A 230,686-nucleotide genomic window follows, 5' to 3' on the forward strand; every position below is an offset into this window, starting at 1 on the left:
TCGGCTGTATATTTACTGACTTCCTCCATGACTTTGTCGACGTCTTTTTGCGGCGTGCCGATCGTGTACCAGATCAATTCGACCGGTTTCTCGGCACTCCCCTCGTCGCCCGGCGCCGCGCTGCCTCCTCCGCCGCAGGCGGCGAGAACGACCGCGAGCGCTGTCAGCATCGCGAGAACGAACGAAAATCTTTTCTTGCTGCTTTGCATGAACCTGACCTCCTCTTTATACTTACCGGCTGCCCGGAAGAACTATCTTTAACTCTAGCGCATGAAAGTGCTTCCAAATAGAAGCGAAATTCAAGGTATCCATGTAAAAAATAAAGAAAAAGCGGTTTGAAAACCGCTTTTTCCGTCGAAATTATCAACCGCTTACATTTCGTGTCGCGATCATGTTACGTTATGCCGCCGCTGTACTGGAGCGTTTTGTACTCGGTCGGCGAGATGCCGACGTACTTCTTGAACTGCTTGTAAAAGTAGCCCGTTTCCCAGTAGCCGACGCTGCGGGAGATATCCTGCACCTTCAAATTGGATGTGCGCAGCAGCTCTTTGGCGCGTTCGATCCGGGTCTTGTTCAGGTAATCGGTAAACGTCTCGCCGGTTTCCTTATGAAACAGCTGGCCCAGGTATACGGGGTGAATACGGAACTGCGCGCCGAGCAGCTTCAGCGACAGCTCGTCGGCGTAATGCTCCCCGATATGGCTCAGCACCTGCTGCACGACGGGGCTTTTGGTTTCCCGACTGAGCAGGTCCACCGTCTCCGACGCCACACGGCGCACCGCTTCGACCAGTTCGTCGATCCGGGCGGCGGTGCGAACGCGCTCCAGCCCGGCCAGGAAAGGCTCCATATTCTCGACCTGCCGGTTTTCTTTGAGAATCACGCGAAAGCCCATGCACAACTCAAGCGCGGCATTTTGCAGCACGGAAGGCGTAACCCCTTCCGCGGCGCGCAGCCGGTCGAGATCGTCGCCGATGCGCCGCAGCAGCGCTTCCCGGTCGCGCGCCAGCGCCAGCTTGGCGTACTCGTCCCAGCCGGCGGGAAGAGCGGCCGGCGCTTCCGCTTTGGCGGCCGACAGCCGTTCATGCACCAGCACCGGCCGCTCGGAATCGACCAGGACGTAATCCAGCGCCCGCTTCGCTTCGTTCAGGCTCGCGGGGCCGTGCTCCGGCTGCGCTCCCGCGCTGCCGACCCCGATGCGCAGCGTATCGTCGCCGAGACGGCTTCGGATCGTCTCCGCCGCGTCCAGCAGCCGGCCGCGGCCTCCGTCTTCGTCGCCTTCGGGCAGCAGCAGCAAAGCGATCGTATCCCCGTCGGAATCGCGAAACGCAAATCCGTCCAGTTCGCCCTGGAGGACGCGTTCCGTGCGCTCCGTCCGCTCGTCCCCGTCTTCTTCCGAGCGCAGCGCCAGCACGCCGAGCCGCGGCCGGTCGAGCGGAAGGCCGAGCAGTCCCGCGCGTTCGGCGAACTCGGCCGGCGCGATGCGGTCGGTCAGCCACCGGTGCAGCACATTGTCGCGGATAACTCTCGTGCCGAACGCTTCGAAGCGCTCTTCGCGCTCGGCGCGGCGCAGCTTCTCGGTCACGCCGGCCAGCGTGGCTTCCAGTTCTTCTACATTAATAGGCTTCAGCAGGTAGTTCTCGATGCCCAGCCGCATGCCTTCCTTGAGATAGTTGAATTCGTTGAAGCCGCTGAGCACGATGACTTTGAGTTCGGGACGGAATTCGCGTACGCGCCGGATCAGTTCGAGTCCCGTCATTTCCGGCATGGAAATATCCGTCACCAGCAGATCCGCCGGCGTGTTCTCCAACGCTTCCAGCGCTTCTCGCCCGTCCAGCGCGCTGCCGGCGATCGTAAGCCCGAACGAATTCCAATCGATAAGTTCTTCCAGTCCTTCGGTGATAAACGGCTCGTCATCCACCAGAAACACTTTGTACATGCCGTTCCCCTCCTCCCGTATCGGGATAGCGTATTTCGACCAGCGTTCCCGTCCCGGCTCCTCTGCTGTGCACGTCGATCCCGTACTCGGGTCCGTACAGCAGTTTGAGCCGCTCGTGCACGCTGCGCAGCCCGAACGCGCCTTCTTCGCTTTCTTCCGGACGGTACAGCCGCTCGCGCAGCTCCCGGAGCCGGTCGGCCGATATGCCGCGCCCGTTGTCGCGCACCCGCACGGCGACGTCGCCCTGCTCGCGCACCGCGAAGATCACGATCCGGTTGTCGTCGTCCCGGCTGCGAATCCCGTGCACGATATAATTCTCGACGATCGGCTGAAGCGACAGCTTGGGAATTTCCAGTTCCATCAGTCCGGGCTCGGCCTGGATATCGTAAGCCAGCTTGTCTTTGTACCGAATCCGGAACAGCTCCAGATACAGCCGGCAGGCTTCCAGCTCGTCCTTGAGCGTGTGCCGCTCTTTCTGCTGCACGAATCCTTTGAACAGCATGGACAGGCTGTAGATCATCTCGCCCACGTCCCGCGCGCCCTGCGAGACGGCCCGCATGCGGATCACTTCCAGCGTATTGTAGAGAAAATGCGGATTGATCCGCGCCTGGAGCGCCGCAAGTTCCGCGTGCTTCTGCTTGATATCCGCCTTGTAGACGCGGTCGATATGCCGGTTCAGTTCGTCGAGCATATCGTCGAAACTGCCGGCGATCTGGCCCAGTTCGTCTTCACGACGGTCTTTGAGCCGCGTGTTCAGATCTCCGCGCTTGACCTTCTGCGTCAAACGGATAATCCGGTTGGTTCTTCTCGCGAAGCTGACGATAAACAGCGAAGGCACGAGAATGGCGAACGCGATGCACACCGCCCCGATCGTTTCGATCGTGCCGCGCAGATTGCGGTAGGACTCCGCCGCTTCCGCTTCGCTCATGATGCCCGCGATCGTGTAGCCGCCCGCCGTCGAAGCCAGCTTGTTGAAGTACAAACCGCCGGACGCGGACGGACCGGACGAATTGACGTCGTACACCGTTTCAAGCCCGTCGGCATACGGAAACTTTTTGCCGTAATAACGGCCCGACGTATCGAACAGCACCGTTCCGTCGGCGGCCAGCACGAAAATATCGCCGCGCATTTCTTTCTCGTAAGCGGTCAGCGCGTCCGACAGCCGCTGCGAATCGAACCAGACGGTCAGCTGGCCCAGGTTCTTGAGCGTCTGCTTGTCGTTGACCGGCACGGTGACGGAATAAACGTCCGGCTGCTCGCCGCCCAGTTCTCTGCGCACCCAGGTATTGGGAGCGGAAGCGTTCGCGTTCTGGATCGCCATCGCTTCGGGCACGTACGAGTGGGAAGCGTTGACGGACAGCGCTTTGAATTCCCGGCCGCTGCCGAACGCGTACAGCACCTGCTGTTCGCTGCTGTACAGGATCAGCGCCCGGATATCGGTTTTGGACACGAGCAGATTCTCCATATACTGCTTGGCTCCGGCGGAGTCGAAGCCGGTTTGTCCGTAACGGTCGAGCCGGTACTGCACATATTCCGCGTAAGGATGCATCAGGAAATAAGCAAGATCGAGCGACAGCGCGTCGTCCCGGTAAATATCGGGCATCATCGACTGCGCTTCGCCCATGCGAAGGCCCATATAGCGGTCGATCGCGGACATGGCCGCTTTCTGGTTGTCGAGCTCGCGGCGAACGGCCGACTGCGACATGGACACGAACATGAAGTATGAAAAAGCGATAACCGTCACGATTGTAATGAAGGAAAAAAGCAGGATCGCTTTGGTAAACAAATTGTTTTTGACGGTTCTGCGGTAAAAGCCGAGGATGTCCAATCGTCACTCCCCCTCTTCGTAATCCCGGCGCCCCTATCATTTTACCATAGGCGATAGAAAGCGTTTCATATAGGGTTCAGATTAAAGATTGAAAGGGGGAAAATAAAGAAAACGACCTCCGCCTTATAAAAGGAGAAAGTCGATTCGGAGAAATACAAAGTTCGATCGAGAGCTTTATTTTAAAATCCAAAGCTCCTTAACGCACTTTTTTTCTTCGTTCAAGCGGCATAACATTCAGATTCGATTCAGCTTCTTTTTTATAAGCTTCGAGAAAATCTTCATCCAGCCCGAGAATTCTTGACAGTAAAACATCGTCGAACAAAGTGAGGTCCATTAAAGCTTCTACGGAAGACAGATTGTTTTCAAATAAGAATTTGAGCGAACTTCTTACTTTTCCAGGTCTGATTAATTTGATTTCCTGATCCAGGGGCTCGCTTTGCATATACTTCAAACGATTCATCGAAGCGTAGAAATACCGATGCTGCTCGTAAGTCATTTTGTTCAATCGATAAGCTTGCCGAGCCATAACCTGTATGGAAACCTGCCATTTTTTCTTTAACTCTACATACGAATCCGGATTGGATATTTTATGAACAGACTCCAGATCCGCTTCAAATTCGATTGGAGGAAGAAGGAAATAAGCGGCAAACTCATTGGCTTCATTTTCCAATTGTTGATGCTCGGTCTTGGTCAACTCGCTCATGTCTATTCCGCTATGCAGAAGAAGGTGCCCCAATTCATGAGACAGGTCAAAGTTTCTTCTCACTGCGGATTTTTTCAAACGTCCCAGCATAATAATCGGTCGATCCCGCTCGCTCCACACGCTATAAGCGTCGACGCTCTCGATAAGGGATTTTTCGAAAATAAACGCCCCGTTCTTCTCCAACAAAAAAAGAAGCCGGTCGTTTCGTTCTTCAATGCCGATCGCGGTTCTTGCATACTCGGCTATATGCCGGATCGACTCCGTTACACTTAACGATTCATGATGTTCGGTCATAAACTTTATGGCATATTTGCGAAGGTCCGCAAGACGGTTCGTTGGATAGACCACTTCCTGCTCAAAAAGATCGAGCAGTCCTTCGATATGCTCAAGATGCGCCGCTTCGTATTTCGTTTTCATCGGACTGCTGATTTCTTTACATCGGTAAGCGACCCGGCTCGAATCGATCTTCTTTTTCACGGATCTCGGTTCGTAAAAGTATTTGACTTTAACGTGAAATAAATCTTTCATCCGGTTTACGATTTCCAGTTTAGGCCCATTGTAGTTGTTTTCATACTGCCATATCGACTGTTCGGTTACACCAAGAATTCGGGCCAATTCGCTTCGGGAATATCCATGCAGCAGTCGAATATCCGTCAGTTTTTCTCCAATAAACATAATCCGCCCTCTTTCTTAAATCCCTGCCTATTATCTAAGTGAGACAAGCCATTGGCCTATCCGTTTTTCTCCGCATCTTTTGAAGCCACCGAATAGCCGTACTCTTCCGCTTCGCCCGAAAACTCGCTTTCCGGCTCCTGGGCAAGCGCGCTGATCGCTTCGGTATCGAATTCGATTCCCGTATGTCCCAAATGACGCGACAAATCATCAATTTCCACCATTTCTACTGTACTGCCTTGTTTGAACTCGGGCATCCATAAAGAAACTTTAGACAGCATTTTGCTTTCGGAATCAACCGCATAAGTCACCATATAGAAACGTTCAAAATCGGCTTGAAGCTTAATTTGCTCGTCCTGCAAAGAATGTTGAGGCGCAATCTCGTCAAATTGCAGCGTTCCTTGAAATTCGGTTTTAAGCTCATCGAAGTTAATATTGGAATTAATGCGAGAAAGGTTAACCAGATAGCTGTCGGCTTGGTTGATATCTAATTCATAAGCAGGTTTTCGACCTTTGATAATCGTTGTATTTTTGATTAGAAGAAGCGATTTCATTCTAGGGATGACGAACTGCAAGTAAGACCATGTATAGCCGGCTTTAGCAGGTTGATAATCCAGTCCCATATCTTCGACCTCTCTGGAAACCTGATCGTCGATATGATTGCCTCTTACCCAGGCATAAGCCGAACTGACACGCAGTTCCTGCCGCTTTACGCTTCTTTCGATCGCATAACGATTATAACCGCCTTCGATCCCCCGAACCAGCTGCCGATTCAATTCCTCTTCAAAAGAATAGCCCATTGCTCCATCCTCCTCCTAGTCATTTGATCACTAGTTAGATTGTATAGCACGGGCTCGTTTTTTTAAAGAAAAAACGTAAATATTCTATTTTTCTTAAAGAAAAATTCAAATCCCTTCCATCTCCAGCACCACCGGACAGTGATCGCTGCCCATAATCAGACAGTCGATCCGCGCGTCCGTCAGCCTGGGCGCAAGGCGTTCGGAAGCGAGGAAATAGTCGATTCTCCAGCCGATATTGCGTTCTCTGACCTTGGACATATACGACCACCAGCTGTACACGTCTTCGCGGTCCGGGTAGAAGTAGCGGAAGGTATCGATAAAACCGGATTCGAGCAGCCCGGTCATTTTGCCCCGCTCCTCGTCCGTGAAGCCGGAGTTGCCGATATTCGAGCGCGCGTTCTTCAAGTCGATCTCTTGATGCGCCACGTTCAGATCGCCGCAGACCACGACCGGCTTATCCGCGTCGAGCTTGTTCAAATAGCCGCGGAAGCGATCTTCCCATTCCAACCGGTACGGCAGGCGGGTCAGATCGCGCTTGGCGTTCGGCGTATAAACGTTGACCAGATAAAAGCCTTCGTATTCCAGCGTCAGGATGCGCCCTTCGTCCTCCGAATCGTTTTCGATGCCGTAGCGGACGGACAGCGGCCGAATCTTGGTAAACACGGCGGTGCCGGAGTAGCCTTTTTTCAGCGCGTAATTCCAGTACTGATAGTACTCCCGCGTCGGCTCCATCGTGATCTGGCCTTCCTGGAGCTTGGTCTCCTGCACACAGAAAATATCCGCGTCCATAAGCTCGAAATAATCGCTGAATCCTTTATTGACCGCGGCCCGCAGGCCGTTGACGTTCCATGAAACAAGCTTCATTCGTTCGTTCTCCTTCCGGCACCGGTTTTACTGGATTATTTGGCACCCTGTTAAAAAGGGCCCGACTGCCAGTGTACCATAGGTTCCGCCGGATGCGCCGGGATGTGTTTTTCAGACGGCATCGCTGCGTCCGCTTTTTTTACGCCGCCGGATCAGCCAGCCGATTCCTTGCAGCAGTAAAAAAATAACGTAAAGCGGAACCAGGGTCAAAATCGTGTTCGCGAACAGCTGGCCGGCGATCGGCTGCCATTCTATTCCCCCGAGCATCGCTCCGGCTGTCTGGACAACCAGTACCGCGGCGGCGCCATAGAACGGAACCGGCCACTTCGTACGCCTTCTCCAGTAAGCGCCCGCGATCGGAAGCGAAACGATATTCAGCAGCATGAACGGGACAAGCCCTTCGTAATATTGCGTTTCGGCATCGGGTGTCCAATTCGGCAGCTTCCTCCAGGTTACGAAGAACTCAACGGCCAGCAGGATAACGAAAAGGATGCCAAACCCCATATCGACCGCCTTCGTTTTGCGCGGTTCTTCGACCGGTTCGGACAGGACCTTCTTTCGCCCCCGTTCGTCGGTTTCGTCCAGCGTAACGAACTTTCGGTCCAGCGCCGTCATGCGGCGTATGATAACGAACAGCACAACGGCAAAAAAAGCGAAAAAGCCGTTTACGATAAGCAGCTCCGTATAATGCAGCATCGAAATTCCGCCGCGCAGTCCCGCCGCGGATAGGCCGGCCAACTGCAGGGCGACGATCGCCAGAACGTCCGCCGGCAGCCTGTACCAGACCCCGCTCAGGCTTCCGCGCCAGTACCGGCCGATCACGGCGAGCGCGGTCAGGTTGAACAAGACCAGCGCGAAGCTGCCGGATTGAGCATCGCTCGGCCACTGAAATCCGCCGTCCGGCAGAGGCGTCCAGTTCGAGATCCACAGCAGCCCCAGCAGAAAGTTCAGCGCCAGAACGGCATTATACGCGGGACGGAAAAATCTTCGGTCGTTTTCGCGGTTGGCCCTGCGCTCGCGCAGCATCATGCCCGGCGTTTTGAGCGGGTACGGATATTCTTTTCGGCGCCGGAGCCGTTTACCCAATTCGAACCGCACGGTGCCGTCGTCGGGCCGTTTGGGCAGCAGCTCGTACTCGTGCACAAAATCTTCCGCTTTCATCTCCCGCAGATTGAGTTCGGTCGTATAAACGGGAACCCCCGCAGCGCGAAGACCGCGGATCGCGGTATCGAAGTCATCACGCTGATTGCCGGAGCGCAGCGGCATGCATTTGGCATATCCGATACGGCCGTCTTCGCCTTCGTACCGCAGAACCAGATTCGCGCCGATCCAGAATGTATATCCGTGTTTGCGCCGATCGCTCGTCCACCCTTCCTTTGCAATCAGCGCTTCGAGAATCCGTCCTTCGGGGAGCATATTTTCTTCGATCTCCTCCAGCATGACAAGATCCCGGTAATTGCGGTCCGGGGCGCGTCCGGGCAAATCGGGCGGAAAAGCTCCTCTGCGCAGCAAATGGGCAAAAAAAGCGAACAGCACGGTACCCATTGTCGTTAAGTAAACGCCCACCCACAGCTCGCGCATACCCAGGTATACGGCCGCCGCCAGACCGACCAGCGCGGTCGCGGCAAACAGCAGCAGGCAAAATCGCGCAATCCCTCCGCCTTTATAAGCGTTATTTTCCAAGTCGGTTTCTTCCCCTTTCGGTCGTTCTCCGGTTATCGTCTATTCCTCGGAGATGTTTAACATTTTATATATAACGCAACGATTTTCAAAAAGTTTCCTCTATATTTATATTCATCTTCTTACCCGGGCGAATATGCGTTCCCTTTTCGGGTTGACGCGCGTGTTCCGCGCTGGTATAGTGAACCCATACGATAACGAACGGCGCGGGGAAGCACCCTGCGGACGAGTCTTTGCGACTCTGTCCGCAGGGTGCTTTTTTGCGTTTCGCTTCGCTGTCGAATCTTTCGAATTGGAGCTGAGTTTATTGTCCGTTCTGCCGAAATTGCACCGCCGTTTCGTTCCGCTGCTGCTGTCCCTGTGTCTGGTTCTGCCGCTGTTTGCGCTGCCGGAGCGAACCGCGTCCGCCGCGGATGCCTGGGTCTCCGCCCTGTCGGGCATCGATACGATGTACGACGGATACACCGCGCTGGAAACGGCGAACAAGATCGAGAAGCTGGAGATCCAAGCGCTGCGCAAAGACAGCGCCGAGCGCCTGAAGAGTGTCAACGCCACCGTCAAAACCATCGACAAAGCCAAGATCGAGAAGCTGGCGGCAGCCGCGGCAGCCTTGCAAACCAAACATGCCGCCCTGCTGAAGCAGTACAGCGATCTGGGTAAGCAGGCTTCCGAAGCGCGCAAGCGCAAAGACAAGAAATCGGCCGATCTGCTCGACTTGAAGCGCAACAACCTCAAGCCGTCCGTCGAAGCCGCCAAGCTCGAGATCAAGAACGCCAAAGAAGCTCTGGCCGCCGCCAAGAAGCAGGCGGCTGCCAAAGCCAAAACGGTCAAAGATGCGCTTGTCCAGGTCGCGGCGTTCAAGAAGCAGGTGACCGCGGAGAACAAGTCGATCGCCGCGTTCAACAAGACCCGCGCCGCTTCTTACAAGCGCTACAGAAGCGCTGTCAAATCCGGCAACGCGATTACCGCGGCGGCCGAGCTGACGCTGATGTACAATCAGCTCGGCAAGATCCACGGCTCGCAGCAGAAGATCTACGGCTGGGAGAAACAGATCGCGTCCGCGATCAAAGCGGCGGCGGGCAAACTGCCGTCCTGATCCGGCGGTTCGCAGCCTGCCGGTTACCCGGCTTTACGGATTACGACTCGGCCGGTTATTTCGCCGAATCGACCAGCCAGTCGGCCAGCTCTTCGGTCTGGGACAGCACCGCCAGCGGATCGTAGTACCACGACCGCTCTTCTTTCCAGACATAGACGCGATCGTTTTTGACCGCATCCAGCGTGCTCCACAGCGGATCGGCTTTGAGATCGTCCAGCGTTCGCTTGTTCGAAGTCAGGACGATATAGTCGCCGGCGTATTTCGGCAGCAGTTCTTCGGACAGCTCCATCCACTGCTTTTTCATAATCTCGTCCGCCACGGCTTCGGGCGGCTTGCGGCCGAGCGCCTGGTACACCGGCTGTCCGCCGCGTCCGAAGTTGTCGCCGTAAGCATACGGCACCTTGTCGATGTCTTCGATAATCGAGAAAGAAGCGTCGGCCGGAATCGCCGCGTCGACGCGGGCTTTGGCTTCGGCGATCCGTTTATCGTAATCCTCCAGCCAGGCCGCCGCTTTGTCTTCGATGCCGAACAGCTGGCCGAAGTAAGTCAATTCTTCGTCGGCGTTCTTCAGATCGCCGTAAGGCACCACAACGGTCGGAGCGATCTTGCTGTATGCTTCGTAGTTGTCCGCGTTACCGGTCAGGATCATATCCGGCTGCAGCGACAGCACTTTCTCCATCGACGGATTGCCGTAATCGCCGATGTCTTCGACGTCCCCGCCCAGTCCTTTTGTGTACGGATTCTTCATCTGAAGGCCCGGGGTTCCGATCGGCTTCACGCCGAGCGCCAGCAGCGGCGCGTAATATTCGTCGGCCACCAGGCGCTGCGGAGAAGACGGGATCTCGATCGGGCCTTCGACCGTTTCGACCGTACGGGTCGACGCCTCCGCAGCCGGCGTTCCGCTTGAATCGGCGGCGCCGGCCGATTCGTTATTTTCGGCCGCTTCCGCGGAGCCGCTGTCGGCCGTTTTCCCATTATCTTCGTTTTGGGCATCGACGGAAGCCTGCGTTTGTCCGCTGCCTGCCGCCGCTTCTTGGCCGCCCTGCGCGCCGCACGCGGCCAGCATCAGCATAATCAGCGCCAGCGCGAGTACGCCTGCCATTTTTCCCCGGTGAACAAGACCCGAATCCGGACGTTTCCAAAAGATGTGCATAAATAAGCCCCCTTATGTATCTCTGTTATTGATTATCATTCTCATTCAATAACTTTAAGGGGGAAAAGACCGGAAATCTATAGCATAACGTGATGCGGGATTCCGCAATTTATGAGCCTGTGCGCAAACCGCGAGCAGCCTCGGAACAAATCAAGCCTCAATTTGGGGAGGGGGCCGGACGGCAGAGCGCTTCTTGAAGGACGTCCAATTGGGCCAGCGAAGACAGCGGATCGAACCCGTAGAACAGATCGGAAGCTTCGAGCGGATAAATCTCGGCCTCCTCCTCTTCCTGCGGCGCCGTAAACCACTCCCGCAGCCGGTCCATATCCGGCATGCCGGCTCCGATCACGAAGATACGGTCGGATTTGAATTCGCGCAGCCGGTTCAACGGCACTTCGGCGTAGCCGTGCCGTGCGACTTCCGCCGCCGGAAATCCGCCCGGGAAGCGAAAACCCAGATCGTCGTACAAAATATGCGCCGCCCTGCCGAATCGCGTGCCGAACGTATACGCGCAGCCCTGTCCAAGTTCCCAGACGATCGCCGTTCCCCGTTTCGGCGCGATCGAATCGAGCTTTTTGTTGAGCTGCCGCACTTTGCGCTCATAACCCGCCAGCAGCTTTTCCGCCGCTTCTTTTTTGCCCGCGACAGCCGCAACCTGCCGGAACTGCGCGCGCCAGTCCATATCCATAAAAGGAATCCCGACAGCGGGCGCGATAGTCAGCCAATCGCGTTCTTCGTTCAGATGGCCGTATCCGATCAGCACATCCGGCTCAGCGGCCCGTACGATGCGTCGGCATTCTTCCGGTCCGTAAATACTCAATTCGGCCCGCTGATCGATCGGCAGCTCCGGATGCGTGCGGAGAAGCCAGCCCGAGTAAGCGCCGAGCACCGGCCGGACGCCGAGCGCGAGCAGGCAGGCCGTATAGTTGAAATTGAACGAAACGATGCGCTTCTCCGCCTGTTTGTAGCGCAGCGGAGAATATCCCGTCATGCGCTTGAACGTCCGGCTCAGTTCGTTTCCGTCCCGATACCCGGTGCGAAGCGCCAGTCCCTGCACACTCCCGTCGTCCAGCAGCAGCGAGCGCTGCACTTCGCGGATGCGCAGCAGCGTCAGATAGCCGATAAAAGTCTGCCCCGTTCTGCGGCGGAAGCTGCGGGAGAAATGTTCCTCGCTGACGCCCGCCAATTCCGCGATCCGCTGCCGGGTCCATTCTTCGGCATAATGTTCGTGCAGCGTATCCAGCGTTCCGGGCAGCCAGTCATCCATGCCGGTCCCTTCCGACAACTCGCATTCGGCATTCAGCAGTTCGATCAGTTCCAGGAACAGTCTCTGCGTGCGAAAAGAAGCCTGAGCCAGCCGCGAATTCCAGCTTCCCGCCAGTTCTTCGGCCGCCCTGACAATTCTCGGCGAGCAAACGTCGAGGCACCGCGCCGCAAACAGGGATTCGCCGCCTCGCGATTCGACCGCTTCGCCGTAAGCCGCATATTCGATCAGCAGGCCGCTCAGCCTGCCGCCGAGACGCACGCCGGTTTCTTGCGCGCACAACACGACGCTGCCCCGTTTTCCTTCCCGTTCGGCTTCGGCGCTTTCAAGGCGGATTCGGCCGCTTCCTTCCGTAACCAGCAGGATAGAGCGGGACAACCGCGCTCCGCGCACGCCGAACAAGTACCTTTCTTCTTCGAGCGGCGCAATCCGCTTCGGCAAATAAAACACCGGACCGTTTCCGGCGGCTTCGCCGCTTTGATCGACAGGTTTCATGCTCCACCCTCCTCAAACAAGATAGGGAAAGTGTACACGATTGCGGCGCGGCGCGAAAGACGCCAAAAAAGCCCCGATCGGAAACCGGGGCTTTTTTTGGCGTCGAGGCCGACGATCGCGGAATAGAAGATCGTCGAAGCAAGGAGCGGAGACGTTTTAAGCGAAACAAACGATTAGAACGAAGCTTTCTCCACATATACGGCCGCGGACTGGATTTGCGCTTTGGTCAGCGAGCCTTTCTCGGACCAGATGCTGACGAAGCGGTCGCCCACGGCGAAAGTCAGCATCTCCGTTTCGGAAGGTTTGATCCATTTGGCTTTGACGCCGTTCGACAGAGTGACCGTCGTGCCGTCGTACATATACGCTTCGTCGCGCGGAGATACCGAGACTTTCATTTTGTCGAACGTATACGTGACCGAGTCGGCGCCCGCCGCTACGCTGCGGAACGTATCGCCCGATACCGCGCGCATCGGCGCGTACACCGTCTCGAAACCGTCAAACTTTGCGAATGCCGCTTTGGCCGCCGCTTTCTGCGATGCCGTGTACGTAACGGTCGTCAATCCCGACTGCGTATCGCCGGGCGCCGGAGCGGTCGATCCGCCGGTGCTGCCGATTACGACTTTCTTGCCGGCCGCATCGTAGGTGACCGGCGTATTCAGCGCTTCGCCCAGCGCCCGGACCGGCAGGTACGTCGTATTGTTGTACGTGATCGGATCAAGCTTCTTGCCCGAAGCATCGGTCGGACTGTAGGATTTTCCGTTTACGACGAAGCCCAGTCCGTGATTGAGCTGCGCTTTGATCGTTTCGACATTCGAAGCGGCGAACGCGCCGACCGAACCGGATACCGCCATGCCCGCCACCATTGCCGCCGCGATTAATTTTTTCGATTTCATTGTCTATTTCCTCCCGTGGATGCGGCCGTAAACTCCGGTGCTTGGCACCGCCGGCCGTCGAATAATTTTGGTTTGTTTTCTGTCGATGACCTAAATATACCCGGGGAATATCTCGAAAAAGCCAATGAATTGTATCCGGGAAGTAAACATTTCGATGCGCGATTTCATCGGCAGAACAGCCTACAAAAAAGCCGCGGAGTATTATCCGCGGCCTCAGATTGTCGAGAAACGATTGGATGTAAACCTAATTTAGGCGGTTCGATTGGAAGGAAAGGTCGGGAAAGGGCTGGAGAAATAAAGCCAGCGGCAAGAAGAATCCAAATAGCTGCGTATAGGCCCTTATTCCGGCTTTATCTTACGTTTTCGAGCAAATAACTGCACTCATACATCTATTTCGAGCTTTTGCGCTTCGATTCGGCCTTTGGTTCCCGAATAGCTGCACCTGCGTCGCTATTTGAAGAAATCGAAGGATTTCGCCCCAAATAAGTGTACCTGTGCCGCTATTTTCCATTTGGAACCATACCCGGCTTTCTCGACAGCCTGAAGCCGCGGAGCACTATCCGCGGCCTTATTGCTTGGAAAATTCGCTTGGCTTTCGGCTTAGACCGCGTCTTTGGCCGGACGGACGACCAGTTCGTTGACGTCCACGTTGTCCGGCTGGGTCACGGCGTAAAGAATCGCTTCGGCGATCGCCCGCGCCGGCAGCGCGATGCGGCGGAATTCTTTCATGAATTCACGCGAGCGCTCGTCGGAGATGCTGTCCGCCAGCTCCGATTCGGTTACGCCGGGAGAAACGAGCGTCACCCGGATTTCGCGTTCCGTTTCCATGCGCAGCGTATCCGAGATCGCGCGGACCGCATATTTGGTCGCGCAGTATACGGCGGCGGTCGGCGTGACTTCGTACGCGCCGGTCGAAGCGATATTGACGAACTGTCCGCTTCCCCGGCTTCGCATCACGGGCAGCGCGGACGCGATGCCGTGCAGCACGCCGCGGATATTGACGTCGATCATGCGGTTCCATTCGTCGATTTTGTTTTCTTCCAGTTTGGACAGCGGCATGACGCCGGCGTTGTTGACCATCACATCGACCCGGCCGAACGTTTCCTGCGCAAACCGCACGAACGCTTCCATATCCGCCGGATCGGTAACGTCGAGTCTGCGGTAGCGGACGCTGCCGCCCGCCGCGACGATCTCCGATGCCAGAGCTTTCAGCCGCTCTTCGCGTCTTGCGCCCAGCACGACGTGCGCGCCGCTTTCGGCCAGCAGCCTCGCCGCCGCTTCCCCGATCCCACTGCTTGCTCCCGTAATCAGTACGACTTTCCCTTCGATTGCCTGCATTCGATTGCTGTTCAACTTGTACCTCTCCTCTCGCGCGCAGCCGCGCTCCGGCCGTTTGCGGCCCGTTTATTTTTCCCGGTAAAAAACCATTCCTCCGTGATACAGGACGTCTTCGCGAAACTCGCCGTCCGCGGTAAAGCCGGTATCGTCGACGTAATCGATCGTATTGCCGCGAATCTTGTAGCTGCCGGTATAAACGCTCGGCCGTCCGTCGCGCGCTTCGTCGTAACGGCCGCCGGGCAGCAGTTCCTGGCGGATCCGGCCGTCTGCCGTCACCCACATCCCGATGTAAGGGTGAGCCTGCTGGGAAGCGCGCGCCGCTTTGGCTTCGTTTGTTCGGTTCGTCTTGTTCATGTCTGGCCTCCTTCGCTCGATTTCTATCCTTATTATGAAGAATTCGCGGCCGCGGCAGGTAGAACGATCGACGCAAACAATTGCCCGATCCGCGCAAATCCATTTTTATTTTTCTCATCCTCATATATAATGGAAGCCTAACCTCGCAGCAAAAAAGACCGGCTTCCGCCTGCGGCTGCCGATCTTTTCCTTATAAAGATAACGAATTTAAACGATATCAAAAAGGAGGCTATAAATCCCGATGAGTATAAACGCTCCCGATCGCATGCTGTCCACTCTGGATGAGCTGGCCGGACTGATTGCCCGATACTCCAAAAAGGACGGAACTTACCAAACAGAGTTCCCGGCCTTGTCGCTGATTCGCAGCTCCGAACAAACTTCTCCTTTGTACACGGTCTACGAACCGTCGATCTGCCTGGTCGCTCAGGGCCGGAAGCTGGTGCTGCTGGCGGACGAGGCTTACCGCTACGGACCGGGCGAATATTTCGCCGTGTCCGTGGACCTGCCGATCTCCGGGCAGGTGATCGAAGTCTCGCCGGAGCGGCCGTATCTGGCGGTCCGGCTGCAGATCGATCCGCAGCAGATTCTTGAGCTGATGCGGGAATCGCGCCGGGGCGCAGCCGCCCGCGCCCCGGCGGAACGCGGACTGTATGTCAGCAGCGCCGCAGGGGAGATGCTGGATGCCTTCGCGCGGCTGCTGCGGCTGCTGGAGACGCCGGAAGACCTGCCCGTGCTCGCGCCGATGGCCGCGCGCGAGATTCTGTACCGCGCGCTGCAAAGCGCGCAGGGAGCCGCGCTGCGGCAGATGGCGCCCGGAGCCGGACGGGCCGCGTCGATCGCCGAAGTGATCCGGCGCATCCGGGAGACATACACCGAGCCGCTGCGGATCGGCGATCTGGCGGCGGAAGCCGGCATGAGCCCGTCTTCGCTGCACCGGCACTTCCGCGATGTGACCGCGATGAGTCCGCTGCAATTCCAGAAGCAGATCCGGCTGCAGGAAGCGCGCCGGATGCTGCTGAGCGAGCCTGTTCAGGCCGCGGAAGCCGCTTTTCGCGTCGGCTACGAAAGCCCGTCGCAGTTCAACCGGGAATACGCCCGGCTGTTCGGCCTGCCGCCGATCGGCGATGTCCGGCGGCTCAAATCGCTGCCGCAGGGCCGGACGGCGGGCAATGCCTGAAGCGCCGGCTTCTTTGTACAAACGCAGCTTTCGCCTTTACGGGTTCGCCGGCTGCGGCTGCGACAGCGCGCCTGCGGGCAGTTCGAACGCTTCGTTCAGATCGCCGTAGTTCTTCGGTACCATCGTCCGGCGCAGCGTCAGGCGCTCGGGCAGCGCCGTCATATTCAAGATCGCAAACCGCATCGGTTCGCCGCCCGCGGGAACGACCGCATGCGAGGCGCCGTTCTCGTCGACCGCCTCCCATTCTTCGTTACGCGCGTTAACGCGTTCCTCGTTGTAGTTCAGATAAACGACCGGCTGACCATCCAGCCGGCCGAGCTCCGCGCCCGTCACTTCGAAGCGGTCGCCTTCGTTCTCCAGCACGGCCGGTTCTTCGGCCAGTTTCGCCGGCTCGAACGAAATCTCGACCTCCTGTTCCAGTTCCAGCGTAAGCCGATCCATGACAAGCGTAAGCGGCTGCGCGTCCGTATCGAGAACGTCGGGCGCCGGAAATACCACCGAGCCCTGTGCCCACGCCGCGCCCTGCGCATTTTGGCCCATGCCCCAATTGTACGTTTCCGGCGACAGGGAATCCGACTGATACGCGTAACGCGCCCCGTACCGGCTCAGCACTTTTTGCCGCGAATCTTCCACATGCCAGTAGATCTGCTTGTATCGTTTAAGGGCCTGAACAATTTGGTTCTGCCGTTCTTTATCCGGCTGCGCCGCCGTTATGCCCAGATCGACTCTCCAGGTATACGGCGTGCGGACGATCCGCTGCACCGTAAGTTCGATTCCTTCCGGCAGCGAGCGCGTATCGCGAACTTCGGTAATCGTCGCATATTCTGTTGCCCGGTCCAGATCGAATTCATACTCGAATTGAAGCGGGGTATCGAAGCCGATCTTGCGGTAAGCCGTGCCTTTGGTTTCGTCGGCGGGCAGGACGATCTGATACAGGGAACCCGACAGCGTAATCGAATCTGCGGCCGGCTGATTCAGCAGATAGGTATAAGATTCCGAACCGGTTTCGTCTCCCCCCAATTCGAGACTTGCGTATACGGCGGCCTTTTCCCCGTCGGCTCCCCGGAAAGTAAACGGCGGGGTCGACTCCGGGAACGCATCTTTGACCGGATTGCCTTCGCCGTCCGTCGTCCGCGTAATCAGCGTGACCGCGGCGGCGTCGACCAGCACTGCCTGCAGCTCGAAGCGGAAGCCGCTTTTCTTGTCTTCCAATTGAATATCCGGATAATAAGCCAGACCCAGTTCGTCGTACTTCGCGGTTTTTCGAGTCAGCGCCCGCGCTTTGTTCCACTCCGCGGCCGGATCGTCCAGATGCTCTGCCGCCCGTTTCAACGATGCCGGGTCCGCCGCCGTATCGAAGCTTCGTACCGGAGCGGCGGACGTAACCGCCGCTTTGCCCGGTCCGTCCGGCGAGGCTGATTCCTCCAGCGCGTACCAGCCGCCCGCGCCCGCCAGCAGCAGCGCCGCTGCCGCTCCCAGCGCGGTCCGCCGCCAATTTCCGCCCGCGCGTTTTTCCCGCAAAGCTCCCGCCGATTCCGCTCCGGCTCGAGCCGAGGCCGTCTTCGCGTCCGGCTTCGGCTCATGTTCCAGCGCAGCCATGACCCCCGCCGTAAAGTCCGCGGCCGGCTCTTCCGAGTAGATCAGGCGCTCCATTCTCCGCTGCTCGCCGACAATCTGCCGCAGGACCTCGCGGCAGCGGGCGCAGTTCGTCAGATGACCGGCGATCCGCTCGTCCGCTCCGTCGGAATCGATTGTTTCCGACGATTCGCTCCAAGCGCTCGCCGCGCCCCTTTTCCCGACTGCCGCCGCGTAAGCCTCCAGCTCGTTCCGGCTAAAACATCTCATACCGCAAGCCTCCCTCGGTCTGCATTTTCTTATACAGCATTTTCTTCGCCCGGTGAATCCGGTTGCGTACCTGGCCTGTGCCGAGTCCGGTAATATTCGCGATCTCTTCGTAACTGAGCTCGTTCGTGTAGCGCAGCAGCAGCACCAGCCGATACTTGTCGGGCAGCGCTTCGAGCATCACCTGCACCTCGCGGCGCATTTCCCGCTCCAGCACCCGCTGTTCGGGCGTCTCGCCGCTGCTCGGCTCCGGCATTCGTTCTTCGCCGATCGGCCGGATGATGCGCTTCCTGGCAAAGTCGCGCATGGCGTTGACCGCGATGCTGTAAAGCCACGCCGAGAACCGCTCGCGCTCGTGCAGATCGCCCAGCCTGCGGTACGCCCGGATAAACGTTTCCTGCGCCAGATCCTGGGCATCCTGATGACCGGCCCCCATGCCCCGCAGCAGGCCGTATATTTTTCCTTTATAACGATCCACGATCTCGGCGTACCGCTGCTTGTCGCCTTCGGCGATCCGGCGCAGCAGTTCCGATTCCGTCAACGGCTCGCTCATCGGCCTCCCCCCTCCGCTTTTGCTTCTGTCTGTTGGTCCGATAAGGACCTCTTTCTTTTCATACCGTTCTGATCAGAAACAATATGTAGATAGACGAGCGGTCTTCGGAAACGTCTCGCTTTTATCGCAATAATCTTTTTTTACGCAAAAAAAGAGCGCTCCGGGGAGCGTTCCATGGCTGCGGCTTCTATTCGATTCGGCTTCTCACACCGCTTCCGTGCTCATCACGACTTTGTTTACATGCAGCATCAGGTCGAGCAGTTCGTCTTCCGGCATCCGCGCGCCGCAGCTGCGTTCCAGCTCGCTCCGGATCTCGCGCGCGCATTCGTAGCACTCCGGAAGGTTCTGCCGGATCAGCAGCGCCAGCGTACCGTCCGTCGCCGGGCCGCGTTCATCGCCGATCACGGCGCGCCGGACCGACGTGCGCAGATGCTCGGCGAACCGGCGGTACGTCAGCTCCGACACGTCTTCCGCTCCGATTCCGAAACGCCTGCGGATCGAATCGAATGCGTTTTCGAGCAGAGGAAACAAAAGATTCGTTTCCCGGTCGCGCCGCCCTTCGCCGCGTCCTTTTATCCAGCATGCCGCCTCGCCAGGACGTTCTTCCGCCGCAATCAGCATATGCTCGTTTACGATCTGCGTAATCCTCATGGTTTGCGCCTCCTTGTTTGGCTGCCTCGTTCCGCCTTTCCATCGATATCTACAGCTTAATCTATGGCATCGATTTCAGGTCAAGCCCCTTTTTTGAAATTTGGGGCGGCGCGCGCTTTTTTGTTATACTTTGAAGCAAAAGGGGGCGGGCAGCGTGACGAATATCAAAGAAATTGCGGCGCGGGCCGGCGTATCGCCGTCCACGGTCTCCCGGGTGCTGAACGGAAACGGCTATGTCAGCGAGGACAAGAAACGGCGGGTGCTCGCGGCGAGCGAAGAACTGGATTACGCGCCCAACCTTAACGCCGTTTCGCTCAAGCGGGGCGCGACGCGGCGGATCGGGCTGGTCGCCCCCATGTTCGACGAATCGGTGCAGCGCTTCACCGGCGGCTTCGTTCGGGCGGCGCAGGCAGGCGGCTACAGCGTTACGCTGTTTATCACCGGCATGGACCGCGTCCGGGAACGCGAAGCGCTGGAAGCGCTGCGCCACAAACAGGTGGACGCGCTCGCGCTCGTCATCTTCGCCAACGATCTGTCCCTGATCGAATCGTACGCCAAATACGGCCCGATCGTCGCCTGGCAGCGGGTCGTCGCCGAGCATATCCCGTCCGTGTTCATGAATCAATACGACGGCTATATGCTGGGGCTGGAGCATTTGTACAGCCGCGGCTATCGCCGCATCTGCAACGTCTACGGTTCCACCAGCCGGCTCAATACGGTCAGCAGGATGGACGCCTATCGCGATTTCTGCGCCGCGCATGGACTGGACGAGCACGAGTTGGAACATTTTTACGAGATAAGCACCATTGAGGACGGCGAGCGAATCGCGCGCCTGTGGACGGAAAGCCCGCGCAGGCCGGACGCTTTTATCGCCGCGAACGACTACTCCGCCGCCGGCCTCGTCGCCGAAGCGAGGCGGCTCGGACTGAGCGTCCCCGGCGATTTCGCCGTCTGCGGCTTCGACAATCTCGAATTCGCCCGGCTGCTCGACCTCACGACGATCCATTATCCGGTCGATCTCCAGGCGGGCAACGCGTTCGCGATCATCCGCGGCCGGATCGAGGATATCGAACTGCCGCTTCGGCCGCTGCAATTTCATCTGGTACAGAGAGCGACGACTTGACCGCAAACGCAGCCAAAAAGAAGCAGCCGTCCAGCACATGGAGGCCGCTTCTTTCCTATTTTTCTACCCTTCCGTTTTCTCCGAACGCTCCGGCTTCCCCGCCACGATCATAAACCGCGTCCCGTTCAGGAACCCGTATTTCAAATGATGCAGCGGCAGCTCCCGGGCGGACATATGGTCCGTTCGTACCGACGGCGGTTCGAAACCGGCCTGCGCCAGCGCCTCCTTGTCCGCATCCGGCCGCCGTACCTGCACGAACGGCAGGTCGTCGAGCACGCCCACTTTCCGGCTTTCGCGCCTGCGCATTCTCCGCTCGGTCGCCAGGATCAGCAGCCAGGACACGCCGTAGCGCAGCTTCATCCCGAGCGAGCGGTCTTCTTCGTATAAATAATTGCCGTCGAACACGATCAGCCGGCCGCCCGGTTTCAGCACACGCAGCCATTCGGCGTAAGCCCTGTGCGGATCGGGCAGCGTCCAGACCACGTCCCGGCAGACGACAGCATCGAAGCTGTCCGCAGGAATCGCGCGCAGGTCCGACGCGTCGGCCAGGTTCACCGGAATTTCGGGAAAGCCGAACTCCGCGAAATTCCTTTTTGCGCGCTCCACCATCCCCGGCGAAGCGTCCACCGCTTCGGGCCGGTGCCCCATCCGCGACAGCAGGATCGAGAAGAATCCGGGACCGGTACCCACGTCGAGCACGCGCTGCGCAGTCCGCTCTCCCAGGCCTTCGCTCAATCTCTTTTGCCAGAATGCGACTTCCCTGCGGCTGCGGAACTGGGTATGGATCACTTTATCGTACCCGTCCGCGCCCGAGGTCCAGTATTTCGAAACGGCTTCCAGCTTGCTCATTCGCCCACCTCCAGCCGGTTCCAGAGAATCGGCTCGAAGGTCGTATAGCCGGCTTCCACGTTCCGCACCCGTTTATTGAATACGAACAGATCGTCCGGGTAATAGAGAGGCGCCGTCATCGCCTGTTCGTCCATCCGGGTGAAAATATGGTCGTAAGCTTCCTGACGCTTGCTTTCGTCCGTCGAGCCCAGCGCCGTATCGATCAGGGACTCCAGCTTCTCGTCCGACCACGCGACCGCCGGCGCGTCCTGCGTCCGGTGGAACAGCGAAGACAGGAACGAATGCGGATTGTACGCATCGTCGTAAGTGCGGTATACGATCATATCGTACGTCCGGTTCGTCCAGAGGTCGTCGTAGTAAGCGTTGGGTTCCAGCACCTGAAGCTGCGTGTCGATGCCGATCGTGCTCAACTCCGACTGCACCAGCTCCATCATCGGTTTCCATTCGGGGAAATCGACCTGCTGCAGCACCAGATTCAGCTTGAGCGGAGCGCCGTCTTTGTCCAAGATGCCGTCCCCGTCGGAATCCGTATAACCCGACTCGGCCAGCAGCGACTTCGCTTCCTGCGGATCGAAGCCGTAGCCCCGACTGTTCGTGTCCGTGACATAAGGTACCGTCGGCGGGAACAATCCGCGCGCTTCGCTGCCGACGCCGCCCATCAGGTCGCGTACGATGCTCTGCTTGTCGATGGCCAAATTGACGGCTTTGCGCACATTGAGGTCCTGAAGATGGAGATTGTCGTAGTTGAAAACGAGAAAATGCGAGCTGGTTCCCGGCGACTTCATCGTTTCCAGCGACTCGTCGGTTTCGATCACCGGCAGGCTTTCCAGCGGCAGGCGCCCCGATTGGCCGCCGGCCAGATCGACGCCGCCGCTTTGCAAAGCGAGCACGCGCGACTGCGGGTCGGGGATCACTTTGAGCGTGATCTTCGACAGCTTGGGCGCTTCGCCCCAGTAATTCGGGTTGCGCACCAGCACGGCTTCCTGATCCATTTTATAACTGTCCGCCACCCAGGCTCCCGTGCCGATCGGTTTGACGAATTTGCCTTTTACATCGCCCGCCGGCTCCACCGCGTTCGGGCTGATGATCCGGACCGGGCGCGCGAAAGTCAGCTCGGTCAGCAGCGGATAGTAGGCGCGGTCGAACGTCATTCGCACCGTGTGATCGTCTACCGCTTCGATCGACTGCATGGCCGAAGCGAGTGTCAGCGAATTGGACGGATCGTGAATCCAGCGTTCGAATGAAAAAATGACCGATTCGGCGTCGAAGTCCGATCCGTCCGAAAATTGTACGCCCTGGCGCAGATGGAACGTATACGTTTGGCCGTCTTCCGAAATATCCCACGATTCCGCAAGCGAAGGTTCGATCTTCCCTTTCTCCCCGTAGCGCACCAGACCGTCGTAGATCATGGCGTGCACGTCCATCGAGCCGTCGTAGGCGCCGGCGTCCAGCCGGTCGAGCGCGGTATCGCGCGAAACGGCGACGACGATCTCGCCGGCTGCGCTGCCGCCCGCGGATTGCGCGCCGCTGTCGGCCGCTGCATTGTCCGCCCCGCTTCCCGTTCCCGAGCAGCCCGTCAGCAGTACCGCCAGCAGCGTGCCGATTGTCCATATCCGGATTCCAAACTTGCTTTTTCTCATCCAAACTCCCTCTTTTCTTTCTATTTATAAGTTCTGTCCAGCCTATAGGTCCGGTCTGCCGGATGCCGGGCGGGAATCGAATCCAGCAGCATACGCGTGTAGGGATGCGAAGCTTCGTTCATCAATTCGGCACCCGGCCGCTGTTCTACAATACGTCCTCGCCGCATCACCGCCGCCCGGTCGCAGAAGCGGCCGACGATCGACAGATCGTGCGTGATAAACAAATACGACAAGCCAAGCTGCTCCTTCAATCCGGCCAGCAGCTCCATCGCCTGCCGGCGCAGACTGAAATCCAGGCTGGAAAAAGGCTCGTCCAGAATCAGGATCTCGGGCCGCAGCACGATCGCCCGCGCGATGCCGACCCGCTGCTGCTGGCCTCCGCTGAGTTCGGCGGGCAGCCGATCCAGATAAGCCGCGCCGAGCCCGACCGACTCCAGCGTTTCCAGGATGCGCAGGCGGCGCTCGGCCGCAGACTTCACCCCTGCGTTTCGCAGCGGCTCGGCCACGATTCGCTCCACCGTGAACGAAGGATTGAACGAAGCCGCGCTGCTTTGGAACACCAGCTGCATCCGGCTTCGTACCCGCCGCATCCGGCCGAACTTCCAGTCCGTTATATCGCTCCCCCGGTACAGCACACGGCCGGAAGTGGGCGGTTCCAGCCGCAGCAGCATGCGGGCCAGCGTGCTTTTGCCGCAGCCGCTTTCGCCAATCAGCCCGAGCGTCTCGCCCCGCCGCAGCTCCAGCGACACCCCGTCGACGGCGGGCGGCCCCGGCCGGCTGCGGCCGAACGGGCCGGACGCTCTGTCCGCATACACTTTGGTCAGATCCACCGCTTCCAGCAGCTTCACATTCATTCCTCCTTTACATACGCAGCCGTTACAACCGGCTGTCCAGCAGCTCGCGCGTATACTCGTGCCGCGGCCGGTCGAATACATCGAACACCTCGCCGTGCTCCACAATCCTGCCCGACCGCATCACATATACTTCGTCCGCCAGCTCCGCGACGACGCCCAGATCGTGTGTAATCAGCAGAATGCCGACGTCTTCTTCCCGTCTGACCCGGTCCAGTTCGCGCAGGATTTGCGCCTGCACGCCGACGTCGAGCGCCGTGGTCGGCTCGTCGGCGATCAGCAGCTTCGCGCCCGACACGAGCGCCAGCGCGATCATGATCCGCTGGCACATGCCTCCGCTGAGCTCGAACGCGTATTTGCGCAGCAGCCTGTCGCCGCCATGCAGTTCCGCCCGCTCCAGCTGGGCGATCGCGATTGCCCGCGCCTCGGCTCCCGATACCCGCCGGTGGCGGCGGATCGTTTCGATCAGCTGCCGGCCGATCGGCAGCACCGGATTGAGCGCGTTCATCGGGTCTTGAAAAATCATCGCCATGTCCCGGCCGCGGCACGCGTTCCACTCCCGAAGCGGCCGGCGGCGAAGATCCCTGCCGTTCAAGAAAATCTCACCCGCTTCCACCCTTCCCGGCGGATCGATCAGCCCCATCACGGACAATGCGGCCGCGCTTTTGCCGCTGCCGCTTTCGCCGACCAGCGCGGCGATCCGGCCGGCGCGCACGCTCAGGCTGATGCCGTCGACCGCGACGACCGCCGAATCGCCGCGGCCGAAGACCGTTGTCAGATCGCGCACGCTCAGCAGTTCCCGTCCCCGCTCCCCCTTCATTCGCCGTGCCCCCTTTGCGCTTCAATCCGCGCGGACGCGGCGGGTTTCGCCGCCCGACTGCGTTTTGGCGCAGCGCCTCCGAAGCTGTTTCGCCAAGACCGGGACGGTCCGCCCGGTTCCCGCAGCCCTTCGGCCAGCAGATTGAAGCCCAGCACGCTGACCGCGATCGCAAGACCGGGGAACAGCATCAGATTCGGCTCGGTCTGGATATACGGGCGGCTGTCGCTCAACATCACGCCCCATTCCGGAACGGGCGGCTGCGCGCCGAGCCCCAGAAACGAAAGCCCGGCCAGCGACAGCAGGATCGTGCCCGTTTCCATCGAAGCCAGCACCAGGATCGGCCGCGCCGCTCCGCGCAGGATATGATCGAACGCGATGCGCAAATGCGAAGAACCGGACGCCCTGGCCGCCAGCACATAATCGTTTTCTTTCAATTGAAGCACCATGCCCCGGATCAGCCGGGCGTAGCCCGCCCACCATACGGCGGCAAACGCCAGCAGCAGATGCAGCGCGCCCGGCCCGAGCATGGCGGCGACCGCCAGCGCCAGAATTAAGCCGGGAAACGCCAGCAGCACATCGATCACTGTCATGATGATGCGATCCGTTCTTCCTCCGGCATAGCCGGCCAGCAGTCCGACCGGCACGCTGACCGCAAATACGGCCGCCAGCACGGCCAGCGCGTCAAACAGCGACAGCCTCGTGCCGTAGAGCAGCCGCGACAGCACGCAGCGGCCGAGATGATCCGTGCCCAGCGGATACTCCGCCGACGGTCCGGCCAGCCGGTGCGCCATATGCACGTCCAGCGGATCGGACGGCGCCAGCAGCGGCGCGAACACGCCGGCGGCCAGCACGCCCAGCACCAGAACCGCCCCGATCCAGGCCGAAACTTGTTTTCCTGTTTTCACTTGATTTTTCATCCTTCCGTTTGCGCTCCGACGCTATGTAAGTTTATCGGCGGCGAATCGCGGGGGGCGGACGGGCTCAGATCTTTTTGATCCGCGGATCGAGCAGCCGGTACAGAAGATCGACGCCCAGATTGACCGCCGCCACGATAAGCGCCGTCAGCAGCACATAGCCCTGAATCGCGACATAATCTTTGGCGTAAATCGCGTCCACCGCAAACTTGCCGATGCCGGGCCAGGCGAACAGCGTCTCCACGATCGCGGCTCCGCCCAGCAGGCCGCCGATTTGCAGCCCGAGCAGCGTCGCGCTGGGCAGCAGCGCGTTGCGCAGCGCATGGCGGACGATTACGCTTCCCGCGCGCAGTCCTCTGGCTCGGGCCGCCCGGATATACGGCCGGCCCAGCACGTCCAGCATGCCGGCGCGAATCAGCCGGATATAAACGCCCGCCATGCCGAAGCCGAGCGTGATCGCCGGCAGCGCTGCGCTTGCGGGGCCGTCCATGCCGGCGGCGGGAAACCATTTCAGCCGGACCGCGCCGTAGAACAGCAGCAGCAGGCCCAGCCAGTAAGCCGGCATCGAAACGCTCGCCAGCGAGACCAGTCTGCCCAGCCGGTCCAGCAGGCTGCCGGGTCGCAGCGCCGAAGCCGTTCCCAGCGGCAGGGCCAGCGCCGCCGCAACCAGGATCGAGCACAGCGCCAGCCGCGCCGTCGCCGGCAGGCGGCTCCGCAGCTCCTGCGCCACCGGCTCGCCCGTGGCCAGCGAGACGCCCAGATCCAGCCGCAGCACCCGGCCCAGCCAGTTCAGATACTGGATATGCAGCGGCGCGTCCAAGCCCAGCGAATGCCGCAGCGCTTCCACCGCTTCGCGCGCCGGCTGCACGCCGTTCGCCCGAAGCATGATCTCCGCCGGATCGCCCGGCGCCAGGTGCATCAGGCCGAAAGTAATCAGCGAGACGCCGAGCAGCACGACGCCGAGATGAGTCAAACGGGCAATTCCGGTACGGAAGATGATCGATCCCCCCTTTTTTATGCGTAATGATTACGCTTTGAAATTAAACCTGTTTAAAAAGCCGGCGGATCTATCGCGCGTACCGCGGCTATTTCCAGAAAAGTCCCTGCGGATCGAGCTCGAACTGTTCGAGCTGATCTTCGAAATCGGCCTGCGGCGCCGGACAGTCGGCGGCCGTCCAGCTTCCGTCCTCGCTTCTGGCATAAAGGCTCCACGCCCCCTGCTCGAGCCTGAATTGGGCCAGATCGCTGCCGGTCCAGCCGAGACGCGGAGATTCCGGTCTTTCTTCCGTCAGCGTGACCCGGTCGTTCTCCATCCGGTAAACGAGCCGGACCGACGACCGCATGCTCGGCGGAACTTTCTCCGCGATATATCCCCGCAGCAGCGCTTCCAGTCTTTTGGCCGTCCATGTATCCATCGAAGCTTCCTCCGTTCCTTCTATTTTCAGCTGCATCGTAAATCTTGACTATTAGTAAATATTACGATTAAATCAGAGCATACGATTTTATTGGATTTCTGTCAAACGCCAATCGTCCGAATCTCAAGCAAGCAGACTGCGTTGTATGCTATATTTTTTGTGTAGAAATATTTTTCTCCTCAAACCTAATCTATTGTCGCCGCGTCTATGGTGTATCAAGCTTGCTTCCGTTTCGGTTCAACCAGAGGATAAAGGAGAAGTGAAGATGAAATTCGGACAAAATGAATGGAGAAAAACAGCGGCGGCGTTCCTGGCCGTTCTGCTGCTGCTTGCTCTGGCGCTGCCGGGCGGAACCGGCCGGGCTTCGGCCGCGAGCGCCGCGGCGGGCACCGGCATCGTGCTGGACGGCCGCGCCCTGAGCGGAGCCGAAGTGATTACGGTCGGCGGAACCGCGATGGTCCCGATCCGCATCGTCTCGGAGCAGCTCGGCTACTCGGTCGGCTGGAATAAAGCGTCGGGGAGGATCACGATCGGCAGCTCCGCGTCTTCTCTGGTATTGACCGTCGGCAGCCTGACCGCGGAATCGGGCACCGGCAGCCTGACGCTGCTGCAGGCTCCGTTCCTGCGCGCGAACACGACTTACGTGCCGCTGCGGTTCGTCGGTTCGCAGATGGGCCTGAACGTGAAATGGAACCAGGCTTCCCATACCGTTTACTTGCAATCGCAGGCCGAAGAGGCTGTGCCGTCGAACCCGACGGTTCCGGCGGTCCCGGCCGCGCCGGCCGCTCCCCAGACGCCGGTCGATCCGGGCACTTCGGCTCCCGCGCCTTCCGCGCCGGCCGCCGCTTCGATCGACAGCATCAGCTTCAGCGACAACCGCCTGACGATCTCCGCCGGAGCCGCGGTGACGCCGACCGGCACCGTATTGAAGAACCCGGACCGGATCGTCGTCGATCTGCCGAACGCGGCTTTCGGAACCAATCTGCTTCAGGGCGGCGAACTGCGGTTGGGACAGGTCGTTACGGTGCCGGTCGCCGATTCGCTGGCCGTCAAACAGGTCCGCTACTCGCTGTTCAGCCAGTCGCCTTCGACGGTTCGCGTGGTGATCGACTTGAACCGGAGCGTCGGCTACAACCTGTATACGCAGGGCAGCCTGGTCTTCGCCGACCTGAACGACAACGGCGAAGCGCCTCCGGTGGGAGCCAACGGCAAGAAGATCGTCGTGATCGATCCCGGGCACGGCGATCACGACTCCGGCGGCGTCGGCATCACCGGCGTGAAGGAGAAAGACGTCGTGCTCCGGACCGGACTCAAAGTCGCGGAGCTGCTCAAGCAGGAACCGGACATCGACCTGATTATGACCCGCAGCGACGATACGTTCGTCACGCTGGACGGACGCGCGCAGATCGCCAACAACGCGAACGCCGATCTGTATCTGTCCATCCATGCCAATATCGCCACGCCGAGCGCGGTCGGCACCGAAACGTACTACGCCGACGCGGCGCGCAGCAAATCGCTGTCGGATATCATCCAGGAGCACGTCCAGGCGGCGACCGGTTTCCGGGACCGCGGCTCCAAGCAGGCCAACTATCTGGTCATCCGCAAAACGACCATGCCGGCCGCTCTCGTGGAGATCGGGTTCCTGAGCAACAGCGAGGAAGAACGGCTGATGACGCAGGACGATTTTCAGCAAAAAGTAGCCGAAGCGATCGTCGCGGGAATCAAAGAGTATCTGGAGCTGAACTGAATAGACGGCGGTTGGAGCAGGACGCTCCGATGCAGGCAAAGCCATGCGGTAAAACGCTGAGGCCTTGCCCGCCCGGACGTCCTTTTTTTGCGTCTGCCGCCAGGACCTTAACCGCAATAATGAGGAGTCTTTCCGCGCTTCGGCCTGTTACAATAAAGACAGAAATGCAATGGATACCGGAAACGAAAAGGAGGCGCGGAGCATGACGGAAGCGATCGGACTTTCATTCGAGGAAATGTGGGAGCGGATCATGGCCTGCGACGCCCGGTACGACGGGCTGTTCTTCACCGCGGTCAAAACGACGCGCATCTACTGCCGCCCGTCCTGCCGCTCGCGCAAGCCGAAAAAGGTCAATGTCGAGTTCTATACCGGCCTGCCCGAAGCGGAAGCGGCCGGCTACCGGCCCTGCAAGCGATGCCAGCCGGAGGTCGAGCATTCGCCCTGGAACGAGATCGTGCACCAGGCGCGCGCCTTCATCGTCACCCGCTATCGGGAGAATCCGATGCTCAAAGACATCGCGGAACACGTCAATCTGAGCGTGTATTATCTGGAGCGCCTGTTCAAACAGGAAACCGGCGAAACCCCGCGCGTGTATCTGGAAAAAGTGCGCGTGGACCGCGCGGCGCATCTGCTGCGCTGCAGCGGGAAATCGAATCTGGAGATCTGCTACGAGGCCGGATTCCGCACGCCGTCCAATTTCTACAAAGCGTTCCGGCGGCTGCACGGCTGTTCGCCGGGCGAATACCGAGCACAGGGCGCGCCGATCGAGCGCGAGCCGCTGGTCCGGCGGGTAGAACCGGCGGAGCGCGATCCGTTTGTCGCCGGCGGGAAAAGCGAGCGCCTTTCCCAAGCCGAGATCGAACATTTACCTTTATCCACCGACAGGAGGAATTCTCAATGAATATCAAAGCCCTTACGCCTATGACTGCCGAAGCGCGCACTTCCGTACGGCCGGTTTCTTCCAACGGGGCTTCGCAAGCGCCGGCCTTGCGGCCCGCGGCCGCCCCGCACCGGCTGCTCTACCTTTCGCCGCTCGGCGAGATCGCGATCGAAGGCACGGACGAAGCCGTCCATTCGATCCTGTTCACCGATACCGCCATGCCGGAAGGCTGGCCGGAGGTCAATCCTTTCCCCGCCGCCTCGGATCACGATCCCGCAGCGGCTCCCGCGCAGAGCGGCGCGGAACTCCCCGGCAGCGCAGCCGGCTTCGAGGCGCACGAAGCGCTGCTCCTCTGCCGCCGCCAGCTCGCCGAGTACTTCCGCGGCGAACGGCAGACGTTCGATTTCCCGTACGCGTTCGACGGCACGCCGTTCCAGCGTTCCGTCTGGACGGAGCTGGCCGCCGTCCCTTACGCCGCTTCGCGTTCGTACAAAGACCTCGCCGTTTCGATCGGCAGCGAACGCGCGGTGCGGGCGGTCGGCGCCGCCAACGGCCGCAACAAGCTCACCATCGTGCTGCCGTGCCACCGCATCGTCGGCGCAAACGGCAGGCTGACCGGCTACGCGGGCGGCCTCTGGCGCAAAGAGTGGCTGCTGCGCCACGAAGCGCGTTTTCGCGGCTGAACGCCGGAAGCCGCCCATTTTCTTTTTCCGCCGGGATCCGTCTCGTCGCCGTCAGTTCTCCGCTTCGCCCACGGACCGCAAACCGCGGTCTTTTTTTGTTCTCTTCGCTATTGTTATATCCCCCCTCGATTTTATTATAGGCATAAAGACTTTCTTTCGGCGCGGACATGAACTATTATGATAGACGCATACTTATCATCCCGCTGCCGCGCGACTCCGCCGCATCGCGATCCGGAAAGGAACCCTGCACGTGAACGCAAAATTTCGCGGCATCGACCGCATCTATGCCTGGCAGCTCGCCACCATTTTTATCGGCTTTATCGTATTCGGCTTCTCGGAAAATATCAAAGGCCCGGCCATCCCGCGCATCCAGCTCGACTTCAACCTCGATGAAGGCCAGCTCGGCACGCTGCTGTCGCTGAACGCGCTCGGCTATCTGCTCGCCTGTTCCTTTACCGCGATTCTCGTGCGCAAATGGGGCATCAAAGCCGTCAGCGTGATCGCGTTCGGCTCGATGGTGCTGTCCGGCGCGCTGATCGCGCTGTCGCAAAGCTACGGACCGTTTTCGGCGTCTTATTTCCTCATGTACATCGGTAACGGCATGCTGGAGATCGCGCTGGCGATCCTCGGCGCAAGGATCTTCGTCAAGAACACCGGCACCATGATGAACCTGTCGCATTTCTTCTACGGTTTCAGCTCCACGATCGCGCCGCTGCTGGCTACGGGTCTGATGTCCGTGACCGTTTTCGGCTGGACGCTGGACTGGCGCGGCATGTATCTCGTCATGCTGTCGCTCTGCCTCGTCCCGATCCTGACCGCGCTGCGCAGCACGTTTCCCGGCGACGACGTGGCGCACGAAGACCGCATGTCGCTCGGCAGACTGATGCGCGATCCCGCGCTCTGGCTGATGGTGCTGATCCTGTCGTTCGGCGTCGTGTCCGAGCTTGCGGTCGGCGGCTGGCTGGTCAATTTCCTCGAAAAAGCCTACGGCTGGAGCACCGTATCCGCTTCCGGCATGCTGTCGATCTTCTTTCTCTGCTTCGCGCTGGCGCGGCTGGTGCTCGGACCGATCACCGACCGGATCGGCTTTACCCTGTCGCTGATCGTATTCGCCGCTTTCTCCGCGCTCTGCACGTTCGCGGCGATTCTCGGCGGAGAGCGCTGGGCATTCCTGTTCGCGGCGGCGGGCATCGGAATCGCGATGATCTATCCGACCGTGATGGCGTTTATCGCCCGGCGCTACCCGCGCGGCAGCGATACGGCGATCACATTCACCGTGACGCTGATGGGACTGGGCAGCGTGATCGGCAACTACATGATCGGCGCGGTGATCGAAGGGGTCAAAAGCGCCTTCGGCGCCGGCAGCCCAGCCGGCCTGCTGCGCGGACTCCAGGCCGGCTACGGATTTATCGGACTGTGCGCCGCGCTGAGCGCCGTCTGCGGCGCGATCCTGTACCGGTATTTGAAGCCGCGCGGCGAATTGATCTAACTTCTAACTTCCGCAGGCCGATCGAACCGCAAAGAAGCCGTGCCCCGGGATGATATCGATATCCCGGTGTGCGGCTTCTTTTTGCTTGTGTTCTATTCTTCTCTCCTCAACGCTTCCGCCGCATCCGCGGCCAGACGCCAGACCGGACCGTCGAGGTTGGCCAGCACATGGACCCGGATGCCGGATTCCGCGTCGACGCGGGAGAGCATCGACACGCCGGGATCGAAGCCCATGATGCAGCGGCTGACGACTTGTTCGTTTTTCAGCTTGATCCATACGCCGCAGCCGTACGCCGATTCTTCGTCTTCGTGAATTTGCGGCGCCAGCATTTTGGCCGTCATTGCCGCAGACAGCAGCCTGCCGCCGAGCAGCGCGTCCCAGAATTTGTCCAGATCGCCCGCTGTGGTAAACGCGCCTCCGTCCGGTCCGCCGATCGCCGGCAGCGAGAAGATATTCGTTTTCCATCCGTCTTCTTCGTCGATGTATCCGAGCGCGGTGCGCTCCGGCAGCCGGTCCATCCGGAAGTAGCCGGAATCGTCCATGCCGCATGCCCGAAAAACACGGCTCTCCACGTAGTCGCGAAACTTCATCCCGGATACTTTTTCCACGATCAGCCCCAGCAGAATATAGCCGGAATTATTGTAAGCGAACCGCTCGCCCGGCGCGAACTTCATGTCCTGCTCCGCAAACAGCGGCAGAAAATGCTCGGCTTCCGTCATGCCGTACACCGGCCGCTCCCGCCACAGCTCTTCGAAATCGTGCATGGTTTCTTCATCGAAGTAATCCGGCACGCCCGAGCTGTGGGTCAGCAGATGATGCACCGTAATACCGGGATCGAACCGCGGAAACTCGAAGTGCGTGCAGTCCGCAAGCTTCGTCTCGAAGCTCAGTTTGCCCTGCTCGATCAGTTGACAGATGGCGACCGCGGTGAAGATCTTGCAGCCCGACGCAATCCCGAACCGCGTGTCCGCGGTATTTCGCAAGCGTTCGCTGCGGTTGGCGAAGCCGAACGCTTTTTCCGCTGCGGCCTCTTCGACGCCTGCTCCCCGACTCGCCCGGATCACGCCCGAGAACGGAACACTTTCCTTGTTATCGTAAGCTTCGACTATCTGTTCGATCGTTTGCTTCATTTCGTTCACTCCCCCGCTTTCGCTCAAGACCCGATCCGTCTTCGTCCGCCGGCCCAACCCATAAGAACGATACTAACCGAATAAACGGGCCGAAAATGAACGGTTCTTGCTTTTTTGCCGAAAAGAAATCCGTAAAGTTTCCCGCCGGTTGACTTCTCCCCGGAAAGTATCGCGGCAATCCATTGAGCCCGCGCGGCTTTCCGGCGGATAATAGAAGCAGGAGGCGATGAGCATGAACACACTGAATCTGTCCCATAATATCATCAGGCTGAGACGACGCAAAAAGATTACGCAGGAGCAGCTGGCGGAGTTTATCGGCGTGACCAAAGCGTCCGTGTCCAAATGGGAGACGCGGCAGAGTTTGCCCGATATCCTGATTCTTCCGGCGCTGGCAGCATTCTTCGACGTCACGATCGACGAGCTGCTCGGTTACGAGCCGCAGTTGAGCAAAGAACAGATCCAGAAGATCTACCGGGACCTGGCGGCGGACTTTGCGCAGCTTCCGTTCGAAGACGTGATGGAGCGCAGCCGGGAGCTGGTGAAGAAATATTATTCCTGCTACCCGTTCTTGTTTCAGATGAGCACGCTCTGGCTGAACCATGTCATGCTGGCCGAAAGCCGGGAGCGGCAGACGGAGATTCTGGCTTCGATCTCGGAACTGTGCGGCCGCATCGCATCCGACTGCCGGGAGATCGGCCTCGCCGCCGACGCCGTCATCCTCAAAGCGTCCGTCGATATGCAGCTCGGTCACATCAAAGAAGTGGTCGAGACGCTGGAAGAAGTGCTGAATCCGCAGCGTTTGTCCAACCAGAGCGATTCGCTGCTGATCCAAGCTTACCGGCTCGCCGGCCAAGCGGACCAGGCAAACGGCTTTACGCAGGTCAGCATGTTTACGCACCTGCTTTCGCTGACCGGCAGCGCGACGCAGTACCTGGCGATCCACAGCGGCGACCTCGGCGTCTGCGAACAAACGATGCAGCGCATCGACCGCCTGATCGAAGCTTATCGCCTGGAGACGCTGCATCCCAATTCGGCGGCTTTGTTCCACTGCCAGGCGGCGATCGTATACAGCCTGAACGGTAAAGCGGAGAACGCGATCGCCCGGCTGGAACGCTATGCGTTTTGTATCGGCAGGCTGCTGGAGAACGATATCATGCTGCGGGGCGACTCGTACTTCGACGGTATCGAATCGTGGTTCGAACAGCTGGATATGGGCCGAAGCGCGCCGCGGGACCGAAAAGTCATTCTGGACAGCGCGGTTCAGGTCCTGGAACATCCGGCATTCGCAGACCTTCGGGATACCGCCGATTACCGGAGGATCAAGCGTTCTTTGAGCGGGAAAGGAGCGGCGTTATGAGCATCCGCGAAGCGCTGCCTTTCCTGATCCCCGTGGTGCTGGCGGAGCTGGCGCTGTTTATCGTGACGTTGAGGCATATCCTGACTCATCGCCGGTACAAACGGGGCAGCCGGACGCTGTGGGTCGTCGTGTCGATTGTCGGCATCAACTTTATCGGACCGGTCCTGTATTTTCTGCTCGGCCGGGAAGAAGCCTGATGGATATGCTGACAGTATCGCATGTGTCGAAGTCGTTTGGCGAAAACCGGGTCGTGGACGATCTGAGCTTCTCCGTCGCGGAGCATACGATCTTCGGATTCATCGGGCAGAACGGCGCCGGCAAGACCACCACCATGAACATGATTCTGGGTCTGCTCAAAGCCGAGAGCGGAGAAATCCGGGTCAACGGCGAAGCGGTGCGGTTCGGCCGTACGCCTACCAACGCGTATATCGGCTACCTGCCGGATGTGCCCGAGTTTTACGGCTTTATGACGCCCGGCGAATATTTGGACCTGTGCGGAAAAGTAACAGGCATGACCCGAGCGCAGCGAGAACGCAAATCGGCGGAACTGCTTGATCTTGTCGGGCTGGGCGGCGCGCATAAACGGATTCAGGGCTTCTCGCGCGGCATGAAGCAGCGGCTCGGCATTGCCCAGGCGCTGCTGAGCGACCCGCTGCTGCTGATCTGCGACGAACCGACTTCCGCGCTCGACCCGCTCGGCCGCAAAGAAATCCTGGATCTGCTGCTCCATGTGAAAGACCGGACAACCGTCGTCTTTTCGACGCATATTCTGTCCGACGTGGAGCGGATCTGCGACGAAGCCGCTTTTCTGCATCGGGGCAGGCTGGCACTCGGCGGAAAGCTGCAGGAACTGAAATCGATCCGGCAAAGCGGCGGTTTGGAACTCGAATTCTACTCGGCGGCGGAAGCGGAACGCTTCAAAGCCCTTTTTCCCGCAAGCGGATCGTTAACGGCATTGAAACTAACCCTGAAGCAGCAAACGCAGGAGGAAACGCGGAACGTGCTGCGGATGCTGGCGGCACGAAACATCCCGGTCCGGCGGATCGAACGTCTGGAGCCGGAGTTGGAAGACTTGTTTATGGAGATGGTGCGGGAATGAAACAGCTGACGGCTTTTATCCATAAAGAACTGCTGGAATCCCTGCGTACCGGCAAAGTCGCTATTCTGCTTATCTTATTTATCCTGCTGGGCATCCTGAATCCGGCGATCGCCAGGCTGACGCCCTGGCTGCTGAGCGCGATCTCGGACAGCATGTCGGAAACGGGACTGTCCGTCGCGGCGATCGAGGTGAACGCGTTGACTTCCTGGGCGCAGTTTTATAAAAATATCCCGATCGCCCTGATCGTGTTCCTGCTGGCGTTCAGCGGCACGCTGACGAACGAGTATCAAAAAGGCACGCTGATCCCCATGATTACCAAAGGCATGGCACGCTGGAAGATCGTCGCGGCGAAAGGGGCGGCGATTGCCGCGTACTGGACGATCGGATACTGGCTTTGTTACGGAATCACTTACGGCTACAACGCGTACTTCTGGGGGAACGGGAATGCGCCCGGTCTGTTCTTCTCCGCGCTCGGGTTCTATTTGATCGGATTGTGGCTGGTCTCGCTGATCCTGACCCTGTCTGCGATTGCCGGATCGGGTTCGTTCGTTATGCTGGGAGTCGGCGGAATTTTCCTTATCGTCTATCTGCTCGGCCTGCTGCCCGCCGCCGGGGAATACCTGCCCGTGCGGCTACTGCATACTTCGAATCTGCCGGTCGGCGCAGGGCGCATATCGGACTACGCGGCGGCGATTGCGGTTACGCTGCTCTGGACGGCGGTGAATGCGATTGCCGCGGCTTTCCTTTTTGATCGCAAAAAAATATAGACCGCGGCTGTGCAGATTTTTCTACGCCGCGGTCTTTGTTTGTATTCGCCGGTCTTAGCTTCTTTTCTCCAGCAGCGCTTCCGTTTCGCCGGCGAGGCCGATCAGGCCCAGCATCGTCAGCAGAATCTTCTGCACGCCCAGATGGGCGTCCGCCGAATCGTAGTATTCGTTCAGCGTATGCGCGCCGCCGAAGTCCCCGCCCCCGCCGAGCGTGACCGCCGGAATGCCCAGGTGGATCGGGATATTCGAATCGGTGCTGCTCGCTTCGTCCAGGATCGGCCGGAAGCCCAGCGCGAGCCCCGCTCCCGCCGTGGCCTGCACGATGATATCGTCCGGGCTTTGCGAACCGGCCGGCCGGTCGCCGACCCGCTCCGGCCGGACTTTAATCGCGCCGGCGCGCCGCCAGCGGTTGTTTTCTTCATCCGCCGCTTCCCGAAGCAATCCCAGTACCCGCTCTTCCAGCCGCTCCAGTTCTTCTTGCGACGTCGAGCGCATATCGATCACCGTTTCGGCCGTTTCCGCGATCGTGTTGACCGATGTGCCTCCGCCGATCAGGCCGACGTTGAACGTCGTTTTGGGATTGCCGGGAACTTTGAGGTCCGCAATCTTGGCGATCGCCCGGCCGAGCGCGTGAATGGGACTCGGCGTGCCGAAGTTGCCGAAGCTGTGCCCGCCCGGTCCTTCGAACGTCACTTTATAGCGTTTGCTGCCCGCCGCCAGATACGTGATCCGGTCCGGCGTGCCCGGCTCGATCGAGATAAAACCGTCGATATCGCCGCGGTTCGCAAACAGCGACTTGACTCCGCGCAGATCGCCCAGCCCTTCTTCGCCGACCGTCGCCCCGATAACCAGGTCGCCTTCCGTTTGCAGTCCGGTTTCTTGCAGCGCCCGCACGATCGTCAGCACCGAAGCCAGCCCCCGTCCGTCGTCCGAAATCCCCGGCGCGTACACCCGGGTTCCTTCCCGCCGCGCTTTCACATCCGTCCCGCGCGGAAACACCGTATCCAGATGCGCGCAGACCGCCAATTTCGGCCCGCCGCCTTTGCCTTTCCGCACCCCGAACACATTCCCGACTTCGTCCGTTTCAACTTCTTCGATCCCCAGCTCCGCAAGCTTCCGCGCAAACACTTTCCCTTTCTCTTCTTCCTCGAACGTAGGCGCCTCGATCTCCGTGAGTTCGATCTGCTCCTCCGTCGTCCGCTCGTTGTCCCCCTCCAAAAAGTCCAACGCTTCCCTTACCTCTTCGTTCTCCTTCAATACCTCAAACACCTTCCCAACCCGCTCCGTTACCTCCACCTTCCCCGATCCGCTCATATCTATTCCTCCTTATTCATTATGTATGATCCAAACACAGCCGAAGCCTTCGAGTCGGTTAAATCTTTTAAGTTAGTTAAATCTCTTTAGGTCACGGTAAATAAACGCCCTACTCCGCTCAAGCCCGTGAGCGGAGGCCCTTCACCCCCACCCCCAAAAAAGTGTGGAGTTCCCCCGCACACCCCAGCGGAGGATTGATGGGAGCGTAGAAGCGGAGCGTTCGCCTTTGAAATCGGATTCCCACAACGCCCTTACTCCATCAGGGAATCCGATTTCAACAAGCGATCGAAGCCCCATCAATCCGCAGCGCCTCTACGAGCCTCATTCAATCATTCAATCATTCAATCATTCAATCATTCAATCATTCAATCATTCAATCATTCAATCATTCAATCATTCAATCATTCAATCATTCAACAACATCCCCGCCCAAATACCTCTCAAAAAACTCCACACTTTTCCCATGCATCGTCATATGATTCTCCAGCCGCTCCGTCTGATGCCCTTCATCCTCGAAAATCACCAGCTCCACCGTCTGCCCGCGCTTCTCCATCCCGTCGACAAGCTGCTCCGCTTCGCTTACCGGAACCCGCGTATCGTTGCGACCGTGGAACACCAGCAGCGGCGCGGTGATCTTCTCCGCGTGGTGCAGCGGCGCGATCTCGTCGAAAAAGTCGCTGTACACGTCGAGCGCGCCGTACTCGCATTCGCGCAGACGTCGCCGCCATTCTCCGGTATTGGCCAGCAGCGTTTTCAGATTCGAGATGCCCACGATATCCACGCCCGCCGCCCACAGATCCGGGTAATGCGTCACCGCCGCCAGCACCATGAATCCGCCGTAGCTGCGCCCGATCACGCCGATCCGGCCGGGGTGCACGCCGCGGTTCGCGGTCAGATCGCGCGTAAGTTCCGCCAGATCGCGCACGGAATCCATCCGTTTGTCGGCGTCGTCGAGCTGGATATACGTCCGCCCGTAGCCGCTGCTGCCGCGCACGTTCGGCGCGGCCACCGCGAAGCCGCGGTCGACCAGATACTGCAGCACCGGATGGTATTCGGCTTTGATCTGGCTTTCCGGTCCGCCGTGCACATACACGACCGCCGGCTTGTCTTCCGCTGCGCTGCGGTTGTAGAAAAAGTACGGCACTTCCAGCCCGTCGAACGATTTGAACGCGCACAGCTCCGCATCGACCAGACGGTCCGCGATCGCGTCCGAATGGCCGATGCGGGTCAAACGCTCCGCTTTTTGCGCGGAACGGTCGCAGCTCCAGATATCGCCCGGCAGCACCGGGGATTTGAGCGAGAACAGCAGCACGTCGTCGCTCAGCCAGGCGATCGATTCGATTACGCCGCCCGGGAGGCCGGCCGCGCGTTCTTCCCGATCCGAAGCCGGATCGAAAAAGCCCAGCCGCGAAAATCCGCCTTCGTTCACTGTAAACGCAAGCGTCCGCTCGTCCGGCGAAAGTGCGATTTCTTCGATATCCCATCCTTCGGCCTGGAGCAGCTTGGTCAGTTTATGCGGCGATTCCGGCGAAAAACTTGCCACATACAGATTCTCCTCGCCCAGATCGGTCAGCGCATACGCCAGCGTTCCGTTCTTGTTTACTTTGATCGTTTCATAGCGCGCCAGCACACCTTCAGGCCCTACGCGAAGACGCGCGCCCGTATGGATATCGAGGCGGTAAACGGTGCTGTCGAGGTTGGTTTCGCGGATCGAAACCAGCAGGCTGTTCTCGTCGACCCAGCCCAGCGGCGCACAGTTTCCATCGTATTCCAGCACGCTGCGCGACTCGCCCGAATCCGTATCGACGACAAAAATATCGAAGAATCCGGGATGACGGCGGTTGCTCGAATACGACAAATAGCGCCCGTCCGGCGACCAGCCTCCCACATGGTGAAAATGCTCGGGAGAATGGACGAGCGGCTCGAACGACGGTCGGTCGAGATCGCGCGCGAGATAAAGCTGCTGCTTTTCGTTGCCGTGATTGTCGACGCCCACGACGAATTTGCCGCCCTGCGGCGCATAATGCACCGAAAGCGTCCGGTCGTCCGTCTGCGCGAACTGCACCGGCTCGCCGCCTTCGCCGAGCGTCCACAGCTGCGGAATCCCGGTGATTTTGGCCGAAAAAGTCCAGCGCCCGCCGCCGGGAATCACTTTCGGCTCGTAGGCGGATTTGACGGTCAAATACTCCTGAAGCAGCTCCCGATCCGCCGCTTCGCTGCGTTCCTGCTGACTCATACAAAATAGCCTCCTTTTAAGGTCAAGGCATGTACGCCCTATCGCGTTAATGTCCAACATTCTCTATTTATCATACCAAGCGCCTTCGCGAAAACGCAAAATAACGTCCGGCGTCAGCTCCGGTTCGCCACGCCCCAGTTGCACATCGCGTCCAGCACCGGCATCAGCGTACGGCCTTTGTCCGTCAGCTCGTATTCGACCTTGGGCGGAACCTGCGTAAACACTTTGCGGCTGACCAGTCCCGAACTTTCCAGCTCCTTGAGCTGCATGCTGAGCATTTTATGCGTGATGCCGGGGACGCTGCGCTTCAGCTCGCCGTAACGCTGGGTATGCACTCGGGCCAGACGGTAGATGATCTGCATTTTCCATTTGCCGCCGATCAGGGACAGCGTGTATTCGAACGGACTGTCTTCCAGCGTTTCTTCGGATGGGTTCCGCATGGACGCTCACTCTCCTTTTGGTGTGTATCCTACAAAAAAGTGCATACTGTTGCCTCGAGAACCGTCTGCTTATAATCGATTGTAACGGACTCGCGAGCCGCTGACAAAAAGGAGGGATCTCCATGCTGTTTACACCGCTGGATCTCGGAAACGTGCACTTGAAAAATCGCATTATGATGGCGCCGATGGCGACGGACTTTGCGGGAGACGACGGGCTGCTCCAGAGCGAGCATACCGTGCATTACGCTTCGCGCGCGCTCGGCCAGGCGGGGCTGATTATGCTGGAATCGACCGCCGTTTCGCGGCAGGGCCGGGGCGTCGATACCAATCTCGGCATCTGGAACGACGAACAGGCGCAGTCGCTCGCGGATTTGAACGTTCTGCTGCACCGGCTCGGCGCGAAGACCGGCATCCAGCTCTGGCACAGCGGCCGCAAAAAGGAAAACGAATCGGCCGAAGAACCGGCGCTGTCCGCTTCCGCTCTTCCGTTCGAAGACCTGCCGCGCCAAGCGCTTACCGAAGCCGGGATTGCGCGCGTTGCGGACGAGTTCGTCCGGGCGGCGCGGCGGGCGCGGGATGCCGGGTTCGACGTGATCGAAGTGCACGCGGCGCACGGATTTCTGGTCAACGAATTTCTGTCGCCGCTGCTCAACGACCGACGCGACCGCTACGGAGGCGGCGCGAAGAACCGCTACCGGTTTCTCGGCGAGATCGTCGGGGGCATCCGCCGGGTCTGGGACAGGGGATTGTTCGTGCGCGTGTCGGCCGAAGAATATCACCCGCACGGCAATCATGTGGAAGATCATGTGCGGTACGCGCAGTGGATGAAGCGCCAGGGCGTGGATCTGGTCCACTGCAGCAGCGGAGGCGTCACGCGCGAAGCCCCGCCGGTCTATCCCGGCTACCAGGTGCCGTACGCCGAACGGATACGCCGGGAAGCGGACATTTCGACGGCGGCCGTCGGCCTGATCGAGACCGGGCGGCAGGCCGAAGAGATTCTGCGCAGCGGGCGCGCCGATCTGATCGGGATCGGGCGGCCGCTGCTGCGCAATCCGTTCTGGGCCGTCGAAGCGGCGCGCAGCCTGAAAGTCGAACTGGACGCGCCGCGCGTGTACCGTCCGTATTGGAAAGCGGAATAAACCGCGGAAGAACGGAAAAAGGATGTCTGCCCCGCACTTTTTTTGGATATAATGGATAGGAGATGCGATCGGCCGGACAAGCGTCCGAGATCGCGGCGATATTCATTTTGAACGATCGGGAGAAGCGCTATGACTGTGTATGCCCCTATTTTGGAAACCCTTGAAGCGATGCGGCCCGTGCTCGACCGGCACGAGACGTGGCGGCCGCTGCTGCTCTCGCTGGATAAACTGCCGAGCGGCGAAGAACTTGAGCGGGAGGAGCGCCCGCCGGAGGAATTCTGGAAGCGTCTGCGCGAGTTCCTGGATACGGCCGCGGCTTTTGCGGACAGCGTGGAGAACGGCGCTTCCCTTCAGCGCAGCCTCGAACAACTGCATACTTTTAACGAACAAGGCGCTCCGGACCTGTATCGGAGCAAAGAAAGGCTGGGCCGGAAGCGCTTCGATATCCAGACGCAGCGGATGCAGTTCGATCTTCTGTCTCCGGCGAGAATCGGTTCGCTGCCGGAACTGATCGACGGGCTGCAATCCGTGAAGCTGCTGTCGGGGGCGGGCATCGTCGAACTGGCGCAGACGCTGGAAGAAGCACTCGCGCTGCACAGGGACCATCTGGCCCGTTTCGAAGAAGAGGAGGAGCGGCTGAGCAGCGAAGCGCGGCCGCCCGTACTCTCCTTCGCTTTCGTCCGCCGGCTGTTCGCTTCCCGCGAAAGGCTGCATTCGCTGGAGGCCCGGCAGCAGCTTCTCCTCCGGCTTCGCGAGCGCTGCCTGGAGCTGGCCGCGAAAGCCGAACGCCTGCTGGCGGACTTCAAAGCGAGGCTGGCTCCGCTTCTGCGCAATCTGGAAGCCGAGATCGAACAGCTGGATTTCCGCCTGTTTACCGGCGAAAGCCGTTTGTTGGACCACTATCGGGCGGATACCGCGGAGATTGAACAGGAACTGCTTACGGCGCTCCGTTACCTGGAGCAAGCTTGCGGCAGCGTCTCGCCGTTTATGCGGCTGCTGGGCGAACTCGACGCGCGGATCGATTCGCCGGACTGCTCCGAACAGGAGGCGCAATACGGTATCCGCGCGGCGATCGGACGCTGCCTGTCGGGAATGGAGCGGATCGGGCACGACGGCCTGCTGGAACAAGGGCGTTCGGCGCAGCGGGATCTCGGCATGCCGGCTTCCATGCCCGAAGCGCCGAGGCGGTACTCGTTCGACGCCGGCCGGCTGGCGGGCGAAGCGGCGAAGATCCGGCCATACGTCCCGGGCATGGCGCCGCTGAATCTTTTGTATTTGCGGCCGGTTGTACTCGGGGCGCTGGCGGCATGCGTGCTTGCCTTATCGATCGGTTCGGGCTTGCGGGCGGCGTTGAACGCAAAGTCTTACCCGGAACGGGAAGCGGCGTCAAGCAAGGCGGCGGCCGGGAAAGAGGACGCCTCCGCGCAGCTGGGAACCGCGCGGATCGCGACCGATGAACTTCATGTGCGAAGCGAGCCGCGGCTCGACGCCCCGTCGCTCGGCACGGTTACGCGCGGAACGGTTCTGCCCGTGCTGGAGCGGCGCGACGGCTGGCTGCGAATCGGACGGGATAAGTGGATTTCGGGCAGCGACAAATACGTGGAGTATACGCCGGGGTCCTGACGAACAAAACGGCGCAAGAAATGAAAAAAAGGCTGTCCCTCGCGCCTGCCGGCGCGGGGACAGCCCTAACGTGTCGAGCAAGTCTGAATTTGAGCGAAATGAAAGAGCGGAGGGAGAAATTCAGTGAAGGTACAGACTTTCGGAGAAAGTCAATATCGGAAGCCTATGCTTGATAGCGTTCGCCTTTGAAATCGAGAAAATCCCACTTTAATTTAATCCTTTTTCTCGATTTCAACACGCGACCTAAAGTCTTTCGAAGAAAGACACATCGAAAGCCCACGCTAACGAATTTCTCTCGCAGCTCTTGACCTGATTTTGCGAATAGGACTTTCTCGACAGCTTGAGGCTGTCCCTCACGCGGGGACAGTCCTTTTTTGCATATTCCGTTTACCTGCCGTCCGGCTGCGTCAGCGTTCGTATTGCGCGCGCAGCCGCTCGAACTTCCGGCTTTTCTCGCGCCAGCTCACAAAGCCGAGCAGCAGGCTGAATACGACCAATACGGCGATCAGCAGAATCTGCGCGGACGGCGAGAATCGCTCCGCCAGCTCCCGGAGCGAGGTCCCGTTCACGACCAGTTGGCCGAAAGACAGCAGCACATTGAGCCAGATAAACGACCGGAAAGCTTCGCCGAGCACCAGCCACGGCGCCGAGCCGTCCGCTATTCTTGCCCATCTGCGATAAAAGCGTTCTTCGCTGCGTCCGCCGGCGGTTAGCCGGTATCCGCACCAGATCAGGAATGCGGCTACGCCCGCGTAATAAATGCCGACATAGCCGATTTCGTTCGTAAGCGGGATGCCCAGCAGCAGGAGGCCGCCGATAACAAGTACGGCAAGCCGCGTTTTTCCGGAAAACTCCATTCGATCCCCTCCTCTTCACACGTACATAATTATACGTCAGGAGAAGAATATAGTTCCATATTCATTTATAAAGCAGGCGAATTGCAGGCCAAGTCCATATTTGGGTGTAAAAACGAGACGGCTTGTCGATCCAGCGGCGAGATCCGAAGATGCGCCTCAAGTGTTGACGCCAGGTCAGCAATTGAGCGAGAAATTCGAGGATCGAACGAAAATGCTGACTAAAAGTGCACATTGGGGCGTGAAAATCGCGAAAAACAACGATTTGTTTGTAAAATATAGACTAAAAGTCAGCATTTTTCTGTCCCTGTTCTTTTTCAGCCCGAAATCCTGACTAAAAGTGCACATTTTCTACGGGGCTTCAAAAGGACTTGCACAGTGAGGCGTAAGAAGAATGCCCGGTTGTGTCTGTGTCTCCTTTTTGGGAAAGTATTTTTACACATCATTATGGACTTAACCGAATTACAGGCCTACATATACCACTACTCCCGCACAATCCCCAGCATGAATCCGTCGTACCCTTTGACCCCTACCGTCTGGATCGCGGTCGCGTCGATTCGCGGCTCTTCGGCCAGCAGATCGAAGAACCGCCGTACGCCACGCACCCGCGGGTCGGCGCTGCTTTCTTCGATCACCGCTCCTTCGCGCACCACGTTGTCCCCGACGATTACCGTGCCCGGCTTCGACAGCCGCAGCGCCCATTTGAGATAAACCGGATTGTTCGGCTTGTCCGCATCGATAAAAATAAAATCGAACGGTTCCTGCTTCTCGCGCTCCAGCAGCGCAAGCTGCCGCGCCGCGTCGCCTGTCCGAATATCGACGAGCTCCCGGCCAATGCCGGCGCGGTCCAGATTCTCCCGGGCGATCCGCGCATGCAGCGGCTCGAGTTCCAGCGTAATCAACCGTCCGTCTTCCGGCAGGCCGCGCGCCATCCAGATGGTGCTGACCCCGCCGAGCGTCCCGATCTCCAGCACGCGCTTCGCGCCGCTCATGCGGATCAGCAGTTGGAGCAGTTTGCCCTGGGCGGCCGTAACGTCGTAGTGGGGCAGGCCGGCGGCATCGTTGGCGTCCAGCGCATGTTCCAATACCGGGTCGCGGGGGATCAGCTTGCGTTCGAGATAGCGGTCCGTTTTGGCCCAGGTATGCGTAAGGTTCGGAAATTCCATAGATTTATCGGTCATTGCGTTCACGTCCCTTTCGAAAAGTCGGGTAGAGAAAGCCGGAGCGTTTCTCTTCGCCTTCATTGTAGACGCAGCGAACGAATAAATATAATATATCTTTGAAGCTAAATCATAACTTAAATTTATGAATAACTTGGCTGAAGAGCTTGTCTGTTACGTCAACAAAAACAGCTGCTCCGAGCCAACGTTCGATTCAAGGAGGCTTTGTATCGCATGAATCTGCACGCGCTGCGTTTGTTTCACGAAGCCGCCGCCGCGGGCGGCGTTACCCGCGCGGCCGAGAACTTGAAGATCAGCCAGCCCGCGATTACGTCGCAGATCAAGAAGCTCGAGCGCGAGCTGTCGCTTACGCTGCTGCGCCGCGACGGCCGCGGCGTCGCCTTGACCGAAGCCGGGCGCGAACTCGACCGGCTCGCCGCGCGGCTGTTCGCGGTCGAGCGGCAGATCGAGCGCTTCGCCGCGGACTACGGCAGCGGCGAGACCGGCAGCGTCTCGATCGCCGCGACTTACCTGCCCGCGCACTTTCTGCTGCCGGGCTGGATCGCCGCCTTCAAGCGGCGGCACGAACGCGTCGAGCTGTCGGTCGCGACGACGCACTCCGGCGGCGCGCTGCGCCGCCTGCTCGATCTCCAGGCCGATCTTGCGATCTACGGCGGCCTGCCCGAGCCCTACCCGGACAGCATCCGGGCGGAGGAGCTGTTCCGCGACGAACTGTGGTTCGTCGTATCGCCGGAGCACCGCTTCGCGAACCGCAGCGTCTCGCTCGCGGAGATGATGCGCGAACCGTTCGTCATGCGCGCGCAGGGCAGTTCCACGCGCGAGCGGCTGTTCGCGCTGTGCCGCGCGCACAGCCTGCCCGCGCCCAGCGTGCCGCTTCAATTCAGCGGCCTGCCCGAAGCCATCCGCGCCGTGACCGCGGGCTACGGCGCGAACTTCGTTTCTTCGCTCGTCGTGCGCGAGTACGTCGAGCGCGGCGAACTGTGCCGGGTCTTCGTCGAAGATGTCCGGCTGGAGAACGTGATCGCCGTCTGCACCCGGCGCGGCGAGCGTTTGAACGCGGCGGCGGAGAATCTGCTGGCGCTGATCCGCGAAGCGGGCGGTGCCGGCGGCGTATCCCGGACGGCCGATTCATCGGACGGAACGGCGCCGCCATAACGCCGCTTTAAGATTCTCGCGGCCCGCTTCGCTTGGCGGTCTCTTCTCTTTTTTGTTATAGTCGTAATTGGACAGGCACAACGCCTGTTCCGGAAAGGAGCCTACCCAAATGACCGCTTCGATCGTTTATTTGCAGAACATGTACCGCGACGATTACTACCCCGATTTTCTGGTCGACAAGATCAAAGCGCGGTTGGAACAGCTTGCGCAGTTTCTGCAGGCCGGACCGCAGGATAACGAAGCCGTGCAGCGGAAGCTGGACGAAATGACGCTTGCGATCAACGAGATCCAGGACGAATTCTATGAGCATGACAGCGAATTGGAGACCGTCGCGCGCGATTGCATCGCCGAGACGACGGAGCAGATTCTCCAGGCGTTCGGCGTGGATATCGATCTCGAAACGGCGCTGCGGGAACGGGACTGGTAGTCCCGGTACCCGCGCGCCATGCGCACAATCCCCCGTCTGGGGTATAGTAATAGAGGGACCACCCCCGAAAGGAGGTGAATTCCTGATGAATACGATTCATATGCTGGTCGGCATTCCCGGCAGCGGCAAAAGCGTATACGCCCGCGAACTGGAAAAACAAACGCGCGGCGTCATCGTTTCGACCGACGGCATCCGGCAGCGGCTGTTCGGCGGCGAGTCCAAACAAAAAAATACCTACGTCGTTTTCGACGAGGCGTTTCGGGAGATCGGACAGGCGCTGGATAGCGGACGCGACGTAATCTTCGACGCGACCAATGTGGACCGGGACCGGCGCGCCAAGTTCCTCAAACGTTTTGGCGACGTGCCGGTACAGTGCCATGTCTGCGACACGCCGTACGAGACCGCGCAGCGCCGAATCGCGGCCCGCAAACGCAAGCTGGACAACAAGATCCTGTCCAAGTACGCGAAGAATCTCCAGTTTCCGCTGATCGGCGAAGGGTTCGAGGCCGTGCGCATCGTGCATGCGCCGGGCGATCCTTCGGCTCTCGAACGCGGGGAGATCGAACGTCTGCTGGAGCGGCAGGCCGGACACGACGAGCTGTTCGCCGCGCTGGCGCGCCATCCTCTTTTTGCGCAGATGCTCGGTTACGACCAGGGCAATCCGTTCCACACCCGCACGCTGTCGCAGCACACGTACGCCGTGCTCGAATACGTGAACGCTTTTTACGAGGAAGAGGACCGGTTGGCGATGCAGTGGACGGCGCTGGCGCACGATATCGGCAAACCTTTTTGCAAAGTGTGGAAAGAAACCCGCGGCTATTACTCGTACTTCGGTCACGAGCATGTATCCGCGTCGATGGTCTGCCATCTGCTGAAAGAGCTGGGTTACGACGACGGCTTCGCGTTGGACGTGGCTTCGCGCACCGAGCTGCACATGGAGATTCTGCACGGCGGGGACGCCGGAGCGTCGAACATCTATCATCTGCTGGGCGGAGAAATGCTGGCGAAAATGTACTTTTTTGCGGAAGCCGATACCTACGGAAAGTAATTCGGCAGTAACGCCATGGGAAACCGGGCCGGACGGCATCAATCGTGTCACGCAAGGATTCACGGCAAAATAGAACGATAAGCAAGCGAGGTGGCACCATGAAAATCAAATACCCGAAAACGATGCATCTCCCCTGGTCGCGCAGTTATACGGACGACGACAAGATTCTGAGGGATACGACGCATTTTATCGGGAAAGAAGTGGTCGTGACGGAGAAAATGGACGGGGAAAACACCACGATGTACCCGGAAACCATTCACGCGCGGTCGCTCGACAGCAAAGACCATTCGTCCAGGCATTACGTCAAAACGCTGCACGGCGGCATCCGCTACCTGATTCCGGAAGGCTGGAGGCTGTGCGGGGAAAACGTATACGCCAAACATTCGATCAAATACGACGAACTGCCGAATTACTTTATGCTGTTCTCGGTCTGGGACGACCGCAACGTCTGTCTGTCCTGGGACGAAACGGAATGTCTGGCGCGCGAACTGCATCTTCCGACGGTTCCGGTGCTGTATCGGGGCGTCTGGGACGAAAAAGCGGTCAAAGCCTGCTACACGCGCGTGTCGAAGCACGGCGGCGAGCAGGAAGGCTACGTGGTACGGCTGGCGTCTTCGTTCGGTTACGACGATTTCAAGGTCAGCCTGGCGAAGTTCGTCCGTAAAAATCACGTGCAAACGGACGACCACTGGCTCAGCAAGCCGGTCGAACCGAACGAATTGAAAAAAGCTTCGGAATAATTCAAACCCAAACCAAGAACAGGAGTGAGTCCCATGTAATTCGCACAGCAGTCCGACGTCCAAGATTACATCACGCGAATCCGATTGGCCCCCGCGAGTCCCCGAAGCTCCAATTGAAGCCGGTCTTTCTGCTCTTCCGGCACTTCCATTTCCACTCCGTAATAATGGCGTCCCTCTTCTTCTTTGTTCCAGCGCAAATGTCCTTCGAAATGCAGCGGTTCTTCGTTCAGCACGAAGTCGAGCGCGACCCGAATCCGATTCCTGCCGACCGGCACTTCCAGCGGCAGCGAAACGAGGCAGCCCGAACGGCTGATATCGTGCATCTGCGCCGATACCGGTTTGCGCGGCGCGGGCGTAAAATTCAGGCTGACGATATACAATTCAAACTCGATCGGCTCCTCCAATACATAGCGAAACGGCGACTTTCTGCGATTGCCGGGCATATCGGTTATTCCCCCTCCATTTTATTCCAAGCGTTTATGTCTTTATCATCGGCCGGCGTGCTGAATTAATGTAGACGACCGGGCTTTTATTCGTTGATAGGATGAAAAAGACACCGGATGCTTCGATCCGGTGCTGTTAGGATGTCGAGAAAGTCCTATTCGCAGGGGAAGCGTGGGGCTGCGGGAGAAATTCGTTCCGGTCGCGTGTTGAAATCGGGAAATTGGATGAGGGTTAAGTAGAGATTTCCCGATTTCAAAGGCGAACGCTATCGCTCCTTCACTGAATTTCTCCCTCCGCTTATCGGCTTCGCTTTGAACCGAACTTTCTCGAAACGTCAAAGACACCGGATGCTTCGTTCCGGTGTCTTTTTGATCTTTTGTTTTGGTGTGGGGCGGATCAGCGCTTCTGCATCGCCAGGATCATGCTGACGGCTTCGGCGCGGGTGGCGGTCTGGTTCGGCGCGAAGCGGTTGGAGCCTACGCCTCCGGCCAGGCCGGCCTGCTCGGCGGCCGCGATGTACGGCGCGGCCCAGGCCGGCGCGGAAGCGGAGTCCGCGAAAGTCGGCTTGGCTTTCGGGTCGACGGCAAGCTTCGCGGCGCGCACGATCATCACGGTCAGTTCGGCGCGGGTCAGCTCGCGGCCCGGACGGAAGGTGCCGTCGGCAAAGCCGCCGGCCAGGCCCGCCGCCGCGCCCTGCGCGATATAAGGCTTCGCCCAGGCCGGCGTGTCGCCCGCATCGGCGAAGTCCGGTTCTTCATTGCTCGCCGGCAGTCCCAGCGAGCGGACGAGCATGGTCATAAATTCGGCGCGCGTGACTTTGGCGTTCGGGCGGAATTCGCCGCCCGGATAGCCGCCGACGAATCCGGCCGTTACGGCGCGGTTAATCGCGGACGCCGCCCAGTGGCCGGCGATATCGCTCAGTGCGGGCTGAGGCTCGGCCGGCGCTGCCGGAGCCGGGATCGTCGGCGTCGAAAGCGTCGGAGCCGGAGTTTCCGGCTTCGGCTGCGCAGGCGCCGGCACGGCCGGAGTCGGGGCCGGCGTCGAAGGAGCCGGCGTCGTCGGCACCGAAGGCCCGGTGCCGCCTTGATCGCCGCTGCCGCCGCCCGGTGTCGGCGTTGGCGTAGGCGCCGGAGTTTCCGGCGTAGGCGCCGGAATTTCGGTCCGCTTCACAATGCCAAAGCGGTCGATGACAAAGGGTTTGCCGCCGTCGATATTCCGGTCGATCTCATAGGTGACGGCCGTCAGGCGTCCGCCGTCGATCGTGACGCCGACAAAGTTCTGCACCTGTCCGCGCTTCGGACGGGTGTTGTTCGACGGATCGGGTCCGTATTTGGCGGCGTGCTGCTCTTCGGCCCGCTCGAACAGGGCGTAGTAAGCGTCGCCGAGTTCCGGCTTCGCGTTTTTGTAATACACTTTGGCTCCGGCGGTCGCCGGAATCAGGTAGATCGTGCCGTCCGGGTTAACGGTATATTCCACACTCTCCCCGCCAACGGATTCGGTAATTTTCTGCGGTGAAGAATCGGCTGCGCCGTCGCTTTGGATCGCTTTGGTGCGGGCGTAGATATGATCGTGTCCCTGGAGCACGAAGTCGATATCGAGCTTCGCCATCAGCGGCGCGATCTTGCTGCGGACGCCGTTTGCGCCGATAATGTCTTTGTCCGTCGCGTGATTGGACGTCGTGTACGGACCTTTATGGATATTGACGATAATCCACTGCGCCCCGGCCGCTTTGGCGGCTTCGACGTCGCTTTGCAGCCAGTTCACCTGCTCTTCGGAGAAGTTGGCATACTCTTCCGAATCCTCGTTGGAATTCAGGATTACGAAGTGGGCGCTGCCGTAATCGTACGAATAATAAGCGCCCGTCTCGGTGGCCGAACCTTCAGGCGTATCCAGATTGAAGTGATCGATAAACGCATAGTTCTCGTCTTCGTGATTGCCCGCCGAAGGCGCGATCGTCGTCTTGAGCAGGCTTTCTTGCGAATGGCCGAGCAGCCAGTCCCACTGCTCTTCTTCCGTCCCCGTGTCCACGATATCGCCGTTATGCACGACGAATTCGGCGTTCGGCACGGTTTGCAGCGCTTTGGCCAGCGTTTCCGCCGACAGCTTGGCTTCGTCTTCTTCTTTGGCCTGCGTATCCGCCAGATCGATAAAGGTAAACGCGTTGTCCCCGTCGTCCGTACGGAATGTTCCTATTTGACTCCAGCTGTCGAGCGAAGCGTCGCCGACGCGGAAGGAATACGCGGTGCCGGGTTTCAGGCCGGAAGCGGCCGCTTTGTGCACGCGCTCCTGCGGAGCGTTGACGGAATTCTTGCTTGCGCCTTTGAACTTGAGCGACTGCGAGAAGTCCGGAGCCGCAGCGCCGCTTTCGACGATCTGCACATCGCTGGACGCCGAGTTCTGATTCGTATACCAGGTGAACCCTCTCGACGTGCCGCTGTCTCCGTGGAACGTCGTCGTGACTTTTTCAATCTTCGTTTTCCCGATCGGTTCCGATCCTTCGTTCGTCTTGCGGATGCCGTAGCTGTCGTACAGCTTCACTTCGCCGCGATCGGCCGTATACGTCTCGAAAGCCAGCGTATCGTCCGTTGCTTTGAATCCGGTAAACATCGGCAGATTCGGCTGTCCGAACTTCGCTGCGTAAGGGAACGTTTCGGCTTTCGGCTGATACATCTTGTTCCCGGCCGCGTTGGTAATCAGATACAGCGTTCCTTTCGGGTCCGTCACCAGACCGTTTTGGTCAGGCAAAATATCCGTCAGCGGCTCGTTATTGTACATCTGGTAGCTGCGCGTGTACGTGTGATCGTGTCCGCTCAGCACCATGTCGATATCCAGTTCGTCGAAGACCTTGGTCAGATTGGCGCGGAAATCGACAACGTCCTTATCGTTAACGTGGTTGGCTACGGAATAAGGCGCTTTGTGCTGGACCACGACTTTCCATTTCCGATCCGTATTTGCGGCTTCGCCGCGCAGCCATGCCACCTGTTTCTCGTAAATGGCGCGGTCCGCTTCGCTGCCGCTGATACCCGAATACTCGGTGTTCAGCACCATAAAATGCACCGGGCCGTAATCGAAGGCATAGACGGAACCGTCCGGTTTGGCGCCGGTATTCGACAGGTTCGGCAGGTTGAAATGCGTCGCGAAATTGTCGTAATTCCTGCTTTCGTGGTTGCCTACGACCGGAAGCAGCGGCAGAGTGCCGAGAATATTCTGCGCTTTGCCGAAGAACCATTTCCACTGCTCTTCGCGGTCGCCGTTGTCCACCTGGTCGCCGGAAATCAGGATAAACTCGGAGTTCGGAAACTGTTGGCGTCCGGCTTCCAGCGTTTCGTTCCAGGTGACGAAATCGCTCTCGGTCGTTCCCTGGGAGTCGGTTGTAAACAGGAACTCGAAGTCTTCTTTCCCGGCGCGTTCCGTCGTAAACGTACGGATATCGCTCCAATTCTCCGCCTGCCCGTCGCCCGCCCGGTACGCATACGTCGTGCCCGGCAGCAGATTGTCGGCGACGACTTTGTGGCTGGCATAGTTCGTTTTGCGTCCGGCTGTTTGATCGGCTTTGTTCTCGTACACTTCCGTTACAGCCGAAGCCCCTTCGTACACGGTTGTTCCCGCAGCCGGGAACGACCCGTTTTCCAGCCGCGACGCTTCGATCACTTCAAGTTGGGTATCCCTCACGCTGTCCGGCGTGTACCAGGCAAATCCCATGCCGGTCGAAGGGTCGCCGTTAAAGCTCATCACCAGCGATTCGGGACGTTCGCTTCTCGGCGCTGCCGGCTCGACCTGCTCCGGCTGCGCATAAGCGGTCAGGCTCATATCGAAATACAGGTCGGAACTGCCGTCGCTCGTCTGGTGTACTTCTGCGGCAAACGTGTTGCTTCCGTTTTTCAGCGCCGCTTTGAGCTTATCCGTCAGGTCGGCTTTCTCGACATGGGGATCGCTGTCGTTCGTCGTGCTTTTGGTGTCGTAAACGATATCGCCCGCCGGCATGCTGCCGCGGTAAATCTCCTGTCCGTTTACATACAGCACCACGCCGTCGTCGTAGCCGAACTTCCCTTCAACCCGGACGTATTTCTCAAGCTCCGCGGTGTCGATATTCGCTGTGGCGCGGAAGTAGGTCGTCCGGTATTTTCGATCCGGATCGTCGCCATACCCGACCTGCGTTTGAAGTCCGCCGAAATCCGGAGTCGAAACTCCGCTTCCGTCCGGTCTGCCTTCTTTGTAACCCAGCGGAGCCGCTCCGCTGTTCCAGGACGTATCGTCGTATACATCCCGCCAGACCGAAGTCTGATCCGTTCCGTCGTCGAGATATTTCCACTGCGATCCGGCAGGCAGCAGAGCAAGAGGCTCGGCCGTCTCTTGAACCGGATTCTGCGGATCTTCCGCGGATGCGGTCCGGACAGCGAGCCCCGGGTTCAACACACCGAGCAGCAGCATAAGAATCATCGAAATCGAGAATGCGCGCGCTATAAACTTTTGCATCATTCACTCCTGAATACGTATTCTGGAACCCCTCCCAGTGGCACCAGCATATCAGGAAAATGTTAGACGTTTGTTCGAGCGGATCGCCTTTTGTGTAAAGCTTACGATTACCTGTAAACAGAAACTATTCGTCTGGATGCTTAAAATTCCCGGGAATAAATCACGCCCGGCGCGCCGGCGGCGATAGATCGGGACGGTCCGCTCGCGACGGCATGGGCCGTTACCTGCGGATGATCCGGCGTATTCAGCACATCGCGGCTCCAGTTCTCTCCGTCGGCCGAGCTGTATACGACTTCGTCGCTCCGCCCATTCACCGTTTCGGACGCCGCGATCAAATATCGGCCGTTCGAATAATCCATCTGCCGCACCTCGCGCTCCTGCGCCTGCGGCGACTGCCGGATTGTCGCAGGAAACCAGTCGATCCCGTCGTACGATTTGGACAGAACGAGCCGGGACGATTCGCCGCCCGCTCCTCCCGCCGCCCAGAACGCGTTTCCGTCGTAAACGATCGAGCGGGCGGACGGTCCGGTGTCCGAATCTTCCGCTTTTGTCCAGGCCAGCCCGTCTTCGGAAACGAAAAATCCTTCGCTGCCCACGGCCGCATAGATTCCCGCTCCGTATGCAATATCCAGGAATGCGGCTGTGCCCGGAAGAGTATGCCGGACCCAGCGTATTCCGTCTGCCGAAGTATACGCATAACCGCCGGCAACCCCGCCGCTGCGGTCGCCCGGCGCCACAAAACCCCGATCGCCGTAAGCCGCCGCTCGAAGCCGGTCGTCCGGATGCGCATTCTTCTCCGTTCGGCGCGTCCATTTCAGGCCGTCCGGCGACGTATAGATATTGCCGTGCGCTCCCGCGACAAGCCAGAGCCCGTTTGCATACGTCGCTTCCTCGAACCCGAAATAATCTTTTTTAAACGAAGCGAAGCGGCCCCACGGCACTTCTTTCCACGTTTTCCCGCCGTCTTTGGAGCGCACCACGGGGACGTTCTCGCCGACCGCTATCCAGATCCCGTTATGCTCCGCCGCTTTGGTCCAGGCGCCCAGCTCTTTGGAAGTCCGCTTCGGATACACCTTGGTCCATTCATGGCCCGCGGTCGGCGGATTATCCTCGCCTTGCAGGCTGCGGGCATAGATCACGCCGGGCGAGCCTACGGCAACGGCCAGGTCGGCGCCCGATGTCACACCGTATAAAGCCGGGGCGTCATGCGTTCCCGTATCGATCTCTTCGCGAACCCAGTCCTCTCCGTCAACGGAGCGATAAACCGCGTGCACCGTTCCGTTATCCGTATCGAGCACGCCCGCCGCGAGATAACGGCCGTACGAGTAATCGACGTCCCGGATCGCATAACCTTTGCTGCCGGAGGATTGTTGCAGCTCGGCGCGCTGCCAGTTCTCGCCGTTCGGCGACCGGTACAAAGGAACAACCGGCGTATCGCTTTGATCGTATGTCTCGTCTCCCTGCCAGAACCCGCTTCCGTCATAAGCGATTGTCGTAGAGAACAGATGCCCGCCCGATTGAGGCAGCGCCGTCCAATTCAATCCGTCGGCCGACCGATAGAACTCGCCCTGACCGGCAGCCAGGTATATCCCATTGCCGAAAGCGACTTCCGAAGCGATAAAATAAGCCGAATCGATCACATGGCGCGTCCACTGGATTCCGTCCGGCGAGGTGTAGACGAAGTTGTCGTAGCCGTCCTCGTCTCCGTTGAGTCCCAGCGCCACAAACCCGCTGTCCCCGTAAGCGATCGCGTAGATGTTGTCGAGCGGCCGGGAATCCGGAGTCGTCCGATGCGTCCAGTTCACTCCGTCGGGCGAGGTATAGAAGTCTCCCCGGCCGCCGCCCAGCACCCACAGGCCGCCCGCGAACACAACTTCATGGAAGCCGTTGAAGTCTTTGCGTTTGTCGGCAAACGTCTGCCACGGAATCTCCTGCCAGTGGATACCGTCCGTCGACCGCATAACCGGAGCGGCCTGGCCTACGGCAATCCACATGCCGCCGTGCTCCTCGACCCGGCGGAAAGAACCGGGCCACTGCGTACGATCGACCGCGTAGACTTCCGTCCACTGCGATTGCGGTTCGGACGCTTGCGCTGATGCCGCTTCGAATGGCCGGGCCTGAGGCCATACCGCCGCTCCAAGCATCACGATCGCTAACCATAGCCCTACAACCACACGACGAAGCAATGAAGTCCCCATCCCTTTTTTCACGCATTTGCACTCCTTTCGGATTCCGGTTCGATGTCGTTCAATAATCTTGTTAACGCCCCGTCCGCACTTAAAACTCCTGTGCAAAAATCACTCCCGGAGCACCCGTAACGATAGATCGATTCGCTCCGCTGGCAACTGCGTTGACAATCATATCCGGCTGCGATGCGGTGTTCAGCACATGGCGTTTCCAGACTTGCATCGAAAGATCGTTCATCGTATAAACGACCTCTTCACGGCGTCCGTCCACGACCTCCTCCACCGCAATCAAGTACCGGCTGTTCGAATAATCGACTTGCCGGATCAAGTATTCCGAAGTTGCCGGAGCTTGCGCGATTTCACTGGAAAACCAGCTTGTACCGTTATAAGAGCGGTATAAAAAAGGTTGTACGCCGCCGCTTTCTTCGCTGCTGCTCGCCGCCCAGAAATACCTGCCGTCAAAAGTAATCGAGGAGGAAGCCAGCTTCGTCCCATCTTCTTCCGTCCGTGTCCATTCGAGCCCGTCCGTGGACGTGTAAAAGCCGCTTCGGCTCACGGCAACGTACCGGTTTAAACCGTAAGCGACATCAAGAAAGTTCGCTCCGACCGGATTGGCGCGGCGGGTCCACTTCAGGCCGTCCGGCGATGTATACATGTAATTGCCTACAGCCCCGCCGTCTTCGCCTGCCCCCAACGCTACAAAACCTTTTCCGCCGTAGGCTATTGCTTGGATGCGGTCGTTCGGATGAGTGTTCTTCTCCGTGCGTCGCGTCCACTTCAGGCCGTCCGGCGATGTATAGATATTGCCGTGAGCTCCAGCAACGATCCACACCCCGTTCGCGTACGCCACTTCCTCAAAGCCGAAATAATCTTTTTTGAATGAAGCAAAACGTCCCCAGGGTACTTCTTTCCATGTTTTACCGCCGTCTTTAGAACGTACGACCGGTACATTTTCACCGACTGCGACCCAGATGCCGTTGTGTCCCGCTACTTTGGTCCAGGCACCGAGCTCTTTCGTATTTCTTTTCGGATAGACTTTCGACCAGGCTAGAGTCGAATCCGGTCCCAGCACGCGGGTAACGTAAATCGTATAGGTCTTGGATGCCCCTTCATCTGTGGTGACAACAACGGGAATCGCGTTTTCTCCAATCTGCAGCGGGATACGATAAAGCTGCCCCGCAACTGCGCGCGTTCCCGCAATGGTCAAGCGGACATCGGAATTAGCGGGTACTGCCGTCACGTCAAGATGGTCGACATCGCGATCAACCGAACCGCCGTAAGAAGTGCGTGTCGGGTCGAATTCTCCGTAAAAGCTCGGGTTCATTGTCAAACTTTTCAATTGTGGACCGTTCTTCCTGAACACCTGGATATAGTAGTGGTTCCGGTCCATGCTGTGAGGTTCCAAGTTAGTCACCATAATCTCGATCCGGTTCTCTCCTTCGCTCAACGGAACGCGCGCAGGGCTTCCTGAAGGAATAACCGTCCCTTCCCCTCCGTTGACCAATATTTGAATTTCCCGGTTACGGTGAAAAACGGTGGGCGTAAGAGTAATTGCATCGGCTTCGCTGTCCACTTCTGTCCAATATTCGTATTCCGTGCTGGAGAACTGCGGCGTCAGCGTTCCTTCGTCGAGCGTCAGGCTGCTGAGGTTCGCCCAAGTGTTCGCCGGAGCACGTCTGCTGCCGTTAATCCAGTACGTCACCGTATTATCTTCCGCGCCATCGGTTCGTCCTACGACCGTAATCGGAATATCGTTCTCGCCTACTTCGAATTCCACGGCTGCCGGCTGTCCCCATACCGCTTCCTTGCCGTTGACAAACAGCTTGGATTCCGGACTGAAAGGCGCAGCGGTGATTTGAAGACTGCTTATATCGCCGTCGTCCAGAATAAGATAAGACGTGCGCAGCGGATCGAATTCATAGTTGAGCCGGCCTTTGTCTATACTCAGTCCTTGCAGATAAGGGCTCCAGCCCTGCCGGAATACCTGGACTTCATAAACGGTCTGCTCAACTGCGATTTTGACCGTTTTCTTATTGATTCCTTCGGGAAACGAGACCGTTGCCGATTTTCCGCTTTCGATCGCTTCACCGTCTACCTTAAGGTCGAAATAAGAACTCATCGCGGTCGGAACAACGTCAAAGACTTTAGCGTCTTCGGGCACAATCGTGGTATAAGCGTAGCGTCCGTCCACCAGATTCAGCGCGCTTCCGGCAATCTCAAGATCCGAAAGTTTCATGTAATAAGAACTCGGTTTGCGAATCGCTAGAACGCGGTACGTCCGCGACCGGCCGTCCGGTGCGGTCGCCACGATTTCGACCGTGTTGCTGCCGACTTGGAGATTGACGGGAACGGCGCTGCCGCTCGACGCTTCCTTTCCTTGAACCGTGATACCGGATGCGGTCCCGCCTGCCCTAGGTGTAAAATAAAGCGTATTCCAGTTGTAATCTACGCTTATCTTGTATTCGGTTTGTTCCGGGTTGAATTCGGGCGTAAACGTGCCGTATCGGAGTGTCAATCCTTCCAAAAAAGGCTCCGTATCGACTGCGGTTACGCGATTCACATCGAGTGTATAGGTTTGCGTACCGCCATTCGGCGATACAACTTCGATATCGACAGGCGTGCTGTCTCCGGTCAGCGGAATAAGAACAGGAATATCGTTTAGAGCGGGGATGCCGTTGATCGTAGCGGCAGCGGAAGTGCTGGAAGTTACGATGGTCACGCCGAGTTCCTGAACATCGGATGCAACTTCCGCAGCGTATGCATGGATAGAAGGATCGAACGCCGGCCGAAGCGCGCCGGAGTCGATCTTGAGATCTTGAAGATCGCTGTCGCCGGAAATATCGAAATCGCGCGTATAGATGACGCCGGGAGAACCGACAACCACGGAACGTTCCGGGCTTGAAGCCGCTCCTACAAGCTCGCTGCCCGCCGAATCGGGACTTACGCTTTCGAGTGTCCAGCGTTCGCCGTCGCTGGATACGTAAATCATCAGGTCGAGTTCTCCCGCTTCGTAACGATCGCCTGTAGCTATATATCTGCCGTTTGAATAATCGAGACTTTGAATGAAGAACTGGGAGTTCTCCGTCCCTTCTTGAACCATATGCCGCGTCCATTGCTGTCCATCGGTCGAAGAATAAACGACGGCATCCCGCCCGTATTGCGAAATCACCCAGAATTGCGAGCCGTCGTATGTAAGAGAACCGGGATACAAGACATCCGTTTGAATGGCATTCCATTCCAATCCGTCGGTCGAAGTGTATGCGACTCCTTTCCAATTTATTGTCATATACATCCCTTGCCCGTAGGCCAAACCCGACGAGACGTCGATCGGGTTATCATGCCTGTCCCAGGTTTTACCGTCCGCCGAAGTATAAATGGATTGTTCGGCTAATGCCACAAATCCGGCTTCGCCATAGGCAACCTGAGCAATCCGTTCAACAGCCGGGGGCATATCGGCTTTCGTCCATTGCAGTCCGTCTTCCGAATAGTAGATCCTTTTTAGAGCGCCCGTTATCACCCAGACACCTTCGGCAAAAGTCACATCGTACAAACTGTAACCGGGAAATTCATCGCTATCCCCGAACTGACTTGGCGGAATAACTGTCCAGTCGATACCATTCGTGGATCTCAAAACCGATGAGTGCATACCTACTGCGATCCAGACGCCATCATGATAATGAACGTCTTCAAGCGTGTGATACCCATCAATCGGACTCTGCAAATATACCTGGTTCCATGGCGTGTCCGCCGCCTGTACTGCTGTCTGCGCAGATACTTGTCCGCTTTCGGAAAGCCAGTTTGACGAAGAAGCGATCAACATCGACGCCAGCATTGCCAGTACGATCCGGCGAAGCATCAGGGTGCAGGTTCGTTTTACCATAAAAAATCCTCCTCTGCTAAAATAAGGTTTTCACCTCTTGCTTAACTTGCACCACCTTCAAACCCTTTCAAACACCAAAATCCAAATAAAAAACCCCACCTTAACTCCATACAAAAAAGCGGCGCCGAATCGAAATTCGGCGCCGCGGCGTTTACAGATATTCATTTCAAAAAAAGGCTTATCGACGATTTTTCGCTTCGTTCAATCTTGCGTACTTCTGCTTCTCGCCCGCATACACAGCCGCGCCGATCAGAAACGAAGCTGCCAGGAAAATGAACAAAACCAGCGAAAACGTACCGGGCGATTGATCCATCAGCCAGTCCATCATATTTCCGCTTCCCGAAAAATAAGAACCGACGGCCACAACCGCGATTCCGATCAGGAGCAGCGTCGAACTCCTGCCGCTTGCCTTGAGCGTCCCCCGCCAGAACCCCGGCTCCCGCCCATACTCCCATCGCTGTCTGAACGCTTCATCCCGTTGAACCTGAAAGGGAATACGAAGCAGCGTTACCGCCATAACCAGTCCATACCCGACGATAATGAAGCCCATATGCTCCCTCGGAAAAACCAGAAGCAGAATCGCAATCACCGCCGCATATCCCGCTATCGTCCAAACCGCAGCTCGCCTTTCCTCGATCTTCATCGTCTATCCCCTCTTTCCATTCGGTATTGCTTATACCTAGTATAATGCGTCAAATGGACAAAGGTTCCACATTTATCGCGATCGCTTTTTTTCTTTATTGTATTTTATTTACTCTTTTCTCCCTTTCCCTACAAAAAGAGAGCCTTGCGACTCTCTCACTGTGTCGAGACATTCCAGCCTTAGAAAAGGCGATCAAGGCAGAGGGGGAATATCGTGTAGTACAGACTTTTGCAGAAAGTCACTTCGGAAGCCTATGCTTGGTAGTGGTCGCCTTTGAAACCGGGAAGATTCCACTGGAATCTAATCGATCTTCCTGGTTTCAACACGCGATCGGAACGAAATTCCCCCGGCGCTCCCTTGCCTTTTCCTTTTGCTGGACTTTCTCGACGGCTTGAGAGCCTTGCGGCTCTCTTTTCTCAACATTTACTTTTCTCCTGCTCCCGATACTCCGACGGCGTACACCCGATCTTTTTACGGAACACCTGCGAGAAATGGCGGACGTCCGGATAGCCGACCCGTTCGGCGATATCGCCGACTTTAAGCTCCGATTCGCCCAGCATCTCCATCGCGCGGTCCAGCCGGATCTGCGTGACGTAGTCTTTGAAGCCCTGGCCGGTCTTCTGCTTGAACAGCTGGCTGAAGTAAGCCGGGTTCAAGTATACGACCGACGCCACTTTTTCCAGCGAAAGTTCCGAGCCGTACCGGGCGCGTATGTACTGGAGCGCCACCTCGACCGCCTGTTCGCCGCCGCTGGCATAATGATCGTACACCTGGTATTCCGACGATTCCCGCATTCGCCGCACCTCGGCCGGAACCTGAGCGGGATCGTCGATCTTCCCGGAAATCAGCAGTTGGAACGGCTTTTTCAGATACCGCTTCAAGCAGCTCCGCAGTTCTTCGATCAGCCGCGCCGGACTGCCGCTTTCTTCCAGCTTCGCCAGGCCGAGCAGGCTTTTGGCGTCGATGCTGGCGACAAAGCCGTCTCCGGCGGATGCGATCAGTTCGTTCATGACGTTTTCCACGATAAAGTGTTCGAGCTTGGTATCGGTATCGCTCTCCACATGCACCATCAGCAGATGGAAGTCCGGGTAGGCTTCGGTAAACGACGCCAGGTCGATTCCGCCAAGGTCCAGCCCCGACGCCCATCTGGCAAATACGGCTTCGCGCAGAAACCGCAGATTGTGTTTGAGCAGCTCGCTTTCCTTGGCGCGCACGTTGCGCTCGGCGATCTCTTCGCTCATTTTCTTGACCAGCTCGACCAGAATGTCTTTGCCGATCGGCTTGAGCAGGTAATCGCGGGCGCCCAGGCGCACCGCTTTCTTGGCGTACTCGAATTCCGAATACGCGGAGATCACGACCCATTTCGCTTCCGGGTGCAGCGTGCGCGACACTTCCATCAGTTCGAGTCCGTTCATGCCCGGCATCAGCACATCGGTCAGCACCAGGTCGATCAGTTCGTTTTTGAGGCGCTGCACCGCTTCCTCCGGGCCTTCCGCCAGCACGACGCGATGCTGGGGAAAAGCACGTTCGATCGTCCGCTGAATCCCGCTGCGGATAATCGGTTCGTCGTCCACGACGAGAATATTCATAACAAGCTCTCCTCCTCATCCGGCACCGGAAAAGCGACGCTGACTTTCGTCCCCGTTCCGGTTGCGCTCTCGATCGTCAGTCCGTACGCTTCGCCGTACATCAGGCGGATTCGGCGCTGCACATTGAGCAGGCCGATCCCGATCCGCCCGCCCGCTTCGTGAACGTCGCCGGCCGGCGGATCGCTCAGCAGGCGCCGCAGGCGGACCAGCGTGTCGCCGGTCATTCCCGATCCGTTGTCTTCGACCACGATGCGCAGGCTGTGTTCGTCCGACTCCGAATAAATGTGCAGGGTGCCCCCGCCCCGCAGCGGTTCGAGTCCGTACTTGACCGCGTTCTCGACGATCGGCTGCAGGATCATCTTGGGCACCGGCGCGTCCAGCCAGCGTTCTTCGACCTCGATCTCCGTCTGGACCCTCCGGCCCAGCCGCGTCTCGATAATGGTCAGGTACGACTTGAGCTGCTCCAGCTCCAGCCTGAGCCGCACGCGCGCGCCTTCTTCCCAATCGCTGCTGTAGCGGAACATTTTGGACAGCGCCAGGATCACGCCTTCCAGCCGGTCGTCTTCGCGCTCGTCCAGCATCCAGTAGATCATATCGAGCGTATTGAACAGAAAATGCGGATTGATCTGCGATTGCAGCGCTTGAAGCTGGGCGTTCTTCTCGCTGATCGAAGCCTGTTTGATCCGCTCGACCAGCACGTCCATCTCCCGGACCATGCGGTTGAACGAACCGACGAGCATATTGATCTCTTCGTACGACTGGATATGCACCTGTCCCTGGAAGTTGCCGGTCTCGACCTGCTTCATCTGCTGCGCCAGGCGCTTGAACGGCAGGGAGAACGAACGCGAGACGATCGTCGACAGCGCGGTGGCCGCGATAATCAGCGCAAAAATGACGGTCAGCAGAAACTGCTGCGTCTCTTTGAGCTCCAGCTTCAGATCGCTCTGCGGCGTCGCGCGCAGGATCGTCCAGCCCGTCTTCTCGACCTGCGCAGCCGTCAGCAGCCAGTCCCCGCCTTCGTAGGCCCGGATCTCGCCGGCTTTGAGTTCGCCCGGCCAGCCCGGCGGGACCGAAGTCCACGCTTCCTGCTGGGACCCGGTCCGGATCACGTCGACGCCCGCGGCGTCGCGAATGACGACCTGGCTGCCCGCGCCGAGACTGGCGTTGGACACGGCGGACGTGATCGCGTCCGCTTCCACCTCGATCAGCACGTAGCCGACCGACTTCAGTCCTTCCAGCTCGAATACCTGGCGGCCGAACGCAAAAACCGGCCGGTCCGTCTCGCCGCTCATCAGCGATTCTTTATAGACGCCCAGCCAGCGGATTTCTCCTTTGGACCGCTCCAGCTGCTTGAACCACGGCTCGTCCGGATAGACGTGCTGCGTCGCCCCCGAAGCCCGTTCGAAGCTGTACACCTTGCCTTTGTTGGCCAGAACGTGAATTCCCAGGATGTCCCGGCGCGAGTAGAAAATAGCGCCGAGGATATCGGTGATCCGTTTCTCCGACTGCGCTTCCTCGATCGTCCAGACCGGCGAAAGAGGCCGGCGCAGCAGCCGCATCAGCTCGCCGTTGCTGTTGAGCGTCTTGGTCACGCTGTCGTAGCCGTCCAGCAGCTGGTCGAACAGGGCGACGGTCTGGGACATGTTTTTCTCGGCCAGGGTTCCCACCTGGTCCCGCACCTGTTCGGTGGCCCGCTGATAGTAAACCAAACTCACGATCAGCAGGAGGCCGAGCAGGCTGAACAGGAAAATGGGGAGCAGCCGGCCGTAAATCGTATTCATGCGTTTGTTGATGCGTTTGGCGAAGCCTCTCGTTAAGCGTCTCATAGACTCATCTTAACCTTTAACGGCACCGGCCACCATGCCTTTGGTAATTTTTTCTGCCAGCAAGAAGTAGACGACGATAACCGGCAGCGCGGCCAGAACCAGAAACGCGCCGATCGCCCCGTAATTGACCGAATACTGGCTGACGAAGCTGTATACGCCGAACGGGAGCGTTTTAAGCCGTTCGGAAGAAATGAAGGTCGCAGCCAGGATATACTCGTTCCACACGTTGATAAAAGTCAGGATGCAGACGGTCATCATCGGCGGAATCGACACGGGCAGGATTACGCTGCGGAAAATGCGGAACGCGCCCGCGCCGTCCATAATCGCCGATTCTTCGATCTCGTGCGGAATGGTGCGCAGGAAACCGCTGAGGATAAAGACGGCGATCGGCATCTGGAACGCCATATACGGCAGGATCAGCGACAGATGCGTGTTCAGGATGTGCATATTTTTGAAAATAATCATCAGCGGCAGCAGCGTGCCCTGCATCGGGATCATCATGCCGAGCAGGAACAGCAGCATAATCAGCTGTCCGTATTTCCAGCGGAAGCGGGTAATCGCGAACGCCGCCAGCGAAGACAGCAGGATCACGCCGAACATGGTGGTCGCGGTGACGAACAGGCTGTTGCCCAGATAGCGGATATAGTTGCCGCTGTCCACGGCGTCGGAGTAGTTGCCCCACTGCCAGACTTTGGGAAGAGCGAAGAAACTGCCGGACAGAATTTCGTCGTTCGTTTTGAGCGAGTAGATCAGCAGCCACAGCAGCGGATACAGCTGGGTGACGAGCAGGGCGCCGAAGAATACGAACGCAATCAGAGTCTTGAGCGAGAAGCGCCGCTGACGGACTTTGAGCGCGGGCTTCGAACCCGCGGAACTTGCGTACTGACTCATGGGCGGAGCCCCCTTTCCTTAAAGATTTCGACTTGAATGGCGGATCGGGCGCGCGGTTTCGCGCGCTCAGGAATAACGTTTCTCCAAACGGGTAAACAGCAGATTGATCAGCACGGTCGCGATCAGACAGATCAGGATCAGCATATTGGCGATCGCGCTGCCGTAGCCGTACTCCATCGTGATAAACGACATATTGTACATGTGGCTGGCGAGCACTTCGGTCGCGTGCGCCGGACCGCCGGCGGTCATGACCATAATCAGGTCGAACGATTGCAGCGAGCCGATAAAGGAAAGCACGATCGAAATCTTCAGGATCGGCAGCACCATCGGCAGAGTGATGTAACGGTCCGCTTTGAAGCCGGAAGCTCCGTCGATCTTGGCCGCCTCGTAGATTTCGCTCGGAATATTCTGAATGCCGGTGAACTGGATCAGGATATGATAGCCGAGGTACTGCCACAGCGAGACGAGAATAATAGCGTAGATCGCGATCTTCGGCTCGGTCAGCCAGGAATGCGTCCACGATTCCAATCCGACTTTGATCAGGATCTGGTTGATCATGCCGCCCATCGCCGCCGGGTTGTAGATCGTTTTCCACAGCTGGCCGATAATGGCGACGGACAGGATAACGGGCAGGAAGTAGCTGGAAACGAGGAAATTCGGCCGGCGCACGAAGCGGGTGATCAAGATGGCGACCAGCAGCGCGACCGGCACCTGCACCAGCATCGAGAATCCGGCGAGCGTAAACGTGCGTCTGACGGCCGGCCAGAAGACCGGGTCGTGCGTAAACATCTTGGCGTAGTTGCTGAATCCGATAAAGGTCGCTTTGCCGATGCCGTTCCAGTCCATCAGACCGCTGTAGATCGAGACGAGGATCGGAACGAACACGAGGCCGAGATAGACGATCAGACACGGCATGATAAAGGCCGCAATCGTCCAGCGGGATACTTTTAATACGTTCACGCGGGAACCGCCTCCTTAAGACGAAGCCGACGAACAAGAGAAGGGGACCTGCGGTCCCCTTCTGTTTCGGTCGACGGTGCCGTTATTATTTATTCTCTTCGTACGCGGCCTGCAGTTCTTTGGCGACCGCGGCCGGATCTTTCTGTTCGACGAACAATCCCTGGATGCCCGACAGGTGAACCTGCGTCGTAGCCGGATTCATCGTGTTGTCGAACGCAAGGTCTCCGCCCTTGACTTCCTTGAACAGGTCGAGCACGTTCATCGCCATGTCGGAGTAGCCGGCGGCTTTGAAGTCGCCGTCCACGTTCTGCGCGATGCCGACGGCGCCTTTCGCTTCGAACGCTTCTTTCGGGAAGTTGGTCATGAAGTAGTTCAGGAAATCTTTGGTTTCGTCCAGGTGCTTGCTGTTCTTGGAGATCGCGAACGCGCTGCCCGGAGCGAGCATGAATTCGTCCGCGTTGCCTTTGCCGCCGACCGTCGGGAATTTGAATACGCCGACATTGTCGTCTTTGCTGACTTCGGCCGTTTCGATGCCGCCGGTCGCCCAGCTGCCCATGTAGTACATGGCCGCTTTGCCCGTCTTGAACAGGTTCTCGCCCGAGTTATAGTCGAACGAAGTCGCGCCGTCCTGGAACGCGCCCGCCTGCACCAGGTTTTCGAACGCTTGAACGGCGTCGACGTAAGCTTGATCTTCGAACGTTTTCTTGCCGTCGAGCACGTCCTGCAGGAAGCCCGGTCCGCCGTTTGTGCGCAGCAGGATATTCATGAACAGGAACGAGCCGGTCCAGCTGTCTTTCTCGCCGATTACCATCGGCTGGATGCCTTTGCCTTTGAGCGTTTTGACCGCGTCGACCATTTCTTCGAAGGTCGTCGGCACTTTGACGCCGCCTTCTTCCATCAGCTTCTTGTTGTAGAACACGACGCCGATGTTGTTGCCGTCCGGCAGCGCGTACAGGTTGCCGTCGAATGTATAGTAATCCAGGATGCCTTTTTGGAATGTGTCTTTCAATCCGTTTTCTTCAACCATGTCGTTCAGCGGCGCGAACAGGTCTTCGTCCACGAACGGCTGCATCTGGGCGGCCGGGTTGACGACCGTGATGTCCGGCACTTCTTTCGAAGCCGCCTGCGTTTTCAGTTTGAGCTTCTGCTGGTCGGTGTTCAGCGAATCGAGTTCGATCTTGACGTTCGTATGCTCTTTCTCGTACTGCTCGACGATTTTCTTCATCATCTGGTTTTTCGGATCGCTTGCGTCCGGATAGATGTTTTGGAACGTAATCGTGATATTCTCTGTGGAGCCGCTTTTTCCTCCGGACGAATCCGTACCGGTGTCTCCTCCGGCCGCGTTGTTGGTTGTGGCGGCGCCGCCGCCTCCGCAGGCACTGAGGCTGATCGCCAGCACGCCTGTCATGGCCATGCCGAAGAATTTGAACGGTTTCTTTTTCACGAGTTATTCTCCCCTTTGAACTTGGAATACCGTCATTATGGACTTTACTGTAAACGCATACAATGGAAATTTTTAAGAAAAGATGTTTGTTTTTTTGGGGTGTCTGCATTCGAAACGTTTTCCAAATTTCCGTGAATCTTTTCACTTTAGCTTGCCGACGCGGCGCCGCGCCGGGTATAATCAGTCGAGCTTACGCTTTATCCCTTTAAACCGAAAGGAACCGTGAACGTCTTGACCCCACTCAAAAAATCCGTGACTTTCCTCGAAGCGATGGCGATCGTCGTCGGCATGATTATCGGCTCCGGCATCTTTCTCAAACCCGGCATCGTGCTGAGCAGCGCCGGCTCGCCCCTGCTCAGCATTCTGGCCTGGACCGCCGGCGGCGTAATCACGCTCGCCGCCGCGCTGTCCATCGCCGAGATCGCGGCCGCGATTCCGCGCTCCGGCGGTTTGTATGCTTATATGGAAGAATTGTACGGCGAAACGACGGGCTTCCTGCTCGGCTGGGTGCAGGCCGTTATCTCGTATCCGGCGTCGGTCGCGGCGCTGGCGATCGCGTTCGCTTCGTACTCCGGCTATTTCCTGCCCATGAACGGCGCGCAGCAAAAAGGGCTTGCGATCGGCATTCTGCTGTTCATCCTCGCCATGAACGCGCTGTCCACCAAATACGGCGGCATCATTCAGCTGCTGGCGACGGCCGGCAAGCTGATTCCCGTCGTGGGCATCGTCGGCTTCGGCCTGCTGTCCGGCACGCAGCCGGGCTTTGCCGGCGTATCCGGCTCGGCGGCGGGAGCCGCGGGTTTCGGCGCGGCCATCCTCGGTACGTTGTGGGCTTACGACGGCTGGATCGGCGTGACGAATATGGCGGGCGAAATGAAGAATCCGGCCAAAACGCTGCCCAAAGTCATCCTGATCGGCGTTTCGTTCGTGATCGTGGTGTATGTGCTGTTCAACCTCGCCATCTTCCGCGCGCTGCCGTTCGAAGCGATTGTATCCTCGCCCACGCCGGGCGCGGACGCGGCCAAAGCGCTGCTAGGCTCGGGCGGCGGCGCGTTTATCACGGCCGGCATCATCGTGTCCGTGCTCGGCGCGCTGAACGGCTACCTGATGACGGCCGCCCGCGTGCCGCAGGCGATGGGCGAACGCGGCAGCCTGCCGTTCTCCGGCGCGCTGCGCCGCATTCACCCGCGCTTCGGCACGCCGGCCAACGCGCTGATCTTCCAGGCGGCGCTGGCGATCGTCTACATCTTCTCGGGCACGTTCAACACGCTGACCGACCTGCTCGTGTTCGTGCTGTGGATCTTCTTCACGGCCGGTGTATTCGGCGTGTTCATCCTGCGCCGCAGGGTCGGGACCGAAGCGGGACGCTACCGCGTTCCGCTGTATCCGCTCACGCCGATCGTCGGGATCGCCGGCGGCCTGTACATTCTGGTCAGCACGCTGACGGACAGTCCGACCCGCTCGCTGATCGGGATCGGCATCACTTTGATCGGCCTGCCGGTGTTCTACGCGATGAAGCGGCGCGGCGGCGTTTCCTGACACATCAAGAGGGCGTTCCCCAACAGGAACGTCTTTTTAACACCTTTTAATGTAAGGTATAAGTCATTTTTTATGACTTAATTTTATTTTTTTATATGAAAAATGATAAAAAGAGTCAGTTACGGGTTAAATAATGGAATAAAAATTAACACGAAGTCTGGGAGGCGCTGCTTATGTCCAAAACCGGTACCGTACCGGGACTCGCTCCTTATCCGCTCGGCCCGGGCTTTGACGAAATGTATGCCGGGCCGGGCGAAGTGCGGCGGCATTACGAACATGCCCACCGCATCTTCTCGGCCATGGGCCCCGAAGCGCTCAAACGCAAGCAGCGCGCCATGCAGCGGCGCATGCTGGAAGAAGGCATTACGTTTACGCTGTACGGCTCCGACGGCGCGGCGCGCGAACGTCCGCTCGAACGTACGATTCCGTTCGATATGATCCCGCGGATTATCCCCGGCGAAGAGTGGCGGGACCTCGAACGCGGCATCCTGCAGCGCATGGAAGCCCTCAACCGCTTCGTGCACGACGTTTACCACGAGCAGCGAATCGTCAAAGACGGGCTGGTTCCGCGGCGCATGATCTTATCCAACCGGTATTTCCGGCCGGAGATGGCGGGCTTCCGCGTACCCGGCAATACGTACATCGCCGCTTCCGGCATCGACTTGATCCGCCACAGCGACGGCCGGTATTACGTGCTCGAAGACAATCTGCGCACGCCGTCCGGATTCTCGTATTTGTTCAAAGGAAGAACGCTGATGAACCAGCTGTTTCCCAAGCTTTGTTTCGAGAGCGCGATCCGGGACGTGGACGCGAGCCTGAACCGCTTTCTGTCCGCGCTGCGCAGTCTCGCGCCTTCGCGCAATCCCGATCCGCTGATCGTGCTGCTGACGCCGGGTTCTTACAACTCGGCCTATTACGAACACGCTTTTCTCGCCCAGCAGATGGGCATACGCCTTGTCGAAGGCCGGGACCTCGTTGCGGACAATCACAAGATTTATCTGCGCACCATGCGCGGCATGCAGCAGGTCGATATCATTTACCGCCGGCTGGACGACGAGTATCTCGACCCGCTGACGTTCCGTCCCGACTCCATGCTTGGCGTGCCGGGGCTGATGAACGCTTACCGCGCGGGCAATGTGGCGCTTGCCAACGCGCCCGGCACCGGAGTGGCCGACGACAAAGCGATGTATACGTACGTTCCGGACATGATCCGCTATTATCTCGGCGAAGAACCCCTCCTGCGCAATGTGCCGACCTATGTGTTGTCCCGCCCCGAAGAACGCGAATTCGTGCTAGAGCGGCTGCATGAAATGGTCGTCAAAGAAACGTCGCTGTCGGGCGGCTACGGCATGCTGATCGGCAGCGAATCGACGCCGGAAGAAAGGGAGCTGTTCCGGGGCAATATTCTGCGCGAACCGGAACGCTATATCGCCCAGCCGATCATGGCGCTGTCGACGGCGCCGGTGCTGGCCGGCAGCGGCGCCGCTCCGCGCCATATCGATCTGCGGGCGTTCGCGCTGGCCGGCGCAAACGGACAAACGCACGTGATTCCCGGGGGCCTGACCCGGGTCGCCATGCACGAAGGCTCGCTCGTCGTGAATTCGTCCCAGGGCGGCGGCGTCAAGGATACCTGGGTCGTCGACGAACCCGGGCTCCCATCTATCGAAAAGGAGTGAACAGCCATGCTGAATCGTAACGCGGAAGCCCTTTTTTGGATCGGCAGATACTTCGAGCGCGCGGAGAACCATGCCAGACTGATCGACGTTCATTATCACATTCAGCAAACGGAGACGCACGACGCCGCGAGCTCGCGCTGGTCGCGGCTGGTCGACGCCATCGGATCGAGAGACGAGTATACGGCGCGGCACGACGACTTTTCCGAAGAAGACGTACTCTCGTTCCTCACGCTCGATCTGGAGCATCCCAACTCGATCTATGCGTGCATTTACCAGGCCCGGAGCAATCTGCGCATGCTGCGCCAGCAGCTTCCGAGCGAGATGTGGGACGCCGCCAGCGGCTTCCAGCTGTGGCTGGACGAGCAGACGCCGGCGAATATCCTGGAAGACCCGCACGATTTCTACCAGCGCCTCAAAGAGCAGACGGCTACGTTTCTCGGCATCGAACAATCCACGCTGTGGCGGGAAAAAGAATGGCATCTGATCGAAAGCGGACGCTTTCTCGAACGCGCGGAGAATACGGTGCGCATCTTGAAGTCGACCGCCGTTTACTGCCGCGGCAGCGACTCTTCCCGCTGGTACCCGATGCTTCAGGCGGTGCTGAATTCGCTCAGCGCGTACCAGGCGTTCCGCAGGCGGTTCGCCGACGATATGTCGCCGGCGCGCCTGCTGGAATTCCTGATCGCGGACCCTACGTTCCCCCGCTCCGCCCTGTTCGCGTTCCGCGAGCTGGAAGAACATCTGCACGGCCTTGCCGAAGATTCCGCGCAGCGCGGGCAGGGACACCGCATCGTGCTCCGGCAGACGGGCAAGATCAAGTCCCATCTGGAATATCTGGATTACGAGGAACTGGATCTGAACCGCGTCGATCCCCTGCTCGACCGTTTGATCGAATGGTGCGACGAACTGGGCGGCGCCATGCGCGAGCGCTACTTTCGCAGCGAGGAGATCCGGGTATGAAGATCGAGATCCTGCATCGGACAAGCTATATCTACGAGACTCCGGCCCTGGACAGTGTCAATGAAGTGCGGCTGACGCCGCGTACGAATTATCGTCAATCCTGCTACCATCACGAGGTGGAGGTCACGCCTTCCTGCAGCCTGTTCACCTACGAGGATTATTTCGGCAACCGGGTGCACGCCTACTCGGTCAGCGCGCCGCACGACAGCATGACGATCACCGTCAAATCGACGGTCGTGACGCAGAAGCGCGAGCAGGGCGCCGGTCGCCCGCGTCTTCCGCTGAACGAACAAAAGCTCCTGCTGGAGAACGAAGCGTTCCGCGACCGCTATATCGAGTTCCTGCTGCCGACGGACTACACCGAACAAACGCCGGAGCTGCAATCGTTTATGAAGCGGCAGCCGATCGGAAACAAAGAAGATCTGTACGCCTGGGCGCGCGATCTCTCTTCGACGATCTACAACGAGTTTACCTACGATCCGGAAGCGACCAACGTCGAAACGACGGTCAAGAACGCGCTCCAGCTCAAACGCGGCGTCTGCCAGGATTACGCGCACCTGATGATCGCCGCCTGCCGGAACGTGGGGATGCCCGCCCGCTACGTCAGCGGCTACCATTTTATCGGCGATCTGCAGGGCGGCAACGCGGATTTCGAACAGGCGTCGCACGCCTGGGTCGAAGTCCATATCCCCGGTACCGGCTGGCTCGGCTTCGACCCGACCAACAACGCCGAAGTGAACTGGCGCTACGTCAAGCTGGGCCACGGCCGGGATTACAAAGACATCGTGCCGGTCAAAGGCGTTTACAAAGGCGGGACGAGCAGGCTCGATGTGACGGTGGACGTGCGGCTGGCGGAGGATTGAAAGGGCTTCTCCTATGCAAAAATGCGAACAAGAAACTCCGTCCGATCCGGGCGGAGTTTCTGCTTGTCGGGAAAGCTCCGACTTGAGCGAAAGCGATAACAACAGAGCATTTTAACCGAGAAGTGACGATTTGTTTTCATATGCACACCAGGCTTTCCCGCTGAATCTATGTCAAGGTATAGGTATATTTTCTCCTCTGCATAAATGTCAGGTTTTCTTACCATTTTACGTCTATATATTCAGGAAACTAATTTATGAATGGGGGCTTACAAGATTATGAAAAGAATTGTGAGGTTTGGCTTTTCGCTGTTTTTGCTTTACACGTTTATTTTTCCGAATCAAGGACAAGCTTCTCCATCAGTGAAATCGGGGGCTTTAACCCCGCCGCCTCCTGTTTTAATTCAGCCTTTTACATTCTTCGATCCAAATTTTTCATATTTGGAGCGGGGCGGCTCATACATAGCGGAAATAGCCAACGGGAATTTAGACATTTGGGGGGACACTTCTGCTACCGTGCGTGTTGATAAAATTGGTGTTGAATTGACGCTGCAGCGGTGGACGGGGACATCTTGGATTGATGTAATAAGCGGATCGCCCGGTATAAGCACGAACTCAGCCTATATGTATCAATCACATATCCTCAGTTCGGTAGCTAGAGGATACTATTACAGAACAAAATCGTTTCATTGGATTATAGAGGGTGCAGCGTATGAATCGGGTACGCGTTATTCCGGCACTCTCTTACTGAGCTTATAAAAAGAAGCCAAGCAGTGCATCAACTGCTTGGCTTCTTTTATTCCGGTTTGAAGGCTCCGGCCCAGTTCAGTGCTTCTGTTGGCGTTAAGGGGCCAGACAAAACCAATTTTACATCTCTTGCAATCCATTCAATAATAACAGTACCGTCGGAAATTTCTAAAAGTATGCCCGGATATTCACCAACCATAACCTCCGAAATCGTTCCCGCCCCTTCTGGAACCTCCGTCATAATGGAACTATTGTCGGTTATTAGGCGCTGATTAACTTTCACTAAACATCCAATCGAATCCTCATATTCCAGATAAACCGAGCGAAATGAACCTTCCGCATCTTTGAAAATCCGGGTATCTGAAAGTTTTAGCTGCTCCGGCACATAGGAAGGCAGCAGGAGAGGAAAGGCGAGTTTTTGTCCAGCCTCATCCAATGTAACCTTCTCCGATTTTACTGGTCCGGCCTCAGTATTTCGACTCTCATTTTCATCAAAAAAAGTTGGCGGCGGTACGGTTAAGGAAGACGACGGATCATTAGCAGGTTTTCGTAGGAACACCTGAATCATATCATTGAAAAATCCGGAAATATGGGCGTACGTTTTCTGTGTAAAGTCTCCTCCAGAAAATATGTTGATCAACAACGATGCAACCAATACACTTGCAACAATCTTTGTCCGGTATATTAGCTGTTTTCGGCGCTTTCTGCGTTTTAATTTCGGTTGTAAAGCATTCCATGAAGACGTACTGTCTGGTATTTCGATCTCTTTGGTCATGTCTTCCCAAAGTCGATCATATTTGCGATCCTCTGGATTGCTCATTTTTCTTCATCACCCCACTTTTTTAAAAACAGATTAGAAAGCATTTTTCGTGCACGAGACAAGCGTTTTGCAATCACTTGCTCGCTAACCCCTAATTCGAAAGATATTTGTTTATAAGATTTTTCTTCTATGTAAAATTTCAAAATAAGTTCTTTATACTCTGGTTTTAACCTATGGATAGATTCGTGAAGAAGCTGGTTACGCTGTGAATTCTCAACGGTTTTCTCGACTGTCGCCGCCGCTTCTGTGTCCGCTATAATTTCGCTTATTTCTTTATAAACGATCTCGATGCTTATTTCACGACCTCTTTTTTTCCGCAATGTATCGATTAAATGATTTCTAATGATTTTTCTCGACCATTGTTTTATGGAACCGTCATGATTCACCTTATGTCGATTATTAATTATTTTCAGGAACGCCTCTTGGATTATATCTTCTGTCATTGTACGATCCTTGATAAGCATAGCGATTTCTCGATAAGCAAACGTGTAGAAATTGTTGTATATTCGACGTTGTATACTTCGGTTCAATCGCCCAAAGTCCGCATCTAGTAGTATCCACCAATCCTCATTCTCATTCATCGTATCCCCTCACTTGGCTTAGACAAATTTATTTTACATATCCACTTTTTACTCCCATGGTAAATGATTACTATATTCCTGTAAATAAGGATTAATCCTCCTTTTTTTATCATAAATCTATTATTCAGAAAGAACTTCACTTAATTGTGTCAGGTTTTGGGAGTTGGTAACGTCTATTATTATAGACAACCAGATTTCGCGGGAAGTGTAACGATTCCAAACATGAAAGGAGAAAGATGGGTTCGGTATTTCTGAAAGTGAAGGTATTAATTTTAAAAATGAAAGAAAGGAAGGTTACCGACATGACAAAATTCAAAAAGCTTGCTGTTTCGACTGCGCTGATTTTCGGGATTGCCACACTGTCTGTTGCTTCAGTATCAGCGCAATTTGGAGAACAAACGAAAGAGGCTCTGCAATTTTTCGCTTCAAGAGCGACAACCACCCAAACCACTACGTTTAGCCATAACTTTAACAATAATTACAGCAAGTCATTTTTCGGCGATGTTATGAGGGGAACGTTTAATACTTCTGCTGGTTGGGGCGGAGCCACGGGAAACACCCAGATTAGCCTGGCTAACGGAATGGAAGGTTATGCAACTGTAACTCTTGTCGGCATTAATGGAGTTAACTATCAAAATAGTCAATTCGGTTCTGGGGCTGGATGGGTATCTTCCGGTAACGCTGATGCAGGAAATCAAGCTTGTTATGCAGCATCGCACAATTCATCGCGAACCATAACGGGATCAGGAAATTACGATGGTTATATTGCCAAGTCAACTACCTTCTAAGTCTTTACCTGTTTTCATTGGGTACGAGACAATTCTTTCTGGTCTCTAAAACCTTAGCTCCCTACAGCTTTGCTGCGGGGAGCCAAATTTTGAGCATAAGCGAAATCAGCAAAAAATAGGGGGACTCACCGTGTTAGAAACCTTATTTCATTTAGGATTGTGGTGATGACGGATGAAACAATTGATTCTGGTTTGGTCACGGGTCAGGCAGTATGCGCGGACAAACCCGGGAGCTTTCTTTTTTTACTTATGCAGCTCCGTAGTGTGCAGTCTGATTTTAATCTATGTCTACGGCAACACAATCCCGGCTTTGAAAATTATTAAAGGTGACGCTTCATTTTATCGTTCTTATAGCATTGATCTACATGAAACGAATAATTTCGACATAAATAGAGTGAAAGAAATGGAAGAAAACTGGCCCTTTCTTGATGATTTGAAAACACCTAGTATTTTGCTGCAAAAAAAGTGGGCTAAAGAAGATTTTCCGGATGTTAATTTTGACGGATATCCATATGTGATTCCAATGATTGAAGCGGAATACCATAATCAACTTCATTTGTTTGCGGTACAAGGAGAGGTTCAATTTAATAATACCGACTTAGCGGCGGCTGAACCGCCTGTAATTGTGCCTGGCGTATTGCAGTTGAAAAATTTTAGCAATAAGATTTTTCATATCGGAGACCGTCAATACCGTCTAATCGGGCGTCATACCGGCGTTTTCTCTGTCATTATACCGATCCGGAATTTTCTAAAGCAGATCGAAGAACCGGATTTTGTAGTGATTCGTTTGGAAAATGTTGTGACCAACACGAAGATAAGAGACGAAGTAACGGTCTATTTACAGAGTTATTTTCCCGAGAACTTTATCCAGCCCCCCTTTAACAATGGCTTAGATCCGGCTCAGACCAATATTGTAGCTGCAATACTGGCTATTTTATATGGACTGGCGCTTTCATCCCTCACTTTTATAAGCAAGTATCTCTTTGAACAAAACCGCTCAGTGAACGGGATCTATCGTTTAACCGGCAGTTCCAGACGACAGCTGGCGCGAATTGCTCTACTGGAAAGTGTTTTTTTAGCTGCGACTACCCTAGTAATCGCATTTGGTTTCCACAGGCTCTTCTACACGTCGGTGTTCGCCCACCTGAACCTGAGTCCGGACATTGTGTATACAACAACCGACTACATACGTTTGACACTGATTATTATTGGAGTAACGGCTCTGCTCTATCGATTAAATCAACGAGATTTGACACGAAGCACCGCGGCCGTAAGCCGCTTTTAGCTTTGCGAGCCGTAACCCGAAGAAGAGGAGTGAAGGTATCGTATAGATTAAATGCGACTTTATAAGGGCGGGAGGTATATGATTTGAAACAATTTCGATTAGTCTGGCAGTCATTGCTCCAGATTAAGGGTGCGGCTCTGCTATTGATGATTGTCTTAACTCTGGCGCTGTTTGTCCTGACCTATCTGATTGGGCTGATTCGCTATCAAAATTATTCACGGACTTTGCTTGAACAAGCAGAAATCAATAACTCTGTCTATCTCAAACTTGCTGTTGATGACAACCAGATGGCTCAAGATATGTATGGGACCTTCTCCGCTATTGCTCGGACCTATGAAGAGATCGCGGACTGGCCGGGAATCAAAGAAATCATCTCGATCTATTCATATGGCAGTATGAAAATCGATGGAATCAACTACCAGATGCTCGTGTATAACGATGCTTTGCTCCGTCACTTTTCTATGGCTGTGGATGGCCGTTGGTTTCCAGACAAACCCGTTTCAGTAGACCAGCCGCTCCCTATTGTATTGGGCGGAACAGGATTCTCCGATTTCGAGACGGGCGACGTGCTAACAGCTGAATACAGCCGAACGCAAAAACCTATTTCTTTGAATGTATATGGCAAAGTAAAGTATCCGGGTTATACTTTGTCTCTCAGTAACGGTTCTACCATAATCTTATCGGATTATCTCCTTAGTGATCAGCCTGTAATCCTTGTGCGAGATGAACCTTCTTTGCTAAGTAGACTGGATACGTCCGATCAGGTGATGATAGACCGAAATGCCTGGGTTGTTTTTGAAAACGGGTTATCTGAACAGCAGCAAGGCGAGCTGCTAACGCGACTGGGTTCCTATGGCTCTTATCATACATATGAGGATATTATAACCGCCAGTCGGGAAAGTCATATCGAACAGCTAAAAGAAATACTGCCCATCCCTTTATTTTTGTTTTTCAGCGCTTTTTCTTGCCTGTTTAGCATTTCTTCCCTTTACGTTATGCGCAACGCACAAAACCAGATCTTGTATTTCTTCTGCGGCTGCAGCCGAAAACGGATGATAGGAATATTAGCTCAGGGATTATTTATGATTTTCTTGCCGCCGGCGCTGCTGAACTTGTTATTTATCCTGTTCTATCCAACGATTAGTCAAGCTGACTGGCTAAACCTGCATCAAGTGGTGCTGGACGGCACCTCGGTATCGCTTGTTCTGCTCTTTCTGGCCGTGCTGCTGGTTTTCCTGTTGCTGCCCGCCTTGATGATTAGCCGCCGACATACACCAATGCAACTTTATAGGAGGATGTCATCATGATTGAAGTGCATCAGATCACCAAAAATTATCAGTTGGGCAAAGCCAAGTTCACCGCCTTATCGGATATCAGTTTGACCATTCAGCCAGGAGAGATGGTAGCCATCCAGGGTCGGTCCGGTGCCGGGAAAACAACATTATTCAACATACTGGGCTGCCTGGATACCATGGACTCGGGGACATACCGGTTGGACGGACAGCAGGTTGAAAAAATGAAGGATGCCGAGCTGGCAGCCCTTCGCTGCAAAAAGATTGGCTTCGTCCTTCAAGAATTCGCATTAATCAATCAACAATCCGTTCTTTTTAATGTCATGCTGCCGCTTTTCTTTGACAAAATGGCTTATCGAACTATGAAAACGAGAGCCATGGAAGCGCTACACAAAGTTGGCATAGCTAATCTGGCCCGACACAAGACGAACCAGCTTTCCGGAGGTCAGCGCCAGCGTGTCGCGATCGCTCGCGCACTGGTTAATTACCCGGAAATTATTCTTGCCGATGAACCTACGGGAGCCCTCGACTCCAAAACCGCCGGTCAGATCATGCAGCTGATTTCTGAACTGAATCAACAAGGTATGACCATACTTCTCATTACGCATGATGACAAAATGGCAGCCTACTGCCAGCGGAGGATCGTGATTGAAGATGGCAAGATTATTGAGGATCAGCTTACTCAATAAGAGTTTTGTTCTTGGCGCCCCGACGAAGCCCGCAGCTGGCTGCTGGAACACTTCTCCGAGCACTCGACTGGCTCCTGAGACGTTCGACCACAGAGTCGAGTCGATCGTTGGAACGCGTTCGTTTCCTCATTGAACATGGAGCCCAGCCCAACGCGACTCCTATCTGATCCCGCTCAGCAGCATCTACGCTCTGTTTGAGCGGTATTCCTCTTCGCGGCCCTCTAGGCCGAAGCGAAGATTGGCTGATCCGTAAACAGCGGCATTTTCGATTCGAGTGGTCTTCGGCCCATGCGAATCGAAACGCCGCTGTTTCCCGTTTTTCGCCGCGCCCGTCCGCCTTCAGACATATTTTTGACCGCCGCTTGACTGTACGTTGACGTTCTCCGAATATGACACGGCTATACTGAAAGTGCCTGAATCTATTTTTTCAACCAAATCGAATTCAAGAAGGAAGGAAGAGAGCTATGGGCATTCATCGCTATTTCCGCTCGTTGAACGAACTGGAGCGAATCATCCGCTGCCCCGGCAAGTTCAAATTCGAAGAGCACAGCGTCGCCGCGCATTCCTGGAAAGTGGTCCAGTACGCCAAAACGCTGGCCGATATCGAAGAGCAGCACGGCACGGTTATCGACTGGAAAAAGCTGTACGAGATTACGAGCAGCCACGACTACGGCGAAATTTTTATCGGAGACATCAAAACGCCGGTCAAGCACTCCTCGCCGGAGCTGCGTCAATTGATCCAGCAGGTGGAAGAAGGCATGGTGGCGCATTTTATCGAGGAGCATATCCCCGAAGAATTCAAGCCGATCTTCCTCAACCAGCTGCGCGAAGGCAAAGACGACTCCGTCGAAGGGCTGATCCTCGAAGTCGCGGACAAAATGGACCAGGTGTACGAAGCGTTCGCCGAGCTGCAAAAAGGCAACACGGAAAAAGAATTCGTGGTCATGTACCGCAATGCGCTCGTCAAGATCAAACGGATCAAACTGGCGTGCGTCGATTATTTCCTGGATCATATTCTGCCGGACATGGTCAGCGAAGAGTCGCTGTCCCCGGTCGATATCAAACGCATTACCGAAGAAGCGCTGGCGCTGTGAATTCAGAGGCCAAGGCTTTTTTTATTTGTCCATTCCCAGATAAACGAACCCGATGCCCGCCTCTTCGTTGTTCCGCGCGATCAGCAGCGTTCCCTCGTCCGTCCATTTGAGCGGATCGCCCGGTCCGAGTTTTACGGTTTTGCCGGAATCGATATCCAGCAGCCAGACTCCCTTTACGCCGCCGTGCCATTCCGCGACCGCATAGACGGACGGCGTTTGTCCCGGCTGCGCAAGCACGCCGGTCAGGTCGTTTTTCCCGATTTCTCCGTCTGCCGAACGCAGCAGCGCAAAAGCTTCGTCCGGCAGAGAATCCGGCAGCGTCATCGTTTCTCGCCCCGTATTCAGATCGATCTCGCATTTCGCGCCGGGCGGCATATCGCCGAACCCGCCGCGCGGAACGAGCAGGGTATGTTCGTCCGTCCATTCAACGGGATACGCGTAGAAAAAGCCGTCGCTGTGCGGCACATTCGCCGCTTCTTGCTGCCGATACATTTCCCTGCCCTCCCCGTCCAATACGATGAGATCGGCAAACGTTTCCAGTTTTCCGTTGGACGACACAAGCAGCGCGATCCGTTCGCCGGACGGCGAAGCCGCGGCTCCGTAGATCGGCGAATCCGAGCGCATGACGAACTTCACTTCGCCGGTTTGCGCGTTGATCCGGTACAGGTTTTGTCCGCCGCGGATTGCGTACGCTTCTCCGTCTACAATCCGGTCCGTCATCAGCAGCTCGCCGTAATCGGTCCCGAAGACCGCTTCCTCGTCCGGCCATTCCGGCCGCGGCAGCGTTTCGATCGTCCCATCCTGTTCCAGCAGCTGCGCTTGTTGTCCGTCATACGCCAGCAAAGCCGTGCGTTCGCTGCTGCCGCGGTCCGCAACCGTAACGGGTTGAACCATATTCCAGCGGTCCGACGCCCATTTGCGCACAGTCTTCCCCTGTCCGTCCACTTCGCGTATGCCGAGAAAATCAGGCTCGACTTCCTGCGCGATCGAAACCTTCGATTCCGGCTTGCTTTCTAAGCTCCGTTCGGGACTCGCAAGCGCGGTTTCGCGTTTCGATTCGGACGCTTCCGCCGTTCGCTCCGGCACGTTTCGGTCCGAGCAGCCGCCAAGCATGAGCAGCAGAGACGACAGCAGCAGTACGGGTTTGATCGGTACGGACATAAAGACGTTCCTCCCCGGCTTGAGTATTTACTGACTAGACGCGCCGGAGAAGCAAAAAGTTGCCGGAAGAATCTTCGACTTGGCCTCGGCGAACAAACGCAGCCTTCTTCTTAACTCAGCGGCACCTTTTTCGACAGGGCTTCGAACTGGCGGAGATGCGGCGCCACTTCGGACGTGACGGTTTGCAGATATTTGAACGCGGCTTTCCGGTCGCGTTCCTGGGCCGGGGTGTCGCCGGCAAAGCTCGAATACCGTTTGGTTACCGCGCCTTTCCGATACTGCACGTCGAACAAGGCGCCGCTTTTCCAGTTCGCCAGCAGATTTTGGCTGCCGCTCAGGATATTCAGACGGAAGCCTTTGTCCAGATAAGCGAAACTGTAATCGGGATCGGCCTGGGCGTGAATCACATCGTAGCCCGTCGTCAAAACGTTATTCGTAAAAGTGCCGGTGCGAAGCTCGTTCGAAACCTGCGCGCCGTCTTTTTCCGTCACGTGCTGCGTCCATTCCCCTTTCCCGTTCATCTTGTCCGCGCTCCATTCGCCGCTGTACACGACTTTGTGCGAGCGTCCGTAGGCGTCGCTGTCGGCATACCGGTTGATATACTTCCCGCTCCCGCTGCGTTTGCCGTTAACGAAATCGCCGGAGTACTGCTTCCCGCTTCCCCATTTGATCGTGCCGCGCCCGTCGGGAACGCCGTTCGCGACTTCTCCGTAATATGAAGCCCCCGAAGACAGCGTCAGCCATTCTTTGGCGGAAGCCGCTTCGGCTCGATGCGGAGTTCCCGGGGCGGACGGAAGCGAAAATGCGGCGCCGAGCGCCAGAACGAGCGGAAATGCGAATCTTTTTTTCATGAGGATTCCATCCTTTCTTTCAGCGCGCTCATCGCGATCGCCGCAAACTCCAGCGGCTGCTCCAGATGAGGATGATGACCGCTGCTTTCCATGACGACGAGCCGGGCGTGCGGAATTTCGCGGCGCAGATAACGGCAGACCTTTTTATTGAACGCCGAATCCCTCCCCGCCTCCACGATCAGCACGGGACAGCGGATTTCGCCCAGCCTTTTGTAAGCGCGCGGAAACAGGGGCCGGTGCATGCCGAGCCTGCCGCCGTAATGAACGCCGTTGTCCAGATACATCTGCTTGAAGCGCGCCCGCTGCAAACTTTCTCTCGGCACAGCGTGGCTCCAGTATTTGCTGCGCACGAACAGTCCGCCCGCCCGCTCGATGCCCTGCCGCTTCACGCGGCGGATATCGCTGAAGCTTTCCCACATCGCGCGCAGCGGAATCCGCATGCCGCCGAGCGAAGGCGCGGTCAGGATCAGCTGCTCGACATGCTGCGGGTAAGCCAGCGCGAAGTCGATCGCGATGCCGCCGCCGGCGCACGAAGCGATCAGCGGGGCGCGGCTCAAGCCGAAATGATCGAAGATCGCTTTCAGATCGAGATGATGGGAAAAGAGCCCCGTGACTCCGTCGCTGCGCCCGTGTCCCCGCTGGTCGTAACGGATCACGGTGAAGCTGCGCGACAGCAGGCGGATATGATCGTCCCAGACGCTCGAATTGCAGTAGGCGCCGTGCAGCAAAATCAGCGGCGGACCTTCCCCTTCCACCTCCACATGGAATCCGGCTCCGCCGATCGTCTGTTTTCCGGTTCGTTTCATGATTAGGTACGCCGCCCTTTCGACTGGTTTCCGATTCCCGACTATCTACCCGTTACCCTTTCGGAGCCGCAAGCGAATCTTAAAAAGCTTATGAGGCAGCCGGAGTGCTCGCTTCGAACGCAATATGGCGGTTTTGCGAATTTTAGCTAGGTTTTGCGGAAGCTTTCCTTTACAATTAACGCAAAGAATTTAAATGAAAGGAGACGATTTGTAAAGCTCGCTTTCCGACCAAAAAAATTTTCGTTTTTTTGAAACCTGGAAACGGCTTTGCCGTAGTAACAGCGTATATGTCACAAAACACTTATCTGGGAAAGGATTTGTAACGGAATGGAAATGGGCTACAGCCACTTATTCGAAATGAGCACCTTCCTCGAAGCGTTCGGCACGGCGACGGGTTGGGGATTCATTTTGTCGCTGGTCATTATCGAAGGCCTGCTGTCGGCGGACAACGCGCTCGTTCTGGCCGCGATCGTCAACAAACTGCCGGAGAAACAAAGAAGAAAAGCGCTGCTGTACGGTTTGTGGGGCGCTTATATTTTCCGGATTATCGCAATCGGCGTCGGGATTTATCTGGTCCAGATTTCCTGGGTCAAATACATCGGGGCCGCCTATCTGCTCTGGATCGCGATCAAGCACTTCTGGGATAAAGCCCGAAGCGCCGGAGGCGACGACGAAGAAGACGAAGAAGAAGGAAAGCTTCAGCAGCTGCTCGCCAAGACCGGCCTGAGCCTGTTCGTACGCACGATCATTACGGTCGAGCTGATGGACATCGCCTTCTCGATCGACTCCATCCTCGCGGCGTTCGCCGTTTCGCCGAATCCGTGGATTCTGATCGCCGGCGGTTTGCTGGGCATCCTGATGATGCGTCTGGTCGCCACGCTGATCCTGAAGCTGATGGACCAGATTCCGGAACTGGAAAACGCGGCGTTCGTGCTGATCTTCATTATCGGGGTCAAAATGATTCTCGATACCGCGGACATCTACCATATGAGCCACGAGATCTTCTTCGGAGTTCTGGTGCTCGTCTTCGCCGTTACGTTCGTAATCAACCGGATTCGCGTGCGGAAAAGAGCCGCATAAATCCGTGTAAACCGAATATCGGCTGTACGCAAATAAAAGCTCCTTCGCCTTTGCGGGCGAAGGAGCTTTTTGCTGCTTAGACCAGTGCCGCCGGCGCGCGCAGCGTCTTCAGCGCGCCGCCCCAGGCCAGCACCTGATCCAGCATGCCGTTCAGGTTGACCAGGTGCAGATCGGCCGGTTTGAACGTTGCGCCGTTCTCGAAGTCGGTGAACAGCGACAGCGCCGGATGAACGCGAACGTCGGCGACGGAAAGTTCGCCCAGGATGCCGCGCAGATGTTCGGCCGCGCGCGCTCCGCCTACCGAGCCGTAGCTGACGATGCCGGCCGATTTGTTGTTCCAGGCTTCGCGGGCGTAATCCAGCGCGTTCTTCAGCGAAGCCGAGATGCTGTGGTTGTACTCCTGCACGATAAAGACGAAACCGTCCAGTTCGGCCAGCTTGGTATTCCAGGCCGCGGCCTGCTCGGAAGCGTCCTCTTCGCCGAGCAGCGGCAGACGGTAATCCACGATATCCACGATTTCGTAATTCGCGTCGCCGCGGGCGTCCGCGATTTGTTTCACCCATTCGCCGACCTGCGGGCTCAGACGACCTTGACGCGTGCTTCCGAGAATGATGCCGATATTCAACTTTTCCATGATAAAACCCTCCGATTAATTTTAAATTTTTGAATTTCAAATTTACATTCTTTTTTTCTTAAACTTTATTTATATTTATTACTAACTTTTTGTTATGAACATATCATAGCACTTTGTTTTCTCTTACGCAATACCTTTAGCTTACTTTTTTATAGAATGTTTTAAATCTTAAAAAAGATGCGTGCAAAAGAAGGCTGGACCTTTAGGTCTACAAGTTGTAGACTTATGGTGGGAATAGGGTCTACAACTTGTAAACTGCGAAAGGAGAACTTATGCCGAAAATCGGATTAACGGAAGTCGAAGCCAGATTCGCCGAGCTGATCTGGAACTGCGAGCCGATATCGTCCGGCGCGCTGGTCAAACTGTGCGAAACCGAACTGAGCTGGAAGAAATCGACGACCTATACAATGTTGAAACGCCTGGAGGACAAAGGTCTGTTTGCCAACGAAAGCGGAAAGGTGCGCGCGCTGATGCGCAAAGACGAGTACGAATCCGAGCAGAGCCGGCAGTTCGTACAGGATACGTTCGGCGGCTCGCTGCCGAAATTCCTGGCCGCCTTTACCCGCAGCCGCAAATTGAATCCGCGCGAAATCGAGGAGTTTCGGCGGTTGATCGACGAGCACAAGGAGGAATCAACATGAGCGAAGCGTTCCTGAAACTGCTGAATATGAGTCTGACAGCCGGGCTGGTTATCGTACTCGTGCTGCTGATCCGGATGCCGCTCCGCAAAGCGCCCAAGATCTTCTCGTACCTGCTCTGGCTGGCGGTGCTGCTTCGCCTGGTTTCGCCGGTATCGGTCGAAAGCGCGGTCACCCTGCTTCCGGCAGCCTCGGCGGATCTTGCCGGCAGATTCGCTTATGCCGCGCAGCCTGACGCGCACTCTTCGGAGAGCGGAAACGAATCGGCCGCGCTTGGCGGCGGCCGAAGCGACCCAACCGCCTCACTGGCGGCGATTGAAAGCGCCGGGACGAATGCGGCGAACTCTCCGGCCGGCCAGGCGGCTCCGGCGGCAGGAGATGCCGCAGGCGCCGGCGTACGGGCCGGCGCGGAATCGGCGGTCGATCCGTTGGCCGCCGAAAGAATTGCGACGCTGGAAAACGCCGGCGGCGCTCCTGCTTTGGGCTCCGGGATGTCTCCAGAGCCGGCAATACGGCCGTGGGTCGCGCCCGCGGCGGCCGTTTGGCTGGCCGGCGCGGCGGGGCTGCTGCTGTACAGCATTTGGTCCGCCGCCTCGCTGAGCCGGCGGCTCCGCCCTTCTGCTGCGCTGCCGGGTTTCGGCAATAAAGTCCGTCAAACGGACGCGATCGCCGTACCGTTCGTATTCGGCCTGATTCGGCCGTGCATTTACGTACCGGTCGGGCTCGGCAAGCGCGAGCTCGTATACATTGTCGAACATGAGCGGGTGCATATCCGCCGCTTCGACCATCTGATCAAGCCGATTGCGTTTGTCGTGCTGTGCGTGCACTGGTTCAATCCGCTGGTCTGGATCGCTTTCCACGCGATGAGCCGGGACATGGAGTTGTCCTGCGACGAGAAGGTCGTACGGCGGCTGGGCAGCGGGATCAAGAAAGAGTACTCTTCTTCCCTGCTGGCGCTGTCCGCCGGACGGGAGAAGTTCGGTGTATTCCCTCCTTCTTTTGGAGGCGGTCCGGTCAAGGAACGCATCGTGCGCATTCTGAATTACCGCAAACCCAAGCGTCCGGTTGTCGCCTCGGCTGCGCTGCTCGTCGCGGTCTGCGGCGCTTTGCTGATCGGCGATCCGCTGCGCGACCGCCCGGCCGCGGCTCAAAAGCTTACGGAACTCGATTATGCGGAAGCATATGTGCAGCAGCGAATCGCCGAATTCGAAAAAGGACCGGGCAATCCCGACATTGTGGATAGCAAGGTGATCCGATTCGAACGGATAGCGATTGTAACCGGTCTTCCCGGCGAGCCGGTCGAACTGTGGGAACTCCGATTCCGCATAAAGCCCGATCCGGCCGGCAGCGAGCCCGTGACCGATGTCGGAACAGACAACGGCTGGATAACCGAAGATTTCCCGATGGGCAAACCGATGCTGATGTTCTCGCGCAGCGGTGCCGCACCCGTTTACGAAGGCGTGATCGGCAGCGCGGAAGGCGATTTCTCCACGCCGGCCGGACGCGAGACCGCGCTGCGCGCCCATCTTGAGCAGGAAGGCAAACTTACGGCGGAGACATTCCCGGGCGCGCATATTCTGGTAAAGTTCCCGGCGTCGAGCGGAGAAACGTCGCAGCTCCTGCTTTCCCAGCCGGCCCGCCGGGGAGCAGGCGGCATCTGGCAGGTGGAACGCTGGAAAGACACTCAGGGGAATATTTACTATCAGACGCCTGCGACCCTGGAAGAACCCGCCGATTATTTCGCCGAGCTTCAAGCTCAGGCCGATAACGGCCGGTCTAACGATCTGCTCGATCCGGCGCGTGTCGCGCTTGACTATATCAAGAGCGGGATTAACCCGGGCATTTTCCAAAACCAGCTTGAAATCGGCGAAGACGAAGCACTGTCCAAATTTGCCCATACTCCGGAAAGCCGTCTGCTCGGTTACGTTTCCGGTTTGAACGGGGCGGACGACACCTTCGGTTTCGATCAGGCGGAACGGCTGACGATCGAAGACCGCGACCGTTTGAAACGACTTGGCGTCGGTGAAGACGAACTGGCGAACGGTGTATATATCCTGAACAAGTATGCGATCGACACGCCGATGAACGTTACGGACGACACAACGTACATCCTGCTCGACTCCATAGACGACGATTCGGGCCGGACGATCGACCGCCAGTCGTTCCTTGAACACCTTGCCAACCTGGGGGTCGAATCCCCGCTGTCCATCGTGAAGACGAGAGAGGGACGCGTGACTTCGATTGAATCTTTTCCTTCTTTGGTTCCCTAAGCGTCAAGATCGATGAAGCGAACAACCTTGCCTTTTGAACCCATACCGCTCAAATCGTTCCGCAAATGCGCACGGTTGGTCAACATTTCTTATGGCAAGAGGTAAATAGCTTAAAATCCGTGATAAGTTATAATAAGACAGAGAATCGATCAAAAGCAGTCGGTTTGGAAAAAAATTCTTGCCGAAACGAGGGATTGTTCATGGAAACCGCAGGACCGGCTCTGCCGCTGCCGGGCGGCGTTTATGCAGTCGGATTCTACGACGGAAGCTTGATGTGCGAAGAACCGGACGGCAGTCAAACCGAGATCGGGTTCCGCTGCTTCTATCCGGCGGCGGAGCCTTCGGGCGAACCGGCCTTGTATTATCCGCAGCGCGAAATGCTCGATATGCAGCTTGAGCTGCCGCTGTACGAACCGTTCGCCGCCATGCTCGAAGGGCTGCTGTCGCTGCCGACGCACAGCTTCGAAGGCGCAAAGCCGCCGGAAACCGAAGAAAAGTTCCCTGTCGTTGTCTACTCGCACGGCTATACGACTTTTGCCTGGTCCAACCTGATCCAGTTCGAAGAACTGGCCAGCCGCGGCTATGTCGTGTTCGCGCTCTCGCATCCCGGCGACGCGTTCTGGGCACCGACGCGCGAAGGACGTCCGATCGGCGTCAACCAGGCGACGGTCAAAGCCGCCGAAGACGATTACGCGCGCTTCGCCCAAACGGTAAACGTGACCGATCCGGATGCGTTGACGCTGGAGGAAATCGCCGCGTTTCTGCGCGCTTCGGTCACGATCGGCGAACGGGTCGAAGCCTGGACGCGCCATACGATCGCGGCGTTCGACGAGATCGAACGCATCGCGGGCGATCCCGAATCGCCGCTGGCGGGCAGATTGGATGTATCGGGTTACGGCTTGTTCGGCCACTCGCTGGGCGGAGCCGCGTCGCTGAACACCGCGCTGTTCGACGAACGGGTTCGCGCCGCCGTCAACCTCGACGGCTGGCAGTACGGCTTCAATCTGGCCGAGCGGGCGATCCCCGTTCCCGGCCTTGTGATGGCGACCTCGGCCCGGCATCTGCCGGCCAATTACCTGCCCGGCGATCCCAATCTGGCTTACGCCATCGTGCCGGGCGGCACGCACTGGTTCTTCTGCGACTTCGCCGTGCTCGCCGGCGACGCGCTGCGCGCCTCCGATCCGTCGATCGGAATCGACGGAAATACGATGTCGCGGCTGACCGGCGATATGCTGCTCGCTTTCTTCGACCGGCATCTGCGCGGAGATTCGCAGGCTTCGATCGAGAAATCGGCCGCCGGTTATGCGGAGTATATAAAGCTTCAGCTGCATGGTTAGAAGTAAGAAAAGAATATTAATTTTTCATGACGAATTGTCAATCCAAATGCAACAGTTCGTTTTGAAAAGATTTGCGTGTGGATCTCTAGCCTAAACATTTTCGAGGCCGGTTGTTCATCAGATGAAGGGCGTGCTGAAGCTCAGCGTCGGATACGTCGGCAAAATCATGGCCTTTGGGGAAAAATTCTCGAAGCAGGCCATTCGCATTCCCGCTTACACCTTGCTGCCAAGAGGAATACGGATCGGCAAAGTAAACCTCCACACCATGGATCTGCTTGAGTGCCGCATCACAAGCAAACTCCTTGCCCCGGTCTACCGTGTCCTTTTGAATCGCGGCCTTCGGATACTGCGCAGCCAACACGCCGAATGCGATTCCCATCGATTAAGCTGTTCGGTTCGGCATCTTAATCGCTTGGTAAAATCGGTTTTTTCGTTCGACGAAGGTGGCGACGCAAGCTTTGTTTTTTCCACGGCTGGAAACGACGGTATCGAGTTCCCAGTGACCGAATGTCTCCCGGCTTTGGATCTCTTTGGGACGCTGCCGGATCGAGAGACCGAGCGTAAAACGTCCGCGTTTCTCGGGCGGTTTCCGACGCTTGCCTTTGTGCCACAGAATCTGGAGATCCCCTCGATTTAGTCGGCCCGTGTAGAGCCAGTTGTAGAGGGTTTTAAAGGCGACCGTGGGAAGCCCCTTGGCTTTGCGGTTACTTGCGATTTGCTCGGGAGAATGGGTCTTCTTAAGATCCGCTTCGATCTCGCTCGCCAGTGTTGGATTCCATTTTCCGTTGGGTTTCGAAGCTGCCCTTCTGTTGGCGTAAGCCTCTTGGGCCTCGTACCGTTCGGACGATCTGTTGCGTCTAAGTTCGCGACTGACGGCTCCTGCTGACCGGCCTAGCACCCGACTAATCATCCGGCCCCCTGCTCCCTGACTACGCCGGAGTTCTAGTTTGCTGCGTTCGACAATGCTAAAAGGAGTGTAGCTCATGGTGGAATTCCATTGACTCAAGCTAGATAACCCATGCACTTTTCTTCTCAAAAAAAAAGACTATCAAAAAAATTTTGATAGTCTAATACTATTTAATGGTAAATTTTCATTGTCCTATTACATAATTTCTTAAATTTTTGTATTTCTCTTTACTCTTAACTAACTCTTCTGTACTCAAGGAAGAATTCATTTTCAAGTTACCATCTTCTTTTGTGAGTACCTCAAGCGCCGGTAGAAGATCTTTGTTTCCTTCTTCTACTTTATCGATGATAAATGGAATAGCAGGAGTTCCCAATTCTAACAGCCCATTGACTTTATCACTACTTGCTTCTGAAGATTTTGAAATTATATCGACTTTTGAGGGAATCTCTTTCAAGAAATTTTTCCACTCGCCTTCAAAATCCTTTGCAGAAATCCATTCTGTAGAAGGATTCTTTTTTAAATCCGTTTTCGAAATTTCCTCAATCGCAATTGCTAAGATATACTCTTGAAGTCCATCATTAGGACTTTGTTGAATTTTACTTTGCAATACAGGAAGAGCATCATTCCCCAAAGAAACAATATTTTCAAAATCTTCATTATCCTTGATATAGTCGTATGGGTTAGAACTCATTGCTATTTCCGAACGCAACTCTACCTCTTTATTGATTGTTTCTTGAATAGCTACCATGTTTGTATCAACTTGTTCTGCGAGTGCCGTATTTGCAGATTGCTTATTAAATACGGAGGTTAGTATAAAACTTAAACAAAATAATCCCAATACTACAAAAGAGATTTTTTTCAATTTAACTCACCATCCTAGTTTTTGTATTTTGCAATTGCGTAACCATAGATACCTTTAGGTTTATAAGGGTTATGACCAAGGCTTTGCAACCTTTCTAAATTACCCCACTTTGCATTGCTGTAGTTAGCATCAGCTACTTTACTGAAATGCGTAATATTAGATGAACTGGTACCATACGAAATGATCATTCCGGTTGTGGCTGTTTCTGACAAAGAATAAGTATTTTTTCCTTTAGTTAGCATATAGCTGCTTACTTGAGAAGCAGTTGGATTAGATTTTCCCCATGGCCACTCCCATATAGAAGTATTGCCTAGAGCATAAGCTAAACAGTTATAATCACCAGTAGCAGCAGCCAATTCACTGTAATTCCCTGGCGTAATCACCACAGCATCATATGTTGACGGTGGAGCTACTAGTGCTTGTGCTGATACAGCGCCACCCATTACTGCGCCTATAGATAATGACATTGTAATTAACCATTTCTTTGTTCTTTTCATATAATCATTTCCTTTTATACTTTATTGCTTTACATATATCATATTTTTTTGGATATGTAAACCATTTATAATTTTTTTAATTTTTTTATACATAATACATTTTTAACGTCACAAAATCTCCTCATGCTGGTTTATATTAAGCGTGAATCCCATCTCGCGTACCGCGCTGCTAAATTTGATATAATAACCGCCGTCCTGTTCTACAGAAAAAGTATCCGGCATAATAACACTCCCTAGTATTTCCACCCTCACCGACCAATACAGCTCTTCCGCGGCTTGCGCCGGGACCGCTCCCGTTATCGTTACGACCGTCGTTGCGGCGAGCAGCATCTTTTTGATCTTTGTTTTGCCTGTTTGAACTTTACGCTTACGGTCCATACTTCTATCCCCATCCGTCGTCAAATATGATTCCATACTTGATATTTGGCAAACTTCCTTTTCCCTCCTTTGATTCCTATTATATTTTTTCCGCATATGGGCCGAAGCACGCATTTTTGCCTTATCAATTTTGCTATATTATAGAGACAGCAATCCGGGTAATGAAGAAGTAGAGGTGATTCGCTTGACGATCGATATTTTGAAACGCAATCATGTAAAAGTGCTCGGCAGCGGGGAACGAACAATCGTGTTCGGCCACGGTTTCGGCTGCGACCAGGAGATGTGGCGCCTTGTCGCTCCCCGGTTTGCGGATCGCTACCGCGTCGTGCTGTTCGATTACGTCGGCGCCGGGCGGTCGAGCCTGGACCAGTACGATTCCGTCAAGTACGGAGATCTGGAGGGATACGCACAGGACCTGCTGGACGTGATGCAGTCGCTGAAGCTGAAAAACGCCGTTTACGTCGGCCATTCGATCAGCGGCATGATCGGCGCGCTGGCTTCGATCCGAAGGCCCGAATCTTTCAGCCGCATGGTGATGGTAGGATCGTCGCCGCGCTACCTGAACGATTCGCCCGGTTATTACGGCGGCTTCGACCCGGAAGATATCGAAGAACTGCTGGAGATGATGCAGCTTAACTTTATCGGCTGGGCCAGCCATGTCGCCGCGTTTACGATGAAGAATCCGGAACGCGCGGAATTGAAAGAAGAGCTGGAGCGGCAGTTCGCTTCGCGCGATCCGCAGATCGCCCGGCAGTTTGCCGAAGTGACGTTTTACTGCGACTGCCGCTCGATCCTGCCCGACGTGCCGGTTCCGGTGCTGATCCTTCAATGCTCGGACGACAGCATCGCCCCGCTCGAAGTCGGCGATTACCTGCACGCCCGTCTGCGCCGCAGCACCCTGAAACATATGACGGCCAAAGGGCATTATCCGCAGCTCAGCCAGCCCGACGAAACGTTCCGGCTGATCGACCATTATGTAACCGGCATGTAATGCCGGAAGAAAGGCAGCCTTGCCATGGATATTCAACTGGATTACGCGCCCGGCGGATATTTCTCGATCTCGGAGAACGGCTTCGTCCAATCGGCCAACCGGACTTTTCTGGATATGCTCGGCCTGAACGATCCCGAAGCGCTGATCGGACAGCATATCGAATCGGCGATGTCCCCCACGAACAAAATGTTTTTTCATACTTACTTCTATCCTTATATCCAGCTGTACGGACGCGTGGACGAGATGTATTTCTCGTTCCGAACCCCGGACAAACAGAATGTTCCCGTGCTGCTCAACGGCGTGCGGCAGGAGCGCGGCGGCGAAATCGCGATCGACTGCGTGGCCCTGCTTATGCGCAAGCGCCTCGAATACGAGAAAGACACGCTGCGCACCAAGCGGAAGCTGGAAGAACTGTACCAGGCCACGCGCGAGCTCAACGGACAGCTGGAATCTCTTCACGTCGAATACGAGAAAAAGCAGCGGGCGCTGATCGAAGTCAATCAGAAGCTCGAAACGCTGGCGCTGACGGATGCGCTGACGGGACTGAGCAACCGGCGCGCTTTCCAGGAACGGCTGCATGCGGAGTTTGCTTCGCTTCGCGCCGGAGGAGCCGTTTGTTCGCTGCTGCTTGTCGATATCGACCATTTCAAAAAAATCAACGATACGTACGGCCACCCGGCCGGCGATCTGGTGCTTGCGGACCTGGCCCGGCTGCTGCGCGAAACGGCGGAAGAAGGCGATCTGCCCGCGCGCTTCGGCGGCGAAGAATTCGTGCTTCTGCTGCCCGGCAGCGGACGCGAAGAATCGATCCGCAAAGCCGAGAGCGTCCGTACGGCGATCGAAGTCCGCGACTGGGGACCGTATCGGGTCACGGTCAGCGTCGGCGCCGCCACGGCGGATACGGATTCCACGGAATCGTCGCTGCTATACGCGGCCGATCTGGCGCTGTATGCGTCCAAAAGCGGCGGCCGCAACCGGACGACGCACGCGGACGATTAACCGGCCGGGTAAACGTTCCGACTCGAAACAAACGAAAGAACCTTCATTCCGCAGCGTACGCGGAATGAAGGTTCTTTTTTTACCATCGAATACGGATTGAGCCGCGCTTACTCTTCCAACTCCAGCAGCTCGTCCACGAATCCGTAGAACTTCTCCGGATCGCTCAAATGCACGTTATGGTCGGAATCCGGCATTTCGCGGGAGATGCAGTCTCCGAGCAGACTTTGCGCTTTCTCCCAGACGTCGTCCGGCATGCTCTCGCCTGTGCGCGCCCGCACCAGCAGAGCGGGGCAGGCGATCTGCGGCAGAATGCCGTACCAATCGACATTGTAGGCTATGTTCGCCGCCATCGCCCGGCCGCTGAACATCATCCGGTAGCCTTCGGGCGTCTCGACAAGACTGTTCATAAAATAATCGAAGCCGTGCCCGCTGCCGAGTTCTTCCCGCATAAATCGCCGCGCCTGCGCGCGATCCGTAAACGGCAGCGGCCAGCTTCCTGTCAGCGGATCGAGATCCGGAATTTGTTCCGGCGGCGTATCGAGGCGCACAGCCGGACCGGCCGGCGTTTTGTCGAGCAGGGCCACTTTGCGGATTCGCCGCGGATACAGCGCAGCGGCGTAGGCGGCATTCTGCGCGCCCATCGAATGCCCGACCAGCACGCACGATTCGATGCCGAGCGCATCCAGCAGCCCGATGGCGTCCGCCGCCATTTCTTCGGCCGTATAGCGCGACAGCGGCTTGCCGCTCAGCCCGTGTCCGCGCTGGTCCGGCGCGATTACGCGATAGCGGTCGCCGTAGCGGCGCATCAGGTCCGCCCACGTCTCGCCTCTGCCCCATCTGCCGTGCAGGCAAAGAATGGCGGGACCCTGCGTTTGCGTATCCAGCACAAACAATTCAATTTCGTTTACGGCCACTTTTTTGCGAAAGATCGATACAGGCATGATTTCCTCCGGTTAAGTAAGACTTTTATATTCAGTATAGCATTTCAACATCATACAACGCATGCAACGCCCGATACTGCTTTAAATTTCAAGGTCTTTAGACCTATCCGTATCAAGCCCCTTGTTTTTGAGAACGTTTCCTTATAAAGTCTTATCAAGAATTTCAAATAAAATTTGCGGGAGGATCAGAAGATGAAAAAGAAAACGATGGCGGCATTGATCGGAACGGGCATGTTTTTCAGTATGGGCGTGGGAGCGTTTGCGGCGTCGAATTTACAGCCGATTCAGGCTTTTCTCAATACGGGCATGAAATTTCAAGTGAACGGCCAGGCGTTTACGCCGGCGGAAGCTCCGATTACATATAAAAACACGACGTATCTGCCGCTCCGTTCGGTGGCCGACGCGCTCGATATTCCGGTGCGCTACAATGCCGCAAGCAACCTGATCCAGCTCGGCGAACAGTCGCAGGGCGTGGCGCTCGCGGTCGGATTCTCGGATATGTACCATACCAAAGATCCGAACAAAACCGTCTACGGCGGCAAAGATTACAAAGAAGTGTACCTCAACGACAGCAGCGGCTCCCGCGGCGGCTCGTTCATGCTGTATCCGAAAAAGAAATATTCGACGCTTGTGCTCCAGGCCGCCGCGATCGGCAAAGATATCGAGAAGCTGACCGTGCAGGACAGCGATACGGATATCGAGCTCAAATCGACCTCGGTCTCCCTGGGCGAAGGACTGAAAACGATCACCGTCGATATTTCCGGCTCCAATTCGCTGTACATCAACGCCGAATTGAAAGACGGCGGCAAGTTCTTCGTTCCGCTGACGACTTCGTACTTCAAATAATGCCAAAACGCTTGAATTCGAAGATGTGAATATCCCATGACATCGTCCGCCGAACCGGTACGCGCCGCGCCTCCCGCTTATATAATGGAGAAAAACGGAAAAAGGAGCATTTGAAATGAAAAAAGCCATTTTTCTGGCCGCCGGCCTGAGCGCCGCGGCGATTTATTTGGGCGGCTGCGGCGCTCAGGAAGCGGAAACGGCCTCCCCGGCCGAAGCGCCTGCCGCGTCTGCGGACGTCCTGCCGGCTTCGGCGGATATCAAACAGCTGACGGCGGATATCGGCGCGGGCCGCGCGGCGGCGAAATCGGCCTCGATTACGTCCAGCCTGCTCACGGTCACAAGCGGCGGCGGAACCGAAACCGAGTACAAGCTGCCGGAAAACGAATTTTTTCTGTCCGTCGCTCCTTATCTCAATCACACCCATCTCTGCGCCGTGCACAATCTGGCCGGCTGCCGAGGCGAGCTGAAAGAGCAGGAATTCCGCGTTACGGTCGTCGGGTCGGACGGCACGGCGGTGATGGAGGATGCCGCCGTAAAGTCCGGCGTCAACGGATTTATCGATCTGTGGCTGCCGAGGGAAGATACATACCGCATTACCATCGGCCAGGGCGATAAAAGCGCCGAAACGCAGGTTTCCACCTACGACGGGGACGACACCTGCCTGACCACGATGCAGTTGGGCTGACCGCTTCGCGCGCGGTTGACAGGGCGTTCTTTTTGCCGCATGATTTGGTTTCCATTATCGAAGTGCAACCGGGAGGCCAGATGAATAAAAACGTTCGCTTTATCCCCGGCGATACGCTGCGCGAAGGACGGTTCGGCCTGTATACGCTCAAAGCGGAGCTGCCTTTCGATTATACCGAGATCGCCGAGCCGCATCGCCACGATTGCTTTGAAATCTTCTGGGTAACGGGAGGCAGCGGCAGCGCCCGGATCGACTTCCAGACGTACCGGTACTCGCCGCGCAGTTTCTGCCTCATCTCGCCCGGGCAGATCCACGGCTGGGCGGGCAGCGAGTCGGACGATCCGCTGGAAGGCTGGCTGCTCGTGTTCTCCGCCGATCTGCTGTCGCAAACCCGGAATTCTGCCGGCGGCGAAGGCGCGGACGCGCTGTTTCGGCTGATCGGGCGCAGTCCTTTCCACATCGTCGATGCCGAACAGGCTGAGGTATTGAATGGGCTGTTTCGCCTGCTGGAACGCGAATGGGAAGGGCGGCAGCTGTACCGCGAAGAAGCGTTCGCCGGCTATCTGCGTCTGCTGCTGCTGGAATACGACCGGCTTCAAGACCGCTGGGAACGGGCGCACCGCGAAGAAGCGGGCTTCCGCCTGACCGGACAGTATCTGAACGCGGTCGAACAGCATTACCGTACGCCGGCGGGCGTGTCCGATTACGCGTCCATGCTGCACGTCACGGCCAATCACCTGATCGAGTCGGTCAAGAAGACGCTCGGCAAATCGGCGGGCGAAGTGCTGCGCGAGCGACAACTGCTGGAAGCCAAGCGCCTGCTGCGGTATTCGTCGCTGCCGATCGCCGGTATCGCCCGCGAGCTCGGCTACGACGATCCGTCTTATTTCGGCCGCTTTTTCAAAAAGAGTACCGGCTCGACACCCACCGAATTCCGCAAACGGGATTGACCGCGGATGCGGAATTCGGTGCCGACGCCGGATTGAGCCGCTTTTTCCTTTTGAGAAAAAGCGGCTTTTTTTCGGACAAAACGCTTCTTCGCCCGGACTTCTTATGGCACTTCCCCTCTATCCGTTGACGCCTTAACAAGCAGCGGCTACGCTGTACGAGACAATCGCGCGATTGGCGAACGGCCGTAAGGAGGACAACGATATGGAACTTGAACAAACGATCCGGGAACGCCGGAGCATTCGCAAATTCAACCCTGCGCCCGTGGCGCGGGACAAGATCGTAGAGCTGATGCGGGAAGCGGAACGCCTGTGCGTTCGCGACGAAGAAGAGCCGCAGCGGCGTTATCTGTATGCGGGCACGCCGGATGCGAGAAAGCGGCTGGCGGATTATCTGACGGAGAAGATCGAAGACAATAAAGTCGCGAAGCTGGCCCTGGGCAAGCTGATCGGCACTTTTCATAAACGCTTTATGGAGCCGGCCGCCAATATAATCGTGATAGCCAAAAAAGGCAAAAATCCGGCCGAGGGCGCGCGGAACTACGGGACGGCCTGCCGGATTATGCAGAGCTTCCAGCTGCTGGCCTGGCGGGAAAAGATCGGCATGGTCTGGATCACGGAGCCTTTTGTGCTGAACGAACGGTTCTTCGACAGGATCGGTCTGCGCGCGGACGAGCGGTTCGTGGGGCTGCTGCAAATCGGGCATTTCGACAAAGCGCCCCGAGGCCGAGGCCGGACGCCGGCCGAACGGTACTGGAACGTTTTGAGCGCACCCGGCGCGGAAGTTCTCCCGGCAAACGAATCTGAAACCGGAGCCCGTTCCGAGCAGATTCGCTACAAAGACCGGCCGGTCCCGGCCGATCTGGTGCTGAAACTGCTGAACCACGCGGTGTGGGCGCCGAATCACCGGATGCGCGAGCCTTGGCGGTTCACCTATGCGGAGCGCGGAGCGCACGGCAGGGCTGAACAAGCCGCGAACACCGCGCCGCCCGCTCATCTTATCGTATCGATGCGCGCGGAAACGGACGAGCATAAGCGGGACGAAAACCTGGCCGCCGTTTACTGCCTCGCGCAGAACTTCTGCCTGCTGGCCGAAGAAAGAGGACTCGACGCGCACGTTATTTTCCCAAACTGGATGTTCGACGAAGCGGCGGCGCGCAGACTGAAGATTCCGGACAAAGAACAGATCGTCGCCGTGCTGGAGCTGGGCTTTCGCGGCGAGGTCCGGAGCGCGGCCGCAGAGCCGCCGCCGGGTTCCGATAAGGCGGAAACGCTTCGCTGGAGCGAGCTTTAATTGGATTGCGAGCGCCTGCCGATTCCGGCAGACCGGTATGGCCGGCAGGGCCTGGCGGTGCGGAAAATGAAGGCTGTTCGAACTTGCCGTAAACGATAAACGCCGCGGTTCTCGCTGAATGCGAGAACCGCGGCGTTTGCGATTGCGGAGTTGGTGCGGGGCATCTTGCCATGCGCCGAAGAAGGATTATACCGTTTGCGGCGTCCGGGACTGCGCTTCGTTTTCCTGCCGGGCTTCGGCGTGCTTCACAATCTCTTCGTCGCGCGCCCCATGCAGTTCCTGCTCGTTCTGATGCAGTTCTTTCAGCATGTTCCGGTAGATATGCGCTTCCTGATGGGTCAGGCCGCTACGGTTTTCTTTCAAAATCCAGTTTCCGACATTTTTCTTCAAGATTTCGCTTTTGCGTTCCAAGACTTCCGTATAACCCAAGTGCATTCATCCTTTCCCGATTGCGTTCTCCGATGCCGGACTCTCCGTTAACAAACGGTCGAAGCCGCTTGAACCGGCGTCCGGCGTAACGTTTACTATTATACGGGAAAGCTCCGTCGCCCCCAACGAGGGTCAGCCGGACTCAGACGCGGCAGGCCGGCGCCTGTACGGAAGACCCGCCCTCAGCGGACCTATTCGCAAAAGTGCGGCGAGATGCTTGCGTATCCTGCGTTTTGTTGCCGATTTGCTTTTGCGCGTTTCGTTTTAAGCCAGCGCTGTTAACTTCAAGGTCAGTTCGCAGCCCTTCTCCCTAAAACGTTTCTCCGCTATGCGCCAGTTGGGCGCAAGCCGGCTCTCCAGCAGCTTGACGCCGTTCTCGTCCAGCGAAAGTCCGGTCACGATTCCTTCCCCGACTTCGAAATCCTGCCCGGATCGAAGGCCGAACGTTTGCTCCAGCCAGATCTTCAAACCGTTGCGCGTATTGAAGGTGATCCGGTAGCCGTACTGTACCGCGCGTTCCAGCGATTCGCCGTGTTCGGCCGCATAGGACAGAAAATCGTCGTACCGGTAATGCTCTTCCTCCGCCGAAGCCAGCGCTCCGGCGTCGCCGGAATGCGCCGCCGCCAGAATAACGGAGTCCGTTATGCCTTGGCTGCGCGCATGCTCCAGCAGGATAGCGGTGTGCTGGGACAGCCGGGCCGTTCCTTTTAGCGTCTCGTTTTTCGTTTCGCTCATCATCCGATCCTCCCTTTATTTCGTTCGATTTCTTATAAAAAGAAGCGGACCCGAACGGCCTAAATCCGGTCCCGGCGCGCGGATACAAAATGCTCCGGCGCAATTTCGATCCATTCTTCCCGCTCCCCGCATTCTTCGGACTCGCTGTAGATTGGCGGCATGCCCTGCCGTACTTTCGGATCGGGCACCGGGATCGCGGCCAACAGCGCCCGAGTATACGGATGCGCCGGATTGCGATACAATTCCTCGCTCGGCGCTACCTCGACCAGCCGGCCTTTGTACATGACGCCGATCCGGTCCGAAATATGGCGCACCATCGACAGGTCGTGCGCGATAAACAGGTATGTCAGGCCGAATTCGGCCTGAAAGTCTTCCAGCATATTCACGACCTGCGCCTGAACCGACACATCCAGCGCCGACAGCGGTTCATCGCACAGAATAAACTCCGGATTGACCGACAATGCTCGCGCAATCCCGATCCGTTGACGCTGCCCGCCGCTGAATTCGTGCGGATACCGCTCGGCATGCGCGGCTTTCAACCCGACGCGTTCGAGAAAATCGAGCGTACGTTCGCGGATCTCGGTCCGGCTTCCGAAGCGGTGAATCTCCATCGGCTCGCTGATAATCTGAAGCACGTTCATGCCCGGATTCAGCGAAGAATACGGATCCTGGAAAATAGCCTGCATCCGTTGGCGAAAAGGTTTGAGCTGACGTTCGCTCATACGCGCCACGTCGACACCGCCGAATTCGATGCTTCCTTCCGTCACGTCGTGCAAACGCACAATACTGCGCCCGGTGGTCGATTTGCCACAGCCGGATTCGCCCACCAGCCCAAACGTTTCGCCGCGACGGATATGGAAACTGACATCGTCCACCGCTTTTACCACGCTTTTTCTTTGATCTCCCCGGATCGGAAAATACTTTTTCAATCCGCGCACGTTCAGCAGGACTTCGCGATTGTCTGCCGTCTCCCCGATGTTTCCGTTCATACTCTCGCCCCTTTCTCCGGCACGGCGGATGCTTCCGTCTGCCGGGAGTTATCCAGCAGCCAGCACAGCGCCCTGTGCCCGAGCTCGGTTTCCGTATAATGCGGCATCTGCGCGCAGACTTCCATCGCGTGCGGACAGCGTTCGCGGAACGGACAGCCCGGCGGCGGATCGGCCAGATTCGGCGGCGTGCCTTCGATCGCCGTCAGACGCTGTTTGCCTTCTTCTGTGCCCGGTCTGGGAATCGAGCGCAGCAGCCCCTGCGTATAAGGATGCCGGGGCGCGGCAAAGATCCGTTCGACGGGCCCTTCTTCCATAATCAGGCCGCCGTACATGACCACAACGCGCGAGCAGATCTGGGCCACCACGCCCAGATCGTGCGTAATCATGAGTACGGCCGTGCGCGTGCTGTCTTTAAGCTCGCGGATTAAGTGCAGAATCTGCGCCTGTACAGTCACATCCAGCGCCGTAGTCGGCTCGTCCGCAATCAGCAGCTGCGGTTTGCAGGACAGTGCCATTGCGATCATGACGCGCTGCCGCATCCCGCCGCTGAATTCGTGCGGGTACTGGTCGATGCGCGTTTCCGGCGACGGAATGCCGACCTGACGCAGCAGTTCGATCGCGGTTTTACGCGCTTCTTCCTTTCCTAATTTCCGGTGCCGCCGGATGACTTCCGTCATCTGCCGACCTACCCTGACGACGGGATTCAGCGAGGTCATCGGGTCCTGGAATATCATCGAGATCCGATTGCCCCGAATGCCGCGCAGCTCTTTTTCCGTTTTGCCGAGCAGATCTTCCCCATCGAATTCGATCTTTCCTGCCGCGATCCGTCCCGGCGGCTGGATCAGCCGGATCAAAGAGCGCGCGGTCACGCTTTTGCCGCTTCCGGATTCGCCGACCAGACCCACAACCTCGCCGGCTCGAACCGAGAAGCTGACGCCGCGCACCGCCTGTACCGTTCCTTCGCCGGTTTCAAACACCGTACGCAAATTTTCGACGTTCAATAAGTCCGTCATGCTGGTTCACCTCGATTTGTTTCTTGTGCTTACGATAGATACGCATTCGCGTCAGCGCTTGTTCGCTTTGGGTTCGAAAGCCGCGCGGAACACGTCGCCCAGAAAGTTGAACGACAAAACGGTCAGTAGAATAAACAGTCCCGGGAAAACGGCCATATAAGGCGCATCGACGATAAAGCCCTGTGCGTCGTTGAGCATACTGCCCCAGGACGAATTCGGCTGCTTGACCCCAAGTCCGAGAAAGCTGAGCGAAGATTCCATCAGTATCGCGGACGCGATATTGATCGTGGCCGATACAATGATGGTCGGCATCACGTTCGGAATAATATGCTTGGCGATAATGCGCGAAGGGGCTTGCCCGGAAACGCGCGCGTACAGCACATACTCACGCTGTTTGATCGACATGGCTTCCGCCCGGACGATTCGCGCGATATTCATCCAGCTCAACGCTCCTATAATCAGAATGATCGTCCCGATCCCCGGCTTGAGATAAGCGTTCAAGATCAGCATCAGGAAAAAGGAAGGAATCGACATCAGCACATCGACGATCCGCATCAGCACGTTGTCCACCCAGCCGCCAAAGTAGCCGCTCGCCGTGCCGACGATCGTCCCGACGCACACGGCAATCGCCATCGACAGAAAGCCGACGGCCAGCGATACCCTTCCGCCGTACAGCGCACGGGCCAGATAATCCCGCCCGTAATCGTCGGTGCCGAACCAGTGCTGCGCGCTCGGAGGTTGAAGTCTCTCCATCACGACGATCAGGTTCGGATCGTGCGGCACGAGAAAAGCAAACAGCGACACCAGCACGAACACCGTTAATATGACCAGGGCGGCAACGCCCGTTTTTTGCTGTCGAAACTGCGAGCGCAGATGGCGCAAACGCATCGTATTCATTGTTTATTCACCCCGTCGTCTTGATTCTGGGATCTACCGCGCCGTAGAGAATATCGGCGGCCAGATTGCCGATAACAAGCAAAATGGAAGAGATCATGGTAATGCCCATAATAACCGGATAGTCCAAACCGTGGACCGCCGTAATGCCCAGCGATCCCATGCCCGGCCACGAGAATACCGACTCCGTGATAAACGCGCCGGCAATCAGCTCGGGCAGGGACATACCGAGAATGGTAACGACGGGAAGAATCACGTTTTTGAACACATGGCGCAGCAGCACCGTGCCGGTCGAAGCTCCGTAAGCATACTGAATTTGAACGTAATCCTCTTCCAGCTGGCTGATCGTATTGGAACGGATATAACGCATATAGACCGAAACGTTGATAAAGGTCAAAACCGTACACGGCAGGATGCCGTGCTTGAGAATATCCCAGATCGAGTCCACGCCGATCGTGCGCATCCCCATGCTCGGCAGCCAGTGAAACTCGACCGCAAACAGGTAGATCAGCATCATCGAGAACCAGAAGCTCGGAATCGAGATCCCGATATACGACAGCAGGCTGAGAATGCGGTCGGGAATACTGTTTTGCTTGGCGCCGGCCAGCATGCTCAGAGGAAGAGCGAACAGAAGCGAAAGCAGCAAAGATGCGCCCATCAGGCCGAACGTAGCCGGAATGCGCTCCAAAATCATTGTGGAGACCGGGCGATGGCTGACCAGCGAGTATCCCAGATCGCCTGTAAGCACGTTTTTGAACCAGGCGAAATACTGGACATAAGCCGGTTGATCCAGGCCCATGCTCTGCCGGATTCTAGCCACGTCGTCCGCGCCCATATCGGGCGTGACGAAAGACAGAACCGGATCTCCCGGCGCCAGCTTGATAAGACTGAACGAAACGATTGAAATCACGAACAGAAGCGGAATCGCTTGTACGATTCGCCGGATGATATAATTGTTCAAGTGGGTACCTCCGAATGAACGCCGGCCTCGCGGCCGGCGTTATTGGTTTACGGCTATTATTTTTTATACAGCTTCGACAGATCTGCGAGCATAACGACCGGCTTCGGCTGCGCTTCTTCCACGCCGCCGTACGTGTTGTCGATCGCCACGATCGCTTTGGTGTAAGCGATCGGATATACCGTCATCTCGTCGGCGACCTTCTGTTGAATCTGCTTATACAGCTCCTCTCGCTTGGCGGTATCGATCTCGACCGCTCCCTTGCTCCAAAGAGCGTCGAAGTCGGCATCCTTATAGTGTGAGTAGTTGTAGGCCGCGTCGCTCAGGAACAGCGATTTGTAAGCATCGGGTTCGGCTCCCATGATATAACCGCCGAACGACAATTCGAAGTCTTTGTTGTTCATGTCCAGCGTCTTGTTGCCGTACGCCGTGCCATCCATAGGCAGCAGTTCGATCTCGATGCCTACTTCTTTCAGCTTCTGCTGAATATAGAGCGCCTGGCTGGTCTGCGGCTTATTCGTATTGGTGTAAGCCAGACGCAGCTTCAATCCGCTTACGCCCGCGTCGGCCAGCAGCTGCTTGGCTTTCTCGGCATTGTAATCGTACGTCTGCACGTCGTCCGTGTGGTACAGCGTATCCGGCGTCAGGATCGAAGCCGCCGGCTCCGCAAAGTCTCCGGACGAATACGAAGCGGTAATCAGCTCGTTCTTGTCGAGCGCGTACGCGATTGCCTGGCGCACTTCTTTCTTTTGCATCGACGGAACGTTCAGGTTGAACACCATATACTGCAAGCGGCCTTCCGGATAGATTTCCAGGTTGAACTTGCCGGTCTGCTCCAAACGGTTGTAGTCCTGCGTGTCCACCATTCTCATTTGAATTTCGCCGTTCTCGAGCGCCAGATTGGCCGCGTTGGGGTCTTTGGCGATCCGGTAGGTTACGCTGTCCAGATGAGCTTTGCCGGCAAAATAATCGTCGAAGCGTTCCAGCGTCACGTATTCGCCTGCGCGGTACTCTTTAAACTTGAACGGTCCCGAGCCGATCGGGTTGTTGTTTTTTTCGCTTTTCTCGATATCTTTTTCGCCTTCGAACACGTGCTTCGGAATCGGGGACAGCCCCGCCAGTCCGCCTTCGAACGCCGCCGAAACTTCCGGCAGTACAAACTGAACGGTCAGGTCGTCCACTTTAGTAACTTTGACCGGCTTGCCGTCGAGCACGAACTGGTCGCGCGAAGAACTGTGCTGATTCTCATCCAGAATGCTGTCCATCGTAAACACGACATCGTCGGCCGTGATCGGCTGCCCGTCGTGCCATTTCAGCCCGTCTTTAAGCTTGAGCGTATAGGTCAGGTGATCGTCGGAGAAGCTGTCGCTGTCCGCCAGCACATACTCTTTCTTGCCGTCCGTAATCGTAAACAGCGGCGCGTACAACGATTGGTCGATCGTCAGCGTTACGCGGTCGCCGGCATAGATCGGGTTGAGCACTTTCGGATCGTCCTGAACGGCGATGATGATGCTCCCGCCGTCTTTCGGCTGTCCTTCATCGGCTGCCGCCGAGCTTTCGGCGGGTTTGGTTGTTTCAGCCGTATTTCCGCCTCCGCCGCACGCGCTCGCCAGTACGGCCGTAGCGGCCAGAACGAGCGACAGAAGTAAATTTTTGGATTTCATTTCGTGGTTCCCCCTAAGCGGTTACTTTTTGTATGACAATAGAAATATGATATAGCAAGCAGATTCATAAAAGCAAGACTTTTTTCCGAGTTTGCTCATAGGAATTATAAGTTTTTTTGTTCCGAATTTTTAAATTATACTCATTATATGTATATAATTCTATAAAAAGATTTTAAAGGAACGGGGACGAACGAAGCGAATTCCGATGGATTTTTTTCAATCCGTCCCGGTAGACTAACGCTTCCCGATTAGGAAAAACCCAATCGTCAGCGGCGCGGCCCCGCTCAAAACAGATCGATTTGCTCCACCGTCACCGGATTCAGTTCTTCGGCCCGGACGCCGTACTCCGCGAAAAATTCCCCGACCAACCGGCGGTGGCAGTAGCGGTGGTCTTTGCAGAAGCAGATCAAAACGGCATCTTGCCCCCGCAGCAGCCTTTTGTATACGTCCCGCAAAGCTTTCAGCTTCTCTTCGCTCTCCAATTCCCGCCGGAAGCGCCGCTCGTACTCGGACCACCAGCTTTTGTACGGGCGGTCTTTCCACTCGTCGAGATACGTATGGAACAGGTCCGGCGAAGGAGACAGCGCGCGGAGGGGTTCGACGTTCGAAATCTCCGCGCCCGCTCGCGTAATCAGCAGCCGGTCGGCCTGCGTATTCAGCTTTTTCAGTCCCGGCAGGTTCGAAGTGTACAGCCTGCCGGTCGGTTCGGGCGCTGCCGGATTCGTCAAGACGCTTCTCCTCCTTTTCGATGATGGGCTGCCGCGCAATCGCCGCTTTGCTTTTATATATCCCTTATCAAAAAGAACCTTCGCTCTCCGTTTACGCGGAGTTTCGAAGATTCTTCGACTCGACAAACAAAAACCTGCTCTTAACGCCGGACTCGAACCCTTACGGCGGTTACGCTCCGCTCGTTCCGGTCAGGCGCTCCGACAGTTCCCACAGCCGCTTCGCTTCTTCGGGATCGACCGCGTAATCTTTGACGCCGACGCGCGGGCCGTCTTCCGGCGCGGGCTCGGCGATATCGCAGTCCTCGCAGTACACGCCGCCTTTGCCGGCCAACTGCGGAGAGGTCGCCGCCCAGACCTGGGTCGCCGCGCCCTGCTCCGGCGTTTTGAAGCCCGGATTGATGCCGTTGCCTTCTTCGTCGACCCACTTCAGCTCCACCATTTCTTCCCGGCTGAGATGGCGCTGGAGCGGAGTGAGGATACCGCCCGGATGCGCGGCGAAAGCGCGAACGCCCTGCTCCGCGCCGCGCCGGTCCAGCTCTACCGCGAACAGCGAATTGGCCGTTTTGGACTGGCCGTAAGCTTCGAACTTGCGGTAATTGCCTTCGAAGTTCAGATTGTCCCAACGGATTGGCGAAAAATGATGGCCCGTCGACGAAGTCGCGACCACGCGCGCGCCTTCGCCCGCAGTCAGCAGCGGCCACAGCCGGTTGATCAGCGCGAAATGCCCCAGGTGGTTGGTCGCGAATTGCAGCTCCCAGCCCGGACCGACGCGCGTTTCCGGGCTGGCCATCACGCCGGCGTTCAAGATCGCCAGATCGATACTGGCGCCGCGCTCCAGCATCTTCTCCGCAAAGTCTTTGACGCTGCCTAAATCGGACAGGTCGAGCCGCCCCACCTCAACGTTTGCGATACCGGACAGCGCTTCTTCGGCCGCTTCCGGACGCCGGGCCGGCACGATCACGCGCGCGCCGGCATTGACAAGCGCTTTGGTCGTTTCCAGACCGAGACCGGAATAGCCGCCCGTGACAAGAGCCAGTTTGCCGGACAGGTCGATGCCCGCGAGCACCTGCGCCGCCGTGCTTCGGAGGCCGAAGCCGGAATCGATCTTGTGCTGCGGGGTTCTGCGATAAGCTTGTTCCATTCTGATTCGCTCCTTTGCGATTGGCATTCTACCGGCCGAAGGCCGTTTTACTTATTGTAAAGGAACGGAGCTTCGCCGCCAAATCGCGGAAAGTTTCCGCGCTCGGCCGCGCGGGCCGAGACAAGCGCAGCAAGCACAAAAAGAACCTTCGTCAACCGCGTTCGCCGCGGCGTTGAAGGTTCTTCGTTACGGAGCGGCGCAATTCCGGCCGCACAGCCCAATCGGCATCGGCACAGGCGCTTGAGCGCCGGCCGCGCCCGACGGCGGCAACGTTATGCCCGGCGTTCCCGCTCCCGGCGAGCCAGCAGCGCCGCGTTGTCCGTCCGGGTAACCGACAGCGCTTCGGCTCTGGCGTCCGGGAACGCGGCGCGGGCCAGCCCGGTCAGCGCCTGGCCCGGCGGCATCTCCAGGAAAAGACGCGCGCCCAGTTCGTAGAACAGCGTGACGACTTCGTGCCAGCGTACGGTATGCGCGATATTCCGCGCCAGATCTTCGCGCACGAGCGCGGCGGTGCGCAGCGCGCGGCCTTTGTAATTGCCGGCGTAAGGCACGGACGGATCGCGGACTTCGACGGAATCGAGCGCTTCTTCCAGCGCCTGCGCCGCCGGGCGGAGCAGCTCGCAGTGCGAAGGCACGCTCATATTCAGCCGAGAAGCGCGGTTCGCGCCTTTGGCTTTGCAGGCTTCGAGCACGGCATCCAGAGCCGTCAGCTCTCCGGCCAGCGCGATCTGGGTCGGCGCGTTCAGGTTCGCGATATAGACCGGCAGCTTCGCCGCGGACAGCACGGCTTCCACCTGCCGGCGGACGAGCCCGGTGACCACGCCCATGCCGTAGCCGGACGGATAAGCGGACCGCATCCGCCGGCCGCGCAGCCGGACCAGCCGCAGCGCGTCGGCGAAGTCCAGCGAGCCGCACGATACGGCCGCGGCGAAAGCGCCGGCGGAATGGCCGCCGACGAAGTCCGGCCGCGCTCCCTCGGCTTCCAGCAGCCGGGAAACGGCGACGCCCGCCGTACACAGGCAGATCTGGACATTGTCCGTCGTGCGCAGCGCTTCGGCGGTCTCGAATTCGTGGATATCGCGGCCGAGCGTATCGCTCGCTTCCTCCAGCGTCCGCTCCACCTCGCGATGCTCCGGCAGCTCGCGCAGCATCCCTTCGCGCTGCCCGCCCTGGCCGGGAAATAAGAACATAACGCCCATGGCGATTTCTCCTTTCTTTTGCGGTTCGGAAGTAAGTTTATCGAATTAACGCCCGATCTACTCTACGTTATCGGATCAAGTCGCGTTCGAGTCAAATCATTCGAGCCGTTCGAATCAAGTGATTCAAACCATTCAAGTCAAGTCATGTAAGCCGTTTAAATTAAGTAATTCGGATCGTCCAAGTCAAATAAAGTGCTGTTACGACGTGCTCGGGATTGAACCGGTCGGCCCGTGTTAATAACCGGAAAATAAGCATGCGTGCGCGTATGCGCGTACTCAGGCTGCCGAGAAAGCCGGATAGGGTTTCCAACGGAAAATAGCGGCACAGGTACACTTATTTGGGGCGAAAAGCTTCGATTTCTGCAAATAGCGACGCAGGTGCAGCTATTCGGGAGCCAAAGGCCGAATCGAAGCGAAAAAGCTCGAAATAGTTGTATGAGCGCCGTTATTTTCTCGAAAACGTAAGATTAAGCCTGAATAAGGCGCTATACGCAGCTATTTTACATTCGTCCTGCCGCTCGCTTTAGTTCTCCGGCCTTTCCCCCCATCTTTCCTTCCAATCGAACTTACCTATTATATTTACATCTATATTTACATCCAATCGTTTCCCGACAATCCGCGTGCGCGTATGCGCGTACTCGCTTACTATTCAGGCTTCCCACGGATCGGCCGTCAGCTTCGGCCCCTGCGCGGTCTTGAGCAGTACGCTGCCGCCGCGCGCATATTCCGCCAGCGCGAAGCCGCCGCGCGGCGACAGCCCCTGCACGTCCAAACGCGAGTCTTCCGCTCCCCGGCCCGGCACGTCCAGAATCCGCCGGGCTTCTTCGGGCGCGATGCGCCCGCTTAGCAGCACGACGACGTCGAGGTCGCTGGACGGCCGGCAGACCGGGGTTCCGGTCGCCAGCTCGAAGCCCGCGCCGCCGGCGGGCCCCCAGACCAGCCCAAGCCGATCCCAATGATCGGCCGCCGCGTCCAGCGCGCGCAGCGCCGCGATCTCGCCGAGCCGCGGCAGACCGCGCCATACGCGCCGCTCCGCCAGCTCGTACGGCGTGACGCGTCCGGCCGTCTGCTCCGGCCGGACCCGGGCGGCCAGCCGCTCGCGGCGAGCTTCGCCGCGAATGCCGACCGCAAGGCCCCCCGGCGCCGCGCAGCCGCGCCGGACCACCACCCACGGCGCGCGCTCCAATGCGCGCCGCGCCCAGCCCGGCAGGGGAGCTCCCGCTTCCGCTTCCGGGAGCTCCCCTGCGCGCAGCCGCAGCAGATCGTGCGGCTGCGCGTCCAGCGGCGCCCGGCCCGCGCCGCTCAGCCCTTCCATTGGTCCGCCAGACGCCGGCGGACTTCGATCGAAGCGGCGCGCCCCGCGCCCGCCGCTTCCGAAGCCAGCCGCGAGCTCAGGTCTCGCGGACCTTTGCGGGCGTCTTCGATCGCCGCTTTGACGCTGCGCGTTACCGCGGCGAGATCTTCCGCGCCGGGGCTGCCGGCATCGATGCCCGGCAGCAGCTCGTGCAGCGCGCCCAGCCTGGCGAACGAGCGCACGTCGTAAGCCGCGCCCGGCACTTTCTCCGCCGCTTCGTTGAGCTGCTCGATCGTGCGGCGCGTAATCCGCGCCGCGGACGGCTTGGACATGACCTGCACGGTCACGTCGTCGTCTTCGAACGCGATCAGGCGGCTTGCCTGCATGCCGTGCGCGAGGAAAGCGCCGGAGATCGCGTTTCCGACGATCAGCGCCACGACCGGATGCCCGGCCAGCCGGGCCGAAGCGTAAGCGTCGACGGCCGCCGCGCAGGCCAGATGAATGCCCATCAGTTCTTCGCGGTAGCCGTAAGCCTGGCTCGGCACGTCGACGATCGCGACGATCGCGCGCTTGCGGTCGGAGTCTTTGTCGTCTTCGACAGCTTCGCGCACAACCTGCGCGACGGCCCAGCCTTCGTCCAGGCCGACTTCGCCGCGGACCGCCCGTTCGAAGCGGTTGGCCGGGTTCGGCACGACCGAAACGAAGCGCGCCGCTTCGCCGTCCAGTTCGCCGTCGGCGCACAAGACCGACGGAACGCCGCCGGCCGCCGGCGAATCTTCCCGGCCGCTCAGCCGCTCGAACCAGATGCGGCCTCGCGTGCGCGCAGTTTGCGCGCTCTGCGGCGCTTCGTCCTGTTCCCGCCGATCCTGCCGGGATTCCGGCCGCTCCGGCGGCGATTGCTCATTCCGCTCCGGCGATCCTTCCGACGCCCGGCGGAACAACTCGCGAAACTCTTCCGGCGTCAAACGCGCCCGTGGATCGACCGCCGCCAGCAGGCCGCGATAGAATTCGACGCGAGCGCTGCGGTTCTCCGCCGGCGCGCCGGCTTCGAAAGCGGAGCGGATCGCCTGCGCGATCTCCGGAATATCGTCTTCGGCCAGAACATCGGCAAAGCCCGCCGCGACGCGCTGCGCGCCGCCGGTCAGCGACCAGATGAGCGGTTTGTCCGCCGCATCCAATTCGGCGATGCCCGCTTCCTGCTCGATGACTTCCGATCCGTTCAGCTGCAGCCGGCCCTGACGGGTCATAATCAGACGGCTCGACAGTCCCGCCGCGCAGATGGACATGCCGCCGTAGCAGCCGATCATGCCCGAGATCACGCTCACGACCGGCACATGCGGACGCAGCGCCACGATCGCGGCCCCGATCTCCGCGATCGCCAGCAGCCCGTAATTGCCTTCCTGCAGCCGAACGCCGCCGGTTTCCAGCAGCAGCACCGGCCGGGTCGGAATCCCGTTTTCCCGGTCGCGCAGCGTCAGCTCCAGCGCGCCCGCGATCTTGGCGCCGCCTACTTCGCCGATGCCGCCGCCCTGGAATTTGCTTTCCAGCGAGATCACAATCGCCGGTTCCCCGTCGATCGCGCCGCGGGCGACAATCACCCCGTCGTCGCTCTGCGGCACGATGCCCTGCAGCGGCAGATGCGGCGATTCCATCCGGTCGAACGGCCCGACCAGTTCCCGGAACGTGCCGGCGTCCAGCACGGCGCGGGCGCGCTCGCGGCCGCTCAATTCGATATAGCTCCGCCGCGCCGCTTGAATTTCCGGATCAGTTGTCATGTTCGAGAACCTCCATCGCCTGTGCCAGACGCAAATTGACGACTCCCGGCGTCGCGCCGAAATCGTTGATTTCAAGTTTGACCGCTATCGGATACCGCGCGAAAAAACGATCGAACACGGCTTTCCAAATATCTTCGAATCCGTTTGCGGTCGTGCGGATCTTCACGCTGGCCGATCGATTCTCCGACGGTTCCAGCAGCAGTTCCAGATCGCCCGAAGCCGCGACGCCGATATGCGCGCTGTTCGTAAGCGAGCGCTCGGCCGCATATTCATACATGATCGTTTCCAAAACGAAGCACCTCCAAATCGAAAATAAACACCGCTTTACCCCCAACGTCCCGTTCCAACAAAAGGTTCGGATCGACGCTTGAAACAGATGCGGTGCAGACGAACGAAAATCCGCGATGTCCACGCAAGACAAGCCTTTCCATTCCAATCGGTCTTATCCCGCAAGTTTCTCTTTTTGCGTTCGGCCGGCCGCGGAATCAGCGGCAGATCCGGTCCGTATACAGCGCGGCCGCCAGCAGGTCGGCCGAGCCGCCGGGCGATACGCCCAGGCCGACCAGCCGCCGGTCCAATTTGCGCAGCCGCTCCATTCCGCCGCGTGCCGCCGTGCCGCCGGCGGCCAGAATATCGGCCGCTCCGGCCTGCGCGGCTTCGAGCGCCGCGCGCCCGCCGCGGTGCAGCAGGCAGGTGTCGCCAAGCTGCGACATAACGGCCAGCAGCGCGTCCAGGCGGGCGCAGGTCTCGCCCGCTCCCTTCTCCCGGGCCGCCCGCAGCGCGGGCAGACCGAGGCGGGCCACATGCGGAAAGCCCGCCTGCGCTTCCTCGCGCGCGCCGTGTACGCCGTAGCGCCGCGCGGCCTTCGAGCCGTTCGACGCCGAAGCCGGCGCGGCGCGGTCGGCAAAGACCGCGATGCGTCCGGCCGTGTCCAACACCGTGCCGGCTTCGGCGGCCGGTCCTTCGATCGATGCGGCGGCCGTAATCAGGCCGAGCGCCCAGATCGCGCCGCGGTGCGTATTGACGCCGCCCGTCGCTTCCAGCATCGCCGCTTCGGCCGCGCGGCCGATAGCCGCCAGCTCCTCGCGCAGTTCCTGCCCGGGCCGCCGTCCTTGCGCGGCCCGGGCCATGGCTTCAAAGCCCGCGCGCAGCGAGCGCGCCGAGCGGATCATCAGCTCCGCGTCCATATCGCGGGCGTCCACCAGCCCCGGCTTGGGCGTCAGCAGCGCTTCGTCGATCAGCGCTTCGACCGCCAGATCGGCCAGCCGATCCGCGCTCGTCCGCGGCGCGGCCCCGCCCGGCGCCGACAAAAGCGTCGGCCCCCGGCGAACCGTCGCTCCCGATACCCGGCCGCTTCTTGCAGGCACGGCGTCTCCTTGTGTTCCGGCGGCATCCGGCCGCCGGAACGTCGCAGCTTCCCTGTATGCTCTTTCTTCCCGACAAGCGTCTCGTTCGGCGGCTTCCCCGCCTGCCGCTCCCGCGTTTACCAGCTGCGGAATTTGGACGGCGGGTTGTACAATCCTCCGGACCATTCGACCAGCTCCTCGATACTTTTGGCCGCCAGCAGCGAACGCCTGGCGTCCGTGCGGCGAACCTCCAGATCTTCCGGGTACGCGACCAGGCCGCCGCGGCGCAGTTCCTCGTTGACGCTTTCTTCCTGCGAGCGGCCCAGCTCCGTTACGCCAGCCACGGCGGCAATCGCCCGGCGGCGTTCCTCGAGATCGCGCGCTTTGTACAGGTAGGCGATCCCTTCTTCCGTGACCACATGCGTGACGTCGCCGCCGTAGATCATGACCGGCGCGATCGGCAGTCCCGCTTCGCCGGCGACGTTGATCGCGTCCAGCGAATCGACGAACGTCGGCTGCTCGCCGCTCCGGTACGTTTCCACCATCTGCACGACCAGCTTTTTGCCGCGCACGAGCGGATCTTCTTTGCCCGCGATCATATCGAGCCAGGCCTGCGTATCGTGGCGTCTGCCGCCCGGATCGTGCCCCATATTCGGCGCACCGCCGAAACCGCTGAGGCGTCCCGACGTCACGGTCGACGAATTGCCGTCCGGATCGATCTGCAGCGAAGAACCGATAAACATATCCACCGCGTACTGTCCGGCCACCTGCCCGAGCGTGCGGTTGGAACGCATCGAACCGTCCGGTCCGGTGAAGAAAATATCCGGCCGGGCCGCCGTATAGCGCTCCATGCCGACCTCCCCGCCGAAACAGTGCACGCTGTCCACCCAGCCGCTTTCGATCGCCGGAATCAGCGTCGGATGCGGATTGAGCACCCAGCTGCGGCAGATTTGCCCTTTGAGCCCGAGCTGCTGTCCGTAGGTCGGCAGCAGCAGCTCGATCGCCGCCGTATTGAAGCCGATCCCGTGATTGAGCGACTGCACCCGATGCTTCTCGTAAATCCCGCGGATCGCCATCATGCCCATCAGGATATGCGTTTCTTTGATCTGGCGCGGATCGCGGGTAAACAGCGCTTCGAGCTTGTAAGGCTTGTCCGACTCGACGACGTAATCCACCCACGAGCCCGGAATATCGACGCGCGGCACCCGGTCCACGATCTCGTTGACCTGTACGATCACGATGCCGCCCCGGAACGCCGCCGCTTCGACGATCGTCGGCGTTTCTTCCGTATTCGAGCCCGTATACAGATTGCCGTCGCGGTCCGCCTGATCCGCCGCCACGAGCGCGGCGTTCGGAATCAGATCGACGAACATCCGGCCGTACAATTCCAGATACGTATGGATCGAGCCGATCTTGAGCACATCGTCTTCGATCATCTGCGAGATGCGCACGCTCTGCGGCCCGGCATAGGAGAAGTCGAGCAGCCCGGCAATCTTTTTCTCGAAAATATCCAGATGTTCCGGCAGCGAGACGCTCGACATAATCATATGCAGATCGTGCACGGTCTGCGGATTCACCTGCGTAAGAGCCCGGGACAGAAACGACGCCTGCTTCTGGTTGTTGCCTTCGAGCACGACCCGGTCGCCCGGTGCCAGCACCGCTTCCAGCAGATCGACGATGCGGTCCGCGGGCAGCACTTTTCCGTTTACCAGCTTGTCCGCTCTGCCCATCCGGCGAATCTTGTCGTCGCGGCGGCTCGTCCAGATCCGCCGTCCGTCCGCCGTTTTACCTGTACCGCTTGTCATAACCCGTTCCTCCTTCAATCTTCAAACCGGTTCTTTTCCTTTATTTTACGGCCGCTTTTTCATACTGTAAAATATATAAATAGATATAGATTTATAACTCAAAATATATGGATGCAGGTGCCGATCATGGAACTCCTTCAGCTCAAATACTTCTGCAAAGTCGCCAGACTCCAGCATATGACGCGCGCCGCCGAGGAACTGCATATCGCCCAGCCCGCCCTCAGCAAAACGATCCGGCATCTGGAAAACGAACTCGGCGCCGCTCTGTTCGACCGCACGGGCAAGTATATCCGGCTGAACGATTACGGGCGCATTTTCCTGGACTACGCCGAACGCGCGCTCGGCGCGATCGAAGACGGCAAACATCACGTCCGCGACGCGGCGGGCAGCGCCGAAGGCACGATCCGCCTGGCTTTTCCGGTCGGCTCGCATATCGTGCCCGGCCTGCTGGCCGAGTTCCGCCGTTTGCATCCCCAGATTACGTTTACCCTGATCCAGCAGTTCTCCGGTATGGAGCGTCCGCTGTTCGACCTGTGCATCTCGTCGTTCCGGCAGCCGATCCCGGATACGGAAAGTATTCCGCTGATCGACGAGGAACTGTTCCTGGCCGTGCCCGATACCCATCCTCTCGCGAACAGGACATCCGTCCGGCTGGAAGAAATGGCAAACGAACCGTTTATTGCTCTCGTTCCGGGCAGCAGCCTGCGCGATACGACCGATCGGCTGTGCCTGCTGGCGGGCTTCCGGCCGAATATCGTATTCGAAAGCGACAACCCTTCCACGGTGCGCGGACTGATTCGGGCCGGACAGGGCGTCGCGTTTATCCCCGCCGTTTCGTGGGAAGGCTCGACCGGTCCGGAAGCGCGTCTGCTGCACGTCGAAAGCCCCGAGTGCCGCCGCGTCATTTCGCTGTCCTGGTACAAAAGCCATTATTTATCGCGCGCGGCGCGGCTGTTCCGGGAATTTACAGTCGATTATTTTGCGGGACAAGCTTCTTCTTCCATGGATTGATGCGCAAACGACGGATGGCGTTAACTCCTTTTTTCCAAGCCCGGGCGTTAATCCTTTTCGGCTGCCGGAATACCGCCGTCACGCTTCGGCATATCCGCTGCGAGCGGAACCGGCCGAACGATCCCGGTCCTGGCGGCGATATGCGGATAAATGCGGATAATATCCGTTGGTCTCGTAAGCATAGTCTTGAAGCCATCCATATACTTGCGTTGACAATCATAAAAATATGGAGCACACTGATAAAGAAGCTTTTACTTTTAGGGAGGTATGGATATGTCGAAAGTAGCGGTTGTTACGGGATCGGCGGGAGGCCTGGGCAAAGGAATTGCGCAGCGCCTGGCCAAAGACGGATTTAAAGTCGTGCTTCACGATATCAACGAGGACCTTCTGCAATCCACGCTGAAAGAGTTCGAAGCGGACGGTTACGAAGTGCTGGCCGTGGCCGGGGATGTGTCCAAACGCGAGGATCAGTTCAATCTGGTATCGCGGACGGTCGAGAGATTCGGGCATCTGGATGTATTCGTCAACAATGCCGGCATCGATGCGGTCTCGCCTTTTCTCGAGATCGACGAGAAGCAGCTGGACAAGCTGTTCGGCATCAACGTCAACGGCGTGGTGTTCGGCACGCAGGCCGCGGCGGAGCAGTATATCAAACAGGAATCCAAAGGCAAAGTCATCAACGCGTGCAGCATCGCGGGACACGAAGCCTACGAAATGCTGAGCACGTATTCGGCGACCAAGCACGCGGTCAAAGCGTTTACCCACGCCGCGGCCAAAGAATTGGCGAAGCACCAGATTACAGTGAACGCCTACTGCCCGGGCGTAGCCAAAACGAAAATGTGGGACCGGATCGACGAAGAAATGGTCAAATACGACGACAGCCTCAAGCCGGGCGAAGCGTTCGAGAAATTCTCCAGCGCCATCGCGCTGGGACGCTACCAGACCCCGGCGGACGTGGCGAACCTGGTCTCGTTCCTGGCTTCGGACGACGCGGATTATATTACCGGTCAGGCGATTCTGACGGACGGCGGGCTGGTATATCGGTAAGATTGTGATTCGCAGCAGACAGAAGCTCCGCCCGATTGGGCGGAACTTTTTTCGTTTTTCTAAAGACCGCGCACTTCGCGTTCTTCGTCCGGCTCTTCCTCCAACAGTTCGATCTCTTCGCCCTGCCGCTGTCTGTGCCGAATATTTTCCGTGCCCCAGGCGCACATGACTTCTACAATCCCGTTGGCGGTAATACCGTAGTCGGTCAGGCCGTATTCGACTTTGGGCGGCATCTGCTCATACACTCGCCGCCGCACCAGTCCGTCTTGTTCGAGTTCCCGAAGCTGCTGGATCAGCACTTTTTGCGATACACCGGGAATTTGCCGCTGCAGCTCGCCGGTGCGTTTGATGCCGTTCATCAGCTGGCAGATAATCAGCGCTTTCCATTTGCCGCCGATGATTTCAAGAGTCGCTTCGATGCCCTGACGATACTGTTTCATAGCAGCTCCCGCATCAATTTCAGAATCTGCCGCGTGGTGTTGACGTTGCGGGCGGTCATGTGGGCGTAGAGTTTGGAGCCGACCAGTTTGGTCATTCCGCTGCGGCCGGCGTCGGCGCGGCTCACGGAATACAGTACCGCGCGCGGGGCGAACAGCAGCGTGCCGACGCCCGGCGTCAGCGGAAGCTGTTCGGGAACGGAAGATTCGTCCACTTCGTCCCAGAGAAACAGGACATCGCTTTTCATCTCCGCGTCGTTGCTCCACTTTTCCGGCAGTACGGCGGCGATCGCTTCCATTTCGTCCAGGCTGCGGATAAGCACCCGGATGCGCAGCCCGAATTCGTCTTCGATCGCTTTTTCCAGCATCGCGGCCAAATCCGCATGGGCGAGCCCGTCGTTGGCGAACACGATATTCCCGGAATTGATATACGTTTTGACCTTGTCCATGCCTGCGCGTTCGAACGCGCTTTTTAGCGTCTTCATATCGACTTTGTTGTTTCCGCCAACATTGATTCCGCGCAGCAGCGCCGTATAGATCATCGCACTCTCTCCTTTTCCGATTCGTCGATTCCGTTTCTTCTAATCCCTCATTGTGGCACACATTTCCGGCCCGGTCCAGTACGCACTTCGAGGTAAGAATGTGACTTTACAGTGTGTATTTTCATCGCCGGGAACCTGTACGATAATGACGGTATCCGAACCTGCAAACGAAAGGAGATCAGCCCCGTTATGAAAACACTTGTCATACTCGCGCATCCGAATTTGAACGTGTCCCGGGTGAACCGCCGCTGGAAAGAGGAACTGCTGCGGCATGCGGATCGGATTACGCTGCACGAGCTTTACCCGGAATATCCCGACTGGACGATCGACGCGGCCCGCGAGCAGCGGCTGCTGGAGGAGCACGAGCGGGTGGTTTTACAGTTTCCGCTGTACTGGTACAGCTATCCGCCTCTATTGAAAAAGTGGTTCGACGACGTATTCGCCTACGGCTGGGCATACGGCTCGTCGGGTGACCGCCTCAAAGGCAAACAGATCGGGCTGGCGATGTCGATCGGCGATAAACGCCGCAATTACGAACCGGACGGCTCCGTCTCTTTTACCGTAGAAGAAGTGATCGTTCCGTTCACAGCCAGTCTCCGTCACGTAGGCGCGACCGCGCTGCCGCATTTTGCCGCTTTCGGCGCTTCGTTCGGCGCAAGCGACGAGGAGATCAAGCGCAGTGCGAAAGATTATGCGCGTTATGTATTGAGCGAAGACCATTTGCCGCGAAGATCCGAGTGAACGACAGCTTATAAAACCAGAAAAAAGCCCGAATAACCGGGCTTCTTTCTGGACTGTATTCCGTGTACCGCCTATTCTTCTTCCTCCACCGGTTTCCGCAGCGCTTTCAAACGGTTATTCCGTTCGCGCGGCCGGATCGAAATCCTCCTCGCTCAGCAGAATGTCCCGATCCAGGCTGTCCACGCTTTTGGCGACGACCAGACCGCTGAATACGTCGGAGTTGACGTTGAGGATCGTGCGGATCATGCCGGTAAACCATTCCACGCCGGCAAAGATCGCGATGCTTTCGATCGGCAGTCCCATCTGCGGCACGACGATGGACAGCGCGATCAGCCCGCCGCCGGGCACGACCGCGCTGGCGAGCGAAGTGAGCGTAGCCAGCACGGCGATAAAGATAAAGTCGTTCATGCCGTGGTGCGCGCCGTAGATCTGTCCGATCGTGGTCAGGGTCAAAGCCATAAACATCGCCGCGCCGTTGCTGTTGAGCGACATGCCCAGCGGCAGGACGAGCGTGGACACTTCTTTGCTCATCCCGAGCTTTTTCTGGGAATCCTCAAGCGCCGTGGGAAGCGCGACCGCCGACGAAGTCGAAGCGAGCGCGATCAGGGACATTTTGCCCATCTTCCGGGTCAGCGTAACGATCGGCACCCGGCAGTACACGGAGACGACGACTTCCCAAACGATCAGAAACAGCAGCGTTGCGCAGGCGTAAATCAGCAAATATGACAGCAGCGGACGAACCACGTTGATTCCGTATTTGGAAATCGTACTGGCGATCAGCGAGAAAATCCCGATCGGGGCCAGCTTCATAATCAGTTCGATCATTTTAAGGATAACGCCGTTAAACTCTTTCAAACCTTTCAGGATCGACAATTCCCCTTCGGACGATTTTAAACTTAACGCAATGCCGAAGAACGCGCCGAATACCACGATATGCACGATGGTGCCTTCCGACAGCGATTGCATAATATTCGTAGGAAAAAAACCGATCAGCAGTTCGCTGAACGTCGCCTGAACCGTCTCGACGTCGACGCCCGGCGCCACGGTTCCGCTGATACTTTTGCCCGGCTGGAAAAAGGCCGCAAAAAGAACGCCCCATGCGGACGCGAGAGTGGAAGATACCAGAAAAACGACGATCGTCCGCAGGCCTATCCGGCCCAATTTATGAATTTCCAGGCTGCCCATTGCCGCTACCATTTGTCCCAGGATCAGCAGCACGATGCCCATTTGAATCAGTCTTAAAAAGATCTCGCCCAGAAACGCTGTGCGTTCCGCCCATCCGCTCAAGAAATAGCCGAATAATCCGCCCAGCACGACGGCGATCATAATTTGGGCCGTTAAATTGAGCGTCTTTTTGTTTTTTGCCAAAATTCCAGCTCCTTCTTACAAATTCGAAATTAAGGCCGACCCTTTCGCCGACTGCCTGCGCAGCGACGAAAGGGTCTTGTTGGTTTGCTTCATATTCGGTGATTATACGGCCTGGACGGGATTGCCCGCCAGTACGACGGTAGCCGAACCGCCGGTGAAGATCGAAGCGATGTTTTCCAACGACGTGATAATCGCTTTGCTCTGCGGACGGCTTTCCACAAACGAAATCGCCGCTTCGACTTTGGGCAGCATGCTGCCCGGCGCAAATTGATTCTCGCCGATCCAGCTCTTCAACTGGTCCACGGTTACGTCTTCCAGCTTCTCCTGGTCGGGTTGATTATAATTTACATAGACGTTGTCGACACCTGTCAAAAGGAACAAATAATCGGCTTCGACCAGATTCGCCAGTTTGGCGGACGCGAAGTCTTTGTCGATTACGGCTTCCACGCCTTCATAACCGTACATCGCTTTCTTCACCGGGATGCCTCCTCCGCCGGCCGAGATCGTCACATAGCCGCTTTCGATCAGCGTTTTGATGACCGGGTACTCGACGATCGTTTGCGGTTTGGGGGAAGGCACGACTTTGCGGTATCCGCGGCCCGAATCTTCCACATAAGTCTCGCCCGTTCCCGCCGCCGCCTGCTGCGCTTCTTCGCGGGTGAAGAACGGACCGATCGGTTTCGTCGGATTCGCGAACGCCGCATCGTTCTCGTCCACCACGACCTGCGTGACGATCGACGCCACCTGGTTGACGAGTCCGGCTTCCGCGATCGCTTCGCTCATCGTGTTTTGCAGCCAGTAGCCGATGCTTCCCTGGGTCATCGCCACGCAGGTATCGAGCGGCAGAGCCGGATTCTTGTCGGATTGGGCCAGCGACTGCTGAAGCAGCAGATTGCCGACTTGAGGCCCGTTGCCGTGGCTGATAATCAGCTGGTGTCCCTGTTTGATCAATTCGACCAGCTGTTTGCTTGTATGACGCAGCGCTTTGATTTGCCCCTCGGTGGACGGATCTTCGTTCAAGATCGCGTTGCCGCCCAGAGCGATTACGATTCTTTTTCCCATAACAGCCTCCAATTTGCTTGTTTCAAAAAAGTAAGAACGCCGAACAGACTGTCGCTGCCCGATGTCGCCCCGTATGCCTGGATCCGCCGGATCGCTTCGATCGTCCGCGCCTCGTCGGCCGAGCGGATCGCTTCGCACAGCTCGATCCATGCGGTATTCGCATAACCGCCGAGCAGCGCCCGGTAATACGCCATGCTGATATCCGTCGTCGACCTCCGCTCCAGCAGCTTCATCGTCAGGTCGGCCAGCCGCGTCCCGCTGCCGGTTATGCGCTCAAACAGGATCATTCCCTGCAAAAAGTCGTCGCCCGAAGGCGTCAATCCGACGCCCGCGCCGATCAAAGAGCGGACGGTTTCTTCGGCCAAACCTTCCGGCGTATCGACGAATTTTTCGTACAATCCGCTCAAAGGCGGCAAAGCGAACCCGGACCGTTCCCGCACTCCGGCTGCTTCGAGCCGCTGCGACAAACCGCTCCGGCTCAACTGCTCGGCGCTCACATGCGGGATCGACAGATCCACGCTGCGGATCGCCGGCAGCGTCGCGGTTGTGACCAGAGGCCGGGTGTAGCACGTCAGGGTCAGTCCGAGGTCTTTGTCCGATTGGGCAAAAAAGGCGCTGATTCTCACCGCGTCGCCGACCGACAGCGCCGCCCGGATAAGCTCGAAAGCTTCGGAGCCGAGCGCAAGCCCGATCGCCGACAAGCCTTCTTCGCTTTTCCCGACGAACACCAGACGATCGCCGCAGTCCAGGTTGAATCCATTCCGGAAAATCGAATGGACTCTGGCCCGCACGGCGCCTTTTTGCCGGATTTGCCGTTCTACGTAGGCGCCGATATAAGAGCTGATCGAAGCGTTCCGAATGATCGGACCGCGATCATTCATCCCCGGCTTGGATGCCGAGCGACTTGGCGTAAGCGATCAGGGCATTCTCGAAACATACGAGAGGCGCTCTGACGGTGCCCGCGCCGATCTGGCCTACGCCTGCTTCTTTGTGCGCGATGCCCGTGTTGATAATCGGGGTGATGCCGGTCTCGACGACTTTGCGGATATCGATGCCGAGCGTCGCGCCTTTGAAGTTCCAGTTCGGAATCGCCCAGGTCGGGTTGTTGGTGATGGAGATACGCTGCATCTCTTCCGAGATGAGCTGCGCGTCGTCCAGACCGCTCAAGCCGACAAAGCGCGTAACGCCCGGAGCCGCGATCATCGCCATGCCGCCGACGCCGACCGTTTCCGTAATGGCGCTGTCGCCGATGTCCGGGTTGGCTTGTTCGGCCGAGTAACCCGTGAAGTACAGGCCGTCCGGCGTATTGACCGGACCGTTAAACCATTCGTCGCCCAGGGCGCTGATGCGGACGCCGAAGTTTTCCCCGTTGCGCGCCATGGTGGTGACGACGCAGCCTTCTTTGATTTTGCGCGCGTAATCGACCATCGCTTTGCTTGTCGCCATCATGATATTGAGGAAGAATTGATCCGTGTTCGCCAGGAATTGAATCACGTCCGCTTTATCCTGCTGATCGACGTCGAGCATGGTAATCGCCGGCGTGATTTCTTTCAGGAAGACGAGCGACGCCGCGATATTGCGCTGGTGGAACTCGTCGCCCATGCCGATCGCCCGGGCGATCATCACGTTCAGGTTCAAGCCTTCGTCGAACGTTCTCAGCGCCTGGCCGAGCACCGGACCCAGCACGTCGCGCATCCACTTGAGGCGGTTGATGACGTTCTCGTTGTTGGCGCCGAAACGAAGCACTTCGCCGATGCCTTCGTTCATGATGCAGAAGCCGGTCGTGCCGTCCGTTTTGTTCTCCACGATGAATACCGGGAAGTTCGCGGACGTGATGCCGCCCATCGGACCTACCGCGCCCGCATGGTGACACGGAATGAATTTCACTTCGTTGTTCTCGAGCTGACGGCGCGCGTCGTCCTGATCGGCCGCCCAGCCTTCGAACAGCATGGCGCCGATCACGGAGCCTTTCATCGGGCCGGTCATGTTCTCGTACTTGATCGGCGGTCCGGCATGCAGGATCACTTTCTCGCCGGTGTTCAGCTGCGGGATCACTTCTTTGGCCGGACGCGCGTCCACCAGGAACGGCTGCGATTCCAGCAGACGGCCGACGATTTTATCGTTTGCCGCGTTGATCTCTTCTTCGCGCTTCTCCAGCTCGTTCAGGATGCGGATCAGCTTTTGATTGCCGCCGGCTTTAGGACGCCACGAGAACTGCAGCGCTTTGCCGCCGAACGCGGTGATCGATTCGGTGAAGCTTTGAATCCCGATATTGATAACGCGCGGCACGCTGCTTAGCAGTTCGAGCACTTTCTCGCCCGGCGCCGGCACTTCGATCTTCGCTTCGGTATATTCGACGCGGCCTTTATCGGCGGTTTGAAGCTCGCGGCCCATCAGTTTCAATGCCAGCCTGATGGCGCGGGCATTGCTGCTTTCGACGATTACGCCGGCGTCCTGCAGCGTTTGAACGGCCTGCGCATAGTTCTGCGGGTCCTGCTCCGTGCCGACCACGGTGCCGATCACATGCAGCTGGCGGCTTGTTTCCCTGGCCTGGGCCAGGGCGTCTTTGATGCTCGGCGCAAGCGCGCCGGCCATATCCGCATGCGCTCCGTAACCCAGTACGACGTCGACCAGGATGATGCCCGTCGTGTCGTCTTTGAGCACTTCTTTGAGCTTGTTCACGCGCACTTCCGGATCGATCATCGGATGGGGTTTGCCCTGTGTGTACACGTCGTCGCCGAGATCCATCACCTGGAAGCCCTGCGTGTTCAGGATATAGCCTTCTTCGCCTTTGACGTTGTCCAGGCCCAGCGCGTCGGAGATCAGCGTCGCCGCTTCGCTCGCCAGCGTTCCGCCGGAGTACAGCCCTTTGACCGTTTTGCCCGCCGGCAGCGGCCGATCGACCGTAAATTCGATCGGCTCGTTGTAATTGGCCCGCACTTCGTCGCCGTTCGCGATATCGACCGCGATCTTGGCGGCTTCTTCCAGCGTGTACGCCAGCGATACGTTGCCGATGTGCGCTTCCGGCTTCTCGCCCAGGAACAGCGCCACAACCGGCTTGGACAGCGATTGCAGCAGCTGCATCACGTTGTCGCGCACTTTTTTGGAGGGCGGTTTGGAAATAATCAGGATCACGTCCGTCGGATCGTGCTGCTCCAGCGCGACGACCGCGTCGATCATGGTCCGCGCGTCGACGCCTTCTTTCAGGTCGCGTCCGCCGGTGCCGATCGCATGCACGACGCCGCCGCCCAGACGGTCGATAATCGTCGTGGCTTCCTGGATGCCGGTGCCCGACGCGGCGACGATGCCGATATTCCCGGGATTGGTCACATTGGTGAAAGCGAGCGGAATGCTGGATAATACGCCCGTTCCGCAGTCCGGACCCATCAGAAGCAGTCCTTTCTCATGCGCTTTTTGCTTGAGGCGAATTTCGTCTTCCATGCTGACGTTGTCGCTGAACGAGAAGACGTGCAGGCCGGAATCCAGCGCTTTCTCGATTTCGCCGGCGGCATAGATGCCCGGAATAGACAGCAGGGCCAGATTGGCGTCCGGCATTGTCTCAAGCGCGTCTTTCCAGTTGTCCACGCTGACTTCGCCGCCGCTTTTTTTGCTGCCCGCAAGGTCGCTCAAGAAGCGCTTTACTTCTTCCACGACGGGATCCAGCACCTTGGAGTCGTCGGATTCGACGACGATCGCCATATCGTTGGCGCCCGCCGCCTGCACTTCCCCGGTGAACAATCCGGCCGCTTTGAGGATGTCTTTGTTCGCGTCGGTCGCCATCATGACCTGCCCCTGCTTCACGCCGTCCAATTTATTGATGGAGTTGGTTAACAACATTAAGTTGATCGAATCTTGATAATTATTTTTTTGAATCACGGAATATAACATGAATATCCTCCTTTTGACTACCAGTATAACCGCTTTCATTAGAACGAAATATGCACACACTCTATAAAAACGCTCCGCCTTTTGTGCACTTTAAATAAAAAAGCCGGAGACGCTTTGTGCTATGTTAATAGCAAAATACTATGGAAATTGGATAGAAAGGCGCTGATTAAACTGAACGATTCTTCCGGCTTCGAATGTACGACCGTTCCTGTTCATACGGTCGACGGCCTGCAATTGAACGGAACTTTTTATCGCGGAACAGGCAATCGAATTTACAAAGGAACGATTCTTTACCTGCACGGCGGAGGCCTGATCTTCGGTCATCGGGAAGATCTGCCCGAGCCTTATATCTCGCTGCTGACGGAGAGCGGCTACGGCCTGCTTGCGCTCGATTATCCGCTCGCTCCCGAAAGCAAGCTGCCCGATATCATGCGGTCGATCGGCCGGTCTGTCGAATGGTTTGTCCGGGAAGGCCCGCACATATTGAACCTGGACCGCTCGGATTATTATCTGATGGGACGTTCCGCCGGCGGGTACCTGGCTTTGTACCATGCCGCGCATGCCGTCGTCCGGCCGCGCGGTGTGATCGCTTTTTACGGCTACTACAGTCTGAACGATCCCGGCTTCCACGTCCCCGGACGGCACTTCCTCCAGTATCCGCGGGTGTCCGACGCGACGATGCGCAGCCTTGCCGCCGACAGCCCCGTCGCAGCCTCTTCGTCGGAGCAGCGTTACCTGCTTTACCTGGCCGTTCGTCAGCGCGGGAACTGGATTCCTTTCGTTTCCGGCGACCGGAACCCGGTCCGCGATTACGAACTGACCAAGCAGCAGCTGGCCGGCCTGCCCGCGACGTTTATCGCCGCCGCGAACCGCGATCCGGACGTGCCGGTCAGACAATCGAAAATGCTGCATAAGTACATCCCGGATAGCGAGCTTCATCTGGTCGACTCGGCGGAACACGACTTCGACCGCACGCAGACAAACGAATTGGGCCTGGACGTCTACCGCAAACTCGCGGCATGGCTGGATCGAAACTCCGAACTTTAATACCCGGACACATGACAAAGCAGGACTATTGGTCGGATTAAGCCTTCCAATACCTTGTCAACGCTAAAAGTAAGATTAAGAGTTGACAAGGTATTAATAGCCCTGCTTCTTTATGAGTTTTTAGTTAGACGCGAGCCGCTTTTTTGGAAGAAGAAGTGAGCGAGCTTATCGTAAACACTACCGTACCGATCAGCAGAATAATCGCCCCGATATAGAATCCCCATTGGCCCGAACCGGTGGTATCGATAATGTAACCGGTCAGCGCCGGCGCAATCACGGACGACGACATCCCGAAGAAGTTGAATACGCCGAGCGTGGACGCGACCGATTTGGAATCGGCTTTATCGGTGATGTAAGAAATCAGGACGGGATCGACAGCCAATTTACCGAGGAATCCGTACATCAGCAGCACGCCGGCGAGCAGTCCCGCATTCGGCACGAAGACCGAGACCGAGATCAAGACCACCGACGAGATTTCGAGTCCGATAATGATTTTCGGCTTGTTGTGCTTCATTTTGTCGGACAGGCTGGCAAAGTACAAAGCACCCGGAACCGCGGCGACCGCGATCATGGACGTAATCAGGCCGATCATCGAACCCTGGATGCCGCGTTCGGACTCCAGGAATTTCGGCAGCCACGTGACGATCAGGTAATACGCGTAGCAGGTCGAGAAATACAGCAGATAAGAAGCCACGAGTTCTTTGCGGAACAAGCCTTTTTTGGGCTTGGATTCTTCCGAAACGGCTTGAGCCAGCGGCTCGATCGTTTCGTCGCTCGCGGCTGTTTTGGCCGCCTGCGCGGTCGGAACGTTTTGCGGATTTTTGGCGCCCACGATCATGACGGCAAACCAGACGACCAGGAATATAATCAGGCCGGCCGAGATAAAGACCATCGTTTGCCACGGCAGATGCAGCTGCTTGACCAGGAACGACGAACCCGTCATCCCCAGGATCAGGCCCAGCGCGGAACCGGAGTTTACGATCGCCGTCGCGATGCCTTTCTTCTCGGGCGGAACGTGCTGCGCCGTAAGCGAGAACGCCGCGCCGTAATACGTGCCACAGCCTACCCCCGCCAACACGGAACCGATATAGATCATGGTTAGATTTTGAGCGAATGCGATTGAGATAACCCCCAGCGCAAATACGATAAAGCCGGGAATCAATACTTTCTTCTGGCCGAATTTGTCGACCATGATGCCGGAAGGAATCTGGAGCGCCGTGTACCCGAAGAAATAACAGGAAGCGATCAGGCCCATCGCCGCGTTGGTTTGCGGACCGATCGTGCCTTGAATTTCCGTATAAATCGGCGAAAGCATGGAGCGGTATACCCAGATAATCGCCCAGCCCATACAGAACGTAAAGACGACTCTTTTCCAATAATTCGGCGGGTAAATACTTTTGTTTTGAAGTGTAGACATCGCTACCCAACTTTCTTTTTTAGTCTATCGATCGATTAATAGGCCAATCGTTTCAGGGCTTCGGCCAGCGCTTGTACGCCCTGCTGGATATCGACGGCTTCCGTATGCTCCGCCGGGTTGTGGCTGATGCCGCCGATCGAAGGAACGAAGATCATGCCCGTCGGCACGCGCGGCGCAAAGATTTGCGAATCGTGTCCGGCGCCGGAGTGCATCGCCTGATAATTCAGGCCGTTTTCTTTGCATACGCTTTCGATGGTTGCGATGATGTCGGCGTCCATCGGCACCGGCTGCTCGTTCATCCAGTTATCGATTTCGATCTCGATGCCCATCTTGCCGGCGATGTCTTTCATATCGCTCTCGATCTCCCGCGTAAAGCGTTCCAGTACCGCAGCGTCGGTGTGACGACAGTCCATCGAGAACAGCGTTTCCCCCGGAACGACGTTCACGGTGTTGGGCTTGGGCTCCACTCTGCCGAACGTAAGCACGAGCGGATTGCCTTCGGCTCTGGCTTTGTCGAGACTCTGCGTCACGATGCGGGCCATGCACTCGACGGTGTCTTTGCGATATTCCATCAGCGTCGTACCCGCATGGTTGGCTTCGCCTTTAAGCGTGATCGTATATCGTTTCTGGCCCACGATCGCGTTGACGACGCCGACTTTTTTGCCGGTGTTCTCCAGGAAGTTGCCCTGCTCGATATGCAGTTCAAGGAAAGCGGCAATCCGGTTGTGCCGCGGTTCGCCTTGCATAAAGTCGAATCCGGCTTCGCGCATGGCGTCGACGAATTTCACGCCCTGGGCGTCCGCGATTTGTTCGACGTCTTTGCGATCGGCAATGCCGAAAATATTCTTGGACCCCCAGAATACGTAAGGGAAACGGGAGCCTTCTTCTTCGGCCATCGAAATGATTTGCAGGGACTTTTTCGGTTTGCCTTCGCTTTCCAGCAGTCCCTTGACCGCTATGTAGCCCGCCATGATGCCAAGCTGTCCGTCCAAGCGACCGCCTTTGACCACGGTGTCCACATGGGAGCCTGTCGCGATAATCTCTTCCGGCTGTTCCGTTCCTTCGATCGTGGCGAACAGATTGCCGACGGCGTCGAATTCGACGGTCATGCCGAGGTCTTCGAATTTCTTCTTCAAAGCCTGCTGCGCGTCGATCCAGGATTTGCTATAAAGCAATCGAGTGGTACCGGGACCTTCGACATCCGATATGTCCGAAATCCAGTCCATCAGCTCGTCGATTGTTTGCGGTTCGGGTTGGATCACAAAAGCTCACCTCGTTTTATTTTTGTGTGGGTCAAGCTAGGTTCAGTATAAATACAACCGCTTTCAATAGCATTGGTCATTTATACAAAACGTTGGGCGGGTTTTGTTTAATCTGCACATTTTGAGTGAGCCGTTTAGCTTTAAAATCCTATTCGTTAAAGAGGCTTAGAAGCTGCGGGAGAAATTCTTTAGCGTAGGCTTTCGATGTGTCTTTCTTCGAAAGACTTTAGGTCGCGTGTTGAAATCGGGAAGCTTTGATTGGATTTTAATGGAAGCCCCCCGATTTCAAAGGCGATCACTATCAAGCATATCCTTCCGAAGTGACTTTCTCCGAAAGTCTTGACTTCACTGAATTTTTCCCTCCGCTTATTGGCCTCTATTAAAACCTACGTTTAAAACCCATGTCTTCTAACGGTCCACGACTTTTTCTGAAAGTCTGTAGTCTGCCCTTGCGACGCTATCGTCCTCGAAAGTTTATGCACCGCTTCCAAAGCGACTTGCTCCGAAAACCTTTACTCACCGAATTTTGCTTTCGACTTATCGACTTGGCGGCGTTAAAGGAATCCGGTTGTTCGGCACTTTATGGATTCTTGCTTACTTGGTTTCTTTCGAATCGGCCAGATAGACGTCCAGGGCGGCTTTGACGGCTTTTCCGGGGTGGATCGGGGCGTCGAAGTAGAGTAAAGCGGCTTCGAGGGCGCCGAGTACGTGCAGGACGTTTTCTTTGCGGCTGCTGTAGCCCATGTTGCCGATGCGCCAGATCTTCCCCTGCAAATCGCCGAAGCTGCCCGCGATTTCGACGCCGAATTGTTCCAGCAGGAAGTCTTTGATCGCGGCGGCGTCGATGCCCGGAGGAACCAGGATGGGCGTGACGGTCGGGATCTTGGTGGCTGCGTCGCCGTAAATCCCCAGTCCCATCGCCCGGATGCCCGCGACGACGGCCCGGTCGTTCAGGCGATGGCGGGCGTAGACGCGCTCGATGCCTTCTTCCAGCAGCAGACGAAGGCCGGTATGAATGCCGTAAATCATCGAAGTCGCTTCGGTATGATGGTTGATCCGGCTGTCGTTCCAGTAATGGATCAGCTGGCTCAGGTCCAGGTAATTGCTCTGGATAAAGCGGTCGTTGCGGTCCGTCCGGCTGAGTCCCAGTTCTTTCTGGTAGCGCGATTCGATGACGGTTTGGGCGCGTTTATTGAAGGTGATCAGCGATAATCCGGACGGCACGCTGACGCATTTCTGGGAACCGGCGATCGCGACGTCGATGTTCCATTTATCGACCTCGATCTCCATTCCTCCGTATGTGGCGACCATATCGACGACGAACAAGACGTCTTGGCCGCGGCAGTAGGCGCCTACTTTTTCCAGTGCCTGCACTTGTCCGTTCGCCGTTTCTCCGTGCACCATCGCGACGATCTTCGGCTGCACTTCGGCAATCTTGTCGATAATCTCCTGCTGATCGAATGTTCCGTTCCAGTCCTTTTCCAGCATGATCACTTCCGCCCGCGCGCGCTGCGCGATCTCCGACAGCAGGTACGCGAAGCGGCCGTAAGCGGGAATCAGCACTTTGTCGCCCGGCTCGATCAGCGCGATCAAAGCGGCTTCGATCCCGGACCGGGACGTCCCGTCAATGACAAAAGCCTGCTCGTTGACCGTGCCGAACGGGACTTTGATCATTTCTTTGACTTCGTTCATGATGGACAAAAAGGCCGGATCGAATTGACCGAGGATCGTATGGCTCATGGCGCGCAGCACTTTCGGATGCGCTTCTACCGGTCCGGGCGTCATAATCGTTCGTTGCGGAATATCCAGTTCTTTGAACATGTTTATTTTCTCCATCTCTCTTAGGGCGTGTCTTCAAATCTGCTTCTTTCGAGGTTTGAAGACACGCCCTGGTATTTACTTGACTGTCGTCACTCCGGCCGTTCGGCAGACATGCTATACTTTATAAAGAATCATTCTTTCGGTTCCATACAGGCTTACAGAAAGGATACAGATATGACGACAATAGCCGACATCCTCAATCTCTCCCGCTACTCGGATCTCAAGCTGCTGACGGACGAGCGTTCGGTCGATACGCATCAAACGATACAAAGCGTGGAAATCTCCGAAACGCCCGATATCGAACATTATATTCCCGCCAATGTGCTGCTTTTGACCACGGCGATGAGTTATGCGGACGACCAACAGGGACTGATTGCGTTGATCGACTCCCTGATCCGCGCCAAAGCGGTCGGCCTCGGCATCAAAACGGGACGGTTCCTGGGCGAAATTCGACCCGAAATTATCGCGTACGCGGAGAAAGTCCATTTTCCGCTGATCGATATTCCCAATACGTACTCGCTGGGCTCGCTGCTGCATCAGCTGCTGAACAAGATCTGGGGCACGCGGTACGAAGAGATTTCGTTTGCGCTGGATATTCAAAAAAAGTTTTTCAACCTGTTGGTACAAAATGCGACTAACCAAATTGTAATTAATAAATTGAGCCAGATCGTGGAAACGCCCGTGATCCTGCTGAATCCGTTTAAAGAAATCATGGATTATTCCAAGCAGTTCAACCCGTCCAGCAACCCCGCGCAGCATTATGTGAATCAGATCGTACAAAAAGTTCAAGGCGTGTCCAAAGAAAGCGATTCTTTGATCATCAACGGCCCGAAAGGGAACGAGATCCAGGTTTCGCTGGTCCCGATCCGGGTGCATACGTATTTCCCGCATTATCTGGTGATCGTGAATCCCGAACAAATCCCGTATCCGATCTCCAGCTTCGCGATCGATCAGGCGGCGATGGTGCTGTCGTTCGTCCTGTTCAAAAATGAAAAAGTATCGGAATCCCAGCAGTCGATCGCCACCGAACATTTCAAGGAATTGATCGATTACCATTCGGGAGCGAATCCGTCCGTACGTTCCTTCGAACTGAATGTGAAACACGGCTATCTGCTGTCCAATCACTACCAGGTGGTCCATGTGTTCGACGAAGCGGCGCTGGAAGATCCCATGCTCAACCTCAATCGGGAAGAGCGGTTGACCCTGGCTTCCCAGTGGCTGCAAAAGCATGTCCCGGATGAATTCGCCAACGGGCTGGTGCTGTTCTTCGGCGTCACCAAAGAAACCCTGCTTCTGATCCAGCGCGAAGTCGAAGATCTGGACGATAAGCTGCTGGATATCCGAAACCGGCTGCACGACAGCCTGGGGATCGAATTGATCTTCAGTATCGGCAATCCTTATACCGACTGGAAACGGATCAACCAGTCCTATACGGAAGCCAAGCTGGTGTTCGACGAACGCCGCAGCAGGCTGCAAACGCATCCGATTATCCATTACAAGGACAAAGGCATGGTTCAGCTGTTCCATCATTTGGAGAAGAACGACGTGCGCTTTTTCTGCGAAAATATCCTCAAAGACTTCGCTTATCCCAAAGAACCCGCGCTGATCGAACTGCGCCGAACGCTGTCGGTCTACCTGGGCGCGCAGTGCGAGATCGCCAGCGCCGCCTCCGCCCTGTTCGTGCATCGCAATACCGTCAAATACCGGATTCAGCGCTGCGAAGAAATCCTCGGCCATGCCGTCAACTCGCCCAGCCACTCCCTGAATTTGCGTCTTGCGCTCGCGCTGAGCGACGAAAACCGTTAAACAAAAAGCATTGAAGATTGAATCGCAAACCCGCTGCCGCCGGCGATTACGATTCAACATTCAATGCTTTTATTCAATTAATTTGCGAAAGCGCCGAGTCCCTCGTAATGGTTGTAATGAATATCGTCCGACTCGAAATAGCGGATAATCGACTCGGGAATATCCACGCCTTCCTTGAGGTTGTTCAAATACCGTTCGTGGCTGCCCTGTCCCGGATACTGCACATGGTCGAAGCCGGCCGCCGGTTTGATCGCGTTCAGTTCTTTCATGGTGCGCGTGATCGATTCCTGGAACGGTTTCAGTCCGACAAAGCGTTCCGGGTCGATAATGATATAGATCTGCCCCAGATTGCGGCCTTCGTGCAGATTGTGGTACATGGAGCTGACGTCTTTGCCGAACGGCAGACCAAGCAGGACGCCGGACAGGATGTCCACCATCATCATCAGGCCGTAACCTTTCGGGCCGGCGATCGGAAGCAGCCCGTTAACCTGGTTGGGATCGGTTGTCGGCGCGCCGTCTTTGTCCACCGCCCAGGTATCCGGAATCGATTTGCCTTTGGAACGCGCGTCGAGGATCTTGCCCCAGGCCTGCACGGTCGTCGCCATATCGAAGATCAGCGGATCTTCGCCGGCGCTCGGAACGCCGAATGCGATCGGGTTGGTACCGTAATATCTTTCCGCGCCGCCGAACGGAACGACCATCGGGTCGGACTGGCACATCGAGATGCCGATCAGGTTCGCTTCGGCGATCTTGCGCACGTAATACGACAGCGTGCCGGTATGACCGACTTTGGATACGCCGACTACGGCTACGCCGTTTTCTTTGGCCATCTTGATCGCCGGCTCCAGCGCTTCGTTCGCCGCGTAATGCCCCTGCGTGTTGTCGCCGTGGAAGATCGCGGTGCTCGGTCCGGTCTGCTCGAACTTGAGCTCGGGCTGCACGTTGATGCCGCCTTTGTTGATCCGCTCCGCGTAATACTCCACCCGCACGGCTCCGTGGGAATGGATGCCGCTCAGATCGGCGTACACCAGGTGATGCGCCGTTTCTTCGGCCTGTTCTTTTTTCAAACCCGCTCGGATCAGCTTGTTCTGGATCAATTCGTGCAGCTGCCCGCTGGTGACTCTGACCATTTTTTCTTCGATGCTCGACATGCTGGATAGCCCCCTTTTCGACGCTTACACACCCGGGTTGCGATTCGCGTCTTTGGAATAAACGTAAGCCAATTTTTCTTTGCGGTCTGTGGAATACGCGGCCTGCGGAACGTAAGAGGCCATGAAGATGTAGTCGCCTTTCTCTACCGGATACCAGTTGTTGTCCAGGTTGTACATGCCTTTGCCGGACAGGATGTATGCGCCGTGTTCCTGGTAATGCGTTTCGACGTAACCGTGGCTGGCGGCAGGCGAGAATTCCAGGATGTGCATATTCATATCGAAGCCCAGGTCGTCGGCCGGCAGCAGGTTCCAGAACAGGACGTCTTCCATGCCTTCGTATTCGATCGGCTCGATATCCGCGCGGTTGCCGACGACTTTGCGGGCCTGGTGCCCTTCGATCGGATCGTACTTGCGTTGGTACAGGAAGACTTCCGTTACGCCGGACTGCCCGTTTTCGAAAAACATCTTCTCGTTTACCGGGAAGAACGCGTAACCGCCGTCGGTCAATTCGTGACTTTCGTTGCTATCGCTTACATTTAATTTGCCGGAAATGACATAAACAAAGGTCTCGATGCCTTCGCCGCCGAAGCCCAGCGTATTCTTGCCGCCTTCTTGAAACTCGGCGATAAAGTCGGAGAAGCTGGCTCCGATCCGGGGCGAACCCAGAATGCTGATCTTTGTGTTCTCGAATCCCGGGACCACGTTATTCACTAAGCCGTCATGCGGCAAAATGGCATAATTGTTCTTTTTGACGACTGCGCGCGACGCCAATACACCGTCCAGATAGCCGACGTTATTGTTTTTATAACCCATGTCTAATCGTTCCCTTTCCGTGAATAGGATTACAGTCAGAAACACTGCTCCAATTCATTGTAAGCACTTCACCGGAAGGCTAACAGTTTCAAAAGCTACAATTCTTGCGCCGCCGTTGTTGATGATGAACAAAGACGCTCGGTATCCTCTACAAAAAAAGCCGCGACATTCTTCCCGGAAGGAAGGGTTGTCGCAGCTTCAAGTTGTCTAGAAATCCTGTTCGTAAAACAAATGCAAGAGCTGCGAGAGAAATTCGTTCCGGTCGCGTGTTGAAATCGGGAAGCTTTGATTAGATTTAAGTGGGTTCTTCCCGATTTCAAAGGCGAACATTATCATTCCTTCACTGAATTTCTCCCTCCGCTCTTTCACTTTGCTTAGAATCTAGAGATTCAAGACACGTTGAATCTCTGGCGCAGATGTTTTGTCCGTTAGAACCCGCCCGGAATGACTTCGTCGCCGGACGGGATGCTGTAATTGAACGTTTGGGTTCCGTTGTAATTCTTGAAGACGGTCGTTCCTTCGATTTGGACGGACACCGGCTGCGCCGTATCCGTGCCGTTCATGATATCGAAGTCCATGCTCAGTCTGCCGTACTGCGGCAGACCGTCCCGGTTCGTGCCCAGGTCGAGCACGGCTTTGCGGATATCGGCGGCGTCCGTGATCCGCTTCGCGGCGCTTTCGATCGACTCGTCGCTCGTGTTATCCAGCGAAGCGTGCATCTCTTCCAGGTCTTCGTCGGTGATTTGCAGCTTATCTTTCCACTCCTTGCCGCCCAGCACATCGTCCACGATCCGCGGCGCGACTTCCCGGACCGCTTTGCGGAATACCGGTTCCAGATCTTTCTCTTTCAGTTCCAGACGCGCAACCGAATCGGCTTTGACGCCTTCCGGCACCCTGGCCGATTTCGAGCCGGCGTTGATCAGGATGCTGCCGTCGTATTCCTGCGCCGCCACTCGCAGAATATCTTCGGCCAGCCCGTTAATGTCTTCGGTTTGCAGCGGGATCGCCATATTGATATTCGGCTGATAGAACTTGCCCGCGAACTGCGGCGCGCCGACCAGAGTTGCGAGCGTGTCCGGAATCTTGATGTAGGCTTTGCCGTCCGCCACGATCAGCACCGAATTAATCTTGAGTTCCGTCCCGTCCTCGCCTGTGCTCGCCAGCGAAAGTTCCGCTTCCAGTTCGCCCAGCGCTTTGTCGTACGCTCCGTTTATGCTCAAGTTCAACGTGCCGTTGGCCAGAGCTGCGGCCGGAGCCGCCAGCATGCCCGTGCCGCCCGCGTCGATGCCTTCGGACGATACTTGAATTTGCGTCGAACTCTCGAACGCAAACGAATCCGCGGACGTCAGCTTCCCGTAAGCTTCCGGCACCGCCTGTTCCGCCGTCAGCGATCTGCCGCAGCCCGACAGCGCCAGCGCGCCGAGTGCCGCCAACACGCCCAGTTTCCATGTTTTCTTTTTCATTGGAACCCCCAGAAAATGCGTATTTAATAAGTATAAGTAAAACACATCCCGGAGGCAGAAGGCCAGGGATAATGAAAAAGAGTCCAATAACCAGGCGGAGCACAGTCCGCTGCCTTTCCCTAACAATAAGCTGCTGGGGATTCGAGCCGTTTTCTGGATTCTTACCGCCGTGGCCGGAGCAGGAGCGGTTTATGCTTGGTCGATAAGATTGCCGGAGCGGTCTAAGGAAGGGGCGTCCGCAGACCAAAAAGCTCTCCCCGATCATCGGAAAGAGCCGGCAAAGCGCAGGATCGATTAAACCTGTCTCGAACGCCGACAGCGTTCGTACCCAAAAGCCCGCGTCTTCCGCGGGCTTTGCTGTGTCTATTATACGCTCAATCCTCCGTCTACAGGCAGAACGACTCCCGTGACGAAAGAAGAATAATCGCTGAGCAGCCAGGCTGCCGCATTTGCGATTTCAATCGGTTCGGCCGGACGCCGAAGAGGCGTTTTGGCGCTGATTTGTTCGATAATATCGGGATTGATCGCCACCCACTGCTGAATCATATCCGTCATGGTCGTTCCCGGAGCAATCGCATTAACGCGGATGCCCGAAGGCCCGTATTCGACCGCGGCTGTTTGCGTCAGACTGTTTACCGCCCGTTTGGATGCTCCGTACGCGCCCAATCCCGGGTTTCCTTTCAGACTGCCCACGCTGCTGGCGTTCACGATGGAACCCGAGCCCGAAGTCTCCAGCATGGCTTTGATCTGGGCTTTCATGCACAGCCAGACCCCTTTATAATTTACGGATTGAATGAGGTCGAAATCTTCTTCTTTTTCCTCATGCAAAGGCGATACGGTCACGCCTACGCCGGCATTGTTGAACGCCCCGTCCAGACGGCCGTACCGTTCTACCGTCGCCTTTACCGCCGCTTCGACGCTGTCCGCCTGCGACAGATCGGCTGCAAAAATAGCCGCCTCGCCGCCCGCTGCCGCTATTTCGTCCCCGATCTTATTCAGCTCGGATTCGGTTCTTGCGACAAGCATTACGGAAGCTCCGTGCTTTGCAAACAGTCTTGCCGCCTCCGCTCCGATTCCTCGTCCCGCCCCTGTAATCATTACGACTTTATTCGCCAATAAAGGCCCGGAAATAGCTGTCATCTTCATTCTCCTCGTCCTCGGGATTGTTGAACTCGTCAACTGCCTTGAGTATACTTGGACTGTAAAAAGGTGACGATAACCTGCTTGATGGTGGGTCTGCGAGTGACAGGATAAGGGGGAAAAGACTTTGAACGATCATGAGCGCCGTCTGGCGCTGGGTAACTTCTTGCGCAATCGCAGGGCCTCCCTCTCCCCGCCGGAGGTCGGTCTTCCGCCCGCCGGCCGACGCCGGACCCAGGGGCTGAGGCGGGAAGAAGTAGCGGCTATCGCCAACATCGGGCTCTCCTGGTATACAAGGCTCGAACAAGGGCGCGATATTCATCCGTCTACGGACGTACTGGAAAGCCTGGCTTCGGCGCTCCAACTTACCGCCAACGAGCGAAGACATCTTTTTCTGCTTGCGGGAGATTCGCCTCCTCCTCAATCGACGATCGTCGAAGAGAAGATCGGCGCTTCCGTTCAGGACATGCTGGACAAGTTGAATCCGAATCCGGCTTATGTCATCGGGAAGAAGTGGGATTTTCTGGCTTGGAATCAAGCGGCGGACGCCTTGTTTACAATCGTCGGTTCGCCGCTTCCGCACGGTTACAATCTGATGTGGCGTCAATTTACCGATCCGATGTGGCGCGAAGGTTCGGAGGATTGGAACAGCGTTTCGAGGAGAATGGCAGCCGAGTTCCGGACCTCGCGAGCGCGCTATTTGTCCGACGCTTCCTTTGACCGGTTGATTGAAGATTTGAAAAAGGCAAGCCCGGATTTCGCAACAATGTGGCAGCAGCACGAAGTTTCTCGTTCTCTCGACGGCTATAAAAAGCTGCTTCATCCCGATATGGGAGCGATGGAGTTTGAACAAATCACGCTGCAATTCCCCAACGAACCCGATCAGCGGATCATGATTTATATGCCTGATCCGGCGGCGAAGTCGCAGTTGGAGCATTATTTGGCGAAAATGCAAACTTTTTAACAGCCGTTTCGCTTCCTGTCGATTTACAGCCTTGAAAGCTCGCGTTCTTTCGCGGGCTTTTTCTTTTTTGATCCGCTGTTGTTCGCCGCAAGCCGTTGGATACAAATCCCGGTCAAAAGCGGTCTTACAAACAGAAACGCAAAATGATAGCGGAACGTCTTGCCGCGGTCGATTCATTTTGAGATCAAACAAGCCGCAGCGAAGGAGCCCGTCATGTCCAAACAGCGTAAGATCGTGTTCACAGCGTTCCTGCTCTACACCGCTTCGATTCTTTATTTGATGTTTTTCGGTTTCGGAAGAACGGACGCCGCCGCTCAAACGAACGGGTATACTTTTATTTGGATGCCCGACAGCTTTTTTAAAATGCCGGCTTTGTCCGAACTTCTGCATCCGACTTTGATGGCGATTGTGGACATCGGAAACGTCGCGGCTTTTATCCCGTTCGGACTGCTGGTTCCGGTGCTGTACCGGATGCCGTTTGTCCGATTTATCGGATTGTTCGTCCTGTGCGTTTTAACAATCGAAACGCTGCAAGCCTTGACTTTACTCGGCAGTTTCGACGTCAACGACGTGATTCAAAATTCCTCGGGCGCGGCAATCGGATACGGAGCGTACGCTGTTGGAACCCGCGGTAAAACAGTCCCGAAAAGAACGATCTTTACCGGACTTTGCGCCTCCCTGCTTCTGGCGGGAACACTAATCGTTTACAGCGGGATCGATAAAGCGTTCACCGAAGAACAAGGGCCTTTTACGGCGTTGAACGAATGGAAAGATGCGCGGGGGAATCCCGTTCAATCCGCCGGGCCTTGCATATTCACGCTCGGCGGCCAAAAAGTAGAACCCCGATACAACGTGTACGGCGCCGAACACGGAAAAAAAACCGTCTATACCTATGAGTTGAAAGGCAAGGAGCTGTTCCTGTTTCTGAATTACGGAATCCCCGATCAAGGCGTTCTCCGCGGAAGCCTGAGCATTTCGGTAGACGGTCAGCAAATCCTGTCCGATTCCGAGGAATACCAGGATCGCGAACCGGCTGAATTCAAATGGTTTTTCGAACAGGCCGACGAGCTGACGATCACGATCGAAGGCCGGGAAAAAATATGGGATATCGGGTATCGGGAGATGAAGTATTTCTGGGAGTGATCGAAGTTTTGACTTTTATGCGCTCCGATTATAAATTAGTAACAAAAAGGGGCTTATTGACTCATTGCCCGCAGGAAGGAGAATCGACTTTTGAAGACAATCCTACTTCCCGTTGTACGGCGCCGGGCGCTGCTGCCGCTTTTACTGGCTGCCCTGCTTACTCTTTCGGCCTGCAATCGTTCGGACGATTCCGGAGCCGCCGACAGCAAACAGCAAGAGTCCGGGAACGAGGCGTCCGGGTCCGAAAACGACGCCGCGACGCCCGGAAACGAACTGAGCGGAGGCTTCTTCGCCCGGGCTTCCGCCGACCTGTTGGGCAGCCGAAGCTGCGGCGGCACATGCTGGGACTACTATTATTTCCTCGACGACCGGCAGGTTGTCGAAACCCCTCCGCCGCTGGAAGGCGAACAGATCGAATGCGCGGAGGACGGCTGCCTCGCTTATAAGGTAAACGGCGACAAACTGGAGATCGGCGGCGAATCGTATTCCCTGGAAATCTCCGAAAAAGGCATCGCGATCGACGGCGATTTCTATGCTCGTCACGAGCCTCTGGATCGGCCCAGCCTGGAAGGCCTGTACACCGCGTCAAATTACACGGAAGGACAGAGCGGTGTCGGACTGTCCACCGGCAGTACCCTGGCGTTTCGGCCGGATGGCACGTTCCTGGACGACAGCTTTCTCGGCGTAAGCACGGACGGTTCCGAATTCGGCGACGGCACGGGTATCGACAGCACGCATCTCGCCAACGCCGAAGCGGCGGGCACGTACAGCGTCGTCAATTATACGATTCAGCTGACGTATAAAGACGGGAACCCGGAGCATCGGGCCAAACGGAAAACGAACCTGCGGAAGATGACGACGATACAGCGAACGGCAGTCCCGACAAACAAGGCGAGAGCGACCTCGAACAGGAGAACGACTCCGGCGCGCCCGAACCTTTTCCCGACAAGCTTCTGACCGAAGGTTATGCCGACAAGACGGTGATCTTCCAGCAAATTCAGGAGACCGACGACCGGCAGGGACTGGCGGAAATCCGTCTGGAAGGTTACCAGTGGGCCGAACTGAACGTTCGGGAAGAATACCGCGACGCTTTTACCGGCTTCGGAGAAGACGAAGTCGTGGCGTTGACCGCGCGCTACACGATTGTCAGCAAAGCGCCGCGGCCGTTGGACCTGTCCACCCTGACAGCCAAGATTCGGGTCTCGAACGGTGAAGTGAAGGAAACGACGGATCTGTCCCCGGCGGCGGCCGGGATTCTGAAGCCGCGAAGCGCCGAGGAACGGCTTGCCGTGTTCCTTTTCCCTAGAGAACTTGTCCAAGGCGAAGACGATTTCACTCTCGTCTTCGACGAACTGCGGACAGCGGACGGCGCGGACGCTTTTGACGGCGGCAGTCCGGCTTTCGAGCTGCGCGACCCTTACTGATGCTCGAAGCCCCAACGTCAGACTTTTGAGGCTGCAAAAAGGCTGTCCCAAAAGCCTTGAAGCAGGCGGGACAGCCTTTTTTCTTATCGCGTTCTTTTTCCGGCAAAAGCTTAAAGCGCTTCTCCGGCCGCTTCTTCGTCGCAAGTGCTGTCTAATCACCGATCCTTACGATTCGGTCTGCGATCTTCTGAAGCTCGGGCTGATGAGTGACCATAACGATCAAACGCTGCTTTTTTTGAAGGCTTAGAGCATTGTATAAGGATTGGAACGTTTGGCGGTCCAGATTTTTTTCCGGTTCGTCCAATAACCAGATCCCCCTATCCTGCACAAAAATACGACTCAAACCGACTTTTTGTTTTTCTCCGCCCGACAATCTCTCGTTTCGATAATAATCCTTATCCGGGTTCTCCACGGTATGAATTTCGGTAAAAGAAGGGACTTCGATCGCCGATTTTTTATCGAAATAAATATTCTCGCGAACCGACAGGTTAAACATTTGGGCTTCCTGCGGCAAGTAAGCCATCCCGCTGCGGGCTTGTACTTCGATGCTTCCTTCGTCGGCCCGATCCATGTTTTTGATTAAATTCAAAAGCGTCGTTTTGCCTTTTCCATTAGGACCGTGAATCAGAATAAGACCGTTCCCGGTATGTTCAAAATTCAGATTTTCAAACAACAGCTCTTCTCCGTGCTTTTTGGTCAGGTTCAGGATGCGAATTCGGTTGTCGGCCTGATGATCCTTAAAAACGTATCCTGTGGAGGACGGGGATTCGTATGTATTCAACTCCGCATTTCGGTTGAACAATGTATTTACATTCGCTTTTTTGACTTTAAAATAAATGATTTCGTCGACGGGCAAATAAGCGGCATCCACCAGTCCGAGAAAAGCTACAAGTCCGCCTACGCTAAGCCTGCCCTGCGAGATTTCCCAAACGCCGATAAAGATCACGAATAGAGGAATAAAGCTTTTGACAAAATCGCGTACGATCTGCACCAATCCATTCCATATCATAATCCGCCTTTCGGTAACGAACCATTCCTGCAGGATACGTCCCATTCGCTTCGAGAAAAAAGATTCGTGTTCACCGGCCTTTATACTTTTAATTCCGTCGATGCTGTCTTTTATCTCGTAACTCAGACGATCGAAAGCCGTTCGCTCTTCTTCGTTCGATCGATTGAGCTTTTTGAATGAAAAACGAACCGTGAAATAATAAACGGGAATCGATAAAAGAATGACGACAGATAACAGGGAGTTCAAACTGAACAGGAACGAGAAGGTGATAACGAATCGCAGGGAGTTGCCTATATAAATAAAATGGTAAAGCGCGATGTAGTCCGACATTTGTCTGGGATCGTCCAACAGCTTGACCAGAATACTCCCGCTGTCGTTTTTTCTAAAAAAGGGATACGGACGCATCATGATACTTTTAAACGTATTCAATCTCAAATCGTTGGCGATGCGGATCTTGAAAACGGCGAGATAATAAGAGTAGATCCAATAGGTCATAAACGTATTTACGATCAGGATCCCCAGCATCAATAACAACCAGTAAACCACGCTGTCTTTTTGAATAACGCTGTCGATCACATATTTATACGTATACGAATAAACCAGGCTGAATATATTTACGACAGTCGCGCAGAGGATGATCCAGATAATCGGCGTTCTATATTTCTTTGTATATTCCATCGTGATGCGATAGATGTTGTTTGTCAAAAAGATCACTCCAGCTTTCAGGCATAATGAATAACAAGGGATAGAAAGTATGATTATACATTCGATTTTTCAGCGTTCATCTTCGGCTAACTATCAATTTAATCCATAAAAAGCTTAATAACTATTAGAAAATTCACTTTTTAACATGGGTATTATTTTATTTTGAGTTTTAATATGGAAGTTGGGTCCAAGGCCCTGCTTCATCCGAGACCTTACTTCAATAGAAAAAAGCCGCCCAAGTCGTTAGACTTGGGCGGCTTTTGTGTTTCTTATCCTGTTGAGACGCACGATTAAAATCTTTAAACCTCTTCCCCCGTCGCCACCGGATTATCCCCGTACGAGATCCAATCGCTCCAGCTTCCGGCATACAGTCGTACGCTGGTAAAGCCTGCTTCTTCCAACGCCAGCACGTTCGGGCACGCGCTTACGCCGGAGCCGCAGTAGACGACGATCTCCGCGTCTTTGTCGATGCCTTCGAAGTGTTTCTCCAGCTCTTCTTTGCTTTTAAACGAGCCGGAACCGTCTTCTTTCAACAGGTCGCGCCAGAAGAAATTGACCGCGCCCGGAATATGCCCGCCGACCGGGTCCATCGTTTCGTTCTGACCGAGGTAGCGGTCGTGCGAGCGGGAATCGATCAGCACGGGGGTGAAAAAGACTTTCGGATTCGCGGCGGCGGACTTTTCCTCCGCGGACGCGGCGACTTCCGGAACGGTCGTCTCGTCCGCCAGTTCCGTGCGTTCCGCCGCCAGCTCTTCCTCGACGCCGATCACGATCTGCTCCGCTTTGATCGTGCCGACGATCCGCTGCACTTCGTTCACGTCCGTCAGCAGATGATGCTGCACGTTCGGCGTGAACGAAGCCGGTACGCGCACCGCCTGCTTGTCGTCGACCGGGAAGCCGGCTTTTTTCCACGCGCTGAGGCCGCCGTCCAGCACCGCCACGTTCTCGTGCCCCAGCCAGCGCAGCATCCACCACAGCCGGGAAGCGTTCATGCCGTCTTCGGTGTCGTAAACGATCACTCGCGTATCGTTGCCGATGCCCGCTTTCGCCAGGCGCGCCGCGAACTCTTCCGGGTCCGGCAGCGGATGTCGTCCGCCGTGTTCGCTCACCGGTCCCGACAGATCCTTTTTCAGATCGAAATAAATCGCGCCCGGAATATGCTCCTGCCCGTATGCTTCGCGTCCCGACTCCGGCTGGTCCAGCATAAACCGGCAGTCCACGATCGTCTGCTCCGGTTCGTACAGCCGCGCCAGCAGCCATTTGTTCGATACGATATTTTGCATGATATTCGCTCCTCCCGTGTGTTGATTCTGTTCATCACAGGATAGCACCTCCGTTCGCAAAACGCCAATTTCGCCAAGCGGTCAACAAATCGTCAAATGTTTTGACCATAACGCGGTACTGTATGCTTACGAAAGGTTATGGTATAGTAAGAAGTAATACATTGTGGAAGGAGGCAGCAGACTTGGGAAGGCGTTTATCGGCATAGCTGTAACCCGTTCGTTCATCGTCCTGTCTTCAATCTGCCTCTTCCAAACGAAACCGGCACGGAAGAGGCGCGTATAAGTTTTTTCAAACCATCTCTGGAGGTGAATCCCTCACAAGAGGGAACTTATTGGACCTAATGATCATCGTCAATTTATTGATCCTGGCTGTACTGCTCGCGCTCACGGCTTTCTTCGTCGCTTCGGAATTCGCGGTCGTCAAAGTGCGGATGTCGCGGCTCGACCAGCTGGTTTCGGAAGGCGTTAAGCCGGCCGTCGTCGCCAAAAAGGTCGCGGGCGACCTGGACTACTACCTGTCGGCGTGTCAGCTCGGCATCACCGTCACGGCGCTCGGACTCGGTGCGATCGGCAAACCGGCGGTTGAACTGCTGCTGTACCCGGTATTCGACTGGCTGAACGTTTCGGAATCGGCGTCTTCGATCGCTTCGTACGCGATCGCCTTTTTCCTCGTGACGTTCCTGCACGTGGTCGTCGGCGAGATGGCTCCCAAGACGCTGGCGATCCAGTTTGCGGAAAAAATGACGCTGCGGCTGGCCGGCCCTCTCTACTGGTTCGGACGTATCATGTACCCGTTTATCTGGGCGCTCAACGGTACGTCCCGCGTGCTGCTGCGAGGCTTCGGCGTGAAGCCGGCGGGGCACGAGGAAGTGTACTCCGAGGACGAGCTGAAGATCATCATGGCGCAGAGCTATGAAGGCGGCGAGATCAACGAGACGAAGCTCTCTTATATGGAAAACGTCTTTTCGTTCGACGAGCGGGTGGCGCGGGATATCATGGTGCCGCGGACGCAGCTCGTCACGATCGACAAAGATATGGAGTACGCGGAGCTGATCCGCATTCTCGACGAGAATTACTACACCCGCTATCCGGTAACGGAAGAAGGCAGCAAGGACAAGATTATCGGCATCGTCAACGCGAAAAAAATGCTGCCGCATATCATCGCCGGACGGGCGCGCAGGCTGGAAGAATTTATCCGCCGCATCCCGTTCGTGCTGGAATCGACGCCGATCCAAAACGCGATGCTCAAAATGCAGCAGGAACGCATGCATATGGCGCTCGTCGTCGACGAATACGGCGGAACGGCCGGCATTCTGACGATGGAAGACGTGCTCGAAGAACTGGTCGGCGAAATCCGCGACGAATTCGACGCGGACGAGATCGCCGAGATCCGGCAGACCGGCGAACGCGAATACCTCATCAGCGGCCGGGTGCTGCTGGACGAACTGGAGAAGCGCTTCGGCGCCAGGTTCGACGACCGCAGCGATACCGATACCGTCGGCGGCTGGATTCAGCATTATCTGGGCACCGGAGTCGAGGAAGGCGAAAGCCTGAACGAGAACGGCTATACCTGGACCGTCGCCGAGAAAGACGAGCTTCAGGTCAAAACGGTGCGGCTGATTTACGAAGAACAATAATCAAGATCGACGCGAATACACGAATAATGAATAATATGGAGGTGAATCCCTCTCAAGAGGGAATTTATTGGACGGAACAATTGCGTTAAACCTATTTCTGGTCGCCGTGTTTATCGGGCTTACCGCCTTCTTCGTCGGCGCGGAGTTTGCGATTCTGAAAGTGCGGATGTCCCGGCTGGACCAGCTGGTCGCCGACGGCAACAAGAAAGCGGCCATGGCGAAAAAAGTCGCGCAGGACCTGGACTACTACCTGTCCGCCTGCCAGCTCGGCATCACGATTACGGCGCTCGTGCTCGGCGCGCTCGGCGAACCGACGGTCGAGAAAATGCTGCATCCGGTATTCGAACGCTTCGATGTGCCGGAAGCCCTCTCCACCGTCCTGTCGTACGGTATCGCGCTTGCGGTCGTCACGTTCCTGCACGTGGTCGTCGGCGAGCTTGCGCCCAAAACGCTGGCGATCCAGTTCGCCGAGAAAATGACGCTGATGCTCGCGCCTTCGCTGTACCGCTTCGGCCGCGTCATGGCACCGTTTATCACGCTGCTGAACGGTTCGGCCACCCTGCTGCTGCGCGTATTCGGCGTCAAGCCGGCGGGGCATGAAACGGTGCACTCGGAAGAAGAACTGAAATGGCTGGTCGAGCAGAGCTACGAAAGCGGCGAGATCAACCAGACCGAACAGGCTTATCTGCAAAATATTTTCGCGTTCGACGACCGCGCGCTGCGCGAGATCATGATCCCGGCGGACAAGATCGTCAAGATTTCCAAAGAAATCACGCCGGGCGAACTGGTCGAGAGATTAAGCGAGCACGAATATACGCGTTATCCGGTGACCAACGGCGATCCGGAGTCGTTTATCGGCTTTATCCACAGCAAAGAAGTGCTGACCGCGATCGCGGCGGGACGCAGCGGCCGGATCGAAGGCTTCCTGCACAAGATCCCGCAGTTCACGGAAAGCGCCACGCTGCGCGAGGTGATGCTGAGCATGCAGCAGAACCGCGTGCATATGGCTTCCGTAAGCGACCACTCGGGGCGCACCATCGGTCTCGTGACGATGGAAGATATTCTGGAGGAGATCGTCGGCGATATGCGCGACGAAGCCGACGGCGTGCGGCTGCCTCCGGTCGTGCTGTAACCCGCGGACAATCGGCCGCGTGCGATTCGCGAACACTCGATACCGGCAGCCCGATTGCCGGAAGATCGTGCGGCATCGAACGAAGTCCCGGACTTCCGCTTTGCGGAGTCCGGGGCTTTTTTGGCGCGTTTCAATACGGCGGCTGCGGCCGTTTGTAAAAATCGAAGGCCCGAACGCGCGAAAATACGCGAAATCGTGGTCCGTCCCCCCCGTAATTTGGGTAATACAGTTACTGGGCAGTACATCGAGTACAACGACCGGGCCGAGAGGAGCATGCGACCATGTCCGCATACGAACCGCCGTGGCGGCTGACCGGCACGGCGCTGGTGATTGTCTTCGCGGCCTCGAAGCGGCGCGCCGAAGCATTCGGCGCGCTGCCCGAGAGTCTGCAGGGCCGCGCGCCGGGCGGCGCCGGCGCGATCGTGCTGGCCGACTACCGCGAGTCGGCCGTCGGGCCTTACCGGGAGCTGCTGCTGGCTCCCGGGCATTACCGGGCCGGCCGCGATGCCGGCCATGCGGTTACGCGAATCTATGTGGATTCGCGGGCAAGCGCCGAAGCCGGCAGGGCCAACTGGGGCCTGCCCAAGCAAACGGCGCGCCTGTCGGCCGGCTTCGGCCCGGACGGCCTGTGGCGGTTCGCGGGTTCGCCCGCGCCGGAGGCCGCGGAAGACGCGCCGGCCTTCGCGCTCTCGGCCCGGCCTTGCGGGCCGCGCTTTCCCGTCCCGCTGGGCGCGCTGCCGGCGCGCCTGATGCAGGAAGACGGCGGGACGCGCTTCCTGACCCGCCCCGGCGGGCAGGCGACGGGACGGTTGGCCCGGATCGTCCGCGCCGAAGCGGACGAAAGCTTTTTCCCGCATCCGGGCCGCTTCGGTCCGGGCATCTGCGTCCTGCTGGAGTCGTTCTCGCTGACGTTCCCGCCGGCGGAGAAAGTCGACGCCGATTGAAGCGTCCGGCCGCAAGTTTGACTTGAAGCCGCGCGAAGAACTATATTTTTTACAGAAACGTCCTACATCGCGAATCCCGATCCTTTATCCAATCTCCCGAGGAGGTCAAGTACGTTATGAGCGCAAAAGAATGGAGTTCCGAAGAAGTCGAGAAAATGCTGGAAGAGCACCGGTCGTTCTACGACACCGACCGCACGCGCGGATACAAGTTCCGTATTCGCCGCCTGGAGAAGCTGAAAGCGGCGATCCAGCGCTACGAGCAGCCGCTGATCGAAGCGCTGCAGGAAGATCTGGGCAAGCCGGCGTTCGAATCGTACACGACCGAGATCGGCTTTGTGCTAAGCAGCATCTCCGAGATCAGCAAAGAATTGTACCGCTGGTCCAAGCCGCAGCGCGTCGGCACGCCGCTTACCCTGGCCGGAGCCAGCAGCTTCGTGATTAACGAGCCTTACGGCACCGTGCTGATTATCGGGCCGTTCAACTACCCGTTCCAGCTGGTGATCGAACCGCTGATCGGCGCGATTGCGGCCGGCAACTGCGCGGTAATCAAGATGTCGGACAGCACGCCGAACGTCTCGGCGGTCGTCAAGCAGCTGCTGGGCGATGTATTTGAAGAACACTACGTGCGCGTGGTCGACGGCGGCAAAGACACTGTCGAAGCGCTGATTAACGCATCGTTCGACTACATCTTCTTCACCGGCAGCACCAAAGTCGGCAAAGTCGTCGCGGAAGCGGCGGCCAAGAACCTGACGCCGGTCACGCTGGAACTGGGCGGCAAAAGCCCGGCGATCGTCGACAAACAGGCGGACATCCGCATGGCGGCCAAACGGATTATCTGGGGCAAACTGGTCAACGCCGGCCAGACCTGCATCGCGCCGGATTACGTGCTGGTGCACGAAAGCAAGAAAGTGCAGCTGATTATCGCGCTGAAGAACGCCATCCGCGAGTTCCTCGGCGAAGACATGTGGAGCAGTCCGGACTTCGCCCGCATCGTCAACGAGCAGCATTTCGACCGATTGAGCAAGATTCTCGAAACGGACAAAGACAGCGTCATCTTCGGCGGAGCGTCCGACCGGGTGACCAAGTATATCGAACCGACCCTGCTCGAAATCGACTCCTGGGACGCGGCCAGCATGCAGGAAGAAATCTTCGGTCCGATTCTGCCGATCCTGACCTACGAAGACCTGAACGACGCGATCCGCCAGGTGAACAGCCAGCCGCGCCCGCTGTCGCTGTACCTGTTCACGGTCGACGAAGACGTGCAGGACCGCGTACTGGAGAAGATTCCGTTCGGCGGCGGCTGCATCAACGATACGCTGGTGCACGTCTCGAACCCGAATCTGCCGTTCGGCGGCACGGGCGCTTCGGGCCTCGGCCAGTATCACGGCGTGCACAGTCTGCGCACTTTCTCGCACCAGAAAAGCATCGTGAAGCGCGCGTCCGCGGAAAGCGGCTCGACGCTGTTCTTCCCTCCGTACACGGAAGAACAGTTGGAGATGGCCCGGAAAATGTTGAAATAGCAGCTTCGCCATTCCCATATCAAAAGCCCGGTTTTCCGCTTGTGCGGATACCGGGCTTTTTGGTTACAGCTCGCCGCGATTGTCCACCGCCGCGCGCAGTTCCCCGTCCAATTGTTCCCGGAACCTGCGCCATGTTTCTTCGTCCGCGTCCAGCGCTTCGGGGCCGTAGTCTTCCGCGATCTGAATCCACGTCCGGCGGTCGTTGATCTCGCCGAGCCGCTGCTGGATGTCTTTGTAGCGGTCGGCTTCTTCCGCGTATTTGGTGTCGGCGGCGAATTCGGCCGACGCGATCGTGTAACGGCATCTCTTGGCGGCGATCCGCACTTGATGCAGCGCTTCGAGCGCTTCTTCGCTGTAGATGCCTTCCCGGTCCGCCGTCACCTGATAGGTATGGCGGCGTTTGCGGTAGTCGTCTTTGAGTTCGCGCAGGCTTCGGTTCACGTCGGCGCGTTCCGCAAGTTCCGGCAGCAGCTCTTTGACAAATGTTTTGTATTTGCGGTCCAACTTGCCGCCCGCAAGCTTCGGCAGTTTCCGGCTGAGTTTCTTGCGCTGGCTGCGCCGCTCCTCTTTCTCCAGCTTCGCCAGGCGCTTGAACAGCCCGGCTTCTTCCTCCCGGCCCGCTTGTTCTTCTTCGCGCCGTTTGGTTTTGAATTCGCCGATCAGCACGTCGGCGTCGCGCACCCGGCCGAGCCGCTTCTGCGCCTGCTTGATCGGGCGGTACAGCTTCGTCTCGTCGTCGGGATCGATGATCGGCAGCAGCGTCAGCAGCTTGCGCGCGCCGACTCTGACCTGATGCACATCTTCGTCGCCGTAGTCTTTCCAGGCGGCGCGGCTGCGCTTGCGAAATTCGGTATACAGTTCGTCCAACGCCTCTTTCCACTGATCGATCAGGCCGGTCAGGTCCTGCTGCTGCGCCGACGTATCTTCTTCTTGTCGATTGCCCATGCGTTTCCGCTCCTTCGGCTGTGGATTCCCTCTGTCTTTATCTTTACCCGAAAAAGCCTCCTTGCAAAGCGGGAGGCTTGAGTTATTGATAAAGTCCTATTCGTGGGAGAAGCTTAGAGACTGCGGGAGAAATTCGTTAGCGTAGGCTTACGATGTGCTTTTCTTCGAAAGACTTTAGGTCGCGTGTTGAAATCGGAAAATTGGATGAGGGTTAAGTGGGGATTTCCCGATTTCAAAGGCGAACGCTGTCAGTATATTCTTCCGAGATAACTTTCTTCGAAAGTTTGTACCTCCACTGAATTTCTCCCTCCGCTTATTCGCTTCGATTGAATCAGACCTTCTCAAAACAAAGAAGCCTCCCGCTTGGAGGGGGGCCGCTGAAAAAGTCCTTGTGTTCAAAGAAAGTGTACGAAAGCACGACCCGGTCGGGTTTTAGACCGGGTCGTGCTTCTTTTTTACTTCGTTTCTTTCTTTTGTTCCTCCATCAGCTTCAAAATTCGCTTCACATTCACGGCAAAGATCGCCATCGCGCCTTGAATCTGCATGCCCGTTAGACCCGAATACGACGAGACCTCGTATCCGTGCCGGTTCTTGAGCTCGCTGTTTTTCGCTTCAATTTTGTACCGTTCCTTCGCTTTCTCACGAAATTCTTCGGTTTCTTGAAAAGCCATTTGCGCCTCGTGTTCGCCGCTTTTAATCGTCACGGAGTACGTCTTGCTTTTCGCGCCTTCCTTGTAACACCCTTCTTTAAACGGGCAGACGCTGCACTTCTCGACCTCGAAATAATACGTGTCCCGCTGGTTCTTTCCCCGTTTTTTCTTTCCTTGTCTGGCCTTTCGAATCGCTAAATGCCCGGCTTTGCACACATACATCCCCGCATCTTTGTTAAACTCGAACTCGTCCTCTTTCGCTCGATTCCCCTGCGTGACCAGCGGATTCAAGCGCGAAATCAGCTGGAATTCGGGCTCCTGGCTCGCGGCAATCAGATTGTCTTTTTCCGAATACGCCATGTCGCCGACGACCGTCTCGACTTCCATTCCGGCTGCCCGGCTTTTTTGAATCAACTCCTGAAGCTGTTTGCCATCATTTTTTTCGCCTGTGGTCACCACGGCCGCCGTAATCAGACGTTCTTCGCTCATCGCCAGATGTGTTTTGTAGCCAAAAAAAGCGGAGTCCGCGCTTTTGTGTCCGACTTTCGCATCGGGATCGGCCGAAAAACGCAGCTGTTCCTGGTCGTCTTCCACCATTTCTTGCAGCAGCCGCAGCGACTCGCCGACGGCCGGAATTTCCGTCCACCCTTCCCAAGCCGACACGGTTTCAATCAACGTTTCGCAATACGACAGTTCGGTTTCCAACGTGCTTTTTTCCGGCTTCTTCGGCATTTTTTCCCGTAGGGAGGGGTCGAACCCGTACAAGGTTTTGCGCAGTTTTTTGGCCTGGTTATGCAAGAGTTCTTCCGGCTTCTTTTGGTTGTAATGAGCTTTCGTGTGGGTCGCATCGACGATAATCGTTCGGCTTTTGAGCAGGTTTTTTTCCTGGGCCAGCTGTACGGTTTTGCCAATGAGCAGATCCAGAAGTTTTTCATCTTGAAGACGCCGCTTGCGAAAAACAGTCAGCGAGCTGGAATCCATCACTTGTTCTTCCGGGGCCATATCCAGAAAGTACTTGTACGCGAGATCGGAGCGGGAACGTTCGACGAGATCCCAATCGGACGCGGGGAAGAGGGCTTTAAGAAGCAGATACTTAAATAAACGAATCGGATCGATGGCCAGACGTCCATTATCCAGGCAATATCGGCTTTCGAGTTCTTCCCGAACAAAGGAAAAATCGACCAGGTCGTGCAGTTGACGGAGCATGTGAGTAGGCGGAACAACCAGATCGTACAAGGCCATGTACGGACTTGAAGAGGAAGTTGGATTCGATTTGGGAGGAAGCATGGACATCACCTGCTTTCCTGAGATACTTTCAACATAAACAAAAATAGCGTTCGATTCAACTAAAGTTGAATCGAACGCTGAGAAGTAGGTTTTTCAGTGGCCTCCTTGGAGGGGAGGCTTCTTTGTGTTGAGAAAGCGGGGTAGGGTTCCCAACGGAAAATAGCGGCACAGGTACACTTATTTGGGGCGAAACCCTTCGATTTCTTCAAATAGCGACGCAGGTGCAGCTATTCGGCAGCCAAAGGCCGGATCGAAGCGGAAAAGCTCGAAATAGATGTATCAGTGCATTTATTTGCTCGAAAACGTAAGATTAAGCCTGAATAAGGGCATATACGCAGCTATTTAGATTCTTCCTGCCGCTCGCTTTAGTTCTCCAGCCCTTTCCCCGATTTTTCATTCCAATCGAATCTACCTTTCAGGTTTACATCAAATCGTTTCTCGACAATCTAGTACTTTGACCGCATTCAATTTAAGGTTTGCATCCATCGGAAACATGCACGGTTCAAGCGGGTTTTCGATAGACTTAACCTAACATCTTAATTGGAGATTTCGTACAAGGGTCAGGTACGCATCTCAGGCGAATATAACCTTACCTTCAGCGTTGACAACGTACTAGAAGCCTCCCGCATGGAGGGGAGGCTTCTTCGTGTTTTTGGGGTAGGCGTAGAGAGCGTTCGCAGCTCTTCGAGGCCGCGAAAACGAAAAGTTTATTCCGTGTATCCGCCCTTTATTCCGCATGGCCCGCCTTTTACGCGGCGGGCACGCGGCTTTTTGGCGAAGAGCATTTGTTACTTCTCGCGAAGCACGATTTTGCCTTTGACATGGTGGCTTTCGCTTTTTTCATGCGCGTCGCGCACGCCCTGTTCGTTCAGCCAGTAGGTCGAGTCGATGACGGGCTTGAGTTTGCCGTGTTTGATCAGGTCGGCCAGTTTCTCCAATTGGTCGCCTTTGGGCTCCATCATGAAGTGGGCGGTATGCACGCCGAGGTCTTTGGCAAGATTCTCGTCGGGTTTCTCCAGCAGGGAAACCAGGTGGCCGCCGGGTTTAAGGACCTGGAAACTTTTATGCTGGACGTCGCCGCCCATTGTATCGAGTACCATATCGTAATCCGAAAGGATCTCGGAGAAGTCTTCTTTTTTATAGTCGATAAATGTATCCGCGCCGAGCGATTTCACAAGCTGTTCGTTTTCCGAACCGGCTGTCGAAGCCACTTCCGCTCCAAGGTGTTTGGCGATCTGGATCGCCATCGAACCGACGCCTCCGGCGCCTGCATGAATCAGTACTTTGTCGCCCGCTTTGACTTTGCCGTGGTCGACCAGAGCCTGCCAAGCGGTCAGACCGGCCAGCGGCACCGCCGCCGCTTCTTCGTAGCTGATATTGTCCGGCTTGATCGCCGCGACGTCCGCGTCTACGGCCACATACTGGGCATAGGTTCCGAATTTGCGGGGGCGGGCGAATACCGGGTCGCGCAGCTTGAAGCGGCTTACGTTGTCGCCGACTTCTTTGACGATGCCCGCGACGTCTCCGCCGAGAATCAGCGGGAAATTCCCCGCCGCGGCGCCCATGGCGCCTTCGCGAATCTTCGTGTCCACCGGATTGACCGAGGTGGCGTACAGTTTGATCAGGATTTGGTTCGCATCGATCTTCGGTTCGGGTACGCTCTGTTCATGCAGCTTGTCGGGTCCGCCAAACTCTTCAATAACGATTGCTTTCAAATACATCCTCACCTTTCTGTAGCAGGGTTGGTCGTGCTTCTAAGGCTATTACCCCGCTGCTCCGCTCCGACGCCAGGCAATCGAAAAAACCCTTCTTCCGCCGTGGAAAAAGGGTTCGAACGGACTCGTTTCAGAATAGTCAAGCCGCTTCCGGCGTTCGGCGGACCCGGGTCTTAAGCCGCGTCGCCGTCTGCAAAGATTTATTGCACAATATAGTAAGCGCTGGTGACCACGCTGCTGCTCTCGAACACCAGGGTCTTGCCCTCCACCTTGTACCAGCGCACCATCTGGCCGCCGGTTTTGGTCGCCTGCGGCGTGCCGTAGGCCGCGATCACGTATTTGAGCGGATTGATATCGAAAATAACGTTGCGCAGGGTGCGCCCGTCCACATTCGAAACGGACGCGACATTGACAAGCACGCCGTTTTTGAAGATCAGACGCATTCCGCCGCCGTAATAAACGTTTGTGCCGGTCAGCGGCATGGACGCCGGCTTGCCGTTTCGCATGGCATAGTAATGTCCCTGCGCCATATTTGCTTCTCCGTCGAGCGCTTCGTACAGATCGGGCCGCGCGATCACGTCTTCTTCTTTCAAGTCTTTGGAGAAGATCCGCAGCGCTTTGGAGGTATACCCTTTTTCTCTCGGGGAGTCCACGAAGCCTCCGGCCATGCCCAGCTTTTCGTTCAGCGTCTCCAGCGGAACGAAGGTCTGGCCTTTCCAGCGCAGCGCTGTCGGATCGTTTTTGGAAACGGTCATCTTATAAGTACCCCGGACCAAAACGATACCGTTTGCCGTCCTGGTCACAGTCGTATCCGCCGCTTTCGCAAAGTCGTTTACTTCCACATACCAGCGATTTCCCCTTGTCAGGAACGGGCCCTGTCCGGCATACCGCACCTGCTTGCCGTTTATGTACATTTGCGGCGGAGCCTGCATGGATACGAGTTTATCCTGCGCTCCCGTATAACCGCCGGTATCGCTTTGAATAAGCTGGGAATTCTCCATATTGCGCGTGATGATTCCTGTCGGCAGATGGATATAATAGTCTTTGCTATCGGCTCCGAGGCGGGCGATCGAATCGCCGACTTCCTCGGAAATCCAGCCGCCGACATCCGGGATATCCACTATCGCTTTCGCCGTTTTCGCATCGACGATTCTCAGCGTTTTTTCCTTGGGCGTTTGCTGCCGAATCACCAGGAATTTACCGGAACGCAGCAGATAGAAACTGCTGGAAGCATCGGCGCGCGAAAGAGGCTTAAAACCCGACGAAGTGCGGTAGCCGACCATACGGTCTTCGCTGTCCGGTTTTTTATACGCAGCGTAGGTGTAAGAACCGACTTTTTGCTCATAGTAAACGTCCTTGAGCGGCTCCTTGTACTGCGGCACGGTCCGGGTTCCGTCGGGATGCAGAACGATCGTTTTCGCTTTGAAATGACCGTATGAAGTAGACACGTAATAATCAAGCTTAGCCAGGACCTTGGGGTCGTTGGAGAGCTTCTGATACTCCGTAAAACGAAGCGTTCCGCTGGACAGGTCTTCCTGCGGATGTTCGGCCGTGCGCGCCAGCAGTTTGTTGGTCACGATCGAATACACGCGGTTTTGCTTCTTCTCGTAGTTCTGTTCTCCGTAAGGTCCCAGTATGCCGTATCCGCCAAACCTCGTATAAAGATCGACCGGCGGCGGATCGTCCGTAGGAGCTTCCGCTTTATTCAGGAGGCTGAGACGGCTGCTTGCAACGTCGTAGGCATATACCCTGTAATTCGAACGCGCCGTTTGTACGCCTTTCGCATTCTTTTTCTTGTCCCTGGTCGAGTCGCAGTACACGGTAAAAGCCTTCGGACCGTTTTGCGTATTCAACACGTGCGTGCCGTAATAGAACCGACAGCCGTCGTAAAAAGTCTGGCTCAGCGAAGGATCGTCGCGCTCGCGCGTTTCGTCCAGATACTGCGCACTTTTCGGCAAAGGCAGCGCCTGATCGGGAAACTCGCGGATATCGGTTTCCACGCGGCCGTCGTCGAAATAAACTTTGGTCACGCGAACCCGAGGCACGACCCTCCGCTCTTCTTTTTGATACTTGAAATCGAATTCCACCTCCGAGCTGTAGCGCTCCTGCGCCGCCTCCGCCTTCTGTAATCCGGGCAGCCCCCAGCCCGTCAGCAGAAGAGCGGCCGCCAGCAGCAGCTTGACCGTAAAACAATGCCTTGTCTCTTTCATGCTCCATCCCCCTTAAACTTACATTTTGGTCGCTAACTTGTTCATTATAAAGGAATTGGACGCTAACGAATATAAAAAAAGTACCGCCCGGAAGGCGGTACTTTGAAACGGTTTATCCGGTTTTCTCAAAGCTCCTTTTCCGTCAGCAGATTCAGGAACTGCGCGGCGCGCTCGCCGGACGGATTGTTAAGCACCTGCCGAGGAGGGCCCTGCTCGATAATGACGCCTCCGTCCATCAGGACGACGGTATCGGCGGCTTCGGCGGCGAATTTCATCTCGTGCGTGACCACGACCATCGTCATGCCTTCGGCCGCCAGCTCTTTCATGACTTTGAGCACTTCGCCGACCAGCTCGGGATCGAGCGCGGAGGTCGGTTCGTCGAACAGCATCACCTCGGGATCGGTCGCGAGCGCGCGGGCGATTCCGACGCGCTGCTGCTGGCCGCCGGACAGCTGGTGTGGGTACACGTCGGCTTTGTCGGACAGCCCGACCTTCGCAAGCAGTTCCAGCGAGCGCTTGCGCGCTTCGTCCTTGCCGCGCTTCTGAACGACGATCTGCGCCTCCATCACGTTCTCCAGCGCCGTTTTGTGCGGGAAGAGATTGTAGGATTGGAACACCATCCCGGTATTCTGGCGCAGCTTCAGCACTTCTTCTTTGCGCGGTTTGCGGCCCCCGTCGAACGCAAGCTGCGACGAACCGAGACTCAGCGAACCGGCATTCGGCGTTTCCAGCAGATTCAGGCAGCGCAGCAGCGTCGTTTTGCCGGAGCCGGACGGGCCTATAATGACGAGCACTTTCCCTTTGTCCAGCGACAGGTCGATGCCTTTGAGCACTTCCAACGATCCGAACGATTTATGCAAATTGCGAATTTGTATCATGGATAGAAAACTCCTTCCTGGTCTGGATCAGCGGGTCGAGAAACGTTCCAGCCGCTTCTCCATTACATTCTGCAAAGCATTCAGCACCGTGCAGAACATCAGGTAAATCACGGCGACTTCGCAGTACATCAGCAGCGGCTCGTAATTCGTCGCGACGATCTGTCTCGACACCTGGAACATCTCGACCACCGTAACGGTGTACGCAAGCGAAGTATCTTTGACCAGGCTGATAAACGAGTTCGACAGCGGCGGCACCGATACGCGGGCGGCCTGCGGCAGCACGATGCGGCGCAGCGCCTGTCCGCGCGTCATGCCGAGCGAATAAGCCGCTTCCCACTGGCCGCTTGAGATCGACTGGATCGCGGCGCGCACGATTTCGGAATTGTAAGCGCCCATATTCAGCGTAAAAGCGATAACGGCGGCCAGGAACGGATCGAACTCGATTCCGATTGTCGGCAGGCCGAAGAAAATAATAAACAGCTGGACGAGCAGCGGCGTGCCCCGGATCACCCAGACGTAGAAACCGGCGATCTGATTGAGCACGGGCACTTTCCAGATGCGCACAAGCGCAACGACGATCGCCAGCACAAGCCCGAGCACGAACGAAATCAGGGCCAGCGGAATCGTGAACTGCAGACCGGCTTTGAGCATCGGCCAGAAAGAATCGATCAGAATTTGAATTTTGCGGTCGTCCATGCTTGCTCCCCTCTCCAAACGGAAACAGAATAGTTATGGTCTATCTTTACCCTTTATAAATGCCGGTCAAAAGAAGCCTCCGTCAAAAGAAGCGGGGCCGCCGGGCGAAACGTTTAAATCCATATAAAAGGAAGCGGGGCTGTCCCTGGACTCGCGCCGCGAATCCGGGATAGCCCCGTGCCGGATGAAACCTCGGCTGCTTCTCTTCGTATAATGGATGATCGTTGCGGAAGGAGCGTCTCGGCCGGATTGGTATCCGGCCAAAGCCGCCTTTTACCGAGCGTTTCGGCCGGATTGGTATCCGGCCAAAGCCGCCGGTTATTTCGAGACGTCTTCGCCGAAGTATTTCTCGGAGATCGTTGTGTAAGTGCCGTCGCTGTGCATGTCGGCCAGCGCTTTGTTCACGGCTTCGATCAGCTCGGGCTGGTTTTTGGCGAATACGCCGCCGCTTTGGGAAGCGTCGTCCGTCTCGTCGACTACTTTCAGCGCGATATCGGGCTTTTGCTTTTTCAGATCGAGGAACGACAGATTATCGTTGATCGTTGCGTCTACCCGGCCGGAATTGAGCAGGTCGATCGCCTGTTGGAAGCCGTCGATCGCCACGATTTCCGCGCCGTTCTCTCTCGCGATGTCCGCCAGATTGCTGGTCATCGATTGCGCGGACTTTTTGCCTTTCAAATCGGCGAGAGACTTGATGTCCGTGTTGTCGTTTCTCACGATCAGGACGGAACCGGAAGAGATATAAGGATCGGAGAAGTCGTACTTCTCTTTGCGATCGTCGCGGATCGAAACTTCGTTGAACACGGCATTGAAACGTCCGGCATCGATCCCGGCCAGCAGGCTGTCCCACGGCGCTTCGACGAATTCGGCTTCGACGCCGATTCTTTTGGACACTTCGCGCGCGATGTCTACGTCGAAACCGGTCAGCTCGCCTTTGTCGTCGTGATAAGTGAACGGCGCGTACGTGCCTTCGGTGCCGATGACGATCTTGCCGGCGGCTTTGATCTTGTCCAGGCTGTTCCCGGCGGCTGCGGCGGTCTCGCTGGAACCGTCCGCTTTGTCGGTACTATTGGAACCGGCCGTGTTGCTGTTGTTATTGCCGCAGGCTGCAAGCAGCAGCGTCATCAGAATCGCAACGAGGCCGAGCAAAGAAGCTTTTTTCATGGGTAAATTCCTCCGATGGTGTGTTTGTTTTCCTGCCGGGTTCACAAAACCGCTGGGAAACGTTTAGGTCGTGCAAGATTGAATTTTACATCCTATTCCAGTCGGCGTCAATACCTTTTGCGTATAATTCCAATGAAAATGATCGGCTTTCAAAAATAAAATCCGAAACTCGGTCCAAGCGTGAAAAGTCCGGGTTTCGTTTAAATATGAAGTACTGCAACCTCACACCTCATTGGCGGGGGTCGTCACGGCAATCGATATCGTTCAAGGAGGAAGTTTATGTTCAAGAATCGCTTTTTTGTAGTAGGTGCGGGCGTGGCCCTGCTCCTGCTCATCATTTTCCTGGGGACGCTGGTGAAGTTTATCTTCACGCCCGTCGTGTCCCTGGTCAGCTCGCTCGTCGTTCCTCTGCTGATTGCCGCTTTTTTCTATTACCCGCTCCGGCCGCTCGTGCGTTTTCTGGAGAGAAAAAAATGGAAGCGCTCCTGGTCCGTCATGTCCATCTTCGCCGTCGCGATTCTGCTGATGGTCGGCGCGTCGCTGTGGGTATGGCCGACGCTGCGCGATCAGGTCGAAAGCTTTGCGGAAAACGCGCCTCAACTTGCAAGGGACGCGGTTTACCAGATTCAGCATCTTCAGGAAAACCCGACGATCAAGCGTTTTATTCCGAGCGACAGCGGCCAGAACGAAGAACTGCTCAATCGTTTGTCGGGCTATCTGGATTCGACGTTCACCTGGCTGTCGAACAATATCACCAGCATGTTCTCGTTCCTGTCGAGCTTCGTGCTTGTAATCGCGACGTTCCCGATCCTGCTCTACTTCCTGCTGCGCGACGACTACAAGCTGCCGCCGCAGCTGCTGAAGATCTTCCCGGCCAGCCAGAAAGCGGACGGCAAACAGATGCTGGACGAAATGGACGACGCGCTCAACAGCTTTATCGCGGGCCGCGTAATCGTCAACATTGCGCTGTGTATCCTGCTTTATATCGGCTTTCTTATTATCGGGCTGCCGTACTCTCTGCTGCTGGTCATCCTGTCGTTCTTCCTGAACTTTATCCCGTTTATCGGGGCGTTCCTCGCGGGCGTGCCGGTCGGGATCGTCGGGCTGATCGAATCGCCGAGCATGGCGCTCTGGTCGATCGTAATCGTAATTGTCGCCCAACTGATCCAGAACAACCTGCTGGAACCGCTCGTCTTCGGCAAACAGCTCGATATGCACCCGCTGACCGTTATCGTGCTGCTGCTTGTGGGCGGCGACGTGATGGGCATCCTGGGCATGCTGATCTGCATTCCGGTCTACATGGTCGTGAAGATCGCGATCCGCCACGGTTACCAGATGTACGTCAAGAGCAAGATCCAGCATACGCTGGAATAAAGATCGGCGATCCGGCCGGTTCGATAAGGCCCGGATACCGGGTCCAGGTCTTTTGCGCGGCTTTCGAAAAACCGCTTTTCTTCGGAAAAGCGGTTTTTTGCCGCGCGGAGGCGGATAAGCAGCGGGTTTATGGTATACTTGCTGACATATTTATTGCGGCAAAGGAGGGATGGCTTTGATTCAAGGCTTCGGGCATCTGACGTTCTCGGTCTCCGATCTCGAACGGTCGGTACGTTTCTACCGTCTGATCTTCGAAACGGAACCCGTATATCTTCGCGGCCGGACCGCTTATTTCGAAACGGCCGGACTCTGGATCGCGCTGAACGAGGAACGGGATATTCCGCGCGCGGAAATCCGCGGCTCGTATACGCACTTCGCGTTCTCCGCGGCGGAAAAGCATCTGCCGGAACTCGAACGCCGGCTGCGCGCGGCGGACGCCGAGATCCTGCCCGGGCGTTCGCGCGACGAGCAGGGCGAAGGCCGATCCCTGTATTTCCGCGATCCCGACGGACATCTGCTCGAATTCCATACCGGTACGCTCGGCGAACGGCTGGAGTATTACCGGAAGCGGCGCGAAGTCCCGCGCGGCGAACAGTAAAAGCAGTTCCCTACATACAATCCGGACGGCCGCAGCCGCTCCGGTCCAATCGACAGGAGATGAACGCATGAATTTCGATCCGCTGTATCAGCCCTATCCTTCCCGCCGTCTGCCGGTTTACGGCCGAAACGGCATGGTCGCCACGTCCCAGCCGCTCGCCGCGCAGGCGGGGCTCGATATTCTCAAAGCCGGCGGCAACGCAATCGACGCCGCCGTGGCGACGGCCGCCGCGCTGACCGTGCTGGAGCCGGCCTTCAACGGCATCGGCGGCGACGCGTTCGCCCTCGTCTGGGCGAACGGCGAACTGCACGGCCTCAACGCCAGCGGCCCGGCGCCGGCGGCTCTCTCGATCGAAGCGCTGCTTAAGCGCGGCATCGAAGAGATTCCCAAGTACGGCACGGTTCCGATCACCGTGCCGGGCGCTCCGGCCGCCTGGGCGGAGCTGTCGAGCCGCTTCGGCCGGCTCCCGCTCTCGCAAACGCTTGAACCGGCGGCCCGCTACGCCGAGGAAGGCTATCCGCTGCCCGCGTCGCTCGCCTACTTCTGGGCCCGGGCGCACCGGATCTTCGGCCGTCAATTGATCGGCGACGAATATGCGGAATGGTTCCGCACGTTCGCGCCGGGCGGCTGCGCGCCGGGAGCCGGCGAGATGTGGGCGTCGCCGGCGCACGCGGCGACGCTGCGCGAGATCGGCGAGACGCGCGCCGAATCGTTCTACCGCGGCGATCTGGCCGCGAAGATCGCCGGTTATATCGGCGATCACGGCGGGTACCTGACCCGCGCGGACCTCGCCGGCTACAAGCCGGAATGGGTACGGCCCGTCTCGGCGAGCTACCGGGGTTACGAGGTCTGGGAGATTCCGCCGAACGGCCAGGGCCTGGTGGCCCTGATGGCGCTGAATATGCTGGACGGCTTCCCGGCGGGAGACAAGGAAAGCGTCCTGACGTACCATCGCCAGTTCGAGGCGATCAAGCTCGCCTTCGCTGACGGCGAAGCGTATATCGCGGACGCGGCGCATATGCGCGCGTCCGTGGACGGGCTGCTGTCGCGGAAGTATGCCGACGAGCGGCGCGCGCTGATTACGGACGAAGCCGCGCTGCCGGGCCCGGGCACGCCGCCTTCGGGCGGGACCGTTTATCTTGCCGCCGCGGACGGCGAAGGCAATATGGTTTCGTTTATCCAGAGCAATTATATGGGCTTCGGCTCGGGCATCGTGATTCCGGGCACCGGAATCGCCATGCAGAACCGGGGACACAATTTCTCGATGAATCCGGAACACGACAATGCGCTCGCTCCCGGCAAGCGCAGCTACCATACGATTATTCCCGGCTTCCTGACGCGCGGCGGCGAAGCGGTCGGACCGTTCGGGGTGATGGGCGGCTTTATGCAGCCTCAGGCGCACGTCCAGGTGGTGACGAGCACCGTCGATCATCTGCTGAATCCGCAGGCGGCGCTCGATGCGCCGCGCTGGATGTGGGAGAACGGCCGCACCGTGCGGGTGGAACCGGACTTCCCGATCCATATCGCGCAGGCGCTGATGCGCAAAGGACACGATATCCAGGTCGCCCCGGACAAAAATATGTTCGGAAAAGGCCAGATCATCTGGCGCGATCCGGTCAGCGGCGTGCTGTGCGGCGGTACGGAATCCCGGTCCGACGGCACGGTCGCGGCCTGGTAGAAGTTCGGACTTCGCCTTTTTCGCCTTCTTTGTCTACGGTGCATTCGGAAGATCGGATATAGATTCGATTGGAATAAAAAGTCGGGGAAAAGGCTGGAGAACTAAAGCGAATGGTAAGAAGAATTGAAATAGCTGCGCATATGCTCTTATTCAGGCTTAATCTTACGTTTTCGAGAAAATAATGACGCTCATACATTTATTTCGAGTTTTTTCGCTTCGATTCGTTCTTTGGCTCCCGAATAATTGTACCTGCGTCGCTATTTGAAGAAATCGAAGCGTTTCGCTCCAAATAAGTGTACCTGTGCCGCTATTTTCCGTTTGGAACCCTAACCGGCTTTCTCGACAACCCGCAGACCTCCAACCCGGAGGTCTTTTTAATTGCAGCGGATATGAAGATCGGGAACTGCAACGCGCAAAAATCTCCGTTTCCGCTTTTGCCGCCGGTTTTGTTTTTTGCTTCCGCTTCCCCATGCTTCCATCGCTGCCTTTCATTAACTGCTCCGCTTTTTATCGCTGTTCTCTCCCTTTCCTTCGCCCTAAAAATCCAAATATTACACCCTCTCGGATAACAAATGAAACGTCCTCCGCGAAATAAAAAAATGTTTCAAAAAAGTATTGACAATTTTAAAAAACCCAGCTTTTTACCTGTTTATATTCTGTCGTGGCGTTTAAATATGATGCAACGGAAGGCACCACATGAACATTTTGAAAATCAACAACAACTTTGAGGAGGCAACAAGCGATGACTAGAAAATTCGTAGGTGTATTCAATAACGAACAGGATGCTTCTAACGCAATCAGCGAGCTGAAACGCAGCGGGTATACGGCAGACGATATCTCCGTCATTACCAAAGACAAGAAAGATCTTAGAGCCATCGAAGACGAAACCGGCACCAAAGCGCCGGAAGGCGCGGCGGGCGGCGCGGCAACCGGCGGTATTCTCGGCGGCGTAGGCGGCCTGCTGGCGGGTCTCGGCGCGCTGGCTATTCCGGGCATCGGTCCGATTCTGGCAGCCGGCCCTCTGGCGGCAACCCTGGCGGGCGCTGCGGTAGGCGCGGCCGGCGGCGGCCTTGTAGGCGGCCTGATCGGTCTGGGCATTCCGGAAGACGAAGCCAACGAATATAACACTTATGTGGACCGCGGCGACATTCTCGTCATCGTGGACGCGGATACGGCGCAGGAATCGGAAGTCGCCCGCATTTTCAGCAGCAATCATTCCACCAACAATCGTTACTCGGATCTGTACGCGGCAGGCGCGGTCGATACCGATACGGTGAATACGACAAATACGACGGTAGGCTGGACGGACGACAATTTCTCCGAAAGCGATGTTCGGGCGAATACGGCCGGCTATACTCCTCCGATCGACGAAACGGACGAAGCCCGCAAACTACGGCTGCGCGAAGAGCAGCTCGACGTGACGAAGAATCGCGTGCAGAGCGGCGAAGTCGAGATTCACAAAGACATCATCGAAGAACAGAAAACGATCGACGTGCCGGTTACGCACGAAGAAGTCGTCATCGAGCGCCGCGCGGTAAACGCGGTACCGACCGACGAACCGATTGGCGCGGACGAAACGATTCGCGTGCCGGTCAGCGAAGAACAGGTCGAAGTCAATAAACGCTCCGTCGTTACCGGCGAAGTCGAAGTGCATAAACGCGAAGTACAGGAAACGCAGCAGGTAAGCGATACGGTCCGCCGCGAAGAAGCGCGCATCGAAAAAGACGGGAACCTGAGCGTCAAAGAAGGCAGTCTCGATGCCGACGCCACCCCTCCTTCCCGCAAGTTGTAAAGATCGGCGCGGCAAAAAACGCCCGCAATCCAATTGAACGAAGCCCGGCTGCAAGGTCGGGCTAGTTTATTTCGTCTTTATAAGCCGTTTTGCTCTTTTACTTACACCTTACAAACCGTTTCCCGGGAGTTCATACAAGTCCCTGTCTGTTTTCATAAATATCCGTTTTCTTGAATCTCTATTTTCGATGAGGAGGAATTTGACATGACCAGAAGAATCGTAGGCGTATTTCTCGCGGAACAGGAAGCTTCCAACGCAATCGAGGATCTGAAAAGACACGGGTACAACGCGGACGACATCTCCGTCGTTTCCAAGAACCGTAAAGAATTGGAATCGATCAGCGAAGATACCGGCACCAAAGCGCCGGAAGGCGCGGCCGGCGGAGCCGCCGCAGGCGGTATTCTCGGCGGCGTAGGCGGCTTGCTGGCGGGTCTCGGCTTGCTGGCGATTCCGGGCATCGGCCCTATCCTCGCAGCCGGCCCGATTGCGGCGACACTGGCGGGCGCGGCGGTCGGAGCGGCCGGCGGCGGTCTGGTCGGAGGACTGATCGGCCTCGGCATTCCGGAAGAAGAAGCCCGCTCTTACGACGAACAGGTCAGCGGCGGACGCATCCTCGTTATGGTCGACGCGGAGCCGGCTCAGGAAGCCGAAGTCAGCCAGTTGTTCATCGATCATCACGCGCTGAACTCGGACCGGTTGAAAGAAAGCGACTTTGCCGCTCCGACAACGGCGGCGGGACTGACGACCGGCGTCGACCCGACGCTGCGCACCGATCCGTCGATCGACCCGCTCGATACGAGAATCAACACGGCGGGTTCGCAGCCGGTCGATACGACAACCGATTTTGCCGCGGCTTCTTACGGAGCGGATCTCACGTCCCGCAATACGGATATTCCGCCGAGCACCGGCGCGGCCGCCGATGCAAGCCGGGCGGGTTATATTCCCGAAGATACCGGCATCACTTCGGGCGACCGCGGCATCTACTCGGACGAAGAAGCGGTTACCGGCAGTATTCCGCGGGACGAAACGGACGAAGCCCGCACGCTGCGCCTGAGAGAAGAACAGCTGGAGATCGAGAAAAACAAAGTTCAAACCGGCGAAGTGCACATCCGCAAAGAAATCGTCGAAGAGCAGAAAACGATCAGCGTGCCGGTCGTGCACGAAGAAGTCGTTATCGAACGCAAAGCCGTTCACGACGAAGAAACGAATACGCCGATCGGCAAAGACGAAACGATCCGTATTCCGCTCACCGAAGAACAGATCGAAGTCAACAAACGATCCGTCGTAACCGGCGAAGTCGAAGTGCATAAACGCGAAGTGCAGGACACGGAGCGCGTGGAAGAAACCGTTCGCCGCGAAGAAGCGCGCGTCGAACGAACAGGCGATGTCGAAGTCGATGAAAACCTCGATGCCGATCCGACGCTCCGGACGACAGATCGCGTAAACCCGGATCGCGACTCCAAATTCTGATCGAGGCGGAATTCACCGTTTAATCACCCTGGTCGAATCACCTTGCTTTTTCAACATCTGTTAAACCGAAAGCTCGACCTTCAATATTCGATAACCACGAGGAGGCATCATGATTATGAACAGAAAAGTCGTAGGCGTATTCAATTCGGAAAATGAAGCTTCGAATGCAATCGAACAGCTGAAAAGCAGCGGGTACCGGGCGGACGATATCTCGGTTGTGACACGCAATAAGAAAGATATGAAAAAGATCGAAGAAGAGACCGGCACCATGGCGCCGGAAGGCGCGGCAGGCGGCGCAGCCACCGGTGGCGTGCTCGGCGGAATCGGTGGGCTGCTCGCGGGTCTCGGGGCGCTGGCGATTCCGGGCATCGGTCCCCTGCTCGCGGCCGGACCTCTGGCAACGACGCTTGCGGGCGTCGCGGTAGGCGCGGCCGGCGGCGGTCTTGTCGGCGGACTGATCGGCCTCGGCATTCCGGAAGAAGAAGCCAACGAATACAATGCGATGGTCGACGAAGGCCATATCCTGGTCATTGTCGATACGGAAGAATCCAACCGCAGCGACGTTTACCGGATCTTCCAGGACAATCGTTCCCTGAACCGCCGTTACGACAACGATTATACGTCGATTAATCAAACGGCTGCCGCAAACGATACGCTGTACAGCGACACGCCGGCTATGGGCGCAAGCAATCTCGAAGCCAACCGCATGGACGGAACTTCGGTCGGGGACGGCGGTCTTGCCGCTTCCGCGGATTTGGGAAGTACGCGCGCCAACGACCGTTTGGATTCGCTCGATACGGACGAGGCGCGCAAGCTTCAACTGCGCGAGGAACGGCTCGACGTTTCCAAGAACACGGTGCGCAGCGGCGAAGTCGAAGTGCACAAAGATATTGTCGAAGAACAGAAATCGATCGATGTTCCGGTCAGCCACGAAGAAGTGGTCATCGAGCGCCGCAGCGTCGACAACGCGCCGACCGATACGCCGATCGGAGCCGACGAGACGATTCGGGTCCCGGTCAGCGAAGAGCAGGTCGAAGTCAACAAACGCAACGTCGTGACCGGCGAGATCGAAGTGCATAAGCGCGAGATCGAAGAAACGGAACAGGTACGCGATACGGTGCGCCGCGAAGAAGCCCGTGTCGACAAGAACGGAAGCGTCGAAGTACGCGAAGGTTCGGACGAACTGAATATCCCGAGAAGACGCTGAGGCGGCGGATAAACGGCCCTGGAGCGGACGCAGAATCCGCCGGCCTTGAGCCGGCGGATTCTCCTGCAAGAAACGGCTGCCGGTCAGATCTTCCGGCGCCGCAAACAGGCCCGGCCAACCAGCCGGGCCTGTTTGCGGTTTACGGCGCGCATCTCCGCAGAAAACCGGCTTTGCCGCGCAAATGCACGGCGGAGCGCCCGCGGCTGCGCTCAAATAGACGAGGAGGACGACAGCATGTCACGGAAAATAGTAGGTGTATTTCTGACGGAACGCGAAGCCCAGGAGACGGTGGAAGATCTGAAGCGCTTCGGGTACGGCGACGACGATATTTCCATTATCTCCAAGAACCGGTCGGACGCCGATTCGGACGGAGCCCATCACGTGACCAAAGCTCCGGAAGGCGCAGCCGGCGGCGCGACGGCCGGCGGTATTCTGGGCGGAGTCGGCGGACTGCTGGCGGGCCTGGGCGCGCTCGCGATTCCGGGCATCGGTCCCCTGCTCGCCGCCGGACCGATTGCCGCCGCGCTGGCGGGCCTGGCCGTCGGAGCGGCCGGCGGCGGTTTGGTCGGCGGACTGATCGGCCTTGGCATCTCGGAAGAAGAAGCCCAGTCTTACGGCGAGGAAGTCAGCGGCGGACGCCTGCTCGTAATCGTCGAAGCCGCCGACAATCGAAGAGCCGACGTCGAATCGATCTTCCGGGACCATTATGCGCTGAACTATACCCGTCTCGGCGCGGCCGAAGAAGATACTTCAAATATCAAAGCCGTTTCGCCCCGCTTTGCCGCGGAACCCGATACCGCTTCCGCAGTTCCGGTTGAGAGCGTCGCAGTCGAAACGGCCGGGCCGGCGGGCGCGGCAGATCCGCTCGGCCTGCGTACATCCGGTACCGAAACGGAAGAACGCCGGGTTTTCGGCGTCCGGGACGAATCAGACGCGGAGCACGTGCGGATCGACGAGACTCTTGCGCCCGCTCTTTCCGCTCCGGCGGATGAAGAAAAGGTTCGCCGCGAAGCCGAAGCGCGCCGCAGCGAAGAACGCGAAGCTCTTGCCGATGCCGAAACCTTGAAGCTCCGGGCCGAACAGCTCGAAATCGACAAGAACCAGGTGCGTACCGGCGAGGTCGAAGTACGCAAAGAAATTATTCATGAGCAAAAAACGATCCAGGTTCCCGTTACCCGCGAAGAAGTCGTGATCGAACGCCGCAGCCCCGACGGTCTGGCGGCAGAAAGCGAGATCGGGCAGAACGAAACGATCCGTATCCCGATCCGCGAGGAACGAATCGAAGTCGGCAAACGCAGCGTCGTAACCGGCGAAGTCGAGGTTCGCAAAGAAACCGTACAGGAAACGCGGCAGATCGAAGAAACGCTGAAACACGAAGAAGCGCGCGTGGAACGCAGCGGCCGCGCCGTTATCGACGATTCGGAGGCCCGGCCTGAAGCCGCGTCTGAAGAAGCATTGCCGCAGCGCCCGGCGACAGGCACAAACAGCCGCGCCGACAGTACGCTATCCGATCCCGGTTCCTCCCTGCCGAACAGCGATATTTCTTCCCTTCCGCCGCGCAGCGAGCGGCATCGCCGCTAGAAGAAATAGCCGTACAAAGACACCCTGCAGTCATCGTTAGATGATTGCAGGGTGTTTGAGCTGCGAACCGGTATCTATTTTATTGATAGGTCGCGAAGGGGAGCATGACATTCTTGATCACTTCTTCAAGATCTTCGCGGCCGACGCCGTTGGCTGCCTGAATCGACATTCCGGCAGCCAGAGTAGCGATATATCTGGCAAGACATCTGGAATTAGTATCGGCTGCCGGATCTTCCTCCCGCTTCAACTGTTCCAATCGTTCATACAGCGCATTTTCCACTTGAATCCGCTGTTCGGTTAGCAGTTGTTTGACAGGATCGGATTCCTCACTGCAGGCAAGAGCGCCCTGAATCGTTAAACAGCCCGGAGCACGGCCGGAGTTTACAGCCGTATCCGCCGAAGCTTGCAGAAACTTTTCAATTACGGCATACGGGGTCGGCTCCTTCAACGCATCCAGCGTTGCCTGAACCGATTCATGATGAGTATATAAATCCAGCACCTTGCGAAACAGCTTTTCTTTGCTGCCAAAGGTTGCATAGAAGCTTGAACGGTTAATTTTCATCGCTTGCGTCAGATCCGTCAATGAAGTTCCTTCGTAACCTTTTTCCCGAAAAATATCCAGAGCCTGTTGAAGCGCCCGCTCAATATCAAAAGCCCGTGGGCGTCCTGGTGCCATGACCATTCCTCTTTTCGTAAAATAGATACCCCGTATTTTACTACACAGCCGATTATCTGTCATGGTACCGGCCTCTCCGGACTTTGACTAAAAGTTAGCCGCGATCAGATGTTAAAGCCTCCATCGATATTCAGACTGGCTCCGGTGACATAACCCGCTGCAGGCGAAGCCAGATAGGCGGCAAGATCGGCAATCTCAGCCGTATTTCCGTATCTGCCCAGCGGAACCAGGCTCTTGATAAGCTCAATCTTGGAATCGTCTGCTGGATTCGAATCGGTATCGATCATTCCGGGCTGAATATTGTTGACGGTGACCCCCTGCGGCGCTAGGTCGCGAGCCAGTGCTCGCGTCAATCCGGCTACGGCGGCTTTGCTGGTGACATACGGCGTATTCTGCGGGAATGGGTTGCGCTCGGCGGAAATGCTGCCAATATTGATAATACGGCCGCCCGGCCGCATCTGCGGACCCACGATCCGGGCCGCGGCGAATACCGCTCTCACATTCAGATTCATCACCTGATCGAATTCCTCCAGAGTGACCTGATCATAGGATTTCTGAACGATGCCGGCGGCATTGTTGACAAGAATATCAATGCTGCCCAACGATTGAAGCGTCTGCTGTACCGCATTGTCCAACGCTTCCGGATCTGCGCTGTCGGCTTGAACGGCCAGTGCCCGGCCATGCGCGTTTTTAATTTCCTGTACGAGTTCTTCCGCGCGGCTGCCGGAACTCACATAGGTAAAAGCAACCGCCGCTCCGTCTTCGGCCAGTTTCTTAACGATAGCTGCGCCGATGCCGCGCGCCCCTCCGGTAACCAGCGCGACTTTTCCAGCCAGCGGTTTGTGCGTTTCTTGTGTCGTATTCAACAGTAAAACCCCTCTCCCGTTTAATTTTGTACCTATTGGTTCAAAAATAGGCGCAATAATGCTTCCTTCGATAGCCCTATCGTTATTTCGACCGGGTTTTGATCAAGTCGGCATCCTTGGTTTTTAATTATGAACCAAAGAGTACAAAAATACAAGTACCTGCTTTTTTCGATTTTTTCAGCTTCGCTGCTGAGATTAAGCACCTGTTCCCGCTTCACTTGCTCGATATGTACGCTCCTTCATTTTCAAGCAATTAAAAACCCCTCCTTCCGAAATGGTTTTCGCTTATATTGTAGGAATTTCGCCAATTTTTTCTTTCCTCTTCTCTACACGAAAAGGGTCTTTTTGCCGATAATGGAGGTGGGACTTTCGCACCCTGCACACTTCACCGCTGCGAAGTACCGCTTACTATAAAGATGGGGGAAGTGAGCGTGTGAGCAACCTCGACCGCATTATGTATCAACGAAACAAAATTGTAGCCTGGCTGTTATGGGCGGTATTTGTTCTGCTTGGCGCAGCCAGTCTGGACATGTCCGCATCGATCAAGATTGCGGCCGGAGCGATAGGCGTATTCGCCCTTTCGTTTACCGTGCTGACCCTGCGCAAACAGGCGCTGCACATCCTGCCGTACGCAGCGGCGCTGTTCTTCGCCGCGGCTTATACCGCCGCGATGACGGATACGATCAACGTGCTGGCGGCCCTGGTGCCGGCGGCGCTGCTGCTCCTGTATCCTTTTTACCGGTATACGCTGATTTATTCCGCGATTACCGCCGTCGGCATGAGCGTCGCCTGGCTGCGCGGCGCCGACGTCTTCATGCCGCAGGACCGCATCATGACGCTGGTCTTCACGGTCGTCGTCTTTGCCGTTATCGCCGGCATTCTGGTGTGGGTCGGCTACCTGAACGAGAAACTATCCCGCGAATTGGCCGCGCAGCGCGAACGCCTGAGAGCCAATGCCGGCCGGATCGACCAGGTGCTGAATCATGTGAAAAGCGCCGTGGAAGAATTGGGCCGTTACGCCCGCAAGTCGAAAGAAAACGTAATGCTGAACGAGATGATTACCGGTGAAATTACCAGCACGTTCGCCCATGTCGCCAAAGGAGCCGAAAGCCAGGCGCGCAGCGTTATCGAAATCACCGACAAAATGTCCGCCAACGATCACGAGATCGAAGGCATGGTGCAGAACTCCTCGGTTATGCGCGGGCTGTCCGAGCATACCGCCAACGTAACCCAGGAAGGCGCGGGCCGCATGGTCGAGCTGCGCCGGCAGATCGATCAGGTCTACAGCGTCATGAGCGATACCGCGCACGATATGGAGCTGTTCCGCGAGCAGAACGACCAGATCGCGCAGATCCTGACGACGATCTCCGAGATCGCCAGCCAGACCAACCTGCTTGCGCTCAACGCGGCGATCGAAGCGGCGCGCGCCGGAGAAGCGGGCCGGGGCTTCGCGGTCGTATCCGACGAAGTGCGCAAGCTGGCCGAGCACTCGCGGGAATCGGCCGAGCAGATCGGCGGCATCCTCGGCGAACTGCAGAGCGGCACCGAGCGCTTGATGAGCCAGGTCAATCGCGGGCGCGAAGCGGCCGAACAAGGCCTGGGAGCGGCGCAGCGGTCGGAGCAGGTATTGACGGAAATCAACGAAAATACGCACAAACTGCTGGATCAAGCTGGCGAAGTCGAACACCGCTCCGAGAAAATGAAAATTTCTTCGTCGGGCGTAATCCATCAAGCTGCGGCCATCTCGGCTGTTACTCATCAGACGAACGCTTCAATGGACGAAATTCTCGCCGGCATGAACGAGCAAAAATACATCACCGACCAGATGACCGGCAGTTTCGTCCAGCTGGAGAAGCTGATTGCCGATCTCAAAGAGATGACGACCGTGCCGGCCGAAGAAGTGCCGGCGGTGGAACTTCCGGCCGGCCGCAAGAAAAATCGCAAAGCGGAACCCGCGGCGGAAACCGCTCCGGTTCCGGCGGTGAACGAGGAAGCGATCGCGGGCTGATTGCGGCAGTTTCCCGCTTCGCCGCAAGATACGCGGAGTGCCAAAAAGAGCTTTTCCCGGCTAATCGTCCGGGAAAAGCTCTTTTTGCTTTGCCTCTTTCTTTTTTATGCCGCCGTTAACGCCTTATCGGTTGCATGCGCTCAGCGAATCGTAAAAGCTTTCGCAGCCGCGTCGGCGCGAGCCCGGGAAGAAGCGTACAGCACCCTCTCCGGATGCTTGTAGAACTGCGGCCACAAGCCGTGCCGGTACGATGCCGAGTTCGGGAACGTCGGATCGTCGGCCCGCATGACCGCGGCGTAGACGTAGACGGTCTGGCCTTTTGCCGCGCCGGTCGCCTGCCGCAGATCGATCCGGTAGCGCAGCGTATCGGCGTTGTACAGGCTGAAGCGGACCGGGGACATCTTCCATTTGCCGCCGGAGCCGATCTTGTAATGCAGCTGGATCTCCGCCGGGCGATCGCGGTCGTACGTATTGGTCTCGGGGTTGTCGGTCGACGCATACGCGGTCAGATACAGCAGATTGCCGTCCGTCCAGTCCGCCGACACATAATCGAGATCCGACCCGGCGTTCCACGTTTCCGGCGACGTATAGCGGTAGAACAGATTCATCGGCATCGTCTGCGCGCCCGCCGCGCCGCTGCGGCTCCGGCTGGTCTGCATGATATGCAGATGCGGATCGTAATTCTTCGCCCGGTCGATCGTGCCGATCACCGTCGTCTCGGTCACGTAATCGCCGACCCGGATGCCCGAGCTTCCCGTTCCCGCCGGATCGATATGCAGGTATTTGACGTATACGCCGTCCGGCGTCCCGTCTCCGTCCGTATCCTGATCGACGATCACGCTGCCGAGCTGCGCCGATGTGTCGTGCTTGACCTCCGTTACTTTGCCCGGCAGGATCGCATACACCCGCTCGCCCGAATTCATGGCGATATCCGAACCGTTATGCGGATTGGTGCCGCCGACGACATTGCGCGGCTGATTGGTCTTGCTTGCGACCGGCGCATAGCGTTCGACCAGTCCGCCCGCGTCGCTGCGCCCCGGCGACATCGCCGGCGCAATCATCGCTTTGACGCCGTACTGCTGCATAAACGCCGCTCCGTAGTCGGCGGCCGAAGCGGCCGACACCGCGCTCAGCGCAAGCAGCGCGCACGCGGTCAGCAGGACTTTGCGCCAGAACGAGCCCGGACGCCCAACGGTTCTCCCGCTCATTTCGCCGCCTCCTTTTCCGTGTCGATCGCATACGTCGATTCCGCGGCCGTGCTCCGATTGCGGACCTGCACGAGCAGGGTCCCGCCGTCGGCCCAAGATACGCCGATGACGGAGCCGCCCGCCGGTTCGTCGATCCGTTCGTACTCCAGGGTCGCCGGGTCGATCAGCAGCAGCGTGGAAGCCGCCTTCGTCCGGTCCGGCGCGTTCACGACGGCAAAAAGCCCTCCGTCCGCCGATGCGGCAATCGAACGTACACGGTTCAGCCCGCCGCCCCGGAAGGTTCGCGCCGCTCCGGTCGAGAGATTGCGTACGCCGAGCGAGCCGTCCGATATCTGCGACAGCAAATAATTGCCGGCCGCGGCGGAAACCGAGTAGGACGAAACAACCTTCGCCGCCCCTCCCCCGCCGCTGTCCACCTGCGCGATGCCGCCGTCGCCGAGATCGAGGTAAAAGCGGTTTTTCGCATCCCAGCCCAACACCTGATAACCGGCTCCGTATACTTTTTTCTCCGCGCCCGTGTTCAGGTCCTTGATCCAGTTCTCCCCGTCCTCGCTGCCCGTCGCCGTCACGGCGCGGTTCGTCCAGAACAGCACTTTCGTTCCGTCGGGACTGACCGACGCCCGCTGTCCCCAGACCACCATCGGCGGCGTGCTTTTACCCGAAGGCCATTTGCGCACCGATTTGCTGTAGGCGCCGGTTTGTCCTTTCAGAAAAAGAGACAGGGTCCGCCGCTCGCCGTCCAGCCTGTAGATCGAAGCCGCATACTCGACCAGCGCGTCGCCGCCGGGCAGCGGATGCAGGTCGTAGCCGAGATCGGGCGCCGGCAGCAGCGTAGTCTCCCCGCCTTTTTGCGCATAGCGGAAAGTCAGCGTATCATTCAGTCCGTCGGCGGTCAGTCTGGCGGTGAATGTTCCGGTTTTTCCTTCCGCCGCCGAAGTCTGCGCCCGAAGCGCCGCTTTTCCCGCTGCCGGATCGATCGAAGCGGCCGCTTTTTTCTTGTCGGCCCGTCCGGGCAGCACCACTTCCGTCCCGTCCACGACCGCCGTTCTTCCCGGCGTTTTGCCCGCCCGCGTCCAGACGCCGGCCGGATCGGCCAGCGCCGCTCCCGAAACCAGCGTCAGCAGCAGCGCGGCCGCGGCGGCCGTTTTGATTCCTTTTCGCATTTTTTCCGTTCCTCCTTCATTGCCGGATTATGATTTGAATTCGGGGTTTGTTCTCCGCAGTACCCCCGTAATGTACTCGAAAACCCGTTATCGTGCAATAAAGCGGTCAATTTGGAAATACTTATTGAAAAATAGGACCAAAGATATTATTCTATTCTGTGACAAAGACTTATATCCCTGTTTACATATTCTTTAAGAGGCCATATTCGATCAAATGGATTTCCAAAGTCCTATATCCATTTCACTCCCGCCAAGGCGTCTGATTTTTATCATTTATGAGGAGGTCTTTTCGTATGCCGTCAATTGGGTCCAATCAGGAAACGGAAAGCGCCGCGGATGCCCTTGTTTTCACCGAAAACGGCGGTATGGAAAGCGGACTTTCCGAACAGCGGCAGAGCGAAGCGGACGGCGCGATCGAGACTTCCGGAGGCGCGCTGCGAGTTCTCGATCCGCAGGAAGACGGAACGCCGGCCCTGCTGATCCCGAATCCGCCGCTGCGGCTGTGGGTCAACGGTTCCGAGCTGCTCGAACCGCTGCACGTGAGCGCGGGCGACCGGATCGAATGGGAAATGCCGGAGCGGCCGCTGTTCGCCGTCGACGCCGCGCCGGGCGGCATGCAGGCGCATATCCGCGTCTACGCCGATACGCAGTATGCCTGGAAGCTCGAAGACTCGGCTCCGGCGGCTTCCTGCGTCCCCCGGGCGGTCCCCGACTTGAAGAAGCCGCTCAAAAAACTCGGCATCGCCGAGATCATGGCGGAGATCGGAACGATGGGCATCTGCAAAAATCTCGACGTGCCCGCCGTCGTGCAAGCGCTTCAGGACGCCGACGGACAGCCCGTGCCGTTCGCGTCCGGTCTGGAAGCGGTGCAGGGCGAGGACGCCCGGCTGGAATTGTTTTTCGGCGAAAAAATCGAAAACGCGTTCGAAGAAGTCGCGGGCGCGCTGGATTACCGCAATCATCTGCGCATTCCTTCGGTGCAGCCCGGCGATCCGCTGGCCCGGCTGATCCCTTCCGCCTCGGGCGAACCGGGGTACGACGTATACGGCAAAGTCCTGTCGCCCGACCCGGTACGGGAGATCGAACTGCATGCCCGCCAGCATGTGGAAGCCGGGCCGGACGGTCTGTTCACGGCGCTCAAAGCTGGGCGGCCCTGCATCACTTCCGGCGCGGTCCGCTACCTCGATATCTCCGACGCTTACGTGGTCGCGGGCGATGTGGACCTCAAAACGGGGCATATCGTGTTCTCCGGCGACGTGGCGATCCAGGGCAGCGTCACCGACAATATGATCGTCGAGTCGCTCGGCAACGTCTACGTCTCCGGCGGGGTTTATCACGCCACAATCACCGCCGCCGGCAGCATCACCGTGCTGGGCAGCACGATCGGCAGCCGTTTGTATTCCGGCAGCTTCGGCCTGGCGTTCAACCGGCTGTTCCATCTCTCGCAGCAGCTTCGCGAAGAGATCGGCCAACTGCTGAGTGCCGCGCGCATGCTGTACGCCGAAGTGTGCAAGCGCGGCCAGTCCGCGCGTTTCGGCCAGGTGGCGCTGCTGCTGCTCAAGACCAAGTTCAAAGAAATCCAGCCGCGGATTCGCGAGCTGCTCCAGGTGATGGTCACGGTGCAGCGGAGCACCGGATCGTCTTCAAACGAATTCGCCGACGACCTGAATCTCATGCTGTCCCCGGCGCTGATGATCGAAGCGCTGGACGAGCAGGTGCTGTCGCGCCTGGAGCAGAGCCTGGAGAAAGAGCATTCGTTCGTGTCGGATATGCAGCAGGGCGATTCGCGCATCGAGCTGTCGCGCTGCCAGACGAGCACGATCAAGTCAAACGGCGATATTCTCATTCACCGCGAAGGCGTACTGCAAAGCGATCTGTACTCCGGCGGTTCGATCGCGTTCGCGAATCCGGTCTCCGTCTGCCGGGGATCGTGCCTGGAAGCGGAAGACCGGATCGACGCCCGGACGGTCGGCAGCGCGGGCGGCGCTCCCTGCGTGCTCAAAGCCAAGCACAGCATTCAGGTTCAGCGCATGTACGAAGGCCGGATCGCCGTCGACGGCTTGAACCGCGATATCTTTGCTCCGGTGGAGAATCGGACTTTCGGGCGGCAGGATATGGATTTGGAATCGGCTTTTTCATAGAACCGGACCTTCTCGACAAAAAAAGCGCAAACCGGATTCCTCCGGTTCGCGCTTTTTTTGTTCCAGGTTTATGGAGGCGGGTCTACTCCCAGCTGCCGCCGAGTTTGCGCAGCAGTTCGCGCAGAGCGGCGCCGCGGTGGCTGATCCGCTGCTTCTCTTCGACGTTCAGTTCGGCCATGGTGCGTTCGAACTCCGGCACGTAGAACAGCGGGTCGTAGCCGAAGCCGCCGGCGCCGGCCGTTTCGGCGGTGATCCAGCCTTCGACGCTGCCTTCGGCTTCGATGCCGCGGCCGGTGGCCGGGTCGTAGAGCGTCAGCGCGCAGACAAAGCGCGCGCCGCTGAGCAGCGGCTGCTCGGTGTCGTCGCCCTGGCGCAGCTTCATCAGCTCATCCAGCAGCTTCTCGTTGTTGGCGGAGTCGCTGCCGTGCTCGCCGGCGTAGCGGGCGGAATAGATGCCCGGCGCGCCGCCGAGCATATCGACGCACAGGCCGGAGTCGTCGGCCAGTACGGACAAATTCAGGAAATCGCCGATTTCTTTCGCTTTCTTAAACGCGTTCTCGGCGAAGGTCGCGCCGTCTTCTTCGACTTCCGGCGCTTCCGGATAATCGTGCAGGCTGCGCACTTCTTTGCCGAGCGGAGCGAACGCATGACGGAATTCGCGCACCTTTCCCATATTGCGGGTCGCGACGACGACGATTTCTTTCGTTTCTTGCGCTTCATTTGCTGCTTCGTTTGCCGCCGGTTCAGGTTTTTCGCTCACGCCAATCCCCCGCTTTCATGCTGTCCGATCTTCATCGCGTTTGCGCCGAGCGCTTCTTTTTGCACGAAAATCATCTGCCGGATACCCGTTTCCCCGAGTTCCAGCATGCCGTTCAGCTCGTCGCGCGTAAACGGGGAATCTTCGCCCGTACCCTGCAGCTCGACGAACGCGCCGGCTCCGGTCATCACGAGATTCATATCGACTTTGGCCGTGGAATCTTCCGCGTAGCACAGGTCCAGCAGTCCTTCGCCGTCCACGATGCCCACGCTGACCGAAGCGAGGAAATCCGTGACCGGATAGCGTTTCAGCTTGCCCTGGGATTCCAGCTTGTTCACCGCCAGGCACATCGCCACGAACGCTCCGGTAATCGAAGTGGTCCGCGTGCCGCCGTCTGCCTGGATCACGTCGCAATCGACGGTGATCGTGCGTTCGCCGAGCGCTTGCAGATCGACGACCGAGCGCAGCGCCCGGGCGATCAGCCGCTGGATTTCCATCGTGCGCCCGCCCAGCTTGCCTTTGGCCGCTTCGCGGATATTGCGGGTATGCGTCGCGCGCGGCAGCATCGAATACTCCGCCGTCACCCAGCCGCGTCCCTGCCCTTTCATAAAAGGAGGCACTTTCTCTTCGACCGTGGCGTTGCAGATGACCTTCGTGTCGCCCACTTCGATAAAGACCGAGCCTTCCGCGTATTTGTTCGTTCCCACTTCGATCTTGACCGGGCGAAGTTCGTCCGGCTTTCTGTCGTTCCTGCTCAAGTTGTTGTCCTCCGCATCTGCCGGTTCTTGGAACCGGCGGTTATTCTGTTTTCATTTTAGCAAACTCGGCCGCCCGGCGCACGGACTTCGAACCCGGATTTGGACTTTGCTTCCGAAAATGATTCAGTCTCCGCGATTTTGTACAGTTGTAAGTAAGAGAGGTGAAGATCATGCAAACGCCGGACAAACCGACAGCCAAAGAAGAGAAAATGGGCGTGCCCGAGAAGCAGGCCTACTCGCTGGACAGCCGCAAGGTCGCCGAAGCGACGCGCAAATGGTTGAGCCAGCGCGGCGTCAAGATCGAGGAAATCGCGGAACTGGTTCTTTTTTTGCAGAAAAAATATTACCCGGATCTGACCATGGAAGAGTGCATCCACAATGTGGAGAAAGTGCTGGAGAAGCGCGAAGTGCAAAACGCCGTCCTGACCGGCATCCAGCTCGACGTGCTCGCCGAGGAAGGCAAACTGCTGTCCCCGCTGCAGGAGATGATTAAGAACGACGAAGGCCTGTACGGGGTGGACGAGATTCTCGCCCTGTCGATCGTCAACGTCTACGGCAGTATCGGGCTGACCAACTTCGGTTATGTGGACAAGCTCAAACCGGGCGTGCTGGAGCGGCTGAACGACAAAAGTATCGGGCCGGTGCACACGTTCCTGGACGATATCGTCGGCGCGATCGCGTCCGCGGCCAGCAGCCGGATCGCCCACAACAAGCAAAGCGAACGCGAAGTTTCGGTCGAGCTGCCCAAGCAGCCCGGCGACGATTGAACGCCATTCAAGCGTCGTTCGACGTTTGAGCCTTGAAGACGCATGAACCAAACAAAAGACCGGAAGCCGGACAAAAGCCGCATTCAGCCGCTTTTTCCGCTTCCGGTCTTTTTCCGGTGTCCGACCTATGCGCTTATCCGCCAGGCCGTCTTCCGGATCGAGGCGAACCGCCTTCAGCGCGCGAAAAATCCCCGGCGTTTCCGCTTCCGGTAAAAAGGCTCGCATTCGCGCTCGAAATAACGTTCCAAGCCGCTTACGCCGTCCAACTGCAGGAAATCGACCGGCGGATCGGGCACGTGCGCGCTTCCCGCCGCTCTGCCCGCCGCCTGCACGACTTCGTTCCAGCCGTCGTCCGATTCGATCGCAATCAGCGTATGCGGCGGGTCGCCGGTTTCCGGGTTGTAGTAATGCGCATGGTAAGCCAGATTGACATTCGGCATGGAATCGAATACCCGTTCAAGTTCTTCCAGCAGCTCCCGCGGCTCTTTGGACGGACGGCCGAGCATCACCTGCGTTTCCTGCTCCACCGTATAACTTTGCGGCGGCGCATAGATCGCTCCGTCCAGAATCGCTTCGATCTCGGCAGCCGGAAATTCTTTGCCGAATTCTCCGCCCGGATTCAGCCAGACATCGGAGCCGCGCACCAGTCCGAACAAATCCATCGCGTTCATCGACAGATACTGCATCTCCCGATCGATAAACCGCTGCAATTCCAGCAGGGAGCTGAACACGGGCAAATACGATTTGCCTTCGATGTCCACGCTGGGCAGCCGGACGGTCGTTTTCTCTTCGAGCTCGCCGTTTTCGACCGGGAGTTCCCCGCCCATGTGCACGGTGTACAATTCGGCCCGCTCAAGCTCCCGGTAGAATTCCCCTCTCCGCGACGGATCGTGTACGGCGGCCGCCAGAATCCGTTCCAGTTCGTTTTGGGGTTCGAAATTCATCATCTTCCTCCTTTGCCTGCTCGGATGGTTTCGGAAATTTAGACCCTGTTTACAGAATTTTTCCCTAAAAAAAGTCTGTAAATCATTTCATTGGTTCCCATTATACCTGTTCAGGGATATAAAAAAACGAAGAGTCTCCCAAATGCGGAGAAACCCTTCGTTTTACCTACCAAGTTCATACTTTATTCACGCGTCTACAGCCGTCCTTTTCGGCGCGCTCTGTGTATTCAGACGGACTTTTTCTCCGCTTCGATCTCTTCCCGCGCGCTCACTTCTTCGAAACCGTCGTCTTTCGGCCCGATGTACCCTCGCAGCACGTCGTCGTAATAATCGTCGTAGTCGTACCAGTCTTCATAAAGGTCGGATTTTCTTTCCAGCATTGAAATTCCTCCTCCTCTCGCGGAGCCTGAACCGATTCGGTCCGGCTTCGGCAGCAGTTTCGGGAATAAACGGAAACTTCCGGCTCGGCGGAAATCCGCTTCTTCACCGTTATGAAGGTGTTTCTACCGTTAGCGTACCAGCGCCTCGTTATTCCGTCAAAAGATGCCGCGGCGGATAAAAGACCGTTAAACGCCGCAGGGGCGCATCGCTTGAAATCCAAGCGAGCGCCCCTGCGAATTATTGCGGATTATAGCGTTATGCTTCGTTAAACGAAGACCTTTTTGTTACATCGATTTGGTCAGCGTGATTGCCCAGTTGCTGCTGTCCACCGCGATATCCCAGCCCAGCAGACCCGTGATGAAGCGTACCGGAACTACCGTTCTGCCGTTCTTGTCCGCGAATACTTTGTGTCCGACAGCCTGTCTCTTGCCGTTGACTTCCATGAAGTCTTTGTTCAGCCAGAATTTCAGCGTATCGTTGCCGGACATTACCGTTACCGCTTTGGTCTTGTTATCGTATTTCACTTCCGCGCCGATCGCTTCGCTCAGGTAGCGCAGCGGGATGTAAGTCGTTCCACTCCATACTTGCGGCGCGGTATCCATTTTGGTCGTTTTGCCGTTCAGCGTCAGGTTCATGCTTCCGACCTGCATCTTAACGGTCGTCATGCTGCCGTTGGACGGGTTCGAAGGCGTAGTCGGCGCAGGCGTAGTCGGTGCCGGCTCCTGGAACTTGTCGTTGAACTGGCCTACGATCGCGCCGCTCAGCGATTTACCCACGTCGAACATCAGGGCATAGCCTTCGCGTTCGGTTTTGTACGAACCGGTGTAGTTTTTAGCCGCATATTGATCCAGTACCTGCTGAACTTGTTTCTCGTGCAGCATCAGGCCTTCTTCCGCAGCAGCCTGCGGCAGTCCGCCGTTCGTAGCCGTGCTCAGGAACGCCGCCAGTTCTTTGGTAAACTGGTTGATCTGGTTCTGCGCCGCGGTGCGGGCCGTCTGGTCGCCGCTCTTCACAGCCGCTACGTATTGAGCCTGTACGTTGATGTGGTTGGTCGTCCAGATCTTCTCGAACTGATCCGCTCCGGCTGCGCCGTAGATCGAAGCGATCGCGGCTTTGAAGTCCTTCGTGTTGCCGGCTTCGGCCGTTACGAGCGCGCTGCTGCTGCTTTCCATGTTGTCGTACTGCTCCTGCATTTGCAGGGTAGCCAGAGCGAAGTGCTCGGACAGCAGGTGGTTCAGCGCCGATCTCAGATCGCCCGCCGGCGTATCGGATTTGGTGTTCTGGAATTTCTCCGGCATTTGCGTCACGATAGCCGTCGACAGCGCTTCGCTGATCGTGAACATTTCGTTCAGGCCTGTGCGGTAAGCGGTATAAGCGCCGCTGTAGTCGCCCGCTACATACTTGTCGAAAGCGTCCTGTACTTGATCTTCGTGGAGACGGATGACTTTCTCTGCTGTTGCCTGCGGCAGTTTGCCGCCGGTTGCCGTACCCAGGAATGCGGAGAAGTCTTTAACGAATTTCTCGATATTCGCTTCGGCTGTTTGACGAGCCATTGTGTCGCCCGACTTCACGGCTTTGACCAGATCGTCGGTGTATTTGTTATGCGGGCGGAAGATGCTTTCGAACTGTTCGCCGCCTGCTTTACCGTAGAGCGATTCGATCGCCGGCTGCATGTCCAGCGCGTTCTGGTCGAGGGCTTGATAAGCCGCCGCCGCGTCCGGCGAACCTTCGTACGCTTTGATCATCGCGTCCACCGCCAGTTGATAGTGCTCGGAGAGCAGATGGTCAAGCGCGGATCTCAGTTCGACCGCCGGCGTCGTAACCGATGCTTTCATCGCCGCCGTTTGGCTCGCCGTCGTTGTTGTCGTTGTCGCGGCTGCTGCCTGCGCCGGAGCGGCCCCCGCCACTGTCGGAACAATCAGAGCCAGACCGAGTACCGGTGCTACGAGCTTCTTTGCGTTGAACATCTTGAACATTGTAATTCCCTCCGTTTGTGTGTATCTGAATTTTGTTGTTGTTTTCTGTTGCTTACACCGGATGAAACGCAGCCCTTCGAAGTTTGGATCACAGGTTTTTGAATTTTTTTAAAATCTTTTTTCGAAGGAAAGCGCTTATAGATGTAATAAAAGATCGAAAGCTGTTTGGAAAGCTGCTGCATATGGAGAAGAAAAATTAAGTTTTGCATCACCTTTTTGATGAAAATCGAATTGTCGACTCCCTTTATTTAAACCGCATACATCGAGATTAACCAAGCCCAAACACCTATTTCCATTTTTATTTTTATTGCTTTTTTCGTGTTTCAGCAGGCCGTTTGGAGGATGATAAAAAAGCCCGTTCTCCTGAGTAGGAAAACGGGCTTTCAGAAACTGCGGATCGTAAATTCGGGCCGGAACGAGGGTTACGCTGCGGCCGACCAGAATATAAACCGATTCTTGCTCTGCTTCGCCGCCCGTCCCCGCGCTTCCAGCTCGACCAGGTGCGCGATCGTCTCGGACAGGGCGAACCGGAGCTGGTGGATGCCCAGCGAATCGCCAAACTGCGAAACGCAGACTTCGTAGGCGGTCTTCGGTTCCCCGTGCAGCCGCCGCTCCATCTCGTCCAGCCGCTGCTCGTGATGATCCAGCAGCTGACGGGTGCGCTCCGCGAAACCTTCGAACGGATCGCGATGGCCGGGAAACGCCTGCGAGACGTTCAGCTTCCCAAGCGCGCGCAATCCGTCCAGATAAGAGCGCAGCGGCTGCGGATCGCCCTGCGGTCCGTACGAGATATTGGGCGAGATCCGCGGCAGAACCGCGTCGCCGCACAGAATAATCCCGCTCGATTCTTCGTAAAAAGAAAGATGGCCTTCGGCGTGCCCGCCGGTCTCGACCGGCTGCCACAAACGTCCGCCGAAGCGGATCGGCAGCCCGTCCTCGATAATCGAAACTTCGGGCTGCGGCTCCACCTGGGCGATAAAGCCCGCCAGATGTTCCGGCAGCTCCGCAAGACGCTCTTCGGCCATGCCGTGGCAGCGGTAAAGATCGACCGTCGCTTCGTCATGGCCAGCGGCGCTCCAACTGCGCGAGGCGGCTTCGCCTGCGCGCCCGGACATCCAGACCTGCGCGCCGCTGCGCTGCTGCAGCCAGCCCGCCAAGCCGTAATGGTCCGGATGATGATGCGTCAGTACGATCGACGCGATCTGCTCCGGCGCGATCCCAAGCTCTTCGAACGCTTCGTCCCAGGCGGACTCGTTCTCCGCCGAACGCGGCCCGGGATCGACGATCGTATAGCCGTCTTCGCCGCGCAGCGCATAGCTGTTGACCCAGCGCAGCGGGAAAGCCATCGCCATGCGGATTCTTGCGATTTCCCCGTAGCGGGTGATCTTCGATCTGCTCATGAATAAAATCTCCTTTTGTCCCGGTTCTTATGTATGCTTTAAACAGGTATTCCATCGAATAAAAAGGCCGGCCGATTGGATCGGCCGACCTCCCGTGTATTATTCCGATTCTGCTTTGTTATTCTTATCCAGTGCCAGTATGGCATTGAGCATATGCAGCTTACGAATCGGTTTGGTCACAATGGATTGGAACAGGTTTCGTTCTTCATCGTCTATTTTTTCGCCGAGAGGCGCAAGCAGAAACAGATTCAGATCTTGAATGTCTTGAAGCGCGCGGAACGCATCGTCGTTTTTGCGCGTATCGTGATCGATAAACACGACGTCGAAGGAACTTTCTCCGATTCGCTTCACCGTTTCATCGTTCAGCTTATCCATCGATTCGGCGGTCGCTCCCCAGCCTTTCAGCATATTGACGATAACATCGCGGCATGTACCTTGTCCATCCACGACCAGGAAATTCATACCGTCCAACACATCCTCTTCGAACGGGATCGAAGGCAGATCGGTATAACGCTCAAACGATAAAATGATCTCGATTGTCGTCCCTTCTCCGCGCCGGCTGGTTACTTCAATCCTTCCGCCCAGCAGATCGACCAGATTCTTCGTAATGGTCAAGCCGAGACCGGCGCCGCCGTAGTGATGACCCGAGGCTTCGTGAACCTGGGTGTATACGTCGAATATCCGGTCCAGCTTTTCTTCCGACATGCCGATGCCCGTATCCCGAACGGAACAGCTGACCGCCACCTGTTTCTCGTCGAGCGACGGTATGCGCTTCAGCTCGAACACGACCTCCCCTTCATGCGTAAACTTGATCGCATTCTGCATCAGGTTCATAAAAATCTGCCGCACTTTCAAAGCATCCCCGATCACGAACAAAGGAATCTCCGATTCGACATCCAGAACAACCTCGACTTTTTTCTGAAAAGCCTGCGGCGCAAGCGTATAGACCAAGTCTTCGATTGTATTGACCAGATCGAACGGATTATGTTGCACATTCATCTTGCCCGCTTCCAGGCGGCTCATATCGAGAATTCCGTTGACCAATTCCAACAAAGTTTCATTGCTGGTCCGGATAATATCCAGATAGCTGCGCTGCTCCTCGTTCATCTCGGTGCCGTGAAGAAGTTCGCTCATCCCTATGATCCCATTGATCGGATTGCGAATTTCATGGCTGAGCACGGCAACGAAGTTCGACTTGTTCTTCGAGTCTTCCTCTGCCGCTTCCCGCGCCGTCCGTTCTTGTTCAAGCAGAAAATTCAGCCGTTCCAGCTCTGTATCGCAGTCACGAAGCTTTTGATTCAGCTCTTCTATTTTTTGATTTAAAATCTCTATGTTTGACATAATAAAACACCTCTTAAGACAAGCGTAATAGTCCTATATACCCACCGCTTGCCTGCTTATAACCTTTTCCCAACAAAAATCATGCGTTCCGAGTCCGGTTTATACCGTTTCTCGTCGTAGCTCCCGCGCACTTCCACGACTTCGAGCCGCGCTTCTTCCAGCATTTCGCCAAAGCGTTCGAACGTATACAGTTTGACCCGTTCGTCGTATTCGCGCGTCTCTTCGCCGTCCGCAGGCTGAGGGATAATCGTAATATGCTTTTTGACGAAACCGTCTTCGATCCTGCGTCGTTCTTCGATCTTCAATCCTTCTTCTTCGCGCTCCGTGTACGGTTCCAGATGACGCTCCACATGAGGCGGATTCATGAAGTCGATAATAAACCGTCCGCCGGGACGCAGCACGCGCCGAATCTCTTTCAGCACGCGGACATGTTCCGAATCTTTTTTAAAATAGCCGAAAGAAGTAAACAGGTTGACCACCGCGTCGAATTCCCCGTCCGCAAAAGGCAGCTCGCGCATATCCCCCTGCACCCAGCGCACGTTGTCCGCCCCTTCTTCTTTTTTCGCTTCGCCGAGCAGCACGTCCGACAGGTCCATTCCCGTCGCTTCGTAGCCCGCCTCCGCCAGCGACAGCGAATGCCGGCCCATGCCGCAGCACAGATCCAGCACTTTGGAGCCCTGTTCAAGCTTGAGCCAGGAGATCATTTCGCGCACTTCGTGCTCGGCTCCCTGCTCGTCGCGATAATTGTAGACCCGCAGATAATCTTCCCCGAAACTTTCTTCGTACCATTCGCTCATCCTGGTCGGCCTCCCCGTTTGTCGCTCGATGACTTACATACCGTATTACACGAAAACGAACTTCCCGAAAAAGAAAAGGGCCGAACGCGGGCAGCGCAAAAAGCCGTCCGGCGTTCGCGGCGGGGCGGCTTTCATGCGCGTATTTCGTTTCGTTCGATCCGATTCAGCAGTATACGATATTCATTTCGAGCCGGCCTTCGTAGTCGTACTGCCGTTCGCCTTCGGACACGTATGCGGGAAGCGAGACTCCCGCGGCGATGCGATACGCGCAGATCGCGAGCGCGGCGGCGTCCAGCAGATCGTCGCGCACGGCGGTCCCGCGCGGCAGATCTTCCAGCAGCCGAAGCAGTTCCCCGCGCGGGATGCCGGCACGGTTCAGGATATCGATCCGCTCGGCGGCGCCTTCGGCTTCCTTCTTTTTATGCGGCGGAGCGGTATTCCCGTTCAGCCGCTGAAACGAAAGCTCCGGGTGGCATTCCGCGGGCAGCGCCGGGCCGGAAAGTCCGGCTTCGAGCAGCGAGGCGACAAAGTCGTCCAACTCGCGGATCTTCGGAATGAGATTGATCGTCTGGCGGCTCAGCCTGCGGCCGACGACGGCCGCGTTGACCGCGGACGGATCGCCTGCCCGCAGCGCCTGGCGGACCGGGACGGGGAATACGCTCGACTTGCGCGGCGCCGGCAGCAATCTGCGGCAGTCCCGGTCGCACAGCCGGTCGACGATCCGGTTGTTCGCGCCTTCCGGTCCTTCCGGCAGCCCGATCGGCATATCGATCAATACCCGGTCGAGGCCGGACACGGGCTTCAGGTCGGCCCACAGCGCCGCGATATCGGGATATACTGCCGAGCGGGCCGGCGTTTGCGCCGCTTTGTCCGCGCCCGGCGCTTGGAAGACGACGCAGATCCAACCGCCCCGGCAGCCGTCGACGCCGATGCCCCGCGGCCCGGAAGCGCCCCCGGCGCAAATGCCCCGACCGGCGTTAACGTCCATCCGCCGAGGCCGCTCCTTCCAGAAACGCGCGCAGAATGGACAGATCTCGGCGGCGGATAAAATGTCCCGAATAGCTCTGCGGCCGCTCGCTTTCCATCAGCTCCAACGCTTCGCGGGGCTCGATCCAGCTTACCCCGAAGCCGCCGGCTTCTTCTTCGTCCGTAAACGAAGTCTCGCCGGGGCGGCCGACTAGGCGCGCCGAATACGCGTAAGAGAACTGCTTGAGTCCGTAATTGGCGATATATTCGGCCGTTCGGCCGATTGCGCTTTCGATCTCGATCTCCGCGCCGGTTTCTTCGCGCAGTTCGCGCCGCAGCGCGGTTTCCGCGTCTTCGCCTTCTTCGACTCCGCCGCCCGGCAGCTTGTGGTAGCGGTCTTTGGCAGCGTGCATCAGCGCCATTTTGCCGGAATCGTCCAGCAGCACCGCGCGAACGGCGCGCCGCAGAGCGCTGTCTTCCTCGTTCCATTCTTGTTCCGCCGGTTCGTCGAACAAATTCTCGTGGCGGATTGCGATCAGCAGCGGCATGTGTTCGTCCAGCCGTGTCCAGGGTTCGTCATGGAATGCGGACATCGTTCAAACTCCTTTTCCTCGGTAAAATAGGGGTTCTTCCGGGTGTGCGAGTGCGCGGATACTTCGGATTCACGATTCCCGCTGCCGTTCGGACGCGGCGCGCCGTTCGTCGAACTCGACGTTTTTGCGCTTGATTTCTTTCCAGCCGCCGCCGATCTTCTCGCCTGCGTTCAGCTTCTGCCCGAAACTTCCCGCCAGCTCCCAGCCGAGCACCAGCGCGCCGAGACCGCCCAGGATCATCGCGATCCAGAACATCCAGTAGCCGCCGCTTGCCATCAAAGCCGTCATGTAATGTCCCGGCGGCGTATACCACTCCGTCACTTCGCCCATATGCAGCACCGCCGCGGTATGAACGCCCAGATACAGCAGCACCCCGCCGAGCAGCAAAAATCCTCCGGCCAGCACACGGTTGATTCCGTTTCTCATGTTCAAGTCTCCCCTCTCTTCTATTCATAAGAACGCATGGAAAAAAGATTTCGTTTCGAACGGTCAAGTCCATAACGATGGGTAAAAAAAATACTTTCCGAAAAAAGCTTTTTATAGGCGCAAGAGCGACGAATTAGAGGTATACACGCAGCCATTTATCCAAAAAGCGAAAATCATTCGAAAATAAGTGTAACAGCGTCTTTATTTCCGCTCCATGCCGTTATCTCAACATCTTCACATGCGCTTTTCATTCTGGCCGCCGTGAAAAATCTTCAAGATCGGATCGGCGCCCGGCACGCCGAGTTCCGCATAGGAGCGCAGGAAAGCGGAGTTGTCGTACGGCACTTCCAGCACTTCGGCGTGAATGCCGCCGCTTTGGAAGCGGACGAGGCCGCAGCGCGCGACCGGCCGGTCGCAGCAGCCGAGCGCGCCCGGATTGAAGTAGAGTCTCCGCTTCGACCGAAAGCGGTGCACGATATGGTGGTGCCCGAAGCCGACAAAGTCGAAGGGCGCATCTCCGTACAGGCGATCCAGCGCCTCTACGGACGGCGAAGCGTCGATCGGCAGGAACTCCTGCCGGTCGTCCAGATGGTAATGGCGCAGCAGCAGCCTGCGCCCGCCGATCCCGGCGGCCAGGCTGCGCGGCCAGCCGGCCATAACGGCGGCGTAGGCCGGATCGAGCCGCTGCGCCAGCCAGCGGTGATGCTCGCGCTCGCCTTCGTGCCCGGCGGGCGCGGGGCGGCCTTCGTAAGCCGCGAGCACGGCGGCTTCGTGGTTGCCGCCGACAAAGGCGATGCCGCTGCGCGCCGTCAGCAGCGCCAGCACTTCGTTCGAGTCCGGGCCGATGCCGACGGTATCGCCGAGACAGAAGATCCGCCGGATGCCGCGGCGGTCCAGTTCGGCCAGCACGGCCGCCAGCGCCGCCGCGTTGCCGTGGATATCGGTCAGCAGCGCGATTTCCCGCGCGCTCGCGCTGTCCGCCGCGAATCTGTCGTTCGCGGCGCTCGCGATACTCGCGGCATTTACGGCGTTCCCGGCATTCGCGCCGCTCATGGCGCTTACGGCTTTCGCGGTGTTCGCACCGTTCATGGCGTTCGCGGCATTCACGGTATTCGCGCCGCTTATGGCGTTCGCGGCGTTCGCGCCGTTCATGGCGTTCGCGGCCCCCGCTTCTTCGAGCCCGCTTCCGCCCCTCATGTCAGTTCGCCGCGCAGCACGGTCGCGGCGCTTCCGCCGATGCGGATGCGAGCCTCGCCCACGCTCAGGCTCAGCCGGCCTTCGCGCGCGGACAGCTGCAGCGCGCTCAGCTCGCCGCGGCCCAGCTTGCCGCGCCAGTACGGGCCCAGCGCGCAGTGGGCCGAGCCCGTAACCGGATCTTCGTCGACCCCGATGCCGGGATAGAAGCAGCGCGACACGAAGTCGACGCCTTCGCGCTGCGAGCGCGCCGTAACGATCACGCCGCGCGCTTCAAGACCGCGCAGAGCGGCGAAGTCCGGCTTGAGCGCGGCCAGCGTGTCTTCGTTTTGCAGCTCGACGAAGTAATCCATCCGGTTGCGGCCGATATAGCTGCCGATGACGCCCAGCCCGGCCGCCAGCTCCGGCGGCGCTTCGCACGGCTGCGGCGGCTCCAGCGGGAAGTCCAGTTCGATTCCGCTTCCCGCGCGAACCGCCGTCAGCCGGCCGCTGCGCGTCGCGAACGCCAGCGTCTCCGCCGTTTCCCCGGCTTCCGTCCACAGCACATGCGCGCTTGCCAGCGTCGCGTGTCCGCACAGGTCGACCTCCGCGGCCGGCGTAAACCATCTCAAGGAATAACCGCCTGCCTGCGGCAGCAGAAAAGCCGTTTCGGATAAATTCATTTCCGCGGCCACGGTTTGCATCCATTCTTCCGATCGTTCTTCGTCCAGCAGACAAACGGCGGCCGGATTGCCTTTGAAAGGCCGGTCGGCAAAAGCGTCGACAATATACATTTTCATCTTCTCTTCCTCCGTTCGGCTTCGAATCGTCCTGTCCGCTCCGTTCGCGGAAGCGCAGGCTTCCATCCAGTATATCAGCCGGTCGCGGAGTTGGAAGGTACAAAAAGCATAAACGCAAAAAAGCCGGCGTATGCCCCGGCTGCAGACTGTCGAGAAACGATTGGATGTAAACCTGCACAAGTAGGTTCGATTGGAATGAAAGGTCGGGGAAAGGGCCGGAGAAATAAAGCGAGCGGCAAGAAGAAGGTCAAGTCCATTTACACCCACAATATGGACTTGACCAAGACGAATCCAAATAGCTGCGTATATGCCCTTATTCCGGCTTAATCTTAAGTTTTCGAGAAAATAACGGCGCTCATACCCTTATTCCGAGCTTTTCCGCTTCGATTCGGCCTTTGGCTTCCGAATAATTGCACCTGCGCCGCTATTTGAAGAAATCAAAGCGTTTCGTCCAAAATAAGTGTACCTGCGTCTCTATTCTCCATTTGGAACCATCCCCGGCTTTCCCGACAGCCTGAAGCCGGCGTATGCGCCGGCGAACGGATCGAAGTAAAACTTAAAACCGATTGTGGAACGATCGGCCTTCTTAACGGATCGAGCGGACGCCGGCCGCGTAAGCCACCGTATGCTCCGCGCTTTCGATCCACCGGCGCCGCGTGAAATCCCGGCCGCGCACGACGACCCGGTCGTTGTAAATGTCGACCTGAAGACCCTGGCTGCCTTCGAGATGTTCGTCGGCGTCGGTCCACAGATAGCCCACGGACGACGCGTTGAACATCGCCGGCAGCCAGTTCTCTCCGTCGTACATCATCCGCGGCGCTTCCAGCTGCCAGTGCGTGTGTCCCGAGAACAGAATCGCCTGCGGGCAGCCGGACAGGATGTCTTTGACCACTTCGTCCGGCTCGACGCCGTGCCAGCCCTGTTCGCGCGTCGAACCGGCTACCGTATCGATCAGCGGCTGATGCAGGAACACGAACACCGGGCGTTCCGGCGACGCCCGCTCCGCCAGCTTGAGCTCCAGCCAGTTCAACTGCTCCGCCGACAAATAAGCGTCTTTGGGATCGGGGCTTTCGCTGCCCAGGAAAATAAAATGCCAGCCGCCGATCCAGTGATCGTGATACGGCGAAGAGATGCCGGTGCCGGCTTCGAACCGGCGCATCCTGCGCCGCCACAGCTCCTGCGGACCGACGCCCGGTCCGGTCTCCGCGGAAGCGGCGAGGCGGGACATCAGGCCGGCGTAATCGAAGCCGGCCGCGGCCGCGGTTTCAACGGCACCGCCGCTCATGCTTCCGCCGTCCGCTTCCACCGACGCCTCGCCTCTAACGACTGAGCTGTCGCCTTCCGCCGCTCCGCCATGGGCGGCCGCTCCGGCTTCTCGCATGCCGCCCGCCTCCGCCGCTCCGCCGTGGGCGGCCGCTCCGACTTCCGGTATGCCGCCCTGCCGCTCTCCTGCCTCCGGTTCGCCCGCCTCCAACGCCCCGCCGTCCAGCGCCGCCTCCACGCCGTATGCCGGCAGCAGCGTCAGATCGACCGGCGCTCCGCCTTCGTCCCACAGCACGGCTCCGATATCGTGGTTGCCCGGCGTCAGGTACAGCTCCGGCAGTCCGGCCGGGCGACTTTCCCACAGACGGCGAAATTCGCCGTATTCCGCGGCCAGTCCGCGATCGGTCACATCGCCGACATGCATAATGCCGAGACTGCCCGCGCAGAAAGAAGCGATGTCTTCGAGCGCTTCTGCGAAGTGCCGATTGTAGATATGATCGGCGTCATCCCGGATATGCGTGTCGGTCATCACCTGGAAGTTCGCCAGCGGCAGCCCGCTTTCCTGTTCGCTTCCAAAAGCCCGTCCTTTCGCGGACTGCGCCGCTCCCTTCCTAAGCGACGCTTCCCCGGCTGTCCCGGTTTCCTGCACTTGCGTTACGGCTACCTTCCGCATCTGCTTTTCCCGCTCCATCGTTTGTTCCCTCCGTTTTCCGTTTCGTTTTTTTATCTTCCAGGTTCAGGACTCGCTCCATTTCAGCCCGACGATGCCGATCAGAATAAAGCCTATCCAGACCAGAGACGCCGCCTTCAACCGCTCTCCGAACAAATAATGGCCGGCGATGCCGATCGTCGCGATGCCCACGCCGGACCAGATCGCGTACGCGGCGCCGAGCGGGATATGCTTGACCGCGAAGTTCAGCAGGGTAAAGCTGGCGCCGTAGCACAGAAACATCAGCACGGACGGCCACAGCCGCGTAAAGCCGCCCGACATCTTCATCAGGATCGTCCCGCTCAGTTCCAGCGCAATCGCCAGGATCAAAAGTCCCCAGCCGAGCGAAGCGTTTGTATTCATTTCTTCACCGCCCCGCTCAGCAGGCGCTCGAACGAAGGAACCGCGAAGTCCGCCAGCCGAAACGTCTCTGCCGGACCGATCCCGACCTTCAGCAGCGCCCCGGCCGCTCGGGCCATCTCCATATCGCCGTCCGTATCGCCGATCACGGCCGTGCGCGACGAAGGCGCGCCCAGACGCTCGCAGGCGAGCAGACACAGATCGGGAAACGGCTTGCCGCGCTCCGCCAGATCGGTGCCGACCACGGCATCGAAATAATCTTCGATGCCCAGCCAGCGCAGATGACGCAGCGCGCTGTCCGTATCGTCGGCCGTTACGACGCCCAGCGGAATGCCGAGCGCCCGGCAGCGCTCCAGGAACTCCCGTACGCCGGGCAGCAGCCGCGCGGGCCGCGCGATCTCCATCTCCGCGTCCGCCTGAATCAGGCAGCTGCGCACGATCACTTTGGACTCCGCCCAGGACAGGCCGGCCCGATAGCCGTGCCAGACCAGCACGGCGTAAACTTCTTCCATCGTGCCCATCGCCAGCGGGCCGCGCCGGTCGTAATCGACGGTCCGCCCCGCCGCATCGGCTTTCGTTCCCCAGATCCCGGGCACCGCTTCTTCGCAAAGCGCCAGACCTTCTTCCGCCAGGCGGCCGCGGAACGCTTCCAGCACCAGATCGGCCCAGAATCCCCACATCGCCGTAAAATCGAGCAGCGTGCCGTCTTTGTCGAACAGGATCGCGTCCGCTTCGAGCAGACGCCGCCCGTGCTCCGTTGTCCATTCCGTCATTCTTCAATCTCCTTCTGCAGGCCTTTTTGGCCGTTGTTCGCCAACCCCTGCGTTCCGCCGGTCCCGCCGACGGACAAAAGCCGCAGACCGGCGCGTTCATCGCGCGTTTCTGCGGCCCGTCGTTTATCGCTGCTGCGGATCGCCCGCCTGCCGAATCCTTGCATATCGGCTGCTTCTCGGCCTGCTTGCTTTTTTACTTGCTTACCCGGTCCAGTTCGCTCTGCGCTTTCTGCTGCGCTTCCTTCAACGCTTTCTCCGCCGGCACGTTGTTGATCTGCACTTCGTCGGCCGCGATCTTCAGCGCGTCGGTAATCTTGCCGCCCGTCGGGTCCTGGAACGGGGAAGACGCGTGCGAAGCCTGCTGGAGCGGAACTTCGATCTGCGGGTTCTTCTCGCTGAATGCTTTGAACGCAGGGTCTTCGAGCGCCGACTGGCGCACCGCGATATAGCCGGTGTTCATCGACCAGTCGGCCGTATTCGAAGTTTCCATGAAGTATGTGAACCATTTGAACGCCGCCTGCCGCTGCTCCGCGCTCGCTTTGGCCGGAATGCCCGCTTGAATCGCGCTGGCGACCGGTTTGCCGGCGCCGGCGCCTTCCCAGCCCGGCTGCTCCATCGCGGCTACGATCCCGAAATCCAGATCGCCCTGGTCGCCGCTGGAACCGGTATAGCCGGCCGCTTTATTTTTCATCACGTCGTCGATCGTTTTGTACCAGTACTCCCAGCCCTGGCCGCCGGAGTGGATGCGCATGATCTTGTCGTCGTGAATCCATTTGCGGAACTGTTCCCAGGTCTCCACCCACTCGGGCGAGTCGATCGTCACCGTTTTGCCGTCTTCGCTCAGGATCGTGCCGCCGCGGCTGAACACGGCGTCCGCCATATTGTCGTAGCCCCACATCGGTTCCCAGCCGTAGAAGCTCGTTTTGCCGCTTTCCCGCTTGCTCATCTTGGCCGCCGCTTCGCCGAGCGCTTCCCACGTGGTCAGGCCGGCCGGGTCGATGCCGCTCGCTTCGAGCGCGTCTTTGCGGTAGTACATAATCTGCGTCGTGCCGTACATCGGCAGGAAATACTGCTTGCCGTCCACTTTGCCCTGGTCGAGAAACGTCTGCACGAAATCTTCGCTTTTGAATTCCGGATCGGCGGCGATCAGCTCGTCGAGCGAAGCGTAGTAGCCTTTGCGCGCCCATTCGGAATTGGAACTCAGCACCGCCGCCGGCACGTCGTTGGACGCGATCGCCGCCTGCAGCTTCTGCTCCGTTTCCCCGTAGTCGGCCTGGGCGATGCCTTTGACGATCACTTCATCCTGCGAAGCGTTGAACGCGTCGATCCGCTTCTTCATGTTCTCGCCCAGATTGCCGCCGAGCCCGTACCAGAATTCGATCTCGACCGGCTTGGCCGATTCCGCCGGAGCTCCGCTTGCGGACGCGCTCGGCGTGTCCCCGCTCTGCGAGCCGCAGGCGGACAGCAGCGTAAAGCTCGCCGCGAGCAGCAGCGACATGCCGCTTTTCCAACTGCGTTTGCGCCCCGGTTCCAATGCCGATTTCCCGATAAACCGCGCGTTCATCCAACCTTTTTCCATGCTCGTTGTCTCCTCCGTGTGTCGCTTTTTTTATCAATCCGATATCTGCGAATCAGCTCTTGTTGACGCCCGACGACATATTCACGCTCCGCATAATGGTCTTCTGGGTAAAAGCGAACAGGACGAGCAGCGGAGCGATCGTAAACGCGCTTGCGGCCATAATCTGCGGCCAGGCCAGCCCGTAAGCGCCGCCTTCGACGAAGAAGCTGCGCAGTCCGGCGGATACCAGACGCAGTTCCGGGTCTTTGGTAATCAGCATCGGCCAGAAGTAGTTGTTGTACTGATCGATAAACGTAATCAGGATCATGACGGCAAACGACGAACGGATCAGCGGCGACAGGATCGTCCACAGAATGCGGAAATGCGACGCCCCGTCGAGCTGTCCCGCTTCCACCAGTTCGTGCGAGACCTGCATAAACGCCTGCCGCAGCAGGAAGATCGAGAACACGCTCACGCAGTTGGACAGGATCAATCCGGCGTAGCTGTCCAGCAGATGCAGATCGTTCAAGATCAGATAGCTCGGCAAATAGACGGCGGTGCTCGGGATCATGTAGCCGATCAGGACGACGAAGGTCAGCGCGCCTTTGAGCCGGAATTTCATATGGGTCAGCGCGTACGCCATCATGCCGGAGTTGATCACCTGAAGCCCGCAGATCGCGACCGCCACAAAAATACTGTTGAACATATAGCGGGCGAACGGCGCGGAATTCCAGGCGTCGCGGTAGTTGAACCAATTGAGCGTTTCCGGCCAGAAAGTCGGCGGGAAGCGCCAGATCTCGTCGTTCGTTTTCAAGCCGCTGATCGCCATCCAGTAGAACGGGAACGCCATCGCCAGGCTGATCGCGGCCAGCAGCGCGTAGCGGAGGATGCGTCCGATTTGTTCGGAAAGCGGAGTCAACCGCCGGCTGCGTGCGCGCTCCGCTTCCCGCTCGGGAGCCGCCTGGACGCCGGCCGGCCGCAGCGGCTTTCCCGTTTTTTTATCCAATTGGGTCATATTCATCAGTAGTGCACCAGGCGCCGGCTGAGCAGGAACGAGATTCCCGACAGCAGAACGCAGATCAGAATAAGAATCACGGCAATCGCGGAAGCTTCGCCGACGTTGAACGATTCGAAAGCCGACTGATAATACATATAGAGCAGCGTACGCGTGGAGCCGGCCGGTCCGCCCTGCGTCATGACGTTGATCTGGTCGTACGCCTGCAGCGACTGGATCGTCAGCATGATCGACAGGAACAGCGTGGTCGGCGAGATCAGCGGCAGTACGATTCCCCTGAACCGGTCCCAGCCGTTCGCCCCGTCGATCGACGCCGCTTCCAGCAGCTCCGCCGGCAAGCTGCGCAGCGCGACGAGATAAAATACCATCGACCAGCCGATCGACTTCCAGACCGTCACGATCATAACCGCCGCCAGCGCCCAATTCTCGTCCTGCAGCCAGCCGAGCGGCGAGACGCCGACCCAACCGAGCGCCAGATTGGCCAGGCCGACTTCCGGTTCGAAGATCCACGACCAGGCGATCGACACGGCGACGGTCGGCGTGACCCAAGGCGAGAACAGCAGCGCCCGCATCCAGCCCGTCGCGCGCAGCTTGCTGTTCATCAGCAGCGCGAGCGCGAGGCCGCCGACGATAATCGGGACCACCGTCCCCACTCCGAACAGCAGCGTCACTCGAAGCGCGCGGTAGAAATCCGCATGCGTCAGCAGATAGCGGTAATTGTCCAGGCCGACAAACAGCTTCTCCGGGCTCATAAAGTCCCATTCAGTGAAGCTCAGGTAGAAGATATAGCCGAGCGGCCCGAACCAGAACAGCAGCAGCGGAACCAGCGCCGGCAGCGTGAACAGAAACGCTTCTCCCTCCCGGAACAGTTTCAGTCTCAACGTGTCCCCTCCCGTCGTTCAAATTTCTTTTGACTGTGCGTCTAAAGCTGCTTATGTAAGCTACTTTTCTTCTTCCGTACAAAAATGATTGTATATTCGATTTGCAAAACCGGGATTATCCCGATGTTAAATCGAACGGGTTTCATGTAAAATATGAGCGGGAGATCGAAAACGAGACACAGCGAGAACATAAACTGCCCGATTTTCGGTTCAGGAGGGAGATCGTCGTGGAAAAAAAGACCGTCGAAGCCGCGGCCGCGGTGCCGCCGGAGCGGCGCAGACTGCGGGAACAGGTAATCGAAGCGATTGCGCATACGATGGATTTGTACGGGGTCAACCATTCGTTCGGCCAGCTGTACGGCATTATGTACTTCGAAGACCGGCCGATGACGCTCGAAGAGATGAAGGATTCCATGAACATGAGCAAAAGCAATATGAGCTACGCCGTGCGTTCGCTGACCGAATCGCGGATGATCCATAAGCTGGGCGAGAAAAAAGAACGCAAAGACCAGTACGTCGCCGAAACGGACTTTTTCCGCACGTTCCAGAATTTCTTCGGCGCCAAGCTCCAGCGGGAAACCGACGTCATGCTGTCCGCGATCCGCGACGTCGTGCCCGACCTGTCGGCGATCGTGCTCGCGCGCGAAACGCCGGCGGACGAACGCGAGCAGGCGCTGCGCGACCTGCATAAGCTTCAGCACGCGGAGCAGTATTATATCTGGCTGCAGGGGTTTGTGGACGGACTGCGGGAGGGGAAATATTTCGAAGGAGCGGAGACGGAAGCGGCAACGGAAACCTGACGAAAAAGCCGGGTAAAAGCCCGGCCTCAGGTTACGGAGAAAGCGGGATTTCGTTCAAAACCGTAAATAACGACGCAGGTACATTTATTTTACGAAAAAATCTTTACATAAACGAAAAAAAGTCAAAATAGATGTATGAGCGGCGCTATTTACCCAACAAGCCGATTTTTATCGCAAATAACTGCCTGTACGGCACTATTTGCGATTTTTTGATTGCTTTTCATTCGGCTGCTCAGCGATACTGCCTCGGATCGTGCGGCTTCGGAATCGGTTCGGGATGACGACGGCACCATTCGACCGCGTAATCGCTCAATTCGTCGAAGTAAGCGTCTTCCATATACGGAATATGCGGCTGCCTCAGCCGGTTGATGATGATTTCCACCCGCTCCAAGAAGTGTCCGTCGACCACTGTCTTCGGGGGCAGGAAGGTAACTTCGATAAAGTCGCAGTACAGCTCGAACCCTTCGTCCCAGTTGGCGTTTCCGTTACGGTGCGATTCGCTCCGCAGCCTCTGGATCGACCGGACCAGTTCGCCCTGCACCGTATCGGCCTGTCCGCTGTCCGGCACCAGCGCGTCCCAGAGCGCGCGAAACTCTTCTTTATATTTCATCGTTTATCCCCTTCCCATTCTCCTAAAAATAAAATCTCGAATTCGCTTTCCCTCACCCGGCCGCCGGCCGAAGGCACGCTGTATGCGCGTGCCTTCGGCCGGGACGAAACGACGCGATACAATTCGCCGTCCCGGTAATGCAGCGCCGCCCCGTCGTCGGCCGCCGTGCCACGCGCTCAGTTCTCCGCTTTGCAGCAGCGCATGATAAGCCGGACGCCGGTCCGCTTCGCCGTCGTAATGCGGGCAGTGGCTGCCCGGCAGCAGTCCGAGCCCCCGGATCGCGCCGAGCTTCCCGGTCACCGAATCGGTCACGCCTTCCTCGAACCAGCAGATCGAACCGGCGCTGAGCCCGGCCAGCACAATTCCCCGTTCCCAGGCTTTGCGCAGAATGACGTCCAGTCCCCATTCCTGCCAGAGCGCCAGCATACTGCGCGTATTGCCTCCGCCCACGTACAGAATATCTTTGTCCATTACGAATTGTTCAAGATCGCCTTCCGGCAGTTTGAACAGCGACAGATGCGAAGGTTCGCAATCGTGCCTGCCCAATCCCTCGTAGAACCGGTCGATATACCCCTGCGAATCGCCGCTTGCCGTTCCGATGAAGCAGATCTTCGGCCGCCGAATCGGAGACTGCTCCAATATGTACAGATCGAGCAGCGGGTTCTCCGGCTCCATCGAGAAGCCTCCGCCGCCGAGGGCAATAATTTGACGCATATCAAAAAATCCCCAGATCGTTGCCCGTCACGCGCTCAAGCTGCCGCTCGAAGTTTTCGCTTACCGGGATTTCCGGCACCAGGTGCCAGCTCCCGCCGCTGTCCAGGCCGTAGACGCGCCAGCCGCCGGCATCCAGCCGGAACTGTGCGACCGGCAGCTCGATCCAGCGCGTGCCGTCTTTCGACGGGCGCTGCTCCACCATCGTTAATTCGTCGCCGTCGAAAGCGAACCCTACGCTGCGCTTGCTGCGAAGCTGCTCGCCGATTGTGCTTTCCATATAATGGCGCAGCACTTTTTGGATTCGTTTCTTTGTAAAATCGTCCATTTTTCCGTATCCTCTTTTCGTCAGGCGATCCTTTACTGAAACAGTTCTTCATCCAGCCGGCGCAGCAGCGCTTCGCCCAGCGCCGACTCCGCGTCCAGCCGCCGGTACGAACGCGGCGCGGCAAAGCCGAACCGCCCGCGCAGCTCCGCCAGCGGCAGCGGATCGATCGCCCGCACCGACCGGACCGGAATAGCGAAGCCGCGGTCCGTTCCCGCAAAGTAAGCGAGCGTATCCGCGAACGAACCCGGTTCGTCGTCTTCCGCGAGCGCGGCAAGTTCTTCCGGCGTGCCGGCGATCGGCTCGCCGAATTCGGCGTAAGCGGCGATTGCGCCGACCGGCGCGCCCAGGTACAGAAAAGCGCGAACCGGCCCGGCCGCGAAACGCCGCCGGAATTCGTGCCGTTTGGTCCCGTCCAGCAAACGCGCGTAAGGTTCGGGACGCAGGCTGACGACCAGCAGCGCGCCGCTTATCGGAAAGCCCCATGCGGCAGCAGCGCATGAACTCCTTTAACGCCGTTGACGATCTGTGTGATTCGCAGATCTATAACGGCGCTGCCAAGACCGATAGCCTCGACCCTGCTAAGTCCGTACTGCTCGCCCATTAGATCGAGCATGCCGTCCAACGCCTGAACGGTCGCTTCGTTCAGATCCTCATGGAAGCCGAACGTAATCCACCCCGCCGGCGTCTCGGCTCGCGGCAGCGTCAGCCCCTGCTGCGGCAGAAGCGTGACGGTTACATCTACGAGATCCATCGGACATTCAATAGCCTGGCAGCTGACTTCGCCGTCGCCCTGCGCGGCATGACCGTCTCCGATCGACAGATAACCGCCTGCAACCGGAACCGGCAAATACAGTACACTGCCCGCAATCAACTCGCGACAGTCGATATTGCCGCCGCAAAAGCGAGGCGGCCATGTATCGTAAACGCCCTCTTTGGAAGGCGGCATTCCGATCAAACCCATGAATGGTCGCAGCGACACTGTATAGTCGCGGCCTCCCAAACTACAGGTGCCCGTCGCTGATGCGGCATCCAGCGTCCAATCAAGTGTAATATCCGGAATATCCGTAAGCTTCAGCATCTGATTCTGCCAGTTCGGATAGCCGCCCGCAGACGTGAATCCGTAACTACCTGGCACAATTTCGTTAAATCGGATTGCGAGGGTCATGCCCGGCTGGGAACCTTCGATATAAAACGGGCCGATCAGCCCATGCCCGCCGTCGTAAGGCGTCTCACGCTGTACGGGCTTTGTTCGCTTTGCCCAACTTTCTCCGACGCCCCATCCTGCGTCCGGAGCCGCAAAACGAAGCGTATCGCCCGACTGGATGCGTAGAAGCGGCTCAACTTCCGCCGTCAGCGATCCTATCAGCGACTGTCGATTGAATTCGATACGATGTATCATTATCTCGCATCTCCCCGTCTTGCTTATTCAGATTCATAGTTTACGATACCACTTCGCACACCGGAATTTCGAGCCGTTCACGAATTTGTGCCAGGGCGCGCCGTCATCGTGATCGACGTCCCTTCCCGGCCGGCTTCCTCGAAGCCGAATCTGCGGTACAGCTTCACGGCCGGTTCGTTGCCCGGGTCGACGCTCAGCGAGACTCGCTCGACGCCGTCTTCGCGCAGCTTCTCGAACAGCGCTTCAAGCAGCGCCGTGCCGAGCCCCAGGCCGCGCGCCTCCGGCAGCAGCGCCATGCCGAGCTCCGGCACGTCGTCGGCTACATAACCGTACCCTTTATGCGCCTCGTCGAAAAACCTGGCGGTAACGGCGCCGAGCGGACGACCCTGTTCGCTTTCCGCGACGAATCCGGTATCTCCCGCGCGTCCCCAATCCTCCATATATTTGCGAATCGCCGGTTCGTCCAGCACGCTCCGCTCGAACGGCGGATCTCCTTCCCGTACAAACAGCGATTGAAACAGCATTTCCCACAGAAACGGAGCGTCGCCGGCTTCGGCGGAGCGAATCCGGTATGCGCGGTCGTTCGAACGATTATGCGTCACTATACATCCTCCTCGGCGCTGCATGGATATTCATGCTTAATTCTTGGTGCCGCCTCTGCGTTTGCTTACGATGAACGCCGCCGCGGCCGCGAGCAGCACAGCGGCCGCGCCGCCAAGCGCCCACGGTGGAACTCCCGCTTTTCCGCCGCGATCCGCCGAAGTTTCCGCGGCGCTCGCCGCCTCCTTCTCCGCGCTCCCAACTCCGGCCGCTTCCGTTCCGGAAGCCCGGTTCGCTCCGCTTTCCGAAGCGGCGGTCTCGAACGTTTTCCCCGCTCCGAGCTCGCGCACGTCCTCCGCCGCCTGCGCCAGCTCGCCCGAACGGCCGCAGTTGGTTACGTTTTGCCGGCCGTCGTACTCATAAGTATACAGCAGATATTCGCCGCCCGGCTGGAAATCGAACTGGCAGCTGGACCAATCCGTATATACCGTCGCCTGCGGTCCGTCGATCCCTTTCCAACTCTGCTTCACGTCCAATTTGACCGCATCGTAACCGTCCTGCCCGCGCCGCCCTGCTTCGATCTCGACCACTTTACCCGAAAAAACAGCATCCGCGCGTTCTTTCCCTACTGCCGCGTTTCGAGGAATATCGCAGTCGCACGCCAACGCAGGCTTGGGCTCGGCCAGAGTCGTCCAGCTCGCGCACAGCAGCGCCACGGCCAGCAGCACCCGCACGACGAGCAATTTTTTCGCTTTCCGGATCATCTCGTTCTCTCCTTCCTGTTTTTACCGGTTTCTGTTCAGACGTTTGCGCCTGCGAAAAAGTTACGCAGCCCGATCGCACCTTCCCTTTTTCAAAAAAAGATCCAAGCTCGAAAGTCTTCTTTACAACGGCCTGTTTGAGTCTGAGCGCTGTCTTCCGGGTAATAATGAAACAATGTTTGTTTTGGGATTATTTTTTCAGTAATTTTCAGCAAGTCAGCAAGTTATCCGTTAAAACGAAGTTCCATAAAGAAGGAGAGCTGGTCTAACCCTATGAGTAAAACCATTTTCGTATCCAATCGTCTGCCCGTTACCGCAATGAAGAACGAATCCGGCCTGGACTACAAGGAAAGCATAGGCGGTCTGGCTACCGGACTGAAAAATTATCACCAACAAGGCGATACGATCTGGGCGGGCTGGTCCGGCGTGGCGCAGGACGATATCAATGAAGAAGAGCAAGCTTCGATCGCCGCCACCCTGAAAGACACCTACAAATGCCTCGACGTCCCGCTGACGGCGGAAGACATCGAGATGTATTATCACGGCTTCTGCAACGAAACGATCTGGCCGCTGTTCCACTACTTCACGAGCGCGGTCGAATACAAGACGGAAACGTGGGAAGCGTATCGGCGCGTCAACCGGAAGTTCTTCGACGCCGTCGATCCGCTGATCGAAGAAGGCGACACCATCTGGATTCACGACTACCAGCTGATGCTGCTGCCGCAGATGATCCGCGACAAACACCCGGACGTGAAGATCGGCTTTTTCCTGCATATTCCGTTCCCTTCGTTCGAGATTTATCGTCAAATGATCTGGCGCGAAGAGATTCTCCAGGGCCTGATGGGCGCGAACCTGATCGGTTTCCATACGTACGATTACGTGCGCCACTTCCTCAGCAGCGTGCGCCGTCTGCTCGGACACGAACACAGCCTGTACAAAATGCAGTTGGAATCGCATGTCGTGCAGGTGGACGCGTTCCCGATGGGCATCGACTACGACTACTTCGCCAAAACGCCGACTCCGGCCAAAGTGACCCAGGAAGCGCTCGATTTCGTCGATACGACGCGCGACGTGCGCAACATCGTCTCGGTCGACCGGCTGGATTATACCAAAGGCATCCCGGACCGGATTAAGGCATTCAAGCATTTTCTTGCCAAGTACCCGGAATATCACGAAAAAGTTCGGCTGAACCTCATTATTGCGCCTTCGCGCGTCGGCATCGAGAAATACGACGAGCTGAAACGTGAAATCGAAGTACTGGTCAGCGAAGTAAACGGCGAATTCGGCACGTTCAACTGGATGCCGGTCTGGTTCTTCTTCCGCACCGTGTCGCAGGACGACCTGATCGTGTTCTACCGCCACAGCGACGTGCTGCTCGTTACCCCGCTGCGCGACGGCATGAACCTGGTCGCCAAAGAGTACATCGCTTCGCGCAACGATTACAAAGGCATGCTCGTCATGAGCGAAACGGCCGGCGCGGCGAGCGAACTCGGCGAAGCGGTGATCGTCAACACGAACGACCACGAAGCAATCGCGGACGGCATCAAACTGGCGCTGGAAATGCCGGAAGACGAAAAAGTGGAGCGCAACAAAAGTATGCACCGCCGCCTGTCGCGCTATAACGTCAATTTCTGGGCCAAAGAATTCCTGAATACGCTCCAGGGTTCGCCGGACGAGCGCATTCACACCGAACCGCTGAACCGGTTGACGTCGGGCGCGTCGGAATTCGAACGTTCGTACCGCGACGCGCAAAGCCGGGTGCTGTTCCTCGATTACGACGGCACGCTGGTCGGCTTCAAGCCGACGCCGGAGCAGGCCCGTCCCGACGCCGAGCTTAAGCAGCTGCTGGCGAAGCTGGCGTCCGATCCGAAGAACACCGTCGTTATTATCACCGGACGCGACCGCTACATCGCGGAGAAGTGGCTCGGCGACTTGAACGTGTACATCGTCGCTTCGCACGGCCTGTGGCTGCGCACGCCGGGCGACGAATGGCTGATGACCATCAATATCGACGGCGATTGGAAAGATTCGATCCGTCCGATCATGGAGACGTACACCGACCGGACGCCGGGTTCGCTGATCGAGGAAAAAGACTTCTCGCTCGCCTGGCACTACCGCCAGTCCGAACCGGATATCGCCGGCGTGAAGCGCAACGAACTGCGCGAAGCGCTGATGTCGATCACCCAGTCGATGACGGTCGGCGTTCTTGACGGCAACAAAGTGATCGAGGTCAAAGACAGCCGGGTCAACAAAGGCCACGGCGCGCACCAGGTGCTGAGCCGCGGCAAGTACGACTTCGTGTTCGGCGTCGGCGACGACCGCACGGACGAAGATATGTTCAACGCTCTGCCGGAAGGTTCTTATTCGGTGAAGATCGGCAAAGAACCGACCGCCGCCAAATTCCGGTTGAAATCTTCCCGCGACGTGCGCGCGCTGCTGAAGCGGTTTACGGAAGCGTCGGAAGAAACTTCGGCCAAGCCCGGCGAGAGCAGCTAAGTGCAGCCCGTATAAGCAAAGTATGCAAGCAAAGAACGAACAAAAAGCCGCGCGGCTGCGCGGCTTTTTGTTTGTTTCATTTCAAGCCCAAAGTTTCGCTCATTTTTCAAATATATTCCGGCGCGATCACACGCACAAGCGGCTCGTTCGGTTCCGCCGCGCAGACTGCCAGCGAGTAACCGTCCGCGAAATCCGGCGCAGAAAAGTATCGGCTTCCCGTTGTTTCAGACTGCAAGCAGCGGATTCCGCTTCCGTTCTCCACGGTTGAAAAACTGTCGAGCGGGATGCTGAGTCCCCCTCCCAGCGCTTTGATATAGCTTTCTTTAAGCGTCCATATCTTAAAAAAGGCTTTTTCTCTTTCGCCTGCCGGATGGCTGAACACATACTTCCACTCCTGGTCCGCGAAAAAGCGTTTGGCTATATCCGGGTCGATCGAAGTATGCCGCTCCACATCGACGCCGATGCCGCTTCGGGCAAACGCCGCCGCCACCCAGCTCCCCGAATGCGAGATATTGAAGTGAAATCCCGCCGCTCCGCCCGCCAGGAACGGTTTGCCGCGTTCTTCCCGCTCAAACGCAATTTCCTCGACGGGCAGCCGCCGGTAGTCCGCCGCCGCGTACCGGACAAGCATTTCGCCCACCAGCGTGCGAATCCGGTCGCGCTTCCGGCGAAACCCGGCGATGCGGTCGTCCGACGACAGCAGGCTGAATTGTTCGAACAGCGGCTCGGGAAAGTCCTCGATCGAGACCAGCCGGACTTCGACCGATCCTTCGGCAAACAGCGGCGGAACGCTTCGCGCTTCCTTATTCATGGACGACGCTCTGCTCGGGCATCGCCGGGATCGGCTTTGGGATCTCCGCTTCGGCCGGACCGTCCTCCAATTGTTTGATCGATTTCATCGAACGGGTCACGAAGGCCATCAGCACAACGAACAATCCGGCTATAATAAACAGCAGGCCGATGCCGCGGCCCTGCCCCGTCCCGATTACCCGTCCGACCGTCGAAGCCAGCGCGCCGTCCGGCATAAGAAGCGGGTTGAACACGTGGTCCGCCAGGAATCCGGCGATCGCATAAGCGATCACGAAACCGATCTGCGACAGGATGCCGATGATTCCCCAGACCCGCCCCTGTTTGTCGTTCGGAATATTTTTGCGCACCAGCACGTCTGCGCTCGTGTTCACGAACGGCAGAGCGCCCAGGAACAGCAGGCCGGAGAAGATAATGAAGTAGATATTGGTGGACAGCCCCAGCATCGAGAACGCGATTCCCGACACGATCAGCCCGACGACCAGCATATTCGAATATTTGCGCGTCACCGTGAAGATGCCGATCAGCAGGCTGCTGATCAGCATGGCGATCGCGCTGACCGACTGGAAAGTGCCCAGCGTGCCCGAATTCGAGAACGACAAGATCATCGGACCGATAAGGGTCTCCAGGAATCCCAGATAGAACGTAATGACCGAAATGATGCTCACCAGCAGCAGCACGCCTTTGTTCGACTTGATCGTATACCAACCTTCGGCGATATCCCGCGTCCAGTGCGCCTGTTCGCTCGTATTGCGGTTGACGTGCAGACTTTTGCGGATCGCCAGCACGGTCAGGATCGCGACAAGATAAGTGGAGATATTGATTACCATCACCGTCTCGATCGTTGCAAACCGAAGCAGAACAGCGGCGATCGCCGGCGAAATCAGCAGCTTCGACGACTCGGCGAGTTGAACCAGCCCGCTTCCTTTGGAGAACTGGTCTTCCGTCAACAGATCGGTGGCCGAAGCTTTATAAGCGGGGGCCTGCATGGCGGAGAAAACGGAACTGATCGCGACGCCCACATAGATATGCCACAATTGGATATCGCCGCTCAGCATGATCGCCAGAATAAAGATCAGGCCCGAAGCCGCCCCGAGATCGCCGATAATCATCATCGTGCGCCGGTCGAAGCGGTCCGCCAGCACCCCGCCGATCGGACGAAGCAGGATATTCGGCAGGAACGTGAACAGCGTAATCATGGCGACGCTCGTTGCCATCTGCGTTTTTTCGAATGCGTAAACGCCGAGGGAGAAAGCGGTCAGCCCGATTCCGATAGTCGAAATCAACTGCCCGAACCATACGATCAAAAACTTTTTAAACGACTTTACCGGCATTGGCGAGATTTGCGGTACTTGTTCCATGTTTATCCCCTGCTTTCGTTAATTGTAGGCGATGATTCGTATAATTCCGCGATATAAGCGAACGTTCCGCTCCTCGCTCCCAGCAGCGTTTCCGCGATCGCGGCAAAGCCGTAGGCTTTGCGCGCGATCTCTTCGGACTCCCAGCCGAAAATGCCCCGATCCAGCAAAAATTGCGACGAAATCAATAAAAATTCAACCGCTTCGCGCGGGACGGAGGTCCGGAATACGCCTTCTTCGATCCCCTGCTCGACAACCCGCGTCAGAATCGGGCTGAGCCTGAGGATGGTTTCGACCAGACTTTTCTGGTGCATCTGCGCATTCTCCACATCGTGAAGCTGCTCGATCACTTTGCTTTTGCCGTCGGTATCCGCTCCCTGCCTCGTCACGATATGCAGAATCTTGTCCGCGGCGCTCAGGGCGGGATCCCGCGCGATTCTCAGCGCCGCGGCTTCCCCGTATCCGATATACCGCATCACGATCGCGTTCATGACTTCTTCTTTCGATTGAAAGTAATAATAGAACGTGCCTTTGGCGATTCCCGTTTCCTGCAAAATATCCAGGATGGTCGCTTTTGTATATCCTTTGGACGCAAACAGCGCTTCCGCCGCGTCCAGGATATCGTTTCTTCGTTCCTCGGGCTTCTTGAGCACCCTCATCCGCCAACCCCCTCCGCTTAATAGTGGGACTTTTCATAGACCGACTGTCGGTCTATGATGCCGGTATGTCCGCCTTGCGGCGGAAACATTCAGAATCCCATCTCCGCCAGCCAGCCCGACAATTCGTTTTCTCTTGTTTTCAAGTCGTCTTCGCCTTTCACGTACTTGCCCATGTTCCGTTCCGCGGTCAGCGCGCCGTCCAGCATAAACAGGACGCGTTCCGAACGGGCCGCGACCCTGACGTCGTGCGTAACCAGCAGAATCGTCGTGCCGTTCTCGTTGATCTCGCCGAGGATGTCCATGATTTCCTGCGTGGACTTGGAGTTGAGCGCGCCCGTCGGCTCGTCGCCGAACAGAATATCGGGACGGTTGATCAGCGCCCGGCAGATCGCGACCCGCTGGAGCTGACCGCCCGAAGCCTGGGTAATATCGTTCGAAGCCAGCGTGTCGATGCCCGTTTGCTTCATCAACGCTTCCGCACGCCGGTTCACCGCGTCGCGGCTGTCGGACTTCGCCAGGTAAGCGGACAGCACAATGTTATCCAGCAGATTCAAATTTTTGAGCAGATGAATATGTTGGAAAATAAAGCCCATGCGGGTCAGGCGAAGCTGGGCGAGCTTTTTCTCGGGCAGCGACGAAATCTGTTCTCCGCCGAAAAATACGCTGCCCGAACTGACCGCGTCCATTCCGCTCACGTTGTACAGCAGCGTCGACTTGCCGGAGCCGGAAGGTCCCATTACCGAGACAAACTCGCCTTTTTCAACGCTCAAATTGATATTTTTCAACACCTGGTGCCGTTCGGTTTTTTCGCTTCCGTAAAACTTCTCCATCTCTTTCGCTTCCAAAATCGCTGGCATGCCAATTCCCCCTTATTCGGCGATCATTCGAGAAATATTCGCTTCTTTGACCGACTTGATACTCAGCAGCGCCGTCACTCCCACGCACACCGCCAACAACAGCGGACAGAGCAGATACGACACGATCGGATTGATTACGAACGAGATGCGCGAAGCGCCGAAGAACGACATGATCGCGCTCACCAGCCATTGCCCCGCCGTATTGGAGAGCACCGTGCCCAACACGATGCCGGCGACCAGCAGAATCAGCGCCATCGTAATGTACTTGACTTTGATCTGGTCGAGCCCGAAGCCGATGCTCCGCAGAATCGCGATCTGATTGCGGTCTTTCGAAATCAGCATTTGCAGGAACAAAGAAGTGATCAGGATCGCCACGAAGACCGCGATGCCCGTCGCAAGCCCGGTCACCATCTTGAGCTGGTTGACGGTTCCGCCCAGCGTCTGATCGAGATAGCCCTGCAGATCGGTCACTTTGGCCGGCTGGAAGTCCTGTTCGTACTTGGCAATCTTGGCGGGAATCAAACCGGCGTCCCGCACATCCAGGCTGACCACGTACCACAGCACCGCGTCGGCGTTATAAGGAAGCAGGGCTTTGGCGGTGCGGCCGCCGTTGGTCACATCCTGATAAATGCCGCTGATCGTCATCTTCTTGTTCTCGCCGTCCACGAACAAGGTCAGGGTATCGCCGGCTTTCTTGCCCATCTCGTCGCTGTTGACGTAAGACAGCGCGATCTGATCCCCGTTTGCCGGAGCCGAACCCGATACGTAATCCAGCGGGAATACGCTGAAATCGCCGGTCTCCACACTGAGATTGTCGTAACTGCCTTCTTCGTTCAGCACTTTGAACTGGCTGGTGACCAGCGGCGAGAACGCCGAGACGTCGGGATCGGCCGAGACCTGCTCCACCAATTGCTTATACCGGTCTTCGACGTTGTCCGAATGCTGGAGGTCGATCCGGATATCGCTGCGCCCGATACCCATGTAGGATACAAAGCCCGGCGCCTGGATCGTGTTCAGGAAGTTCACGGGAACGATGATGATGAACGAGCTGACGATAAACACAAACAGCAGCAGCCGGAACAGCTTGAAGCGCTGAGCCACATCCTGGAATCCCAGCAGTACCGGAATCCGCATCCAGCCCGCGCGGTTCAGCGACATGCGCCGTTTGCCCGGCTTGGCGTCGCCCAGGCTGCCCGAACGCAGCGCTTCGACCGCCGAGACGCCGCGGAAGCGCCGCAGCACGATGTTGGAGAACAACACGACCATGCCGAAGATGAGCGCCGCGCCCAGAAGACCCAGCAGACTCGGAACCGGCGAACTCGGCGCGTTCCCGATGTACAGCATGATATTGGACATGAAGTACCGCAGCACGCCGAACGAAATCGCGTAACCGAGCAGCGAAGCGGAAGCGGCCAGGAAAACGTATTTGACCAGGTAAAGCCGCTTGATGTCTTTATGCGAGATGCCGATCGCTTTCATGACGCCGATCTCGCGGTAATCTTCTTCGATGGTCGCCAGCATCGTAAAGCGGATGCACAAGATCGCGATAACGTTCAGCACGAGGCTTACCAGAATCACGACCGCGGCCACGATGCCGTCCGTCAATGCGTTCAGCAGCTTGAACAAGCTGTAATCGACCGAAGGGCCGGTCTTGGGAAGATCGGAACCCTGGTAGTCGCTTGCGAACTGCCCGATCTGGCCGGCATCGCGCAGGCGGAATTCGATCAGATATTCGGTTCCCGCCGCGTAAGGCTTGAGCGCTTCGTAGTCTTCGCCGGCCACTACGAACCGTTTGGAATGCACGATCGAAGGATTCATTTGCGAATCGCGCACGAACGCGGCGATCTTGTATTCCCGCGAGAACGCCCCGGTATCGACGGTCACCGCGTCGCCGATCTTCAAACCGCGCTGCTGCATATAGTAGACGGGAACCCCGATTTCGCCCGCCCCCACTTCCACCGGATTGCCGCTCAGGTCCAGCAAAAAGTCAAAGTCGCGATTCTGCTCCACGAAAGAGATGTCCATCACGCTGCTTTGCTCCGATTCGCCTCCCATGTACACGCTCGCTCCGTCGAGGTTCAGCATGGCTTCGATCTGATGTTTCTCCACCCGGCCGTCCGCGGCGGCCCAGGCGTCGACCTGCGCGGCGTCCAGCGTGCCGGCGTGCATCTGCACGAAATGAGGCGTTTCCGACTGCACGAACAGATGGTTGACGGAACGCACAAGCTCCACAACCATTTTCGTGCCGGAGACGGCCAGGACGGCGGACAGCAGAATAAAAATAAACAGCGTGACCGTAACCCCTTTTTTCCTCAATAAATCATTCTTCAACATCTTCCAAAGCATAAGCGGTCCATACTCCTTTCGGTTGCGATCCTTTAGCCGACGACCGAGGGGGTCGGCAGCCGTTCCTCGAGCCGCTCGGCCACGATCCGGGCGCCGTCCGGATCGGCGATAAACATGTGCGAGCCTTGCGGGATGGCGAAAAGGCGCACTTGTTCGAGATAAGCGCTCCATTTCAGCACCGAGCCGAGGGGAACCGTCCGGTCGCGCGTTCCCCAGAAATAAGATACCGACACAGGCAGCTTGAACGATTCCAGTTCCACGAAAGAGCGGAGCAGCTTGAAGTCCGCGCGCACCGTCGGCAGGAAATAAGCCAGCAGGTCTTTCTCGCGCGCCAGTTCGGCGGGAATCCCGTCGTAGGATACGAGCCGGTCGATCAGCAGATCGTCCGGCAGCTCGCCATGGCTCTGCTCCGCCAATTCGTCCGGCGCGTTACAGGCCGACAGAGCAAGATGGAAGCTTCCCGCTTCGATCCGCTTCTCGCCGACCAGTTTACAAGCCATGTAGTACGCCGCGATGCCGCCGAGGCTGTGTCCGAACCAGACGCAACCCGGCTTGATCGCCCCGGCCAGCTCTTCGGCATAAGCGCCGAGCAAAGGCAGCGCGTGCTCAAACGGCAGGTCCCGGCTCAAGCCGTGCCCCGGCGGATTGAACACGCATACTTCCACGTCGTCCGGCAGCGTCGCGGCCAGTTCGTCGAACGACCCGGAGTGTCCGCCCAGATAAGGGAAACACACGACCTGCCGGCCGCCCGAGCCTTTTTTGACCCGATGAAGCAGCTTGTTCTCCATAAGACCTCCTTCATAATGTCGGCTTTGTCCGCCCCGATTCAGCCCAGATAGGCGGGAAACGTCTGGAGCGGGTTGTCGACACGGCGAATCTTGAATACGATATGCACGATCAAAGCCGCAATCACGAAGAAGCTGATCTGCATAATTTGGACCTGCGGATTGAAGTAATACAGCTCGATCTGGCTTCCCGTCGCTACCAGCCAGAAAGCCAGCAGGTAAAACAGCAGCGTGCCCCGGGTCGCATTGAAGATATAACTTTGGAAAACGACGAAAGCCATAAGCTGGACGACATAGTAGAAATAAGTCGTCGTGGTGCCGAACGAAGAGATCAGGTAGCCCGGCAGCACCCACAGCCCGAACAGGAAACCGGTAAGCAGGCTGCTGGTGATGTTGTTCTTGAATTTGCCCTGCAAAAACGGAAGCAGGAACCCGATCCAGCCGAACACGCCGCCGATCAATCCCGTTTCTTTAAAAAGGTTCAACAAACCGTTCCCGATCATTTGCGGTACACTGTATGTAATCTTCGGCACGGCCAGCCCGAACAGCAGGGAGCCGAAGTGCATGCTGCTGGCGAACAGCGCGGCGATCAGCACGATCAGCGGAATCCAGAACAGGTCTTTGCGGCGCGGAACCAGTCTTGCGAACATGCCTTTGACCGCGGGCCAGCCCCCCATCGCATAGCATGTAATCAGACCGGCAAAAGACGGCGAATACAGGGCCAGGATCGCCAGCGGGTGCGTCAGCGTAAGCGGACCGGTAATCGGCACGATAAAGTCCGAGAAGAACAGGAACAAGATCGCCACGCCGTAGCAGGCCCCGAACGAAATCGCCAGAAACAAATACAGATATTTGTTGGACGGGCTTCCCTCGATGGTCTTCATACTTGTCCTCCTCTAGCCGGTGATTTGCGTTCGATCAGCGCAAGCAGACGGTTGACGGTGCTAAAATGCTTCAAGTCCAGGTCTTCGTTCTCAAGCTCGATATCGAATTCGCATTCCACAAAGTCGACCAGCCGCATCGCAAACAGGGAATTCACAAAGCGAAGCGCGAAGTAGTCGTCGTCGTCGGCCAGAGCCGCGCCTTCGCTGTCCAGCGTCAGATTGTCCTCGATAAACGCGCGAATCTTCTCCCGATCTTCCATGCTGATTCCTCCTCGTTATTGTTCCATTTTCTCCGCTGTTCGAACGTCGATATAATCCGGGAATTGCGGCAGGCGTTCCAGGTCGTGCCGGAATACGTAGCTGTCGCCGTCCGACTCGACTTCCCGGAAGCCGGAGAAGCGGAAGCTGATATTCATCATGCGGTTGCGGCCCGTATCGCGAAAGTCGGCCAGCAGGTACGACGCGTCGCGCTTGGCTTCTTGCATAATGTAAGTCAGCAGCACGCTGCCCGCTCCGCGCGACATGACCCGGCACGACATCAGCAGCATGTTCAGCCTCCAATGCGTATCCAGCCGGCGCACAAGCGCAAGCCCGATCTTGCCGTAGGAACCGTAGCGGTCTTCCAGCTCGCACACCAGCAGCAGATACTCGTCGGATTCCATAAAACGCCGCAGTTCTTCGTAGTCGTACGTGCGTCCGGTCGCATTGAGCTGATTGGTGCGGATCGTCAATTCTTCCGCGCGCTGCAAATCTTCTTCCTCCGCCTCCGCGATCGTGAATTTCATGCCCAGATCCGCAAGAAACCGCTCGGACGGTCCTTCGTATGCGCGCTCTTCGCGTTTGCGTATGTAATCCGCCTGGTACATCGACCGCCTGCGCGCCGAGTCGGCTGTGACGAACCGGGGCATCAGCCGCGGATCTTCCGTCAGCTTTTCGTACAGGGCGGCGTTCATGCACTGCACGTCGGGGTGCGCGGAACGCACTTCCTCCAGTTCGAACGCCTGATCGTCCACAAACAAAATGGAATCCATGCCGATGTTCAGCTCGCGCTGAATATTCAGGATCGAGCCCGACTTGGCGTTCCAGTGAATCTCGGGATAGATGAAATATTCCGCCAGTCCCAGTTCTTCGAGCTTGGCCCAGGCCGCGTCGTGGTCGTTCTTGCTGGCAATCGAATGCAGGATGCCGCGTCTGTCCAGTTCGGCAATAATTTCGCGGATGCCCGGGAGCGGACGGACATCCGCCGATTCCAGCAGCACCTCGTCCCACAGCGTATGGTCCAGATCCCAGACGACGCACTTGACAGCTTTTCGGCTTTCCATCGTTTCGCGCCTCCTTTTAAGCGTATGAGTAAAAGCCTTTTCCGCTTTTGCGGCCCGTTTCTCCGGCATCCACCTTCTTGCGCAGCAGCGGACAGCAGCGGAACTTGGAATCCTGATAGCTCCGGTACAGAACGTCCAGCGATCTGACGACCGTATCGAGCCCGATCAGGTCGGCGGTCGCGAGCGGCCCCATATCGTGTTTGAAGCCGTGCTTCATGATCGCGTCGACCTGCTCGGCGGAAGCGATGCCGTCCTGCACGATAAAGGCGGCTTCGTTCATCAGCAGGTGCGACAAGCGGTTGGACACGAATCCGGGGAGATCGTCGATCACGACGGGATTCTTGTTCATCGAGCGCAAAAACTCGACGATCCGTTCTTCCGTTTCCGGCGACGTATGATGCCCGCGGATGACTTCGACCATGCGTTTGACGGGCACCGGATTCATCAGATGCACGCCGATCGCCCGATCGGGACGCGGCAGATGCGAGGCCAGCCGCGTGATCGAAATGCAGCTGGTATTCAGCGCGTACAGCGCGTCTTCCCGGCAGCGCGCTCCGAGCCGCCCGTACTCTTTCGTTTTGACGGCTTCGTCTTCCGTAACGTTCTCGATCACGATGTCGGCTTGTTCGAATCCTTCGTAGCCGGCCTGCACCGAGATCCGGTCCATAATGTCTCGCAGCGGTACGCTTCCGTAAGTCGAATCCATCAGGCAGGCGGAGCGGTATTCGCGCTTGATATGGCCCGCCGCTTCCTTCAGGGCGCGCTCGTCGATATCTTTGAGCAGCACGCGGCAGCCGTATTTGGCCGCTTCCAGAGCTGTGGCGCAGCCCATCAGACCGGCGCCGACCACGGAGATGGTACGATGTTCCATGATTATTCTCCTTCCGACTTCTGGCGCCGTCTTTTAGATAAGCTCGTCGTACAATTCCTTCGTCTCGGCAATCGCCGCGCCCACGCGTTCGCGGAACCAGGCGACATCCCGGGGCTCCAGCATAATATTGGGATACATTCTGGAGATGGAAGAAACGAGTATGCCGTGCTGCGCCAATTTGTTGTTCAAGATAATATCCAGCGACATCAGCTCGAACGTGTACTGCGAAGTGCGGGTCAACGGTTCGTTGCAGCAGTGATACGAAGCGCAGCCCGGAGGCCCCTGGACGATCAGCGGCAGGCCGGCCCCGGCGGCTTCGGCCAGCAGCACGTCGTGCAGAATGCCTGCCGTGTCGTTCATGGCTTCGAGCGCGCGGCCTTGATCGCGGCCGAGAATATCGAGCGTCGCCACGATCGCGGCGGTCCCCAGCGGGTAGCCGTTGAACGTGCCGGCGTGGATAACCCGTTTGTCCACCAGCAGCTTCATGATTTCTTCTTTGCCGACCAGCGCCGATACCGGAACGCCTCCCCCGCCGATCGCTTTGCCGAGCGTGGTCAGGTCGGGCTTGACGCCGAACGTTTCCTGCGCGCCGCCCAGACCCATCCGGAAGCCGGTAATGATCTCGTCGAAGATCAGCACCACTTCGTATTCGTCGCACAGGTCCCTGACTTGCTGCAGATAGCCTTCCGCCGGCATCACGCCTCCGCCGTTCACGCATACCGGCTCCATGATTACGGCGGCGATATCGGCGGCTTCGGCCTTCAGCAGCGCCTCCAGCGCGTCGGCGTCGTTCCACGGAAGCAGATACGATTGCGATTCCAGCGAATCGCGCGCCCGGCCCTGCGTGCCTTTCAGATCGCCGAAGTAATCGGATGGAATCGGCGCTCCGACGCGCGGCGTCCGACCGCCCATGATATTGTCCGCGTTGCCGTGGTAATGCCCTTCGAAGCGCACAAACCGGTTGCGTCCGGTCCACGCTCTGGCCAGGCGGAGCGCGTTCTGCACGATCTCCGTGCCGGACAGGCCGAAGCGGATCATCTCGGCGGAAGGCACGTAACGATGGATTTGCTCCAGCGCTTCCGCGTCCATATCGCAGTGGCTCACGGAAAGCACCCGGTCGATCGTTTCTTTCAAGCGTTCGTTGTACTCGGGATGGCCGTGCCCGACGATCAGCGCGCCGAAGCGCGCGTACAAATCCAGGTACTCCTTGCCGTCCATATCCGTGACGCGGCTTCCCTGCGCGCCGCGAAAATGAATCGGGGTCTCCTCCCAGGGCAGATGGAAGTTGTAATGGACGCCTCCCGGCAGCAGCCGCTTAACCTGTTGATTGTAGGCCGTCATCTTCGCAATCATTCCGCATGCTCCTCTCTAAATTCGAACGTTCGCCGGATCCGGGTCCGCCGCGAATCGCGCGATCAATTCGCGGCGTTCTTCCGGTTCGTCGAACGCGTAAGCTCGGCCCAGCGCCGGATTCTCCATGACCAGATTGCGGACGGTCCGGCCGGGTCCGGCATCGACCCATAATCGCACGCCTCGGTCCTTCAGCGCGGCCAGCGCCTGGTTCCACAGCACGGGGCGCACGAGCTGCCCGCTCAGCGCTTTGCGGATCCGATCTTCGCTTTCCAGCAGCCCGCCCGTAACGGTCGACCAGACCGGAAATCTCGGCCGCCGCAGCGGAATCTCCGCCACCAGGCTGTCCAGTTCTTCCTGGACGAACGCCATCAGCATGCTGTGGTAAGGCGCATCGGCTTTCATCGGAATCATGCGAAACGGGATAAGCTCCCCGCCTGCGGCGTCCACCGGGTCTTCCAGCAGCTTCATTCCCGCGGCCGTGCCGGCCACGATAAACTGCCGCGGCGAGTTATAACCGGATACCGCGACATATTCTTGTTCCCTGACCTGCGCGGCGGCCTGCACCAGAACCGCTTGATCCATATCGACCACGATCCCTGCGCGGCCGCGATTCTCCAGCACGGCGCGATGCATCAGTTCTCCGCGGCGCGAAGCGTAGCGGACCGCGTCCGCCAGCGTGATCGCGCCCGCCGCGGCGAGCGCCGTGATCTCGCCCAGGCTGTGGCCGGCGGCGCAATCCGGCGGCGCTCCCGCAAGCCGTTCGTAAGCGCCGGCCAGCGCGTACCCGGCCGCCACGACCGCGGGCTGCGCATAAGCCGAAGAGCTTAGCCGCTCGAACGGCCCGCTGTCGATCAGCTTGAGCAGATCCAATCCGAGCGCTTCGCCCGCTTCGGCGAATACGGCGGCCGCCTGCGGGTCTTCGTCCGCCAGTTGGCGGCACATGCCGATATACTGGCTGCCCTGCCCGGGAAACAGCAGCGCCAGCATCAGGCTTTGCCTCCGCGCTTGTGGTACTTCTTCAATCCGTAATGCGCGATCATTTCCTGCTGCATCTGCGACGAGCCTTCGATGATCTCCAGCACTTTCGCTTCGCGGTAAAGTCTTTCCACCGGATACCGGTCGGTGAAGCCGTTCGCCCCGTGGACCTGGAGCGCGTCGTTTGCGACTTCGACCGCGACTTTCGAAGCGAAGTACTTGGCGATCGTCGTCTCGATGACGGCTTCCGGACTGCGGTTTGCCCGCAGTTCGCCCGCCCGCAGGCACAGCGCCCGCGCCGCGTGGATCTTGGTCGTCGCGTCGCCGATCATGCCGCGAATCAACTGGAATTGATTGAGCCGCTGGCCGAACTGGACCCGTTTGCGCGAATACGCGACCATGGCTTCGAGCGCTTCCTGGGCAATCGCGAGTCCGGCCCAGGCGATGCTGTACCGGCCGTGATCCAGCGCGGAAGTCACGACGTATTCGAATCCGTCGTTCAACCGACCGATCACATGGTCTTTGGGCACGCGAACTTCGGTCAGCTCGATCTCCGCCAGTTCCGTTTCCCGCGCCGCCATCAGCCCTTCGATCCGCCGCGTCTCGACCCCGCCGAAATCGCGCTCGACCCAAAAGGCCGTACTCCGGCCGTTATTCTCGGCCACGATGACGAACACATCGGCAATCGCTCCGAACGTAATCCATTTCTTGCTGCCGTTGAGCACATACGCGTCTGCTTCCTCGCGCCAGTTCGTCCGGATATTTTTGGCGTCCGAGCCGATCTCCGGCTCCGACAAGCCGAAAGCCGAGAGCCATTCGCCGGAAGAAAGCTTCGGCAGCCAGTCCGCTTTTTGCTTGTCCGTACCGAACCGCAGCAGCGTCTCGCCGACCAGCGACGTGTGCACCGTAATCAGGCTGCGCACCGCGGGCGAAGCTTTGCCGAACAATTCCGTGAACCGCCCGTAATCCACGGGGTTCAGCTCCAGTCCGCCGTACTCGCTCGGCCAGGAAGCGGCCAGATACCCGCGCTCCGCCATCGCGCGGATCGTTTCGCGCGGAATACTTTCCCGCTGCTTGAAGTCGTGCAGAAAAGGGCGGATTTCCCGGTCGACGAAGCTTTCCGCTTCCCGCAAAATTTCTTGCGCGCCTTGTACTTCCACCTGTGTGCTCATTCCGGCACCTTCTCCAGCAGGCATTCATGCACGTGGCCCGCGAACTCGGCGATCGTTTTGTATTCGAACAAAGCGACCGGGCTGATCTCCGCTTCAAAGCGTTTGCGAACCCGGTTGATGATCTTGAGCGCCTGCACCGAAGACATGCCGATCTTCAAAAAGTTCAGGTTCTCGTCAATATCGTCCGGCTCTACGCTCAAAGCCGCGCCGATCTCCGACTTCATAAACTGTTCAATGTCCGCTTTGCTCATGTGATCGCTCCTTTTTTTGGGAAATCCAATGGGTATGGCGCTCGAACGGATAGGCGGGCAGATGCACCAGCCGTCCGCTCCCGTCGGGATGCAGAACGTCCCAGCGAGGGTCGCAGCCGCGCACGTACAAGCGGGCGGCGATCTCGCGGATGCCTTCTTCCACCGCCTGTTCGTTCTGGGGCAGCGGCGCGTGCAGAATCTCGGCGCGTCCGCTCTTCGAGCGCGGAATGCCGCCTGCTTCGCCCAGCACCAGGATCAGGTCGGCGCCGGTTTCCTCGTCGGCGGAAGACACCGTTTGCGCTTCCGGGTAAAGGCGCATCAGTCCGTCGACCAGCGCCTGGGTCAGCGGATCGGCCCGGCGCAGCGACTCCACCGCTCCGGCCAGCGCGACGGCGCCGCCGGCGTCAGCGGTCCCGGCTCCGGCCGGCACGGAGCCGGTATCCGGCAGCGCCAGGGCGAGCCGGCGTCTGCGAGCAGGCTCTTTCTCGCCGAACATTAGGCTTTCTTCTTCGATCGAAGCGCCTTCGCCCAGCAGGCAGGCCGCGCGATAGCGTTCGTGCTTGCGCCAGCGGTTGCGCGTCCAGGCGAGGTCGCCCGCGCCAAGTTCCGAATGGGCGCTCACATAATCGTGCGTCCGGTCGATCATGCGCCGCAGCGCGCGGGGCGTCTTGGCCGAGAACGTCAGCAGCTCGGCTTTGCCGCTCCGCCGCGCCTGCGGCTCCGGCCATTCTTCCAGTACGATATGCGCGTTGGTGCCGCCGAGGCCGAATGAGCTGATGCCGGCTTTGCGCGTCCCTCCCGAAGAAGGTTCCCACGCGGCGGCCTCGTTCACGACGTAAAAAGGCGATCGATCGAGCTGCAAAGCGGGATTCGGCGTCTCCATGTTGAGGCTGGGCGCAAGGCGCTTGTGCTTCATGGCGAGCAGAACTTTTGCCAGACCGGCTCCGCCCGAAGCCGCGAACAGATGCCCGATATTCGTCTTGACCGAGCCGATGCCCACCGCTGCGCGTTTATGTACGTCCGCTTCGGCAAACAGCTTGTTCAGCGCGCCCAGCTCGATCGGGTCGCCGATCCGCGTGCCGGAACCGTGCGCTTCGATATAGCCGATCTCGGCGGGATCGACATTCGCGTCCCGGTAAGCTTCCGCCAGCACTTCGTACTGGCCGCGCGGATTGGGCGCCATGATGCCGAGCGAGTATCCGTCGTTGTTGACCGCCGAGCCGCGGATCACGCCGTAAATTTGCTTGCGCGCGGCGACGGCCGAAGCCAGCGGCTCCACGTACACGGCGACCGCGCCTTCGCCGATTACCGATCCGTCGGCATCCCGGTCGAACACTTTCATATGCGCGGTCGACGAACAAATGCCGGCTTTCTTCGACAGCGCATGGACGGACGGCGTGGCGAGAATCGTCGCTCCGCCCACCAAGGCGCCTTCGATCCGCTTCTCCCGGACTGCCGATACGGCATGATGCAGCGCGACCAGGAAAGACGAGCAGGCCGTATCGATCGCCAGCGCGGGTCCGGTGAAATGATACAAATGCGAGATCAGCGCCGCGGAAATATTGGACATATTCCCCACCATCGCGTTCGGCGGCACGTCCGTTCCGCCGGTACGCTCGACATAATCCGCGACGAGGTTGTAATACGTGCTGGGATTCAAGCCCATATACACGCCGATCGGACGCGCTTCTTCGCTGTCGGACAGCATGCCGGCGTCTTCCAGCGCTTCGTGCGACGTTTCGAGCAGCTTGCGCTGCTGAGGATCGGTGAATGCCGCTTCGCTCTCGGTCATATCGAAAAATTCGTGGTCGAATTCGTCGTGCCCCGCAAGCTCGCCCATCCAATCGTTCCACTGCGATCTGCCCGACTGCTTCGCCCGTTTGGCGCTGACGGGTACGATGCTTTCTTTGCGCCCGGTCAGGTTCTCCCAGAACTGCTCCTGCGTGGAAGCGTCCGGCACCCGGAGCGCAAGTCCCGTGATCGCGACCGCGCGGTGGACGTCCAGCCGGTTGCCGTTGTTCCACACCGGCGGCGCTTCCGTCTCCGGCGCGGGCAGGCGGCGCAGGAATTCCGCCATCTCGCCGATCGTGCGGCACGATACGAACAGCTCCGGACCGAGTTCCCGGCCCAGCCGGTCCGACAGCAGCCCGAGCGCGAGGTAAGCCCGGATCGAGCTGCCCCCGAGCGACTGGAACGTCGCTTCCGGCGAAATCCGGCTCTTCGGCGCTTCAAGCGCTTCCGCCCATACCTCCGACAGCATCCGTTCCAATTCCCCGTCGGCTTCGGGCACGGTTTCCGGCTGCGGTTCTGCGGCTTCCAGCCGCTCCCGGATCGCCGCCAGATCGCCGTCGAATTCTCCGGCGTCGTAGGCGTTCTGGAGCAAATAACGCTGGACTTTGCCGCTGGTCGTCTTGGGAACGGACTTGATCGGAAGCACATGCGTAACTTCGATCGCGAGTTCGGCAAGCAGCCGGTCCGCCACTTCTTGCCGGACGCCCATGAATTTGTCGTAATCCGATTTGTATTTGACGAAAACGAGCAGTTCTTCGGTCTGGCAGCTTCCGTTGAAATGGCCGACCACGGCCAGATCCCCGCGCGCAATCGAACCGATGCCGTACAGGGCTTCCTCCAGGTCGTGGGCGAAGTAATTCCGGCCGCGCACGAATACGATGTCTTTGATCCGGCCGCTGACCACGAGCGAACCGCCGGACATAAATCCGAGGTCCCCGGTGCGCAGCCAGCCTTCGTCCGCAAATACGTCCCGCGTCCGGTCGGGAAGGTTGTAGTATCCCGAAGTGAGCGAATCGCCCCTGATCTGGATTTCCCCGATGCTTCGCTCGTCCAGCACGCGGCCGTCTTCGCCTGCGATCCTTATCTGCATGCCCGTCATCGGCTTTCCTTCGTGCACGAACTCGATAGCGTCGGGATCGTTCGCTTCGACCGCGATCGCCAGACGGTCCTGCGCCATCCGCTTCCGGCTGATGCGTTCGACGCGCGGGCCTTCGCCGACTTTCGGCGTGCATACGCCCACCGTCGCTTCGGCCATGCCGTAAGCGGGAAACATCATATTCGGCCGGTACCCGCAAACCGAGAACTTCCGCGCGAACCGGTCGATCACGGAGGTCGAGATCGGCTCCGCGCCGTTCAGCGTAATGCGCAGCGAAGACAGATCGAGCGTCGGCAGCTTGGCGTCCGGCACTTTGCGCACCATCCAGTCGAAACCGAAATTTGTGCAGCAGAACCATTTGCCCCGGTGCTCGCTGATTTTTTTCAAAAACAGGTACGGCGAGCGAATAAACGTATACGGCGACATCTGCATGATGTTGGCCGCGCTGTATATCGGCGTCAGGTGCTGGCCGAACAATCCCATGTCGTGCGTGTGCGGCAGCCAGGTAAACACGTTGTCGCCTTCCTCGGAACCGAGAAACGTTTTGCAGGCGATGCTGTTGGCGACGATATTGCGGTTCGTCAAGCTGACGCCTTTGGGAATGCCCGTGCTGCCCGAAGAAAATTGCAGGAACGCCAGATCCTCGGGCCGCGTCCGGTAAATCTCCGCTTCCCCCGGCTCTCCGGTCCGCAGTTCTTCCGCGGAGATCGGCTCCAGCGAAGCGAACTCCGGCGTATTCTTCAGCGTGTCGTAGCGCTCGCGCGACGCTTCGTCGATCAGTACGCGCGGCCGGCCGAGCACCTGCCAGACCCCGGTAAACTTCAGCAGGCCGGTGGAACCCGGCTCCCATGAAGTCGGCGGACTTAACGGCGCGGCTACGATGCCGCCGAACATGCACGCCCAGAACGTGCGGAAGAACTCGCGCGACTGGTCGATTTCCAAAATGACCACTTCGCCCGCCCGCACGCCGAATTCGTGCAGACGCGCCAGGTAACGCCGGGCGTGCACGACCAGTTCGGGATAAGACTCGAAGTTCTCGTCGCCGGACGACCCGATGTAAGTGATGCCTTTTTCCGGATGGGCCTCCGCGGTATGCAGCAGTATGTCCGCAACGGTCTGAACAGGCTCCGGAATAAGGAGCTTTGGACCGAATTGAATGGATGGGCTAGACATTTTCAGCCTCCAATGCTGTGTAGTCGGTTTCCCGGATATCGATATCGGCGATGTCCGGGAACCTTTCTTGCAGCAGAACGCGCAGACGCTGCGCATTCAGCCCGGTCGAGCAGGACAGCGCTGCGTAAATCCGTTCCTCGTCGTAGTAAACAACAAGTTCCGCTTCCGCCAGACGATCGTCCGAACGGCCGTATGCCCGATGGATCGGCGCCCGGTCGGACGGAACGAAGCCCTGGAAATTCAGCAGCAGCGCCGGGCAGGCCCGTTCCCGCGAAGCATACACATCGCGCAGTATTCCGCACAGCATCGGAAACCGTTCGGCCTGCGCGTCTTCCTGGGCCAGCGACATAAAGTTGATCGAACGGTCCTTCGCCAATCCGATACGCCGCATTGCTTCTTCTTCCGGCAGAGCGCCGGCTTCGAACGCCAGCGGAACCAGATCGAGAAATTCGCCGACGCAATCGTAGAACCGGCGTCCGCCGTATTCGCGTCCGTAATGAACCAGCATCGCCGGCAGCATCGCCGTTTCGGCGTAAGCGGATATCGCCTGCGCGAACCGTTCCATCACTTCCCAGCCGCTTGGCGTACCGCCCGTTCCTTCGACCGGAAGCGTCATGCACAGTTCGCAAGCTTGCCGGTCCGGAACCGAAGCCAGACTTTGCGGGAAGGTTCGGCTGCTTTCCCTCCATGCTTCAAGTCCGTAGCGTTCCACGATATCCGCTTCTTCGATCCCGGAAGGGCCGGCGTGCAGCAGGGACACGTAATCCGAATAGTCGGCTTTCGGCGAAGAAGCGGCGCGCCGCGCAGCTTGCGGACGATGATCCGCAGCTCCCCGGTTCCGCTCTATCAAACCGCGGGCGATAATATCGGCGCTCATGCCGTCAAACGCCAGATGATCGACGCCCCATAGAATGCGGTATTCGCCGTCGCCGACCTGCGCGGCGCAAAGCCGCCAGGAAAGCTCGCCGTCCGGGTAAGGCGCTTCGAATACGGCCTCCCCGATCAGATCAAGCGCGCGGCTTGTTTGGTCCGGCGCGAACCGCCGCAGGTCGATATACGGAATCTGCCGCCGGACAAGGGCGGATACCGCTTCGGCGTCGCAGACCCGCCAGTAAAGCCGCCCGTTCTCCCGCTCCGCGATACTGCGCAGAAGCTGGTGCCCGGCGATCGTCTCCGCCAGCAGGGCCGACAGTTCACGATGATTGCCCTGCCGACTCAGCGTTACCGCAAAGCCGCTCGTTCGGGAAGTTTTGAACGAATGGGCGATCTGAATCGGCGCAAACGGAAAGCGTTCCGGCGAAGGCGCGGAGGACAGCAGGGCCGACAACTGCCGGCTGCTTTCCGGCAAACCGCGGGCAAAGCGTTCGACTTCTTCCCACTCCGCCCGAGGCCCGCGCGCCGCCGTTTCTTCGGTTTCTTCGAGCTTCGGGCCGTTTGCAGCCTGACCCGGCGCAGGTTCGGAAGACTCCGCATCCTTTCGCGGTCTCTCCTCGACAAGCAGCGCCAGCGATTCCGCGGTCGGATAACGGAACAGGTCGTTCACGCCGAGATCCATGCCCGCTTTGCGCAGCTTCTGGATCAAAGCGACGGCTTTGAGCGACTGGCCACCCTGTTCGAAAAAGTCGTCCGTGACGCCGATTCGGCTGTGTCCCAGCAAGGTTCTCATCTCGCTCAGGATCGTATCTTCCGCGCCGGACGCGCCGGCTTCCGCAGAAGCCGGCTCTTCGGCGGCCGCGGGAACGGGCAGCGCCCGGCGGTCGATCTTGCCGTTGCCCGTCAGCGGCAGCGCTTCAAGTTCGATCAGATGCGCCGGAATCATGAATGCCGGCAGCACGGAGCGCAGGCTTCGGGCGATCGCTTCCGGACGAATATCCGCTTCGGCCCGGCCGGTGTAGTAGGCGGCGATACTGCGGCTTCCCGCGGTATCGGCAATCGCGACGACGATCGTGTCGCGAATGCCCTCGATCTCGCGGATCCGCGCTTCAATCTCGCCCAGTTCTACCCGGAAGCCGCGGATCTTGACCTGGAAGTCGCTTCGGTCCCGGAAGACCAGGTTGCCGTCGGGCAGCTGCACCACCCGGTCTCCGGTTCGATACATCGTCCCTCCCGGGTAAAAAGGATCGGGCAGAAAACGCGTACGCGTCAGTTCTTCGCGATTCAGGTATCCCTGAGCCACGCCTTCCCCTCCGATATACAGCTCGCCCTCCGTGCCCGCCGGCACAGGCTGCCGCTGAAGATCGAGCACGTAGAGCCGCGTATTGGACAGCGCCCGGCCGATCGGCACGCTGCCCGAGTAGCCTTCGCGGGCGTCGAGCGGATAATAGGAAGCGATAAAGGTCGTTTCCGTCGGGCCGTACACATGCAGCAGCCGCCCCGGTCCGAGCCGCTCCAAAGCCCGGTTCACATGCGGAATCGAAGCTTGTTCCCCGCCGAACAGCACCTGCCGCACGCCGTCCAGGCATCCGACGTCCCAGTCGACCAGCATATTGAACAGCGCCGTCGTCACGAAAAACACCGTGATTCGCCGCCCGCGGATCAACGCGGTCAATCGTTCGGGATCGGCAATATCTTCCCTGGTCGCCTGGACGAGTGCCGCTCCGTTAAGCAGCGAACCGAAAATATCGAATACCGAACCGTCGAACGCGTAATTCGATAATTGAAGCACCCGGTCTTCGGGAGATATGCGGATATAATTCGTATTCAGCACCGCTTTGAGCACACTGCGATGGCTAACGACAATACCTTTCGGCGCGCCCGTCGACCCCGACGTGTACATCACGTACGCCGGATCTTCCGGGGCCGCCTCCACATGCGCGATGCGCGGATAACGGAATGCGGGATCGTAGCTTTCCCGGACAAAAGCTTCCGGCGATAAGCGCGCAACGCCCGGCGTCAGGTCCGACGCTTTGTCCGTCTCCGTCAGCAGCAGCTCCGCGCCGCTGTCGGCCAGCATCTGCGCGATGCGCTCTTCGGGATATTCCAGGTCGATCGGCACATAAGCGCAGCCGAGCTTCAGCACCGCCAGTATGCCGGCGATTTGCAGCGCTCCGCGCTCCAGCATCAGCGCGACTCTCCGCTTCTCTCCGCCCGTATGCAGCGACAGCCGGGCGGCCAGGCCGTTCGAGAGATTGTCCAGTTCGGCGTAATCCATCTCGCCCGAAGGCCCGCTATAAGCCGGCAGCCCGCTTTGAAGCGCCACGCTTTCCGTGAACACGTCGGGAATCGTCAGCGCGCGCGGATATTCGGCGTAGGTATCGTTCCACTCGTACACGACCTGCCGGCGCTCTTCTTCGCCGATCAGCGCCAGTTCGTTCAGACGCCGAGGACGTTCCGGATCGAAACGGGTGAGCTGGACCAGCATCTGCCGGAGCTGCTCGCCGAATCGTTCGATCGTTTCCGATTCGAACAGCGAAGCTTTGTATTCCAGGCGGGTCCGGTACACGCCGCCGTCTTCTTCGACCGTCCAGTTCAGATCGAACTTGGCGTCCGTAAGCCCGGGCTGCCAGGGCTCGACTTCGAGATCGCCGATCACCGGCAGCGAGGTGCCCATATTAATGTAATTCAGCACCGCTCCGAACAGCGGACTGCCGCCGCTTCCTTCCGTTACGCCGAGCCGTTCGATCAGTTCGTCGTAAGGGAAATCCTGATGCGCGTAGCAGTCGAGCAGCTTGGCGCGGATGCTGTGCAAATACTCGTCGACGCCGGCCTGTTCGTCGATGCTTGAACGAACGGCCAGCATGTTGACGAACATGCCGACGATCGATTCGACTTCCGGAAGGCGGCGGCCCGCGACGCCGGTTCCCACGACCAGATCCGTCTGGCCGGTTCTTTTCCACAACGTCAGCTTCAACGCGGCGAGCATCAGCATGTAAGGCGTGATTGAATGTTCGGCGCAGGCGGCGTTGATCCGTTCGCTGAGCGCTTCGCCCAGATCGAGTTCAAGCTTGGCTCCGCGGGTTCCGGCGTCTTCGCTTCGTACGGAGTCGGCCCCGATATCGGGCGCCGGCCAGCCTTCGGCGAACTCGCTTCGCCAGAATTCCCAATGAGGCGCCATGCTCCCTTCGCGCAGAGTGCGGTTTTGCCAGGCGGCAAACTCTTTGTACTGAAAACGCGAAGGCGGCAGCGTGTCCCCGTTGTACAGCGCGGCAAACTCGTCGAGAAGAACGGCGATGGAACTCTGGTCCGCGACGATATGGTGCATATCGATAAACAGAAGATGGCGAAGTTCGCCAAGCCGTGTGAGCTTGATTCGGATCAGCGGACCGTTCGTCAGATCGAACGGACGGGTGTAGCCGGCCATTTCTTCGGCGATGTGCGCTTCCGTCGATACCAGCCGCTCGATCACGGCGCCTGCCGGGTCTTCGACAATCTGCACCAGCTCGCCGCCTTCGAAGTCGAACCGGGTCCGGAAAGCTTCATGGCGCGACACCAGCTCGTCCATCGCCCGGCGGAATCGCTGCGCGTCCAGGCGCCCGTTCAAGAAATGGTAAGAAGCCAGATTGTACGACAACGAGTCTTCGGACATCGCGCTGACGACATACATGCGCTTCTGCGCGGACGACGTCTCGTAAAAGCCGCTGCGCGGGAGCAGGACAAGCTCCGGCCCGCCGTCGCCGGCCGCGGCTTCGACCTCCTCTCCGCCGCGTTCCCGGATACGGTCTTCGATCCAGTCGCGCATGCGTTCGAATACCGAATGCTCGAACGCCGTGTCCAGCGGCAGCTCCAGACCGAACGACAGCCGGATGCGCGAAGCGAGCGCGATCATCTTCAGCGAGTGACCGCCCAGTTCGAAAAAGTCGTCTTGGGAAACGACTTTTTCGCAGCCGAGCAGCTCGATCCATATCCGTTCGAGCCGTTCGGCGATTCCTTCTTCCGCGGCGCCGGATCCCGCCGCCGGGCGGGAAGATTCCGAAGACGGCGCCTCCGGCTTCTCCGCGTCCGGCAAAGCCCGGGACCAATGGAGCAAAGAAACGTCGTGATCGTGCACGATCGGGTCGAAGCGGTACGTCGGCAGCGCGATCTTGCGAACCGGTTCGCGGCCGTTCAAACTTGACCAGTCGAGATCGGTTCCCCTGCACCAGAGCAGGCCGAGCGCTCCGGCAAAGTGCACATCGTCTTCGCGCGCCTGCCGCCCGGAAGGCAGCAAATGCACCGCCGGATCGGGAAGCTCCCAGGCGTCCGCGAACGCCGCCTCCGTATGCGGATCGGCGAACACCGACACGACAAGCGCGCGGCCGCGCCAGTCCCGGGGCAGATCCTCGATGCCGCACAATTCCAGCGCCGAGGAATCCGTCCGCATCAGCAGCGGCGCGATCAGCCGCGCGGGAATGCTGCGCGGCGCCGCGCTCCGCAGTTCGGCTGTCAGTTCGCCGGGAAGCCGCGTCCACGAACCGGGCGGGCAGGCTTCCAGCACCTGCACGGCATCCCGAAGTTCGAGGCGACCCGAAGCGGCCAGCAGCGCGAGTTCGCCCACGCCCCGGCCGATCCAGGCGTCGGCGCGGACGCCCGGCAGCGCCAGCAGCCTCAGCGAGGCGAACTGGACGGCGAACAGCGCCGGATCGGTCAGGATCGAAGCGCCCGACCGGCTGCGGAACAAGTCCTGGCGTATCGCGTACTGCTGCTCGGGACCGCAAGCTTCGAGCACCCGGTCGAACTCGGAGCGGAACTGCTCCGACAACCGGCTCGGCCGCGGCGGCGCGTACAGCTGCCGAGCCATGCCCCGGCAGCTTGCGTCCGCGCCGGGCGCGAAGAAGACGAGCGGACGCTTGCGGTCCGGAACGCCGTTCTCCGGACCGATCAGGTCATCCGCGGATTCGAGCGCAAGCTCTCCGTCCACGGCCACCCATGCGCGCCGATGGGCAAATTCGCTTCTGCCGGTTTGCAGCGTCCAGGCGGCCTGCGCAAGATCGGTTTCGGCATCTGCCAGCAGACTGCCGATCACCGCTTCGGAAGTCCGGGCCAGCGCCGAAGCGCTTTTGGCCGAGAACGGCAGGATTTGCAGCGGTTCGTACGCGCGGCCGGCCGGGGCGGCGGCCGGCGCCTGTTCCAGAATAAGATGGGCGTTGGTACCGCCAATCCCGAAAGAGCTGACGGCCGCTTGCAGCACACGGCTGTCGGCGGGCAGCCGCCGCGCCTCCGTATTGATGTAGAACGGACTTTGTTCGAAATCGATCATCGGATTCGGACTGCCGTAATGGATCTGCGGCGGCAGCGTCCGGTGGTGCAGGACGAGCACGGTCTTGATAAAGCCCGCCACGCCGGCTGCCGCGTCCAGATGGCCGATATTCGCTTTGACCGAGCCGAGCGCGCAGTACCGCTTCTCGTTCGTGCGCCAGGCCTGCCGCAGCGCTTCGATCTCGATCGGATCGCCCAGCTTCGTTCCGGTCCCGTGCGCTTCCAGATACACCGTCTCTTCGGGACGGGCGCCGGCGTCGGCCAGAGCCGCTTCGATGACCGCCGCCTGTCCGGCGGAACCCGGAGCGGTGTACCCGATTTTGTTCATGCCGTCGTTGTTGACGGCCGAACCTTTGACGACGGCGTAGACGGTGTCGCCGTCCTGCAGCGCTTGTTCCAGCGGCTTCAGGACCACGATTCCGCAGCCGTTGCCGGATACGGTTCCCGTGGCGCCGTCCGAGAACGGGCGGCAGCTTCCGTCGCGGGAATAGATCATTCCTTCGTGCCAGGTATAGCCTTCGCGCTGCGGATAGGACACCGAGACGCCGCCGGCCAGCGCCATGCCGCATTCCCCGCGCCGCAGCGACTGCACGGCCTGGTGGATCGCGACCAGCGAGGTCGAGCAGGCCGTCTGCACGTTCATGCTCGGTCCCGTCAGGTTCAGCTTGTACGAAATGCGCGTGGTCAAATAGTCTTTCTCGTTCAGCGTCATGGCCTCGAACGCGTCGAGCAGGCTGCCGCTTTTGCCCAGGAACCGGGTCATCCACGGAAGCCCGGTGCCGCTGCCCGCAAACAGCCCGATCCCGCCGTCGAATCGGTACGGATCGCAGCCCGCGTGTTCCAGCGCTTGCCAGGCGCATTGATGCAGCATGCGGATCTGCGGATCCATCATATTGGATTCCTGGTACGGATAACCGAAGAACGGAGCATCAAAATATTCGGTCCCTTCCAGCACGCCTTTCGCTTTTACGTAAGCGGGATCCGACAGCTGCGCTTCGTCCGCGCCGCCGCGCCGCAGTTCTTCGTCGGTGAAGCGGGTGATGGATTCCGAACCGGACACGATATTCCGCCAAAATTCGTCGATATCGCCCGCTCCCGGGAATCGTCCCGCCATGCCCACCACCGCGATATCGCCCGAACGGAACTCCTGCCGCCGCGCCGGGCTTCCACCGGGCGTCCGAGGTTCCGAATCGCCCACGCCCGGGCCGGACACGCATGGCTCGGTTACGAGCGGGTCGGTCGTGAACGGCTCGGATGCAGCCGGCTCGGACAGGGATGTGAGTATTTCCTTTTCTTCGCGCCGCGTCCCTTCCGGAATCGGCATCGGGTAAGGCGGCCGCTCCCCGGCCGCCGGTTCCCGCAAATACCGCACAAGCGCGGCGATCGTGGCATGCTCGAACAGCTTGACCATAGGAACCGGACGGCCCAGATATTCATTCAAACGATTGCCGACCATCATCAGCCCGAGCGAGCTTCCCCCGATATCGAAAAAGCGCTCGTGCAGCCCGACTTCGTCTTTATGCAAAATTTCCCGCCATGTCCGCACCAGCATCCGTTCCAGCTCCGCCGGGTCCTGCGTGAACGCGGCGGGCGCCGGACCCGGCTCGGTCCAAGAAACCGGTTCGGTCGGGAGCGCTTCCCCGCGCGGCGCGCCGATCAGCGCGCCGCGGTCGAGTTTGCCGTTCGGCAGGCTCGGCATGCGCTCGACGGCAACCAGCTTCGAAGGCTGCATGTAATGCGGCAGCTTGTCCGCCAGCCAGCTTCTCAGTTCCTGTTCGTACCGCTCGGCGGAACCCGGCTTGAAGCGGCAGAACAAAACGATCCGCCGGCCTTGCGGAGACTCCTCGGTCGCGGCCGCCGCTTCGCCGACGGCGGCGAATTCCAGCGCCGCCTGCTCGATCTCGCGCAGCTCGACGCGGTATCCCCTGACCTTGACCTGATCGTCCAGGCGTCCGAGCAGTTCGATCTCGCCGTCCGCGCGGAGACGGGCGCGGTCTCCGGTGCGATAGGTCCGCATGCCGGCAAAGTCTTCGCAAGGCGCGAACTTGTCCGCCGTTTCCGCGGGCCGGTTCAGGTAACCGAGGGCGACGCCCTCGCCGCCGATGCACAGCTCGCCGTATACGCCGAGCGGCTGGAGTCTTCCTTCCGCGCTGCGGATATGGATCTGCGTTCCCCGGATCGGCCTGCCGATCGTGACCGTATCGGCATTCGTCATCTCCTTGACCGTGGACCAGACCGTCGTTTCCGTCGGACCGTACATATTGTAGATCCTGGCCTGCGACTTCGCTTTGAGTTCACGCGCCAGCGAAGCAGGGAAATTCTCTCCGCCGGTCAAAATGCAGGACAGGCTGCGCAGCGCCGGTTCGAAAGCGGGACTTTCGGCGAAGGCGCGAATCCGGGATACCGTGCTGAGCAGATGGGTCACGCGATGCTCGGCGATCCTCGACGCCGCGAGGAACGGATCGAGCTGTTCTTCTTCGTTCGCCAGATACAGCGAGCGACCCGTGCACAGCGGAGCCAGCGTTTCGAATGCGAAAATATCGAACGAGAGCGTCGTCACGCTGATGATGCGGTCCGTTTCCTGGCGGAACAATCCCCGATGTTCAACGTCGCGGATAAAATTGACCATCGACGATTGGGCGACGACTACGCCTTTGGCTCTGCCGGTGGAGCCGGAAGTGAAGATCACGCACAGCGCTTCCTGCGGCGCGCCGGCTTCCGGATTCGCGGAGCCGCGCGAATCGCGCGCGGAAGAATCGTAGCTCAGCTTCTTGCCGTCGAACGAACCGGCCGCTTCCTTGCTCTTCGAGCCGAGCAGCATGCGTACTTCGCCGTCGGCCACCATCTGGCCGACACGCGCCGGCGGAAAGCCCGGATCGATCGGGATATACGCGGCTCCCGCTTTTAAGACGGCGAGCAGCGAAATGATCAATTCTTCGTTTCTGGCCGGAATCAGCCCGATCCGGTCTCCGGGCCGGACGCCTTCGTCCTTCAGTTTCCAAGCCAGCGTATTCGCGCGCTCGTTCAATTCGCGGTACGTGAACGAACGGCCTCCGCTGACGATAAGCGCCGTGCGGTCCGGATCGCGCCGCGACCAAGTCTCGAACAGTCCGACGACGGTTTCCGTCCGTTCGGAAGTTACGGCGGCCGGCGGCTCTCCGCCGCCCAGCCGGAAGATCTGCGCCCGTTCTTCCGGCGCGACCAGTTCGATCTCGCCCAGCTTTGCGTCCGGGCGGGCCGCAATCTGCTCCGCGGCCCGCCGCAGGTGCCCGGCCATGTGTTCGATCGTATCCCTCTCGTACAGCGCCGAAGAATACTCGATAAATCCTTCGATCGTACCGGCCTGCTTGTCCTCCCGGCAGGTCAGCACCAGGTCGTAGGTCGAAGTGCCGGTATCGAATTCCACCGAGCGGAAGCGAAGCCCTTCGATCTCCAGATCGTGCATCTCCATGTTCTGGTAGTCGAAGCAGACGTCGAACAGCGGCTGCCGGCTGAAATCGCGCTCGCCGCTAAGCTCCGCCACCAGCGCATCGAACGGAAGCTCCTGGTTCTTGAGCGCCTGCAAAGCGCCGATCTTCAATTCGCCCAGGAAATCGGCATAAACTTTGTGCGGAGCCGGAGCATTGCGCATGGCGAGCATATTTACGAACATGCCGGCCGTGTTCTTCCATTCTTCGCGCTGCCGGCCCGCGACCGGCGTTCCGACGATCAAGTCTTCCTGCCCCGAATAGCGGCCGAGCACTATATTCCACAGGCTCAGCATTACCATGTACGGCGTCGCCTGGAACGAAGCGGACAAGCGCATCAGCCCGGAGGTCAGCTCGCGCGGAAACGCGAACCGGACCCGCCCGCCTTCGCGGCCGGCAAAAGGTGGCCGCGGAAAATCGGTCGGCAGCTCCAGTACCGGCGGTTCGCCCGCAAGCGTCCGGCGCCAGAACTCGCGCTCATCCCGCACTTCGTCGGATTGCAGCCAATCGCGCTGCCACACCGCGTAATCTTTATATTGAAGATGGGCGCCGAGCTTCCCGCCGAAATACAGCGTATTGAAATCCCGCGTGATGGTCTCGACCGAGCTTCCGTCGCCTGCGATATGATGCAGATCGAAGAGCAGCAGATGACGGTCGAAGCCGAACTTCACCAGTTCCACGCGCACAAGCGGCGCGCGGGACAAATCGAACGCTCCGATCTTGCTTCGCGCGAAGTCCAGCGCCTGCTCTTCGCTCGCCCCGGCAAGCTCCGTGTATGTAAACGGAGTCGGCACGGCATCGTGCACGATCTGCACAGGCTCGTCGCGCCGGATCTCGAACGACGTCCGCAAAATCTCGTGCTGCGCGATCACGCCTTCCAGCGCCTGCTTGACCCGCTGCGGATCGAGCGGTCCTTCGATTAAAGTCGCCGAAGGCAGGTTGTAAGCCAGGCTGTCCGGTTCGAGCATCGTCTGCATAAACATACGGCTTTGCGCCGAAGATAACGGATAATCTTCGCGTCGCTCCGCCCGGACGACCGTTTGCTCATGTTCCGCGTGCGGAAGCTGCGCGGCCAGATGCGCGCTCAGCGCGGCCGGCGAAGGATACTCGAACAATTCCGCGACTTCCGTCTTGATGCCGGTGCGCTTGCGGATCGCGGCGGCCAGACTGACCGCCTTGAGCGAATCGCCGCCGAGCGCGAAGAAATCGTCGTCCGCGGCCACCGTATCGAATCCGAATACCGACCGGTACGCTTCGCAAACCGCGCCGCCGAGTTCGCCCGAGGCCGGGAACCCGCCTCGGATTTCGTCGGCCCGGAACTCTCCGGCCGGCGCTTCGTCGGACGCCGGTTCGCCCGGCGCGCCGATCGACAGCGGAAACGAACGGTTGTCGAAGACATACGTCGGCAGCGACAGCTTCCGCCGCGAAGCCGTTCCGCGCAGAACGTTCCAGTCGATCTCCGCGCCCGCGGACCACAGTTCGCCGAGCCTGCCTGCGGCATATACTTCATCGTGCTCGCGTTCGTTCGGGTGCCGAAGCAGATTCACGAAGCGGTGCGTATCGCGCTTGGAGCGGTGCTGGCGCGCGAACGTGCTGAGCGTGCGGCCCGCGCCGACTTCGATCAACAGCGCGTCCCCGCCGCGGAGCGCTTCGTCCAGGTTCGCTTCGAACAGCACAGGCCGCAGGATATGTTCCGACCAGTATTTCGCCTGCGTGACTTCGCGCTTCGCGCACCATGTCCCGCTTGTATTCGACATCAGCGGAATCGAAGGCTCGTTCCAGACGAACGCCGAGATCGCCCGCTCGAATTCCGCGGCCGCTTCTTCCATCATCGGCGTATGGAAAGCGTGCGAAGTCTTCAATCGCACCGACGGAATGCCTGCGCTTTCCAGCCTGTGCTCCATCCGCTCGATCGCCGCCGGCTCGCCGCCCAACACGCAGGAACCGCTCGTGTTAATCAGCGACAGCCAGACGCCGTCTTCCAGCAAAGGCTT

General features: G+C 57.9%; 193 protein-coding genes and 3 pseudogenes (2 of these 196 cut by a window edge). 62 read left to right on the forward strand and 134 right to left on the reverse strand.

Annotation, left to right across the window (positions count from 1 at the left end; all coding sequences use genetic code 11):
• From QWJ34_RS11095 to QWJ34_RS11125, 7 genes are all read right to left on the reverse strand, one after another.
• On the reverse strand, nucleotides 1-209 hold the beginning of the coding sequence (locus QWJ34_RS11095) for an ABC transporter substrate-binding protein (RefSeq protein WP_302727721.1). 1,270 nt of this gene lie to the left of the window's left edge; 209 of the gene's 1,479 nt are visible here — the first part of the coding sequence; its start codon is at nucleotides 207-209; the stop codon falls past the left edge of the window.
• Nucleotides 210-394: 185 nt separating this feature from the next.
• Nucleotides 395-1,936: a response regulator transcription factor gene (locus tag QWJ34_RS11100; protein WP_302727723.1), complete on the reverse strand. Its 1,542-nt coding sequence runs from the start codon at nucleotides 1,934-1,936 to the stop codon at nucleotides 395-397.
• Nucleotides 1,911-3,764 carry a sensor histidine kinase gene (locus QWJ34_RS11105; protein ID WP_483314261.1) on the reverse strand — a complete coding sequence of 618 codons (1,854 nt, stop codon included), beginning with the start codon at nucleotides 3,762-3,764 and terminating at the stop codon, nucleotides 1,911-1,913. The genes QWJ34_RS11100 and QWJ34_RS11105 overlap by 26 nt, the downstream gene beginning before the upstream one ends.
• 196 nt (nucleotides 3,765-3,960) lie before the next feature.
• Nucleotides 3,961-5,142 carry a spr1629 family repressor/antitoxin gene (locus QWJ34_RS11110; RefSeq protein WP_302727725.1) on the reverse strand — a complete coding sequence of 394 codons (1,182 nt, stop codon included), beginning with the start codon at nucleotides 5,140-5,142 and terminating at the stop codon, nucleotides 3,961-3,963.
• Between the two features lie 56 nt (nucleotides 5,143-5,198).
• The gene (locus QWJ34_RS11115; protein WP_302727726.1) at nucleotides 5,199-5,939 is read right to left on the reverse strand and encodes a spr1630 family ClpXP-sensitive toxin; all 741 of its coding nucleotides are present in this window, start codon (nucleotides 5,937-5,939) and stop codon (nucleotides 5,199-5,201) included.
• Nucleotides 5,940-6,044: 105 nt separating this feature from the next.
• Nucleotides 6,045-6,803, reverse strand: a complete 759-nt coding sequence (locus QWJ34_RS11120; protein WP_302727728.1) for an exodeoxyribonuclease III — start codon at nucleotides 6,801-6,803, stop codon at nucleotides 6,045-6,047.
• Nucleotides 6,804-6,914: 111 nt separating this feature from the next.
• The gene (locus QWJ34_RS11125) at nucleotides 6,915-8,486 is read right to left on the reverse strand and encodes a hypothetical protein (protein WP_302727730.1); all 1,572 of its coding nucleotides are present in this window, start codon (nucleotides 8,484-8,486) and stop codon (nucleotides 6,915-6,917) included.
• Between the two features lie 304 nt (nucleotides 8,487-8,790).
• Here QWJ34_RS11125 and QWJ34_RS11130 point away from each other — a divergent pair, with 304 nt between their 5' ends.
• On the forward strand, nucleotides 8,791-9,579 hold the full coding sequence (locus QWJ34_RS11130) for a hypothetical protein (protein WP_302727732.1): 789 nt from the start codon (nucleotides 8,791-8,793) through the stop codon (nucleotides 9,577-9,579).
• Between the two features lie 55 nt (nucleotides 9,580-9,634).
• Here QWJ34_RS11130 and QWJ34_RS11135 read toward each other — a convergent pair whose 3' ends face one another.
• The 5 genes from QWJ34_RS11135 to QWJ34_RS11155 all read right to left on the reverse strand — a co-directional run bounded on the left by QWJ34_RS11135 (nucleotide 9,635) and on the right by QWJ34_RS11155 (nucleotide 15,076).
• A complete protein-coding gene (locus tag QWJ34_RS11135) occupies nucleotides 9,635-10,732 on the reverse strand; it encodes an ABC transporter substrate-binding protein (RefSeq protein WP_302727734.1) in 1,098 nt (365 codons plus the stop codon).
• A 157-nt stretch (nucleotides 10,733-10,889) separates the two neighbouring features.
• Complete coding sequence (locus tag QWJ34_RS11140; RefSeq protein WP_302727735.1) at nucleotides 10,890-12,491, reverse strand: helix-turn-helix domain-containing protein; 1,602 nt, start codon at nucleotides 12,489-12,491, stop codon at nucleotides 10,890-10,892.
• Between the two features lie 173 nt (nucleotides 12,492-12,664).
• On the reverse strand, nucleotides 12,665-13,384 hold the full coding sequence (locus tag QWJ34_RS11145) for a stalk domain-containing protein (RefSeq protein WP_302727736.1): 720 nt from the start codon (nucleotides 13,382-13,384) through the stop codon (nucleotides 12,665-12,667).
• Between the two features lie 600 nt (nucleotides 13,385-13,984).
• Entirely contained in the window at nucleotides 13,985-14,722 is a 738-nt protein-coding gene (locus tag QWJ34_RS11150) for an SDR family oxidoreductase (RefSeq protein WP_302728202.1), read from the reverse strand.
• Nucleotides 14,723-14,788: 66 nt separating this feature from the next.
• On the reverse strand, nucleotides 14,789-15,076 hold the full coding sequence (locus QWJ34_RS11155) for an Atu4866 domain-containing protein (RefSeq protein WP_302727737.1): 288 nt from the start codon (nucleotides 15,074-15,076) through the stop codon (nucleotides 14,789-14,791).
• A gap of 241 nt (nucleotides 15,077-15,317) precedes the next feature.
• Between QWJ34_RS11155 and QWJ34_RS11160 the strand changes: the two genes are divergently transcribed.
• Complete coding sequence (locus QWJ34_RS11160; RefSeq protein ID WP_302727738.1) at nucleotides 15,318-16,253, forward strand: AraC family transcriptional regulator; 936 nt, start codon at nucleotides 15,318-15,320, stop codon at nucleotides 16,251-16,253.
• A 36-nt stretch (nucleotides 16,254-16,289) separates the two neighbouring features.
• Here QWJ34_RS11160 and QWJ34_RS11165 read toward each other — a convergent pair whose 3' ends face one another.
• The 3 genes from QWJ34_RS11165 to QWJ34_RS11175 all read right to left on the reverse strand — a co-directional run bounded on the left by QWJ34_RS11165 (nucleotide 16,290) and on the right by QWJ34_RS11175 (nucleotide 19,299).
• Entirely contained in the window at nucleotides 16,290-18,098 is a 1,809-nt protein-coding gene (locus tag QWJ34_RS11165) for a hypothetical protein (protein WP_302727739.1), read from the reverse strand.
• Nucleotides 18,085-18,648 (reverse strand): RNA polymerase sigma factor, encoded by a 564-nt coding sequence (locus QWJ34_RS11170; protein ID WP_302727741.1) that lies wholly within the window; start codon nucleotides 18,646-18,648, stop codon nucleotides 18,085-18,087. The genes QWJ34_RS11165 and QWJ34_RS11170 overlap by 14 nt, the downstream gene beginning before the upstream one ends.
• Before the next feature lie 204 nt (nucleotides 18,649-18,852).
• Entirely contained in the window at nucleotides 18,853-19,299 is a 447-nt protein-coding gene (locus tag QWJ34_RS11175) for a PRD domain-containing protein (RefSeq protein ID WP_302727743.1), read from the reverse strand.
• A 154-nt stretch (nucleotides 19,300-19,453) separates the two neighbouring features.
• Between QWJ34_RS11175 and QWJ34_RS11180 the strand changes: the two genes are divergently transcribed.
• A complete protein-coding gene (locus tag QWJ34_RS11180) occupies nucleotides 19,454-20,422 on the forward strand; it encodes a LacI family DNA-binding transcriptional regulator (protein WP_302727745.1) in 969 nt (322 codons plus the stop codon).
• Between the two features lie 63 nt (nucleotides 20,423-20,485).
• On the opposite strand, the gene QWJ34_RS11185 is transcribed toward QWJ34_RS11180, so the two are convergent.
• From QWJ34_RS11185 to QWJ34_RS11215, 7 genes are all read right to left on the reverse strand, one after another.
• On the reverse strand, nucleotides 20,486-21,271 hold the full coding sequence (locus QWJ34_RS11185) for a class I SAM-dependent methyltransferase (protein ID WP_302727747.1): 786 nt from the start codon (nucleotides 21,269-21,271) through the stop codon (nucleotides 20,486-20,488).
• Nucleotides 21,268-22,911, reverse strand: coding sequence for a nickel ABC transporter substrate-binding protein (locus tag QWJ34_RS11190; protein ID WP_302727749.1), 1,644 nt, complete (start codon nucleotides 22,909-22,911; stop codon nucleotides 21,268-21,270). Before QWJ34_RS11190 ends, QWJ34_RS11185 begins: the two co-directional genes overlap by 4 nt.
• Nucleotides 22,912-22,931: 20 nt before the next feature.
• Nucleotides 22,932-23,759 (reverse strand): ABC transporter ATP-binding protein, encoded by an 828-nt coding sequence (locus QWJ34_RS11195; RefSeq protein ID WP_302727750.1) that lies wholly within the window; start codon nucleotides 23,757-23,759, stop codon nucleotides 22,932-22,934.
• Between the two features lie 28 nt (nucleotides 23,760-23,787).
• A complete protein-coding gene (locus tag QWJ34_RS11200) occupies nucleotides 23,788-24,582 on the reverse strand; it encodes an ABC transporter ATP-binding protein (RefSeq protein WP_302727751.1) in 795 nt (264 codons plus the stop codon).
• Nucleotides 24,579-25,487 carry an ABC transporter permease gene (locus QWJ34_RS11205; RefSeq protein ID WP_302727752.1) on the reverse strand — a complete coding sequence of 303 codons (909 nt, stop codon included), beginning with the start codon at nucleotides 25,485-25,487 and terminating at the stop codon, nucleotides 24,579-24,581. Before QWJ34_RS11205 ends, QWJ34_RS11200 begins: the two co-directional genes overlap by 4 nt.
• A 76-nt stretch (nucleotides 25,488-25,563) precedes the next feature.
• The gene (nikB, locus tag QWJ34_RS11210; protein WP_302727753.1) at nucleotides 25,564-26,469 is read right to left on the reverse strand and encodes a nickel ABC transporter permease; all 906 of its coding nucleotides are present in this window, start codon (nucleotides 26,467-26,469) and stop codon (nucleotides 25,564-25,566) included.
• 112 nt (nucleotides 26,470-26,581) lie between these two features.
• Entirely contained in the window at nucleotides 26,582-26,911 is a 330-nt protein-coding gene (locus QWJ34_RS11215) for a DUF3024 domain-containing protein (RefSeq protein ID WP_302727754.1), read from the reverse strand.
• Nucleotides 26,912-27,176: 265 nt separating this feature from the next.
• Here QWJ34_RS11215 and QWJ34_RS11220 point away from each other — a divergent pair, with 265 nt between their 5' ends.
• The 4 genes from QWJ34_RS11220 to QWJ34_RS11235 all read left to right on the forward strand — a co-directional run bounded on the left by QWJ34_RS11220 (nucleotide 27,177) and on the right by QWJ34_RS11235 (nucleotide 31,710).
• On the forward strand, nucleotides 27,177-28,658 hold the full coding sequence (locus QWJ34_RS11220; RefSeq protein ID WP_302727755.1) for an N-acetylmuramoyl-L-alanine amidase family protein: 1,482 nt from the start codon (nucleotides 27,177-27,179) through the stop codon (nucleotides 28,656-28,658).
• 202 nt (nucleotides 28,659-28,860) lie between these two features.
• A complete protein-coding gene (locus QWJ34_RS11225) occupies nucleotides 28,861-29,559 on the forward strand; it encodes a bifunctional transcriptional activator/DNA repair enzyme AdaA (RefSeq protein WP_302727756.1) in 699 nt (232 codons plus the stop codon).
• 86 nt (nucleotides 29,560-29,645) lie between these two features.
• Nucleotides 29,646-30,221 (forward strand): methylated-DNA--[protein]-cysteine S-methyltransferase, encoded by a 576-nt coding sequence (locus QWJ34_RS11230; RefSeq protein WP_483314264.1) that lies wholly within the window; start codon nucleotides 29,646-29,648, stop codon nucleotides 30,219-30,221.
• Between the two features lie 250 nt (nucleotides 30,222-30,471).
• Complete coding sequence (locus QWJ34_RS11235) at nucleotides 30,472-31,710, forward strand: MFS transporter (RefSeq protein ID WP_302727757.1); 1,239 nt, start codon at nucleotides 30,472-30,474, stop codon at nucleotides 31,708-31,710.
• Between the two features lie 92 nt (nucleotides 31,711-31,802).
• Here the strand turns inward: QWJ34_RS11235 and QWJ34_RS11240 are convergent, their stop codons facing one another.
• Nucleotides 31,803-32,840 (reverse strand): serine hydrolase domain-containing protein, encoded by a 1,038-nt coding sequence (locus tag QWJ34_RS11240; RefSeq protein WP_302727758.1) that lies wholly within the window; start codon nucleotides 32,838-32,840, stop codon nucleotides 31,803-31,805.
• Nucleotides 32,841-33,072: 232 nt separating this feature from the next.
• Between QWJ34_RS11240 and QWJ34_RS11245 the strand changes: the two genes are divergently transcribed.
• From QWJ34_RS11245 to QWJ34_RS11260, 4 genes are read left to right on the forward strand one after another with little or no spacing between them, the layout of a single operon-like run.
• Nucleotides 33,073-34,197 carry a helix-turn-helix domain-containing protein gene (locus QWJ34_RS11245; protein WP_302727759.1) on the forward strand — a complete coding sequence of 375 codons (1,125 nt, stop codon included), beginning with the start codon at nucleotides 33,073-33,075 and terminating at the stop codon, nucleotides 34,195-34,197.
• Nucleotides 34,194-34,394, forward strand: coding sequence for a PLDc N-terminal domain-containing protein (locus tag QWJ34_RS11250; protein WP_302727761.1), 201 nt, complete (start codon nucleotides 34,194-34,196; stop codon nucleotides 34,392-34,394). The genes QWJ34_RS11245 and QWJ34_RS11250 overlap by 4 nt, the downstream gene beginning before the upstream one ends.
• Nucleotides 34,394-35,296 carry an ABC transporter ATP-binding protein gene (locus tag QWJ34_RS11255; protein ID WP_302727763.1) on the forward strand — a complete coding sequence of 301 codons (903 nt, stop codon included), beginning with the start codon at nucleotides 34,394-34,396 and terminating at the stop codon, nucleotides 35,294-35,296. The genes QWJ34_RS11250 and QWJ34_RS11255 overlap by 1 nt, the downstream gene beginning before the upstream one ends.
• A complete protein-coding gene (locus tag QWJ34_RS11260; protein WP_302727765.1) occupies nucleotides 35,293-36,063 on the forward strand; it encodes an ABC transporter permease subunit in 771 nt (256 codons plus the stop codon). The genes QWJ34_RS11255 and QWJ34_RS11260 overlap by 4 nt, the downstream gene beginning before the upstream one ends.
• Nucleotides 36,064-36,117: 54 nt before the next feature.
• Here QWJ34_RS11260 and QWJ34_RS11265 read toward each other — a convergent pair whose 3' ends face one another.
• The 3 genes from QWJ34_RS11265 to QWJ34_RS11275 form a co-directional block, all read right to left on the reverse strand.
• Nucleotides 36,118-37,377 (reverse strand): M20/M25/M40 family metallo-hydrolase, encoded by a 1,260-nt coding sequence (locus tag QWJ34_RS11265; RefSeq protein WP_302727766.1) that lies wholly within the window; start codon nucleotides 37,375-37,377, stop codon nucleotides 36,118-36,120.
• Between the two features lie 409 nt (nucleotides 37,378-37,786).
• Entirely contained in the window at nucleotides 37,787-39,613 is a 1,827-nt protein-coding gene (locus tag QWJ34_RS11270; protein ID WP_302727767.1) for a S9 family peptidase, read from the reverse strand.
• Nucleotides 39,614-39,726: 113 nt separating this feature from the next.
• Nucleotides 39,727-40,053 carry a winged helix-turn-helix transcriptional regulator gene (locus QWJ34_RS11275; RefSeq protein ID WP_302727769.1) on the reverse strand — a complete coding sequence of 109 codons (327 nt, stop codon included), beginning with the start codon at nucleotides 40,051-40,053 and terminating at the stop codon, nucleotides 39,727-39,729.
• A gap of 122 nt (nucleotides 40,054-40,175) precedes the next feature.
• On the opposite strand from QWJ34_RS11275, the gene QWJ34_RS11280 reads away from it, so the two are divergent.
• Together QWJ34_RS11280 and QWJ34_RS11285 are read left to right on the forward strand one after the other, a co-directional pair.
• Nucleotides 40,176-41,192, forward strand: a complete 1,017-nt coding sequence (locus QWJ34_RS11280) for an oxidoreductase (protein ID WP_302727771.1) — start codon at nucleotides 40,176-40,178, stop codon at nucleotides 41,190-41,192.
• 129 nt (nucleotides 41,193-41,321) lie between these two features.
• Nucleotides 41,322-42,815 (forward strand): SH3 domain-containing protein, encoded by a 1,494-nt coding sequence (locus tag QWJ34_RS11285; RefSeq protein WP_302727773.1) that lies wholly within the window; start codon nucleotides 41,322-41,324, stop codon nucleotides 42,813-42,815.
• A 407-nt stretch (nucleotides 42,816-43,222) separates the two neighbouring features.
• On the opposite strand, the gene QWJ34_RS11290 is transcribed toward QWJ34_RS11285, so the two are convergent.
• Nucleotides 43,223-43,672 (reverse strand): hypothetical protein, encoded by a 450-nt coding sequence (locus QWJ34_RS11290; RefSeq protein WP_302727774.1) that lies wholly within the window; start codon nucleotides 43,670-43,672, stop codon nucleotides 43,223-43,225.
• A gap of 479 nt (nucleotides 43,673-44,151) precedes the next feature.
• The gene (locus QWJ34_RS11295; RefSeq protein ID WP_302727775.1) at nucleotides 44,152-44,850 is read right to left on the reverse strand and encodes an O-methyltransferase; all 699 of its coding nucleotides are present in this window, start codon (nucleotides 44,848-44,850) and stop codon (nucleotides 44,152-44,154) included.
• Between the two features lie 213 nt (nucleotides 44,851-45,063).
• Here QWJ34_RS11295 and QWJ34_RS11300 point away from each other — a divergent pair, with 213 nt between their 5' ends.
• From QWJ34_RS11300 to QWJ34_RS11315, 4 genes are all read left to right on the forward strand, one after another.
• Nucleotides 45,064-46,005: a LysR family transcriptional regulator gene (locus QWJ34_RS11300; protein WP_302727777.1), complete on the forward strand. Its 942-nt coding sequence runs from the start codon at nucleotides 45,064-45,066 to the stop codon at nucleotides 46,003-46,005.
• A 109-nt stretch (nucleotides 46,006-46,114) separates the two neighbouring features.
• Nucleotides 46,115-46,432: a DUF5713 family protein gene (locus tag QWJ34_RS11305; RefSeq protein WP_302727779.1), complete on the forward strand. Its 318-nt coding sequence runs from the start codon at nucleotides 46,115-46,117 to the stop codon at nucleotides 46,430-46,432.
• A gap of 85 nt (nucleotides 46,433-46,517) precedes the next feature.
• Nucleotides 46,518-47,480 carry an AAA family ATPase gene (locus QWJ34_RS11310; protein WP_302727780.1) on the forward strand — a complete coding sequence of 321 codons (963 nt, stop codon included), beginning with the start codon at nucleotides 46,518-46,520 and terminating at the stop codon, nucleotides 47,478-47,480.
• 98 nt (nucleotides 47,481-47,578) lie between these two features.
• Complete coding sequence (locus tag QWJ34_RS11315) at nucleotides 47,579-48,220, forward strand: RNA ligase family protein (protein WP_302727781.1); 642 nt, start codon at nucleotides 47,579-47,581, stop codon at nucleotides 48,218-48,220.
• A 65-nt stretch (nucleotides 48,221-48,285) separates the two neighbouring features.
• Here the strand turns inward: QWJ34_RS11315 and QWJ34_RS11320 are convergent, their stop codons facing one another.
• The 10 genes from QWJ34_RS11320 to QWJ34_RS11365 all read right to left on the reverse strand — a co-directional run bounded on the left by QWJ34_RS11320 (nucleotide 48,286) and on the right by QWJ34_RS11365 (nucleotide 66,529).
• A complete protein-coding gene (locus QWJ34_RS11320) occupies nucleotides 48,286-48,663 on the reverse strand; it encodes a PilZ domain-containing protein (RefSeq protein WP_302727782.1) in 378 nt (125 codons plus the stop codon).
• 397 nt (nucleotides 48,664-49,060) lie between these two features.
• Nucleotides 49,061-53,140, reverse strand: a complete 4,080-nt coding sequence (locus QWJ34_RS11325) for an S-layer homology domain-containing protein (protein ID WP_302727784.1) — start codon at nucleotides 53,138-53,140, stop codon at nucleotides 49,061-49,063.
• Between the two features lie 140 nt (nucleotides 53,141-53,280).
• On the reverse strand, nucleotides 53,281-55,134 hold the full coding sequence (locus QWJ34_RS11330) for a beta propeller repeat protein (protein ID WP_302727786.1): 1,854 nt from the start codon (nucleotides 55,132-55,134) through the stop codon (nucleotides 53,281-53,283).
• A gap of 283 nt (nucleotides 55,135-55,417) precedes the next feature.
• Nucleotides 55,418-59,206 (reverse strand): cadherin-like beta sandwich domain-containing protein, encoded by a 3,789-nt coding sequence (locus QWJ34_RS11335; protein WP_302727787.1) that lies wholly within the window; start codon nucleotides 59,204-59,206, stop codon nucleotides 55,418-55,420.
• Between the two features lie 178 nt (nucleotides 59,207-59,384).
• Entirely contained in the window at nucleotides 59,385-59,849 is a 465-nt protein-coding gene (locus QWJ34_RS11340; protein ID WP_302727788.1) for a hypothetical protein, read from the reverse strand.
• Nucleotides 59,850-60,265: 416 nt separating this feature from the next.
• On the reverse strand, nucleotides 60,266-61,438 hold the full coding sequence (locus tag QWJ34_RS11345; protein ID WP_302727790.1) for a response regulator: 1,173 nt from the start codon (nucleotides 61,436-61,438) through the stop codon (nucleotides 60,266-60,268).
• The gene (locus QWJ34_RS11350) at nucleotides 61,435-63,264 is read right to left on the reverse strand and encodes a cache domain-containing sensor histidine kinase (protein ID WP_302727791.1); all 1,830 of its coding nucleotides are present in this window, start codon (nucleotides 63,262-63,264) and stop codon (nucleotides 61,435-61,437) included. The genes QWJ34_RS11345 and QWJ34_RS11350 overlap by 4 nt, the downstream gene beginning before the upstream one ends.
• A gap of 9 nt (nucleotides 63,265-63,273) precedes the next feature.
• Complete coding sequence (locus QWJ34_RS11355) at nucleotides 63,274-64,155, reverse strand: carbohydrate ABC transporter permease (protein ID WP_302727793.1); 882 nt, start codon at nucleotides 64,153-64,155, stop codon at nucleotides 63,274-63,276.
• A 66-nt stretch (nucleotides 64,156-64,221) separates the two neighbouring features.
• Nucleotides 64,222-65,115: a carbohydrate ABC transporter permease gene (locus tag QWJ34_RS11360; protein WP_302727795.1), complete on the reverse strand. Its 894-nt coding sequence runs from the start codon at nucleotides 65,113-65,115 to the stop codon at nucleotides 64,222-64,224.
• 85 nt (nucleotides 65,116-65,200) lie between these two features.
• Complete coding sequence (locus QWJ34_RS11365) at nucleotides 65,201-66,529, reverse strand: extracellular solute-binding protein (RefSeq protein ID WP_302728206.1); 1,329 nt, start codon at nucleotides 66,527-66,529, stop codon at nucleotides 65,201-65,203.
• Between the two features lie 261 nt (nucleotides 66,530-66,790).
• Here QWJ34_RS11365 and QWJ34_RS11370 point away from each other — a divergent pair, with 261 nt between their 5' ends.
• From QWJ34_RS11370 to QWJ34_RS11390, 5 genes are all read left to right on the forward strand, one after another.
• The gene (locus QWJ34_RS11370; RefSeq protein ID WP_302727797.1) at nucleotides 66,791-68,098 is read left to right on the forward strand and encodes an APC family permease; all 1,308 of its coding nucleotides are present in this window, start codon (nucleotides 66,791-66,793) and stop codon (nucleotides 68,096-68,098) included.
• A 173-nt stretch (nucleotides 68,099-68,271) separates the two neighbouring features.
• Complete coding sequence (locus QWJ34_RS11375) at nucleotides 68,272-69,774, forward strand: circularly permuted type 2 ATP-grasp protein (RefSeq protein ID WP_302727799.1); 1,503 nt, start codon at nucleotides 68,272-68,274, stop codon at nucleotides 69,772-69,774.
• 6 nt (nucleotides 69,775-69,780) lie between these two features.
• On the forward strand, nucleotides 69,781-70,734 hold the full coding sequence (locus QWJ34_RS11380; RefSeq protein ID WP_302727801.1) for an alpha-E domain-containing protein: 954 nt from the start codon (nucleotides 69,781-69,783) through the stop codon (nucleotides 70,732-70,734).
• Nucleotides 70,731-71,597: a transglutaminase family protein gene (locus tag QWJ34_RS11385; protein WP_302727802.1), complete on the forward strand. Its 867-nt coding sequence runs from the start codon at nucleotides 70,731-70,733 to the stop codon at nucleotides 71,595-71,597. The genes QWJ34_RS11380 and QWJ34_RS11385 overlap by 4 nt, the downstream gene beginning before the upstream one ends.
• A 276-nt stretch (nucleotides 71,598-71,873) precedes the next feature.
• Complete coding sequence (locus tag QWJ34_RS11390; protein ID WP_302727804.1) at nucleotides 71,874-72,353, forward strand: hypothetical protein; 480 nt, start codon at nucleotides 71,874-71,876, stop codon at nucleotides 72,351-72,353.
• 37 nt (nucleotides 72,354-72,390) lie between these two features.
• On the opposite strand, the gene QWJ34_RS11395 is transcribed toward QWJ34_RS11390, so the two are convergent.
• Both QWJ34_RS11395 and QWJ34_RS11400 read right to left on the reverse strand, forming a co-directional pair.
• Nucleotides 72,391-73,161 (reverse strand): DUF4367 domain-containing protein, encoded by a 771-nt coding sequence (locus QWJ34_RS11395; RefSeq protein WP_302727805.1) that lies wholly within the window; start codon nucleotides 73,159-73,161, stop codon nucleotides 72,391-72,393.
• The gene (locus QWJ34_RS11400; RefSeq protein ID WP_302727806.1) at nucleotides 73,158-73,742 is read right to left on the reverse strand and encodes an RNA polymerase sigma factor; all 585 of its coding nucleotides are present in this window, start codon (nucleotides 73,740-73,742) and stop codon (nucleotides 73,158-73,160) included. Before QWJ34_RS11400 ends, QWJ34_RS11395 begins: the two co-directional genes overlap by 4 nt.
• 302 nt (nucleotides 73,743-74,044) lie before the next feature.
• Here QWJ34_RS11400 and QWJ34_RS11405 point away from each other — a divergent pair, with 302 nt between their 5' ends.
• From QWJ34_RS11405 to QWJ34_RS11425, 5 genes are all read left to right on the forward strand, one after another.
• Complete coding sequence (locus QWJ34_RS11405; RefSeq protein WP_302727808.1) at nucleotides 74,045-74,530, forward strand: hypothetical protein; 486 nt, start codon at nucleotides 74,045-74,047, stop codon at nucleotides 74,528-74,530.
• Nucleotides 74,531-74,702: 172 nt separating this feature from the next.
• Nucleotides 74,703-75,815 (forward strand): ABC transporter permease, encoded by a 1,113-nt coding sequence (locus QWJ34_RS11410; RefSeq protein ID WP_302727810.1) that lies wholly within the window; start codon nucleotides 74,703-74,705, stop codon nucleotides 75,813-75,815.
• Between the two features lie 83 nt (nucleotides 75,816-75,898).
• Nucleotides 75,899-77,122, forward strand: coding sequence for a hypothetical protein (locus tag QWJ34_RS11415; protein WP_302727812.1), 1,224 nt, complete (start codon nucleotides 75,899-75,901; stop codon nucleotides 77,120-77,122).
• On the forward strand, nucleotides 77,119-77,796 hold the full coding sequence (locus QWJ34_RS11420; RefSeq protein WP_302727814.1) for an ABC transporter ATP-binding protein: 678 nt from the start codon (nucleotides 77,119-77,121) through the stop codon (nucleotides 77,794-77,796). Before QWJ34_RS11415 ends, QWJ34_RS11420 begins: the two co-directional genes overlap by 4 nt.
• 464 nt (nucleotides 77,797-78,260) lie before the next feature.
• Nucleotides 78,261-78,890 carry a YfbR-like 5'-deoxynucleotidase gene (locus QWJ34_RS11425; protein WP_302727816.1) on the forward strand — a complete coding sequence of 210 codons (630 nt, stop codon included), beginning with the start codon at nucleotides 78,261-78,263 and terminating at the stop codon, nucleotides 78,888-78,890.
• A gap of 21 nt (nucleotides 78,891-78,911) precedes the next feature.
• On the opposite strand, the gene QWJ34_RS11430 is transcribed toward QWJ34_RS11425, so the two are convergent.
• The 3 genes from QWJ34_RS11430 to QWJ34_RS11440 all read right to left on the reverse strand — a co-directional run bounded on the left by QWJ34_RS11430 (nucleotide 78,912) and on the right by QWJ34_RS11440 (nucleotide 81,708).
• On the reverse strand, nucleotides 78,912-80,051 hold the full coding sequence (locus QWJ34_RS11430; RefSeq protein ID WP_302727818.1) for a TolB-like translocation protein: 1,140 nt from the start codon (nucleotides 80,049-80,051) through the stop codon (nucleotides 78,912-78,914).
• A gap of 110 nt (nucleotides 80,052-80,161) precedes the next feature.
• Nucleotides 80,162-80,902 carry an MORN repeat-containing protein gene (locus tag QWJ34_RS11435; protein ID WP_302727820.1) on the reverse strand — a complete coding sequence of 247 codons (741 nt, stop codon included), beginning with the start codon at nucleotides 80,900-80,902 and terminating at the stop codon, nucleotides 80,162-80,164.
• The gene (locus QWJ34_RS11440) at nucleotides 80,899-81,708 is read right to left on the reverse strand and encodes an alpha/beta fold hydrolase (RefSeq protein WP_302727822.1); all 810 of its coding nucleotides are present in this window, start codon (nucleotides 81,706-81,708) and stop codon (nucleotides 80,899-80,901) included. The genes QWJ34_RS11435 and QWJ34_RS11440 overlap by 4 nt, the downstream gene beginning before the upstream one ends.
• Before the next feature lie 327 nt (nucleotides 81,709-82,035).
• Between QWJ34_RS11440 and QWJ34_RS11445 the strand changes: the two genes are divergently transcribed.
• The gene (locus QWJ34_RS11445; RefSeq protein ID WP_302727824.1) at nucleotides 82,036-82,788 is read left to right on the forward strand and encodes a DUF475 domain-containing protein; all 753 of its coding nucleotides are present in this window, start codon (nucleotides 82,036-82,038) and stop codon (nucleotides 82,786-82,788) included.
• A 76-nt stretch (nucleotides 82,789-82,864) separates the two neighbouring features.
• Here the strand turns inward: QWJ34_RS11445 and QWJ34_RS11450 are convergent, their stop codons facing one another.
• Nucleotides 82,865-83,422, reverse strand: coding sequence for an NADPH-dependent FMN reductase (locus tag QWJ34_RS11450; protein ID WP_302727826.1), 558 nt, complete (start codon nucleotides 83,420-83,422; stop codon nucleotides 82,865-82,867).
• A 272-nt stretch (nucleotides 83,423-83,694) separates the two neighbouring features.
• Here QWJ34_RS11450 and QWJ34_RS11455 point away from each other — a divergent pair, with 272 nt between their 5' ends.
• The 3 genes from QWJ34_RS11455 (at nucleotide 83,695) to QWJ34_RS11465 (ending at nucleotide 87,667) form a co-directional block, all read left to right on the forward strand.
• Complete coding sequence (locus QWJ34_RS11455; protein WP_302727828.1) at nucleotides 83,695-84,063, forward strand: BlaI/MecI/CopY family transcriptional regulator; 369 nt, start codon at nucleotides 83,695-83,697, stop codon at nucleotides 84,061-84,063.
• Nucleotides 84,060-86,330 carry a M56 family metallopeptidase gene (locus QWJ34_RS11460; RefSeq protein ID WP_302727830.1) on the forward strand — a complete coding sequence of 757 codons (2,271 nt, stop codon included), beginning with the start codon at nucleotides 84,060-84,062 and terminating at the stop codon, nucleotides 86,328-86,330. The genes QWJ34_RS11455 and QWJ34_RS11460 overlap by 4 nt, the downstream gene beginning before the upstream one ends.
• Nucleotides 86,331-86,530: 200 nt before the next feature.
• A complete protein-coding gene (locus QWJ34_RS11465; RefSeq protein ID WP_302727832.1) occupies nucleotides 86,531-87,667 on the forward strand; it encodes an alpha/beta hydrolase family protein in 1,137 nt (378 codons plus the stop codon).
• Between the two features lie 85 nt (nucleotides 87,668-87,752).
• Here QWJ34_RS11465 and QWJ34_RS11470 read toward each other — a convergent pair.
• The 4 genes and pseudogenes from QWJ34_RS11470 to QWJ34_RS11485 form a co-directional block, all read right to left on the reverse strand.
• Nucleotides 87,753-88,652: pseudogene (locus tag QWJ34_RS11470) on the reverse strand (IS30 family transposase).
• Between the two features lie 106 nt (nucleotides 88,653-88,758).
• Entirely contained in the window at nucleotides 88,759-89,436 is a 678-nt protein-coding gene (locus QWJ34_RS11475; RefSeq protein ID WP_302727834.1) for a hypothetical protein, read from the reverse strand.
• A gap of 14 nt (nucleotides 89,437-89,450) precedes the next feature.
• Nucleotides 89,451-89,933 carry a DUF7689 domain-containing protein gene (locus QWJ34_RS11480; protein ID WP_302727836.1) on the reverse strand — a complete coding sequence of 161 codons (483 nt, stop codon included), beginning with the start codon at nucleotides 89,931-89,933 and terminating at the stop codon, nucleotides 89,451-89,453.
• A 108-nt stretch (nucleotides 89,934-90,041) separates the two neighbouring features.
• A complete protein-coding gene (locus tag QWJ34_RS11485) occupies nucleotides 90,042-90,311 on the reverse strand; it encodes a hypothetical protein (protein WP_302727838.1) in 270 nt (89 codons plus the stop codon).
• 184 nt (nucleotides 90,312-90,495) lie between these two features.
• On the opposite strand from QWJ34_RS11485, the gene QWJ34_RS11490 reads away from it, so the two are divergent.
• Nucleotides 90,496-91,302: an alpha/beta fold hydrolase gene (locus tag QWJ34_RS11490; protein ID WP_302727840.1), complete on the forward strand. Its 807-nt coding sequence runs from the start codon at nucleotides 90,496-90,498 to the stop codon at nucleotides 91,300-91,302.
• Nucleotides 91,303-91,326: 24 nt separating this feature from the next.
• Nucleotides 91,327-92,301, forward strand: a complete 975-nt coding sequence (locus QWJ34_RS11495) for a sensor domain-containing diguanylate cyclase (protein WP_302727842.1) — start codon at nucleotides 91,327-91,329, stop codon at nucleotides 92,299-92,301.
• Nucleotides 92,302-92,408: 107 nt separating this feature from the next.
• Here the strand turns inward: QWJ34_RS11495 and QWJ34_RS11500 are convergent, their stop codons facing one another.
• Nucleotides 92,409-93,242 carry an alpha/beta fold hydrolase gene (locus QWJ34_RS11500; protein WP_302727844.1) on the reverse strand — a complete coding sequence of 278 codons (834 nt, stop codon included), beginning with the start codon at nucleotides 93,240-93,242 and terminating at the stop codon, nucleotides 92,409-92,411.
• Between the two features lie 192 nt (nucleotides 93,243-93,434).
• On the opposite strand from QWJ34_RS11500, the gene QWJ34_RS11505 reads away from it, so the two are divergent.
• The 4 genes from QWJ34_RS11505 to QWJ34_RS11520 all read left to right on the forward strand — a co-directional run bounded on the left by QWJ34_RS11505 (nucleotide 93,435) and on the right by QWJ34_RS11520 (nucleotide 97,014).
• Entirely contained in the window at nucleotides 93,435-94,088 is a 654-nt protein-coding gene (locus QWJ34_RS11505; RefSeq protein ID WP_302727846.1) for a stalk domain-containing protein, read from the forward strand.
• A gap of 115 nt (nucleotides 94,089-94,203) precedes the next feature.
• The gene (locus QWJ34_RS11510) at nucleotides 94,204-94,773 is read left to right on the forward strand and encodes a CueP family metal-binding protein (RefSeq protein ID WP_302727848.1); all 570 of its coding nucleotides are present in this window, start codon (nucleotides 94,204-94,206) and stop codon (nucleotides 94,771-94,773) included.
• 80 nt (nucleotides 94,774-94,853) lie between these two features.
• Nucleotides 94,854-95,723: a helix-turn-helix domain-containing protein gene (locus QWJ34_RS11515; RefSeq protein ID WP_302727850.1), complete on the forward strand. Its 870-nt coding sequence runs from the start codon at nucleotides 94,854-94,856 to the stop codon at nucleotides 95,721-95,723.
• A 202-nt stretch (nucleotides 95,724-95,925) separates the two neighbouring features.
• Nucleotides 95,926-97,014, forward strand: coding sequence for a nitroreductase family protein (locus tag QWJ34_RS11520; protein ID WP_302727852.1), 1,089 nt, complete (start codon nucleotides 95,926-95,928; stop codon nucleotides 97,012-97,014).
• A 186-nt stretch (nucleotides 97,015-97,200) separates the two neighbouring features.
• On the opposite strand, the gene QWJ34_RS11525 is transcribed toward QWJ34_RS11520, so the two are convergent.
• The 15 genes from QWJ34_RS11525 to mdcA form a co-directional block, all read right to left on the reverse strand.
• On the reverse strand, nucleotides 97,201-97,377 hold the full coding sequence (locus QWJ34_RS11525) for a hypothetical protein (protein ID WP_302727854.1): 177 nt from the start codon (nucleotides 97,375-97,377) through the stop codon (nucleotides 97,201-97,203).
• Between the two features lie 330 nt (nucleotides 97,378-97,707).
• Nucleotides 97,708-98,178, reverse strand: coding sequence for a hypothetical protein (locus QWJ34_RS11530; protein ID WP_302727856.1), 471 nt, complete (start codon nucleotides 98,176-98,178; stop codon nucleotides 97,708-97,710).
• Nucleotides 98,179-98,237: 59 nt separating this feature from the next.
• Nucleotides 98,238-99,167, reverse strand: a complete 930-nt coding sequence (locus tag QWJ34_RS11535; protein ID WP_302727858.1) for an ABC transporter ATP-binding protein — start codon at nucleotides 99,165-99,167, stop codon at nucleotides 98,238-98,240.
• Complete coding sequence (locus QWJ34_RS11540; protein ID WP_302727860.1) at nucleotides 99,164-100,180, reverse strand: ABC transporter ATP-binding protein; 1,017 nt, start codon at nucleotides 100,178-100,180, stop codon at nucleotides 99,164-99,166. The genes QWJ34_RS11535 and QWJ34_RS11540 overlap by 4 nt, the downstream gene beginning before the upstream one ends.
• Nucleotides 100,181-100,231: 51 nt before the next feature.
• Nucleotides 100,232-101,077: an ABC transporter permease gene (locus QWJ34_RS11545; protein ID WP_302727862.1), complete on the reverse strand. Its 846-nt coding sequence runs from the start codon at nucleotides 101,075-101,077 to the stop codon at nucleotides 100,232-100,234.
• Between the two features lie 7 nt (nucleotides 101,078-101,084).
• Complete coding sequence (locus QWJ34_RS11550) at nucleotides 101,085-102,035, reverse strand: ABC transporter permease (protein WP_302727863.1); 951 nt, start codon at nucleotides 102,033-102,035, stop codon at nucleotides 101,085-101,087.
• A gap of 56 nt (nucleotides 102,036-102,091) precedes the next feature.
• Nucleotides 102,092-103,696 carry an ABC transporter substrate-binding protein gene (locus tag QWJ34_RS11555; RefSeq protein WP_302727864.1) on the reverse strand — a complete coding sequence of 535 codons (1,605 nt, stop codon included), beginning with the start codon at nucleotides 103,694-103,696 and terminating at the stop codon, nucleotides 102,092-102,094.
• A gap of 284 nt (nucleotides 103,697-103,980) precedes the next feature.
• The gene (locus tag QWJ34_RS11560; RefSeq protein ID WP_302727866.1) at nucleotides 103,981-104,424 is read right to left on the reverse strand and encodes a DUF488 domain-containing protein; all 444 of its coding nucleotides are present in this window, start codon (nucleotides 104,422-104,424) and stop codon (nucleotides 103,981-103,983) included.
• 169 nt (nucleotides 104,425-104,593) lie between these two features.
• Nucleotides 104,594-105,565: an SDR family NAD(P)-dependent oxidoreductase gene (locus QWJ34_RS11565; protein WP_302727868.1), complete on the reverse strand. Its 972-nt coding sequence runs from the start codon at nucleotides 105,563-105,565 to the stop codon at nucleotides 104,594-104,596.
• A gap of 272 nt (nucleotides 105,566-105,837) precedes the next feature.
• Entirely contained in the window at nucleotides 105,838-106,764 is a 927-nt protein-coding gene (gene mdcH, locus QWJ34_RS11570; protein WP_302727870.1) for a malonate decarboxylase subunit epsilon, read from the reverse strand.
• A gap of 649 nt (nucleotides 106,765-107,413) precedes the next feature.
• Entirely contained in the window at nucleotides 107,414-108,079 is a 666-nt protein-coding gene (locus QWJ34_RS11575; RefSeq protein WP_302727872.1) for a malonate decarboxylase holo-ACP synthase, read from the reverse strand.
• Nucleotides 108,067-109,833, reverse strand: coding sequence for a biotin-independent malonate decarboxylase subunit beta (locus tag QWJ34_RS11580; RefSeq protein ID WP_302727874.1), 1,767 nt, complete (start codon nucleotides 109,831-109,833; stop codon nucleotides 108,067-108,069). The genes QWJ34_RS11575 and QWJ34_RS11580 overlap by 13 nt, the downstream gene beginning before the upstream one ends.
• The gene (locus QWJ34_RS11585) at nucleotides 109,823-110,122 is read right to left on the reverse strand and encodes a malonate decarboxylase subunit delta (RefSeq protein WP_302727876.1); all 300 of its coding nucleotides are present in this window, start codon (nucleotides 110,120-110,122) and stop codon (nucleotides 109,823-109,825) included. The genes QWJ34_RS11580 and QWJ34_RS11585 overlap by 11 nt, the downstream gene beginning before the upstream one ends.
• Before the next feature lie 196 nt (nucleotides 110,123-110,318).
• Nucleotides 110,319-111,200, reverse strand: a complete 882-nt coding sequence (locus QWJ34_RS11590; protein ID WP_302727877.1) for a triphosphoribosyl-dephospho-CoA synthase — start codon at nucleotides 111,198-111,200, stop codon at nucleotides 110,319-110,321.
• Nucleotides 111,201-111,316: 116 nt separating this feature from the next.
• A complete protein-coding gene (gene mdcA, locus QWJ34_RS11595) occupies nucleotides 111,317-112,984 on the reverse strand; it encodes a malonate decarboxylase subunit alpha (protein WP_302727879.1) in 1,668 nt (555 codons plus the stop codon).
• A gap of 126 nt (nucleotides 112,985-113,110) precedes the next feature.
• On the opposite strand from mdcA, the gene QWJ34_RS11600 reads away from it, so the two are divergent.
• Both QWJ34_RS11600 and QWJ34_RS11605 read left to right on the forward strand, forming a co-directional pair.
• Complete coding sequence (locus QWJ34_RS11600) at nucleotides 113,111-113,995, forward strand: LysR family transcriptional regulator (RefSeq protein WP_302727881.1); 885 nt, start codon at nucleotides 113,111-113,113, stop codon at nucleotides 113,993-113,995.
• A 273-nt stretch (nucleotides 113,996-114,268) separates the two neighbouring features.
• On the forward strand, nucleotides 114,269-115,042 hold the full coding sequence (locus tag QWJ34_RS11605) for an acetoin reductase (protein WP_302727883.1): 774 nt from the start codon (nucleotides 114,269-114,271) through the stop codon (nucleotides 115,040-115,042).
• A 59-nt stretch (nucleotides 115,043-115,101) separates the two neighbouring features.
• Here the strand turns inward: QWJ34_RS11605 and QWJ34_RS11610 are convergent, their stop codons facing one another.
• Both QWJ34_RS11610 and QWJ34_RS11615 read right to left on the reverse strand, forming a co-directional pair.
• A complete protein-coding gene (locus QWJ34_RS11610; RefSeq protein WP_302727885.1) occupies nucleotides 115,102-115,482 on the reverse strand; it encodes a winged helix-turn-helix transcriptional regulator in 381 nt (126 codons plus the stop codon).
• Nucleotides 115,479-116,021, reverse strand: a complete 543-nt coding sequence (locus QWJ34_RS11615; RefSeq protein WP_302727887.1) for a DUF1697 domain-containing protein — start codon at nucleotides 116,019-116,021, stop codon at nucleotides 115,479-115,481. Before QWJ34_RS11615 ends, QWJ34_RS11610 begins: the two co-directional genes overlap by 4 nt.
• Before the next feature lie 189 nt (nucleotides 116,022-116,210).
• Between QWJ34_RS11615 and QWJ34_RS11620 the strand changes: the two genes are divergently transcribed.
• Nucleotides 116,211-116,762 carry an NAD(P)H-dependent oxidoreductase gene (locus QWJ34_RS11620; protein WP_302727889.1) on the forward strand — a complete coding sequence of 184 codons (552 nt, stop codon included), beginning with the start codon at nucleotides 116,211-116,213 and terminating at the stop codon, nucleotides 116,760-116,762.
• A gap of 114 nt (nucleotides 116,763-116,876) precedes the next feature.
• Here QWJ34_RS11620 and QWJ34_RS11625 read toward each other — a convergent pair whose 3' ends face one another.
• From QWJ34_RS11625 to fdrA, 5 genes and pseudogenes are all read right to left on the reverse strand, one after another.
• Complete coding sequence (locus QWJ34_RS11625) at nucleotides 116,877-118,130, reverse strand: dicarboxylate/amino acid:cation symporter (protein ID WP_302727891.1); 1,254 nt, start codon at nucleotides 118,128-118,130, stop codon at nucleotides 116,877-116,879.
• Nucleotides 118,131-118,232: 102 nt separating this feature from the next.
• Nucleotides 118,233-119,192, reverse strand: coding sequence for a carbamate kinase (arcC, locus tag QWJ34_RS11630; protein WP_302727893.1), 960 nt, complete (start codon nucleotides 119,190-119,192; stop codon nucleotides 118,233-118,235).
• Nucleotides 119,174-120,073 (reverse strand): oxamate carbamoyltransferase subunit AllH family protein, encoded by a 900-nt coding sequence (locus QWJ34_RS11635; RefSeq protein WP_302727895.1) that lies wholly within the window; start codon nucleotides 120,071-120,073, stop codon nucleotides 119,174-119,176. Before QWJ34_RS11635 ends, arcC begins: the two co-directional genes overlap by 19 nt.
• The gene (locus QWJ34_RS11640) at nucleotides 120,066-121,349 is read right to left on the reverse strand and encodes a YlbE family protein (protein WP_302728207.1); all 1,284 of its coding nucleotides are present in this window, start codon (nucleotides 121,347-121,349) and stop codon (nucleotides 120,066-120,068) included. The genes QWJ34_RS11635 and QWJ34_RS11640 overlap by 8 nt, the downstream gene beginning before the upstream one ends.
• A 9-nt stretch (nucleotides 121,350-121,358) precedes the next feature.
• Nucleotides 121,359-123,119: pseudogene (fdrA, locus tag QWJ34_RS11645) on the reverse strand (acyl-CoA synthetase FdrA); the annotation flags it as partial.
• A gap of 108 nt (nucleotides 123,120-123,227) precedes the next feature.
• On the opposite strand from fdrA, the gene QWJ34_RS11650 reads away from it, so the two are divergent.
• Nucleotides 123,228-124,127 carry an alpha/beta hydrolase gene (locus tag QWJ34_RS11650; RefSeq protein ID WP_302727897.1) on the forward strand — a complete coding sequence of 300 codons (900 nt, stop codon included), beginning with the start codon at nucleotides 123,228-123,230 and terminating at the stop codon, nucleotides 124,125-124,127.
• 124 nt (nucleotides 124,128-124,251) lie between these two features.
• Here the strand turns inward: QWJ34_RS11650 and QWJ34_RS11655 are convergent, their stop codons facing one another.
• From QWJ34_RS11655 to QWJ34_RS11665, 3 genes are all read right to left on the reverse strand, one after another.
• Entirely contained in the window at nucleotides 124,252-125,544 is a 1,293-nt protein-coding gene (locus QWJ34_RS11655; protein ID WP_302727899.1) for an MFS transporter, read from the reverse strand.
• A gap of 35 nt (nucleotides 125,545-125,579) precedes the next feature.
• Entirely contained in the window at nucleotides 125,580-126,803 is a 1,224-nt protein-coding gene (allC, locus tag QWJ34_RS11660; RefSeq protein WP_483314265.1) for an allantoate deiminase, read from the reverse strand.
• 597 nt (nucleotides 126,804-127,400) lie between these two features.
• Nucleotides 127,401-128,627, reverse strand: coding sequence for a pyridoxal-phosphate-dependent aminotransferase family protein (locus QWJ34_RS11665; protein ID WP_302727903.1), 1,227 nt, complete (start codon nucleotides 128,625-128,627; stop codon nucleotides 127,401-127,403).
• Nucleotides 128,628-128,801: 174 nt separating this feature from the next.
• Here QWJ34_RS11665 and QWJ34_RS11670 point away from each other — a divergent pair, with 174 nt between their 5' ends.
• The gene (locus QWJ34_RS11670) at nucleotides 128,802-130,433 is read left to right on the forward strand and encodes a PucR family transcriptional regulator (RefSeq protein WP_302727905.1); all 1,632 of its coding nucleotides are present in this window, start codon (nucleotides 128,802-128,804) and stop codon (nucleotides 130,431-130,433) included.
• Nucleotides 130,434-130,510: 77 nt separating this feature from the next.
• Here QWJ34_RS11670 and allD read toward each other — a convergent pair whose 3' ends face one another.
• The 4 genes from allD to QWJ34_RS11690 form a co-directional block, all read right to left on the reverse strand.
• Nucleotides 130,511-131,584 carry an ureidoglycolate dehydrogenase gene (gene allD, locus QWJ34_RS11675; RefSeq protein WP_302727907.1) on the reverse strand — a complete coding sequence of 358 codons (1,074 nt, stop codon included), beginning with the start codon at nucleotides 131,582-131,584 and terminating at the stop codon, nucleotides 130,511-130,513.
• Nucleotides 131,585-131,608: 24 nt separating this feature from the next.
• The gene (gene allE, locus QWJ34_RS11680) at nucleotides 131,609-132,397 is read right to left on the reverse strand and encodes a (S)-ureidoglycine aminohydrolase (RefSeq protein ID WP_302727909.1); all 789 of its coding nucleotides are present in this window, start codon (nucleotides 132,395-132,397) and stop codon (nucleotides 131,609-131,611) included.
• A 428-nt stretch (nucleotides 132,398-132,825) separates the two neighbouring features.
• On the reverse strand, nucleotides 132,826-133,860 hold the full coding sequence (locus QWJ34_RS11685) for a hypothetical protein (protein ID WP_302727911.1): 1,035 nt from the start codon (nucleotides 133,858-133,860) through the stop codon (nucleotides 132,826-132,828).
• Between the two features lie 366 nt (nucleotides 133,861-134,226).
• The gene (locus tag QWJ34_RS11690) at nucleotides 134,227-135,000 is read right to left on the reverse strand and encodes an SDR family NAD(P)-dependent oxidoreductase (RefSeq protein WP_302727913.1); all 774 of its coding nucleotides are present in this window, start codon (nucleotides 134,998-135,000) and stop codon (nucleotides 134,227-134,229) included.
• Between the two features lie 127 nt (nucleotides 135,001-135,127).
• Between QWJ34_RS11690 and QWJ34_RS11695 the strand changes: the two genes are divergently transcribed.
• From QWJ34_RS11695 to QWJ34_RS11710, 4 genes are all read left to right on the forward strand, one after another.
• Nucleotides 135,128-135,964 (forward strand): helix-turn-helix transcriptional regulator, encoded by an 837-nt coding sequence (locus tag QWJ34_RS11695; RefSeq protein WP_302727915.1) that lies wholly within the window; start codon nucleotides 135,128-135,130, stop codon nucleotides 135,962-135,964.
• A 213-nt stretch (nucleotides 135,965-136,177) separates the two neighbouring features.
• Nucleotides 136,178-137,107, forward strand: a complete 930-nt coding sequence (locus tag QWJ34_RS11700; protein ID WP_302727917.1) for a VanZ family protein — start codon at nucleotides 136,178-136,180, stop codon at nucleotides 137,105-137,107.
• Nucleotides 137,108-137,197: 90 nt separating this feature from the next.
• Nucleotides 137,198-138,064: a hypothetical protein gene (locus QWJ34_RS11705; RefSeq protein ID WP_302727919.1), complete on the forward strand. Its 867-nt coding sequence runs from the start codon at nucleotides 137,198-137,200 to the stop codon at nucleotides 138,062-138,064.
• Nucleotides 138,065-138,087: 23 nt separating this feature from the next.
• Nucleotides 138,088-138,531 (forward strand): hypothetical protein, encoded by a 444-nt coding sequence (locus QWJ34_RS11710; RefSeq protein WP_302727921.1) that lies wholly within the window; start codon nucleotides 138,088-138,090, stop codon nucleotides 138,529-138,531.
• Nucleotides 138,532-138,682: 151 nt separating this feature from the next.
• Here the strand turns inward: QWJ34_RS11710 and QWJ34_RS11715 are convergent, their stop codons facing one another.
• Together QWJ34_RS11715 and QWJ34_RS11720 are read right to left on the reverse strand one after the other, a co-directional pair.
• Nucleotides 138,683-140,245, reverse strand: a complete 1,563-nt coding sequence (locus tag QWJ34_RS11715; RefSeq protein WP_302727923.1) for an ABC transporter transmembrane domain-containing protein — start codon at nucleotides 140,243-140,245, stop codon at nucleotides 138,683-138,685.
• Nucleotides 140,246-140,544: 299 nt separating this feature from the next.
• Nucleotides 140,545-141,528: a sulfurtransferase gene (locus QWJ34_RS11720; protein WP_302727924.1), complete on the reverse strand. Its 984-nt coding sequence runs from the start codon at nucleotides 141,526-141,528 to the stop codon at nucleotides 140,545-140,547.
• Nucleotides 141,529-141,860: 332 nt separating this feature from the next.
• Between QWJ34_RS11720 and QWJ34_RS11725 the strand changes: the two genes are divergently transcribed.
• The 4 genes from QWJ34_RS11725 to QWJ34_RS11740 all read left to right on the forward strand — a co-directional run bounded on the left by QWJ34_RS11725 (nucleotide 141,861) and on the right by QWJ34_RS11740 (nucleotide 146,761).
• Entirely contained in the window at nucleotides 141,861-143,165 is a 1,305-nt protein-coding gene (locus QWJ34_RS11725) for a hemolysin family protein (RefSeq protein ID WP_302727926.1), read from the forward strand.
• 67 nt (nucleotides 143,166-143,232) lie between these two features.
• Entirely contained in the window at nucleotides 143,233-144,297 is a 1,065-nt protein-coding gene (locus tag QWJ34_RS11730) for a hemolysin family protein (protein WP_302727927.1), read from the forward strand.
• Nucleotides 144,298-144,578: 281 nt separating this feature from the next.
• Nucleotides 144,579-145,241 (forward strand): acetoacetate decarboxylase family protein, encoded by a 663-nt coding sequence (locus QWJ34_RS11735; protein ID WP_302727929.1) that lies wholly within the window; start codon nucleotides 144,579-144,581, stop codon nucleotides 145,239-145,241.
• 86 nt (nucleotides 145,242-145,327) lie between these two features.
• A complete protein-coding gene (locus QWJ34_RS11740) occupies nucleotides 145,328-146,761 on the forward strand; it encodes an aldehyde dehydrogenase (protein WP_302728209.1) in 1,434 nt (477 codons plus the stop codon).
• Nucleotides 146,762-146,824: 63 nt separating this feature from the next.
• On the opposite strand, the gene QWJ34_RS11745 is transcribed toward QWJ34_RS11740, so the two are convergent.
• The 7 genes from QWJ34_RS11745 to QWJ34_RS11775 form a co-directional block, all read right to left on the reverse strand.
• Complete coding sequence (locus tag QWJ34_RS11745; protein ID WP_302727930.1) at nucleotides 146,825-147,706, reverse strand: CHAD domain-containing protein; 882 nt, start codon at nucleotides 147,704-147,706, stop codon at nucleotides 146,825-146,827.
• Between the two features lie 455 nt (nucleotides 147,707-148,161).
• Nucleotides 148,162-149,643, reverse strand: coding sequence for an IS1182 family transposase (locus tag QWJ34_RS11750; RefSeq protein ID WP_483314266.1), 1,482 nt, complete (start codon nucleotides 149,641-149,643; stop codon nucleotides 148,162-148,164).
• A 788-nt stretch (nucleotides 149,644-150,431) separates the two neighbouring features.
• Nucleotides 150,432-151,358 (reverse strand): NADP-dependent oxidoreductase, encoded by a 927-nt coding sequence (locus tag QWJ34_RS11755; RefSeq protein WP_302727932.1) that lies wholly within the window; start codon nucleotides 151,356-151,358, stop codon nucleotides 150,432-150,434.
• Nucleotides 151,359-151,558: 200 nt separating this feature from the next.
• Nucleotides 151,559-153,568, reverse strand: a complete 2,010-nt coding sequence (locus QWJ34_RS11760) for a hypothetical protein (RefSeq protein WP_302727933.1) — start codon at nucleotides 153,566-153,568, stop codon at nucleotides 151,559-151,561.
• A gap of 125 nt (nucleotides 153,569-153,693) precedes the next feature.
• Complete coding sequence (locus tag QWJ34_RS11765) at nucleotides 153,694-154,446, reverse strand: amino acid ABC transporter ATP-binding protein (RefSeq protein ID WP_302727934.1); 753 nt, start codon at nucleotides 154,444-154,446, stop codon at nucleotides 153,694-153,696.
• Nucleotides 154,447-154,473: 27 nt separating this feature from the next.
• Nucleotides 154,474-155,142, reverse strand: coding sequence for an amino acid ABC transporter permease (locus QWJ34_RS11770; RefSeq protein WP_302727935.1), 669 nt, complete (start codon nucleotides 155,140-155,142; stop codon nucleotides 154,474-154,476).
• Nucleotides 155,143-155,460: 318 nt separating this feature from the next.
• The gene (locus tag QWJ34_RS11775) at nucleotides 155,461-156,306 is read right to left on the reverse strand and encodes an amino acid ABC transporter substrate-binding protein (protein ID WP_302727937.1); all 846 of its coding nucleotides are present in this window, start codon (nucleotides 156,304-156,306) and stop codon (nucleotides 155,461-155,463) included.
• Nucleotides 156,307-156,585: 279 nt separating this feature from the next.
• On the opposite strand from QWJ34_RS11775, the gene QWJ34_RS11780 reads away from it, so the two are divergent.
• The 7 genes from QWJ34_RS11780 to QWJ34_RS11820 all read left to right on the forward strand — a co-directional run bounded on the left by QWJ34_RS11780 (nucleotide 156,586) and on the right by QWJ34_RS11820 (nucleotide 166,006).
• Nucleotides 156,586-157,680 (forward strand): AI-2E family transporter, encoded by a 1,095-nt coding sequence (locus QWJ34_RS11780; protein WP_302727939.1) that lies wholly within the window; start codon nucleotides 156,586-156,588, stop codon nucleotides 157,678-157,680.
• 175 nt (nucleotides 157,681-157,855) lie between these two features.
• The gene (gene fosB, locus QWJ34_RS11785) at nucleotides 157,856-158,278 is read left to right on the forward strand and encodes a metallothiol transferase FosB (RefSeq protein ID WP_302728212.1); all 423 of its coding nucleotides are present in this window, start codon (nucleotides 157,856-157,858) and stop codon (nucleotides 158,276-158,278) included.
• Between the two features lie 67 nt (nucleotides 158,279-158,345).
• Nucleotides 158,346-159,956, forward strand: coding sequence for a gamma-glutamyltransferase family protein (locus tag QWJ34_RS11790; protein ID WP_302727941.1), 1,611 nt, complete (start codon nucleotides 158,346-158,348; stop codon nucleotides 159,954-159,956).
• Between the two features lie 742 nt (nucleotides 159,957-160,698).
• Nucleotides 160,699-161,748 carry a YsnF/AvaK domain-containing protein gene (locus tag QWJ34_RS27155; RefSeq protein ID WP_483314262.1) on the forward strand — a complete coding sequence of 350 codons (1,050 nt, stop codon included), beginning with the start codon at nucleotides 160,699-160,701 and terminating at the stop codon, nucleotides 161,746-161,748.
• A 204-nt stretch (nucleotides 161,749-161,952) separates the two neighbouring features.
• On the forward strand, nucleotides 161,953-163,218 hold the full coding sequence (locus QWJ34_RS11810; protein WP_368046531.1) for a YsnF/AvaK domain-containing protein: 1,266 nt from the start codon (nucleotides 161,953-161,955) through the stop codon (nucleotides 163,216-163,218).
• A gap of 115 nt (nucleotides 163,219-163,333) precedes the next feature.
• Nucleotides 163,334-164,425 (forward strand): YsnF/AvaK domain-containing protein, encoded by a 1,092-nt coding sequence (locus QWJ34_RS11815; protein ID WP_302727943.1) that lies wholly within the window; start codon nucleotides 163,334-163,336, stop codon nucleotides 164,423-164,425.
• 234 nt (nucleotides 164,426-164,659) lie between these two features.
• Nucleotides 164,660-166,006 (forward strand): YsnF/AvaK domain-containing protein, encoded by a 1,347-nt coding sequence (locus tag QWJ34_RS11820; protein ID WP_302727945.1) that lies wholly within the window; start codon nucleotides 164,660-164,662, stop codon nucleotides 166,004-166,006.
• 79 nt (nucleotides 166,007-166,085) lie between these two features.
• Here the strand turns inward: QWJ34_RS11820 and QWJ34_RS11825 are convergent, their stop codons facing one another.
• Both QWJ34_RS11825 and QWJ34_RS11830 read right to left on the reverse strand, forming a co-directional pair.
• Nucleotides 166,086-166,682: a TetR/AcrR family transcriptional regulator gene (locus QWJ34_RS11825; protein ID WP_302727947.1), complete on the reverse strand. Its 597-nt coding sequence runs from the start codon at nucleotides 166,680-166,682 to the stop codon at nucleotides 166,086-166,088.
• A gap of 104 nt (nucleotides 166,683-166,786) precedes the next feature.
• Nucleotides 166,787-167,548: a 3-oxoacyl-ACP reductase family protein gene (locus QWJ34_RS11830; RefSeq protein ID WP_302727949.1), complete on the reverse strand. Its 762-nt coding sequence runs from the start codon at nucleotides 167,546-167,548 to the stop codon at nucleotides 166,787-166,789.
• A 433-nt stretch (nucleotides 167,549-167,981) separates the two neighbouring features.
• On the opposite strand from QWJ34_RS11830, the gene QWJ34_RS11835 reads away from it, so the two are divergent.
• Nucleotides 167,982-169,556 (forward strand): methyl-accepting chemotaxis protein, encoded by a 1,575-nt coding sequence (locus QWJ34_RS11835; RefSeq protein WP_302727950.1) that lies wholly within the window; start codon nucleotides 167,982-167,984, stop codon nucleotides 169,554-169,556.
• Between the two features lie 140 nt (nucleotides 169,557-169,696).
• Here the strand turns inward: QWJ34_RS11835 and QWJ34_RS11840 are convergent, their stop codons facing one another.
• Nucleotides 169,697-170,764 (reverse strand): M23 family metallopeptidase, encoded by a 1,068-nt coding sequence (locus tag QWJ34_RS11840; RefSeq protein ID WP_302727951.1) that lies wholly within the window; start codon nucleotides 170,762-170,764, stop codon nucleotides 169,697-169,699.
• Nucleotides 170,761-171,927 (reverse strand): WD40 repeat domain-containing protein, encoded by a 1,167-nt coding sequence (locus QWJ34_RS11845; RefSeq protein ID WP_302727953.1) that lies wholly within the window; start codon nucleotides 171,925-171,927, stop codon nucleotides 170,761-170,763. Before QWJ34_RS11845 ends, QWJ34_RS11840 begins: the two co-directional genes overlap by 4 nt.
• A gap of 293 nt (nucleotides 171,928-172,220) precedes the next feature.
• Between QWJ34_RS11845 and QWJ34_RS11850 the strand changes: the two genes are divergently transcribed.
• Nucleotides 172,221-174,068, forward strand: coding sequence for a FapA family protein (locus tag QWJ34_RS11850; protein ID WP_302727955.1), 1,848 nt, complete (start codon nucleotides 172,221-172,223; stop codon nucleotides 174,066-174,068).
• 82 nt (nucleotides 174,069-174,150) lie between these two features.
• On the opposite strand, the gene QWJ34_RS11855 is transcribed toward QWJ34_RS11850, so the two are convergent.
• Nucleotides 174,151-174,765, reverse strand: coding sequence for an XTP/dITP diphosphatase (locus QWJ34_RS11855; RefSeq protein ID WP_302728216.1), 615 nt, complete (start codon nucleotides 174,763-174,765; stop codon nucleotides 174,151-174,153).
• Nucleotides 174,766-174,824: 59 nt separating this feature from the next.
• The gene (gene rph / locus QWJ34_RS11860) at nucleotides 174,825-175,583 is read right to left on the reverse strand and encodes a ribonuclease PH (RefSeq protein WP_302727957.1); all 759 of its coding nucleotides are present in this window, start codon (nucleotides 175,581-175,583) and stop codon (nucleotides 174,825-174,827) included.
• A 209-nt stretch (nucleotides 175,584-175,792) separates the two neighbouring features.
• On the opposite strand from rph, the gene QWJ34_RS11865 reads away from it, so the two are divergent.
• Nucleotides 175,793-176,350, forward strand: coding sequence for a phosphatidylglycerophosphatase A family protein (locus tag QWJ34_RS11865; protein ID WP_302728218.1), 558 nt, complete (start codon nucleotides 175,793-175,795; stop codon nucleotides 176,348-176,350).
• Between the two features lie 173 nt (nucleotides 176,351-176,523).
• Here the strand turns inward: QWJ34_RS11865 and QWJ34_RS11870 are convergent, their stop codons facing one another.
• The 18 genes from QWJ34_RS11870 to QWJ34_RS11955 form a co-directional block, all read right to left on the reverse strand.
• A complete protein-coding gene (locus QWJ34_RS11870; RefSeq protein ID WP_302727959.1) occupies nucleotides 176,524-177,294 on the reverse strand; it encodes an enhanced serine sensitivity protein SseB C-terminal domain-containing protein in 771 nt (256 codons plus the stop codon).
• A gap of 227 nt (nucleotides 177,295-177,521) precedes the next feature.
• A complete protein-coding gene (locus QWJ34_RS11875; protein ID WP_302727961.1) occupies nucleotides 177,522-177,674 on the reverse strand; it encodes a hypothetical protein in 153 nt (50 codons plus the stop codon).
• Between the two features lie 285 nt (nucleotides 177,675-177,959).
• On the reverse strand, nucleotides 177,960-179,651 hold the full coding sequence (locus tag QWJ34_RS11880) for a copper amine oxidase N-terminal domain-containing protein (RefSeq protein WP_302727963.1): 1,692 nt from the start codon (nucleotides 179,649-179,651) through the stop codon (nucleotides 177,960-177,962).
• Nucleotides 179,652-180,073: 422 nt separating this feature from the next.
• Complete coding sequence (locus QWJ34_RS11885; protein ID WP_302727965.1) at nucleotides 180,074-181,051, reverse strand: MBL fold metallo-hydrolase; 978 nt, start codon at nucleotides 181,049-181,051, stop codon at nucleotides 180,074-180,076.
• A gap of 99 nt (nucleotides 181,052-181,150) precedes the next feature.
• On the reverse strand, nucleotides 181,151-182,392 hold the full coding sequence (locus QWJ34_RS11890; protein WP_302727967.1) for a sensor histidine kinase: 1,242 nt from the start codon (nucleotides 182,390-182,392) through the stop codon (nucleotides 181,151-181,153).
• Between the two features lie 56 nt (nucleotides 182,393-182,448).
• On the reverse strand, nucleotides 182,449-183,189 hold the full coding sequence (locus QWJ34_RS11895) for a class I SAM-dependent methyltransferase (RefSeq protein WP_302727969.1): 741 nt from the start codon (nucleotides 183,187-183,189) through the stop codon (nucleotides 182,449-182,451).
• Nucleotides 183,190-183,352: 163 nt separating this feature from the next.
• Nucleotides 183,353-184,177: a DUF429 domain-containing protein gene (locus tag QWJ34_RS11900; RefSeq protein ID WP_302727971.1), complete on the reverse strand. Its 825-nt coding sequence runs from the start codon at nucleotides 184,175-184,177 to the stop codon at nucleotides 183,353-183,355.
• Nucleotides 184,167-184,748, reverse strand: coding sequence for an NUDIX domain-containing protein (locus QWJ34_RS11905; RefSeq protein ID WP_302727973.1), 582 nt, complete (start codon nucleotides 184,746-184,748; stop codon nucleotides 184,167-184,169). The genes QWJ34_RS11900 and QWJ34_RS11905 overlap by 11 nt, the downstream gene beginning before the upstream one ends.
• 69 nt (nucleotides 184,749-184,817) lie before the next feature.
• Nucleotides 184,818-185,174 carry a hypothetical protein gene (locus QWJ34_RS11910; RefSeq protein ID WP_302727975.1) on the reverse strand — a complete coding sequence of 119 codons (357 nt, stop codon included), beginning with the start codon at nucleotides 185,172-185,174 and terminating at the stop codon, nucleotides 184,818-184,820.
• Nucleotides 185,175-185,408: 234 nt separating this feature from the next.
• Complete coding sequence (locus tag QWJ34_RS11915; RefSeq protein ID WP_302727977.1) at nucleotides 185,409-186,371, reverse strand: metallophosphoesterase family protein; 963 nt, start codon at nucleotides 186,369-186,371, stop codon at nucleotides 185,409-185,411.
• Nucleotides 186,368-187,147, reverse strand: a complete 780-nt coding sequence (locus tag QWJ34_RS11920) for a PhzF family phenazine biosynthesis protein (protein WP_302727979.1) — start codon at nucleotides 187,145-187,147, stop codon at nucleotides 186,368-186,370. Before QWJ34_RS11920 ends, QWJ34_RS11915 begins: the two co-directional genes overlap by 4 nt.
• 586 nt (nucleotides 187,148-187,733) lie before the next feature.
• The gene (locus QWJ34_RS11925; protein WP_302727981.1) at nucleotides 187,734-189,101 is read right to left on the reverse strand and encodes a metallophosphoesterase family protein; all 1,368 of its coding nucleotides are present in this window, start codon (nucleotides 189,099-189,101) and stop codon (nucleotides 187,734-187,736) included.
• A gap of 45 nt (nucleotides 189,102-189,146) precedes the next feature.
• A complete protein-coding gene (locus QWJ34_RS11930; RefSeq protein ID WP_302727983.1) occupies nucleotides 189,147-189,482 on the reverse strand; it encodes a DMT family transporter in 336 nt (111 codons plus the stop codon).
• Complete coding sequence (locus QWJ34_RS11935) at nucleotides 189,479-190,252, reverse strand: HAD family hydrolase (RefSeq protein WP_302727984.1); 774 nt, start codon at nucleotides 190,250-190,252, stop codon at nucleotides 189,479-189,481. The genes QWJ34_RS11930 and QWJ34_RS11935 overlap by 4 nt, the downstream gene beginning before the upstream one ends.
• A complete protein-coding gene (locus QWJ34_RS11940; RefSeq protein WP_302727985.1) occupies nucleotides 190,249-190,416 on the reverse strand; it encodes a hypothetical protein in 168 nt (55 codons plus the stop codon). The genes QWJ34_RS11935 and QWJ34_RS11940 overlap by 4 nt, the downstream gene beginning before the upstream one ends.
• A gap of 29 nt (nucleotides 190,417-190,445) precedes the next feature.
• Nucleotides 190,446-191,816 (reverse strand): ABC transporter substrate-binding protein, encoded by a 1,371-nt coding sequence (locus tag QWJ34_RS11945; protein ID WP_302728220.1) that lies wholly within the window; start codon nucleotides 191,814-191,816, stop codon nucleotides 190,446-190,448.
• Between the two features lie 67 nt (nucleotides 191,817-191,883).
• Complete coding sequence (locus tag QWJ34_RS11950; RefSeq protein ID WP_302727987.1) at nucleotides 191,884-192,831, reverse strand: carbohydrate ABC transporter permease; 948 nt, start codon at nucleotides 192,829-192,831, stop codon at nucleotides 191,884-191,886.
• Nucleotides 192,831-193,706 (reverse strand): carbohydrate ABC transporter permease, encoded by an 876-nt coding sequence (locus tag QWJ34_RS11955; protein ID WP_302727989.1) that lies wholly within the window; start codon nucleotides 193,704-193,706, stop codon nucleotides 192,831-192,833. Before QWJ34_RS11955 ends, QWJ34_RS11950 begins: the two co-directional genes overlap by 1 nt.
• Before the next feature lie 227 nt (nucleotides 193,707-193,933).
• Between QWJ34_RS11955 and QWJ34_RS11960 the strand changes: the two genes are divergently transcribed.
• The gene (locus QWJ34_RS11960; protein ID WP_302727991.1) at nucleotides 193,934-194,506 is read left to right on the forward strand and encodes a GbsR/MarR family transcriptional regulator; all 573 of its coding nucleotides are present in this window, start codon (nucleotides 193,934-193,936) and stop codon (nucleotides 194,504-194,506) included.
• Between the two features lie 232 nt (nucleotides 194,507-194,738).
• Here the strand turns inward: QWJ34_RS11960 and QWJ34_RS11965 are convergent, their stop codons facing one another.
• The 7 genes and pseudogenes from QWJ34_RS11965 to QWJ34_RS11995 all read right to left on the reverse strand — a co-directional run bounded on the left by QWJ34_RS11965 (nucleotide 194,739) and on the right by QWJ34_RS11995 (nucleotide 198,858).
• Nucleotides 194,739-195,116, reverse strand: coding sequence for a hypothetical protein (locus QWJ34_RS11965; protein ID WP_302727993.1), 378 nt, complete (start codon nucleotides 195,114-195,116; stop codon nucleotides 194,739-194,741).
• Nucleotides 195,113-195,830 (reverse strand): annotated as a pseudogene (locus QWJ34_RS11970) (Type 1 glutamine amidotransferase-like domain-containing protein). Before QWJ34_RS11970 ends, QWJ34_RS11965 begins: the two are co-directional and overlap by 4 nt.
• A gap of 1 nt (nucleotide 195,831) precedes the next feature.
• Nucleotides 195,832-196,155: a DUF3024 domain-containing protein gene (locus QWJ34_RS11975; RefSeq protein WP_302727995.1), complete on the reverse strand. Its 324-nt coding sequence runs from the start codon at nucleotides 196,153-196,155 to the stop codon at nucleotides 195,832-195,834.
• Between the two features lie 32 nt (nucleotides 196,156-196,187).
• A complete protein-coding gene (locus QWJ34_RS11980) occupies nucleotides 196,188-196,574 on the reverse strand; it encodes a hypothetical protein (RefSeq protein WP_302727996.1) in 387 nt (128 codons plus the stop codon).
• A gap of 47 nt (nucleotides 196,575-196,621) precedes the next feature.
• On the reverse strand, nucleotides 196,622-197,554 hold the full coding sequence (locus QWJ34_RS11985; protein ID WP_368046539.1) for an acetamidase/formamidase family protein: 933 nt from the start codon (nucleotides 197,552-197,554) through the stop codon (nucleotides 196,622-196,624).
• Nucleotides 197,555-197,631: 77 nt separating this feature from the next.
• Nucleotides 197,632-198,156: a GNAT family N-acetyltransferase gene (locus QWJ34_RS11990; protein WP_302727998.1), complete on the reverse strand. Its 525-nt coding sequence runs from the start codon at nucleotides 198,154-198,156 to the stop codon at nucleotides 197,632-197,634.
• Nucleotides 198,157-198,192: 36 nt separating this feature from the next.
• Complete coding sequence (locus tag QWJ34_RS11995; RefSeq protein ID WP_302727999.1) at nucleotides 198,193-198,858, reverse strand: hypothetical protein; 666 nt, start codon at nucleotides 198,856-198,858, stop codon at nucleotides 198,193-198,195.
• 270 nt (nucleotides 198,859-199,128) lie between these two features.
• Here QWJ34_RS11995 and QWJ34_RS12000 point away from each other — a divergent pair, with 270 nt between their 5' ends.
• Nucleotides 199,129-201,351, forward strand: a complete 2,223-nt coding sequence (locus QWJ34_RS12000) for a bifunctional alpha,alpha-trehalose-phosphate synthase (UDP-forming)/trehalose-phosphatase (protein ID WP_302728000.1) — start codon at nucleotides 199,129-199,131, stop codon at nucleotides 201,349-201,351.
• 106 nt (nucleotides 201,352-201,457) lie between these two features.
• Here QWJ34_RS12000 and QWJ34_RS12005 read toward each other — a convergent pair whose 3' ends face one another.
• The 16 genes from QWJ34_RS12005 to QWJ34_RS12080 form a co-directional block, all read right to left on the reverse strand.
• Nucleotides 201,458-202,162, reverse strand: coding sequence for a 4'-phosphopantetheinyl transferase family protein (locus tag QWJ34_RS12005; RefSeq protein WP_302728001.1), 705 nt, complete (start codon nucleotides 202,160-202,162; stop codon nucleotides 201,458-201,460).
• A complete protein-coding gene (locus tag QWJ34_RS12010) occupies nucleotides 202,155-203,519 on the reverse strand; it encodes an MFS transporter (RefSeq protein ID WP_302728002.1) in 1,365 nt (454 codons plus the stop codon). Before QWJ34_RS12010 ends, QWJ34_RS12005 begins: the two co-directional genes overlap by 8 nt.
• 2 nt (nucleotides 203,520-203,521) lie before the next feature.
• The gene (locus tag QWJ34_RS12015; RefSeq protein ID WP_302728004.1) at nucleotides 203,522-204,175 is read right to left on the reverse strand and encodes a TetR/AcrR family transcriptional regulator; all 654 of its coding nucleotides are present in this window, start codon (nucleotides 204,173-204,175) and stop codon (nucleotides 203,522-203,524) included.
• A gap of 89 nt (nucleotides 204,176-204,264) precedes the next feature.
• The gene (locus tag QWJ34_RS12020; RefSeq protein WP_302728006.1) at nucleotides 204,265-205,032 is read right to left on the reverse strand and encodes an ABC transporter ATP-binding protein; all 768 of its coding nucleotides are present in this window, start codon (nucleotides 205,030-205,032) and stop codon (nucleotides 204,265-204,267) included.
• Between the two features lie 12 nt (nucleotides 205,033-205,044).
• Nucleotides 205,045-207,348 carry an ABC transporter permease gene (locus QWJ34_RS12025; protein ID WP_302728008.1) on the reverse strand — a complete coding sequence of 768 codons (2,304 nt, stop codon included), beginning with the start codon at nucleotides 207,346-207,348 and terminating at the stop codon, nucleotides 205,045-205,047.
• 62 nt (nucleotides 207,349-207,410) lie between these two features.
• A complete protein-coding gene (locus QWJ34_RS12030) occupies nucleotides 207,411-208,166 on the reverse strand; it encodes a thioesterase II family protein (RefSeq protein ID WP_302728010.1) in 756 nt (251 codons plus the stop codon).
• A 38-nt stretch (nucleotides 208,167-208,204) separates the two neighbouring features.
• Complete coding sequence (locus tag QWJ34_RS12035) at nucleotides 208,205-209,047, reverse strand: hypothetical protein (protein ID WP_302728012.1); 843 nt, start codon at nucleotides 209,045-209,047, stop codon at nucleotides 208,205-208,207.
• Nucleotides 209,044-209,307, reverse strand: a complete 264-nt coding sequence (locus QWJ34_RS12040) for an acyl carrier protein (protein ID WP_302728014.1) — start codon at nucleotides 209,305-209,307, stop codon at nucleotides 209,044-209,046. Before QWJ34_RS12040 ends, QWJ34_RS12035 begins: the two co-directional genes overlap by 4 nt.
• A 15-nt stretch (nucleotides 209,308-209,322) precedes the next feature.
• The gene (locus QWJ34_RS12045; RefSeq protein ID WP_302728016.1) at nucleotides 209,323-210,369 is read right to left on the reverse strand and encodes an HAD-IIIC family phosphatase; all 1,047 of its coding nucleotides are present in this window, start codon (nucleotides 210,367-210,369) and stop codon (nucleotides 209,323-209,325) included.
• A 16-nt stretch (nucleotides 210,370-210,385) separates the two neighbouring features.
• Entirely contained in the window at nucleotides 210,386-211,240 is an 855-nt protein-coding gene (locus QWJ34_RS12050; RefSeq protein ID WP_302728018.1) for a 3-hydroxyacyl-CoA dehydrogenase family protein, read from the reverse strand.
• Nucleotides 211,241-211,273: 33 nt separating this feature from the next.
• Nucleotides 211,274-212,593 carry an aspartate aminotransferase family protein gene (locus QWJ34_RS12055; protein WP_302728020.1) on the reverse strand — a complete coding sequence of 440 codons (1,320 nt, stop codon included), beginning with the start codon at nucleotides 212,591-212,593 and terminating at the stop codon, nucleotides 211,274-211,276.
• Nucleotides 212,594-212,608: 15 nt separating this feature from the next.
• Nucleotides 212,609-213,580, reverse strand: coding sequence for an ACP S-malonyltransferase (locus QWJ34_RS12060; RefSeq protein ID WP_302728021.1), 972 nt, complete (start codon nucleotides 213,578-213,580; stop codon nucleotides 212,609-212,611).
• Nucleotides 213,580-214,740 carry an acyl-CoA dehydrogenase family protein gene (locus QWJ34_RS12065; RefSeq protein WP_302728022.1) on the reverse strand — a complete coding sequence of 387 codons (1,161 nt, stop codon included), beginning with the start codon at nucleotides 214,738-214,740 and terminating at the stop codon, nucleotides 213,580-213,582. The genes QWJ34_RS12060 and QWJ34_RS12065 overlap by 1 nt, the downstream gene beginning before the upstream one ends.
• On the reverse strand, nucleotides 214,737-214,991 hold the full coding sequence (locus tag QWJ34_RS12070; protein WP_302728024.1) for an acyl carrier protein: 255 nt from the start codon (nucleotides 214,989-214,991) through the stop codon (nucleotides 214,737-214,739). Before QWJ34_RS12070 ends, QWJ34_RS12065 begins: the two co-directional genes overlap by 4 nt.
• Nucleotides 214,972-219,051 carry a beta-ketoacyl synthase N-terminal-like domain-containing protein gene (locus tag QWJ34_RS12075; protein WP_302728026.1) on the reverse strand — a complete coding sequence of 1,360 codons (4,080 nt, stop codon included), beginning with the start codon at nucleotides 219,049-219,051 and terminating at the stop codon, nucleotides 214,972-214,974. Before QWJ34_RS12075 ends, QWJ34_RS12070 begins: the two co-directional genes overlap by 20 nt.
• Nucleotides 219,044-230,686 carry the 3' portion of a non-ribosomal peptide synthetase/type I polyketide synthase gene (locus QWJ34_RS12080; protein ID WP_302728028.1) on the reverse strand. The gene runs 5,190 nt beyond the window's last position, so only the last 11,643 of its 16,833 coding nucleotides appear in the window; its start codon lies off the right edge, out of view; it ends in the stop codon at nucleotides 219,044-219,046. Before QWJ34_RS12080 ends, QWJ34_RS12075 begins: the two co-directional genes overlap by 8 nt.

The sequence above is a fragment of the Saccharibacillus sp. CPCC 101409 genome (genome assembly GCF_030518235.1).
Taxonomy (GTDB): Bacteria; Bacillota; Bacilli; order Paenibacillales; family Paenibacillaceae; genus Saccharibacillus.

Coding starts and splice junctions, on each gene's coding strand:
- QWJ34_RS11340 (WP_302727788.1), bottom strand. CDS start 59,849: ATGAAGATCGAGGAAAGGCGAGCTGCGGTTTGGACGATAGCGGGATAT.
- QWJ34_RS11875 (WP_302727961.1), bottom strand. CDS start 177,674: ATGCTGGAAAGAAAATCCGACCTTTATGAAGACTGGTACGACTACGAC.
- QWJ34_RS11505 (WP_302727846.1), top strand. CDS start 93,435: ATGAAAAAGAAAACGATGGCGGCATTGATCGGAACGGGCATGTTTTTC.
- QWJ34_RS11355 (WP_302727793.1), bottom strand. CDS start 64,155: ATGAGTCAGTACGCAAGTTCCGCGGGTTCGAAGCCCGCGCTCAAAGTC.
- QWJ34_RS11270 (WP_302727767.1), bottom strand. CDS start 39,613: ATGAGTCAGCAGGAACGCAGCGAAGCGGCGGATCGGGAGCTGCTTCAG.
- QWJ34_RS11780 (WP_302727939.1), top strand. CDS start 156,586: ATGTTCAAGAATCGCTTTTTTGTAGTAGGTGCGGGCGTGGCCCTGCTC.
- QWJ34_RS11225 (WP_302727756.1), top strand. CDS start 28,861: ATGACGGAAGCGATCGGACTTTCATTCGAGGAAATGTGGGAGCGGATC.
- QWJ34_RS11750 (WP_483314266.1), bottom strand. CDS start 149,643: ATGCTTCCTCCCAAATCGAATCCAACTTCCTCTTCAAGTCCGTACATG.
- QWJ34_RS11485 (WP_302727838.1), bottom strand. CDS start 90,311: ATGGACCGTAAGCGTAAAGTTCAAACAGGCAAAACAAAGATCAAAAAG.
- QWJ34_RS11690 (WP_302727913.1), bottom strand. CDS start 135,000: ATGACAGCTATTTCCGGGCCTTTATTGGCGAATAAAGTCGTAATGATT.
- QWJ34_RS11950 (WP_302727987.1), bottom strand. CDS start 192,831: ATGAATATGACCCAATTGGATAAAAAAACGGGAAAGCCGCTGCGGCCG.
- QWJ34_RS12040 (WP_302728014.1), bottom strand. CDS start 209,307: ATGGAAGATCGGGAGAAGATTCGCGCGTTTATCGAGGACAATCTGACG.
- QWJ34_RS11135 (WP_302727734.1), bottom strand. CDS start 10,732: ATGCACATCTTTTGGAAACGTCCGGATTCGGGTCTTGTTCACCGGGGA.
- QWJ34_RS11295 (WP_302727775.1), bottom strand. CDS start 44,850: ATGACCGATAAATCTATGGAATTTCCGAACCTTACGCATACCTGGGCC.
- QWJ34_RS11185 (WP_302727747.1), bottom strand. CDS start 21,271: ATGAGCAAGCTGGAAGCCGTTTCGAAATACTGGACCTCGGGCGCGGAC.
- QWJ34_RS11920 (WP_302727979.1), bottom strand. CDS start 187,147: ATGAAAATGTATATTGTCGACGCTTTTGCCGACCGGCCTTTCAAAGGC.
- QWJ34_RS11880 (WP_302727963.1), bottom strand. CDS start 179,651: ATGTTCAAGATGTTCAACGCAAAGAAGCTCGTAGCACCGGTACTCGGT.
- QWJ34_RS11765 (WP_302727934.1), bottom strand. CDS start 154,446: ATGATACAAATTCGCAATTTGCATAAATCGTTCGGATCGTTGGAAGTG.
- QWJ34_RS11930 (WP_302727983.1), bottom strand. CDS start 189,482: ATGAATACAAACGCTTCGCTCGGCTGGGGACTTTTGATCCTGGCGATT.
- QWJ34_RS12075 (WP_302728026.1), bottom strand. CDS start 219,051: ATGTCTAGCCCATCCATTCAATTCGGTCCAAAGCTCCTTATTCCGGAG.
- QWJ34_RS11820 (WP_302727945.1), top strand. CDS start 164,660: ATGTCACGGAAAATAGTAGGTGTATTTCTGACGGAACGCGAAGCCCAG.
- QWJ34_RS11565 (WP_302727868.1), bottom strand. CDS start 105,565: ATGGAACAAGCTTATCGCAGAACCCCGCAGCACAAGATCGATTCCGGC.
- QWJ34_RS11840 (WP_302727951.1), bottom strand. CDS start 170,764: ATGAGCGGGAGAACCGTTGGGCGTCCGGGCTCGTTCTGGCGCAAAGTC.
- QWJ34_RS12010 (WP_302728002.1), bottom strand. CDS start 203,519: ATGGAACAAGTACCGCAAATCTCGCCAATGCCGGTAAAGTCGTTTAAA.
- QWJ34_RS11540 (WP_302727860.1), bottom strand. CDS start 100,180: ATGACGGACTTATTGAACGTCGAAAATTTGCGTACGGTGTTTGAAACC.
- QWJ34_RS11310 (WP_302727780.1), top strand. CDS start 46,518: ATGAATACGATTCATATGCTGGTCGGCATTCCCGGCAGCGGCAAAAGC.
- QWJ34_RS12065 (WP_302728022.1), bottom strand. CDS start 214,740: ATGAGCACACAGGTGGAAGTACAAGGCGCGCAAGAAATTTTGCGGGAA.
- QWJ34_RS11325 (WP_302727784.1), bottom strand. CDS start 53,140: ATGCAAAAGTTTATAGCGCGCGCATTCTCGATTTCGATGATTCTTATG.
- QWJ34_RS11390 (WP_302727804.1), top strand. CDS start 71,874: ATGAAAAGAATTGTGAGGTTTGGCTTTTCGCTGTTTTTGCTTTACACG.
- QWJ34_RS11450 (WP_302727826.1), bottom strand. CDS start 83,422: ATGGAAAAGTTGAATATCGGCATCATTCTCGGAAGCACGCGTCAAGGT.
- QWJ34_RS11395 (WP_302727805.1), bottom strand. CDS start 73,161: ATGAGCAATCCAGAGGATCGCAAATATGATCGACTTTGGGAAGACATG.
- QWJ34_RS11850 (WP_302727955.1), top strand. CDS start 172,221: ATGCCGTCAATTGGGTCCAATCAGGAAACGGAAAGCGCCGCGGATGCC.
- QWJ34_RS11250 (WP_302727761.1), top strand. CDS start 34,194: ATGAGCATCCGCGAAGCGCTGCCTTTCCTGATCCCCGTGGTGCTGGCG.
- QWJ34_RS11555 (WP_302727864.1), bottom strand. CDS start 103,696: ATGAAATCCAAAAATTTACTTCTGTCGCTCGTTCTGGCCGCTACGGCC.
- QWJ34_RS12030 (WP_302728010.1), bottom strand. CDS start 208,166: ATGGAGAACAAGCTGCTTCATCGGGTCAAAAAAGGCTCGGGCGGCCGG.
- QWJ34_RS11965 (WP_302727993.1), bottom strand. CDS start 195,116: ATGAAATATAAAGAAGAGTTTCGCGCGCTCTGGGACGCGCTGGTGCCG.
- QWJ34_RS11605 (WP_302727883.1), top strand. CDS start 114,269: ATGTCGAAAGTAGCGGTTGTTACGGGATCGGCGGGAGGCCTGGGCAAA.
- QWJ34_RS11305 (WP_302727779.1), top strand. CDS start 46,115: ATGACCGCTTCGATCGTTTATTTGCAGAACATGTACCGCGACGATTAC.
- QWJ34_RS12070 (WP_302728024.1), bottom strand. CDS start 214,991: ATGAGCAAAGCGGACATTGAACAGTTTATGAAGTCGGAGATCGGCGCG.
- QWJ34_RS11400 (WP_302727806.1), bottom strand. CDS start 73,742: ATGAATGAGAATGAGGATTGGTGGATACTACTAGATGCGGACTTTGGG.
- QWJ34_RS11685 (WP_302727911.1), bottom strand. CDS start 133,860: ATGAAAAAGAAAACATGGAAACTGGGCGTGTTGGCGGCACTCGGCGCG.
- QWJ34_RS11120 (WP_302727728.1), bottom strand. CDS start 6,803: ATGAAGCTTGTTTCATGGAACGTCAACGGCCTGCGGGCCGCGGTCAAT.
- QWJ34_RS11575 (WP_302727872.1), bottom strand. CDS start 108,079: ATGGAAGGGCTGAGCGGCGCGGGCCGGGCGCCGCTGGACGCGCAGCCG.
- QWJ34_RS11345 (WP_302727790.1), bottom strand. CDS start 61,438: ATGAATATTCTCGTCGTGGACGACGAACCGATTATCCGCAGCGGGATT.
- QWJ34_RS11635 (WP_302727895.1), bottom strand. CDS start 120,073: ATGAATGATCGCGGTCCGATCATTCGGAACGCTTCGATCAGCTCTTAT.
- QWJ34_RS11935 (WP_302727984.1), bottom strand. CDS start 190,252: ATGACGGAATGGACAACGGAGCACGGGCGGCGTCTGCTCGAAGCGGAC.
- QWJ34_RS11350 (WP_302727791.1), bottom strand. CDS start 63,264: ATGAGACGCTTAACGAGAGGCTTCGCCAAACGCATCAACAAACGCATG.
- QWJ34_RS11735 (WP_302727929.1), top strand. CDS start 144,579: ATGTCCGCATACGAACCGCCGTGGCGGCTGACCGGCACGGCGCTGGTG.
- QWJ34_RS11480 (WP_302727836.1), bottom strand. CDS start 89,933: ATGAAAAGAACAAAGAAATGGTTAATTACAATGTCATTATCTATAGGC.
- QWJ34_RS11365 (WP_302728206.1), bottom strand. CDS start 66,529: ATGGCCATGACAGGCGTGCTGGCGATCAGCCTCAGTGCCTGCGGAGGC.
- QWJ34_RS11275 (WP_302727769.1), bottom strand. CDS start 40,053: ATGCGGAACCCATCCGAAGAAACGCTGGAAGACAGTCCGTTCGAATAC.
- QWJ34_RS11915 (WP_302727977.1), bottom strand. CDS start 186,371: ATGAGGGGCGGAAGCGGGCTCGAAGAAGCGGGGGCCGCGAACGCCATG.
- QWJ34_RS11975 (WP_302727995.1), bottom strand. CDS start 196,155: ATGGACGATTTTACAAAGAAACGAATCCAAAAAGTGCTGCGCCATTAT.
- QWJ34_RS11745 (WP_302727930.1), bottom strand. CDS start 147,706: ATGGGCAATCGACAAGAAGAAGATACGTCGGCGCAGCAGCAGGACCTG.
- QWJ34_RS11845 (WP_302727953.1), bottom strand. CDS start 171,927: ATGCGAAAAGGAATCAAAACGGCCGCCGCGGCCGCGCTGCTGCTGACG.
- QWJ34_RS11385 (WP_302727802.1), top strand. CDS start 70,731: ATGAAGATCGAGATCCTGCATCGGACAAGCTATATCTACGAGACTCCG.
- QWJ34_RS11175 (WP_302727743.1), bottom strand. CDS start 19,299: ATGAGGATTACGCAGATCGTAAACGAGCATATGCTGATTGCGGCGGAA.
- QWJ34_RS11945 (WP_302728220.1), bottom strand. CDS start 191,816: ATGAACGCGCGGTTTATCGGGAAATCGGCATTGGAACCGGGGCGCAAA.
- QWJ34_RS11315 (WP_302727781.1), top strand. CDS start 47,579: ATGAAAATCAAATACCCGAAAACGATGCATCTCCCCTGGTCGCGCAGT.
- QWJ34_RS12060 (WP_302728021.1), bottom strand. CDS start 213,580: ATGCTGGCGCTGCTGTTTCCCGGGCAGGGCAGCCAGTATATCGGCATG.
- QWJ34_RS11145 (WP_302727736.1), bottom strand. CDS start 13,384: ATGAAATCGAAAAAATTAATCGCGGCGGCAATGGTGGCGGGCATGGCG.
- QWJ34_RS12015 (WP_302728004.1), bottom strand. CDS start 204,175: ATGAGGGTGCTCAAGAAGCCCGAGGAACGAAGAAACGATATCCTGGAC.
- QWJ34_RS12055 (WP_302728020.1), bottom strand. CDS start 212,593: ATGATTGCGAAGATGACGGCCTACAATCAACAGGTTAAGCGGCTGCTG.
- QWJ34_RS11240 (WP_302727758.1), bottom strand. CDS start 32,840: ATGAAGCAAACGATCGAACAGATAGTCGAAGCTTACGATAACAAGGAA.
- QWJ34_RS12005 (WP_302728001.1), bottom strand. CDS start 202,162: ATGAATAAGGAAGCGCGAAGCGTTCCGCCGCTGTTTGCCGAAGGATCG.
- QWJ34_RS11905 (WP_302727973.1), bottom strand. CDS start 184,748: ATGTCCGCATTCCATGACGAACCCTGGACACGGCTGGACGAACACATG.
- QWJ34_RS11410 (WP_302727810.1), top strand. CDS start 74,703: ATGAAACAATTGATTCTGGTTTGGTCACGGGTCAGGCAGTATGCGCGG.
- mdcA (WP_302727879.1), bottom strand. CDS start 112,984: ATGACAAGCGGTACAGGTAAAACGGCGGACGGACGGCGGATCTGGACG.
- QWJ34_RS12050 (WP_302728018.1), bottom strand. CDS start 211,240: ATGGAACATCGTACCATCTCCGTGGTCGGCGCCGGTCTGATGGGCTGC.
- allE (WP_302727909.1), bottom strand. CDS start 132,397: ATGGGTTATAAAAACAATAACGTCGGCTATCTGGACGGTGTATTGGCG.
- mdcH (WP_302727870.1), bottom strand. CDS start 106,764: ATGGGCGTTATGTTCTTATTTCCCGGCCAGGGCGGGCAGCGCGAAGGG.
- QWJ34_RS11170 (WP_302727741.1), bottom strand. CDS start 18,648: ATGAGCGAGCCGTTGACGGAATCGGAACTGCTGCGCCGGATCGCCGAA.
- QWJ34_RS11885 (WP_302727965.1), bottom strand. CDS start 181,051: ATGAGCAGATCGAAGATCACCCGCTACGGGGAAATCGCAAGAATCCGC.
- QWJ34_RS11580 (WP_302727874.1), bottom strand. CDS start 109,833: ATGACAACTGATCCGGAAATTCAAGCGGCGCGGCGGAGCTATATCGAA.
- QWJ34_RS11900 (WP_302727971.1), bottom strand. CDS start 184,177: ATGGACGTTAACGCCGGTCGGGGCATTTGCGCCGGGGGCGCTTCCGGG.
- QWJ34_RS11265 (WP_302727766.1), bottom strand. CDS start 37,377: ATGAGCGGATCGGGGAAGGTGGAGGTAACGGAGCGGGTTGGGAAGGTG.
- QWJ34_RS11260 (WP_302727765.1), top strand. CDS start 35,293: ATGAAACAGCTGACGGCTTTTATCCATAAAGAACTGCTGGAATCCCTG.
- QWJ34_RS11300 (WP_302727777.1), top strand. CDS start 45,064: ATGAATCTGCACGCGCTGCGTTTGTTTCACGAAGCCGCCGCCGCGGGC.
- QWJ34_RS11870 (WP_302727959.1), bottom strand. CDS start 177,294: ATGAATTTCGAACCCCAAAACGAACTGGAACGGATTCTGGCGGCCGCC.
- QWJ34_RS11460 (WP_302727830.1), top strand. CDS start 84,060: ATGAGCGAAGCGTTCCTGAAACTGCTGAATATGAGTCTGACAGCCGGG.
- QWJ34_RS11160 (WP_302727738.1), top strand. CDS start 15,318: ATGAGTATAAACGCTCCCGATCGCATGCTGTCCACTCTGGATGAGCTG.
- QWJ34_RS11200 (WP_302727751.1), bottom strand. CDS start 24,582: ATGAAGGGGGAGCGGGGACGGGAACTGCTGAGCGTGCGCGATCTGACA.
- QWJ34_RS11700 (WP_302727917.1), top strand. CDS start 136,178: ATGTCCAAACAGCGTAAGATCGTGTTCACAGCGTTCCTGCTCTACACC.
- QWJ34_RS11100 (WP_302727723.1), bottom strand. CDS start 1,936: ATGTACAAAGTGTTTCTGGTGGATGACGAGCCGTTTATCACCGAAGGA.
- QWJ34_RS11165 (WP_302727739.1), bottom strand. CDS start 18,098: ATGAGATGTTTTAGCCGGAACGAGCTGGAGGCTTACGCGGCGGCAGTC.
- QWJ34_RS11655 (WP_302727899.1), bottom strand. CDS start 125,544: ATGTCTACACTTCAAAACAAAAGTATTTACCCGCCGAATTATTGGAAA.
- QWJ34_RS11335 (WP_302727787.1), bottom strand. CDS start 59,206: ATGGTAAAACGAACCTGCACCCTGATGCTTCGCCGGATCGTACTGGCA.
- QWJ34_RS11515 (WP_302727850.1), top strand. CDS start 94,854: ATGAATAAAAACGTTCGCTTTATCCCCGGCGATACGCTGCGCGAAGGA.
- QWJ34_RS11665 (WP_302727903.1), bottom strand. CDS start 128,627: ATGTTCAAAGAACTGGATATTCCGCAACGAACGATTATGACGCCCGGA.
- QWJ34_RS11320 (WP_302727782.1), bottom strand. CDS start 48,663: ATGCCCGGCAATCGCAGAAAGTCGCCGTTTCGCTATGTATTGGAGGAG.
- QWJ34_RS11430 (WP_302727818.1), bottom strand. CDS start 80,051: ATGTCCGTACCGATCAAACCCGTACTGCTGCTGTCGTCTCTGCTGCTC.
- QWJ34_RS11890 (WP_302727967.1), bottom strand. CDS start 182,392: ATGTCAAACATAGAGATTTTAAATCAAAAAATAGAAGAGCTGAATCAA.
- QWJ34_RS11760 (WP_302727933.1), bottom strand. CDS start 153,568: ATGAAAGAGACAAGGCATTGTTTTACGGTCAAGCTGCTGCTGGCGGCC.
- QWJ34_RS11670 (WP_302727905.1), top strand. CDS start 128,802: ATGACGACAATAGCCGACATCCTCAATCTCTCCCGCTACTCGGATCTC.
- QWJ34_RS12000 (WP_302728000.1), top strand. CDS start 199,129: ATGAGTAAAACCATTTTCGTATCCAATCGTCTGCCCGTTACCGCAATG.
- QWJ34_RS11815 (WP_302727943.1), top strand. CDS start 163,334: ATGAACAGAAAAGTCGTAGGCGTATTCAATTCGGAAAATGAAGCTTCG.
- QWJ34_RS12045 (WP_302728016.1), bottom strand. CDS start 210,369: ATGGAAAGCCGAAAAGCTGTCAAGTGCGTCGTCTGGGATCTGGACCAT.
- QWJ34_RS11600 (WP_302727881.1), top strand. CDS start 113,111: ATGGAACTCCTTCAGCTCAAATACTTCTGCAAAGTCGCCAGACTCCAG.
- QWJ34_RS11985 (WP_368046539.1), bottom strand. CDS start 197,554: ATGATACATCGTATCGAATTCAATCGACAGTCGCTGATAGGATCGCTG.
- QWJ34_RS11925 (WP_302727981.1), bottom strand. CDS start 189,101: ATGGAGCGGGAAAAGCAGATGCGGAAGGTAGCCGTAACGCAAGTGCAG.
- QWJ34_RS11425 (WP_302727816.1), top strand. CDS start 78,261: ATGGGCATTCATCGCTATTTCCGCTCGTTGAACGAACTGGAGCGAATC.
- QWJ34_RS11280 (WP_302727771.1), top strand. CDS start 40,176: ATGCTGTTTACACCGCTGGATCTCGGAAACGTGCACTTGAAAAATCGC.
- QWJ34_RS11535 (WP_302727858.1), bottom strand. CDS start 99,167: ATGAACGGAAACATCGGGGAGACGGCAGACAATCGCGAAGTCCTGCTG.
- QWJ34_RS11440 (WP_302727822.1), bottom strand. CDS start 81,708: ATGAAACGAACCGGAAAACAGACGATCGGCGGAGCCGGATTCCATGTG.
- QWJ34_RS11520 (WP_302727852.1), top strand. CDS start 95,926: ATGGAACTTGAACAAACGATCCGGGAACGCCGGAGCATTCGCAAATTC.
- QWJ34_RS11895 (WP_302727969.1), bottom strand. CDS start 183,189: ATGAGCGAATGGTACGAAGAAAGTTTCGGGGAAGATTATCTGCGGGTC.
- QWJ34_RS27155 (WP_483314262.1), top strand. CDS start 160,699: ATGACTAGAAAATTCGTAGGTGTATTCAATAACGAACAGGATGCTTCT.
- QWJ34_RS11215 (WP_302727754.1), bottom strand. CDS start 26,911: ATGGATACATGGACGGCCAAAAGACTGGAAGCGCTGCTGCGGGGATAT.
- QWJ34_RS11720 (WP_302727924.1), bottom strand. CDS start 141,528: ATGCAAAATATCGTATCGAACAAATGGCTGCTGGCGCGGCTGTACGAA.
- QWJ34_RS11545 (WP_302727862.1), bottom strand. CDS start 101,077: ATGAATACGATGCGTTTGCGCCATCTGCGCTCGCAGTTTCGACAGCAA.
- arcC (WP_302727893.1), bottom strand. CDS start 119,192: ATGGGAAAAAGAATCGTAATCGCTCTGGGCGGCAACGCGATCTTGAAC.
- QWJ34_RS11530 (WP_302727856.1), bottom strand. CDS start 98,178: ATGAGCGAAACGAAAAACGAGACGCTAAAAGGAACGGCCCGGCTGTCC.
- QWJ34_RS11455 (WP_302727828.1), top strand. CDS start 83,695: ATGCCGAAAATCGGATTAACGGAAGTCGAAGCCAGATTCGCCGAGCTG.
- QWJ34_RS11405 (WP_302727808.1), top strand. CDS start 74,045: ATGACAAAATTCAAAAAGCTTGCTGTTTCGACTGCGCTGATTTTCGGG.
- QWJ34_RS11995 (WP_302727999.1), bottom strand. CDS start 198,858: ATGATCCGGAAAGCGAAAAAATTGCTCGTCGTGCGGGTGCTGCTGGCC.
- QWJ34_RS11940 (WP_302727985.1), bottom strand. CDS start 190,416: ATGCAAGGATTCGGCAGGCGGGCGATCCGCAGCAGCGATAAACGACGG.
- QWJ34_RS12020 (WP_302728006.1), bottom strand. CDS start 205,032: ATGCCAGCGATTTTGGAAGCGAAAGAGATGGAGAAGTTTTACGGAAGC.
- QWJ34_RS11285 (WP_302727773.1), top strand. CDS start 41,322: ATGACTGTGTATGCCCCTATTTTGGAAACCCTTGAAGCGATGCGGCCC.
- QWJ34_RS11245 (WP_302727759.1), top strand. CDS start 33,073: ATGAACACACTGAATCTGTCCCATAATATCATCAGGCTGAGACGACGC.
- QWJ34_RS11255 (WP_302727763.1), top strand. CDS start 34,394: ATGGATATGCTGACAGTATCGCATGTGTCGAAGTCGTTTGGCGAAAAC.
- QWJ34_RS11910 (WP_302727975.1), bottom strand. CDS start 185,174: ATGAGAAACGGAATCAACCGTGTGCTGGCCGGAGGATTTTTGCTGCTC.
- QWJ34_RS11790 (WP_302727941.1), top strand. CDS start 158,346: ATGAATTTCGATCCGCTGTATCAGCCCTATCCTTCCCGCCGTCTGCCG.
- QWJ34_RS11435 (WP_302727820.1), bottom strand. CDS start 80,902: ATGAAAAAAAGATTCGCATTTCCGCTCGTTCTGGCGCTCGGCGCCGCA.
- QWJ34_RS11140 (WP_302727735.1), bottom strand. CDS start 12,491: ATGAAACCTGTCGATCAAAGCGGCGAAGCCGCCGGAAACGGTCCGGTG.
- QWJ34_RS11445 (WP_302727824.1), top strand. CDS start 82,036: ATGGAAATGGGCTACAGCCACTTATTCGAAATGAGCACCTTCCTCGAA.
- QWJ34_RS11615 (WP_302727887.1), bottom strand. CDS start 116,021: ATGATCTATACGGCGCTGCTGCGCGGAATCAATGTTGGCGGAAACAAC.
- QWJ34_RS11500 (WP_302727844.1), bottom strand. CDS start 93,242: ATGCCTGTATCGATCTTTCGCAAAAAAGTGGCCGTAAACGAAATTGAA.
- QWJ34_RS12035 (WP_302728012.1), bottom strand. CDS start 209,047: ATGAAGACCATCGAGGGAAGCCCGTCCAACAAATATCTGTATTTGTTT.
- QWJ34_RS11510 (WP_302727848.1), top strand. CDS start 94,204: ATGAAAAAAGCCATTTTTCTGGCCGCCGGCCTGAGCGCCGCGGCGATT.
- QWJ34_RS11775 (WP_302727937.1), bottom strand. CDS start 156,306: ATGAAAAAAGCTTCTTTGCTCGGCCTCGTTGCGATTCTGATGACGCTG.
- QWJ34_RS11465 (WP_302727832.1), top strand. CDS start 86,531: ATGGAAACCGCAGGACCGGCTCTGCCGCTGCCGGGCGGCGTTTATGCA.
- allD (WP_302727907.1), bottom strand. CDS start 131,584: ATGTCGAGCATCGAAGAAAAAATGGTCAGAGTCACCAGCGGGCAGCTG.
- QWJ34_RS11620 (WP_302727889.1), top strand. CDS start 116,211: ATGAAAACACTTGTCATACTCGCGCATCCGAATTTGAACGTGTCCCGG.
- QWJ34_RS11495 (WP_302727842.1), top strand. CDS start 91,327: ATGGATATTCAACTGGATTACGCGCCCGGCGGATATTTCTCGATCTCG.
- QWJ34_RS11150 (WP_302728202.1), bottom strand. CDS start 14,722: ATGCAGGCAATCGAAGGGAAAGTCGTACTGATTACGGGAGCAAGCAGT.
- QWJ34_RS11115 (WP_302727726.1), bottom strand. CDS start 5,939: ATGGGCTATTCTTTTGAAGAGGAATTGAATCGGCAGCTGGTTCGGGGG.
- QWJ34_RS11380 (WP_302727801.1), top strand. CDS start 69,781: ATGCTGAATCGTAACGCGGAAGCCCTTTTTTGGATCGGCAGATACTTC.
- QWJ34_RS11110 (WP_302727725.1), bottom strand. CDS start 5,142: ATGTTTATTGGAGAAAAACTGACGGATATTCGACTGCTGCATGGATAT.
- QWJ34_RS11375 (WP_302727799.1), top strand. CDS start 68,272: ATGTCCAAAACCGGTACCGTACCGGGACTCGCTCCTTATCCGCTCGGC.
- QWJ34_RS11155 (WP_302727737.1), bottom strand. CDS start 15,076: ATGAACAAGACGAACCGAACAAACGAAGCCAAAGCGGCGCGCGCTTCC.
- QWJ34_RS11420 (WP_302727814.1), top strand. CDS start 77,119: ATGATTGAAGTGCATCAGATCACCAAAAATTATCAGTTGGGCAAAGCC.
- QWJ34_RS11770 (WP_302727935.1), bottom strand. CDS start 155,142: ATGGACGACCGCAAAATTCAAATTCTGATCGATTCTTTCTGGCCGATG.
- QWJ34_RS11190 (WP_302727749.1), bottom strand. CDS start 22,911: ATGAGAAAAAGCAAGTTTGGAATCCGGATATGGACAATCGGCACGCTG.
- QWJ34_RS11825 (WP_302727947.1), bottom strand. CDS start 166,682: ATGGCACCAGGACGCCCACGGGCTTTTGATATTGAGCGGGCGCTTCAA.
- QWJ34_RS11810 (WP_368046531.1), top strand. CDS start 161,953: ATGACCAGAAGAATCGTAGGCGTATTTCTCGCGGAACAGGAAGCTTCC.
- QWJ34_RS11290 (WP_302727774.1), bottom strand. CDS start 43,672: ATGGAGTTTTCCGGAAAAACGCGGCTTGCCGTACTTGTTATCGGCGGC.
- QWJ34_RS11330 (WP_302727786.1), bottom strand. CDS start 55,134: ATGTGGATTGCCGTAGGCCAGGCCGCTCCGGTTATGCGGTCGACGGAC.
- QWJ34_RS11220 (WP_302727755.1), top strand. CDS start 27,177: ATGAAATTCGGACAAAATGAATGGAGAAAAACAGCGGCGGCGTTCCTG.
- QWJ34_RS11865 (WP_302728218.1), top strand. CDS start 175,793: ATGGGCGTGCCCGAGAAGCAGGCCTACTCGCTGGACAGCCGCAAGGTC.
- QWJ34_RS11610 (WP_302727885.1), bottom strand. CDS start 115,482: ATGAAACAGTATCGTCAGGGCATCGAAGCGACTCTTGAAATCATCGGC.